This is a genomic window from Aeribacillus sp. FSL W8-0870 (genome assembly GCF_037963755.1).
Taxonomy (GTDB): domain Bacteria; phylum Bacillota; class Bacilli; order Bacillales; family Aeribacillaceae; genus Aeribacillus; species Aeribacillus composti.
This window is the reverse complement of record NZ_CP150165.1, coordinates 1,869,289-2,099,974: the sequence shown is the minus strand read 5'-3', so window position 1 is coordinate 2,099,974 and position 230,686 is coordinate 1,869,289. Positions and strand designations below refer to the sequence as shown.

The following is a 230,686-nucleotide window of genomic DNA, read 5'->3' as shown; positions in this document are numbered from 1 at the left end:
TGAAGGCAATCGTTCCCCCTCAGACACAATGTTTTTGGGTTAGTTTTTGTCTAATTCTATGTTGTAAAATGGCCTCCTTAAACCGTCTAAAAGAATAGGTTATCCTTTGCTTTGTTTCTCAAACAGTTCAATGATTCTATCCAGCTTCTTATCAATTTGTGCTGAACTTTTCTCATGACTAATGATTTGACTACAAAGAACACTGCACGTGCAAAAGCAATAAGAAAAGCAAACATGACCAATGGAAAAATGAATGATTCCCAATCACCCATCCTCTTTTTTCTAACTGTATCACAAAGAAACAAAGGGCTGGAATCTTTGGTTGTATCCCGACTCACCATACAGTTAACATAACATTTTTATTAAAAACTTTACAATCAGTAAATAGCAAATTTATTTTGATTGTTTGCTCTAGAGTGAATGCTTCTGTTTGATGCCCTTTAAAGAATTCTCTGTTTTTAATCCTTTTTCTTCTCCTTAAACTTCCATTTTTCCTTTACCTTCTTGTTTAATTATTTTCATTATTTTGTTTCAATGTTCATTTAGCACATAGTTCTATTTTTAAAAAATAAGCGTTCACACTATACAATTTCTTATTAAAAAGTCACCCGCCTAAAAAGGATTCTTATAAAAAAAGAAGCAGGAACGTCTTCCCTGCTTCAGTTTCTTAGCTTCAATTGTTGGTTTTCCATGACATATATATGATCTGCGACACGATCAATAAACATGCGATCATGCGATACGAGGATAACAGTTCCTTCATATCCTTTTAAAAAACGCTCTAACGCTTCAATACAAAAAACATCCAAAAAATTGGTCGGTTCATCTAAAATCAGTATATTGTATCTTCCTAAAAATAGTTGACACAAAACTAGACGGATAGCTTCGCCACCGCTTAAATTGCGGACGTTCTTTTCTAAATCATTTCCTGTAAAATTCATTGCGTGCAGAACTGCACGAATCTTACTTTCATGATAGTCGCTTCGTTCTTTCATAAATGAAACTACTGTTTCGTTCTTTTCAAATTGATAGCCCATTTGTTTATATGATCCGATGACAGCTTTCGGAGAAAGAATAATTCCTTCCCCTTGCTGGATGATATGACGAAGGAGTGTTGTTTTCCCTGAACCATTTTTTCCTGTGATAGCGATCGTGCTCCCTAATGGGAATTGGAAACTGGCTTCTTTAAGCAGAATTTTATTTCCTGCCTTAAGCGTCAATCGATCCGCCATAATGGGAAACTTATTGTGCAGCTTGAGAGCAGCTGACTGAGGAAAATAAAGGGTTTGTTCCTTTTTTGGCGCCTCTACTGCTTCGAGTTGCTCCGCACGCTGCTCAATCGCTTTTGCTGCACGTTGAATCGCCTTTTGGCTTGTATCCTTTGATTTCGTCATAAACATTTTATTTGCCTTTGCTTTTGTTTCCTTTTTTGACATACGTTTATTTGGCTGAGTAATTTTTTCAGCCTTTTTCATTTTCTCCTCAGCTGCTTTTAAAAGACGCGTTTTTTCTTTCACGTATTTTTCGTACTCTTTAAGCTGTCTATTCCGAGCGAGCTTTTTTTGTTCTGCGTAGTCTGAATAATTCCCCGTATATTCCGTTACACGCCCGTCTTCTACCTCCCAAATTTTTGTAACGAGTTCATCTAGCACATGTCGATCATGGCTTACAAGAACAAGCGCGCCATAGTAATAACTTAGCTCATCAATGAAAAACTGCACACCGTCCTCATCTAAGTGTGTTGTCGGCTCGTCTATTAATAAACCTTCATGATAGGTGGAGAAAATTTCCGCTAATTTCAAACGAGTTTGTTCTCCGCCGCTTAAATTTTTCACTTCTGTTTGCGGGATTGACAACCTTCCTAGCAATTTATAATCGATTTCACGTTGAACCGGTCTTGACAGCTGATCAAAATAAGCAAAATCGGCAAAGCGATGTACTTGACCTTTATCAGGCGTAATTTGGCCTGCCAAAAGCTTCAACAACGTACTCTTTCCGGCCCCGTTTTTTCCGACAATCCCGATACGATCAAATTGGTGTACGGCCAGTCGAGGAATATTTAATACAAGTTGGCCGGAAAATGAAACTTCAATATTATTTAACTCAATCAATACTTTTTCCATGATTCGCAGCCCCCATTCTTGTTGCAAATGTTTTCTTTACGCCTACTAAAATTTCCAAATCCACCATGATCTCAGCCGAATCCCGATTTATAAACGCATCAATACGCCCTTTATCCGCAGACCATGCTAGCGGGGTCATTTGCACCAAGTGTTTAAGATCAGCTTTATTAAGGTTCTTTGTGTAACATAAATGCTGCACATCCAGTAGATGGAGATGTTTTTTGAAAAGCGACACTGTTTGATCATTTTTATAGAACTTTTTTTCGTTATGATCAAATAGTTCATCTCTCAGCTCTTTCAAATAATGAGGACGAGGAATAACTTTAATGACAAGTCCATCTTCGACTAATATCCTCTTGAATTCTTTGTAATTGGCAGGAGATAAGATATTTAGAATTACATGAAACGATTGATCCGCAAGCGGTGATGTTGCCAAGTCGCCTACCATCCAAATTTGGTTTTCGTATCTCTTCGCAGCCATGGCAATGCCTTCCTTTGAAATATCAAGACCAACCCCAGTCATTGCCGAAACCTTACATTCGTCCAAAATCCTTTGTAAATGGGAGCCCTCTCCGCACCCTACATCTGCAACCATTAAAGGTTTAAAAGAAACGTCCATATACTCCTTTATCGACCTTGCAATCGCTTCATGCACGAATGTGTATAAGTCGCTTTCCATAATGATTTTGCGTCTTGCTTCAAACAATTCCTTCTTGTAATGACTAGTAGAGGAACGAGTCATCAAGTTTACATATCCTTGTTTAGTGAAATCAAAAGTATGATTTTTAGAGCATATTAGGCTTTTCAAATCAACAACCCTCATCGAACTTTTACAGAGTGGACATCTGAATACCGCTACAAATTCACTAACAAGTTCTGCACTTTTGATTTTTTTGGTCATGTGATCTCTCCCTTTCCAAATAAAAAACACAGGCGATCTGCCTGTGATTCAGAGTAAAGGGAAGAAGACCCATCCTTATTTAAATTACGGGGCTATTTAAAGCCGTCACCAAATAAAGTGAAACTTCCATCAGTGGGCGACATGTGCTAGTGCCGATGAGAGAAATGATGACGCTGCGTTTTTAATCGGCCTTCATCCCCACTGATGGTTAGCTAAACCAATCGGGCTTTTACGGGCAGTTATTCCCCACTTAGACTTATTATATTTAGTCTTGAAGCGGGGACTTATTGCCCGTTAAAGCGGGATAAACCTTCCTTTTGCTAAATAAAAGAAGGATAATTATACATATATAAAAAAGACAGACGAGACCCGTCTGTCTTCATATTACATATTTTCTATATGAAATGAAGATTATTAAAAAAGGACAGACTGCTCCCATTACTCTGCATTCACAAGCAGAGCCTTTGAACGTATTTAATTACTTAGTTCAAAGCTGGGAAACGCAATCTGACAGAATACACTTTTTAATAATCCTCCTTTAAATTTTCAGTACACCGATTATTATAGAGATCTTATCTGAAAAAGTCAAAGAAAACTAGCAATTATTCCGCTTTTATACAACATTTTCTTGAAGAAGCTGTCCATTAATCTCCCTGATTCTCCACCATCTGATCCCTTTAGAAAACAATAATACCTGAAGTTTGTGACAGCATTTTGTGCTTAACACATACACGTGATCATTTTATAAGCTTTAAATGATCGTGATCCAAGCAGTTTCATCACTTCCTGTAAAATCTTTTCTGTATTTTTTGCTCAACTGTCCAAGACGATATTGGTATTGCTCTTTAAATAAAAGCTATACATCGAAATTACCTTTGGTTCAAAAAAGAATTCTTCGCAATTATTCAAACTTGTCCAATTCCCTTTTTTCTCGTAAAAGTTTTTGAAATTCCATTTCTAATTCTTTAGATGGTTCGATACTTAAGCGACTTAGTACTTCTGATATTTTTGTTTCGAGTAAGAGACGTTTTTCTTTTGCAGTGTCTCGAGTTTTTTGCAGTTGAGCATGTTTATATTGCTGATAGGTTCCTTCAAAAAGTGCAATCTTTTGATTACGTATTGCCAAAATTCGTGTAGCGATATTTTCAATGAATCGGCGATCGTGGGAGACGAAGATCACGCTTCCTTCATACTCTTTTAGAAGAGACTCTAATGCTTCAACAGATTCCGTATCAAGAAAATTCGTCGGTTCATCTAAAATTAACGTATTGATATCACTTAAAAATAGTTTTGCCAGCGCAACTTTTACCCGCTCACCGCCGCTCAAAACCTCTACTGGCTTATATACATCATCTCTGAAGAAATGCATTCTCGCAAGAACCGTCCGAATAAGTGTTTCATTCTGTTTAGAAGAAGACTGGACATTCTCAATAATAGATTTTTCCACATCTAATATATTTAAATTTTGGCTAAAGTACCCCATTTTCACAGCCGGGGAAAGTGTAATGCCAGGCTCTTCGTTGATGATCTTTTTTACAAGCGTCGTTTTTCCACTTCCATTTGGACCGATAATCGCTAATTTATCACCACCGCGTACATAGAAGCTTGCATTGCTCCAAAGTACACGTTCGCTAATCCTGCCTGTTACATCCTCTACACGTAAGATAATTCGATTTTTAAACGCTTCTGCATTCGGCAAGTTCATCTTAAGCGGCGGGAGTTCTTTCACTTTTTCTACCTTTTCAAGTTTTTCTAATCTCGTTTCAATGGCTTTCGCTGTTTTTTGCAGCTTCTTTTGCTTTTTGGCAAAGTACGGCTTCGCTCCAGTAATTTTCGCCTCTGATTTACTTACCTTTTTAGGAGTCTTTGTTGCTCTTTCCGCTTTTTTCTCTTTTAATTTTAATGCTTCTTCTAACTGCTTTCTCTTTTTCTCGTATTTTTCATACGCTAACTGTTCTTGACGTCTCTCTACTTCTTTTTGTTTTACATAATCGCTGTAATTGCCTGTATATTCCTTAATCTTTCCTTCATTGATTTCCCATATGGTCGTACAAAGAGTATCCAAAAATTCGCGATCATGTGAAACAATGATAAATGCCCCCTGCCACTCTTTCAGTTTCTTTTCTAACCATTCAATATGGTCTGTATCGAGATTTGTCGTTGGTTCGTCTGCAAGTAAAAGCTCTGGATCTTTCACAAAAGCTTTTTGAATATATTCTTGCGTCACTTCACCACCGCTTTTTGTTGTATCTGTTCGTTTAAACTGCGGCAAAAGTTCAAATTGAGTATGTTGAATAACGCTCCCTTCCTCTGAAGAAATTTTTTTAGCTAAAATATGAAGTAACGTCGTTTTCCCACTTCCATTTCGACCAACTAATCCAATTCGATCTTTTTGATGGATTTCCAATCGATCCACATCTAGTAATAAACGATCCTGTACATAGTGCTTTATATGATGAGCTTCTAATAAGAGCATATGAACATCTCCTTTGTACTAACTTAGGAGACAAAAAAATGCCTCCTATATACATTCAGAATAGGAGGCATAAATATTTAGGGGCACACCAAAAAGAAACTATTCTTTTAGATCCACCTATAGAAGACCAATCCTATTCTGAAAAAAAGACAATTGAAGTCATTGCAAACACAGCAGAGATTGTCTGCTAAACATAGCCTTCAATTGTAACCTTTCATAAATAGGATTAGTACTTCATTAGGTCAGTTCACCCTTCCGATCTTAAGTTTAAATTTACTATAAACGATTTACTAAGAATTGTCAAATGTTATTTGTAAATAAAAAACATTTTTGTTAATGGAACAAATTTTTTACATTCAACTCATACATAAATAGCATTCGAGGAGTTTCGTCACGTTTACACATCGACAGCCTGACAAAATTAAATATTACGAAACAATAATAAAACGTATCAAGGTATTTTTGGGATTAGAAAACGTCCCAACTGCATTTGATGAACAACAAAAGATTTATGATCGCGCCTGCAGAGGATTGAATATATGGATGCAGCAAGGGCAGCTTTACGAGAGTAAATGATTAAATGGTAGTTCTTATGTTAATAACATGTAACTTTTTTTGCTCCTTGCAAAAAATTGTTTCGTTAGCCAACCATAAAACGAGTTCACACACAGAAGTTGGAATTTAACTCATATTTCATGGGAGTACAATTGCTCCCTCAATTATTCTACAACAGAGAAAATTAGCGAATCTTTTGTGTAAACCTGCATTTGGGATAGGTGCTGCAGCATTTAAATTTTCCATATTTTCCATTTTTGATTACTAGAGCGCTGCCGCATTTCGGACAGCGGTTTTGCTGAATATATCGATCCTCCTGCTTTCTTTTTGTTTGAATCGTTTGTACATGCCGCTTTTTTATTTCTTTTTGTTGCTGCTTGTTCTTGACAATGACAGTTTCTAATTTTCGAATCAACTGTTGTTTTGTTTCTCCGTCGATCTCGCTTGTTCTATGCTGCTCAAGCACTTGTTTCAGCTGTTTTGGATAAATAACGTATGCATTGGAAAAATGAACTTCTGATTTGAACTTTGCCCGCGGCAGAAGCACGACGACCGAGTGAATTGGTATATGTGCAAACTCCTCCCCAAGCCAGTTTCTTAACGCCTTGATATGACCTTTATTTTGAAAAATTGGATTAAGAAATTTTTCTTTTCGTTTGTAAATGACTTGTGTCCAATATTTTGACGTTTCATCACCAAAAATCCAACCGCTGTAATTTTTGGTTTCAATCACATACAACCCATGATCAGAAAGAATAATATGATCTATTTGCGCTGGAGCCATCTTGTTTCGGAATATACAAGTCATGAAAAGATTTGTATTTTTCAGACGATTCTTCTATCTTATTTATTTCTTTTCGGACTTTATATTCTCCAAGCGATCCAAGCCATTCCGCTTCTTTCGATTTGAACCATCTTGCTAACAAGGCAAACAAGAATAAAAGAAGGAATGTATAGAAAAGATTCGTATTCATTGTATTCCCCTTCCTTGCTGCATCTACTGTATACTGTTGCAGACTGCTTTATTGATTTCTTTCAATTCTTATCGTATTGTTTTTTTTCAGCATAAATTGTTGAAACAATATAAAGGAGTGCATAATCCTTCTTTTAAAAACAAGCAATTAAGAATATCAGCAATACTAGTACTGCTAAAATTGATACAAAAGCCGTTGTTATTAGCAAAATATATCTAAACGGGGATTTAATTTTAAAGGACTGATAACAAAAGACTATTCCTAAAACTAATGTAATCAGAGAACCCATTTGCCCAAGCCTAGTATCTAATTTGTCTGTCATAAAAACGAACGAATAGAGAACAAGCAAGTGAATCGTTACAAGGAAAAGACAAAAAGCATTGACTGTTTTTGATTGAACATCTCCCATATTAACCTCCCAAGCTATTGAAATTTATATTTTTAATCTTTGTCACAATTAATCACTAAATACGAATGAATATTTAATCAGTTACCTTGAAGCGATTCCCAATGCCAAAAAACATTTATAAAGGGTATCGTCTTACCTATTAACGCTTTTTTTACTCATATAAACCTAAAATTATTTCTAAAAGTCCTGATAATGCCGAATACACTCATGATAATGTTAGTTTTAGCTCAAAAAGACAAATGTTAAAAATAATACTCTAATCAAGCTTTATTCATTTAGCCGAAACATTAATTCTTATAATTTGCCAACTAGTAATTCGTCGGTGATCGCAACAAAAAGCTTTCTCATCATTTTAAGTTAACCTTCTTAAGCGATGAAAGATCTTTTTTAATACTTCCCACTCCCTTTTTTTGAAAACGAACACTGTATCCATGATGATCGTTAATGTAATAGATAATAAGTCAATTTACTAATACAGTTTTGAATGATCTGCTCGAAAAAAATTTTGTAGCTGCACATTTTTAAATTGCACCCTCAAGAAATTTACTGATTAAATGTTTATAAACGTTTCTTCATTAGCTTTCCCAGCTTTTCTCATGCGTTCAAATTTGTAGTAATGCATTTTGAATTTCAAAGCTTAAAATCAAGTAGGACTTTTCTCTCTTATTCTATTGACTCTTTCTAGTCCAAAATATACATAATAGACAAAAAAATGCTGTCGAATATTGTCATAAAACTAAAAAAAGCAGAAACTTACCTGCTTCTGTCTTAATGGATTGACTTTTACACACTGCTGTAATTCGCCAACGCCGTTTTGGAACAATCATGTGGAATGATTCGGCAAATTGAAAACGCCACCTTATAAAACTGCGCCCATATTTCAAACTGTGCGTGATTATGGAAAATTTCACAGCTGAATTGATCAAAAATTTTTTCCATTCTAACTACGAATGCCATTACACTTTGCCAATTATTCATTCCTCTTCAATGATTTGTAGAAATCTTCACATAACCTTATCGATTCACTTTTCTTATACACGATCTCATGGATCCAATATTTTAAAACAGATTCTGATAAGGACAGTGAAGTTGGCCAGTTTTTAGTACGAACTCTCATAGTTCTGGATCTGTCACGGTCATCGGAGTAAGACTTGTTGGCGAGCTGCCTAACGGAACAACAGCAACAGATTTAGCCCTTAAAGTAACTCAAGTACCACTTTTTACTACAAATCGAGTAGGAGGGAGCGATTAACTCCCGTCCTCTCACACCACCGTACGTACGGTTCCGTATACGGCGGTTCAATTAAGATAATTGACGCAAGTCTTTATAACTTCCGTGAATAGCTGTTCTCTTTATGCCAGTGGTCACTCCACCCTCCAAGAGATCTCCCACGGGATTCACCGCTTCCTCCCTCAAGTGAGGTACTACGTTTTCTGTGTTCATCATGACTCACTGAATGCCAAGGGCTATTCTCTCTTAATTGTTCGGTCCTTCTTAGTTGTTCTAGACCAACTAATACTATGACCTCTGCTGACTTCTGACTGTTCAGCTATCTATCACTAGATAGGTTACCAAGGTTACTTGGCGTGCCAGCCAGACCTCCCCGGGTAAGAGTGTAATCTTTCCTTCCATCCATCTGCTTCATTTACTCTGTATCACCTTCGGCAGAAAGGGCTTTGTTTTGTCTTGCAAACTCACCCAGTGATACCTAGCCTCATATGAAGTTCGTGTTCCTCAGACCGGAAGTTTGCCGCTCGCTTCCTTCAGATTCCGCGTCACCACGGACACCCTTGCGTTAAGCTAACTGCTACTTCTGCCTTCGCAGCTCGGGACTTTCACCCTATAGATTACACCCATGCCGGGCGCACAAATAACAGCACAGACCTTTGTCATTGGTCTGTGCTGCTAATCTTTATAGATCATGTTGTAATCGTTGATTGATTGCTTTCCTTCTTTTCACTTTTTTTACGGAAATAGGTCGCCACAATCGGTCCAGAGATGTTATGCCAAACGCTAAAAATTGCGCTTGGAACAGCGGCAAGAGGCGAAAAATGAGCAGTCGCCAGCGCAGCTCCAAGTCCGGAATTTTGCATGCCGACCTCAATCGAAATCGCTTTTTGTTTCGGTTCTGACATTTTAAGCAGCTTCGCAAACCAGTAGCCGAGCAGCAATCCAAGCCCATTATGAGCAACGACGATAAGGAAAATAAGAAGCCCGCTTTTTGCGATAGCCTGCTGGTTTTGAGCGACGACAGCAGCCACGATAGCCACAATAGCGATAACGGAAACGAGCGGAAGAATTTGAACGGTTGCTTTTACTTGTTTTTTAAACAACATTTGTACAATCAGTCCGAGAATAATAGGAATAAGTACAACTTTCACGATTGACCAAAACAGAGCACCGGCTGAAACGGATAGCCATTTCCCTGCAAGCAGCAAAATTAAGGACGGTGTTAAAATGGGAGCAAGCAGGGTTGACACGGACGTAACAGCGACTGAAAGCGCCGTATCACCTTTTGCCAAATACGTCATGACATTGGAAGCCGTTCCGCCAGGACAGCAGCCAACAAGAATGATGCCGATCGCTACTTCAGGTGAAACAGGCAATAAGGTAGCGAGCAAAAAGGCCAAAAGCGGCATAATAAAAAATTGGGCGATTACCCCAATCAGCACATCTATCGGACGTGCGAAGACTTCCTTAAAATCATTGGCTGACAAGGTCAATCCCATTCCAAACATAACGATACCTAGCAGCGGCACAATATATGGGGCGACCCATGTAAATGCTTTTGGCTCAAAAAAAGCTAATGCTGCGAATATTAATACCCAAATTGCAAAAGTATTGCTGACAAAATTGCTTAGTTTGACAAGAGTCCCCATTATTTCTTCCCCTTCCAATTTATGAATACAACAGCTATTATACTTTTAATATTCGAAAAGTTTCAACTATAAAAATAATAGGTTACTATATAACGAAAACCTGTAAAGAGTATGGTTTTCCTTTTTTATTTATATTTTGTGGGCACTCTTTTTTGTTTTGAAACTTTTGATGTACAAGGATTTAGAGTGATGAAATTCATTCATATTGTTGATTTATAAGGATTAACGCTCTTAATGGCTTCTGGAATACCCAGAAGAATTATAATGTACTATTCATTAATTATTGGGAGAGGAAAACGATGCAAACAAACGTTGACCAGTGTACCCGTGTATATACGACGATCTATCCAATATTAATTGCAATCAGTATCGGTCAATTGACATGAAGCCATGCAGTCGGTTGTTCCTGAGTGTTTTCGATTTTGGGAACATCAATGCATTTATCGTATTCGCAAATTGGCTGGATCGCCTTTAATTAAATATAGTATTTTCATTTTGCACGCTGATCGTCGGTTTACTTGCAGATTGGTTTCCTTGACTGTGGAAAAATAAAAAACGGGAGAGACCAGAGTCATTGATTATCCTCGAGACATTTTTTTACATTATACTACATTTAATTTCCTTATCCAATTTTTTGTTAAATCTCGTTATTAAAATTGACTGGATAGTCAATGTTTTTTTTTAAACTGCAGGTTAAAAACAGTTCCATGCGAAGAACATGACATAATCCATTTTCTCCAAAACAAAAAAAGAGGATGCCATCTAAATAGACATCCCATTTTGTCGTATATGCTTTGTTTGAATAAAATATAAATATGCAATAAAAAGGCGTGAAATGTTTACTTTTCTTAATTTTTTTGAAAACTTTCGCTTTATATTTCCCTTTTTCGCACTTAATTCCACTTTACTTTATTTACAATACCATTCCATTGCATTTTGATAAAGGATTTTTTTAACTGCTTTATCATCAAAATGCTCTTGGATTAATTCGATATCTGAAAACCGGAATGGTCTTTTTGCCCTTGTAGAAGGCAGGTCCGTTCCAAACATGAGGGCATCTGGATTCACCTTATAGATATTTTTCATCGCTTCAACCGGGTCAAAATCAATTCGTCCAAATCCTGTTGCTTTTACACGTACACCCATTTCAACTAATGCAAGCAAATGTGGAAATCCTTCCTTCGACAAGCCTAAATGGTCAATGGATACTGCTGGAAGTTGGGCGATAATTGGCTTGATAGCCGGCAGCTCTTTTGAATTAATATACAATTCTGTATGCCAATTAGCTAGCTCATAAACTCTTTTAGCAAAATAATCTAATCGACGAATGTCCTCAGAGCCCCCGCGATTCACATTAAAACGCAGTCCTCGGACACCGTGTTTATTTAGCTCAATAATTTCTTCGTCGGACGTATCGTATGGAAGCTGTGTTATACCAACAAAATTCTTTCCTAGTTTTTGTAATGCATCCAACAAATATGTTTGGTCAAACTTTTGAAAAGAGCCTGAAACAATTGCTCCACCTACTAAATCAACTGTATTTACATGTTGTAAATAATCCTCTGTTGTAAATGGCTCGGGCAAGAAGCCTTGATTTTCGTATAAAGGAAACTTTGGATCAATAATATGTAAATGCGCATCAAATATTTTCATCAGATTACCCCATTCAAATGTGTCTCCTTTTTGTATTTTGGAACCATCAGCATTACTCATACCGCCTGTAATTTTATCAATGCTGATTTCTATTGATTAAAAATCAAAATTAGCATTATTTGTTATACTTAAAATCATGTTATTCTCATTTGGTTCCATAGAATTATCCGTACAAGCCGATAAAAACATAACTATCAAAAATGAAATTGATAAAAGTAACGATTTCTTCATAAATTCTCAACCCCTTATTAAATTAATTATTTGATTATTTATTCTTGGGTATCCTTATCACTTTGATATTCAAGAATATCCCCAGGCTGACAATCCAAAGCCTTACAAATAGCATCTAAAGTTGATAATCGAATCGCTTTTGCTTTTCCATTTTTCAAAATAGAAATGTTAGCCATAGTGATTCCAACTTTTTCAGATAGTTCTGTTACACTCATTTTTCTTTTTGCTAACATCACATCAATATTAATTATAATTGCCATATTTTTCACCTCAGACCGTTAAATCATTTTCTGATTTTATTTCTATGGCATTTTTTAACAACTTTTGAAGAACCGCAGAAAAAACTGCAATCACAAATGAAGCAAAGATAATTATAAATCCTGCAAGTGCTATTCCAGGGTGTAAGGCATTTTGTGATATAAGAAAAATACTACCTATTACATATAAAATGCTAATGGCATTTGCACAGTATTTTATATTTTTTAACGCATTTACTGAAAACTCCGAGAAAGCATTGTTTTTATCAATGTTGTTTAAAAGTCTTAAAGTCTGATATAAAGCAAAGAAAAATGGTATTGCAGTTACATACAAACCAATTAATACAGGATATTGCAAATAAGCATATTCTGGATACATTTCTGCGGTATAATTTGCTAACCAAGGTAACAAAAATATACACAAAGCAAGTACCGTAATCCCAATAAGAAAAACAGCTATCTTTAAAAAGAGTGTTGTTCCTCGTTCCATAAAAGCACCTCACTTATTTACCGTTATTATTATCCTAATACAAAGTTTATTGTCTTGCAATAAATTATTGTTATTAATTAATATATTATTGTTGTTTTACTATTGTAATTTCTTTTGTTGGTGTGAAATAAAAAAGCATCTCTTTTTTTAGACAGAGATGCTTTGAATACCTAATACAGTCATAACAATAAATTTCTTTTTTCCAGTATGTCGTAACACTTTTACAAGGCATTGGAAAATTTATTTGCAACACTCTTGTTCATTAGAATATTTAAACTTTCTCACAACACATCACTCAACATTCCACCAAATAATCCGATTTAGGCATCCATTGTTTTCAAACTGTTAAAAAAGTAATTCCACCATATATTCCGAAGACCCAAAATTTTTAAATGATGCGACACGCTCGGTTTCTGCATATCAAAATGGGAAGCAATTTCACCAGCGGTTAAATCCCCATTTTTTAGCAAGGAAAGAATCTTTCTTCTAGTGGGATCAGCAATGGCTTTAAACGCTTCGTTAATATATCGATATTTTGGAAGTCAATGTCTTATTTTTTAATATTTTACAACACGACTGTTGATTATCAAAAATTAGGTATGTCATTTCCAAAACTTTGAGAATACTTAAACAAGGCAACTCCGATTGCCAATTGAGAGGAAGTTGTCCAAAAAGAAGTTGACGTTCAAAAGAAATGAAAGTAAGCCCCTTTTGCACCTACTTCTATAGCCATCTTAACAGCACGCAGGCAATGACGACGCAAACGACTAATTGTAGACTGCTTTTTCTATTGTCCCAAATAGGATACTGCTTGATCCATCGAAAAGATCTCGACCGTCCAACGTTTTTGATACATATCGGCGATCTTTTCCGCCGATAGTCAAAACATTGGCTACAATGCGAATCTCATGTCCATGGATGTCACGAAAGATGGCCACTCGATAACGTTTCTTCGAACGGCATTGCTTTGTTCCTAATTGACATGTTGTTTTCTGAAAGAAAAAAATACAGAGTTTTGCAGTATATCTATATCCAAATTTTGTATAAATATACATATATGCGATCTATCCATCAAGAGCTTGGCATGGATCCTCTGTAGCCATGATTCTTTAGCCAAGCACCAGCTTCAACAGTTTTGGCAAAACCAAAAAAGGTTTTCATGTCTCCCCCTCCATGTAAAGCACCTTGTATATCACTGCGTAAGGATTTTGTAATTCTCTGCACTTTTATTTTGCAAAAACAGAGTTGTGAAAGTGATCCATGATTTCACGGTTTGCCCTTCCCTCATCAAAATATTTCTTCACAACATCTAATTTATATTCTTTATTGTATGTTTTTTTAATTTTTACAGTAGATGAGCAAAATCACTAACATAAATTTACATCGAAACAAAAAAGGAGACATGAACCCGATTCCTTGGTTAGAATAGATGTGCCAACAAACCATTCACACAAGGAGGTTCATGTCTCATGAATAGATTAGCACATCATCAAGGAATCCACAAGTTTTTCACGATGTTGGGGTTGGCACTTTATTTTTCAAAACCTGTCATGAAGCATCTCGTTCATATCGTGGATGCGATGATCACGAAAGGCTTTTCTGGAACGTTGACCGATCTTCATCATTGGAGCTTTCACCCCAATCATCGAACGACACTCAGCCATTTTTTCACGAAAAGCCCTTGGGATGAAGAGACGCTGCTTGGCAAACTCCAGCAATGGATGCTTCATCGTGTCGAACGGATCGCCAAACAGAAAAATCAACCCCTTTTTGTTTCGATCGATGATACGATTTGCCAAAAAATCAAGCCTTCGTCACGGGCAACGCACGCCATTCAAGGGTGTGATTGGCACTATTCTCACACAGAGAAAAAGTCGATCTGGGGACATTCTCTTGTTTGGCTCATGGTTCATACGATGACCCAGGCTTTTCCCTTTGCGTTCCGCCTCTACGACAAGGCGGCTGGGAAAAGCAAGGGGGAACTCGCGATCGAGATGCTTTCTTCTTTGGATGTACGCCGTCCCGTTTATGTGCTGATGGATTCGTGGTATCCATCGCAAGCGCTCGTGGAAGCCTGTCTGAAAAAAGGATTTCACGTCATCGCGATGCTCAAAACGAACCGGATTCTCTATCCGAAAGGCATCGCCATCCAAGCCAAACAGTTTGCCCGCTATATCGAACCGAACGACACCCATCTCGTCACGGTGGGAGAAGAGCGTTATCGCGTGTATCGCTACGAGGGATCGCTGAAAGGTCTCGATGATGCCGTTGTGTTGTTGGCTTGGAAAGCCGATCAGCCGATGACACCCGAACATCTTCACTGCGTCTTGAGCACCGACCGGGAGCTAAGCGATGAAGAGATCTTGCGCTACTATGCCCAACGTTGGTCGATCGAATGCTTTTTTCGACAAGCGAAAGACCAGCTGAAGCTCGATGGGTACCGCGTTCGTCAACGTCGGGCGGTGAAACGGTATTGGATCTTGGTGCAACTCGCTTATGTGTACAGTATGGTCGAGTCCAACCGGGATTTCTCTACTGGGCTTGATCTTCTCCGAACGAAGAAAGGGCATAGTCTCGTCGAGTTCATTTACCATGCAGCGAAGCAAGATATTCCCATTGATGTTGTCAAAAAACAGCTCCATGTGGCATAAGGGGTACCCTGTTTGTCTCTTTTGGTATGGTAATTATTGTTATGAAAATTGCTCATCTACAGATTTTTACCTATAAAAATACCCCCTTCTAGTAGACAGTGACATCCCTTTCTTTTTTCTGTCTAACTATAAGGGGATAATATCAAAAATCTGGCCCTTATCTTCCTTTCAACTGTGAATTATAAAACTCAAGTTATCGACAATTATGACGGTTCCGTTACTATCCCTTGAAAGGCTGACTGATATATGGTTCGGATATCTTCTTTATTAAGCTTCATTGGACTTCTTGCGAGCAATCTTTTTTGTTTCACCCCGTCTTCCGTCAATTTTTCGATCGCACTTTCCGGAATGCCGAATTCTCCCAAAGTTGTCGGAATTCCGACATCTGCCACTAATCTTTTTAGTTCCTCGACACATTGATAGGAAGCTTCTTTTTCAGACAAATAGCTTGAATTCTCGCCTAGAGCATTCAATATGTCCACCATTCTTTTTTGGCAGCTTTTTCGGATGTAGCCCATCACATATGGCAATAAAACTGCATTGGAATCGCCATGGGCAATATGAAATTGTCCTCCAAGCGGATAGGCTAAAGCATGTACGCCTGCCACGCCGGCATTAAAAAAAGCTAATCCGGCAATATAGCTGCCGTAACTCATATCAATCCGCGCCTGTTTATCATTTCCGTTTAACACAGCTTTACGGATGGAACGGCTGATCAGTCTCATCGCTTGCAGGGCAAGACCGTCTGTTACCGGATTGGCATTGATTGAGACATATGCTTCCACTGCATGTGTCAATGCATCGATCCCCGTTGCAGCGGTCACTTTCGGCGGGACAGTGACAGTTAGTTCCGGATCAATAATTGCTACATCAGCGAGCAAATAATCATGTGTTACAACATCTTTCGTACTTTCTAAAGATAAGACAGAAATATTAGTGACTTCAGAGCCCGTTCCGGAAGTTGTGGGTATCAAAATTTTGGGGAGACCTTTTTTATCTACTTGATTTGTACCTGTTAAATTTAAATAACTTTCCACTGTTCCTTTATGAACAGACAAGACTGCTGCAAGCTTTGCCAAATCCATTGCGCTTCCTCCGCCTAAACCTATGACGAGATCGAATTTGTTTTCTCTCGTATAGGCGACAAGCTTTTCTCCGATTTGAAGCGGAGGCTCTGGTTCGATGTCAGTATATACATCAATGCTGTATCCTTTTTCTTGTAATGGAGATGTGACGCGGTCAACGAGCCCTATGTCATTCAACACCGGATCTGTCACAACAAGAATTTTCTTAGGTTGATATTTTTCAACTTCCGGAACAAGCTGGCTTAACGAACCCCATCCAGTATAACATAAAGGTGTAAAAACTAGCTTTGAATGTGTCATGACTCTCCTCCTTCACACCCTGGAATGTTCTCTTAAAGCATCGACATTTGTGTTCTTTAAAATCTAAATGGACGTTTCCACCCATTTCTTCTATATAAACTCCGGGAAATTTTATTCATAATATCCTTCCGTCGATTTTCTGAATCCTTTAAATTGTTCTGCATCATGCCCGAACCATACTTGGGAATTTGTTTCTTTGGCAATCCGGCGAATTCGTTCGACCGTTTTCGCATATCCGAGAGAATCATAAATAATTCCAGGTGGCTTGATTGGCGGCCCGTAGCTTTCTGCCGTATAGATCGCATCAGATGCAAGAATGATGCCGCCAGTTTCAGGAAGGTGTACATGAAGACCAAGCATTCCCCAAGCATGACCGCTGCCAAAGTTTAAAACTTTCACCCCTTCCGCAAGTTCAACATGATCTTCATCCCGATTGATTGTCCTCCATTGAAGATTATTTTTTATCCATGCATCAATATCTGCCCAAATGTATGCCCCTTCTTTTTGGTTGCGGGCATAAGATTGTAATGTGCCGTTAAATTCGTCTTCATGTACGACAACGGTTGCGTTTGTAAACATTTCTAAGCAGCCCGCATGATCGAGATGAAGATGAGATGCCACAACAAATTTAATATCCTCTGGTCTGACCTTTAATTGCTCAAGTCGGTTATGCAAGTAACATTCTTCGCTCGCTGTCCATGGGAACGTTTTTTGCGTCGTTTCAGACCAGCGGCCTGCAGGACCCATGGAATTTGGATTACATGCCGTGTCAAAAAGAATTTTTCCTTCAGGATGGTCAATTAAAACGGTATAAATCGGGAATTCGACAAACTCAGTCTGCGCGTTCGGATTGTCAATGGTTGCTGGATTGTGCATCGCAATCATCCAGTTTTTGTCCATTTTCATTCGGCCGTTGTCCATTACATACAGTTTCGGGTGTTTTTTAATAATGTTTGCCATAAAAAACCCTCCTATAATGAAATAGAAAATGTCAATCAAGACATGAGATAATTCTTAAATGACGACATGTAAAAATGTGTTCTTGTTTTTGTTTCAACATTCAGCCATTTCTACCACAACATATTCCAAATTCCGTAAGCGCTTTCTTTATACAGTACAAGAAATACTGCTGAAAGAATAGAGGCAGTATATTCTTTTTTTCTATTCATTCATCATTCGTTCTACTTTCCCCCTCCTTATTTTTTGCTCATCAATTTAAATGCAAAATGCATGCCAAAAAAAGCTTCTTACAAACAAAGGGATTTTTAAGCTTCTTTACTAAAAACTGTTGAAAAATTTCACCATAAAAAAGGATTAATAATCGAAATTATCGAAAATATATGGTGAAATTATTCACCAAACGGTTGAAAAAATTCACCAATCAGATGAAAGGTTGTGATTATAATCAAAGCAAACTCTATTAATTCCTTAACTTGGGAAAATATTTTTTCATGCATGCATAACGGAGTAGTTGTCGTCGATCGAAAAGGAAACATTGTTGTGATGAATGCTGCTGCAAAAAAGTTATTGCAAGCGGAAAATGGAAACTGGGAAGGAAAGCATATTCAAGAACTCGTCCCTCACACAAAAATTTTGGAGGTTGTGGAAAGCGGCGATCGTTCAATCGGTCAAAAAATGATACTAGCGGACAGACAATGTATGGTAAACCGGACTCCTCTGTATCAAAACGGCAAGCGCATCGGTGCGATCAGTGTTATTCAAGATATTACTGAAATCGAGCAATATCGCAGCCTACTAACACAGCTTGAGGCGATTATCGAGTTTTCAACTGACGGCCTTTATGTTGTTGACAAAGAAGGGATTACGATCTATGTTAATTCCGCATATGAAGAGATTACAGGTTTTGAACGCACAGAACTGGTCGGAAGGCATATGCGGGATCTGATGACGAATGGTTATATTGACCAGTCAGTATCTCTCTTAGTTTTGGAAAAAAAGAGACAAATTTCCATTATGCAAAAAATAGGAGGCAAAAAAGATGTCATTGTCACCGGAAATCCGGTATTTAATGATCAAGGAGACGTTGAGCTCGTAGTGACGAGCGTAAGGGATATCACACAATTAAATAAACTTAGAAAAGAGTTAGAAAAAGCAAAAAGTATTTCCGAAATAAACCAAAACCGTTTTTCGGCTCATGTGAACGGATCAGAACAAATGTTTATATGCAACAGCAAAAAAATGAAAAACATTTATGAGAAAGTAAAACAAGTGGCGCCTTTTCCAACAAGCGTCCTTTTAACTGGCCCTTCCGGAACAGGAAAAGAGGTGATCGCCAATTTTATCCATCATCACAGCCAACGGAAACAAAAGCCGTTTATTAAAGTGAATTGCGGGGCCATTCCTGAACATCTGCTTGAATCTGAACTATTCGGCTATGAAAAAGGTGCATTTACTGGTGCGAATAAAGAGGGGAAAATTGGTCTGCTTGAATTGGCGGACGGCGGAACCGTTATGCTTGACGAAGTAGGAGAAATGCCTCTCTCTTTGCAGGTAAAGTTATTACGAGTATTGCAAGAAAAGCAAATTCAGCGAATAGGAGGCAGGGAGCCAATTAAGCTTGATATTCGATTTATTTCTGCAACGAACAAAGATTTAAAGCAACTTGTTTCAGAAGGAAAATTTCGTGAGGATCTTTATTACCGTCTGCATGTTGTTGAAATAACTGTTCCGCCCTTATCTGAACGCCAAGAAGATATATCACCGCTTATTGATCATTTTTTTTCATACTTTTGCAAGCTTTACCATGTCGATAAAACATTGTCAAAAGAAACTAAGAAGGCTTTAACGAGCTACCATTGGCCTGGAAACGTCCGAGAATTGAAAAATTTAATAGAAAGCATGATCGTATCGGTTCCCTCTCAATTGATCGAACCGCACCATCTTCCTTTGCACATTCATGATCAAAAAGACGGTGAAGAAGCTTTGACGCTGAAACAGCGCGTGGAAAAATTTGAACAGCGAATTGTAAAAGATGTGATCAAAAAATATCCATCACTACGGATTGCGGCAAAAGAACTCGGCATCGACCATTCCACATTAGTCAAAAAGTTAAAGAGATGGGGTTTAGATCCAAAAAAAGCAAACATATAAACAATCTCGATTTCTGCTCATCTAAAGATTTTATTCTGTTGTGCCGGAGAAAAATAATTTGCAGTTGCTAATCAAAAGAAGCGTCCTCATTTTTTCAGACGCTCTATATTAAAGGAGTAGAATTTTTACATGGGGTGTCTCATAAGTCAATTTTCGACTTTGAGGTTCCCTTTTAAAAGACTTGTATCGTTTGTTGGATCATCACGCGAAATACCGCTTAAAAACGGTTTAAAGACGCCGACATCCATTCCCTTCTCTTTTATACAGCTGCTAGTCCGCAAGCTATTATCGTTTTTCCAACACCAGTATCAGTTCCTGTTACAAAAAGACCTTTCATTTGATCATATTCAACTCTTTTCCGATTAATTTAAATGCATGCAACAAATAATCTATCTCCTTTAAGCTATGGTCCGCGGTCACCGTTAACCGAATTCTGCTTTCTCCAATAGGTACAGTCGGCGGTCGAATCGCCGGGGCATATATTCCTTTTTCTTGTAATCTTTTTGCAAATAGGACAGCCTTATGAGCATCTCCGATCAATACAGGAATAATTGGTGTATGATCTCCCTTCACGGTGTACCCCATTTCTTGTAAACTAGTTTTTATTCGTTTTGCTTTTATAAGCAATTGCTGTCGTTTTTCTTTACTATGTTCGATGATTTCCAATGCTGTATATGAAGCTGCACAAATAGATGGTGATAGTGCGGTTTGAAAGATAAAGGTTCTGGCATGATTTCGCAAAAAGTCAATGAAAACCTTCGATCCAGAAACGACCCCGCCTTCCGTTCCAACCGCTTTACTTAAAGTGCTAATCACTACATCCGGAAAGACGTGAAAAAATTCACTTGTTCCCCTGCCGTTTTCTCCTAAAACTCCTGTTGCGTGTGCGTCATCCACAATGACAAATGTATGATAACGTTGAGCAAGTGACATGATTTTATCTAAAGGCGCAATGGTACCATCCATACTAAAGACACCATCTGTGACAATAAAGCGTCGCCGTGATGAATTTGTTTCTTTTAATTTTTTTTCCAAATCTTCCATATCTACATGGTTATAAATGACGGTATCTGCTTGTGAGAGACGGCATCCATCGATAATACTCGCATGGTTTAATTGATCGCTAAAAATAACATCACCTTTTTCAGGCAATGAAGTAAGCACGCCGATATTCGCCAAATAACCGCTTGAAAACAGCAAGGCACTTTCAGTCTGTTTGAAATCTGCAAATCTTTTTTCAAGCTTTTGATGCCACTGCGTATTGCCTGTCGTTAGCCTTGAGCCGCTGCTCCCAACCCCAAACTCGTGCAATGCCTTTTCTGCTGCAAGAATCAAGCGTGAATCATTGGCCAAGCCCAGATAGTTGTTTGAGGAAAATACTATGTACTTTTGGCCATCTACGTACATTTCGGGACTAGGTGCAGTATTCATTGTTCTAAGCGTCCGATACAAGCCGGATTCCTTTGTCTTCGCTAAACGGTCGTTTAACCACCCATTAAAGTTCAACGCTTGTCACCTCATTATGTCTTTAAAAAGCAAAACCTCTTTTTCTGTTACCCGTGACAATTGCTTCTTCCATCCTTGGACCATTGATTCAATTGTTAGTGCGGCAATTTCCTGATGCTTTTCCTTAAGCAGTTGTTCAAGTATGTTTAAGCATTCATCACGACAATGTTTCGGATCGCCGCTTTTTGACCGATAAACGTAAGGAATAGGTGCCTTAAAATTTTCAAACATTAATGACCCATATACTTGATGATAAAGCTGGATGGAACCGACACTTATGGCGCCGACCGTATCCTCATGATAGCCGTTTTGCATTGTAATAAACTTTTGTTTCTCTGTCTTATTGATATTTTTCCAATATTGAAACGCCATCTTAAGTGCAATTTCCATCGCTTCAGCTCCGCTATCTGAATAAAAAACACGCGTCAGCTTTTCAGGACTTATTTGAATGAGCTTCTCCGCAAGCTCTGTTGCTGGAACATTTGTCATGCCTAACAATGTGGAGTGGCCATTTTTTCGAGCTTTTTTTTAATTGCTTCGTCCAGTTCTTTTTTACGATTGACCATGTACGTTAGTCAAACGGAAGAAAAGCCGTCATATATTCTTTTCCTTCAATATCTTTAACTTTCATTCCTTGGCCGCTTTCAATTATAAAAGGATGATCATCATCTGTGTAAAAGGCAGTCATAGATATTTTTTACTTTTTTCGATTAATTGTTGTTTCATTTTCTACCTCCCAATGAATAAAGACTGGCTGTTTTTCTAAATAGTGAATATAGGCATTCAGATCTTTCCTGCAATCAACAAAAAAGATCCGGCAGCCGCGTTCATCTCCATATTCTTTTAGGTTTGTAATCCGTTGATACCCCAGCTTTTTACTTGCAACATAGCCAGTAGTATATTCAGGATCGTCTGACCAACATAGTTCAGCGATGGTAGCCGGATGCGCACACACCTTTGTGGCAATCACAAGTGCTTCCCTGATTCTTGTACTCTTGGGCACATGAAAATAGTCTGCCCAATGTTCAAAATTCGTCTTCATCCAATCGATTCTTGAAACACGCACTCCCTTTTCCTGCCTATCATCAATACGTTTTCCTGAATGAACATCAATTAATATAGCGCCTCTCATTCCTGAATATTTCGTCCATTCTGTAAATGCTTTTTCAATAACCTGTCTTTCGATACCGACTTTCTCCAAAAGCAGCCTAGACAACTTTCGCCCTTTCTCTACTGTATCTGCCTCATTTGTGTCAATATGTAATGGTTGAATTCGTTTAATCGGTTCGTGAATAGATTCAAATTGAATTTGCATAAAATCAGGAGTACCTCTTGAGTGATGAAGTCCCTTTTCTAATAAAGCATTTACTGAATTTTTTAAATCACTATAGGTTGAAAGCAGTTCTCCACCAGATATATGTTTTCCGCCATGTTCATGAGGTCCATTCTTGGCAGCTCTCATTCTGACACTATAATACCTTTCCTCTTCCATTCGTTGGCCTCCAGCATCCGTCATTTATTTTATGTCAATGAATTTCCGTCAAAATTCATTAAACTAATTAAAGAGCTATTTCTAATTTTTCCAACCTCCAATCTTTTTTATGTTAACTTTTAAAATAAAAAGGTTAACAATTAAATGATAAAATTGTTAACTATTAATGTCAATTGGTTAACTAAAATACGCACTCAAAATGGCAGCCAGTCTCGGGTGAAAGGAGCTTTTATTGAAGATAAGCGGTTAAGCTGAGTAGGAATGCTTTGCAAAATGTTTTTATCTTAAAAAATGCCGTCTAAAAGGATATGATTATTCCTCGCTTTTCTCATTCATTATCAGTTCAATGCCGATTTGAAAAAAATAAGTGTGAGTAAAATGTTTGTGGGAGAAATTCTTAGAATTCCCCGATGAGGGGGTTGGGAACGTAGGTTCGTAATCCCCCTCATCGGGGCCAGCAAGCAAAGCGCGGTAGGATCCCAAGCAGGAAACATGAAAAAAGGACTCTCTCCCTGGTAAGATGATCATTGTCCACACCATCAAACAGGAGGAGAGAGTCCCATGAATATTCAACAACATCTTACCACAAATTCGTTGACATTCAAAGCGATCGAACTTGATTTGTTTCGAGCCTTGCAAAACGCCTTCACCGAGCTGTTTACGGCTCTGTTGGAGGACATCAACCCGGGACAAGCGCCGGGTACCACTTGAAAGACAAACGACGCACCACGATTCAAACCTTGTTTGGCGAAGTTACCTTTGAGCGAAACTACTATTTAGACCGAGAACAAAACCGTTACACGTTTTTGCTTGACTCCTTTTTAGCGTTTGATGGATCACAGTCAATCAGCCCTTGTCTAGAAGAAACAGCGGTGGGATTGGCTGTGGAGTGCTCTTCCTATCGCAAAGCGGCTTGTACGCTTGCCCAGATGGTCGGGTATCCGGTGATGAGCCATGAGGCGATCCGCCAGTTGGTGCTCGAGGCTGAAGTTCCGCTGCACTGCCCGGTTGACCAGCGATATGGACGGGTGCTGTTTGTGGAGGCCGATGGACTGTTTGTCTCTCGCCAAGGGAAGGGAAAACGGGCCAAGGAAGACAAAATCCTGACCGTTCACGAAGGGTGGAAGCGCAACGGCTCACGGATCGAATTCGTGAATCAGCGCCATTACGTCCATGAGGGCAAGAGGGAGGTGTGGGAAGGCTTCGAGGAATTTTTGATGAACGAATATGCCTATGATCCGTGTCGGGATCTTCTTGTCATCAACGGGGACGGCGCTCCATGGATTACCGCATGCCGGGAGTATTTCAAAGGACGGGTCTGCTTCCAATTGGATCGATTCCACGTGGCGCGTGAGTTGCGCCAATGCCTCTCGGGCCATCCACGGTGGCAGGCGATTCGGCAAAAGCTGGCGAAGCAGGATGAAGAGGGGTTGCTTGTGGAACTGAACAGCGCCCTCGGCACGCTGGGGGACGAAGCGAAAGAACAACAGCTGGCTGCCTTGATCCACCGGATTGAATCGATGCCGGGATGCATCCGTGATTACCGGGAATGGCTGAAGGAGCAAGGAGTGGACACAACGGGCATGTATCCGATGGGGAGGGCTGAAAGCGTGATGAGCCAGCTGGCGTATCGGGTGAAATACCGCCGCAGTTGGACAGACAAGGGACTCAGGGCGTTTTTCAAGGCAATGATTGCCCGGATGGATGGGATTCGTCTTTTCGGACGTCGTTTCGGAGAAGAATCGTCGCATCCGGCGGAGGAAACGGCATCTACCAAACAGACGATCGTGAACAAGGCGAAACAACGCGTCCGCCGTCTTCTTCCGGAGGTAACGCGGAAACAAGCCATATTTACAGCAATCGTCCGGGACTCCGATCTATCATGCCCTGTCTGAACTCAAGGGATGGTAAAAAAAGGTATACATATCGGTCTGTCATGGCAAGGGATGAGAGTCCGAAAGCGCTTACGGATGAAATTCAAAAAAATGGTTCGCTAACCTATGACTTACATCTATTTTCAGCGAACCAAAAAAATTCCCACAAAGTCTTGACTGACTCGGCACCCAATCCGTACTTGTCAGAACCATTTCATTCGAATAAAATTGAGAAAAGGAGATTTTTAAAAGGAGTCAAAAAATGGAACAAAAACTCGACTTAATTTTAGAAAAAGTGATGTCTATTGACAATGATCTTAAAAATGTGCATGATCGACTGGATTATATCGGGACGCGATTGGACCAGGTAGATGATCGATTAAATCGGGTCGAAAATCGGTTGGATCGAGTAGAAGAGCGATTAGATCAAGTAGAAACACGCTTAAATCATGTTGAAGAGCGATTGAATCGGGTCGAAAATCGGTTGGATCGAGTAGGAGAGCGATTAGATCAAGTAGAAACACGCTTAAATTATGTTGAAGAGCGATTGAATCGGATTGAACAGGAACAAAAATCAATTAAACAAGCTGTAATGGAAACAAACAAAGAAATGAAAAACCTCCAAGAAAGCTTCAAATCTGTTTACGAAATTATTGGCGAACATGACGTTTCCATCCGTACGTTACGAAAAAAAATTATGTAACCTACAACCACCTCAAAAAGTGATAACCTCACTTCTTTTTTTAACCCTGTGCTATTTCCTGGAAATACCATACAAAAAGCAAAAATTTTTTCCCATTTTATTCAAAGAACCTGTATTTAAACTTTTATTCTGACCTTTGAAAATAAATAAAAAAACGTGCCCAATCATACAGTTCTCTATTTGGCATATTGTGCTAATGAATAACTTAGGATTGCTATGGCTGGTGAGCACGAGCACATTCAAAGCCGCCTCATCTTGATGTCTTCTCCATTTTTTTTACTAAAAGGATGTAAAAAATATTGAATACAATAAACTACTAATCTAAACTAATAGTTGATGAGGTAGAAAGACTTCCCTATGTTTCACTGGAGTTGATTTGATGATTGCTACTATGTATAAACGGAGAATGAAAGCAGCATTTGCTCTATCTTCTATAGTTATGCTCATTGGTATTTCTGTTTTTTCATCGATCGACCAGATTCTTTACAAAATTGGTTAAATCTTTCTTCAATAGGTATTGTAGGTCTTTTTTTGTTTTTTACCGGAGTTTCAAACCAGATGAAATATAGCAAGGTGAAAGATATTCAAATTCATGAGTCAAAAGCTTCCTTCCCTCCTTGAGTTGGATCATCTAGTTTTAAAAAAAGATCTTGGTTTTTTTCCTCGTCTCCTACTGTTTGAAAAAAGCGGCCATTTTGTTGGAACGATTAAGCCAATCCGTATTCCTTTTATTTTTTACCCAATGAGCCTGCTGCTTCGTGATTCACTGATCATGGCGCTTCCGATTACTTATGGTGTTTTTTCGAATAAAGGAAATGTGCTGTTTACCTTTAAGAGAAAAGGAATGAAAAAGTCGATTGTAACTGTAAAGAATGTACATGGCCGAAAACTGGGAGAATATGTACAAGAGGATTGGAAAAGTCTAGTCAACATAAAAGGTGAGCTGAGAGATGCTGATGATAAGCTGATTCTCCCTGTTAAGGTTAAGGCCTTTTCTGGTGATTTTACGTTAACAGATTCCGAAGGTCGGCAGTGGGCCCGTTTCTACAATGGATATTTCCCTCATGAATATACGAATATTTTTCGTGATGTGTACAATGATATCGTTGAGCTCTCTGACAACTTGTCGAAACATCATAAAATGCTTTTAATTGCAATGATTGGCTTTTTATTTTTGCAGCGCAACCAATAGTCTAGTGTTGTTTTGGGAGTTTTCCCGCTACCACTTTACGATTTCCAAATTAACAAAAAACTTTTTAAAATAGATCCAGTGAACTGCACGAGCTTACTAGTTGATGTGTGTAATAATAAATCCATGCAGGAAAAGATGCTCCTGCATGGATTTTTGTACTGAATATCGTCCTTACAACTAAATTTTTTTAGGGGGGTAAACGCATTATCACTTCCGGAGTGTCGAATTTATTATTTTAGCTGTATCAAAGAACATGTCAGATGTTTGATACAGTCTTTTAATCTATCAAAAGAGTTTTTATGGACAGTCAAGTTATTTCGTTAATGCAGGTTCATTTTGTGCACTTTCCTCTTTTTTTGGCATTTGGCGGACTCCAAATGCAACACGTTTAATGTTAAACAAGTGATTGACTGTAACATTGTCGTAAGCGTCAAATCTTGCACACCTTCTTGATGTGCTAATTTCATGAGATAATCTCCTCAAGATGAAATTGAAGGGGGTTTTTTTATGCCTAAGAATCCTGAATTACGAAAGGTTTGGGAACAACGAATCGCTGACTATCGTAAAAGCGGTCAAACTCAAGTAAACTGGTGCAAGGAAAATCAATGGAGTATTCACCAGTTTAAATACTGGTTAAGAAAAATTGAAAATCCAATAAAAAATCAAGGAAAGTCTACAAAATGGGCATCCGTTACCCTAGAAGATCATTCACAAACAGTTGAAAATTCATTACGGATTGAAATTAGTGGGATTTCAATTGAAGTAAAACCTGGTTTCGATCCGGCCTTTCTTTCAGAAGTGGTTAGGACGTTGAAATCAACATGTTAGTTGGTACAAGAGCTGAACGAGTTTACTTGGCAAAAGGAAGTACTGATTTGAGAAAATCCATTGATGGATTAGCTGCTTTGGTGAAAGAGGGATTTGATTTAGATCCCTTTTCATCAAGCTATTTTGTGTTCTGTAATCGAAAGCGAGATAAATTAAAAATTCTTCACTGGGACTATAATGGTTTTTGGCTTTATTATCGTCGATTGGAAAAAGGAAAATTTCAATGGCCAAATGAAAATGACACTGGAACGATACAAATTAGTTATCGGCAATTACGCTGGTTATTGGATGGTCTTGCAATGGAGCAAAAGAAAGCACACCCAGAAGTAAAGGCTAGAACAGTTATATGAATTTTTTACTTTTAACAAAAACCTTGGAGGAAAATAGCTAAAACCGTCGAATTATTACTACATGATGAAAAATTTAAAGAATCCTAACCAAAACCCATTTGAATTAATTGAAAAACTTCAACAGCAAATCGTTGAATTGACGGCGAAATTACAATGGTATGAAGAACAGTATCGTCTTAGTCAAAAACGAAAATTTGGCTCTTCAAGCGAAAAAACAAATCCTAATCAATTAGAACTACCTTTATTCAATGAAGCAGAGGTAGAGTCTAATGTAAAAGCCGAAGAGCCAACTGTTGAAACAATTACATATCGTCGTAAAAAGAAACGTGGTCAACGTCAAGCTACGTTTGAAAACCTGCCTATGGAAACGATTGAATATCGTTTACCCGAAGAAGAGCAGGTCTGTTCGTGTTGCGGTGAAAAAACACACGAAATGAGCACAGAAGTACGACAAGAATTAGTGATTATTCCGGCTCAAGTCAAAGTTTTAAAACACGTTCGATATGTCTATGGATGCCGTCATTGTGAGCGTAATGAAATAGAGACACCAATCGTTACAGCACCTGCCCCAAAATCTGTGTATCCAAAAAGTTTAGCTTCACCGTCAAGCATGGCCTATATTATGAATCAAAAATATGTAGAGGGGCTACCTCTATATCGCCAAGAACAACAGTTCAAACGATTAGGTGTGATCTTATCCAGGCAAACCATGGCCAATTGGATGCTTTATGGTGCCGAAAAATGGCTTGCGCCAATTTATCAACGAATGAAAGAGCATCTCCTCTCTAAAGACATTCTACATGCGGATGAAACAACTGTTCAGGTTTTACATGAACCTGGAAGGTCAAGTACATCGAAATCTTACATGTGGCTTTATCGGACTGGAAGAGAGGATCCACCACTTGTCCTTTATGACTATCAGGAAACTAGAGCAGGAGAACATGCCAAAGAATTCCTAAAAGGGTTTAAAGGATACCTGCATGTCGATGGATATGCAGGATACCATAAGGTATCCGGCGTAACATTAGTTGGATGTTGGGCTCATGCCCGCAGAAAGTTCGATGAGGCTTTAAACGTACTTCCTGAATCCAAACGTCATTCAGCAGTCACAGCTCGGGAAGGACTCAATTTCTGTAATCAGCTATTTGCCATCGAGCGTGATTTGAAAGAATGTACACCAGAAGAACGATATAAAAAACGACTTAAACACAGCCAACCATTGTTGGAGGCTTTTTCAGCATGGCTAAAAACAGAGAAAAGCAATGTTTTACCAAAGAGTCTATTAGGTCAAGCCATTACATACTGCCTCAACCAATGGGAAAAACTCGTGGCATTTTTAGAGGATGGACGTTTAGAAATCGATAATAATCGAAGTGAACGATCCATTAAACCATTTGTGATCGGAAGGAAGAACTGGATTTTTAGCAATACTCCGAAAGGAGCTAAGGCCAGCTCAATCATTTACAGTATTGTGGAGACAGCAAAAGAGAATAAATTAAATCCATTTTATTATCTTCGCTACTTATTTGAAAGGCTTCCCAATATGGATATAAGCAATATGGATGAGCTTGATCAACTACTTCCTTGGTCCAAAACAATTCCTTTGAATTGTCGGGTTTTTAATAACTTATCACAATAATAGTATTTAATCCCTATCATTAAAAGGTGGGGATTATTTTACGCTTACACATTGTCAGATGTAACGTTGTTGCCAATAGCACCGCAGCCAAGAGTCAAGGACGGTTTTACGTTCACTGTAGCGCCAATAGCGCCAAATGTTGTACCGGCATTTACAATGATACGTCCTGCTGGTTTATCGATTGTGTAAGCTTCGATTACTTTTTCATCCTCAGCGTGAATTCCGACTGTGTGACCAAGACCGCCTGCATCAAGAAGTTTTTGGGCAAGCTCGCTTGCTACTTGCATATCTTTCACTGTATAAAATGCTAGCGTTGGAGATAGTTTTTCAATTGAGAATGGATATTCTTTCCCAACTCCTGTTTCTTCTGCAACGATCACTTTCGCCTCGGACGGAACTTCAATACCTGCCATTTCACCAATCACTTGAGGTGACTTTCCTACAATTTTTGCATTCAGTCCACCGTTTACGAGAATGATGGATTCTACTTTTCGTTTTTCTTCTTCATTCAAGAAATAAGCGCCTTGTTTTGTCATCTCTGCAACAACTTTCTCTTTAATCGACTCATCCACTAAAAGAGCTTGTTCAGAAGCACAAATTGTTCCGTAGTCAAAAGTTTTGCTTTCAATAATAAGTTCAACAGCTTTTTCGATATTGGCACTTTCATGAATGTATACAGGTACGTTTCCAGGACCTACTCCGTATGCTGGTTTTCCGGAGCTGTAAGCAGCTCTTACCAATCCAGGACCGCCTGTGGCAAGGATGACATCAGTTAATTTATGCTTCATCAGCTCGTTTGTTGCTGCCAATGTTGGTTGGGTATTGCACAAAATCAAACCTTTTGGTGCTCCGGCACGCTCTGCTGCTTCTTGCATAATTCTTGCCGCTTCCGTTGTACATTTTGCAGCAGCTGGGTGAGGGCTGAAAATAATCGCATTTCCTGCTTTAACTGCGATCAATGATTTAAAAATGACTGTTGAGGTAGGATTTGTAGATGGAACAATTCCTGCAACGATCCCTACAGGTTGAGCAACTTCCCATACGCGGTTTTCTTCATCGCGACGAATAATCCCGACTGTTTTCACATCCTTGATAGAATTGTAAACATCATTCGCTGCGAACAGATTTTTTACTGTTTTATCAGGAACATTCCCGAAGCCAGTCTCTTCGACTGCCATAGCAGCCAATCGCTCAGCTTCTTCCCTTGCCGCTTTAACCATGCTTTCAACAATATGATCAATCTCGCTCTGATTCATCTTTGCCATTATTTTTTGAGCTGTTTTCGCTTCCTCAAGGTAATTTCTTACTTCTTGGATAGATTGTAAATCAATATCTCGCAACATCTTTGCTTCGCTCCCTTTCATAGTTTTCATTTCACTAGCAGATTCATATTGTCATGATCTCAAATGACACTATTTCAATTTTGTTCGCTTGAACAAGCATCATTTTTTGTGTTTCTGCCCTCACCTCCTCAAATGCTAGCAGTTTGACATCACTGATCCTTGTCATGACCACTTTATCGAACGACGATCTAATCTGATGTCGTCACCAATATGCAAAACTCCTTCTTCCAATACTTTCGCTTTTTGACAAAGAAGAAGCATTTCAACCACCCAAAAATTGATAACGATTACAAAAAAGCGGTTTCATAAAACCCGAAAATTTGTTGAAGTATATTTTTTATTTATTTAAATATCTAGAATCATCGATATAAATAATTACAAATCGATAATTCTCGATATCTGAATCTATAAATATAATAAAACAAAATAAAAAGGGATTCAAGCCAAAAGCAACAATTAAAAAATTAGGCCTATAAATCCCTTGATAATAATTCATTCAATTTTTTGATGTTCTCTTCATCCCTTTTATAATAAGTCCATTGCCCAACACGTTTTGCCTTTATTAATCCGGCATTTTGCAGCATCGATAAATAATGGGATACAGTAGATTGTGACAGTCCAACTTTTTTATGGATATCGCTCACACATACACCATCTTCGTGTATATCACCGTGCTGCGGTTTTGGAAAGTGAGCTTCTGGATTTTTGAGCCATTGTACGATTTGCAGCCTCGTTTCATTTGACAAGGCTTTAAACACTTCTATAAGTTCCATTGCTACCTCCAATTGACAATACTTATATTTCAAAACAACAGTTGCGGAATAAAATTTGCATTAACAGACAATAAAAACACGAACAACGACAATCCTAAAACGGAGGTTGATCGCTCTTGCATGGATAGATTAGCATATAACCAACAAATCTACAATACCTTGACGACTAGCTCTAATTGTTGACAGCGTGGCAGTGATCATTAGCCCCTAAAACGTAATTAATAATTTTATTATTAATTCAATAATACACGAAGCCCAACCATAAAAGCAAAATCTAAGTCTTTTAGCAATAAACTGCTTTATTTTCTGCAAAGCCCTGATAATAAAATTACATACAATTATAATCAACTTGATTCTTGAACAGTCAATCAGCCTCCTCAGCGCTTCAGTTCAAACACAACCTTATAAACATGTTTTCAGAGCAGCCAATCAAAGATGAACTGTTGAATCTTTGATCCGGATGATCGTAAAAACAAATTCATTGTTCCTTCTATAAGCGAAAGACAGCTATATTGAATGCGGGCAAAATCCTTTTCAGACACACTTGCAGAGCGAAATGGTTTTTAGATTGTGGTGAAAGCGCGCTGAACACCATTGCATGATCAGGCGAATCATTGCATATAGTTCATGTTTGTTTTCATCATACACTTGATCACTATAGCATCCTTATCATCCAAGTAAGAGCTCCAAATATTCTCTCTTTGTTTTCCTAACTTTAAAACCAATAAATGATACGCCATAATTATTATACATCTTGATTCGTTTTTTCGAATCACACATGGAAGTTTTTTCACTGACGGCTTAAAAAATATCGATCCAAATTTTCGCTGCCGTCGCTAAAATTAAGACAGCTAAAATTACGCGGAGTACTTTTGTGCTCATTTTTTGCTGCTTTTGCACCTAAAGGAGATGCAATCAAACTTGCAATGACCATAATTATCGCAGGAATGAATTCAACTTGGCCCGTTGTGATTTTTGCAAATGTCGATCCGATTGAGGAAATAAACGTGATCGCTAATGAGGAGGCAATCGTCATTTTCGTTGGAATTTTTAGAACAGAAAGCATAATCGGCACTAATAGAAAAGCTCCTGCCGCCCCGACGATTCCAGATCCAATTCCGATCAAAAATGAAAGCGAAACTGCCAGGCATTTATTGAAGCTCACCATGTCTAATGGAATATCATCCATCCCTTTATTTGCTACGAACATCATCAAAATAGCAAATGCTGCTAAAATGCCGTATACAAGATTAATGCTTCCTTCACTCATTATCCTAGAAACATATCCGCCAATGAAACTTCCAATTAAAATACTGCTCCCCATATAAAAAATTAACGACTTATTTAAGTATCCACCTTTCCGATAGACTAAAACACCGCCAATCGTCGTAAAAAATACTTGGACGGCACTAATTCCCGATACTTCATGGGCGCTGAACTCGGCAAGCCCAAAAAGCGGGGGCAGGTAAAGAAGCATCGGATATTTAATAATGGAACCGCCAATCCCAACCATACCGGAAAGGAAGGAACCGATAAAGCCAATAAGAAACATTACGATAATAAAATTGAACGTTATTTCCATTGATATACTACTCCTTTGATGTTGTTAAAATCGGGGGGCCGTATATGCACCCCGCTAGTAAGTGAATTATCCTTTTTAATTCGACAATGATCGATCATGTTCTTCTTTTTCATCATCGTATGTCTATTGCTTGATGCCCAAGGCGATAAATGAATTTTCGTCCCATAATGCAATCAACCATCGATTAATTCACAATAAGGAACAATTCAATATTGAGAAATTTCGCCTTTCATTTTCCAATTGCAAAATAGTTCGCATGTATACTACAAAAATGTTTTTTGTTGTTTAAAGATTTTTTGTACCTTTATCATATATTTGTATATTGATAACCAACTGTTCAATCATTGTTCAAGCGATCCATTCCATTCTGACATACCGGGGACAATATTCCATACGTTTGAAAACCCTTTTTCTGCTAATTTCTGGGCTGCCAAACTACTGCGCGTTCCCGTGCGGCAGACGACATAAATGGTCTTATCTTGCGGGAGTTCCTTGATCCGTGGTGTTAGTCTAAATTATGGACACACAGAATTGAGAAGTTTATAGTTAATATAATAATTCAAGGGAGTGTGGCCATAATGGCAAAGCGATTTGATAAAGAATTTAAAGAAGGAGCAGTAAAATTAGTTTTAGAAGGTGGAAAACAAATTACAGCAACGGCTAGACAACTAGATATTTCACCAAAAACCTTACATAGATGGGTGAGTGATTATAAAAAGGATCCAGTAAATAGTTTTGTTGGGAGTGGCAACTTAAAACCTGAGGATGCAGCTATGCGTGAATTAAATAAGCGTATAAAGGATTTGGAGGAAGAGAACGCAATCTTAAAAAAGGCTATGGGCATCTTCGCCAAAAACCAGAAGTAATATATGACTTCATTGAAAAACACCAACACGAGTTTCGTGTAGCGAAGATGTGCCAAGTATTAGGTGTTGCAAAAAGTGGATATTATGCTTGGAAAAAGCGTGAAAAGAGTCAACAAAAGAAACGAAAAGAAAAGCTAACAGCTAAGATTAAACGTGCACATTTAGAATCAAGAGGCCTATATGGTAGTCCTAAAATTACAAAGGTACTTAACGAACAAGGAACGAAGGTCTCACAAAAGACGGTCAGCCGTATTATGTGTGAGAACAATATTCGCTCAAAAACTATGAAAAAGTATAAAGCAACAACCAATTCGAAGCATAACTTGCCAGTTTATCCGAACTTATTAAATCAACAGTTTGAAGTAGACAAACCAGGTAAAGTGTGGGTTGGGGATATTACGTATATTTGGACTCGTGAAGGATGGCTGTATTTAGCTACGATAATGGACTTGTTTTCAAGGCGGATTATTGGTTGGTATATGAGTAAAAGAATGAACAAAGAGTTAGTAATAACAGCATTAGAACGAGCAATAAGAACTCAACCACCTAAGGAAGGGTTGGTCCATCATTCAGATCGCGGTAGCCAGTATGCATCTAAAGATTATCAAAAGTTATTACGTGAACATCATATCAAGACAAGTATGAGCAGAAAAGGAAATTGTTACGATAACGCTTGCATGGAATCGTTTCATAGCGTAATCAAGAAAGAACTTGTTTTTCTTCAAGACTATCAAACTCGTAAGCAAGCGGAACAAAGCATATTTGAATATATTGTGAGTTTTTATAATGATCAACGGATTCATTCTTCTAATAATTATATGTCTCCTATTGCGTATGAAAAACTCTATTACAGTAGGAATCAAGATATTACAACCTCTAGATAAGATTGCGAGTGAAACTCTCAATCTTATCTAGAGGCCACCAAGCGAAAGCGCGGTAGAGTTCAAAGTGAAAATCTTAATTTTTTGTGTCCATATTATTGACATAATACCACCGTTCCTCCAATTCTCCAAGAGGAATTGACACGGCACCAGGAATATGCCCAAATGCAAACTCTGCCGGTTCACGGACATCTAAAATGATAATTGACGGATCATGTATTTTGTCTGCTAATTCTTCATTGCGAATAACATGGGGGAATTTCGCTTCATTCTTTGCCTCGCTCTCACTTGCTCTACGAATATAGTGCTTTAATATCCTCTCTTCTTCAATTGTACCGAGATAGTGATGTCCAGTGCTTTCTGCCCATGCTTTCATATCCGCTTTCGATCCTTTGTCTGTTGCTTGTACCTCCAGTACTTGTCCAGGCTGCAACTTATGAATCGCTTTTTTCGCTTTGACAATCGGCAGCGGACAAGACAACCCTTTAGCGTCTATTGTCATATCTACTTGAATCATGACTTTCTCCTCCTTAAATAATGGGAACTATTCTACAGGATCTTCTTATTTATGCATCAATTTCTGCAACTTTCCGATAGTTTTCGGCTCGTCTGCTTTTTCCTTCATACAGCAGGCGAGAGTAGTTTCTTTTTCTGTATCTAGTTCATTCTCCGAAACTTGAATAGTCAGGGCGTAATATTTATGGAACTAGAAATTTTCCTGAATCGACTTCTTCTAGTTCATGAACATCAATAACATTGAATGTTTTCCTTTTATGGAACAACGCCTCAAATTTCTTTAGCAGAATAGTTGTTTCATAGCAACCTTTATGACCAAGAGTTCATGCCGCCTTTTACATTGGTTACACGCTGAAATCCTAATTTCTTTAATAATTTGCTTGCTTTGGCGCTTTTCATTCCACTTTGACAAATCACAATGACTTCTTTATCTTTTGATAGTTCATGAACTCGTTTTGGAAGCTCGTGAAGCGGAATATTTTTAAAACCAGGAATATGGTTCGTATGAAACTCAATAGGTGTGCGTACGTCAATGTAATGAACATCTTTTTTTCGTAATTCCTTCTTTAATTGCACTACTGATATGATTCGCACTCCTTTTATGGGCAGAAACCGATTGACAACGAACCATATCACCAATAGAACTAGACCAATATTAATAATGGTTTGAACCATAAGCCCCACCTTAAATAAACAAATTGACATTTCCTTCAGAAGCATCTGCTAAATACGCAGCAACCCCTGCAAATTCGATGCCGTCTATTAATTCATCCTGTTGGAGTCCTAAAAGATCGACTGTCATTTGGCAAGCAACCAGCTTTATTCCTTGTTCTTTTGCCATATCGATTAATTGCGGCAGCGGCATGGCATTATGTTTTTTGATTACCCGCTTAATTAGCCTCGGTCCTATTCCGCCAAAGTTCATTCGCGAAAGTCCCATGCGATCCGCACCACGCGGCATCATTTTCGCAAACATTTTTTCTAACAATCCTTTTTTCACCGGAACTGTCGAATCTTTACGCAATGCGTTAAGCCCCCAGAACGTATGAAAAATTGTAACCTCATGGTCATAGGCAGCAGCGCCGTTCGCGATAATATACGCTGCCATCGCCTTATCATAGTCACCGCTAAACAAGATGATCGTTGTTTTTTTCTTTTGCTCCGTCACTTTGTTTCCACCTTCTTCTCAAAATACTCATAGGGGTATAAAGATAGCAAAAATTATCCCTTTTTGATCCAAAACGTAAAAACGCCATTTTCTTCTTTCATATTAACAACCGTATGTCCACTTGCCTTTGCCCAAGCGGTCAAATCGTTTTTGGAACCTTTATCCGTTGTATGCACCTCTAAAACTTGACCAGCTTCTAACTCATCAATTGCTTTTTTTGCTCTTACGACTGGCATTGGGCATGCAATACCCTTTGCATCTAATACTTTATCTGCATTCATTGTCAATGACCTTCTTCATTACCATTACCCCTATATGTATATTAATAGGGATAAAAAAATCTGTCAACTTTTCAAAGAAAAGTTGACGAATTTTTAACGACTTTTTACCAACAGCTCTACAGCTTCTTTTACTAGGTGTTCCGTTTTTTCCCCATTTTCTAAGCTTTCACGGATACATTGCTCTAAATTGGAACTTACAATAACGGCAATAGTGCGATCAATAGCGTTTCGTGCAGCAGAAAGTTGAGAAATCACGCTTTTGCAGTCCTTTTCTTGTTCCATCATACCAATAATCCCTTTTACTTGTCCTTCAATTCGTTTTAGGCGGTTTTTGATCTCTTTGCTGTATTCCATTTGGCATTTCTCCTTTCTTTGCAAGGACAATCGGCCATTGAATAGCTCTTCACTTTAAAACCGCGGCTGCGCAAAAAGCGAATGCCTAAATTTTTTCCTACTTCATCACTTGCAATCACATGGATTGGTTTATCAGGAATTTCATAAACATGCCGTTTTAAATAAGCAAACGGTATGTGAAAGGAATTCGCAATGGGATAATGATTTGTTTTTTCGTTGTAATCACGAAGATCTAGAATCGTTAAAGAATTTATACTTTCATCGCGGTAGTCAACACACGGAACTCCTCTTACTGGATAATACCGCCGATAGACAGATATTGATAACAAAATAAATAAAGCCAAAAGCAGTATTCCTTCCAATTTTTCTTTTCACCTCATTCATTGTTTTTATTTATGAACAATTATATACATGTATAAGTATATAATCAACCGATTTATTTTTCTAAACAAATTTTGGAACAGAGGCATTTTCTTTATTTGTTAGTTATCAATATAGCTTTCCCTTTACTTAATTTAAAAAATATTTGCGGAGGGAGAAAAAGGAGACTCGGCATGAATGACTCAAGTCTCCTTTTTTTAATCATTACCGGACTGCCCAACGGTTTGGACCGATTTCCATCTCGCGTTGCTGCTCTTCATCTGGATGAAGCTTTCCCATATTTGTTTGCCGAATTTCCTGATAAGCATTCGGTTGCGGAGGCAAGTTTTCCGTCACCGTTTTTCGAAACTCTTCTTCGCTCGCGATATTGAGACCATGATTTTTTGCGTACAACATACCTAATGTAGTACCAACACTACCATCGTCATTCATTTCACCCGGTACCATAAAATGTGCAGGCAAAACCAACAGGTCATCTGCTAATTGTTTATAGCGCTCATATAATGTCTTGCGCAAATCCCCACCCAATCCTGCGCTTTTCCAGCCAAATCCGGACGACCGATCGAATCGATAAATAAAACATCTCCCGTTAGTAAATATTGGTCATCTATAATAAACGAAGTGCTGCCAATTGTATGTCCCGGTGAGTAAACAGCTTCGATCACTGCATGACCGACCTGAATGCGGTCCTCATCTTGAATCGATGCATAGGAAAAGGTCACTTCTGTCGCATCTTTTGGAGGCAAATAGTACGTCGCTCCCAATTGTTCAGCTAACTTGCGGCCGCCGGAAATATGGTCTGCGTGCAAATGGGTATCAATGACATATTTAATAGAAATCTCGCGTTCCTTCGCAAACTCAACGTATACATCCGTCATGCGATTTGTATCAATAAGCGCACCTTCTCCGTTTGATTCGATCAAATAGGACAGGCAGCCTTTCCCGAGACGGACAAATTGATAAATCGCACCGCCGTTTTTCAGCTCAGCGATTTTGACCGGTTGTAAATGCTCGCTCCACGCTTTCATACCGCCTTCAATGGAATAAACATGTGAAAAACCTTCTTGTTCAAGCTGTTCGGCAACAAATAGCGATGATCCTTATAGAGCAGCTAGTCACATTTTATTTCCAATCCGGATAAAGATCCGTGCGTCGATCACGCCACGTGGTGACAGAACCGCTTTCGAGAACCTGATATAACAGCTCTAAATCGAGATCAGCGGTTACAATCATATCATGATTGATTTCTCCTTCTACCAAGATGCCGCGCGGAGGAAATGGGATATCGTTCGGTGTAATCACCGCCGCTTGCCCAAAATTTGCCCTCATGAAATCAACCGTAGGAAGGGAACCTACCGTACCAGTGGTGACGACATAAACTTGATTTTCGATTGCTCTCGCATGGCTGGTGTAACGAACACGATAAAATCCGTGACGATCATCGGTGCATGAAGGGCAGAAAATGACATCAGCCCCTTTCGCCTTTGCCATTCGAACGATTTCTGGAAATTCGATGTCATAGCAAGTCAACATCGCAATGGTTCCCTTGTCTGTTTCGAACACCTGCAAGCTTTCTCCAGGAGACATATTCCATTCCTTTACTTCCGTCGGAGTGATATGAAGCTTTGGCTGTTCGGCAACTCTTCCGTCTGGATAGAATAAATGAGCAACGTTGTATAATCGTCCGCCTTTACGGATGACATGGGTTCCTCCAATAATATGCATCTTTGTTTGCTTAGCCAAATTAATAAATAAAGACCGATATTGTTCTGTAAAATCAGGAAGATCTTGAATGGTCAAAGGTTGCCCTTGCTGGTTGCCAATAGACATTAGCTGGGTGGTGAAAAATTCCGGAAACAAGACAAAATCCGCCCCAAACTCTTCGGCTGTTTTAATATAATGTTCTACTTGTTTGGCAAATTCCTCAAACGATTGGATGGTATGAAGATGATATTGAACTGCTGAAACTCTCAGTTTCATAGTCTCCCCCTCTCTTGTTATCCATCTAGTAACGTTTCGCCCCAGTCAGTGGCGATACTGATATTATTAGACACATCATTCAATTTAACAAGTACACACTTTTGTGTTACATAGTGTGGAAAAGTATACTAAAAGAGGATAAACGAAAAAAAGGAGAATAAAAAAGAAGTCTGTAGAAACGATGAGGGATCTGATGATAGAGGCGATGCTTTGTGATCTGCAACCACATACATACAAAAAAACCAACGGACAGTGGATCTTTCATAAAGATGGTTGTCCGCTGGTTTTTTAACGTCTAATATAAACTTATTGCTTTCTTCATCTCTATATCGATAAGTGTGCATTTTCTATGAAAATTGCCTGCCTATAAAAGTATATTAAGGAGTACGAGCAGGGAGTTTTCGAAGCTTTAAAGGAGGAAAGTTTTTTCTACTTGGCGGCCTCATTGATTTTTACTTGACCTTTGACAACAGTCTCCATATAGTTTCTGCCCCATTCATACATAGCATCAAGAATTGGCATCAGACTTTTTCCATGCTCGGTCAGTGAATATTCTACTTTTGGTGGAACAACAGGATAGACTTCGCGATGAACAATTTGATCTTCCTCCAGCTCTCGCAACTGGTTAACAAGCATTCTTTGGGTGATCCCCGGCATGAGAGCTTTTAGTTCACTAAACCGCTTCTTTCCCCCTTTTCCTAGATGCCATAAAATAAGCATTTTCCATTTACCGCCTATAACAGAGAGTGTTAATTCTTTTTCACAGTTATACGTCTTGCCGCAAACGTGTCCCATCGTTTCACCTCCCATGTTTATTACAGCCCATGGTATACTCATTTTCACTTTATAATAATAAAACACATACTGTCAAATAAATGTATAAAGTGCGTACTTCTCAATAAATTTTATACGCATTATACTAGCATCTGTAAACCAATTACGAGCACTGGAGGGAGCAGCATGAATCGTTTTACTATTCCGCGCGATATTTATTTCGGAGAGAATGCTCTCGATGTTTTAAAAACGCTGGAAGGAACAAAAGCTGCCCTCGTCTTTGTTGAACTTTCATGAACGAAAAAATACAAGAACAAGACCTTCTTCCTGTTCACAAAAATACCAATTCTTGCAATGTAGTAAACCTTGTTACATCTGCTCTATCAGCTTTATTCTTTTTGAAAAATGTTTCAAAAAGACAGGGGGGATAACATTGGATTCGATGACCTTTGTCTTGTTTGGGGCAACAGGTGATTTAGCTAAACGAAAAATTTTCCCTGCATTATATAATTTATTTCTCGACCAAAAAATGCCTCAGTCGTTTTCCGTTATTGGGGTGAGCAAAAGAGAATTATCCGATGTTGAATTTCAAGCATATGTGGAAAATTCATTAAGAACATTTTCTAGACGTTTGACAAATGACCGTTCCAAAATGGAAGAGTTTCTCCATGCGTTTCGTTATACTTCTTTAGATGTAACGAATGCCCAAGGGTATAAAAAGTTGCTTGAAATGGTTCAACGACGTGAAAAAGAATTGAATATTCCTGAAAACCGCATGTTTTATTTATCTGTTGCGCCGGAATTTTTTGAGGTGATTGCAGCAAACATCAAGGAAAGTGGACTAGGATCCGCCAAAGGTTGGAAACGCCTGATTATCGAAAAACCGTTTGGTCACGATGTAAAATCAGCGCAAGATTTAAATAAAAAGTTAAGTCAAGCTTTTGAAGAAGACGAAATTTATCGAGTAGATCATTACCTTGGGAAGCCGATGGTCCAGAACTTGGAAGCTATAAAATTTGCCAACTCTGTATTTCAAGCAATCTGGAACAATCAGTATATAGCCAATGTACAAATTACAGCTAGCGAAACGGTTGGAGTTGAAGAAAGAGCAGGTTATTATGACCAGGCAGGGGCCATTCGCGATATGGTTCAAAATCATATGTTACAATTGTTGATGATGACCGCTATGCACCTTCCAAAACGGATCAGCGCAAAAGACATCCGGAATGAGAAAAGAAAAATCATGGAATCTCTTCGGCCAATACAGAAAGAAGAAGTAAGTTTACACGTTGTTCGCGGTCAATATGGTCCTGGAGAAATCGATGGAAAACCAGTTGTCGGATATAAAGAAGAACCCGGAATAACTGCTTCTTCAACAACGGATACGTTTGTTGCGGCTCGTTTGTGGATTGATGATGAGGTTTGGAGAGGGGTACCATTCTATATCCGCACAGGTAAAAGAATGAAGGAAAAGTCCACACGTATTGTGATTGAATTCAAAAATCCATTAAAGGAATGGTATTTACCGAAAAATGAGAAAACAGCTCCTAATCTTTTAGTGATTCAAATCAATCCGAACGAAGGAGTTTCATTGCAATTAAATAATAAAAATGTATTAAACGATGGAAGGATTGAACCCGTCCATATGCACTTTACGACTAATCAGAAAGATGTACCCGAAGCCTATGAGCTCTTGATTTTCGACTCTTTATGCGGTGATTCGACTTTCTTTGCTCATTGGAACGAAGTTGAACTATCTTGGAAGTGGGTTCAACCCATTTTGGATGCATTTGAGGAGAATCTCCTTCCTCTTCACTCATATCTTGCAGGTTCGATGGGACCAGAAGCTTCTCATCAATTATTGGAGGAGGCCGGATTTCATTGGTGGTAGTTAAGCATGACTATAGGTTGTCAATATAAGAAATAGAAGCCACATTTAACAACAAATTTTCCTTACCTTATAAGATTAAAGACGTTTTTAGGAGGTCATTAACATGAAAATCGGGTTAATCGGTTTAGGAAAAATGGGATTCAACTTAGGTAAAAATCTCATCGACCATAAGCACGAAGTAGTAGCGTTCGATGTAAATGCAAATGCGGTTGAAGAAATAAAAAAATATGGAGCCAAAGGCGTATCTAATTTAGAGGAGCTCGCTCTATCATTAGAAAAACCAAGAATTATTTGGATCATGGTTCCACACACAGTGGTTGATTCGGTAATTGGCGAAATTACACCATTTTTAAGCAAAGGAGACATTGTCATTGATGGCGGCAATTCTCACTATAAGGAATCGATTCGTCGTTATAACGAACTAAAGGAGATTGGAATTCACTTTATGGATGCCGGAACCTCTGGTGGAGTGGAAGGTGCTCGTAACGGAGCGTGTTACATGGTTGGAGGGGATTCTGAAGCTTGGAACGTTGTCGAGCCTCTTTTCCGAGATACCGCTGTGGAAAATGGGTATTTATATACAGGAAAAGCAGGTAGCGGCCACTTCTTAAAAATGGTCCACAATGGGATTGAATACGGGATGATGGCGGCCATTGGTGAAGGATTCGAAATATTGGAGAAAAGTGAATTCGATTATGACTACGAAAAAGTGGCAAGAGTGTGGAATCACGGTTCTGTTATTCGTTCATGGCTCATGGAATTAACAGAACGCGCCTTTTCTAAGGATGCAAAATTAGAGGAAATCAAAGGGATTATGCATTCTTCCGGTGAAGGAAAATGGACAGTCGAAACGGCTTTAGATCTACAAACCGCTACTCCTGTCATCGCTATGTCTTTATTGATGCGGTATCGTTCATTAGAAACCGATACATTTACAGGCAAAGTGGTAGCCGCTTTACGCAACGAATTTGGTGGACATGCTGTAGAAAAAAATGAGGAGGAATAAGCCGTTATAATCATTTGAAGCATCTCCAGAAAAAACTTTTAAGGAAACAGCATAAAACTCCTCTATTTTCGATCAGAGAAATACAACTATCCATTCATGATAAATGAACTTCTCAATTTGAAAAAGCTGACTCTAAACGATCACGTGTAGGGTGACCGTTTGTGCCAGCTTTTTATTTCCGATAATAATCGCACGAAAACCGTCTGACAAGCCGATGCGGGATAATAATGCGCTTAATCGGTTCGTTCGGGTTAGCGATTTTTTCGATTAAGTTTTTCGTTGCTTCGTAGCCGAGTTGGAAGATATGAATGTCGACCGAGGTTAACGGCGGGCGCGACATTTCCGCCAGCAGCGTGTTGTTGAAGCTGACGATCGAAATGTCATCGGGAACGCGCAGTCCCATTTCATCCAATGTCTTCAGCACGCCTAAGGCCATTAAATCATCGGCAACGACGAGCGCTGTCGGCGGCTCAGCGAGCGAAAGCAGCTCTTTCATCGCTTCTTGGCCGCCTTCCTGCAAAAATTCTTCGTGCATGATATAGTCTTCGCGATAAGGAAGGCCCGCTTCTCTCAAAGCCTCCTCGTAACCATGCAATCGGTCGACAGTCACTAAATATTGCTTATTGCCGCCGACAAAAGCGATTCGTTCATGGCCGCGCGCGATCAAATGCTCCGTCGCTTCTTTGCCCGCCCGGTAATTGTCATTATCGACATGGGTGATTTGTTCTTCCTTTTGATGCGGCTTCCCGATGACGACAAATGGGAATTGATGTTTTTGCAAATATTTCATCAGTCTATCATTGATGCGCGAATATAATAAAATCACTCCGTCGACGCGGCGGCCTTGAAGCATGTCCACAACCCCTTCGTAAATTTCTTTTTCTTTTTCGCCTGTGGACATTTGCAAAGCGTATTTTTTTTCATGTGCTGCTTTGCTGATGCCGCGGATGACTTCTGGAAAGAACGGGTTTTGCAGCGCCTGTTCCGCTGCGCTTGGCATGACAATGCCGATCACCTGTGTTGCTTGATTGGCCAAACTGCGCGCAATAAAATTCGGATGATAGCCAAGTTCTTTCATTGCCTGTCGCACTTTTCGCTTCGTCTTCTCACTAATTCGCGGACTGTCGGCAATAACGCGGGAAACCGTGGAGGGAGCCACGTTTGCTCGTTTTGCAACATCTTTTATCGTAACGTTCATCATTTACTCCCCCATTCGATGCTCATTCACTTTGGATGAGTAGGATACGCTGATGAGGATCAAATATCGCATTTTGTTCGTTTCCATCGATCGTGACTTTCGTCTGTTCCGTCGCGTGATGAATTGCAAAAGAGAGCTTCCAACTTGGTTGATACGTTCCTTCGCTTTTCGTTACGATATGCACGGAATTTTCGCCATATTCGACCTCAATATACATGCGTAAATAATCTCCCTTTTCGTAAGAGAACGTTTGTCCGTCATCATCATACAGTACATACGTCGCTTTGCCACCATTGGCCTTATAAATATGAACAGTCCGATGTTCGTCCGGCATTTCTGTCGAACGCTTAACGTCACCTAAGGCAATAGCCGATCCTTGTTTAATGAAAATTGGCAATGTCTCTAAATCCGCAGAAATTAAATGGTATTGGCCGCCTTCTAGCACTTCGCCTGTCCAATAATCCACCCAGTTTCCTTTCGGGAAATAAGCGACGCGACGGGTCGTGCTCGGCGTCATGATCGGCGCAATTAATACATTGGCACCAACGAGAAATTCGTCATACAGATTATACGTGTTTTCATCATCCGGGTACTCGAAAAACAATGGTCTCATGACAGGTGCCCCTGTTTCATGTGCCTCCGCAAACAATGTATATAAATGTGGAAGCCACTGATAGCGCAATCGAATATATTTTTTTATGATGCGCTCATATTTTTCCCCAAACGCCCACGGTTCTTGACGGCGGAACCCAATCGCGCAATGATTGCGAAAATATGGCGTAAACGCCCCTACTTGCATCCATCGCGTCAACAGCTCTCCATTCGTGTTATGGGCAAAACCGCCAACATCCGGACCGCAAAACGCAACTCCAGATAATCCTAAGTTCATACACATCGGCAGTGACATTTGCAAGTGTTCCCAGAAGCTGCGATTATCCCCCGTCCATACCGCGGCATAGCGCTGAATGCCGGAAAAGCCAGCGCGTGTTAATAAGAACGGGCGCTTTCCGTTTAATAATTTTTTCATTCCTTTATACGTTGCTTCTCCCATCATAAAGCCATACACGTTATGAAGCTCGCGATGCGTTTTCGGATCGCCGTCGTTGTCGTGTATCACTTTGACGTCCATCGTTTTCGTTTCGTTAAAAACGGATGGTTCGTTCATGTCGTTCCAAATGCCTTCAATGCCTAAATCCGTATAAAATTGGTGCTTTTCTCCCCACCATTTTCGCACCTTTTTATTTGTAAAATCCGGAAACGCGCTCTTGCCCGGCCAGACTTCTCCAAAATAAACGTTTCCTTCGATATATTTGCAAAAATAATCATGGCGAATGCCTTCCTGGTAAATGACGTATTCTGGGTCTTCTTTCACTCCGGGATCGACAATCGGAACAACACGAATTCCTTTTTGTTTTAAATCGGCAATGAGCTGCTTCAGATTCGGAAAACGGTTACGGTCAAACGTAAACACGCGATAGCCATTCATGTAATGAATATCTAAATAAATGACATCAAGCGGAATGTCTTTTTCGATAAACGTTTGTGCGATCTCTCTTACTTCTTGTTCGGTTTCATAGCTATAGCGGGATTGATGATACCCGAGTGCCCATTTTGGCGGAAGCGGCATTCGGCCGGTAAGATCCGTATATTGTTCTAACACGTCCTTTGGCGTTGGACCAGCAAAAACGTAATAATCAATGGCCCCTCCTTCTGCGGAAAAACAATACTCATCGGTCGCTGTTTGAAAATCAAATGTTGTTTTGTACGTATTGTCAAAGAAAATGCCATGCGCACTTCCATTTCGCACCGTCATAAAATACGGATGGGATTGGTATAACGGGTCCGTTTCCGGATTGTGTGGCGCATACACATCCGTATTCCACATCGTCATTGTTTCGCCACGCTTATCGAGGAACCCTGTTTTTTCACCAAATCCGTAAAAATGGTCAGCTTCATCCATCATTTTAAAACAGCATACTTCTCCTTGGTAGGTAAACGCCATCCCCTTTTTTCCTTCCGCAACAAGCAGTCGTCCATGATTGTCGTAAATGCGGACGCGAAACGGTCGTTTTTGCAAAACAACCGTCAGTTTTGCCGATGTTAACGTCACCTCTTCCTCGGTTTCATGTACGGAGGCATCTACTTTTTCCGGCTCTTTTACGACAGCGACACTTGTGGACAAACTTGTTTCGCCAAAAGGGTTGAAGGCGATACGGACAATATCTTCACGGTAAAATCGAATTTTGACGATTCCTGTGTCGCAATGGAATGAAAATACGTGTTCCGTATGAGAAAATGTATGCATATTCCCGATGTCGATCCGGTGCGTTTCTTGCGTTTTGTCATCTTGTTCCGGCTGAATGGCGAAGCTTGTATCCTCGAGCATCTTTTTTCCCTCCTAGGTTGTCTGTTTTGACCTTTTCTTTACATAATATAAAAACAACCCAAATAGCACATAAATGGCAATTAACGTTGCAATAAATGGAATATTGAGCCCCGTCTTTTTCGCAAGCACATAAATTTCCGCTGTCTCGCGATTTAAAATGAGATCATATCCGTCGCGATCGCTTCGGACTAAATCTCCTGCCAGCAGTCCGCGTAGTTCTTTTCCCGGGGCAAGTTGATTGTTTGTCAAATGAACCTTTCGTGTTTTTCCGGTATTGTTAATGGCAATGACCGCTGTTTCGTCTTTATACGTCCGCTTAAAGACAGCCATACCGTTTTTTTCATATAACAATGTAAAATCGCCGCGCCGTAGCGATGGTAGCTGTTGGCGCAGTTCCCCTAATTTTTTAATATAATCAATGATTTCCTTGTCAGTACGGAAATTCATTAAGCGACGATTATCCGGATCGTTCCCGCCGTCCATTGCAATTTCTGTTCCATAATACATAATCGGAATGCCCGGTGCAGAGAACAAATACGTTAAACCGAGCTTAATTCTCGTTATTGGATTTTGCTTATTTTCTATCGCAAGTCTTGTAAAACGTACCGTATCATGATTGTCTAAAAATGTTCCAAGCAAATACGGGCGATCGTAAAATGTTTTGTCATACTCCCATACGTCGTAAAGCGGCCGCAACGATTGATCGCGCTTGCTGAACACTTTCGTGATTTCGTTGTAAAGCGGATAATCGACAAACCCGTCGATGCCGTATTTTCCATAGTCGGCAATATAACGCGGGTCATCATTCCATACTTCTCCAAGCAGGAAAAAGTCTTTTTTCACCGATTTCACTTCTTTGGCAAACTCTTGCCAAAACGATTTCGGGACGTGTTTGACTGTATCAAGGCGATAACCGTCAATGTCCGTTTCTTTAATCCACCATTTGGCCATATTGATTAAATAGCGCTTTACTTGTGGATTTTCTTGCGCTAAATCAGGCAGTCCGAACACCCAGCCGTTTTCCACTTGTTGTTGGTCATCCCAGTTAAAAATGTCGTTTTTCTCATGAAACCAATCTTTCTTCGCTGGGTCGTTCAGCCATGGATGGTGGTAGCCGGTATGGTTGGCGACAAAATCCAGAATCACCTTCATGTTGCGTTTATGCGCTTCTTTCACTAACGTTTTTAAATCTTCCATCGTGCCAAAATGCGGATCGACTTTGTAAAAGTCTTGAATCCAATACCCATGATAGCCGCCCGGTTCATTTTTAAAAATCGGTGTCAGCCAAATCGCCGTAAATCCCATATCTTTAATGTAGTCTAGTTTGGCGGTCACTCCTTTTAAATCACCGCCGTGATATCCTTTTGGATCATTGACATTAACGTCTTGGTCATTCGTCGGATCCATGTTGTTAAAGCGGTCGACCATAATAAAATAAATTGCCTCATCTTGCCATGTCCGTTCTTCTTTTTCAGCAGCTTGTACCGGAACCGCACAAAAAAGAAGAAACGGAAGCATAAATAAAGCGAATACTCGATTCCCCATTTCCGCTTCCCCCCTTTATCTCTAGTATCGTTTGACTCATCGGAAAGGGGTAATACCAATTCTATCATAACGGTTATTACCCTTTTGTTCCACCTGCTGTTAAGCCAGAAATTAAATAACGTTGCAAGAATAAGAATACGATGGCAATCGGCGCAGCAATTAAAATAGAACCAGCGGCAAAACGAGTAAAGTTATTGGCAAATCGGTCGCTAATAAAGTTAAACAATCCGACTGCAAGCGTATATTTTTCTGGATCGCGTAAAACGATTGATGGCAATAAGAAATCCGTAAACGGTGCCATAAAATTGAACAGCGCCACAACCGCTAAAATCGGTTTCGCAAGTGGAAGCATAATTCGGAAAAACACAGCCAAATGTCCTGCACCATCAATGCGTGCCGCCTCATCAAGCTCGCGTGGAATCGTGTCAAAATACCCTTTAACAAGCCAGGCGTTAAACGGAATTTGCCCACCGACATAAATGAGAATAAGTCCCCATAGAGAGTCTAAAAGCCCAAGCATATTTAGTAAAATATAAAGTGCGACCATCGCCATCAATGACGGAAACATTTGTAGCACAAGAAATAAATATAATCCCATTTTCCGTCCAACAAATTGGTAGCGGGAAAACGCATAAGCAATTAATGCTGTAAAAAAGACAGATAAAATAGAATTGGCAAATGCAACGAATAAGCTATTTTTATACCATAGCAAATAATCACTCTGCGGGCTTGTAAATAACCATTTATAATGTTCCAAAGACGGCTTTTCTGGAATTAACGATGCAGAATATAAGCTCGTTCCCGGATTGAATGACATGCTAATGGTCCAAAGAAGCGGATATGCGATAATAACAAACATAAATGCAATAAATAAATAAATCAACGTGACTTCGATTCGTGATTTTGTTTTTCGACTCATTAAATGTTCCCCTCCTCTTTAAAGGAACGTGTACGTCTAAATTGGTATAAAGCAAAGCCGCCCACAATCAATCCGATAATAATGGAAATCGCTGCAGCCATATTGTAGTTGTTTGTCGTAAACGTTAAATCATATACCCAAGAAATTAAAATATCGGTTCCTCCGGCATTTTGACCACGCACTGCCGGACCGCCATCGTTGAATAAATAAATAATATTAAAGTTATTAAAGTTGCCGGCATACTGCATAATCAATAGCGGAGCCGTCGCATAGAGCACATGCGGCAATGTAATCGAGCGAAACTTTTGCCAGCGAGAAGCTCCGTCGATGTCCGCCGCTTCGTACCAATCGCGGGAAATGCTTTGCAGCACGCCAGTAAATAAGGCAAATACAAACGGGAAGCCTAACCATGTTTGAATCAAAATTAAGGCGACTTTTGTCCAAAACGGGTCGTTCATCCATGGAATCATCACGCCAAATGCGCTTAAAATATCGCGGTTAATCGCTCCGAATTTATCGTTAAACATCGCTGCAAACACGAGAATCGTCACGAACGCTGGAACCGCCCACTGCAAAATTAATACAGTCCGAATGAACCGTTTAAATTTAATGCGCGGGTCATTGACTAAAAGGGCTAAAAATAATCCTAGCGCAATTTGCGAAGTGGTAGCGACAATTGTCCACACAATCGTCCAAGAAAATACGCTGAAAAATGTATTTTGCCAAATTGGCACGGATACTAAGTTTTTAAAGTTTTCAAACCCAACCCAATGCAACAAATGGCGCGGTGGAGAATTATATAAGTTATAATCAGTAAACGCTAGGGATACCATAAAAAGTAGAGGTAGCACGACAATAAATACCAGCATGACAAGACCAGGAGTGACAAATACATATGGGAATCCTTTATCCCAAGCGTTTTTGCAAGATTCGATCAGCGACGGAAACGGTTCTCCACGTTGAAGGCGAAGCGCATCTTTCCGCGCGTCCATAATATTAAAATAGTAAAGAGCGGCCGCAAATGCGATGATAATGACAGAAACTAGACCTTGAATTAACAAGAAAATCGAATGATCGACTTTCGGAATTTCCCCTAATGTAATGAGTCCCCATAATCCAATGTTTAAAAAGTTATAAAACGTCATCAAAAAAGCTGCTTCAATGATAATAAATAAAATCCCTTTGACATAGCGCCGATTGTATAATTGCCCTAAGCCAGCAAAAAGGACCGATAACACAACGGCAACAACCGGATTATGCCGCACCCTTTTTTCAGGCATGTTGTATCCCCCCTATACGTGATAAGAATGGTGGATAGAGAGCTCTATCCACCAAATTATTACGTCATTTTCCACCGCTTGCTGCGATTTTATCTTGAATCGTTTTTACTGCTTCCGTTAATACTGCTTTTGGATCATCACCTTTTGCGATGAATTGTAACGCATTGCCCATTGGATCCCATACTTGTGACATTTGCGGTACGTTTGGCATTGGCTCTCCGTATTGAATTTGCTCTGCAAATCCGGAAATTAATGGGTCATTTTTAATTTTTTCATTTGTTAACGCTTTTTCATTTGCTGGCATTTCACCAGCAACTTCATAGTAATGAAGTGAATTTTCTTCGTTAGTCACAAATTTCATAAAGTCCGTCGCCCATTCTTTGTTCTTCGAATAAGCAGATAACATCCATGTTTTCACACCGACAAACGATTTTGGATGTTCGCCATTTTCTAATACTGGAAGTGGAGCAGTCGCTAATTTATCCCCTAACGCATCACGATATATGGCAATGTTCCATGGGCCACTAATAACCGTCGCTACATTTCCTTTTGTAAATAAGCCGTTCATAATATCTTCGTTAATTTCTTTTGGAATGTATCCATTTTTAAACCAAGATTGAACAAGTTCGGCCCCTTTTACAGCTCCATCATTTGCCAACCCGATATCGCTTGTGTCGACTTTGCCATCTTTGTTATGGAACACGTAGCCTCCATACCCTGCAAAGAATGGATAGACAAAATAGAAGTTTGCTGCTTCCATCAAGAAACCATATTGGTCTTTTGCAGCATTTGTTTTTTCTTTCGCAATTTTCATAAGATCTTCCATCGTTTTCGGAGCTTCAGGTACTAAATCTTTGTTGTAGAATAGACCGTATGTTTCCACGACAAAAGGTACACCATAAGTTTGACCGTCATAAGTAACCGCATCAATTGCTGTTTTGTTATATTCGCTTTTTGCATCACCAAGATCAACTGGATCAGCTAAACCTTGGAGAACAATGTCACCAATGCGGTCATGCGGCTGGAAAAACACGTCTGGACCTTTTCCTGCCGGACCGTCCAGCGCTATTTTTTTCACTTGATCAAGCATGTTCGCAGCGACCATTTCAATTTTGATTCCTGTTTTCTCTGTGTATTTTTTAAAGATATCGCTTAATGCCTGTTTTTGCTTTTCTTCATCATTTACCCAAACAACTAATTTTTCTGGTTTTTTTACATTTTCTGTTGTAGTTTCCTTTTTATTTTCTTTCACTTGTTCGGTATCACGCTTTGGACCACACGCAGCCAAAACGCCGATCAGAAGAATCATCACCATAAACAATGAAACAACTTTTTTCATATATCCCCCTCCTAAAAGTTAATTCACTTATAGCGCAATCGCTTGTATTAGGAAATCGTTTGCACAAAACTACAAAAAAAGAGTAAGTTATCCATGAAAACGATTGCACCGCTCACTTTCATTATATCGTCTATTTTTTATTTGACAAGTTTTTTCCAATAAAAATTTGACTTTTTTGTTCAATTATCCTACTCTTTAAGTACAAAAACATATTTATGTGCAAACGATTGCTCTTGTTAAAGGAGTGGCAAAGAAAATGTTGAAAGAAGCCATTTATCATCGTCCAAAAGATAACTTTGCTTATGCGTACAATGAAAAAACGTTACATATTCGCCTTCGTACGAAAAAAAATGATATCGAAACCGTTTACCTTCTTTATGCTGATCCGTATGAATGGGTAAACGGCGTTTGGCAGCTGAACCGTGCTCCCATGGTGAAAAGCGGGTCAGACGATTTGTTTGACTACTGGTTTATTGAAGTTGTTCCTCCATACCGCCGCCTTCGTTACGGGTTTGAATTAACAGCAGGCAGTGAAACGATAGTATATACGGAAAAAGGTTTTTACAACGAGGCACCAACAGATGATACCGCTTACTATTTTTGCTTTCCTTTTTTAAATAAAATCGATGTATTTCATGCGCCCGAATGGGCAAAAGATACGATTTGGTATCAAATTTTCCCGGAGCGCTTTGCAAATGGAAATCCGTCTTTGAATCCAGAGGGAACGCTACCTTGGGGAAGCGAAGAACCGACACCAACAAGTTTTTTCGGCGGCGATTTTGAAGGGATTATACAACACCTTGATTATCTTGTTGAGCTCGGTATTAACGGCATTTATTTTACTCCTATTTTCTATGCGCCATCTAATCATAAATATGATACGATAGATTATTTTGAAATCGATCCACATTTTGGAGATAAACAAACATTTAAAAAACTTGTTGATCTTTGCCATCAAAAAGGAATAAGAGTGATGCTAGATGCAGTATTTAATCATTGCGGTTACTATTTTGCACCGTTTCAAGATGTACTAAAAAATGGTAATAATTCAAAATATAAGGATTGGTTTCATATTCACGAATTTCCGTTACGGACAGTCCCAAGACCAAACTATGATACGTTCGCATTTGTTGAGCAAATGCCAAAGTTAAATACGGAAAATCCTGAGGTAAAGCAGTATTTATTAGATGTAGCAACATATTGGATTCGCGAGTTTGATATCGATGGATGGCGATTAGATGTAGCAAACGAAGTAGACCACCAATTTTGGCGAGAATTCCGTCAAGCGGTGAAAGCAATCAAACCGGATGTTTATATTCTCGGAGAAATTTGGCACGATGCAATGCCATGGCTTCGAGGCGATCAATTTGATGCTGTCATGAATTATCCATTTACGAATGGCGTTATCCGCTTTTTCGCCAAAGACGAAATCCGTGCTGAACAATTTGCTAATATAATTATGAACGTTCTGCATTCTTACCCAGCAAACGTCAATGAAGTCGCTTTTAACTTGCTTGGCAGTCACGATACACCAAGAATTTTAACGACATGTAACAATGACGTACGAAAAGTCAAACTGCTATTTTTATTCCAACTCTCTTTTACCGGTTCTCCATGCATATACTATGGTGACGAAATTGGTATGACAGGTGGGCAAGATCCAGGATGCCGCAAATGTATGATTTGGGATGAAAGTAAACAAAACCGCGATATATTAGAACATGTGAAAAAACTCATTTCGCTTCGCAAGACTCATCCTGCTCTTGGAAGTCGAGGAAATATTACATTTATTGATGCAAATAATGAAACAAATCATTTAATATATACGAAAACATACAAGCACGAAACGATTTTAGTTATGATCAACAATAACAACAAAAATATTGAAGTCACGGTCCCATTGTCTCTTAAAGGAAAACGGCTAACGAACTTATGGACAAACGAGCAATTTGCTGTAGAAGCAAAAACATTGCGTGCAAACATTCCTCCATACGGTTTTCTCCTCTATCAAGTAGAAAATTGATAAAAGGCGAGAAGGAAGTATCCTCTCGCTTTTTTTACATCCGATGCACAGTACGGCGATATTCTGTCGGTGTAACTCCTTCTATTTTTTTGAATAGCCTTGAAAAATAGGCGCCATCTTCAATTCCTGCTCTCTTGGCAATCGCTTCAATCGTTTCATTCGTTTCTGCCAACCATTTTTTTGCTTTTGACAAGCGATAATAATTCAAATATTGCACAAAACTCATGCCAATTGTTTTTTGCATGCAACGGGTAATGTAGTCAGGATGAAATCGTAATGATTGGGCGAGCTGCTGAATCGTAATCGGTTCAGCATAATGCCGTTCGATGTAAGCAACCGCTTCGGCACACACTTTTTCAGAAGCGCTTGGAATATGCAGCTCCTGTTTTTGCAATTGCCAAATGAATTCAACAAAATAGAGTAATTGCTTTAATGAACGATCTGGATCTCTTTCCTCATTCAGCTCGACTAATTGTTGAAGCAATTGTTCGATGCGTTCCCTTTGCTTTACTTTCGCATATTGCCGTATCCAAAAACGATATTGAACCGACTCGACATATGTTGCTTCCCTCTCAATGACATTTTGCCAGCTTAACGACTGTTTTGGAACAATGTCATATCCTCCTTCGATCGTAAAATGAAGCCAAACTAGTTGTGTTTCTTCCGTGCAAGGATAATGCCCGTAATGCTCTCTTCCCGGAATAAGAATAAGATATTCTCCTTCTTTTACAGCAAATTCCTTGTTTTCTTCTGTCATATATAAGCATCCCTTTTTCACATATAACAAATCAAACACAGAAAACGTCCGTCGAAAATGTTTTTGTCCTTTTGGAAATACGCTTTCTGCCCCTTTAATAAAAATCGGAAACGGCGGAAAAGAAAATGTTATGTATTCCATTCCAAACATCCTTTCACATGTCGGAAATATACAAATCAAATCGCTCTTTTCTCTTCTTATTATGCAATAAACTAGATAAACTTGATATAGTTTTAAAGTCGGAATGATTAAAGGAGTTGTCTTGATGAACACCGATCAGAAAAAACTTTCCTTATTTGCGCTGACATGGCCGATTTTTATTGAAACGCTATTATATATGGTCATGGGAAATGCCGATACATTGATGCTAAGCCAGTATTCGGATCACTCTGTTGCCGCTGTCGGCGTAGCGAATCAAATTATTGCTGTGATTATTGTCATGTTTAATTTTATTGCCTTAGCCACTGCCGTCTTAGTGGCGCAATATTTGGGGGCTGAAAGAAAGCAGCATGCAGTGGAAGTTTCGCTCATCTCTATCGCTGTTAACTTTTTGTTCGGCCTTGTACTTAGCAGTGTGCTATTCTTTTTCGGAAAGCCAATTTTATATACGATGAAACTATCGAACCATTTGCTTACAGAGGCGAACGACTATTTAATGATCGTCGGCGGATTTTTATTTATTCAAGCGCTCATTATGACCATTGGAGCTATATTAAAAAGCTATGGTTTTACCCGTGAAACGATGTACGTAACCATCGGCATGAACATACTGAATGTGATTGGCAACTACTTATTTATTTTTGGACCGTTCGATTTTCCAGTATTAGGAGTAAAAGGGGTGGCAATCTCGACAACCGTCAGCCGTCTCATCGGATTGATCGTTATCTTTTCTTTATTATTGAAACGGACAAAAATGCCATTTTCATTATCTGTTCTTCGTTCTTTGCCATTTCATCATATCCGGGATCTATTGAAAATCGGAATTCCATCCGCTGGAGAACACTTGGCGTACAATACGGCGCAAATGCTTATTACGTATTTTATTACTTGGCTTGGAGCAGAAGCGTTGACAACGAGAGTATATACGCAAAATATTATGATGTTTGTTTTTTTATTTGGCATTGCGATAAGTCAAGGGACGCAAATTCTTGTCGGCCATCTCGTCGGGGCCGGACGCTATACAGAAGCATATACACGTTGTTTAAAAAGTTTGCGCAGCGCCATCGTCATCTCGATCACGATGGCATCGATTAGTTTCATTTTCTCAAGACAGCTGCTTTCATTGTTTACAGATAATGAACAAATTATCGAAACAGGCCGATTGCTTCTCTTATTGACAATAGTATTAGAGCCCGGACGTTCGTTTAATCTCGTTATCATTAGTTCACTGCGAGCAGCTGGAGATGTTAAATTTCCAGTATATATGGGGATATTGTCCATGTGGGGCGTTAGTGTTGCCATTTCCTATTTTCTCGGTATTGAGGCTGGTTTAGGACTGATTGGGGTATGGATTTCCTTTATTGCTGATGAATGGCTGCGTGGATTGCTGATGTTATGGCGTTGGCGTTCGAAAGTGTGGATGAGAAAATCACTTATACCAAGCATAGAAACTGCATAGACAAAAAGAGCTGCGACAAAGGCAGCTCTTATTCTTTTATGGTAATGCCGTATTTTTGGAACCAAACATGCACTTGGCCAAGATACGCCAATAGTTGTGGTCCTGTCATTAACTGTCCAAACCAAGGCGCTTGGAATGATTTTCCTTCTGTTTCCACTAACTCTTCTAATTTTTTCGCATCAAAAAATTCATAAAGAATCGATGAGCGGTCGTGCAATAATTCTTTTACCCAATTTTTTACTAGCTTCGTATAAAGCGGATGGTGGGTTTTCGGATACGGGCTTTTTTTGCGATATAACACTTCCTCTGGTAAAATTCCTTCCAATGCCTTGCGCAAAATGCCTTTTTCGCGGTTGCCGTACATTTTCATCTCCCAAGGAATATTCCAAACATATTCTACTAACCGATGATCGGCAAACGGCACGCGAACTTCCAAACTCGCGCCCATACTCATGCGGTCTTTTCGATCCAAAAGCGTTGTCATAAACCAAATCATGTTCAAATAAAACAATTCGCGCCGCTTCGCATCTTCCGCACTTTCCCCTTCCAGTCTTGGAACCTCCGCGATCGTTTCACCAAAGCGCTTTTGTACATATTCATCCAGCTGCAATTTCTTTCTCCAATCTTCTTTTAATAAATCCATCCGTGCCTCTGTCGAACGCATCCAAGGGAATCCGTTCCGCGCTAAATCGTCAGGACGGTGAAACCATGGGTAGCCGCCAAAAATTTCGTCCGCACATTCCCCGGATAAACTAACGACAAAATCTTTTCTTATTTCTTTGCAAAACCATAGCAACGAAGAGTCCACATCCGCCATGCCTGGGACATCACGGACGATCACCGCTTCCTGTAAATGATGAAACAAATCTTCCTGACTAATGACACAATGATGATGGACGGTTTGGAATGTTTTTGACATTAGTTCAATCCAAGGCGCATCGGCATTTGGCTGAAAATCATTTGCTTTGAAATATTGGTCGTTCCCTTCGTAATCAATAGAATACGTATGAAGCTGTCCTTTTCCTTCTTTCGCAAACACCGTTGCGGCAATGGCGGTAATGGAACTCGAATCAATCCCGCCGGATAAAAAAGTGCAGACAGGAACATCGGAAACAAGCTGGCGCGTAACAGCATCAATAAGAAGAAAACGCAATTTTTCCACCGTCTCATCCAGCGAGTCTCTATGCACATCGCTTTGCACATTCCAGTAGCGCCATACTCTTATCCCTTCGCGGGAAAACTTTAACGCGTGCGCCGGGCGCAATTCTTTCATTCCGCGAAACACGCCATGCCCTGGTGTCCGTGACGGACCTAATCCAAACACTTCTGCTAGTCCTTCATAGTCCACTTCTGCTTTTACTTCCGGATGTGCCAAAATTGCTTTCATTTCTGAGCCAAATAAAAGACTATCATGGACATGCCGATAAAAAAGCGGCTTCACGCCAAGTCGGTCCCGCGCTAAAAATAGCTGTTCGCGCTGTTCATCCCAAATCGCAAAAGCAAAAATTCCGTTAAAATAATCAACACAGTGCTCTTTCCACTCTATATAAGCGTTTAATAATACTTCCGTATCCGAATGCCCTTGGAATGTATACCCCTTTTTTAATAGTTCTTTACGAATGTCTTCTGTATTATATAATTCTCCGTTATAACAAACGGTATAACGATACCCATTTTTCATTCTTGTCATCGGCTGTTTGCCGCCTGCTGGGTCGACCACGATAAGCCGCTTATGTCCAAATGCGGCATGTTCGCTAAACCAAGCATTTGTATCGTCAGGTCCACGTTTCGCTAATGTTTCTGTCATTTTAGAGATAATCTCTTTTTCCATTCGCAAGTCGCGCTGAAAATCAACCCAACCGGTGATACCACACATACGAACCAATCCTTTCTTGATAGATAACAAAAAAGCTATTTTTAACATAACACGTCTCGAACGCCATACCTTTTCTTTTCCTTAGCTAAGCCAAGCTATCTCGCGCTTGAGGGATTTTATCATAGTTCTTCCCGCCTTCGCTTTCTTTTTAACCTTCGCTTTCTTTTTAATTTGGCATTCTCCGTATTGGCATGATTCCATTTTATGCAGCACCTCTCATTTCGATGAATTGTCCGATTGTAAGAACGATGTGAATAAATGGAAGACAATTTGGCAAAACAGGAAATAAAGGAGGAGGAGGAAAAGTGAACATCGAACATCGTCTTCAATGCATAAATGAACAAAAACGAGCTTATATACAAGGAACGATTGAATTCGTAAACGACGAGTGGATCTTTTTTGATGAAGAAGATGAGGAAGCATCATTACTTGAGGAAATGACAGAAGGAAATATAGAGATTTTCCGCCATGGTCATTGGATGTGCGGCCAATTACAAAAAGACGGGATGGTCGATATAGGGATCGAAGTTTTCCCTCTTCAAAGCGGCGAACACGTCCGTTTTCGAAAGCGGCTTCCATACGCTTATCAACAATGGCTCGAATCGCTTTCGGATAAAACGTTTTTTCATTTTGTACAGTGGCTAAATGAACTCGGCTTTTCTTTATACGATTGTTTATACTGCTATAATGGATTGTTATTTAAAAAATATTCTGGTGTTAATTTTATTATTTATGATAATACTGAATTCATTAGCAACGTCCAACATTACTATGAGCGTGGAGATACATATAAAGACCGCTTTGAAATCACATTTAATACCGGAAAACGGTTTATTTGCGCGCACATCGGATAATGGGGAAAGAGTTGTTTTCTTTCCCCAATTCTCTATTTGTGGCTTACCGTCATATATGTTGACAATTCTTCTGCGGTTACCGGACGATACAATGCATATCCTTGTGCGTGATGGCAATGCAGCATTTTTAACAATTCCAGCTGCTCGACCGTTTCCACCCCTTCGGCTACTGTTTTTAGCCCTAATCCGTGCCCCATCGTAATAATTGCCTTTACGATCGCGATATCCGAAGAATTTGTATGCATTTTCTCAACAAATGAACGATCAATTTTTAATATGTTTACTGGTAAATTTTTTAAATAACTAAAAGAAGCGTATCCACTTCCAAAATCATCAATAGCAATACCGACACCGAGCTGCTGTAATTCTTTCATTACTTGAATACTGTAATGAAGATTACGAAGCATAGAGTTCTCCGTTAATTCTAAATGTAAGCAATTTGGGGAGAGCTGCGATTGCTCTAGCGCCTGTTTTACATCATCAATAAAGCCTTCATGCTGAAATTGTCTCGCCGACACATTCACAGAAACGAAGAGTTGTTGATTCCATAATTGCTGCCATTTTTTTGTTTGTTTGCAAGCCGTTACTAATACCCATCTTCCAATTTCATGAATGAGCCCCGTCTCTTCTGCTAGTGAAATAAATTCATTCGGTCTAACAAGTCCTAGCTTTGGATGGCGCCAACGAATTAATGCTTCGTTTCCGACAATAACACCTTTATGTATATCAATAATCGGCTGATAGCATAGAAAAAATTCTTGATTTTCCAGTGCTTTTCGCAAATATCTTTCCATCTCTAAACGGTATAACGTTTCTTCATTCATTTTTGCAGAATAAAATTGTATTCGATTTCCCCCACTCTGTTTTGCTCTATTTAGGGCGATATCAGCACTTTTGAGCAATGAATGTTTATCCACACCATCGTTTGGATAGAAGCTGATTCCAATACTTATAGTGATAAAAAATTCTTTGTTTTCATATACAATCGGCTTCATCACTTCTTTTGAAATGTGCGCTGCTGTTTTAAACACTCCTTCTGAATCGGTGCGCTCTGTTAAAAGTAAACAAAACTTATCCCCATGAAACCTTCCTAAATACGCTCCAGCTGGCAAAACATGCTGAATGCGCTGAACGACTTGTTTTAAAATTTCATCTCCCGCATAATGCCCTATACTATCGTTAACTAGCTTAAAACGGTCTAAATCGATGAATACGACTGCTAGCTTCCTATTTTTTTGCTTCGCCTTTTCTAACTGTTCATCGATGATTTCCATAAACTTTGTCCGGTTTGGAAGATGGGTATCCGGGTCATAATACGCTAAATATGAAATTTTTTCTTCCGCTTTTTTTGTTCGGTAATATCTCTTCCAATCCCGTAAATGCCTACTTTTTTCCCATCAACGATAATTGGAACGTTTTTAATTTGGAATAATAATGTTTCCCCTGATTTTGTAGGAATCTCCAAATTATAATATTGAATTTTTCCACGCAAAGCTCGATAAAAATGTCTGCTAACACGAGGTACATCATTCGGATGCATGTATTTTAAAGCGTTCGTATGTAAAATTTCCTCTTTTGTGTAACCTAGAATTTTCTCGAAAGCGGGATTCACGTTCGTAAAATTCCCATGTAAATCAGTAGAATATACAATATCTGTATTATGTTCAAAAAGTGATTGTGATATTTGTACATGAACGCGAAGCCTCTCCATTTCTCGAGAGGAGGTGGACATTAAATTCGCTAGCGTCATCACCCCTTGAAACATCTCAGGAATAGATAAAGAAACGGAAGCACTGCTATTCTCTCCGTTCTGATTTCCCTCCGATAACGCAAGCATGCTAAAAGTGGCTGAACGTATATCTCTATCCTTGATCACCAGTTCTACAAATATAAATGGCGTAAAAGTAGGAGCAACTTGCTCCAGCGTTGTCGTTATTTGCTCTAGCACTGGATATGCATAGCCTTGTACGGCGATGCTACGATAGAAAAAAATCGCTTCCGTGTATTTTTTCGTCAATTTGTTTAATTCATCGGATATAGTCCAAACCAATGACGTTAAATGAACGTAGCTAAACTTAACCTTCTCCCCTTGATGGACGTAACCGTTTAGTTCAATAGAACCATCCTCATTTACTTTAACGATGGATAAACATTCTTTATGGCCATTTTTCTCAATAATGAACGGAAATTCCGCTCCGGAAAAAGGCAATCGATCGATAAATTCCTTTCCTAAATAACGTTGCAGCAATTTTATTGCTTTTTTTCCATCAAGCTCGTATAACTTATTTCCGCTGCATTTCGTTATTCGAAAAGCAGTGCCAACTGGTTCCCATAAAAACGGATGTGATGATTGAACACGAAAAGAAGAACCGTTAAAACTAATTGCCAGCATACCGCCAGTGACAAATCCTTCATGCGAAAACAAACGCTCTCCTTCATTAATTCGCCCGGCAATCACAACCGTTTTTTCATTTGCTAGTGGTATATGGCGAATAAGGGAATGAAGATTGCTATTCTGGTCAGTAAATAAAAGAAGAAGATTTGTTTCTTCCGTTATAAGCGTATCCGAAATATATGTTACAAGCTCAAGTTCATTTGCAAATTCTTCGTATGATAATAAAACAGAGTGAACGCTAACTTTTTCGAACACAGTAAAACATATAAAAAATTTGTCATCGAAACCAAAATGTTCGCCGTATGTGACGCCAAATAGCTGCGCTTGTGGAAGATAACGCTGAAGCAACCCAATCATTTTCCGAAGTTCAAGCTGATCGACTTTATTGGCTGCAACTTGTACAAAAATATGTTCATATTGGGCAAGGTGGTGCTGTGCGATAAAGTCATACAATTCTTCTGTATTATGACAATGTAGACGGTACATGTCGTTTTATTGGCGAGTTTTCCGCGGATATTGGCCTTAGCAAAGATGGACAATTGTACATGTACGAACTGAACGCCAAACCGATGATTTTCGACGAACCGGACATTCAACATCATGGTGCCAAACAGCTTATCTCCCTATTTGATGAATTAGCTGGTTTTTTATCATCGTAAAAAATAGCTGGCTATATTGAATGGCCTGCTGTAATGAGTGATCTGCCGCTTTTTGTGCAGCTCCCGATAACATCTCACTTGCTTTTCGACACAACATTCCTTTTTTTAATTCATTGGAACAAAGCGCATACAACAGTTCGGAAACCGAAGCTGTTACGATCTTTTCACTGTCGCTTTCTTCATATGCCCCGGCAAGTAAATAGTGAATATATTGCCATAGCTTATATTGACGTGTTATATCCTCTAAATACAGAATAAATTGTTGTTTCCACGTTTCATCGCTCACTATTTCTGCCATCTGTTCTGCTAGTTGCGTTGATGTTCTTGTTATGTACAGCAGTTGTTTCACCGTGCGTATCATTGTGTTCCCTCCTTGCTTGTCCTGCTTTTTGACATATATATGATGAATACGAATAATCTATGCTTTTATAATACAAACTACAAAAAACAAGGAGGGACGCATTATGACGGAACGAAACAAACGGAATTATCAAGATTCCCAATATGAAGGACGCGATGAACACTATATGGATATCGACCGTATGATCAATGAGGGATTGGCAGGGGGCTATGTCCATGGCCACGGTGATGCCGTAAACATCGAGGAAGCGCGCGACTTAGCAAAAGAAGAACCTCCTCATGAAACAACGTAGCCATTCAAAAACCGATTTTCCTTTTTATTGGGAAAATCGGTTTTTCTTTTTGTATAATAAGTGAAAGGAATCATTCAGATGTAGAAAGGAAACATCGCCATGCTCAAACAGCTAAAATCCTACTATAAGGATGCAATCGTCATTAATGAACAAGTAGCCGACACTGATGCATATGAATGGTTTTATACAAAAGATGGAGATAAAATTGGAATTTGCAAACAACGTCTATCGAAACAGGAAAAACAGCTATTATCGATTTTTCTCACGCCGATTCCCGATGTCAGCCGTACGATTAGCGATGAAGAAATGGCGTGGCATCGTTGGGTCACGCATGGAGATTCAACGTTGCTGCAGCATTTTTCCTCCCACTCCCCGTATTATCGCTTTATTCATTTTTTCATAAAAGGTTCTGTTGTCAACAAAGATGATTTTTTCGATGTCATCAGCGGGTTGTTTTCCGAACATATTATTATCGTTTGGGAACACGACTACCGAGGTGTCATTATTGAAAAAAAACAAAAACCAACCCTAGATCCTTTGCCGTTTGCTGAAATTATTGATACATTATCTACCGATTTTTATATCACCATTCATCTATTTATCGGGCACATCCATCCATATGGTGACCATCTTTATGAATTATTTTGCCACGAAAAACAATGTTTCCAGCTAGCACAAACGTATATGCCAACACAAACGGTATATCAGATGGAAGATGTGATTCCGCTATTGCTTATCCATGGTTCCTCGGAACTTGAAATGATCAAGAAGTCGCTTCCTTTTCTCGAAACATTGGATGACGAGTCACTTCATATCATCAAAACGTTTTTTCAATGCAATCTAAACGTTTCCTTAGCGGCAAAAAAGTTATATATGCACCGCAACAGTTTACAATATCGCATTGATAAATTTATTGAAAAAACAGGAATCGATATTAAACATTTTAAAGGAGCTGTCGCTGTGTATTTAGCAATATTATTACAGCAATATGCGGACAATTGAACTACAGTAAAGCCAGGATCACCATACGAGGCAAGCGCATAGTCCGTCTATTCGTCATCTTGCCTGAAATCTCCCTCTTTTTTTGTGCATGTTGTCCATTTACGAATTCTGCTATTTTCGGTACGCTTAAAGCAGTTGAAAACGTTTTCTAATAGGGGGAGTGAGAATATGGCAGAGCTTCGTTTAGAGCACATTTATAAAATTTACGATAACAACGTAATCGCTGTAAAAGATTTTAACCTACATATTAAAGATAAGGAATTTATCGTCTTTGTCGGTCCATCCGGCTGCGGCAAATCGACAACATTGCGAATGATTGCCGGTCTTGAGGAAATTTCAAAAGGCGACTTATATATTGACGGCAAGCGCATGAATGATGTCGCGCCAAAAGACCGCGATATTGCGATGGTATTCCAAAACTACGCGCTTTATCCGCATATGAGCGTTTACGATAACATGGCGTTTGGCTTAAAATTACGGAAATTCCCAAAAGCAGAAATCGAACGCCGCGTCCGCGAAGCAGCGCGCATTCTTGGCCTTGAGCAATACTTAGATCGCAAGCCAAAAGCGCTTTCTGGCGGCCAACGACAACGGGTGGCATTAGGACGCGCCATCGTCCGCGACGCAAAAGTATTTCTAATGGACGAACCGCTTTCGAACTTGGATGCAAAACTTCGTGTGCAAATGCGTTCCGAAATCGCTAAATTACATCAGCGTTTAGAAACAACAACGATTTACGTCACACATGATCAAACGGAAGCGATGACAATGGCAACACGGCTTGTTGTCATGAAAGATGGTGTCATCCAGCAAGTCGGCACACCGAGGGAAGTATATGAAAAACCAGAAAATATTTTCGTCGGTGGCTTTATCGGCTCTCCAGCGATGAACTTCTTAAAAGGAACATTGCAAGATGGCAAGTTTGTCATTGGTAATATTACTATTAGCGTTCCAGAAGGAAAAATGAAAGTGCTTCGTGACCAGGGCTATATTGGTAAAGAAGTCATTTTAGGCATTCGCCCAGAAGACATCCATGATGAACCACTCTTCCTTGAAGCATCGCCAAATACGAAAATTACCGCCCGCGTTGAGGTAGCCGAGCTGCTTGGTGCAGAATCGATGATTTATTCCAATATTAATGGACAAGAATTTGTCGCACGCATCGATGCCCGCACAGAAATCAAGCCAGGCCACCAATTAGACCTTGCCTTAGATATGAACAAAGCACACTTTTTCGATATCGAAACGGAAAAACGAATCCGTTCTGCGGATGAAAAATAACGATATCGTTCCCCAAAATATTGCACAGGCTCTAGCGATGATGCTAGAGCCTATTCTTTAATAAACCGCACTTCTTCGTGACAGCAATGCAGACAATAAAAAAGATGCACACATTCGTGCCGAATCAATGTCTTCGGATACCCATCGACCAATTTCATCATATCAATATCCATATACGGGCTGTAATCATCAAAATAATCCGTAATTTTTCCTTGATCCACCATTTGCTTCTGACAGCGCGAACAATGCACTGCCACATTACGTAATCCGTTGCATAGCGGGCAAATGTTCATGATGTTTCCTCCTACTAAAACAATACCTTATTTTACATATTCCCTAATATCCTCAACCATAAAACGTCAAAAATTACCATAAAAAAGAAATCCTGAATCCGTGATGAATTGAAATCGACTTTGATTTTGTTGTAATTTTGATGGATTGATAATCCATAAAACCCTTTTTATGCTTATGACCTATGTCATCTCTATTTCCGAAAATGGAACAAATCTCTTTTTTAGGTATACGAACCAAAAAAATAGACAAAAAAGCACAGGGAGTGACGTTGGACATCAGTTCCCGAACATTCGTTCGTTATCTTGCCTCTCTCCATTTCTGATAGACGTTCAGTAGGGGCTCGCTATAGCCACTCCTTCGCGTCAGTTTCATCCAGATCTGTCGTGATCGACGGACGAGTCGCCCTGCCATCGTGATCACCGTCTGAATAATCGTCTTGATGCGGCGGCGTTTCACTTTGTGGTGCAACGGATGTCTCGGATCGCTTAATAGATCTTGTCCAATCAGACGAAGAAGATTGTAAACGAAGGCTCCCATGACCAACACGAGCGCATTCGTTTTCATCTTCCCAGATGGAAGCCGCTCTAAATCTAAGTCGCTCTTCAGTTCGCTATGAAACTGTTCGCATGTCGCATGGTCATGATACAACGCGAGCACATCGCTCATTCGAACATGCTCGTATCCTTTGAGCCGCACCCAATAGCTTTCCACTTCATAATCAGGAACGAGCATCAGCTGTCCATTGCGTTCCATCGTCCGTTCCGTCACTTGGGTGACTTGAACGTACGTATACGTGTTTCCATCGATCGCTGCCTTCTGTGGAAGGCATAGCTCATAGGTTTGTACTCCTTCGCTTTGTCCATCATCGACACGTTTGCCCTTTTGCGAAGCGATCTGGAACCAAAGCGCTTTCGATTCTCGGCGTAAGTTTCGCTTGATGACAAAGTCCACGTCTTCCTTTAGGCATACGTGCACATTCGCTTCTGCATCGTTTCCTGCATCCATGCGAACAAGCAGACGAGATGAAGTCAGTTGACGAGCTCGACGGATAGCGGTGACTAAAAACGAGGGCATGTTGTCTTGCACATGTTGTTTCCCTGGACGCAACTCGGCATGAACGAGATACCCTTCCTTCCCTGCATACGCAAACAACGGTGTAAAACCGTCAAATCCTTTATACGTTCGACTGACTCCTTCTTTTTTCGTATCGGAGTTGTCAAATGGGGAACCATCTATATCAAGGGGAAGCCATGTCGTCTTTCCTTTGGTCCAACAAGGGGACAAAGTGGCATGTCGTTGAATCAACAGACGTATGGACTCCTCCCAAAGAATCGTTTCGGTCATCGGAAGACAAGCGAGCTGATCGAGTCGTTGTCGCAAGGTTGGAGAGGAAGGCACGTGCTGAATCCCCATCGATGCCGAAAAGATATCGTCCTGACGATACGCTTCGATATGATCGAAATCCGTTTTTCCTGTGGCAAGCAAGCCAATCATCGAGCGAATGACATCGCTATGGGAAATGTGCACTTCTCGACGAACCGTTGGAAGCCGAAGTGCGTTTACCCGTTTATCCAGTTTCGTTCGATGGAGTAAGTAGCCAACGAGAGCAAGCCCAGCACTTGGGGTAATCGCTTCATCTGTCAATACAAACCGAATCGGGAAATCTTTCATCACATCACCTACTTGATGAAGAATCGTCAACGTCGTTTTCCCTTATCGTATCAACGGTTTGCGACCATTGTAAAGATGTTTTGTCACGGATTCAGGTAAGATCTAAATTTTCCAAAAAATTAGGCTGGTTTGGTTCAAAAATGTTCATGCGTCGAACAGCAAACGTTAAAATTTCCGCACCTGACACTTCCACTGCTTGCTTTTGTACTTCCAAGTCTGGATATTTTCCTGTTCCTAGCAACAATCTTGATTGAAATTCATATGGCCCGATTTTTAACATATCAACCGCCTCCTACAAAATGAACGATTTCTACTTTATCGCCGTTGCATAACACCGCTGTTTCATATTGCTGTTTTGGGATAATCGTTAAATTTACTTCGACAATCGCAATTTTATTGTTTAACTGAAAATGGGCAAGCAAATCGCTAACCGTTTTCACTTCATCTGGAACATGAATCGATTCGCCGTTAATAATGAGTTCCATCACTTTCCCACCTTTGCTTGATGTCTTGTAAGTGAAAATGGAGCAAGGTCGACCTCGCTTCCTTTTCCTTCAATGAGATCGGCTAACAATACGCCGGTAATCGGACTTAACAAAATTCCGTTTCGGTAATGACCTGTCGCGATCCATACATTCGGATAGCACGGATGCTCCCCTATGTATGGCAAGCCATCGCTCGTTTGCGGGCGGATGCCGCTCCACGCTTTTTCCCATTCCGCATTTTTCATTTCTGGAAGAAGATGATGCGCACGTTCAAGCAAATTCATGATTCCATGAATCGATACTTTTCGGTCAAATGTGTGCGGTGTCGAAGTTGCCCCTATCAACAGGCGATTTCCTCGTTTTGGAACGATATAACAACCGTTTTTCGCAAATACGGTCGCTTGAATTAACGGTTTTTCTGTTTTTACAAGAAGACATTCCCCTTTGACTGGATACATCGGCAGCGATATGCCCGTTTTGGCAAGAACACGCGAAGACCATGCTCCTGCCGCAATAACCACAACATCGGCTGCGATCGTTCCATGATTGGTGTGAATCATGTATGAATAATCTGCTCGTTGTAAATCGATGACTTCCGTATACTCATGCCACTTTGCTCCATAGACAATCGAGGCATTCGCAAAAGCGATAGCGAAATCAGAAACGCTCACTTGTCCGTCTGATGGGATGTACATCGCGCCCGCTAAATCACGGGAAACATTCGGCTCTATTTCCGCTGCCTCATCCACCGACAGCCATCGTACTGGATAATCGGTATGCTGCCAAAATTCGTAATGACGGCGAAGGGCGGCTGCTTCTTCCTCCGTTACTGCCACTTTCAACATGCCTTTCTGTACAAGCCCAATGTCGATTCCGGTGAGTTCCTTTAATTCCTCCGCAAGCTTAGGAGTCATGCCCCTGCTTTTGATCGCGAGAGGAATAAGCGGACTTTCTTCGAAAAATTCAGATTGCGCCCCAAGCATTCCTGCCGCCGCGCTTGACGATTGGCTCGCAATCCGCCCTTTTTCGAGCACACCGACGCGAAAATGACGTTTCGCCAACTGAAAAGCAATAGAAGCGCCAATAATTCCGCCGCCAACGATCACAACGTCATAATGATAACGTTCCATTTAAATCCCCTCTTCTCTTTTTCCTAACGATTTCCTCCACATTCATACCATTTTCTTCACAATTTTTGCGAGTTTCTTTGCTTCGCTAACAGGATCGTCGGCAAAAAATACCGCTGACATGACGGCAATCCCTTGCGCACCAGCTTTCAGTACTTGTTCTGCATTATTGGAATGGATGCCGCCAATCGCGATAACAGGAATATTCACGTGATTGACGACACTTCGCAATGATTCTATTCCGCGCGGCGGTACCCCTACTTTGCTTCCAGTAGCAAAAACGTGGCCGTATATACAATAATCAGCACCGCTTTCTTCCGCTTCCATCGCTTCCGCGATCGAATGAACCGAACAACCGATAGACAACGAAGGAAAATGATGTTTTACTTTCCGCACAGACAAACTATGGTGCGCAAGCTGGACTCCTTTTACTCCAAAAACCACCGCCACATCAGATAAGCTGCGCTCCATATTGCTTTGCAATATGTCTAGCGACGATTCCCGTTAAGAATCGTATGAAGCCACTTACGCATAATGGTGGAGCATTATTTACATTATTTTATCGATCATTTTGGATATATCGGCATTATTGTAGTCGTTCATAATGATTTGCCGCATTTGTGCTTCATTGGTTGCAGGTGCTGGTTGGTGTTCCAAACTACGAGAAATATGTAGAACATATGAAAACACATCATCCAGGAGAGCCGATAAAATCAAGAAAAGAGTTTTTCTGCGAAGTGCAGGAAGCGCGCTATAACGGCAAAGGCGGAAAAGTATCACGCTGTTGCTGACATAAAAAGGGGAAACTATTCCCCTTTTTTCCTTTTTCGTATTTATTTCAAGTTAAATGAGGACGAGCTTTTTCGTTTGTGTTTTCCTGTTCATTCACTGTTTTGTCATAAGAAAAATAACTTTCTTTTTGTTTTATAAGGGGGAATAAATATATGCGTATACTTGTAGTCGGTGCAGGCGCGGTTGGCGGTTATTTCGGCGGAAGATTGCTCGAAAAAGGAGTGGACGTGACATTTCTTGTTCGCAAGCGAAGAAAAAAGCAGCTGCAAGAGAAGGGACTAGTGATTCATAGCGTTCACGGCGATGCGGTGCTGTCTCCGAAGCTGCTTGTAACGGGTGAGCAAGCCGAGCCGTTTGATGTCGTCATTTTTTCCAACAAAGCATACCATTTGCCGGAAGCGATTCGCGATGTGAAACCGTATGTTGGAGAAAAAACGATGATTTTACCGCTGTTAAACGGCATGGCGCATATGGAAATACTTTGGAATGAGTTTGGAAAGGAAAACGTGTTAGGAGGGCTTTGTTTTATTGAAACAACGCTGAATGAGCATGGAGAAATCGCGCAAACAAGCGCTTCCCATGATGTTCGATTTGGGGAATGGTCCGGGGAGCGGACGGAGCGCGTTCTTGCGTTGGAACAATTATTTTCCGGCTGCAACGCCCGTTTTCGTTTAAGCGAGCATATTGCGACAGATATGTGGAATAAATATTTATTTATCGCGACAATGTCAGGGGTGACGACGCTGTTTCGAGCGCCGATTGGACCAATTCGTTCTGGAAAGTACGGACAAGAAATTATTTTCGGATTGCTAAAAGAGATTGCGGCCGTGATGCGGGCTCATGGAGCACCAATTGCCGCGATGATATCGAAGAAAAACAACTGGCGCAATTAAACCGAATAGAAGCGACGATGAAATCATCGATGCAGCGGGATATGGAAAAAGGACAACTCATTGAAGCGGATCATTTGCAAGGATATTTGCTTTCATTGGCGGAACAATACGAAATCGAAACGCCACTGTTAAAATTGGCGTACCATAATTTAAAAATTTACGAGGCGAATCGCTCCAAAACAGAGTAAGAATAGAAAAAGCGCAGCTTTCTATGTATACAAAAGAAGGCTGCCTTCTTTTTTGCAAAAAAGATTGTATATTGGCATCATGTAGTGTACAGTTAATAGTGAAAACGTATGCACAAAAAGAGGAGGATACAGCCGTGAAGAAAGCTTGGTGGAAAGAAGGAGTCGCGTATCAAATTTATCCGAGAAGCTTCATGGATTCAAATGGCGATGGAATTGGAGATCTTCGCGGAATTATCGAGAAGCTTGACTATTTAAAAGACCTTGGAATCGATATCATATGGATTTGTCCAATTTACAAGTCGCCAAATGCCGATAACGGATATGATATTAGCGATTATCATGCGATTATGGAAGAATTCGGGACAATGGAAGACTTTGATTTATTGCTCGAGGAAATTCACCGGCGCGGCATGAAAGTGATTTTAGATTTAGTCATTAACCATACAAGCGATGAACACCCATGGTTTATTGAATCGCGTTCATCAAGGGATAATCCGAAACGGGATTGGTACATTTGGCGTGATGGAAAAAATGGCAAAGAGCCGAACAACTGGGAAAGCATCTTTGGTGGATCGGCGTGGGAGTACGATCCGAAAACTGATCAATATTACTTGCACATATTTGATGTAAAGCAGCCGGATTTAAACTGGGAAAACGAAGAAGTGCGCCAAGCGTTGTATAAAATGATTAATTGGTGGCTGGATAAAGGAATTGATGGATTTCGAGTGGATGCCATTTCACATATTAAGAAAAAGCCGGGATTGCCGGATTTGCCGAATCCGAAAGGGCTAGATTATGTTCCGTCTTTTGCTGGCCATATGAACCAAGAGGGAATTATGGATTATTTAAGAGAGCTCAAAATGCAAACGTTTGCACGCTATGATATTATGACGGTTGGAGAAGCGAATGGCGTTACCGTCGAGGACGCGGAAGAATGGGTCGGTGAGGAAAACAGTATTTTCAATATGATCTTCCAGTTTGAACATTTAGGGTTATGGCAAAAAGGAACGAATGGCGGAGTGGATGTGCGCCAATTAAAGCGTACGTTGACAAAATGGCAAAAAGGGCTGGAAAACCGCGGCTGGAACGCATTGTTTTTAGAAAACCACGATCAGCCTCGTTCTGTCTCGACATGGGGAAATGATAAGGAGTACCTTACCGAAAGTGCGAAGGCGCTTGGTGCGATGTACTTTTTGATGCAAGGAACACCGTTTATTTATCAAGGACAGGAGATTGGGATGACGAACGTCCAATTTTCGAATATTGAAGACTACAATGATGTTGCTATTAAAAGAATGTATCAAATCGAACGGGAAAAGGGTCGCTCCCATGAAGAAATTATGAAAGTGATTTGGAAAACAGGGCGCGACAATTCGCGAACCCCAATGCAATGGTCCGACGCGCCAAACGCGGGGTTTACGACGGGAACGCCATGGATGAAAGTGAACGAAAACTATAAGACCATTAACGTCGAGGCGCAATTGCGCGACCCGAACTCCGTCCTTCAGTTTTACAAAAAAATGATTCGGCTTCGCAAGGAGAACGAAGTGTTTATTTATGGAACGTACGATTTGATTTTAGAAAAGCATCCGACGATTTATGCGTACACAAGAACGCTTGGAAACGAAAAAGCGGTGGTTATTGTCAATTTAAGCGATAAACCAGCGCTGTATCGATATGATGGCATTCGATTAAGCTCAGAAAATTTGGTGCTGCAAAACTATGATGTAAAACCGCATAAAAACGCAACACGCTTTAAGCTGAAACCGTATGAAGCACGCGTATATTTGCTGAAATAGACAAAAGCTGCCGTTCATTTCTCGGCAGCTTTATTTTGCTTCGGTGAGGAGAGATGGCTTTAGGCTGCCCGTCAGCGTCAAATCCCTCAAGAACCTTAATCTCGGCAATCTCAGGAACATACTTTTTGACTGGATCGTCGAGACTGACTTTTCCTTCCTCGACCAATTGCATCAATACTGTGCCGGTGATGGCTTTAGTGGTCGAGAAAAGAGCAAACACTGTGTCGGTGGTCATCGGCGTTTCCTTTCCGAGTTCGCGCACCCCGGCTGCACCTTCGTAGATGTTGCCCTCGCGATCAGTTATCATTGCAACCACTCCTGGTACGCCTCCAGCCCTGCCTACAGCTTTATCCAAAACTTTGTCAAGAACATCCTTGAGAGCATTCTTGATTGCTTGCCTCGTCATATTTTCGTCATCCCCCTCATAAGCTCTATTAACTTCCGTTCACTACAACGATATGCGTGGCATTTCTCTCCTTTTTTCCTTGTTTTTCTGATTATAGTGTAATCAAAGGAATGGCTTCTTTCACCGGCAAATCGGGGGAGCTGTACATACGAAAGTAGCCGAAGCCTCAAAATACAACTAAAGTCTGAGATGTTTTACAGCATAAAGAGCCGCTTGGGTGCGATCCGCAAGATTTAACTTAGCCAGTATATTGGATACATGCGTTTTGACCGTTTTTTCTGTAATCATTAATGCTGCGGCAATCTCTTTATTGCTTTTTCCTTTCGCAATTTCCGCAAGCACTTCTTTTTCCCTCTTCGTCAATACTTCAATAAGTTGTTCCTTACGATCCCCTCCCTTTGACACATGAGTCATTAAATGCGTGGTGACTTTCGGGTGAAGCTGATTTTCGCCTCGGTACACAGATATAATCACTTGTACTAACTGATCTGGTTCTACATCCTTCAATTGATACCCCGACGCGCCGGCACGAATGGCTGGAATAACATGATCCACATCAGAAAAGCTTGTTAAAATGAGAATTTTCGTATGAGGAGACAGCTCCTTTATTTTTTTCGTGGCTTCCACGCCATCCATAACCGGCATGACCAAATTCATTAACACGACATCTGGTTGCAGTTCTTTCACCCGTTCCACCGCTTCTTTTCCATTGGACGCTTCACCGACTACGTTAATTTCTTTTTGCGTGTTGAGGAAAAATGCTAATCCTCGCCGAACAACATGATGATCATCCACAATAAGTACATTGATCCCCATTATCCTCTCCCCTTTTTCAACGGAATGATGACATCAATCGCCGTTCCTTCTCCTGCGGCACTTTTAATATGAATTTCTCCATTTAACGATGCGACCCTCTCTTTCATACTATTTAAGCCGAGAGAAAAGTCCGTCAAGGAGAATGGCATGGCTCTGAAGCCTCTCTTTCATACTATTTAAGCCGAGAGAAAAAGGATGTCCATCCGTCTTGGAAAATCCGCATCCCTCATCATGTATTTTCATATGGACATAGTGCTTTTGGACGTGGATCGCCATATCAACCTCAGACACTCCCGCGTGTTTTTTGCAGTTATTCAATGCTTCTTGTCCCACGCGCCATAAACACTCTTCGACTTCATTAGATAAATCGATCAGTCCGTTAATATCCACGGTTACTTTTAACCCGAGCATATCTCCGTAATGCTGAAAGGCGTTGGCTAGCCCATGTTCTAACCCGTGCGGACGAAGCTGCCAAATAAGCGCCCGCATTTCCTGAAGGGCTTCTTGCGCTAATTGCTGAATGTAGGCGAACGTATCTTTTATTGTTTCGCCTTGAGTCATTTCTTTTGCGCCGCGGGCCGTCAACTGCAGCGAAAATAATAATTGGCTCACCGAATCGTGCAAATCTCGCGCTAAGCGGTTGCGTTCTGCTATTAACGCGAGATTTTGTTCATTTTCGGCGAGCTTGATTCGCTTTATTGCTGTCCCGATTTGATAAGCAACCGCTTCTAATAATGCCAGTTCCTCATTTGTAAAGCTCGTTTTATGCGGAGCAGCTACATTGAGCACTCCAAATTTCTCATCCCCTGCACGAAGAGGAATGCTCGCGTGGTGGGTAACGCCATTGGTATCTCCCCATTGCTCTTCGATTGCCTTTTCAAGCCGCTTGCATTCAATGACATTCGCTGCCCGCTGCAGCCGCCCATCTCTGTACCGTTCCAAACACCAACAGCCTCCTTCGCACATCGGCTTCTTATTTTCCCATGTCAGTGCAGGAGGTAATTGATAGTCAGCAATAAGAGAGTATCCTTCTTTTGGATGAACAAAAAAAATCCAGCCGCATTGCAGTTTCATCACTTGTATTAATTCCTTTAATACCGTCTGCAGCATTTCCTTTAAATCATTGCACTCATTCAATGTTTCGGCAATGGATTTTAATGTAAGCAATTCTTGAATATCCTGCTTGTCCTTGCTCATTTTTCTTCCCCCTTCGCTCCAATCGTATAATCGAGTAGGAGGGGGTGACTAACCCCCGACCTCTCACACCACCGTACGTACCGTTCGGTATACGGCGGTTCAATTAAGTATGACGTAGTGCTTGATATCTTTCGAATAGACTTCTTAACCCTCGACGCTTCCAATAGGAGTTGTCGAGGGTTTTGTGTAGAATGGGACTGCAGGCAATCCGCCAATATTTCTTGCGTGTATTGCCCCATTCGAATGCTTTATGGCTTGGAACTTCTAATCCTCTGAGTTTCCGAATTCTTGTTTTCGGGGTTTTCCATTCTTTCCACAAACACATCCGAAGCCTTCGTCTAATCCATTCATCAAATTCTTTGAACTTACTTGGTGTTTCTGCCAAGGCAAAATATCCGCACCATCCCATTAAATACTTATTCAGTTTCTCAATCCTTTTCTCCATTGGATACGGTTTCGACCTTGATGTAATTTCACGAATCTTGTTCTTCAAACGTTTCACACTTTCGTTCGCAATCCGTACCTTTGGAGTCTTATTGAGTGTGAAGCTGAAACCGAGAAACTTCCGTTTCCAAGGACGGTCTACCGCCGATTTCTCTTTATTTACCTTGAGCTTTAACTCCTTCTCTATAAAGTTCGTAATGGAGTTCATGACACGAATTCCTGCTTTCTTTGTTTTCACATAGATGTTACAGTCATCCGCATACCGAACAAACTTATGTCCACGTTTCTCAAGCTCTTTATCCAATTCATGAAGCATGATGTTTGATAAAAGTGGACTAAGCGGGCCGCCTTGAGGCGTTCCCATGTCCGTTTCCATTACCACTCCATTGATCATCACGCCTGATTGAAGATACCGGCGAATTACCTTCAGTAGAATTCGATCTTTGATCGTTTTCGCCAAGATCCCCATCAGTTTGTCGTGATTCACCTTGTCAAAGAATTTCTCTAGGTCTATATCGACTACCCAACGATATCCTTCTTTGATATAACCCTTTGCTTCCCTAACCGCATCATGTCCCCTTCTACCTGGTCGGAAACCATAGCTATGGTTCGAGAAGGTCGGATCAAAGATTTTCGTCAACACTTGGGCAATCGCTTGTTGGATGAAACGATCCGTCACGGTAGGGATCCCTAGAAGTCTTACTCCACCGTTCGGTTTCGGGATTTCGACTCGACGGACGGGTAAGGGCTTGTAGGTTCCTTCTCTCAACGACTGTCGAATGGAGTCCCAATTTTCGTAGAGGTGTCTTCGTAGGTCTTTTACGGACATGCCATCTACTCCGTGACCTCCTTTATTCTGTTCGACTCGTTTCAGTGCCGCCAGGAGATTTTCCCGTGACAAAATCATTTCCATCAACATTGATATCCTCTCCACGTGAACGAATTCTTCTATTTGTGCCATCTTCTGCTCCACCCTCTTGAAGTCCCCCGTGGGATTCACCACTTCCTCCTTCAAGTAAGTCCTATCGGATTGTCTGCTTCCACACAGAAGGTGAACGCCTAGCGATTCGTTCTCCTTAATTGTTCAGTCCTTCCTCTTTCGTCTCGAGCTCGAAAAGAGTACTATGACTTCTGCTGACTTCTGACTGTTCAGTTATCTATCACTAGATAGGTTACCAAGGTTACTTGGCGTGCCAGCCAGACCTCCCCGGGTAAGTACATGCACTTTCACACCATCTATCCGCCTCATTTACTCGATATGACCTTCGACAGAAAGAGCTTTGTTTTGTTTCGCAAACTCACTCAATCATACCTAGCCTTATATGAGGTTCGTGTTCCTCGGACCGGTGTTTTGCCTCCAGCTTCCTTCAGATTCCGCGTCACCACGGACACCCTTGCTCTTGGCTAACCTCTACTTCTGTCTTCGGGGTTCGGGACTTACACCCTATAGTTCATGTACATGCCGGGCGCACGAAAAAAAGACAACGCCGCCATCGGCATTGTCTTTTTTGTCTTATGCAATAGGATATTGTTGAATGAGCGGATGAAGAATAATCTCATCAATAAGCATATGCTTTGGAGCGCTTGCCATATACACGACCGCTTTTGCGACATCTTCGGCTTTCAGCCAATCGCGTTTTTCCGGAACGCCTTGAATCGAATTAGCAAAGTACGTATCAACCATTCCCGGGTTAATCGTGCCAACGCGAATGCCGTACTTTCTTACTTCCTGCGCAAGCGAACCGGAAAATCCTTGAACGGCGTATTTGGTCGCGGTGTATGCCGCCCCGTTCGGAATCGTGTAGCGGCCGACATCGGAAGAAATGGTAATAATTGTTCCCGATTTTCATTCTTTCATATGCGGAAGCACGGCTTTTACCCCAATAAACACACCTTGAACATTGACGGCAAAGATGCGCTCCCATTCTTCCACGGTCGTCTCTTCCACTTCTTTAAAAAATCCGATTCCTGCATTGTTGACGAGAATATCGATTTGTCCAAACTCTTCTAATACTTCTGTGACCATCTTTTGCATCTGCTGTTCATTGGCAACGTCCACTTGGAACGCCTTCACATAAGAGAATCCTTTTTCTTTCAGCTCTTTTTCCGTTTCATAAACCCCTTCAGAACTTCCCGCCAGCGCCAATTTTGCTCCTTGCTCCGCTAATTGAAATGCAACGGCTTTTCCGATTCCTCGAGAAGCCCCTGTAACAATCGCTACTTGATTTGTTAACATATAGCATGATCCTTTCTGTATGCGTTCGTTTATTTACGGTTAAGATAACGAAGCAGTGCGAAGAAAGTCATGAACTCGTTTCATCACTACATTGGAAAGTTGCTGCAGCTTTGCTTCACTGTCGGCCAATGACTGTCCCTTCACACCGAAATACACTTTGATTTTCGGCTCCGTTCCCGAAGGACGCAAGCAAAACCATGAATCGTCCTCCAATATATACTTTAATACGTTGGAAGTTGGAAGGGTAATCACTGTTTTTTCGCCCGTCAACGTATGGATCCGTTCTTTCGTTTTATAATCTTCGATCACGGTTACTTTTTTTCCTGCTGCTTCTGTCGGAGGCTCATTGCGGAACGATGTTAAAATCGCTTGAATCGTTTCTGCTCCTTCTTTTCCTTTTAACGTTAATGACTGCTGTCCTTCCCGGTAATAGCCGTATTGGTCAAACAATTGTATTAATCCTTCATACAAAGACATCCCTTGTTTTTTGTAAAATGCGCATACCTCCGCAGCCAATACCGCTGCTTGCACCGCATCTTTGTCGCGGGCAAAATCACCGATTAAATAGCCGTAGCTTTCCTCATAGCCAAATTGGAACGTATATTGCCCCGTTTGTTCATATTCTTTGATTTTTTCGCCGATAAATTTAAATCCTGTTAATGTATCCACCGTATCTAAGCCGAAAGATTGCGCAATCGCGCGGCCAAACTCGGAGGTTACAATCGTTTTTAGCACCACGCCATTTTGCAGCAATATCCCTTTTTCTTTCTTTTGGGATAGCAGGTAATGAAGCAATAAGCCTCCTGTTTGATTTCCGGTCAATACAACATAGTCGCCTTTTTCATTTTTTACGGCAATCCCTAATCGGTCGGCGTCAGGGTCTGTCGCAATTAACAAGTCAGCATTGACTTTTTTGCCGTACTCTATCGCTAACGCAAATGCCGCATGCTCCTCTGGGTTTGGCGATGCAACTGTGGAAAAGTTCGGATCTGGCTGCTCTTGTTCCTTAACAACAAATACATTTCGGTATCCAAGTTCCTTTAACGCGCGGCGAATCGGTTTGTTTGATGTGCCGTGAAGCGGTGTAAAAACGATGTGAATATCGACTTCTTCCGCAAGCTTCGGTTGAAGGGAGACCGTTTTTACAGCGTCAATATAAGCATTGTCCACTTCTTCGCCGATGATTTGAATGAGCCCTTTTTCTTTTAAAATTGCTTCGTCCTCAACATGGATATCAAGTTCATTTTCCACTTCATTGACGTATCGAATCACCGCATCTGCCGTGTCTGGAGGAAGCTGCCCCCCATCTTATCCATATACTTTATATCCATTATATTCTGGCGGATTATGGCTTGCGGTGATGACGATGCCGGAAAATGCTTGCAAATAACGAACAGCAAACGAAAGCTCCGGCGTTGGTCTCAGCTCATCAAATACATATGTTTGAATGCCGTGAGTAGCCAATGTTTTCGCTGCTTCCATCGCAAATTCCCGAGACTTATGCCGCGAATCATAGGCAATGACAACACCGCGTTTTTTTGCTTCTTCGCCAAAGGACTCTATGTATCGCGCCAAACCTTCTGATGCTTTCCGAATCGTGTATATGTTCATCCGGTTTGTCCCCGGACCAATTTCTCCCCGCATGCCGCCTGTGCCAAATTCTAAGTTTTTATAAAAACAATCTTCCAGCCATTTCAGGTCGTCTTGACGCTCTGTTAATAAACGCTTTAATTCTTTGTCTAATGACTTATGTGCTAACCATTGTTCATATTTATTTTTCCAATCCAACGGACATCCCTCCCTTTCTTTATATATTCGTTATCATCATACAATATCCTTCATAAATCGAGTAGGAGGGAGCGATTAACTCCCGTCCTCTCACACCACCGTACGTACGGTTCCGTATACGGCGGTTCAATTAAGATAATTGACGCAAGTCTTTATAACTTCCGTGAATAGCTGTTCTCTTTATGCCAGTGGTCACTCCACCCTCCAAGAGATCTCCCACGGGATTCACCGCTTCCTCCCTCAAGTGAGGTACTACGTTTTCTGTGTTCATCATGACTCACTGAATGCCAAGGGCTATTCTCTCTTAATTGTTCGGTCCTTCTTAGTTGTTCTAGACCAACTAATACTATGACCTCTGCTGACTTCTGACTGTTCAGCTATCTATCACTAGATAGGTTACCAAGGTTACTTGGCGTGCCAGCCAGACCTCCCCGGGTAAGAGTGTAATCTTTCCTTCCATCCATCTGCTTCATTTACTCTGTATCACCTTCGGCAGAAAGGGCTTTGTTTTGTCTTGCAAACTCACCCAGTGATACCTAGCCTCATATGAAGTTCGTGTTCCTCAGACCGGAAGTTTGCCGCTCGCTTCCTTCAGATTCCGCGTCACCACGGACACCCTTGCGTTAAGCTAACTGCTACTTCTGCCTTCGCAGCTCGGGACTTTCACCCTATAGATTACACCCATGCCGGGCGCACAAGAAAAAGGATGTCTCATAAGTCAGAGACATCCTTCATTTTTTTATCCTTGTGGTTGCGACGGCTCAGAAATGTTTGTCAATGCTTGTCCCGCCGCTTGATCGGACGCGCTGTTTGTCGCGATATCGCCTAAAGCGACAATTCCTTGAATTTGGTTATTTTCGACAATTGGCAAACGACGAATTTGATGTTGCGCCATCACACTTGCCGCCTCTTGAACGCTCATATTAGGCGTACCAGTGACCACGCGATTCGTCATTATTTCCGATACAGGAGTGGAAGCTGGATCTTTTCCTTGCGCCGATGTACGAAGTGTAATATCACGGTCCGTGATCATTCCTTTTACTTGACCGTTTTCCACTACTGGAAGAGCCCCAATATTTTTTTGGCTCATGATTTGCGCAGCTTCTTGAACTGTTTGGTTAGGAGAAACTGTCGCTACATTTTTCGTCATAACGTCTTGAACTTTGTTGTTATTATTCATGTGATCCTCCCCTTTCACCGATTATTATGGGCGGATTGGCGGGAGGATATAGGTAGAAAATAATGTTTGTATCGCTTAGTATTGGCACCGGAAAAAGCAAATGTTTCATGACAAACGGATTTTATATACGCGCGCCTCCCATGGACGCAAGCGAATTTCTTTCAGTTCTTCCGTTTCATCAACATCGTAATTGCTGATAAACAGTTCTTTTGTTTTGTAGGTGATATCATCCGGAAGCCGGAAAACAGGAGTTTTTTCAGAAAAATTAGTAATAACAATCAGCTTTTCATTTCCCAATGTGCGTGTGTATGCGTAAATATACGGATCGTCTTCCAAAATTAAGTCATATGTTCCATAGACAATAATGTCATGCTGCTTGCGAAGTTGAATTAATTTTTTATAATAATGAAACACCGAATTTGGATCCGCTAAAGCCTCTTTTACGTTGATTTCCTTATAATTTGGATTTACTGGAATCCATGGCGTCCCCGTTGTAAATCCTGCGTTTTCGCTGTCATCCCACTGCATCGGTGTGCGCGCGTTGTCACGCCCTTTATAATAAATTTTCTCCATCACTTTTTGCGGATCTTCACCATATTCTTCCACACGTTCTTTATACATGTTCAATGTTTCAATATCGCGGTAGTATTCAATCGACGGGAAGCGCACATTGGTCATTCCGATCTCTTCACCTTGGTAAATATACGGTGTTCCTTGCATCATATGGAGAAATGTTGCAAGCATTTTCGCCGATTCCACACGATACTTTCCATCATCGCCAAAGCGAGAAACAGCGCGTGGCTGATCATGATTGTTTAAGTAAAGACTGTTCCATCCTTTTCCTTCTAGCTCTTTTTGCCATTTTGTCATCGTTTTTTTCAAATCGGCCAACGACCATGGACGAATATCCCATTTTCCTCCAGGTCCGGAATCTAAACCAACATGCTCGAATTGAAACACCATGTTCAACTCATGACGCGATGGGTCGGTATATAAAATTCCCTCTTTTGGTGTGACTCCCGGCGTTTCTCCGACCGTCATAATGTCGTATTTTGACAATACTTCGCGGTTCATCTCTTGCAAAAACTCATGAACGCGCGGACCGTTCATAAAATACTTGCTTCCCGAAGCGTATTTCTTCCCTTCCTGCGGTTTTCCGTCCGGTAATTCTGGCACTTTCGAAATCATGTTGATGACATCCATTCGGAAGCCGTCGACGCCTTTATCAAGCCAAAACTTCATTATGTCATACACTTCGCGGCGCACTTTTGGATTTTCCCAGTTTAAATCTGGTTGTTTTTTTGAAAAAAGATGCAAATAATATTCTTCCGTCGTTTCGTCATATTCCCACGCTGAACCGCTAAAAATTGACTCCCAATTGTTCGGTTCCTTTCCATCTTTTCCAGGCCGCCATATATAGTAGTCGCGATACGGATTGTCCTTTGACTTTCTTGATTCGATAAACCACGGATGCTCATCTGATGTATGATTGACGACTAAATCCATCACTAGCTTAATCCCGCGTTTGTGCATTTCCTCAAGCATTTCTTCCCAATCTTCCATCGTACCAAATTCATCCATAATCTCCCGATAATCGCTTATATCATATCCGTTGTCATCATTTGGCGATTTATATACCGGAGATAGCCATACCACATCCACGCCAAGTTCTTTTAAATAATCAAGTTTCGCGATAATGCCGCGGATATCGCCAATGCCATCCCCGTTGGAATCGTAAAAACTGCGCGGATAAATTTGATACACAACCGCCTCTTTCCACCATGCTCGTTCCAAATTTCTCACCTCTATGTCCAGTTGTACACAAGCATTGTACTATAAAATAAAAATAGCGGCTTATATATTTATTAAAATTTTACATTCTCCCTTTTGGTACCGTCAAGAATTTTGTGTAATGCAAGATGGATAGGGTATCTCTGAAATGGATTTGGAATGGATAGGGAACCGATTTCCTCCCCAGGGCTTGTCTAAAAAGTCCATAAAAACAGAGCGAATGGAGAAAACAATGAGTTTTTCCATTCGCTCTGTTTCCTTATTTTTGAAATTGGTTTGGGAATTTGCGGCCCATTTCAGTATGTTGTGGGCCATTGCCACAATCCCGAATTCTGTTCGGACTTTATGAAGCCCCCGTAACAGAAATCGAGTGAAACGCAAATTGCCCTTGATGTTACCGAACACACTTTCGACATCCACTTTACGCTTCGCATAAAGAGCTGCCTTTTGTTCGTCACCAAGAGCTGCTTTGGCTTTCGCTTTCATTTCTTCATAAATCGTGTTCCAATATACTCGACGATTTCCTTTGGCTTTCGTACACCCATTCTTCAACGGGCAATCCGTACAATCTTCACACTCGTACACTTTCAAATCTTGTATGTATCCAGATGCATTTTTTCTTTTTTGATAATACTTGAATACGACTTTCCGATTGTTCGGACAGATAAAGCAATCGTCTTCTTCGATGTATTTCCAGTTTTGTACTTTTGATAAATCCTTTTTAAACTTTTTACTTTGTTCCTTCAAATAGGTTTGGTATGGGGCTAATAATTCAAAACGAGGTTCTTTTTCTTCGCCAATCGCATATAAATAGTTTTCTTCACTCGCATATCCTGCATCGGCAATGACATACTTGAGTTTCTTTTCCTTCGGCATCGATTCCAATAACTTTTCCATAAATGGTTGGAAACAGCGAGTATCTCCTGGATTTTGATAAATTTCAAATCCCACGATAAATTGATGTTGTGTGGCGAGTTGAACATTATAACCCGCCTTGAGTTGGCCGTTTTTCATATGGTCCTCTTTCATTCGCATAAAAGTGGCCTCATGGTCGGTTTTCGAGTAGCTATTTCGTTCACCTAGAATCTGTTTTTGTACTTTGTATTTTCGTAATCGTGGAAGATAATCCGTTTGAATCGTTTTCAGTTGTTTGGTGAGTTGGGATTTTTTAGAGCGAAGTTCTTTTTTTCTTTCTTTGTCTTCTTCCTGTTTATAATCTTTTTCCAAAGCTTCTATTCTCTCAGAAAGTTGTGCCGATGATTTTTCTAATTCTTCTTCTAATTGTTCTTCTTTTAATTCCTCCAAGGCGATTTGGTGCGCTTTGGTGTTAGTCTAAATTATGGACACACAGAATTGAGAAGTTTATAGTTAATATAATAATTCAAGGGAGTGTGGCCATAATGGCAAAGCGATTTGATAAAGAATTTAAAGAAGGAGCAGTAAAATTAGTTTTAGAAGGTGGAAAACAAATTACAGCAACGGCTAGACAACTAGATATTTCACCAAAAACCTTACATAGATGGGTGAGTGATTATAAAAAGGATCCAGTAAATAGTTTTGTTGGGAGTGGCAACTTAAAACCTGAGGATGCAGCTATGCGTGAATTAAATAAGCGTATAAAGGATTTGGAGGAAGAGAACGCAATCTTAAAAAAGGCTATGGGCATCTTCGCCAAAAACCAGAAGTAATATATGACTTCATTGAAAAACACCAACACGAGTTTCGTGTAGCGAAGATGTGCCAAGTATTAGGTGTTGCAAAAAGTGGATATTATGCTTGGAAAAAGCGTGAAAAGAGTCAACAAAAGAAACGAAAAGAAAAGCTAACAGCTAAGATTAAACGTGCACATTTAGAATCAAGAGGCCTATATGGTAGTCCTAAAATTACAAAGGTACTTAACGAACAAGGAACGAAGGTCTCACAAAAGACGGTCAGCCGTATTATGTGTGAGAACAATATTCGCTCAAAAACTATGAAAAAGTATAAAGCAACAACCAATTCGAAGCATAACTTGCCAGTTTATCCGAACTTATTAAATCAACAGTTTGAAGTAGACAAACCAGGTAAAGTGTGGGTTGGGGATATTACGTATATTTGGACTCGTGAAGGATGGCTGTATTTAGCTACGATAATGGACTTGTTTTCAAGGCGGATTATTGGTTGGTATATGAGTAAAAGAATGAACAAAGAGTTAGTAATAACAGCATTAGAACGAGCAATAAGAACTCAACCACCTAAGGAAGGGTTGGTCCATCATTCAGATCGCGGTAGCCAGTATGCATCTAAAGATTATCAAAAGTTATTACGTGAACATCATATCAAGACAAGTATGAGCAGAAAAGGAAATTGTTACGATAACGCTTGCATGGAATCGTTTCATAGCGTAATCAAGAAAGAACTTGTTTTTCTTCAAGACTATCAAACTCGTAAGCAAGCGGAACAAAGCATATTTGAATATATTGTGAGTTTTTATAATGATCAACGGATTCATTCTTCTAATAATTATATGTCTCCTATTGCGTATGAAAAACTCTATTACAGTAGGAATCAAGATATTACAACCTCTAGATAAGATTGCGAGTGAAACTCTCAATCTTATCTAGAGGCCACCAAGCGAAAGCGCGGTAGAGTTCAAAGTGAAAATCTTAATTTTTTGTGTCCATATTATTGACATAATACCACTTCTTGTAGAAACGATTGAATTTTGGCTCGTAGTTTCTGATCATATTTTTCTACGGATTTTCGCCATACAAACGTATATTTGTTGGCATTCGCTTCTATTTTCGTACCATCCACAAAAATATGGTCGAGGTCGATAAGTCCTTGTTCTACTAGTTGAAGGACAAATTGTTCAAATACAGAATCCATCATGTTTGACATACGAACACTACGAAAATCATTTATTGTGCGATGGTCAGGGGTTTGCAATCCCGCCAACCACATCATCGGAAGATTTTCTTTCACCATTTGCGCTATTTTCCGACTTGAATAAACATTTTGAGTGTACGCATATAAAATCACTTTCAATAACATTTTAGGGTGATAGGGTGCACGACCCCCACCAACATAATGAGTATACAACACTTCATCCGGAATCGATTCCACCATTTCATCCACTAAACGGGCGACATGATTTTCAGGAATATACATTTCGATATCTAAAATGCTCATGACTTGACGATTGCAATAAGGTTGGAAAACTAGTTTTTTGCGTTTCTTATTCTTTTGAACCTCTATTTTTTGAATACCCTCTAGAGTCATTTCTAATTGCGTGTTATAATTTTCTTGAATAGTCATTTGATTATTCATAAGAAATCGTCCTTTCTGTAGAATGTTTTTTGGTCAATTTCATTCTATAAAAAAGGACGATTTTTTTGTACCCTAAAAACAGAAAAAAGGGCTGAGCCCAAGGTCGATTCAATCGACTTTTCGGACAGCCCCTGGGGAAAGGGAGAATCCCCTTATTTTGTTTATTTTCGTTTACAATATATGGTTAATTGTAACGTTCTTCAAACATTCGCTGGAGGACTTCCTGCGCTTCGGCAAATCCTCGCAACTTTCGCCCCGCCCATTTCTCATTAAAGTCTTGGATCGTCAAATACACGACTTTTTCCGCGGCTTCTAAACTGCTCAAACTATTCATCGGTTTTAGACGTTTCCGAATCTCCTTGATCGTTCGTTCGATGGCATTCGTCGTGTAAATTACACTTCGAATACTGTTTGGATAATTCATAAAGGTGAGGAGGACATCCAACTCATTGGCCCAAGATTGCACTTCTCTTGGGTACTTGCTCGACCATTTCGATTCAAACTGTCGAAACATCTCCAATGCGATTTCTTTACTCGGAGATCGATAAATGAGTTTCAGATCCTCCGCCATTTCGAATTGGTCTTTTTTCCGAACACGGCTGAGGGTGTTACGGACTTTGTGAACGACACAACGCTGTACGTCAGCTTTCGGATAAACCGCCCGAAAGGCTTCCTCCAGCCCCGGAAGACCATCAAATACGCCTAAAAACACTTCCTTGACTCCTCTTTTGTAGAGCTGTTGGAGAATCTCCCGCCATCCATAGGCGCTTTCTTGTCCTCCCACGAAAAAATCGAGAATTTCGCGATATCCTTCTTCATTTACTCCTAACACCACATAAATGACTTCTTTCTCTACCGTATCGCGGCGAAGTTTCACATACAAACCGTCCAAATATAAGACGGAATAACGCTTGTGTAGTGGACGGTTGCGCCATTTTTCGATGTCTTCCTTTACGACATCGGTAATATGGCTGATCGTCGTAGGAGAATAGGTACTTCCTAGAATTCGTTCGATCCACTTGCCAATTTCCCGTGTACTCATGCCGCTTTGATACATCTTGATGATGGCTTCTTCCAGCCAGCCGGTGTGTCGTTGGTAAGGGGCAAACAGCTGCGTTTGAAATTCTCCATTTCGGTCTCTTGGGACCAAAAGCCCTTCAATCCGGCCATATTGTGTATCTAGATTTCGTTGATAGTAGCCATTTCTCATATTGGATGTGTCCGCTTGTTCGATTTCGAGGAAATTTTTAATTTCTTCCCGCATAATCAGCTCTAATTTTTCTTTCACAAACTGACGAATGGCATTTTCCAGTTGATTTGCCCAGTCGATATTCGATATACTTTTAGACATAGGTAGGGTTCTCCTTTCTCTGGAATGTTTTTCGTCCAATCAGAGAATACCCTACCTTTTTTCTTTTGGTCTAGCAAAATGCTTTACACAAAATTTTATACATCATCCTCCTTTTCGTCCAATATAATGAAAATGGCAATAAACATGAGAAATAAGGGGACTACAGTATGAATAACAATGCCAAAACATTGGAAAACGCGCTTATCGGCGCTTGGGGAATTTCATTGATCGCGACGCTTGGTAGCCTTTACTTTTCCGAAATTTTAAAATTTATCCCTTGTGATCTTTGCTGGTTTCAACGCATTTTTATGTATCCACAGGTGGTTTTGTTAGGGCTTGCGGCCATTCGGAAAGAATATGGCATCGCTCGCTATAGCCTTGCATTATCCATCATCGGTGGAGCGATTTCTCTTTACCATTATGCTCTGCAAAAAATTTCGTTTTTCCAAACCCATGCGATTTCGTGCGGCCGCGTCCCTTGCACGGGACAGTACATTAATTGGCTTGGCTTTATTACGATTCCATTTTTAGCGTTAGTTGCATTTTTTCTCATTAGTGTATTAAGCATCTTCATTATTCGTAAAGAGAAAGAAGGGAAAATAAGTTGAAAAAGCTCCTTATCTTCGGATCGATTATTGTAGCGCTGTTTGCGGCGATCTCCTTTATCACATCGTATCAGCAAAAACAAGCTGCCAAAAATAATCCTTATCATAAAGAAGAACTTGACCCTGCAACTGTTGCGCAGCTTGATGATCCAAATTATCAAAACATCATTTTGCCGAACGAATTAGAACAGAAGTTAAAAAACAAAGAAACGGTCACCGTCTATTTTTACAGCCCGACTTGTCCGCACTGTAAAAAAATAACTCCGATCGTCGTCCCTTTGGCAAAACAAATGGGCATTGACTTAAAAATGTTTAATTTGCTTGAATTTGAAGATGGATGGGATAAGTACCATATTGATGGAACACCAACCCTTGTTCATTATGAAAAAGGGAAAGAAGTAAAACGAATCGATGGCTATCATGAAAAAGCAGTTTTCCGTGACTGGTTTTCTTCGATTCAACATAGCAATAAATAAGGAGCTCGCCCTGTGATGGACGAGCTCCATCTTACATTAACCAATCGCTTTGTGAAGGCAAATACATACTGCATGGGTAATGACGCTTGCTCATAAACTGCTCGATCATAAACGGAAACGTAATACCGTACCGCCTAAGTAATTTGACGTTCCGCTCAAATAGATCACGATACCGTTCGCAATCTCCGCTTTCTCCTACATATTCGATCACAGTAATTAACGATTGAAGTGATGAAATAATTTGAAACGCTTCTTTCATCGTTCCATTGTATGTAACGTATTCCCTTGGTAATGAAAGGATTTTCGAATTTTCAAACTTATTAATTTGTTCATCATCAAAATAATACGGAAAAATGTTTGTGTAAAAATAATTGACTAAATAATTCATATATTCCTCTTGTTCTTTCGTGGCTGCATAAACCATTTTCATGTTCTTACCACCTTTTCGCACTTGCATAACATACTATAAAACGCTACTATGAGTGTATCATATCTGATACATATATTGAGGTAGAAAGTGTTTCCACTGTTTTGAAATTTTGGAGTGAAATAATGATGTGGTCCAAAAAAGGAGACTGGCTTGAATGTGTCATTCCTTCTTTTTGGGAAGGACGTACGATTGAATCGTTGCTAAAAGAAGTATGGTGCGCCTCTAAAAAGTTAGCTCATCAACTGCGAATGGAAAAAGGAATCAAGCTCAACGGAAAAGAAGTATCATGGCAAACGCCATTAAAAGAAAAAGACCGCCTGCAGTTGTATCTTTATAAACCTGAACCTTCCATCATTATTCCTGAATATCGAGAGCTTTCCGTTTTATGGGAGGACGAGCATCTCCTTATTATTAATAAAGGCGCTGGAATCGATATCCATCCTTCTGAACCTTCTCAAATAGGGACTTTAGCGAACGCGGTCGCTTTTTATTTACAATCACAAGGGATTTTGACGAAAGTACGGCATATTCACCGGCTTGATCGTGACACATCGGGAACGATTTTGTTTGCCAAACATACGCTTGCAGGAGCCACGCTTGATCGGATGTTGGAAAGACGGCTCATCAAACGGACGTATGTAGCGCTCGTCCATGGCATCCTAAAAAATAAATCAGGAACGATTTCTGCACCGATTGGACGCGATCGCCATCATCCGACGAGACGCAGAGTTTCGAAAACGGGTGCAAAAGCGGTAACACACTACCGCGTCTTACATACGTTTCCCGATGAACAAACATCGCTCGTAGAGCTTTCCCTCGATACCGGGCGCACTCATCAAATCCGCGTCCATATGAGTTACATCGGTCATCCGTTAGTCGGAGATGTTCTTTATGGCGGAAAAGACACATTTCATCGACAAGCACTTCACGCCGTTAAACTATCATTTTTGCATCCTTTTACGAACGAAATGATTTCATGCATCGCTCACGTTGATGATTTTCCTGTTGATATCGCTCGGTTTTACATGGATCCACCATAAAAGGCAGACGTCCTATAAACGTCTGCCTCATAAATGCAATTCCTCTTTTTCACCGAGTTCATTATCTGCTTCTCTCTCTTCTTTTTCCTGCTTCACGACTTCTAGCGTCTTCACGTGGTGACCATCCATCTCCTTCACCGTAAACAAGTAATTGTCGATTTCGACGCTATCGCCTACTTTAATATCATAATGCTTCGTTAAAATCCATCCTCCAATCGTATCGACATCCTCATCATCAATGGAAAGGCCAAACAAATCGTTCACTTCGCTAATCAGCACTTTCCCGTCGATAATCGTACGTGTTTCATCAATTTTTTGGATCAACGGAATTTCATCTACATCAAATTCATCTTGAATTTCTCCAACAATTTCTTCTAAAATATCCTCGACAGTAACAAGTCCCGACGTACCGCCAGATTCATCGACTAAAATGGCCATGTGGATGCGTTCTTTCTGCATTTTCACAAGCAAATCATGGATCGCGATTGATTCAATCACTTGAATGATTGGGCGGATATAATCTTTCATTTGTTTTTCTTCGGATGGATTTGTCACAAGATCGGTAAACACTTCTTTCACATTAATAAGTCCAAGAACGTGATCTTTATCGCCATCAATAACTGGATAACGAGTATATTTTTCCTCCCTCTAGAAATGTTGATATATCAAGGTTTCTTGGCATCTTAGGGGTGCCAAAAAAATATTTTTCGACAAAACTCATCACATACTTTTGAATTTTTGTTGATATCTAACAGTCCATGGGTGCGCTTCGCGGCCACTGGATATTTTTGTATTTTTTACTCCAGTGTGGGGATGTGTATGCGACGCACCTTGGATCTCTGCACAACTGATGAGGACGAACCCTCCCATGTCTCTGGGCATCCTTGTGCCAACATTCCTTCGTTCGGTCTCTTCACCAGGCAGAGGCCGGCTAAGCTCCTTAAGGGACTCTAGGTCGAATGGATGAAATCGTGCCAGCTTCTCCGTGTCATCTGGTTGTTCAGACAGTTCTTTTTGCGAAAGGTGGCGACTCTAGGCTGCCTGCGCTTGGAATTGGGAAAAGATATCTTGAATCATTCGTTCCCCATCAAATGCTTGCTGTTTCACACAAACCGCGTATAGTACTTTCAATAGCTTGCCACATAACACGACGATCGATTGCTTCTTACGTAACGGGTTGATTGGGCGTGTCGTATAGTACTCGTGCAACTGACGGAAAGCCTCATTATGGCGAATCAATGGCATCATCACCCGAAATAAAAGGGCGCGTAGCCGTTTTCGTCCTCGCTTCGAGATTCGTTTTTGCCCCTTGTGTTGCCCTGACGAGTTCTCCTTCAGTGTCAAGCCCGCTAATTTGATGAGTTGCCTCGGATCTTGATACTGGGCAAAGCTTCCGATTTCCGATAACAGTTCAATGATCGTCGCATCTCCTAGCCCTGGGATCGTTTGGAGCCATTCGTATTCGGCGGTTGTTTGAGCAAGTGCCGTCAACTCTTCTGTGAGGGTTGCGATCTCTTGTTCCAATTGGCGATATCGGCGGACAAGCGTGGCGATTTCTATACGGGCCATCTGTTGTCCTTCCGTTATCCCAATCGAATGGCGGGCCACCTCTAACAGCTTTTGCACTTTCGGCTTCTGTGGGCATTTTAGCCTCTCGCTTTGCCGATAACGCTCCATTAGCCCCTCTACCGTCTGATTCGCAATGTCCATCGGAAATGGCGTTTTCTCTAACACCACCAATGCCATTTTGCCAAACGACGGAAACACCTGCACAAACTCAGGAAAATAACGATCGAGCCAACGAATCATTTGATTTTGGACGGCATTCAACTCTTTTGTCAACGACTCTCGAAACGTACTTCCTGCCCGCAATTCCGCCTCCACCTCATGGAGAATACGTGGATAGCTAAAGCGTCCGTCTTTAACCAGTTTCGCAATGACAAGAGCATCTTTGGCATCATGCTTCGTTGGCAAGTTGTCGTCGAGCTCTTTTGACCGTTTGACATGCATCGGGTTGACCATCACCAACGGGATCCCTTTTTCCTCGAGGAAGTAGGCGAGGTTCAACCAGTAATGTCCGGTCGGCTCGATTCCGACGATGACTTCGGTTTTGCCAAATTCCTTCATCGCTTCTTGTATCGACGCATAGAACTGTTCAAATCCGGATCTCGATTGAATCACAGGAAACGGCTTCTTCAGCACCCGACCTCGTGCGTCAACCATTGACGCATAATGTTTTTGTTTGGCAATGTCCATTCCAATCACTAACGTTTGGTCGGTGACTTGTTCAATTTTGCGATTTTGTGTACAATTCATTGTATAGTCCTCCTTGGTCTGATGTTAGGTGTTTGTTGACACCCCTGCATCATACTAAGAGGACTTTTTTCTTTCAAGTCCCCGAAAACCTTTCTAACAGGAATGCTCCTTTGGCACAGACCACATAAATTTCGTTTTCTTTCTCTTTAGGCAATTGCTCAAGAAATGGATCCACACCGTCAAGAACTTCAAAATAAGGAATATTTACAACTTGTACGTTCTTTCCTTCAATTCTCCAATCAGCATACTCCTCTTGATTGCGTACATCGACTATAAACAAGTCTTCCCCGCGAATGATTTTGTTTGCAATTTCTTTTACCGTGATAGTTTTTACCGTCATATTCCCTTCTTCCTCCTATCGAATGTTGTAAATTTGGTTTAAACTAATCATTTTACATATACATGTATGGGTATTTATGGTCTCAATATTACAAAACATTGCTCTAAAAGTCAACGCTTTTTATTTTTAGATGCAATTACTTCCTCCAGTTCGCCGTATTGTTCTATTATAAACGATAAAGGGACTGAAGATGTTTGCTTAAAATAAACGTATGATTCGAACGAGATTAGGAAGGTCGGAAAATTGAAACGATCAATGAAGAAGACACCGATTTTACATATTCGTAATAGAATTCAAGCTTATCCCTTTTTATAAATAGGAGAATTAGGTTTTGTCGCTATGATAGGGATTATCTCGTTTCCAAACTTTCCTGCTTTGGCACCGCCATCGATGCAGCAACGTTTTGCCATGATGGCGAACGGACGAGTTGCTGCAATCATCAGCGCAACTTTTTTAACAATCATTTCCAGTTTGGGACTCTATACTAATATTTCAACCATTTTGGATAACTTAAAAGACACCCTCACGCTTGCACCTTATTGGTGGGCATGGGGCATTGGGGGTGTCATCGGGAGCTTTTCCGTTGGATATTTCATTGACCGGACGGCACAACCGAAAATGCTTATGGCCGGAATTATAGCCATAATGGCTTTAGCTATGATCTGCATACCATTTGCACTCTCTTTCCCGATGCGATCCTTTTTACCTTTTATTCTATAGGGGCAATGGGCTGGCCTTCGCAAGCCCCGCAACAACATGAACGGCTTCGTTACCAGCCTGAGCATGACGCTGCTGTTGTAGCTTTAAACAGTTCCGCTAATTATTTAGGAAGTGCGGTAGGTTCTGCTCTTGGAGGGATTGTGTTGCTTGCCGGATTAACTCCTTCCTCCCTTCCGTTCGCTGCAGGTTGTCTAGTATTGGCGGCTTTGCTGGTACAATGGTTGATAATATCAAGCAATAGAAAGCGAGGAAACGCGAAAAACATGTCAGATCTTATGCAATAAACCTATCTATGAAAAACAATAGGATGCTACAATCCATATACTAGGAAACTTGACGCTCACGAAGAGATGTTTTTGGATCGAGATACTTGAAAACACATAAACAAGCATCATATAAAAATCGTTTTCTCTAGAAAAGTATAAATTCTAATAGGGTACCCTAAATATGGTTAATAATGATGGGAATGGTTCATTGGCAAGCGGAACGTGAATCTCATGATTTCAGGAGGATATTTTCAGGAACTTATCGAGTTTAGGGGAAAAAGTGTTCAGTACTGTTCATTTTAAACACCCTGGAAGGTTTCTGTTCCGTCCCTTATGTGTTGGTTTTGTCGTTAAAAAACAAATTTTTCCACATCTACTTAAACCATCCCTTTTCTTTGGATTGTTTTATCGCTTCGATCCGGTTCGTTACTTCAAGCTTTTCCAAAATCGTTGAAATATAATTTCGGACCGTGCCTGTTTTTAGTTTCAGTTCGTCCGCGATTTTTTTTGTGTTTTTCCCATCGGCTACAAGTTCTAATATTTCTTTTTCTCGTTCCGTGAGAGGATTTTCTTCACTGTATACATCATCCATTAGTTCTGGTGCATAGATTCGCCTGCCTGCCATGATGCTTCGAATCGAGCTTGCCAGCTCCTCACTCGGGCTGTCTTTCAATAAATAGCCGCTTACACGAGCTTTTAAGGCCCGTTGAAAATAACCGGCACGGGCAAACGTTGTTAAAATGATCACTTTACATTCCAGATCTTTCAGCTCTTCAGCTGCCTCAAGTCCACTTTTTTTGGGCATTTCGATATCCATGATGCAAACATCAGGCTGATATTGCTTCACAAGAGAAACAGCTTCTTCTCCGTTAGTCGCCTGCCCCACCACTTCCATATCCTCTTCCAGATTGAGCAATGTTCCTAAGGCGCCGAGCATCATACGCTGGTCTTCAGCTATGACAATTCGAATCATGATTTCAGTCCCTCCTTAACGGTCTGCTTTACTACATTCGGTATTTTCATGATTAATGTAGTCCCTTTTTCCGAATAAATATCCAGACTGCCGTTTACAAACTCCAAACGTTCTTTTATTCCGATCAGTCCATTTCCTTTTGCAAGATCCCGTTCCTCCTTAATGCCAATTCCGTCGTCTTGCACCGTAATACATATTTCGTTCCAAGATTGCTGAATGGCAATCCGGCAAGTGAAAGCTTTGCTATGCTTGACGACATTTGTTACTGCTTCTTTCAAACACATACTTAAAATGTTCTCAATAAACGGGGATACGTTTGATAGTGTGAATTCTTCTTCATTACTGACTAACATGATTTCAGCTGCTTGGAGTAGTTGTTTTATATGTATGATTTCCTCTTTCAATCGAACCCCGCGCATTTGCGAAACTATTTTCCTTACTTCATTCAATGCAGTTCTGGCAGTTTGCTGAACGTCTTTCAATTCGCTCCGGGCTTGTTCAGGGTCTTTGTAAATTAATTTCCTTGCCAAATCACTTTTTAGACCGATAAGGGACAGCTTCTGGCCTAACGCATCATGAAGATCGCGGGCAATTCGCTGGCGCTCCTCCTGTTTCACGAGCTCGGAAATTCTTTTGTTGGCATCTTGGAGCTGTTCTTCGAGCTGCCCTTGCTTTTTTCGATTATAAATGTTGAATGGAAGAAGGATGACGCTAATCCAAATGATGATGACAAATGGCAATTGCTTTAAGAATAACTTTTCCTGTAGAACCACGTTATAGTTGATCGAGATGGTCGTTGCCGCTAAGTGAATGATGTACAATATTAAAAAAGCAATGCGGTTTTTGATATGACCGTTATAGTAAGCAATATAAAAAGCAAAATAGATAAATTGAAAAAGAATCGTCATCGCGATGGAAATCCCAATCAAGATAGACGTCCACAAGTAGACGGGCCACTTTTTGGAAATAAAAGCTAAACGATATACAAAGAAAAAGATAATTGTCAGCACGATCCCTGCAATGATTTCCTTAGTGGAGGAAGATTGAAAAATAAAATAAAACGGCAAAATGCTAAAAACGCTCCATATATAAGGGGGCTGTCCAAAAAGTCAGGGTAACTGACTTTTTGGAGCCCCTCATTTTTTCACTTTTTAAAAAAAATGCACAAAAAAATCGTCCTTTCTAGTAAAATGAAGTTACCACACAACATTACAGAAAGGACGATTTTTTATGAGCAATCAAATGATTACTCGTGAAAATTATAACACACAAATGACACTTCCTCTAGATGGAAAAGAAGAAAAAACTCCTGCCAAAAGAAATTTAGCCCCTACTTTCAAACCATATGACAACCGTCAAGTTCAAATGATTTATGATATTGAATCTCTTATACCCGAACATCACGTGGCACGTGTCGTGGACGAAATGGTGGAGGCGATACCAGATAAACAATTGTTTTCTCATTATAAAGGCGGCGGCAGAAGTTCCTATCATCCCAAAATGATGCTGAAAATCATTCTGTATGCTTATTCTCAAAAGGTTTATTCCTGCCGAGGAATCGAAAAACTCGTTAAAGAAAATATTCCTGCCATGTGGCTTTCAGCGATGCAACAACCAGATTTTCGCACCATTAATGAGTTCCGAGGGGAACGGATGAAAGCTTTCATGGATGAGCTCTTTGAAGTCATGATTCTCAAATTGATAAAAGAACATTACATCACAATGGAAAACTACTTTTTGGATGGCACTAAGATCGAAGCCAATGCCAATAAGTATTCTTTTGTGTGGAAAAAATCCACTTTGAAATTCGAAGAGAAATTAAAAGAAAAAATCCAAGAAACACTAAAGCACATTCATGAATTAACCCAATTAGAAGCCGGAACAGGGCAAAAGGAAAGCGATCAACATACAGAGATCACCGAACAAAACATGGAGGAAATCGCAAAAGAAATAGAAGAAAAAGTTGAAACGCTAACGGAAGAAATCGAAAAGGAGACCGATACATCCATTCGGAAAGAGAAGCGAAAAAAACGCAGTCAATTAAAGAAATCGGTGAAACAAATTCGGGAAGATTTCCTGCCCCGAATGGCAAGATACAAGGAACAAAAGGAAATGTTCGGTGACCGTAACAGCTACTCGAAAACAGACAAAGACGCAACCTTCATGCGCATGAAAGAAGACCATATGAAAAACGGTCAGCTCAAGCCCGGATACAACGTGCAAATGGGGACAGAGAATCAGTTTATCTTGTTTTATACCATTCATCAACGACCGACCGATACACGTTGCTTTATCCCACATATGGAGAAGCTAGCCTCCAGTTCATTACCGATGCCCAAAACGGTCATTGCGGATGCAGGCTATGGTAGTGAAGAAAACTATGTATATGCAGTTGGTGATGAGAAAGAGCCCCGTTTTGAGTTTCTAATTCCTTATGGGAGCTATGTAAAAGAACAAACACGTACATACAAAAAAGACATTAAAAATGCCAAAAACTGGACCTATTGTGAAGAGGATGATTGTTTTATTTGCCCGAATGGAAGGAGAGTAACGTTTAAAAAATACCAAAACAAAAAGAATCCATCTGGCTATGAACAAAGCTTCAAAATATACGAATGTGAAGATTGTACCGATTGCCCATTGAAAGCGAAATGCACAAAAGCGAAGGGAAATCGTCAAGTTCACTGGAATCCCATCTTCGAAGAAATGAAAGCAAAGGCCAAAACAGCCCTTGAATGTGAAGAGAAAGCCGCCATCTACGCTCGACGCAAAGTCGAGGCAGAAAGTGTGTTCGGTCACATCAAGGGCAATCGGTCGTTCCGCAGATTTTCTTTGCGGGGCCTCGACAAGGTACATGTTGAGTTTGGGATTGTGGCATTAGCCCACAACATACTGAAAGTAGCCGGTATCCGCCAGCTACTTTCAGATAAAAATCGAAAAAATATAAAAGCAAGTGGAGAGAAACGAATTGTTTTTCTCCACTTGCTTCATTTTAGGGACTTATCGGACAGCCCCTAAGATCATATACTTTTTTGTCATGGTCAAATCCTCTTAAATAAATTTGTTTTACATGTTATCTTATCATAAAAAGGTACACTGCGTCTTCAAAACTTTGCCGCTATTCTCTAAAGATTTTACAATTCAGGTTCAATATGGACTTTCGGCTTTTTTTCCTTCTTTTTCGATAAGTCTTTAAACCCGACAAACTTTTTCGCTTGCTCATCCCATAAGCGGAATCGGAGTGATTTTAAGCTTGTCGCTAGAGTGATGGTTGGTACATTCTGTAAAAGATACGTTTGATTGTGTGCCTCTTCCAGCTTATAATTGGGTATCCTTGGGCTCAAATGATGCACATGGTGAAATCCGATGTTTCCGGTAAACCATTGCAGCGGTTTCGGAAGCTTATAGAATGAACTCCCTTCAACAGCTGCCTTCACATACTCCCAGTTTTCATCTTCTTCAAAATAAGAATCTTCAAATGTGTGCTGTACGTAAAAAAGCCAAATGCCTAAAGTGCCTGAAATGAAAAAGATTGTGCCTTGAACGATAAGAAACGGCCCCCATCCGATCGTCCAACCAAGCAGCCCAACTAAGGCAACGATTGATATGTTTGTTATATATGTGTTGATGCGTTCCTTTAACCTCGCATTTTTTCTGTTAAACCGATTTTTAATAAGGAAAACGTAAATCGGTCCTAGCCCAAACATCACGAACGGATTTCGATACATCCTGTAGGCGAATTTAGTTAAAGGCGGTGCTGACAAATATTCATCAACTGTCAAAACCCATATATCCCCTGTTCCGCGCTTATCTAAATTTGAGCTGGTTGCGTGGTGGACTGAATGGTTGTGCTGCCATTTGCTGTACGGAAACAACGTTAAAATACCAGCTATTGTTCCAAAAATTTTATTGGCAAGGCGGTTTTTAAAAAAGGAATAGTGACAGCAATCATGGAAAATGATGAAAAGTCGAACTAAAAATCCAGCTGCGATCATGCAAATAGCGAAAGTAAGAACATAAGAAATGGATAAGCTTTGATAAGCTAAAAACCATAACAGAAAAAACGGCACAGTTGTATTGACTAACTGCCAAACACTATTCATAGTGTGAGGTTTTTCATAAGGAGCCATTTGCTTTCTCAAATTTTTTTGCATTTGTTTCGTCATTTTTTGATTCCCTTCTTTATTTGATATTTCTAATCATATAAGAGGGAAATCGATCTGTGAAGTCATATATGTCATATTCAGAATATGATAAATGTCATATATCGTTTTCTATCATATTCGTAATTGCTGACGGACATTCAAATTTTGGGAAAATGTTTTTTAACAAAACACATCTTGTAACAAGGTATTTTGCAAAGGATGGGCCAACAAGCAAGAGACGAAAAGCAAATTGTGATGATAACGGCATTTGCGGAACTTTGTGGATATTTTCTGAAGAGACTTTTGCAACGAGGAAAAGGCCGGACATTGAGTTTGAATGAAAACTTGAAGTATTCTCCATTTCATGTCTACTCGACATAATGCCGTTAGTTAACGGGTTCTTTTTAAAAGCTCCTTAAAAAATATGAAACCACAGAACTCTTCAATGAATTTCTGTGGTTTTTTACAGTAATAGGAGCATTTCCCTTCCATCTTTAGGAAGTTGTGAGCCTTGCCGTTTTAGATAAAACACAATATCGCTTTTTCCAGAATTTTAGCGAAAAACGGCTGAAGCACCGATGCCTTTAATATAACTGAACACTCCTTCTGCCTAGACTTTGAGTTTGTTCCCTTTGTCTCACATAAGGCCCTTTTTATTTCTTTATAAAAGGGATTATAGCGTAAATGGGGTTGTCCATTGCATTTGTAATAGCCAGCCCAAACAATTGAACAATTTTCAAATTCATGAAGTCACTCGTATTTACGTGTGAATAAGTGCATATTAGGCATTTTTCACGATCCATCTCCTGTCATTCGATCAAAACGTACATAACTATTTACTAAATGAACAGTACCACCATTTCTTGGCTTTTAGTCATATGCTTTATGTAATTTCATTTATTAGAATAATACGTTCTGTATTATCATCTTGTTGAAAGTAGTGATTTAAATTGACAGTTAAAAATATTCATGGATGCATACTCTAGTTTATTTTAATTATTTTGTAGATATATCTTTTTTCATCCAATATTTATAAAATTCACTGTTATGTAAAAAATGAAGAATTTCATCAGCTGTTAATCCGAGTTTTTTAGCTTCTAATATAAGCTCAACCCATTCTATATCCAATATTTGTTGTTCTTCCAATTCTTTATTGTTCATGTTTCCATCCTCCTTTCCATCTGTCACTGAAAACACAATACATTGATTTCTTGAAATTGTCATATATCAAAAGTTATAGATGGGCAAATTTCGCAAAAAAAAAAATGAGCCACTTTTGCTCATTTCTTACAACAAGTTTAACTCCTTTGCTTGGACCACTGCTTTTGTTCTGCGATTTACTTGCAATTTGCTGAAAATATTGTTTAAGTGGACTTTTACCGTTCCGACAGCCAAACCAAGTCTTTCTGCAATTTCTTTATTCGTTAAGCCGATTGAAACAAGGTTTAACACTTCCAATTCGCGTTCTGTCAACGGATCAACCAACTCATTCTTGATCGTCTCTGCTTTTTTCTCGACTGCGATTTTTGTTTCTTTTCCAAATGAATACAGCAGTTCAAGTACATAGACAGCCTGTGATGCGATGGTTGTCAACACTTCCATATTCTCGGATTCAAAGGCGTTTTTTAACTGATTATTTTCTAAATAAAAGATCCCCTTGACCGTTTTTTGTTGGACGACAGGAAAACATAACACTGACCTGACTTTGTTTTTTTGAATATAGTGATCTTTTGAAAAAGTAAAATCATTTACTGCATCCTGGAGCTTTATCGTTTCTTTTATACGGTGCACATACTGGATAACAGAAATCGGAATGTTTTCGCCAACGTTTTGATCCATTTCGTTTGTTTCGCCATGTGTGGAAATGACTTTTTCAATCGAAAAAACGGTTTCTTTTCCATTTGGCCTGATGAAGCATACCTTTTCAGCCCCTTTAAATCTGGCAATGAGCATTAATAATTTCCCGAGCAATTGCTCTAAGTTCATGTCCTCAGACAAAGAGGCTGCTGCTTGAATGATGGCGGACAAGCCCCGTTCCTCACCTTTTGTTCGTTTGGTCCCTTCCCACGTTATCATGCTTTTATGATCGTTTTTTGTTTGATTTGTTTCCTCAATCAAAGTAAATTCAGGATAATCGTGCTGCAGCTGTTCCGCTTTGTTGTGCGCCCCCCACAGCCGATAACATCGATGCGCTTCACGTAAGTATGTTTGCGCAATGCGATGCATGCCTTTTTTGGCATAGAAGTCCCCTGCCAATTCATTAGCGAGTGCTTCAATCTGAATGTCAGAAGAAGTTTTTGCGGAATGAATTGCCTCATCATACCATTTCATGGCTTCTGTCTCTTTTTTTTGCAATCTGTCCCATTCCGCCAAAAGTAATTGCTGTTTATGTCGAAAATTGTCAGGGCAATGCTCAGACCATTTTTTAAATTGATTCAAAGCCCGTTTCAGCTGTTTTTTAACTATTTTCATGTTTTTCCTGTCTTTCTGTTCGCAACGCCTGATTAACAATAAACTATGATAAAAGTAAAATTCAGGCGAAATGATGAGCAACAGTGATTTTTTGACAAGTTTTTCAAGACGGACCGCCAGTTGATATGCCAGCTCATCTTCTTTTAACAAAAATGCGATTTTCAATTGAATGGTATCATAAACGATAACCGATGATTCATCTAGATTTTCTCTTTCTTCATACATAGTAAATTTCGCATTAAGATGAACGAGACATTGCAGCCAAGATTTCACCGCTTTTAAAAACTTAATGGAATGTTCCAATTTAATTTGCAAGACAAACTCTAGCTGCTTCTCAATTTCTACTAACAACTGATTGAGCGGTTCCCCCTTAATCAACATTGTAATGATCAGAAATGAGCTCGATTCCCCGGCCAGATGAAGGTTGCCGGATTCAACGCAATGTTTTTGTGAACGTTTAATATAAAAAAGATTGTCCTCCATCGTTTTTTTCCAGTGGTTCACAAATGTGCCAAAAACGAAATCGACCCGCCCCATTAGGTGTTTTGATTGAAATCGGGTAGCTGTGTGTAAAGCAAGCTGTCCAAATTGAAAGCTTCCCTCATAATCTTGAAACCCGGCGCTTAAAAATAATGCATAATTGTTGTAAGCAAGAGCGGACACATCAGTCATTCCATGTCGTAATGTAAGCCGGAGCGCCCGAAGCATGAGAATGCTGACTAGATATTGATCATACTGGTAGCTGGCTCTGTTCAAATTAATTAAAATCTCCATTAGTAAACGTTTGTTCCTATCTGTCATCGTCGGCAAAGCGGTGAGATCAGCAGCCGAACGTCCTCTAAGCGCTGTTTTTGTTAAAATCATCTCGAGCAGCACTTTAAACTTGCCCGGATGCTGCGGGAGCTTCCATCCGAACAATCGAAGGCCTTTTAACCCTGCCTCAACCGCTTTTTCAAACTGCTGTTGATGAGAAAACAGCAAAGATTTCATATTGTAGACTTTTAATTGATCTTCCTTTGTTTTGGCATATGTTAACATTTCGTTAAATGTCCTTTCCGAATCCCGAAAAAGTCCATTTAAATATTCGCTTTCCACTTTGCCTAAAAAAAGCTTGTAACTTAATTCATAACAGGATTCCCAATAATTTTCGGGTAGCAATTCAATCCCTGTTTGAAAATAATTCAATGCTTGATCAAATAACGCTGCGTTTTTCGCTTTTTCACCCGCCGACCAATTGAGCTCAGCCAAATCTGCTTTTCTTTCGGGATGTTGAATGAACCTCCGGCCCAAGTTAAGATGGTTGATCATTTCAAAAAACTTTTCATGTTCTTCTTTACTTGTTCTTTTGAAGAGGAATTGACCTGCTTTATAATGAATTTCTTGTTTTTTCCTTTGATCAAGCAATGAATAGGCAGCTTGCTGGACACGGTCATGAATGAACTGATACCTTCCTTGATCTGAAACCTGGATTATCATCCCTTCCTGGACTGCTTCGGACAATGCGTCGGTCATTTTCTCCGTATTGATTCCATCATGAAGAAAAGACAAAAACTGAAAATCGAAGCGATGTCCAAGACAGGAAGCTGTCAAGATAAGTTTTCGGGTTAACGGCGACAGTTTTTCAATTTTGCTGACAATGAATCCGATCATTTCATCGTATTCGGGCTGCTCCTTCACTTTGTTGAGATTCCATTCCCATTTTCCTCTTTTTAAGTTGCACCATAGAAACTTTTCATCGTATATTGTTTGGAAAAGCTGTTTAAAAAATAATGGGTTTCCCGCTGTTTTCTCATATAGTACAATGGCAAGCTCGCGAACATCGTCCGGGCTGCATCCCAACGTTTCCGCAATGATTTGGTTAATATGATCAACATTCAGCATGCCGAGTGGAAATTCCCTAATATTTTCTTTGCTTCTTTTCATTTCTTTTAATTTCGTTAAGAAAGGATGTCCTTCTTTCATTTCATCATCGCGATAAGCCCCAATGATGAGCAAACTTTCAAACTCTGGATCGTTCAGTATGGATTGCAGCAATTCTAGCGATGCTGTATCACACCATTGAAGATCATCTAAAAAGAATAACAATGGATGGCTTTTTTTCGCAAATGTTTGCATAAAACGCCTGAATGCCCAATGAAAACGAAGCTTCGATTGGGAAGAAGGCAATAAAGGTACAGCGTCTTGTTTGCCGATCAACAGTTCCAGTTCAGGAATGACCTCCGTGATAACCGCCGCTCCTGAACCTAAATGTTCAAGAAGCTCTCTTTTCCAACGTTGAAGTTCTTCTCTGCTTTCCGCCAATAATTGATTAATCAGCTGACGAAATCCGCGAATAAACGGTTCATATGGAATATCCCGCTGAAATTGATCAAATTTTGCGGAAACAAAATAACCATTTTCTTTTGCGCATAACTTTTCAATTTCATTCACAAGCGCTGTTTTTCCTGTTCCGGCGCTTCCTGAAATAAGCACCATTTTCGTCAAACCAAATCGAACCATTTTCAGTTCTTCCATTAAGCTTTGTATTTCTTTCTCCCTTCCGTATAACTTGCTTGTAATTTGAAATTGTGAAGAAAAGTCGTATCGGGCAATCTGAAATGATTGGACTGTTCCGTTTTGTTCCAGCATCTTTAAGCAATGGAAAATATCTTCTTTCAGTCCGAAAACCGACTGATAACGATCTTCAGGTGCTTTTGCAAGCATTTTCAAAACGATGTCGGAAACCACATTCGGCACATCTTGACGTCTTTCAGACGGATGAATGACCTTTTTTGTCATATGAGCATGCATCCATTCAAAATCAGAGTCAACGTCAAAAGGCAGACGGCCAGTTAATAGTTCATAGAAAATGACACCAAGCGAATAAATATCGCTGAGATGGCTGGAGGATGGATTGATTTGTGCGCTCTGTTCCGGCGAATGATAAATATCGTAAATTTCATCATCCTCTTCGGCTCCTCCAATATCAAAAAATTGCACATCTAGTTTTTCAGGATGAATGAAAATGTGAGCTGGACTTAGTATAGTGATGGAAATGTTTTGTTCGTGAAGGACGATTAATTTTTCTGCAAGTTGTAAAGAAATTTGAAGAAATTCGCTAATTCGTGGACGATGAATTTTGATATATTCTTTTAATAACATTCCCCCAGGATCTCGGTAAACAAGTGCATACGTGTTCCCCAATTGCTCAACTTCTATAGGCGTCACAATTTCCTTCATCTTCAGCTGCGAGTAGAAGTCATATTGGTGCAAAAAAGATGCATGATCAATTATCGATGGGGATTGTGATGTTAAAACTTTCAGCAAAACGCATTGATGATCACGATCGCGTATCCCCCGATAAACAGAAGCTTTTTTTCCTTTTCTCAGCAATGATATATAACTGTAGCCTGAAATATCTGACATTGACTTTTTCCCTCTTGGCAAATGCCGTAATATTTCGTTTTCCTTCTCCATACAGACAGGCACATCCTTTCATAAAAAAATTTCTCTTCCAGTATTCGCAAAATTTTCCGAAAACCCTTCTTTTTTCATTGAAAGAAGCGGTATTTCGTCTATAACTGCAACTTTTCCCTTCAATATTCTCGTATATAAGATGACATATGAAAAGAGGAATGATTCTGCTTGAATACAAATGGAGTTCGGTGTTTTTCAGGAAAACTGAAGAAAAATTATGAGGAAATAATCAGGATTTACTAAATAATGGGTGGCGGTTACAGACATTTGCACCGTTCTCTTCCGGCGCCTTTGTGCAGCCGCAATCCATTCAGATTATTTTTAAAAAAGTTCTGAAGAAATCATACACGTATGACAAAGAAGCAAAGCTTTTATCTTTTGGAATTTTCTTTGTAACGATGATGGGAGAAGCTGTTTCTTTTCCAAATACAACTCATCCCCCGCTTATTTGTGGAGCTGCTAAAAAAAGGGTCTTATTGTCTTTACAATATCGCTTCCGTTTAGTTTTACAAATGTTCGTTAATTCATATAAAACGCTTGGCGCCGTTTCGAAATCTCCATTACTTCTGAGATGACGGTGTTTAAAATGATGTAAAAAGTCTTGTAGAAAAAAATTACAGGACACTTACTCGGTCTAAAAGTACATTCGAGCCATTTTTCCGATTTTCAAATTCATTTCCTCAACTTTCTAATTCATTCCAAATGATAAATAATTTAATAGACTAAAACCATTTCTTACACATGCGGTTCAAAAACTTTTTGTGATAGGATAACCGGAACTTGCTCGATCATTGAATCGGTGCCGTAAAAAGGGCAAATGGCAGTCTTTTCATCATCGCACCATTTTAGAAGGATGAAATATTTTTAAACAATAAAAACAACCGCAAATTTCATCGTTTTTCAATTCTTTTCGATTAAAACTGATGAATCGGTGTGCTGTTCTGCACAGACTTCCCTTCAATTTATCGCCTTCCTAATTTTTGCAAAAAAATTCTCTTGCTATAATATCTGAACGGCCATACCAAGGGGTAAAATCTTCTATTGTATACAAATGCATCATACATGCTATTATTGAACAAAATTCTCATCAGCTCCACTTCATTCACAAGAACAACCTGTACCTTCTTTTCGTTATTTTTTTCACGTCATAAATTGCCTTTCTTATAATGTATTTTTTTAAAAGTGGTTATCCAGAAAGTCAAATCCCTATCGAAAACAAAAAATCATAAACGTCGATATATCAACGTCTCTAAAACATTAAGGGGCGTCTATAAGCCGGAAAATCGACTTATTAGACAGCCCCTGTCCATCACTTTTTATTGTGCTATTTTTTTAGGATGATCTGGCAATTCATTGACTGAAACAACTTGGTCTGTTTTCTTTTTTGGTTTTTTCCAATACTTTTCGTTGCCAGGCAGATCATCAAACCATGTTGCATCATCAGGGCAATCAAGCACCATAAATTGTCCATAATTGCCATCTCTAGATTGGTGATATTTCAAATACGCTTTTCCGTTTTCGATAGCTAAAATCTCGATTTTCCCAGAGGTATGGCTCATTGACAGGCGGACGCGCTTGCCTAGACCTGACGTTCTTGCTTTTGCTTGTTCAACGATATCGTAAACTTCTTTCAATGTTAATACAAAGTCACTGTTGCCAGCAACAGGTCGATTCACAAAGAAATAATAAGGTGTTACTCCCGCCCATGATAACTTATCTAATAATTCGCCTAAAACAACAGGATCGTCATTAATTCCTTTTAATACTGGAGTTTGGTTGACCACTATTGCTCCGGCATCATGGAGCGCTTCAAAAGCTTTTTTTGCTTCTTTCGTAATTTCTCTCGGATGGTTGACGTGAGCCATAATGTAGATTCGTTTTTCAGGAGATGAAAACTCTCTAATGAGTTGGAGTAAAGATTCATCTTCATAAATTCTCATAGGGTTAAAGACAGGCATTTTGGAGCCGATGCGGATAATTTTTACATGCTCGATTTCTCGTAAGCTTTCAATGATCATGCGCAATTTTTTCGTAGCAAGGATTAAAGGATCCCCTCCAGTTAGAAGAACATTGTTGATTTCAGGAGTTTTGCGAATATAGTCAATACCAGGCTGTACGTCTGCCATCGCTTCTTTTACATCACTTCTAAATAATCTTTTTCGAAAGCAATAGCGGCAATATGCTCCGCAAACCTCAGAAACTAGCAGCAATGCTGTTGTTTTGTACTTATGCTGGCAGCCAGGAACGACATAGTTTGTATCTTCATCTGATGCGTCCCACCTCCCATACTCTCGCATTTCTCCTTCATTTGGAATAACTAATTTTCTGATAGGGTCGTTCGGATCATTCCAGTCGATCAAGCTTAAATAATAATCATTGACCCGAAACACATATTTTTCTGTGATCGGCTTCAGCTTTTCCCGTTCCTCTTTTGGGATTTGTTCAATTTTGTCGATGTTTGTTATATATTTTGGCATCGCCACATGTATCACTCCCCCATCATTTGTTAACAGTTCTATGATAACATATAGTAACAAATTATTTAGCAATATGTCCAAAACGTTCATTATTTTTTTGCAAATTTCGATAATATTTTTCAAAAAAATTTGCCTTCCAGCAAGGAAAACTATTAAGCTAGTTTTCCAATGCGGACTTTTCTCTAATACAAGTCAAAATAGAAGGCAGATTCCACTACATTTGCTAAAACAAGGAATAAATATCTGACATATCTTGATAAGCTTTCACTAAATTTAGAATCCTTTTTTGCGAGTCTTTATCCCCGCTCAAACAATATATTGACTTAAGCCAAAAATGGAAAAAAAATCGTTTTCTATATTTTATATAAATAAGTAAAATAAGCGGCTTCCTGCTTTACATGAATTCTTTCGGGCAGCATGAAGCATTGCTTAAACTGATACAGCCTTCAACAGTTCTTTTACCGCATAGGCAAAGCCGTTCTCATCGTTCGTTTTCGTGACAAAATCGGCTTTTTCTTTCACTTCCTTTGGAGCATTTCCCATTGCAACCGATGTGGTCGCGATCTCGAATTGGGAAATGTCGTTGCCTCCGTCGCCAAACGCATAAATTTCTTCAAATGTCAGCTGCTTCATTTTTTGATAGCGTAAAATCGCTTTTCCTTTATGTGCTTCGCTGGAGGTAATTTCAATATTATTCGGAAATGATGAGGCAATGGATAGGTCGCTTCTTTCGCTTAAAGCTTCCTTCACTCGATCGATTTTTTCCGTTTCATCATGATTCACTAATCCAATCAGCTTATAGATTTTTACATTTTCCAGCTTGAAAATAGAGTCATAATCAAATTGGCGAAACATCTCTTCGATCTCTTTCCAGCTCAGCTTATGCAAAGGCGGTAAAGTGGATGGAAAGCCACCCTGATTGGTGTAAACGAGAATTCCGACATCCAGAGCATTTACTGCTGCAAAAATTTCTTTAAACGTTTTTTCATCTATTGTTGCTTCATACATCAGCTCTCTTTTATCGGAATATAATACAGCCCCATTAACACAAAAAATCGGCACTTGGAGCTCTTCAACCGCTTTAATCTTGATGACGTCCGGAAATGCACGTCCCGTATTTAAAATGACTTCATGTCCTTGCTTTTTCAATTCATGTAAAACTGATAAATTTTCATGTGAAATTTCATGCTGCGAATTTAATAGTGTGCCATCTAAATCAATTGAAAAACATTTCATATCCTCATCCCAATTCCTTTCTTTTTTTAAAATAATAAAGAAACTTCTTATTTTTCTCTTACCTATTTTATCAAAATCGTCCTGATCGCTGTAAAGATTTCCTGTTTACAAGAAAATCACTGCATTATCGGTCAAAGAGCTTGATTTGCCAGAAAGTCACTTTCCGCTCGGTTGATGGCAGCCCAAAAGATTGAAGAGGTTTAGAAAATTAAAAAGAAAGCTTCAGTACAAAATGGACAGTGACATCTATGCAAAAATAGCTGGATTCGAAGCATCGGCTGGGCATACAACAAATGACAAGAAGATGGCAAATAGATAGATACACGTACAATAGGCTATAGATGCAAATTGTCTGGCTTTTTTACCTTCAACTGGAAAAATTTTTTCATAGTGATTCACTCTTCAATGTTATAAGTTTTTATTAGGGAGTGAATATCAAATGATCTATCGAAGTGTCAAACAACTGGAAAAAGAATATAAACTAAAAGAAGCCCTTCGTTCTGTCAGAGATTTATGGTATCAACTAACGGAAGGGTATGTAACGATCCCTGAATCGACTGAAAAGCTTCAATCTTTCATTGAATATTTTGAAGGAGAATTGCCTGCAGGATGGATCCTCACAATGGATGAACAAGGAACGATACAAGCACGTACAAATTATTCTAATAGATTTAGTCAGATGCTAGTATGTAAAAGCTTTTCTGGAAAAGAGCGTGTAAAAATAATTTCTTAAAAGTTTTCCCTCAGTATCGCAGACTGAGGGGTTTTTTGTATAAAATGAAAAATTTCAAACATAATACTAACTGTTAAAAAATTACTTAGGAGGGATTGAAGGTATGAATCAATTAGGTGCTCATGAATTAATGGAAGTACATGAAGTTTTAACAAACACAATTGATGGAATTAACCAATTTCAACTTTATCAGCCCCATTGCAAAGATCCAGAGCTGCAAAACATTTTGCAAAATCAAATCATTTTTATGACAAATGAATACAATTCAATCGTTCAAATAGTAAGAAACAAGAGCAGTCAGCAAAATTTCAGCACTTACCGCCCATTGAAAAATGCAAGCCCTTCCTTTGGCACCTCAGGCGGAACACCGGAAGCTCCCAACAGCTCAATAAACGAGATGAACGACCATGATGTTGCGTCAGGAATGTTAGGATGTTTAAAAGCGTCAGCAGCATTAAGGATGCATGCTGCATTGGAATGCTCAGATCCGGAATTAAGAAATGTCGTGCTCCAAGGGGCGAAAAATTGCGCAGAGCAAGCTTATGAAGTTTGGCAATATATGAACCAAAAAGGTTATTATCAAGTGCCGGTCTTTCAGCAAAATACTGCTCAAGCGATCATCAATCATTATCAACCGGCTGGCAATCAAATGAACAATCAGCAGACATAAAACGATAAAGCAGCAGGGCTTACCCTGCTTCTGCTTTATTTTTTAGCTATTGCCAAGAAAAAAATTAGCTTTCGCTCACAATTTGCTTGTTTTCTTTTTCCTTTAGACTTTCGTCTTTTGCCGCTTGCGAATTTTTCATAAAAAACGATAAGATGAGAGCGATCGCAGAGAATATACCTGCCACTACAAAAGATATATTTACTCCATGTATCATTCCTTCAATACCTTTTTCAGGCAACGCTGTATTTGTCATGACTGTCACAAGCAAAGCTGTTCCAACTGCACCAGCTACTTGCCGCATTGTGTTGTTCATCGCAGTTCCGTGTGAAATTAAATATGTAGGCAGTTGATTTAAACCAGCGGTTGTCACCGGCATCATGACCATCGCAACACCGACCATCCTGAAAGCATTTACTGCCGCTAAATATGTAAACGTTGTATGTAAGGTGAGGTGTGACAGCATAAACGTCGTGATCGTTAAGGTAAAAAATCCAATAATCGCCAGCCATTTGGCACCGAATTTATCAAATAATCTGCCTGTTATCGGGTTGGCCACCCCTTGGACAAGTGCGCCTGGCAAGAGCGCCAGTCCGGACTCAAATGCTGAAAATCCCAGCATATTTTGCATAAACATCGGCAAAATAACTGCTCCGCCAATCATAGACAGAAACACAATCATGCCTAAAACAGTTGTGATCGAAAATGTCTTGCTTTTAAATACTTTGAATTCCAAGATCGGCTCATCCAATTGCAGCTGTCTAATTATAAACCAAGTAAGAGTGATCAAACCGATGAAGAGCGATAAAATAACTTGACCGCTCCCCCAGCCGCTGCTTCCAGCTGCGCTGAATCCATACAATAAACCGCCGAAGCCTAACGTTGAAAGGATGATGGATAAAATATCGATTTTTGGGTAAGTTTGCCGCGTAACGTTTTTTAGGATGAAAAAAGCTAAGATAAGATCAATGACTACAATAGGTAAGAGCACATAAAACAAGCTTCTCCATGCAAAATGCTCTACAAGGTAACCGGATAAAGTCGGACCAATTGCCGGCGCAAATGCAATAACGAGTCCAAACATCCCCATTGCCGTTCCTCTTTTTTCAACGGGAAAAATTAAAAACAAGATTGTCTGCATCAGCGGCATGATAATTCCGGCACCAGCAGCCTGCGCCACTCTCCCTGCCATTAAAACAGAAAAATTGGGAGCAATTGCACAAATTGCAGTTCCAACAGCAAAAATTCCGATGGCTGTAAGAAACAGTCCTCTTGTCGTAAAACGACCAATCAAAAACGCGGTGATCGGTATCATAATCCCATTAACAAGCATAAAAATCGATTGCAGCCATTGAACTGTATTGGCATCAACTTTGAAATCCATCATTAAATGCGGCAAAGCAGTTCCAAGCAACGTTTGGTTTAAAATGGCAACAAAAGCACCGGACATTAACACAATCATGAGCGGCACTTTATTAAAGGTTTCCTGTGCCAGGTCTCGTTCTTCTCCCATATAAATCCTTCTTTCTAACAATTTTTCTATATTATTTAGCGATACAAATAGACTGCTTAATACATGTTATTGTAATATTTTTTCTTTGTAAATAGGAAGAATATACACTTGATGGGGATGAAACTTGAAGAGCGTTTTCCATAAATGAAGCAATTGTTGTCTTTATATTTATATTAGCGTACATTACCATAGTGAAGGAAGATGAAGAAAAAAGCAATTGTTTCGCTCACCTTTATTTTCTTTTTTGATAATAAGTAGGAAACGTTTGAAAAAATTTTTACATCATAAGTGTTAAAGAAAAAATATCACTCCTTCCAATATAAAAAAAGAACAGCCGTTTTTTCTCTTTCGGTTTGAATTGTTTCAAATGCAAAACCCCTTTTCAGCTTTACTTTTTGAAAAGGGGTGACAACAATTTGAAAACAAAAGCATCTTATTTAAATATTTTCAATCGCTCTTCTATTGGTTTTTTTTCTTTATCACCGGGCTCAGCTGTCGGTTTTCCGAAAGGCATTTGAGCAATTAGTTTCCATTCATTTGGTATATTCCATTCTTGCTTCACTTCATCATCGATGAGCGGATTATAGTGCTGCAGCGAGGCGCCCAATCCTTCAATTTCCAACGAAGTCCAAATCACAAATTGCAGCATTCCAGAAGACTGTTGTGACCAAATCGGGAAATTGTCCGCATATAATGGGAATTGTTCCTGCAACCCTTGAACAACGCGGTCATCCTCAAAGAACAATACAGTACCGTATCCATTTCGGAATGAATTTATTTTTTCATCTGTTGAAGCAAATTGATCCGCTGGAACAATTTTTCGCAACGTTTCTTTCGTTATATCCCACAATTTGTTATGATGCTCGCCAAGCAAAAGAACGACTCGGGCGCTTTGGGAATTAAAAGCGGATGGTGTATATAGAACTGCGTGGCTGATCACTTCTTGAATACGCTCATCAGAAACAGTTGATTCTTTACTGATTCCGTAATAAGTGCGTCGATGTTTGACTGCTGAATAAAAGTCATTTGACACGTTCATCTCTCCTTTCTGAATTTCAATCTTTTTATATCATTCCTTTTAAACGCTTTGCCTATTACACTTCTTAGTAACGTTTTGAATAAAATTTTTTCTTGTAAGAGCCGTATTTTGAGGGATATAATTTACATGAAATCAATAATATTAGAAAAGGCGGTAAAAACTTGAAACAGCGGAACTTATTTTTCTACATTTTGATTTTTGCCATGATGTTTCTGTTCGGATGTACATCAAAAGAATATAAATCCAACATGGAATCTGGTATTGAAGCGCTAAAAAAAGAACAATACAGCGACGCCATCTCGTTTTTTAACAAAGCTCTTCATGAAAAAAACACTGAAGAAGTTCAATTGGCGCTGGATTTGTCAAAACAAATTAAAGACAGCGTTGCTGCCCTTGAAAAAGGAGAATTTGAAACCGCCATATCATTGGCAGAAAAAATCAAAAATTCAAATGAAACCTCCAAGGTTCTTGATATTCTCAAACCGAAAGCTGAAAAAATAATCGAAGAGGCGGAAAAAACGAGCGCCGCTTTAAAAGAAATGGAATCTGAACTTGAGTCAGGGAAAGCATTGTTGGAAGAAAACAAGTTTGACGAAGCATTCGCCATATTTAAGAAAATTGCGGAAACAACATCAAATAACGAGAAGATCGTCAGCGTTACCAAAAATGCAGAACAATTAATGAATCAAGCGGCTGCGGCGAAAAATCAATACTTGCAGGAGCAGGAGAAAAAACTTCAAGAAGAGCGGCAAAAAGCTGAAGAAGAAGCAAAAAAGAGAAAGGAAGAGCAAAAAAAGGCTGAGGAATCAAAGAAAAGCCGTCCTATAAGCCATACTGAAGCTGAACAGCTAGTTCGGGAGTATTTAAAAATTGAAAATACTTCTAACGTTTACGTTGAATATGATCATGATAATGAAAAAGGCGAATATATTATTCACGTTTATGAAATCGTGATCAGTGATCCGGAGACAAAAGAGGGACATACTTCTACATGGGGCTGGTATGCAGTCGACCCGGTCAAAAAAGTTGTGCGTGATGCGTTTGAATAACAAATTTTAAGGATTTTCCGGTGGATACATTCGGAAAATCCTTTTTCTTTAGTTATTTCATCAGAATGATATTAATTCAACTGATAAGGCTTACAAAATTGCCTTGCTCATTAAACAGCTACTAAGTATTGTTCAAGGATCGAACGCATTTCAGGAGTTAAAGGCTCAGAACGCTGCAACTTAAAATTGTAATGAACGATAACTCCTTCCCCTTTTGCGATCAATTTCCCCGTTTCTGCATTTTTTATTTCATGCTCCATCGAAAAGCTTTTCGTTCCAATCCGCGTAATTTTTGAAGTTACCGTTAATGTATCATGGGCATACGCTTGGGCAAGGTAATCACATTTTGTGGATGCTAAAATAAATTTCCAGTCTTGGTTCCCTACTTGTTTTGACATGTGTTTTAAAAATTTAGTCCGAGCTTCCTCCATATACAAATAATAGCTTGTATTGTTAACATGGCCTGACGCATCCGTTTCGCAATATCTTACATAAATTTCTGTATCTGGAATGGTCTTCATGCTAAATCGTCCTTTCTTTTATGTCTTATTTTTCTGTTTTTATCAATCGATCGATATTTATGTATGAATGGAATTGAATCCTACATGTGTATAGGAATTGTCCATCGGATCATCGATGTGTTTCAAGAAAAAGCAAATTGCTGTACAACGTTTGAAGAACAGGCGTTTCAACACCAATCTGCCGCCCCTTTTTCACGATAAACCCGCACAATGATTCGATTTCCATCCTTTTTCCTTTCAATCGATCTTGCAGCATGGACGGCTTATGCTTCAGAGCTGCTCCTGAATTGGCAAAAGTGCGATGAAACATTTCTTCATCTAATGGAATCCCGATTTTATTGGCTACTCGCATCACTTCTCGGCAAGCATTTTCAGCTGTTTTCCTCAATTCTTTATGCTCCATAATTTCACCGACAGTCGCTTTGGATAAAGCAGCAAGCGGATTGAAGGTTGCATTCCACAACAGCTTTTTCCACTTATCCAGCATGATATCATCTGTTGTTTTTACAAAAATTTCAGCTTGACGAAAAAGATCTGCCACTTTATCGCGGAACGAAATGAGAGATTCATCCAGAGCACCGATTACTAGTTTTGCTCTTCCGCTATGCTTTATGACCCCAGGCTCTTCCACATGTGACGACAGATAGGTTGCAGCTGACAAGAGCCTTTTTCCACCTAAAATTTGAGCGAGCTTTTCTTCATTGTCGACTCCATTTTGCAGCGTCAAAACAACTGCGCGATCATTCTGCAAAGAGGCAATCTGTTCTGCTGTACTTTCCGTGTCTGTTGATTTCACACAAAACAGTATCAGCTCACAATCAGCAAAATCCTCTATTTTATCTGTAAAAACACCGTCTATTGTGAGGAGTTGATCATTCGTTTTAACCACTAAACCTGATTTTTTCATTGCCTCTAAATGCTTGCCCCTTGCAAGAAAAACAACATCATGTCCGGCTTTCTTTAACAAAGCTCCAAAATAGCCGCCGACCGCGCCAGCTCCAGCAACAGCGATTTTCATAACATTCCCCCTTCAATTGAATCAAAAAGCTTATGAATGACAGAATAAACAGAAAATAATGAAATGCAAGTTTTGCACCTCAATTATTAACCTAATCTTTTCATTAATCAAGTGAAAGCATTCGGGACTGAAAAGTCTTGAGTGTTTAAAACCAATAGTAAAAACGAGCCTCCAAAACAGATAATAATCTTGAAATCAATATCAGACTCTAGACTATTATGATTTATTCTATGTTCCATGAGGATTCGCAAAGCGCGCAGATCACAAACACTCATAACTTAAAATGACGGCAATGCTATAAAAAAAGAAGCAGAAGTTGAAAAAAGCCTTTCCAAAATGAACGAACTCCGTGAAATAGCTTCTCTCCCCCACCGAATCGTTGACTTAGCTTTCGAATAAAATACGCCTAATTTATTTTCAAGTCTTGTAAACATACAGCAGCTGGCACGTTTTTGCTTTCTTAAATTTTACAGTTTATATGAAAAATGAACAGATAGGTTTAAGCATCCATCCAACACACATAACCCCGTTCTAAGTTTAGGACGGGGTTACAATAAAATGGTTTACTTTTTAAGAACAATGCTTCACTTACATCAAGATTTTTAAAGGTTAATCATTGGATAAAATGACTTTCATCGCTTTTTCTTTAGCCGCATTGCGAAATACTTCGTATGCCTGCAAAATCTGGTCCAGCGAAAAACGATGAGTGACTAACTGTTCCGGTTTAATTTTTCCTGACTGCACCGTCTTTAGCAGCAACTGAAAAATTCTTTTTATATATTACTGCCATTAAAAGCGGAACAACGATTGCCAAATCCATTAAAGTGCCTAGGATGACCCATCCCATTTCCTCAGGCAATACCATAATCGACAAAGGCGACCTATATATTAGAAAATTGGAACAAAGCACCAGCACTAATAAGGACAACCATATATACCTTTTTTTATCAAATTGCCAAGCTTCCACAAATCCACCCCTTTTTACCTATATTGTAACAGATTTTAAAATATTTCGTTTTTTATTTTTGTTAATTTTCAAAATTGCCAGCTTTCTCCTTGTCTCTGCTGATTTTAAGAAACGAACATGTTCCTAAATTGAGTGTGATTGATTTCTTGAGGTAATACGAAAGAACTAAATTTGAACATGCATCCTCTATATGAGAACAGTCAATCATCCCATAGTACAACCTTTACAAGAATTCATTGCCTTAAGAGATATAAAACTGAAACATATTATGCTTTTTCATTCAACTAATGCAAGCCTCCCTCCTTTCCGTTATACTTAAAACGTTGTTGATTGAAAGAAAGGAGCATTATATGAAATCTCTCGTTTTAGCTGAAAAGCCGAGCGTTGCACGTGAGATAGCCCGTGTGCTTGGCTGCAAAAAAGAGCATAAATTTCACTTTGAAGGAAGCAAGTATATCGTAACGTGGGCGCTCGGTCATTTAATTGGATTGAAGATGCCGGAACATTACGATCCAAAATATAAAACATGGCGGCTGGAAGATTTGCCAATTATCCCAGAAAAAATGGGGTTAAAAGTAATTAGACAAACGAGCCGGCATTATAAAGGCATAGAACTGTTGGCGAAACGAACGGACATTAAAGATTGCATTATCGCAACAGACGCCGGACGTGAAGGCGAACTCGTTGCAAGATGGATTTTAAAAAAGCTGAACTGGAAAAAGCCGATTTTGCGCCTATGGATTTCATCTCAGACCGATAAAGCCATTCGTGACGGTTTCAAGCATTTAAAACCTGGGAAACAATTTGAAGCATTATATCAGTCTGCTGTTTGCCGTGCTGAGGCAGATTGGCTCATCGGCTTAAATGTGACAAGAGCTTTGACGACGAAATATAATGACCCGCTTTCGGCAGGGCGCGTGCAGACCCCAACCCTTGCCATGATCATGAAAAGGGAAACAGAAATTCAAAAATTTGTACCGAAGCCGTATTGGACGATTCATGCAAAAATCGGTTCCATTCATACCATCTGGGAGCGAAACGGCGAAAAAAGAATTTTTTCCAAAGAAACGGCTGAACATCTATTGGCAAACCTGAATGGTAAAAAAGGTACAGTCATCAAAGTGGAGCGCAAGCAAAAGAAAGAACATCAGCCGCTGCCATACGACCTAACCGAGCTGCAGCGGGATGCCAACAAGCGTTTCGGATTTTCCGCAAAGAAAACGTTAACGATACTGCAAAAGCTTTATGAGCATTATAAGCTTGTCACATACCCGCGGACAGACTCCCGTTATTTAACTGCGGATATGGAATCGACAATGTTTGACAGGCTTCAGGCAATGGCTTCCGGCTATAAAGACGAAATCCGTCCTCTCCTTTCCAACAAAGGAAAAATTTTATTAAAACGGGTGTTCAATAATGAAAAAGTGACCGATCATCATGCCATTATCCCGACGGAGGAACCGCTAAATATGAGCCAGCTTTCCACTGATGAAAGGAAGCTGTATGATTTGATTGCCCGCCGGTTTTTGGCGCTGTTTTATCCTGCTTACGAATATGAAACCGTCCATGCGGTTTTTGATGTGAACGGAGAAACACTCACTGCAAAAGAGACAATTGTATTGAATAATGGATTTAAAGCCGTTTTAGGGAAGCAGCAGGATGAGCCGGAAAACAGAAACATCCCTGCTTTAGTTAAAGGACAATCTTTTGCTGTTCATCAAGTAGAAATAGAAGAAAAATTGGAAGAACCTCCTCTTCGCTATTCAGAGGCGGACATTCTTACGCAGATGGAAAAGTTCGGACTCGGCACTCCTGCAACTAGGGCGGATATTATTGAAAGACTTATCGAAACAGAAGCGGTTGAGCGAAAAAACGGCAGGTTCTACCCAACGAAAAAAGGTAAACAACTGATTGAACTTGTCAATGATGAACTAAAATCACCTGAACTGACAGCGCGCTGGGAAAAAGAGCTTGAAGCGATCGCACGGGGAAAAGGAAATCCTGAATTTTTCCTAAACAACATTCGCAAGCAAACGAAACGGCTCGTTAATGAAATAAAAAATAGCGATAGAAGCTACAAAGCACACAATTTAACCGGCTCCATGTGCCCGGAATGCGGCTCCTTTTTAAAAATACGTTCTACAAAAGAAGGACGTTTATTAGCATGTTCGAACATGGAATGCCGCTATAGCAAACGAAAAGATCCGAAGCTGTCCAACCGGCGCTGTCCACAATGCAAAAAACGAATGGAAATCCATAACGGCAAAGCCGGCGTTTACTTCCAATGCCGCCGCTGCAATGTGGTTGAAAAAGCGGAAGAAAAGAAAACGGCAGTCAATAACCGCAAAGATCGGGCTTTAATTCAAAAATACAGCCCGAAAAGCGATTCTTTTGGCACAAGTTTAGGTGATTTGTTAAAACAGGTGTTGGAAGAACAGCAATAAATAAAAAAGCTTCCGGATGCTGCGTTTACGACAAAAAGTTAGCTTGTTTCTATTTAAAAACGGTGTCACGACGAAGCTGGAATGGTATGCAGTTTGTTTCAAATATTTAAAAGGGATTTGTCAAATAAGTCATTTTTTCGGCTTATAGACAAACCCCTTTAATATTTAGAAACGTTCATATCGATGTTTATGATTATAATGGGCTCCACTTTCTGGACAGCTCCTTATCATTCATTAACTACACGCGAATTAAAACGTTATGTACTATTTGTTCCCCCTGCATTTCTAAAAAACTCAAAACAGTCAACCACATATATTCGAAAATGGTCTCCCCTCTTTCGACCTCCCCAATATATTTAAAAATCAAGAATGTTTATACACATGCTGCTTTATCGAACAGTAATCCTCAAGTCGAGATGTTTATAAATTTCTAAAAAAAGCGGCACCTAAATAAGGCGCCACTTTGAAAGGATTAGTTTTTTTGTACGTTTGCCGCTTGAGGTCCGCGTTGGCCTTCGACAATTTCAAATTTAACAGTTTGCCCTTCTTCTAACGTTTTAAAACCATCGCCTTGAATCGCCGAAAAATGAACAAACACATCGTCTCCACCATCGACTTCAATAAATCCAAACCCTTTTTCACTGTTAAACCATTTTACCTTACCTGTGTTCATGCTTTTTCCTCCAAAAAAAAGATTTTACCATTCATTGTTTGTTTTTCATAAGAAAAAAAGCCGCACACTCATGAGAAATGCAGACCATATAAGATCGCCTGCATTTCAATATGAGGTACGACTTATAATGGATCCATGATAAAACGAACTAAATGGCTAATTCATTATAACCAATCAAACATAAAGAGTCAAGAAAATGTAAGAATGTTCTTGACTCTTTAAGGGTGATACTTTATGTTATACGCTGCTTTCCCCTAAAAACAAATCTCATTCACTGCCGCGGTAAAGAAAGAACAGAGCTGTCAGCATTAGCCCGATCCCAATCAGGCGGTTTATGTCTATTCGATTTTTCGGCATTCCAAATAATCCAAAATGATCAATGATGACGCTGATGGCCATTTGACCGATGATTCCTGCAAGGAGCGTTACGGCCACCCCAACCTTCGGAACAGAAATAATGGTAAACGTGACGAACATCGCGCCTAAAAATCCCCCAAGCAAATTCCATTTTGGAACTTGAAACAAATCGGTAATGTGGCCCTTTCCAAAAAATAAAACAAGGAACGCTAAAACCATTGTTCCAACAAAAAAAGAGACAAATGCTCCTTCAACAGCACCGATTTTTTTACCTAGACTTCCGTTAATCGGCGACTGTATTCCTATCATCATCCCACCCAGTATCGCTAAAAAAATGTAAATCCATTTCATCCTGAACCCTCCCCAGAAATATAATTTCTCTTCTACCCGCTTGAACTCCTTTACGTAAAAACGTTCTTAAGTAAAAAAGTTGATTTTCTAAAATTTTCATTTTGTAAAAAAAGAAGAGACTTAAAAAAACGGCGCTTTCGTAAAAGCTCTTAAAATGATGAAAGACAACAGAATTTTTCAATAAATTTCTGTTGTCTGAAAGTGCAAACCTGCCGTTCAGATGAGAATCAAACCCGTTAAATAATTTTCTAGCACCCACACAGAAAATGACGCTGTAAAGGAGGAGATGAAGACCGATCTATTTGTTTGATGAAGAGCACAACGTTTACAAGTATATTCGGCCTGATGATTAGTTCAATTATCCATTAACGACAATTTACTACACTTGTTATATGTAAAGACCTTAAAAAATTATATTCAGTAAACTATTTTCTCTCATGTCATTTTCTAGATCAACCATTTTCAACATATATATAAACAAAAAAAGGAGGCACTTATGATCATTCATATTATACAAAGAGGAGAGACTTTATGGAACATAGCTGAACGCTACGGTATCAGTCTTTCTGAAATTATTGCTGCAAACAGTCTGCCCGATCCTAATCGATTACTGATTGGCCAATCACTTGTGATTCCCATTGCTTTTCGTCAACATATCGTCCGAGCAGGGGAAACATTATGGCAAATTGCCCAAAAATATGGAGTTGCCGTCGGGTCTATTGTTCAGGCTAACCATATTAGTGATCCTTCAAAAATTAATCCGGGAATAATTTTAAACATTCCGCCTCGCATCCATACTGTGAAGCCTGGAGAGAATTTATCGCAAATTTCTCAAATTTACCGTATATCCGTACAGGAAATTGCCAAAGCCAATCGAATTCAAAATCCCGACCTTCTTTATCCGGGGACAAGATTAACGATTCCTTTTGTAAAACCAGTCATTGACGTAAATGCATATACGATCCATGCAGGCGAAGAAGGAGGAAAAGAAGTTCGAGAAGCTGGCAGCTTTTTAACATACGTTTCTCCATTTGCCTACATCATCCGGGAAGACGGCGGACTCGATGCAATAAACGACACAGCGATTCTTCAAGCTGCTTTAACAGAACAAGTGATACCAATGATGAGCATAACAAATTTTACGTTCAGGGACCCCGGGTCACGGCTGGCTCATGCCATCCTTTCAAATACGGAACTGCAAGATCGATTATTGACCACCATTATAAACACTATGAAAGAAAAAGGTTATCGTGGATTAAATATTGATTTTGAAAATGTATTTCCTGACGATCGTGAGTTATATAATCAATTTTTACAGCGCGCCGTTGACCGATTGCACAAAGAAGGATATTTTGTTTCGACCGCGCTCGCCCCTAAAACGAGCCCAGAACAAAAAGGAATATTATATGAGGCACACGACTATGCCGCACACGGCAGGATTGCAGATTTCGTTATTTTAATGACATACGAATGGGGTTATAGGCTTGGACCTCCTCAGGCGATCTCTCCGCTTAATCAAATCAAACAAGTGCTAGATTATGCTGTAACCGTCATTCCAAGAAATAAAATCTTTATGGGCTTCCAAGTATATGCTCGTGACTGGCTCCTTCCCCATGTTCAAGGTCAGGAAGCAGAAACATTCGATATGCAAGAAGCGATTCGTCGAGCAGTTCAACATGGTGCTGTGATACAGTATGATCGAACATCTCAATCTCCGTTTTATCGGTATGTGGATGAACAAGGCCGTACGCATGAGGTCTGGTTTGAAGACGCGCGCAGCACCCGGGCAAAATTTGATGCGGTAAAGGATTACGGTTTACGGGGATTTAGTTATTGGGTACTTGGCTATCCGTTCCCGCAAAATTGGGTATTACTTGAAGACAATTTTCAAGTGCGGAAATTCCGTTCAATTCATTGATAGCAGAAGTCTCTCATAGCACAAATGAAAATAAGGGAACCTACGCACAAAGCGTATGTTCCCTTCTCGCTTATTCCTCTTTCATAAACGGCCACCAGTTCGCTTTACCAAACATTTTGACCATCACCGGTACAAATAGCGGCAGTACAACAAGAGCATATAAAAATAATCCTGTTAAAACAATTGTGGCAATTTCGAGCAGCGACAGCACACCGGACGGAAGCATCGCCGCAAATGTTCCGCCTAAAATGACCGCGGCGGAAATAATGACCGTTCCCATATGACTCATAGCTGAAAGCATCGCTTCTGTGACAGGCAAATCTCTGTATTCGTTGAAGCGGTTCATAAGGAAGATGCTGTAATCTATGCCAAGCGCAATTAAAATGACAAATGAGAAAAATGGAACTGCCCAGTTCAAACCGTCGTATCCAAGAAGGCGAACGAAAATGACTTCTGACACCGCCATTGATGTGTAATACGTTAGAATAAGCGATAAAATTAAATAAATCGGCATGACAAACGAGCGCAGCAATGCAATTAATATAAGAGCAATCCCTATCAGCATCAATACAACTGTGCGGGAATAGTCGTTTGCTGAAATCTCGTTCAAGTCGGAGTAAATGCTAGTAACTCCGTCATAGGCAAATTTCGCATTTTCAAGCTTCGTGTCTTTTACGGCAAACTCCACCGCTTGTTTGACCTCAGTAAGCTGATCCATCGCTGAAGTTGAATATGGATTTTTCTCGAAAACAACATCAATGGTTGTCACTTTGCCGTCATTCGATAAGTAAGCTTCTTTCGCATCCGCAAATTCTTTGCTTTCAAGCACTTCCTTCGGCATGTACCAGCCTGCCATTTCCTGATTTGAAGAAGAAAGACCAGATAAGTAATTTTCGGCAGAACCGAGACCATCGGCTACTTGATTTAGACCATCCACGCTTTTGTCAAGGCCTGAAATCAGCTGATTCATTTGTCCATCCAGCTGAGAAAAACCTTGCAGCAATTCCTCCTGTCCATTGTTGACTTGGCTTAAGCCGTTAGACAGCTCCGGCAATTTTGAAATGATGGTTTGCTGTCCAACCGCTGCCTTATCCAACCCTTTTTGCAGCTGATCAAGCCCGTTGATGAGCTCTCCCATTCCATTAACAAGCGCTTTTTGACCTGAAAGTAATTCAGAATATGAACGGTTCGCCTGCTCTATTCCATTTGTCACTCGCTGAAGCGCTCCGTTAATTTGCTGAAATCCGCTTCTCATTTGTTTTGCTTGTTCACTAAGCTGGGAAGCTGCCATTTTTACCTGTTGATACTCAGCATCCTGCTGAAGCTGCTGATGTCGTTGTTCGATGCGGTTTAAAGATTCACTCATGCCGGATAAATGTGTTGACAATTGACCGAGATGTGATTCCATCTGTTGATATTGTTTCAGCAATGAATGTAGACTGCTTCCGGCTGTTTCATATCCTTTCAAAAGCTGTTCTGCGCCGGATTGCAGCTTTTTCGCATTGTTTTGAACGGTCTCAAGCCCTTTCTTTATGTCACCGGCACCCATCGATCCGCTCTCGATCCCCTGTTTAACTTGCGAAAGCCCTTTTTCAAGATCACCGACGCCGGCTTTTAATTCATTTGTTCCGGAAACGAGTGCTTCAATACCGTCTGTTGCTTGTTTTAATTTCGGAGATGATGCAGAAAGCTCTTTGCTCGCTTCATTCAAACCGGAACTGATTTGTTCAAGCCCTTCATTTCCCTGACCAATTCCGTCTTTCAGCGTTTTCGCCTGTTCTGTCACAAATAATTGGTCGATCTGTTCGCCTGTCGGTCTCGTTACTGAGCGGACCGTCTCGACACCTTCAACTTTTTCGATGCTTCTGCTTATTTTTTCAATTAAAGCAAAATATTCCGTCCTATTCATGTTATCATCATTTTTGATCACAATTTTTGTCGGCATCGCTTCGCCTGGGTTGAAGCTTTTCGAAATAATATTAAAAGCCTTGACAGAGTCGTAATCATCCCCGATTTCTTGAAGGGAATTAAACGACAGCTTGCCGTCATAGGAAAGCAGCACTGGGAGGGTAATGATTCCTACGATGATTAAAGAAACAAGCGGTCTGGTGAACGAAAAACGTCCTGCAAAGTCCCATAGCTTGCTCTGTTTATGTTCCAGATTTCCTTTAACTGGCCAAAACAACACCGGGCCAAGCACAGCCATGAAAAACGGAACAAGCGTCATAAGTGCTACCAGCAGGATGGCGACTCCGACAGCGACTGCCGCAGCCGATTGATAAAGCTTAAATGATGACAATCCGATCGCCGCAAAGCCGATCATAACGGCTAAACCGCTGAAAAACACTGTTTTTCCTGCCGTGCGATAGGTTGTTACAATCGCTTCAGTTCGGCTTTCTTGTTTGCCAAGCTCCTCTTTAAAGCGGCTTAACAGTAAAATGCAATAGTCTGTACCGATCCCGAACAAAATGGCGACCAAAAATATTTGCGTAAAAGTGGACAATGGAAAATTCACCATTTCAACTAAAAAGGCGACAATTGACTGTGATGCCAAATATGTCATGCCGACTGTCAAGAGCGGCACAAATGGCGCTATAAGCGAGCGGAAAACGATCAGCAAGACAATCAAAATAAACACGACTGTTATGCCCTCTGTTTTTTTCACTCCTTCCTGCGAGCTGACAATAACGTCTTCATCGATGATCCAGCTGCCGGTATAATAATGCTCTAATGAAATATTATCGATCACTTTATAAAGAGCGGATGTCATTTCTTTTGCCGTTCTTCCGTCTCTTTCCATTTGTATTGACGTCAAGATGGTGGTTTTATCTTTTGAAACAAGCTGATCCTTTAACTCCTCTTGATGAAAAGGCGAAACAATTTCTGTAATCCGTAAATTCTCGCTGTGTTGTTCAAGCTGTTTTACAGCTTGTTCCGCTTCTTTCCAATCTTCCTTTGTCAGCCCGTCCTCATTATGCAGCACAAGGGCGACTGATATTAGATCTCCTGAATGCTCTTTGCTCTGAATTTCTTTTAAAATGTCATTCGCGATCGAAGAGGAATAACCTTCTGGAACCGTAATTTGCCCTTTTTCGCGCACAAGCTCCTCCATGTTTGGCGATGTAAAGAGCAAACCAATAACAGCGACAAGCCATAAAATGAGTACAAACCATTTTCCTTTCAGGATTGCCCTCATGACTCAACCTCCAGTTCAAGCAATACGTTTGCCAATTTTTCATAGGTTTGAATAAATGATTCGATCTCGTCCTCCGAAAATTTTGTTATGAACGATCCTACAACTTTATGAACTCTCTCTTCTGTACTTGCAAACAAATTGCTCCCTTTTTCAGTCAAAGCCAAATAAATGACCCTCCTGTCTTTTTCATCGCGAATTCGCTGAACAAATCCTTTCTCAACAAGCCGATTAATCATCGCTGTGATCGCGCTTTTGTTCACTCGAAAAACATTAGCTAGTTCTGTTGAAGTGCACCTTTCCTTTTGATGGATATAGCGCAAAAGATAGTGTTGTTCGTTTGTGATATCTGGATCAATTTCACATTTCACAAGTTCCTCCGCTCTTTTCGTCACAATGAACGAAACCTTAATATACCGTTCGATCAATTCATCTATTTTTTTTCGATCCATTGTCTGCCCCCTATTTTAAATAGTTCAACTATTTAACTATTAAATCATTTAACTATCAACCTGTCAATCAATTTGTATGAAAATTGGCAAACTTCCTCTTCTTCAAACGCGTGAAAGGTGCATTCCAATAAATGAAGGCTTCTCTAACGTGCTGAACGCTAGTTTCCATTCTCTAAAATATGTTCTTCGCATAGAAAAATGTTGTGTGAGCTAAGCTTTTATACTGTAAAAGATCCGCATCACTTAAGAGCAGATTCGACGAGTTAGCAGGCAGGACTGTCCGTTGCACTCTCAATGCTTTCGTTATAGAACTGAGAAGCTCCTGTTTCAAGTGTCAGTTAAACGGCGAGCAATTCATGGAAAAAGGGATCAACCTGCAAAGATGATCCCATCCATCGGTTCACAAAATCATCCAAACCGAAACAGCTAGCGAAACAACAATTGGAATAACCTGAATACATACCATCCCTTTAAAGGTGATTCGTTCTTCAGGAATCGGAAATGAAGCCTTTTCACACAGCCAATTAGCAAGCTTCTCCATTTTTGACTTTTTCATTGGAAAATCCGGTACTTCCACTGTATATTTTTTTAATAATTTATCAATTTCACGATCCTTTTCCATCAGATTCGATCCCCCATTCTTTCCTCATTTTTTGAACCGCTTGATGCAGCCTTGATTTCACCGTGCCCAAAGGTATGTTTAAGATGCGCGCAATATCCTTTTGTGACAGATCATGATAATAAAACAATACGATAACGGCCCGCTGTTCGTTTGAAAGCGATTGAAGCATCCGCTCGACCTCCATTTTTTCATCGGAACGGGATATGTTGACAGGCTCTTTATATAAAAACGGAAGAAGACGGTGCCACCTTGCTCTCATATTTATTTTGCTGATCATCGTATGATAAGCAATTTGAAAAAGATATGTCTTCAGCCTCCCTTTTTCAGGGGAAAAGTAATGCTTTTTTTGCTGCAGCTTCAAAAATGCATCTTGAACGACATCCATGCTAAGCTGGTCGTCCCGTGTACAACGGTAAATAAAGCGGAAAAGCGGTGCTCGATATCGTTCATAAAGCTCGTTCAAAGCTTCCGTATCACCGTTTTGAAATTTTTCCATGAGCTTTTCATCTGTTAAATTCATCTGACCACCGCTCTTTAATTCCTTTGAACACATACAGGATTCTTCCGATGAACCAAAGAAACGTCATTAAAGTAAACATAAACGATTGATGAAGGAAAAATTGAATGACAGGACTGTTAATGTTATCTCCCCTTATTAGAAAGATAAAGAGTCCTGTGAGGCAGCAAAATGAATAAATTGCGGATATAACCGTAATCGTATCCCAACGGGTCCAATAGAAATAAAGATCGGTTTTTTTAAAATCAATGTTTCCCCATCGATCCCGAACGACCTTTTTATTTAAAGAAGCGATCGAAACACCGAAAATCGTTCCGATGATTCCGCCTACAATTGAACTGATTACCCAGCCGGTTACAGGCATAATTGTCATCTCCTTTCCCATCATTCATTTGTTTATACAAATCGTGAAAGGAAAAAGTTCATTTTTTTCCGTAATTTTTTAATAAAAAGGCTTCAGGTTGATTTCATCTGTAATATTAACAAAATCGCTGTTAGTTCTAATGTTTCGCTGGCCGTTTTACATGAAACGCTCCGATTCCATTCCGTTGATCAACATTTTACATCTTCTTGCAGATAAATCTCACGCTTTTTTCGCAAACGTCATAGGTCCGAAACAGATTCAATCATTTTAATGTTTTATGAAAAATGAAGTTTTCCTGTTTCTTTCTGTCAAGTCGAAAAAGTTGAAGTTGTTTCTTTTCATTCGATACAATGGATGTGCGATTGATTCATAAAAGAAGGTGAAAACATGAAAATTGAAATATGGTCTGATTATGTTTGCCCATTTTGCTATATCGGAAAGCGGCGTATGGAAAAAGCGCTCGAGCTGTTTCAGCACAAGGAGCAAGCGGAAATCGTGTTCCGCAGCTTTGAGCTTGATCCAACTGCCAAAAAGGAATACGATCTTTCCATCCATGAAATCATTGCTCAAAAATACGGCATTTCCGTTGAGGAAGCGAAGCGGGCAAATAACGATGTTGCCAAACAGGCAGAGTCCGTCGGATTGACATTTCGCTTCGAGGAAATGAAGCCAACAAATACGTTCGATGCCCATCGATTAGCGAAATATGCAGATAAAAAAGGGAAAGGAAGAGAAATGCACGAACGGCTCTTTTATGCTTATTTCACTGAATCGAAATTAATCAGTGACCATCAAGTTTTAGTTGAACTCGCAGAAGAAATCGGCTTGGATGGCGACGAAGTCAAGCAAATGCTTTCAAGCAGTCAATTGGAAGAGGAAGTTAGAAAGGATGAACAGGAAGCCTCACGTCTCGGTGTCAGAGGTGTGCCGTTTTTCGTCATCAACCGCAAATATGCCATTTCTGGAGCACAGCCAACAGAAGTATTTTTGAAAAGCTTTCAAAAAATATGGGATGAAGAAAACTCTTCTTCGCCGCTCAAACCACTGGCAGCTGATGGCGGAGGACTATGCAACGATCAGAGCTGTGAAATGTAATTCGTTTTGACCGCAAATGGGCAGGAGGAACAACGGTCATCAAAAACGACGTGTCCTCCTTTTGCATTTCTTTCAGTTCATGACGATCTGTCAATGGCTCACATCGCAAAGTTTGTTTAATTTATTTACTTAAATTCGTTTGTTAACACATATAAAAGAACCGAATCGTCAGGTTATCAATGTTTACATCCTTTGTTACATTGACTAACCTTCCCAAGTTTTCTTTAGAGGAACAATTCTTACTTTACTCCTCAAACTATGAAATTTAGGCGGTGCGGCCGCTCATTATGTCTTCATAACGGTGATGAATCGTTTAACTATTTTCTTGTTGATCTGCTATTCCTTTTTTCTTGAATGATGCAAAGACCTTTCCATTTTATTACACTTGCACCCGAAATAAAAAAATCCACGTCAAAGTCCCAGAGGTAAAATACTGGGATTTTGACGTGGATCTCCATTTTCCCTTCAAATTTATGAATTTTTCATCCATCGCAACATTGTAAATGATTTCAAAGAACGGACTTTTTTCCATTTAATGTTTGATTATCCATTTCTTCATAAATTAAATTCTCGCTTCAAAAATGACCGCCTCTTGATCAAATTTCATATCCAATAGACCCTCTGTTTTATTTATAAAAGAGTTCCAATTGTTGATAAGATTATTGTAAGTAAATGGATAATACGCATGATGCGCCGACCAATCATTTTGAAAAAACATGTCCCAGTCGTTTTTTGAGGAATGATAACGGACAAGATCATTCCAATTCGCATCATTTGTTTTTTGTTCATATGAAACGTAAGCAGACGGTATAATATGCAAAAAGACATGATCTATATTTTTTTCTTTTGCGTGCCTTCTCATACTTGAAATAATGTCATCGATGATTTTCGAATCAAGTATGGAATAAGCCCTTTTGCTCCGTCCATATGCTTCTTCCCTCTTTTCCTCCTGGAAGCGGTTGTATGATTCAATCGTTTTTTGGATATATGAATGGTATACATGCTCAAGGTTGCCACGCATTTTTTCAGACAATGGTGTATGAAGCAATGCTTCCAGCTTCATCCCTAATAATCCGAGTTCAATCCCGATTTGTTCTTCGCTTTTTGCAGCCGTATAGCCATGTTCTGTTCGGACCGCTTCTTGATAAAAGGACCCAGCCGCTTCAAAATCATATATTGTATAATGATCGCCGGTTTCTAAAGCGCTTTCCTTCTGTAAAAATTGTTGGCGGAGCGCCTCCAACTTAAAAGTATGGTTTCCCCTTAACAGCTGTTCACCATCCGTTCTGTCGATTGGGGCATAATCCTCATGCTTGCGTAAAAAAGATGTATATTGTTCGATGCGCTGTTCATAAGCTTTTAAAATATCGTTATACATCTCCTCTTTCACGTCTGGGAGACCATGCTTCACAAAAAAGCCGCCAACTGATTTTGAAAAAGAATCAGCTAACTGTTGGATGCTTTGTTGAAAAAAATGATCGAGTTTGTCGAGCCGCTCTTTTCGTTGTTCACCAAAAAAATTTTCTTCAATCCAGTTTTTTAAATAAACATATTCTGAAGCTAGATCATCAATTTTTTCACCGAGGCGGTCAAAACGCCCAAATCCTGCCCGCCCCCTTGCTTTCGCGTAGAACTTAGTTGATTTCCAAGGAACGATTAGAGCGTTTGACTTTCCCCTTTTTAACGTGATTGTTTTCAGAACAGATCCGTGTGCCAGCGCTTCCTTCTTCAAATCTTTTATGTTGTCCTTTTCTGATTGGGCCCCAAGATTGGATTCATATATTTTTTCAACAATAGACTGTTTTTTCTCATGTTCTTTCAATGATTGCTGCAGAGCAACAATAGGTGCAAAACTGAATTGATCTGTGTAATAAAGCTGAACCATTTTCCCACCTCCTTTTATATCAGAAGCTAGAAAGGATTCCTAAACTTTCATTTTTTTGCGGATGTGAATTTGTTTGATTTATATTCTTAGTTTCGACGGAAACCATTATAAAACCTCTTGTTTGCACAAAGATTTTAAGTGACTGTCCAAAATGGATTCGATCATCTCATTAGATAAATATTCCGGATGCATTAATCCATGAATGGCCAAGCCATCGATCAGCGCATACAGACGGTCCACCTCCAGCTCTACATTGATATTCGGCCGCGCAAGATCAAGTTTGACTAAAGTCTTGATGACCTGTTCAAATCCATAACGCATTTTAAGATATACTTCTTTGCTTAAAGACTGAAGTTCCGGCTCCGAAAGAGCTTTCTGGGTAAAAGCAAACCATACCTCCATTTCTTTCTTTGTATCATCTTCAAGCGGCAAAACCTCCCGGATCATCCTTTTCATTGCATCAAGCGGCGGCATAGAAAAATCAATTTCGTTAATTCGTTGACTCACCCTTTCCGACACCAATTTCATTGCAAATGACAGCAGTTCTGCTTGAGTTGAAAAATAATGTCTTAATGAACCGACGGAAACTCCTGCTTCTCTCGCAATATTGCGAACGGTTGCTTTTTCCATCCCGCCTTTTGCAATGACATTCCATGTCGCTTCCGCAATTTTTTCTCTTTGTTTTACGTGATCCACTTTTTTCGGCATATTTTTATTATATCATGGTTGTTTTTTTAATACACTTGTGTTAAATTTTTATTTAATACGTGTGTTTTAAAAAGGAGTGGAATCATGATCGGTTGGCTCATTGCCATATGCGAAGTTTTGTTTTGGATATTTGTCGGCGCCGGATTATTCGCCAGATATATTCTAGGCTGGAAAAAAATCGGGTCGCTGCTTCTATTGTGTACGCCTCTTATCGATCTTGTTTTAATCATCGCAACGGTTATCGATTTGAAAGACGGCGCAACAGCTCATTTTGTACACGGATTGTCTGCTGTATATATTGGGGTTTCGGTTGCATTTGGCAAACGGATGATTCAATGGGCGGATGAACAGTTTGCTTACCGATTTGCTGGAGGAAAGCGGCCAAATAAACGGCCTCAATTCGGAAAACAGCATGCTGCTTACGAACGGCAAGGCTGGTACCGCCACCTTCTAGCATGGATTATTGGGAATGCACTTCTCCTGTTCATGGTTCTTTTCGTCAACGATTTCCAGAAAACAGAAGCACTTTTATCATTTTCGGCAAAATGGACGTTCATCCTGTTTATCGATTTTTTATGGAGCTTCAGCTATACAATATGGCCGAAAAAAGAGGCGAAAGGGCATTATGAAAGTTAATCCTAGAATTTGACCATTTTCCCCTAGATTAGCGCTACAGAGCTTGTAGAGAAGGACAATATTTTTCTCTACAAGTTTTATTTACAGCTTTTTATACCATGTTTGTAAACTCTTTACGTTAGTACCATCCCATCATAAACACTCCGAAACATGCTGTATTCACTAAAAACGTAATCCCAGCTGCGATCAGTATTCCTTGAGCAATCGCTGTTTTTCTTTTCATTAAGGCGATCACGACTGCTGGAATGATATAAATCACCTGAACAAAACCGATAAAAAAGATCGTAATCGGAAAAATCAACAATAGCCCATGTAAAAGAAGCACAATACCGATGCCTTTCCAAATGTCTTTTGTATGCTCATTCATGCACAGTCATCGCCATTTCTGTTTGAATTTCTTTCAGCCGGTTTTCAAGGCTGTCCCTGTAAAACAAGTTATACGTGTCAAACGGAATGATGCGGCCGTCGTGATGTACAATATGAACACAGGATTTTTTAACTGAACGAACATCAAAGTTGTAAGCATCTAAAAATTGCATAATAATTACACGAAACACATTGTTATAGCTAATATTTTCCGGTATCGCTACTTTCGGCAGACAGCATAATAAATCTTTTAGTGACATCGCGGAAGAGCCGGGAGAATGATTTAAACTGAATAGCTCAAAAACTTTATGTTTCAATTGTTCATCTTGTTCAAATACGATCGTATTTTGATCTCCTTCAAGGAGAATATGTGGATCGATCATACCCGTCAGAGGCTTCACTTCCCCGTTTAACTTCAGCGCATACCCCATAGCCAAACAGTCAGGATGGCAAGGGACAGGAATAATATCGTCTGCTTGAAAAACCTCCGATTGCTCGATAATCATGCTGCGAACTTCGCTCAACGTTAATCGGTCAGTTGCAGGGTTAAAATTTTTTGTTCTTCCGGCAATTTGCACCGGCTGAAAGGTGACTCCCCTGACTGCCTGCTGCGAAAGACCGTATTTAATGATTTTTCCGACCTCCTGATCGTTTACACCCTTTTTTAACGTGACAACTAATGTTGTGGAAATGTTGTATTCATTTAAATGTTCTATTGCCTTCTCTCGGACTGCTCGCAAATCCACTCCGCGCAGATCGATTAACGCCTCTTTTTCAAAACTGTCAAACTGCAAATAAATTTCAAATCCGGGCATGTAGCGAGCCAGCTTTTCAGCAAATTTTTTGTCCTGGGCAATTTTAATTCCGTTTGTATTCACCATTATATGCTTAATTGGCTTCGATTTCGCCATTTCTAATATCTCGAAAAACTGTGGATGGATCGTTGGTTCGCCGCCGCTGATTTGAACGATATCTGGTTCCCGCTCATTTTTCACAATCGCATCAAACATCTTCTCAATTTCCTCTAGTGGGCGCCATTTCTGTTTTTTCGGGGAAGACTCCGCATAACAGATCGGGCATTGCAAATTGCACTGATCCGTAACTTCCACCAATGCCAAGCAGCTGTGCTGCTCGTGATCCGGACATAAGCCGCAATCATACGGGCACCCGTATTGAATGGAGGTATTCCAGCGATACGGCATTTCTGCACGCTTCAAAAATTCACGGCATTTTTTGTAATATTCGATATCGGTTGAGATCAATACTTTTTCTCTTCCATGATGACGGCAATGTTTTACTAAAAAAACTTGATCATTCTCAAATATGACTTTTGCTTCCGTTTTCCGCAAACATTTCGAACAAATGCTGTTCGTTAATTCATAGAAAATGTATGGTCTATTTGGCATACTGAAATTTCTCCCTTCTCTTTTTCCTTATAAGGAACAAATAGTACATCAATCCGACGAAAGCTGCTAACTGAATGTTGTTTAACCCAAAATACGGGTGAGGTGTCGGCTTGATAAAATCAATAAAAAAGCGAAACAGCAAATAGGAAACCATAAAAAACTGGAACAGAAACCCTTCCCACGGAGATGTTTTCTTTTTTCTTATGTATAGAACGAAAAAACCGATCAGCCATAAATAGACAATTTCATATATTTGAGTTGGATGTCTCGGTACGCCGTCTCCAAAATCAACACCCGTCACCCAAGTCGTTGGGGTGCCGTGCGTATGGTCTGAGAGGCCGGTGAAAAAACAGCCTATCCTGCCAATGCTCATGCCAATAATAAGCGGTAAGACAAAATCATCGCCTGTCGAGCGCTTCCAGCCGATTAGCTTTTTTGCGGTTTCAACTCCGATCAATCCTCCCAGCAATCCACCGACGATCGTTTTCCCGGCCATTAAATAGTTGAGATTCGTCACATTTTTCAGCGTTTCAACAGGATTTTCAAGCCAATACAGGAGCTTTGATCCTAACGCAGCCCCGGCTATCGCACCGATCACGACCCACATCGCCTTATCAAGCGGAATTCTTTCTTTATTTCTCGTATGCAAGTAAACTCTGAAACCGACAAAATAAGCCAAAGTCTCAAAAAATAAATGCGGATGAATCGAAACAGGACCCAAATGTATATAAACAGGAAAATCCATTTTACACCTCTTTTTGCAAAACCTTACTTTCATCATATCAAAAAATATGAATTTATTGTTTTAATATTTTAAACATTGAGCATTTTGCAAAATTAGATTTTTTGGATAAAAGTATAAAAAATAAAGCACTCGGCAAATAGCTACCAGCATGTTATTTTACAAAATATTACAATAATCTTGTTTTCGGGCATACCTACAGAATTTTTCACATTGAATTTTTTTAAGCGGCTTTCTTCCCTTTATTTTCCTTTGCCATCGCTAGCGCTGAAACAAGTAATACAATAGCGTTCAGGTAAATATGGGTCTTTACTTTTTCAATTCCCCATACATGTAGGGAGTTCGCCGTAAGGTAGCTTTTCATTCTTGAATTACAGCGTTCTACACTTGTCCTCTCGTTGTAAAGCTCTTTCCAACGTTTTGTATCACGGTGCGGATTGGAATATCGGCGCACATCCTTTTTGATGTCGACTTTTACCACCATTCCATAGTTGGAAGATGAACAGGCTGCCATTCCTAATGGGCAATCCACTTTGCCGGTTGCGTGAGGACATCTGAACTTGAGCTGGTCCTTATCAGCTCCCCAATAAGTCATTTCATAACCCATGGAACAACGCGGAGTTCCATTGGAAGAAATCCCTTCAGGAGGCTCTTTTTCGTTGCGCAAATTGAGCGGGATAATGGCTTGCGCTCCAATGTTTTTGGCTGATTCATAGTTTTTTAGTTGGTCATATCCGCCATCCATGATCAGAAATTCAATTTTGGATTTGGTACGCTCTGCCACTTGCTCTATTAATTCTGGTGCGACTTCTCCATCGTTCACATGGGCAGGGGTTACTTTTATGGCTATTGGCAGTTCGCTTGCGGTATCGACTGAAAGATGCATCTTATAGCCAAACCAGGTAATTTTATTGCCGAAGGAATCATATTTTGCGCCCCAATTGGCATTACCCGTTTGTTCACTACGCTTTTTGGGCTGTTTCTTTTCATAGGCATCAATGGCGGCACTGTCGATGGCCTGGTGGCTGCCGTCAATTATTCCTTCCTCCTGAGCTAACTGTACCAAGTCAAGGAAGATCTTTTCAGCCAGCTTTTTTTTGGTAAGTGCCGCAAAAACCCGGCTGAGAGTGGAGATAGACGGTGCGGGGCGATCAATCGATAAACCGCATTGATAACGGAAACGAAGGTCTTTATCCAATCGATGATGAAGGGCGGTAAAGGTGTCGATGCCTTCGAGTGGGGCAGCGATGAGAGCCCTTAGAATCCCTTCTCTGGAATGACCGTCAGCCCCTCGGGGTGAAGAACTTCTCAACTGTTTAGCATAAGGGCGTAAATCAAGCGAGCTAAAAAAGATAGGTAATTTCTCTTTTGACTCTAATTTTTGCAGTTCTTCAAAGGAAAATAGGCTTTCTTGTAGAATATACAAAGTGACTTCCTCCCTTTTGAATTTTTGTGGTTTCGTCACTTCAAAAATTCTACATTTTAGGGGTGAAGTCCTTTTTTATGTCTTTGAAATCCTTATGGCTCTTGGGTCAAAAAATATGCAAAATGCTCACATTACAAAAAAATTTCGTTGCAGCAGTTATATTTTTTCCCCGTCTCAACTAAACTAATGGAAGCGCCGGCAAATATTTTCGAAAGCTGATTTTTGTTCAATAAGCTTAGCATCAATAAGTGATTCCAAACTGTTTGCATCAGTCCATTTGCAGAAAGCTATATTTTCTAATGTTTATAATCAAGGCAGATTGGATTTTTCCGGAAGCAACTCCCGAATTTCCTTTGAATCATGATGGCAATCGCTTTTGCATACAAATAAATAATTAAAAGTTATTTGTTAGGAATCGTTGTTTGAGCAGGTTTCCTAGATTTGATTCAACGATCATCCTGTCATTTCCTTGCTCTCATTCACGCAAATCTTTCAAACTTTTTTTACACTTGACAGAATCGGTTTTGAAAAATATACATCCTACTAATTGTGCAATTCAAAATTTACGAGACTATATTTTCGTTTATAATGAAGTTGTCAAACTCCATAACGTAAAGGGGGAAAACACCATGTCTGGCAAGATGAAGACTTACCGAGTGGGGATCGCAGGTGCGGGCGCATTTGCCACTTTTTTGTCCGGTGCGCTTGCACGGCTGCCTGAATTTCAATTGACAGCTGTCGCAGGAAGGACGGATACAAAACGGGAGAGCGTGATGGCTGCTTTTCAAAAACAGAGACATAATGCGATAACGCCAAAAGAATATTATGAGGCAGCCGACCTTATAGCCGATCCTGAAATCGATATTGTCATTTTAGCAACACCGCCCCATCTTCACTCCTCACTTAGCCGACTGGCTTTAACACACGAAAAGCATGTCTTGTTAGAAAAACCTGGTGCCCTTTATGCCAAGGAACTTTTGGAAAATGCGAACTATGCAAAAAAACAAAAGCGTGCATTCGCCGTGAACCTTGTATTGCGTTACAATCCGCTAGTAGAAGCTGTTGAATGGATCGTCCGCCATCGGCTGCTTGGATTCGTGCATCATGCAAGTCTCACCAACTCGGCTCATCACGTCGCCAATGGCCATTGGTTTTGGAATGATCAACTAAGCGGAGGCATTTTTATTGAACATGGAGTTCATTTTTTTGAGGTCGGTCGCCACATACTCGGAGAAGCGGTCGATGCGAACGGTTTTGCTCTGACGGAGGAAAACGGTGAAAAACAGCGTGTTTGGGCAAGCGTTCTTCATAAACCAGTTTATCAACAAGACGAAAAAAGTTCGGGAAACAACATATATTCTTTAGTTCCTGTTCAATATTACCACGGCTTTACGATGGATCCTGACGCACCGGAATCGACAAAATGGGAAATTCATTGCACTCATGGACGGATTGTACTTGAAGGATGGATTCCCCAAAAATTATATTTAGAGGGCAAAATCTCAAAAGAACAGGGCGAGCTGATCGATCAAATACTAGACAGCATACCGAAAAAACCGGTAGAAAACGCTGTTGAAAAAGTACGCTCTTCAGCCTTTCATTGTTTCAAAAATAAATCGTTCCCGCTTAAAGCACTATCCAGCATTTCATACGAACGGACAATCAAATTGGAGCAGCGGCAATTGTGGTATGAGGCAATGGTCCAAGACCGTTTCCTTGATTTTTGCCGAATCATTGAAGAAGAAGGATGGGAAGGATTTGTTACAGCTGAAGACGCCGTGAAAGACTTAGAACTGGCAAATCGTGTAACGTTTAATAAAACGGAGCAGCCGCTAACCGAATAAATTGGTTAGCGGTTTTAAATAGCATTTTATCCAATGGAAAACGACTGATCTAATCTCGTTTTTTATTTCGCATATACACTAATGCGAAATGATGTTAACGTCATTCCAGCACCTTTCATGTTCCTCCTTTTAATTTTTATTCAAAATCCCCTCTAAGAACAAAAGGGACACTTGGTCCGCAAGTTCATTTTCTGTTTTTTCTCCTGTCATTACATATCGTTCAATAATGTGCTCGATCACTGAGAGAAATGCTTCACCGGCAAATTGAGTGTCAATTTCCGTTTTAACAATTCCAAGTCTTTGATTGTTTCTCATATTTGCTGCTATTTTTTCAACAATGATGCTTCGTAAACGATCATCTTTGTTCTCCCTGAGTGCAACTTTCGTTAAGTGAGGATTTTTTCCGAGAAACTTCAGAATGTCAGCGATTGTCTCACGGACATGGTCTTTCACATGCTCCGGTTGTATATCAGCCACTTTTTTTCCTGCATCACTAAAATGAATTAACTGCTTTTCAAAATCTTCAAGCATTTGTTCGAAAATTTCTTCCTTGCTGTTGAAATAAAGATAAAAAGCTGCCTGCGTGAGCCCTGCTTTTGCCACAATATCGCTGATCTTTGTAGCATGAAAACCTTTATGAGCGAACAGCTCCGCAGCAGCTTGAAATATTTTCTTTTTGCTCTCTTCTCCTTTATTTCTCGCCATAAAAATCACCCTTTTTATACAACTAACTAATTAGTTAGTTGTTATTGTACATGATATTGCTTTTACGATCCATTACTTCCATTAAGTTTTTTTGCCATCGTTTGATCATTTCTCCTCCTCTGTCGCCACCGCTGTTGTGATGCTTAAACAAATAAAGAGCGGCATCAACAAATGAGCCGCCCAATTACCCTTGTGTCAGGCTGATTTAGCCTCCATTTGAAAGCCCGGATCATTCCATATTTCAATCCATTTTTTCAATGCCGTTGCCAAGATGACAATACCAAGAACGAGCATAATGATGGATAAAATTCCGTTTAATACGTTGTAGCCTGCAGCTTCCGGATTCAAATAAACATTTACGGTCATCCAGTAGCCTGCATAGTTTACTGTAGCAAATAAATAAGCTAACGGAATGAGGCAAGTAAGCATATATCTTCGTTTATCGGCAATTTTTAAAATGACTGTCGCACCGACAATCAGTCCGATGGACGCCATCAGCTGGTTCGATACGCCAAACAATGCCCAAACCGATCCAATATCTCCTGAGTAAAGCAGGTACCCCCACATAAAACAGGCTAAAGCGCTTGCAAATACGGAAGCCGGAACGGAGTCTACCTTTTTCAATGGTTTATACACTTCACCGAAGAAATCTTGAATTAAATAACGTGCTACACGTGTTCCTGCATCAATCGCAGTTAAAATGAAAACAGCCTCAAACATTATAACAAATTGGAAAAAATACGAAGCCAAATTCTCAAACCATGGAATCGCAGTAAAAATATAAGTCATTCCAACTGCAAGTGTAACCGCTCCACCTGTTCTTCCTTCCAAATTTAAACCTATTTCCTGGCTTAAAGCTGGTAAATTAATAACATCCATTCCAAGTGTCCGGAATACTTCCGGTGCGGAATTGATCGCAAAATAATCTGCCGGATGAAGAGCTGTTGCAGCGATCAGCGCCATGATGCCGACCAAACATTCCACCAACATGGCTCCAAAGCCGACAACTTTTATATCGCTCCACTTATTAAGCATTTTCGGCGTTGTACCCGATCCGACAAAAGCGTGAAATCCTGAAATCGCACCGCATGCAATTGTAATCGATATAAACGGCCAAACAGGTCCAGCTAAAATCGGCCCTCCGCCGTGGATAAATTCTGTAAAGGCCGGCATTTCAATAGAAGGATTAATGATAAAAACACCAATGATCAGCGCAATGAACACACCGATTTTCATAAAGCTGCTCAAATAATCACGAGGAGCAAGCAGCAGCCAAACCGGCAAAGCCGCAGCAAAAAATGCATAGATTGGTAAAATAAGCGCCAAAGTTTTAGTATCGAATGTCAACCAATCCCCAAGAGCTGTTTCTTGTATGGAAGGTCCTGCGAAAACACCTATCATTAATAAAATAAAGCCAACTGTTGAAGCTAATTTTAAATTGCCTGTTTTCTTATAGAAAATTCCGACTCCCATTGCAATAGGAATGGTGATTCCGACTGCAAACGTGCCCCAAGGGTTTTTTTCCAATGCATGAAGAACAACCATGGAAAGACCAGCCATTGTTATGGTAATAATAAACAGCATGGCAAGTCCTGTGCAAAAGCCGGCTACCGGACCTAATTCTTCTTTTGCTACTTCCGATAATGATTTCCCTTTTTGCCGCATGGAAGCAAATAAAACGACTGCATCATGGACGGCTCCCCCAATTACGGCACCAATCAAAAGCCACAGTAGACTGGGCAAATATCCAAATTGTGCGGCCAGGATCGGTCCGACGAGCGGTCCTGCTGCAGCAATAGCGGCAAAGTGATGCCCGAAGCTTACCCATTTATTCGTTGGAACATAATCCTTTCCATCATTTAATTCGTGAGCTGGTGTCGGTTTTGAATCATCCAGCTTCAACACTTTTACAGTCATAAATGTTCCGTAAAGACGGTAGGCGATCATTAAAATACACATTGAGGCAATCACGATTGTAATCGCATTCATTTTTTTGTAACCTCCCCTTTGTTCTTGCTTTTTACATTCATTGTATTAAATAAACATCTTCATGATCGGTTTTCAAAACAAAATGCAAGAATCCGGGGATAAATCGTCAATTTCTTAAATTGAATTGCAACAATTTTGTCACAAATATTGCTTAAAGCTTTCAGCTTTTTTTAAATGCCCAATCGCTTTTTCAGTTCCTTCGTATAAGTTCTGCTGACCGGGATCGATTCGCCATTTTTCATGATTACATGATACGTGGAGTTGAACCACGGCTGAATTTCAACTATTTCATTCAAGTTGACTAAATAAGCTCTATGAACACGCATGATGTGCGTTTGCTGCAGCTTTCTTTCAAAAGTGACAAGCGATTCTTTAACTTCATATTTTTGATCGCGGCAAGTGATAATGGTTTTTCCGTCATTAAACTCAATATAAAGAATATCTTTCACGTTAATAAGCAGAATGCGGTCGTCTAATGACACAGGAATCTTTTCATCCTGCATTTGAAAATATTGCGGTCTTTTTTCTTGGCGAGCTTCCAGCCGCTTTGAAATTTTTTCAATTGTATGAAATATCCTTTCTTCATCAAACGGCTTCAAAATGTAATCAACCGCATTCAGCTCAAATGCTTTTAAAGCGTACTCATCATAAGCGGTTGCAAAAACAATCTCAGGTCTATGATCAATCTCCATTAGCTTTTCAGCAAGTCTAATCCCTTGTTCATGAGATGACAGCTGTATATCGAGAAAGATCACATCCATGTCGGTCTGGCGGATTTTTTCAATCGCTTCATCCATTTGTTCCGCTTCCCCAACAATCTCTACCTGCTTGCTCCTTTTAAGCAAGTAAATAAGTTCGTCTCTTGCCAACGGTTCATCCTCCACGATAAAAGCCTTGATCATACGGCTACTTCTCCTTTCATTTCTAATGGAAACTTAATCGTCACTTTCGTTCCATTTTCATCACTTTTAATATGGAAGGCTCCGGCGGAATCATAAATTTCTTCTATTCGTTTTTTTATATTCCAAAGAGCTGTTCCTGTTCCATCATTCGATTGAACGGTCTGATTTCCCAATTGGCGCAATAAATGATCAGGAATGCCGCTGCCATTATCTTCGGTGATTAAGATCATTTGATCATTTTCTGCATACGCCCGAATGGACACTTTCCCATGCTCCTTATTGGCAAAAGCGTGCTTGATAGCGTTTTCGACGAGAGGCTGAAGCGTAAACGGCGGAACCATTACTTTCTTTAAGCTTTGGTCAATATCAAAACTTACATGATATTTATCAGGAAATCTTGTCTGCTCAATAGATAAGTACGCTTCAACATGCTCAAGCTCTTTTTCAAGCGGAATGACAAATTGTCTAGCTCCCTGTAAATTACTTCGGAAGAACACGCTTAATTTTAAAAGAAGCTTTCTAGCTTTATCCGCATCAGTTCTGATCAAGCTGGAAATCGTGTTTAACGAATTGAACAGGAAATGCGGATTAATTTGCGCCTGCAAAGCTTTAATTTCTGCATCTTTCAGCAGTTTTCTCTGCAGTTCTGCATCAGCAAGCTCCAATTGGGTAGAAAACAGCTTGCTAAGTCCTTCCGCCAGCTCTTGCTCCACTTTATCCATAAGACTCGGGTCTAAAAAATAAAGCTTTAACGTGCCAACCGTTTGGTTGTGTACTTGAAGCGGCATAACAATCGCTGACTGAAGCGGACAATCAGAATTTGGGCATTGGATTTCCTCCTTCGATTTTGCTTTAATGATTTTCCCCCGCTCTAAAACCTTTTTTGTCAGCTTTGTTACTAAAGTTTGCCCCTGCTTATGATGATCAGAACCGGCACCGATATGAGCGAGTACAATTTCCCGATTGGTAATGGAAATGGCATCTGCTTTCGTCCATTTTAAAATAATTTCCGCTACTTTTTTACACGAATGCTCATTTAAGCCTTTTCGGAAAAATGGCAAGGTCTGCTGCGCGATGTAAAAAGATTTATGTGTTTGAAGAGCCTTCGTCCGCTCTTCCTCCACTAGAATCGAATGAATAATTAAAATAAAAATAAGAGTCCCAAATCCGTTAATCGTAATCATCGGAAGAGCGATTAATTCTACAAGCTTAACTGCGGATTCAAACGGACGGGCAAGTAAGAGAATAAGTCCCATTTGAGTACATTCCATAAAAATTCCGGTCAAAACAGCTTTCCAAGGTGAAAAATTGTCTTTTATTCTAAAACGCTTCCAAAGGAAACCGGTCACGAATCCAGCCAAAATAGTAGATGCTCCGCAAGCAAACGCGGTAAATCCTCCTAATGTCATCCGATGCAGTCCTGCTACTAGACCAGTGCCGATGCCGACGAATGGACCGCCAAGCAATCCCCCAATCACTACTCCCATAATTCTTGTATTGGCAATTGCGGCATCTCCATCCACTTCTATTTGCCATGTTTGTGAGCTGATATTGCCTTGAGCAATTTCGACACCAGTATAATTACTAATAATGCCAAAAGATCCAAATACGGCAATCAGCATTAGCTTTTCGCTTAATCCATGCTCATGATGAATCATTCGCCGAAATGCCTTCATCCTTGATAACAAAAAAGCTAAAATGACTAAAATTCCCACTCGCTCCAGCATTAAAGGCATTAAATCAAACAAGACAGACACACTCCTTTACACCGATATTCCAGCTTTTGTTCGCTCGCGGTGTCAATATTCATTGTACCTATTAAAGGGTGCTGAATAAAGTTTAATGTTCACAATGGTTATCATTACTATTACATTTTAAGCTTCTCAAAATGGATTTTTAGGCAGTACTCATTATAATATGGGTGTTATAGTGAAAGTCGCACAGTTGCTTAGAGCGGGTGGAGATGCGGTATTTGATGCGGCAAGACATTTTAACATAATAGACGCAGCTACTGCCAGAACGTTTAAAAATAATAGTAAAAAATCGGAAATTGGTTAACGCAATTTGAAAATGCTGGTTCAGATGCAGCCGCTATGGTTAGAACAAGACTTCCAGTTTACTTAAAAAAGAATACTAGAATGAGTAAAACTACCGCTGAGAACATTGCAATAGCTGTAAGCTGGGCTATTCGTATGGCAGATGCCTTATTCTTTTAGGAGAGATACTTGTGGGGATTTTAGCTGTAAGTGAATGGATGAAAAAATGGTTTACATGAAGATGATATACATTTTATCGAAACAATTTTGACTTTTGCTTCAACATTATAAAACCCAGTGGCTGAGAGTGAAGAATCAATAACAAAGTCAATAATAAAATAAATAGCCTTTTCCCTGAAAGAAAGGTGAAAATTAATAGAAAGGGCACTTATCAAGATTTTAAAAATGTATTAAATGAAAATAAAATATTCATAAACCTAAGTGAATTATTGAGTAGATACCATTCTCAAGGAATTTGCAAGGATTTATGTGAAAAATTACTTAAAGAATACAATGATAATAAAAATGTGTAATTTTAGTTATTTCGGTTGTAGTCATATAATAACTATTCGAGTGCTCTTCGTAAAGAAACTTATGCTTTAATGTTTGTCCATTATAATTTATATTGTCTAATTAAGGAAAAAGCCTAATTTCTCATCATTTAAAATGAGAGAATTAGGCTTTTTATTTCGGAATTTACTTAGTGTTCTCAATCTGCATTTTCCTACAGCAACCCTAAGTAGAAGCAAGGAATGATTGGAATCAGCAAAAAACTTATTTCTTTGAAACGTAGCAGCATATCTTAATTGAAATAAAAAGGTCGCTCAAAATTATCAGATGCACATAACAACCCAAATATTAGGCAAAGATAAAAGCATCATCAGATCTAATAGGAGGAACTTTTTTATGAAAGAAGCCGTTAGTAAAAATGAACTTCCTAAGCTTTCGAAACCGTTCTGGCCAGATTCTGTTCAGCTGCCCTCCTTCAACAAGCTTGACAAAGATATTTTTGTTGATGTAGCGATTGTAGGCGGCGGGATCACAGGCATCACAAGCGCCTATCTGCTTGCGAAAGAAGGAATCAAAACCGCGCTGATCGAATCGGATCGTATTTTAAATGGTACGACCGGGCATACAACCGCAAAAGTCACCGCACAACACGGGCTGATTTATGATGAATTTATACAGCACTTTGGGGAAAGCAATGCAAAGCTATATTATGAAGCAGCCAGCGATGCGATGGAGTTTATCAAACAAACGATACAGGAGCACAACATCGAATGCGATTGGAAAGAAGAGGATGCATATGTTTATACGAATTCAGAGCAATACATAAAAAAAATCGAAAACGAATATAAAGCATATGAAAAGCTTGGAATTCAAGGAGAGCTTGTGGAAAACATCCCTGTTCCCGTACAGGCAAAAACAGCAGTTGTGATGAAAAATCAAGCCCAATTTCATCCGTTAAAATATTTGCAAAAGCTTGTGGAAAACGCGTCGGAAAAAGGGATAGACATCTATGAGAATACAGCAGCTGTCGATATAAAACACGGCCCACACCCGAAAATTTTGACAAAAGACGGTTATCACATTTTGTGCAACTATGTATTCATTTGTTCGCATTTTCCTTTCTATGATGCCGCCTTTTATTTTTCAAGAATGTATGCGGAAAGATCGTATATTATTGCTGTCAAAACAAAAATTGAGTATCCCGGCGGCATGTACATCAGCGCCGAAAATCCGGTTCGGTCGCTTCGGTCCGTCACGATCAACGGAGAAAAGCTTGTGATGATCGCAGGTGAAAATCATAAAACTGGACAAGGAATCCCGATGATTCAGCATTACGAGTCCCTTCAAGCTTTTGGCGATCAAGCATTCGGCATACAAAAAATTCCTTACCGATGGTCTACTCAAGACTTAACAACGTTGGATAAAATTCCTTATATTGGACATATAAACGAACAGAAAGCAAATATCCTGTTTGCGACAGGGTTTCGAAAATGGGGAATGACAAACGGCACAGCCGCCGCACGACTGCTTGTCGATATAATTAAAGGGAAGGAAAACCGATATCGCGAGCTTTTTACCCCAGCAAGATTTCAAGCAGATCCAAGCGTGAAGCAGTTTATTTCAACAAATACAGATGTTGCAAAGCATTTGATTGAAGGAAAGCTTGAGTTTGCTCTAAGAAAGCCGGAAGATTTAGCCCCTGCTGAAGGAGCAGTCGTTTCCTATAACGGAAAAAGAGCCGGTGCCTACAAAGATGAAAATGGCAGCCTCCACATCGTAGATACTACCTGCACCCATTTAGGCTGTGAATTAGAATGGAACAGCGGCGAGAAAACATGGGATTGTCCATGCCATGGTTCGAGATTTTCAATAGACGGCGATGTTGTAGAAGGTCCGGCACTCAAATCAATTAAGAAATTAAAGGGGTGACTGCATCGCTTCCAAGTCCAAAAAATGAAAAATAAAAAGGAGAAAGACTTGTTGAGCAAAAACAATCCTTTCTCCCCTTTTTTATTGAAACGTCTGTTCTTCAATCAAAATGAACAAGTCTGCATTCTGCCTTAAGGAAAACTACGACAGGATTTGCTCAATTTCCTCGAGCACATCTTCCGTTAATTCCACATCAATTGCTTTGACGTTTTCTTCGACTTGCTCCGGCTTGGTGGATCCGATCAGAGCGCTGGCAACATTCGGCTGCCGCAATACCCAAGCAATCGCCAATTGGGAAAGTTTAATTCCTAATTTATCCGCCACTTTTCCTAATTTTTCTACCTTCAATAAATTTTCATCTGTCAGCAAATCATTGATATATTTATTTGCTTTTGGATCACTCGCACGGCTTCCTTCTGGGATGTCTCCATTGCGCTTATATTTCCCCGTCAGAACACCTTGTGCAAGCGGCGAAAAAACAATTTGGCTAATACCGTTATGTTCGCAGACTGGAATAATCTCCTTCTCAATATAACGGTTCAGCATATTATATTGCGGCTGGTTGACCACGATGCGGTCCAGCAAATATCGATCTGCTGTGCCAAGAGCTTCTTGTATTTGCTGAGCAGTCCATTCACTGACGCCGACATATAACACTTTTCCTTGCCGGACAAGATCATCAATTGTGCGCAGCGTTTCATCGACCGGTGTTTCCGGATCATAGCGGTGGCAGTAATAAATGTCAACGTAATCTAATTGAAGGCGTTTTAAACTGGCATGGAGCTGTTCAAACACATGCTTCCGCGATAAGCCTTTGTCATTGGGGCCATCTCCCATCGGCCAATATACTTTCGTTGCCAAAACATATGATTCACGCGGATATTTCCGCAATGCTTCACCGACAACCTTTTCCGCTTCCCCAGTTGCATAAACGTTCGCTGTATCAAATGAATTGATGCCTAGCTCATACGCTTTGTCAATCGTCCGAATGGCCGTTTCTTTTTCGATGGAGTTTCCGTATGTAAGCCAGCTTCCCAAGCTGATTTCGCTAACCTTTAGCCCCGTTCTTCCCAATTTGCGATATTTCATTTATTCATCCCCTTTTTTCAAAAAATAGCAAAAAATTCATTCAAGACTCATTATAATACTAAACATTTCGAATCTGAAAGCAATTTGTTTGAAGGGGACAAAAATCTATCATTTTTCCGCATGTGAAAAAGTTCTCTAGTTTTCATAAAACTTGCGCTGCCGATCAGTCAGCGTCATGGTAGCGAACCACTTCTTCATAAAAAATTTTTTGCGAGTTAATGACTGGCTTGTTTTCCGACCGTTCAACATAATGATAATCGCCGTTTGCGTCCTGAAAACGCGCTTTGACGTTGTCCTTAAGTTGTATGTCCAAGATGTTTTTCAAACGCTCTTTTAAACGGACATCATAAATCGGAAAAAGAATTTCAACACGTTTAATCATGTTTCTTGTCATCCAGTCAGCAGAGGATAAGAAAATTTTCTCCTCCCCAAAATGGTGAAAGTAAAAAATACGGCTATGCTCCAAAAAGCGGCCAACGATACTTCGCACTTGAATGTTTTCGCTCACGCCTTTTATTTGCGGTCGCAAACAGCAAATTCCCCTTACGATCAAGTCAATTTTGACTCCAGCCTGCGAAGCTTCATAAAGCTTCATGATGATCGTTTTATCTGTTAAAGAATTCATTTTGGCAATAATCCGGCCTTTGCCGCTTTTCTGGTGCCATTCGATTTCTTGATTGATGAGTTTGATAAAGGTCTCCCGCATATCATATGGCGATACAGAAAAATGATTCCAATCCGGTTTTTCCGCATAACCGCTCAAATAATTAAAAAAGTTGGTTGCATCGATCCCAAATGTTTCTTTGCTTGTAAAAAAGCCGATATCCGTATACAGTTTCGCCGTGACGTCATTGTAATTTCCCGTGCTCAAATGAACGAAGCGTTGAATTTTACCCGTTCCTTCTTCCTGCCGGACGACAAGGGTAATTTTGCTGTGCGTTTTTAAATGGTGAAAGCCGTAAATAACGTGAACTCCGTGCTGTTCAAGCATTTTTGCCCAATGGATGTTGTTCTCTTCATCAAATCTTGCCTTTAATTCGACTAAAACCGTCACCTGCTTCCCGTTTTCCGCCGCTTTTGCCAATGCTTGAACGATCGGCGAATTTCCGCTTACACGATACAGCGTCTGCTTGATTGCCAACACTTGAGGGTCATCCGCTGCACTTTCAATAAATTCAACAACAGGCTGAAAGGATTCGTACGGATGGTGTAATAATAAGTCCCGTTTTAATATAGCTTCGAACAAATTTCCGTTCGGCAAGTCGAGCGGGGGTGGTGGAATGAACGAATCATGAACAAGGTGCTCAAAATCGGTCAGCAAATGGGTATAAAATGGAAATAAAAACGTTAAATCGATGGGGCCGTCCACTTCATAAACATCCATTTTTTGAATTTCCAGCACATCCATTAAATAATTTAAAACACGTTCATCTATCGTTCCTTTTTGAATTTCAAGCCTGACCGCCGCACCCCACTTCCGCTTTTTCAGCTCCTTCTCAATCACTTCCAGCAAATCCCGCGCCCCTTCTTCATCAATGGTCAAATCTGCATTCCTCGTAATGCGAAACGGTGAGACCGAAATGATGTTGTAACCGAGAAACAGTTTGTAAATAAAACTGCTGATCAAATCTTCAAGAAATACAAACTGCCTCTTTCCATCTTGATTCGGCACTTCAATGAATCGAGGCAAAACAGCAGGAACTTGAACGATCGCAAAAAAAGGGTTTTTCCGCTCTTTTTTCTTATATTGAAGCAATACGGCCAAGTTCAACGATTTATTTAAAAGCATTGGAAACGGTCTGTACGCATCGATCGCAAGAGGCGTCAAAACCGGGAAAATTTGCTCATCAAACTTTTGTTCCAAAAAGCGGAATTGTTCGCCAGTTAATTCATTAAGCTTAAGAAATTCAATCCCTTCCTCTTTTAATTCCCCCTGTACATATTCATTAAATATTGCATATTGGCGTTCGACCAATGTGTGGCATTTCGCCGAAATGGCGTTAAGCTGCTGCTTTGGCGTCATGCCGGCTTTATTTTCCGGTAAATTAAAACCAGCTTTTTCTTGATCTTTCAAACCAGCAACCCTCACCATGAAGAACTCATCCAAGTTCGAACTGAATATAGCTAAAAACTTCATCCGCTCAAGCAAAGGATTTCAAAGTCAACGGCCTCTTGCATGACACGCTCATTAAATGCAAGCCAGCTTAATTCCCGGTTATTATAAAATTCTGGACGGCTTATATCTGGAATCAATTGTTCTTTCTTATCTTGCATAATTTCGCCCACCTTTTACCTTTCGTATGTCCATTAGACGAGTGTAAATGATAATTCGACTTGGCAGTTAAAAGCGCGTTCCATATGCTTTTTTTGCTTATTTGCTTCCTGCTCTTCAAAAGTATAATCACTGTTGCAGGCTAAAGATATTTCCATCTTTTCCCCCTCCTTTTTGTTCACCTCCAGTTCGGAAATGATGCAACGGTGTGTCGTGTTGAGGGAATAAAGGAATTTCAAAATCGCGCCTAATCGCTCCAGCGATAAAATTTCTTCTTCCGTTAATAATGATTTGTAAGGAGAGATATATTTCATCAAAGTTTTTTTGGACTTAAAGGAAGCGACGCATGCGAGTTTCAACCGCATTTTATGACTGATTCCGTCAAGCGATCGATTTGTCAAAATATAAAACGTATGCTGACTGCTTGAATGATGATCGATAAATTCCCCGAATTGAACCAGCTTTGTGCTTTTAAACAAAATTTCTTTTTCCTCTTGAGTAAAAGATATAATTTTCTTTGCCTCACATTCACTGACAAATACGTAAGCAAGACGAAGGAGAAATGATGTATTCTTCAAGTTGATTTTATAATCACTGGCCAGCTTGGAAAATGTTTCGTCCGCTACTTGAGAAAAAGACCGGACGTTTAAGTTTGAAAACACCTCCTCAAAAAAGACCCCTTCCCTTAAGCCTTTGCTGCTCATTGTAAAAAATGGAGCTGATACGATTTCCGTCAGCGTATAAATTGCTTCAATTGCAGGAATGATGATATCCGCGCGTTCCTTCGACAGTCCATCTAATTTTTGACGCTCCGAGACAGTCATTCCGATCAGCCATTGATTTATTTTTTTAATTTCATTCGGTTCCATTTCATATTGATGAATACCAAATAACGGGTAACTGGTTTTATTTTGATGAAGCCGTATTAGATTTCTGGCGCTGCCGCCTATCCCGATTACCGGAACATTTTTGTTTTTAAGCCATTTTTGCGAAGAAAATTCATTTCGCAAAAACGCTGTCAGCTCTTTCATTTCCGATTCTTTCGGTTCGCTGTTGGCAATAAACCTTTTCTTTAATGTGAGAGCCCCAAACGGAAAACTGTATGAATGGACGAGCTCCCGATTTTTAAAATACGCAACTTCCGTGCTTGCTCCGCCTATATCAATGGTTATGCCTTCAGTTAAATATACGGAATGTATAACAGCTAAGTAGCCGTAATAGGCTTCTTCTTGGCCGGAAAGGACGCGAAAATCGAAATTCGTCTCTCTTTTTATAGCCTCCAAGACCATTTTCCGGTTTTTGGCAGATCTAATAGCTGCCGTTGCAACCCCTTTCGTTTCTGCCACTTGATGAAATTGAACGATTGGAACAAATTTTTTTAAAGAATCGATGACAACCTCGATCCCCTCGTTGGACAAATTTCCTTCGGCGTCAATATACGTAGCTAAACGGGCATTGATCTTAAAATTGTAAAGCTCTTTATATTGTCCATTTTGATCAATATGAAAAATAACGAGGCGAATGGAGTTCGATCCTAAATCTATTATGCCGATTTTTTTCTCTGTCATTTTTCCCATCCTTTTATGAAATCCAATGAGGAAAGTATGTTATTTTTTACTTATATCGTACTATTTTTCCAGTCTATTTAAAAGATTTGAATAGAATATAAATAAGCAGTCAACATCCAAAAGACATTAAAACCGCAAAGCCTCCGATTGCTGGAAGCTGGCTTCCATTTTTAAAGTCAGTTCTTCAAATGAATTTTGTGAAAGCTGTCGTTTTACAAAAACGAAAATTCCGAAGATTCATTTTCTTTTTTTAAAAAATGTGCTATATTTTTTCCAGAAGTAAAAAAATGGTTTCCTAACCATTTAAGCTTCGACAAGGAGAGGCGGTCAATTATAGCAAGATCGCTTTGAGATTTGGGAGAAATGAATAGGCTTTAAGAAATGAACAATGTTATTGTCTCAGCAATTGCCCAATAACAAAATTTGTGAAAGCGATCGATCATCCCGATATTCATTTTTCCCTGTTTGCATCAATAGTAAAGCGTTTTCAAAAACTTTTGAAGGAGGTATATTTGATGGAGTTTAGACCAGGATTAGAAAACGTAGTGGCAGCTGAGACAACGATTTCGTTTCTCGATGTAGAAAATGAAGAAATTGTCATTCGAGGATACGATTTAATTGAACTTGCCGAAACAAAATCATATGTCGAGGTTGCGTTTTTGCTGCTTGAAGGCAAGCTTCCGTCTGAACAAGAAAGAGCTAGATTTGAAAACGAGCTTCTAGCGAAAAGAGAGCTTCCAGACGTGCTTTACGACGTATTTTCCAAACTGCCGAAGACAACTCATCCAATGGACGCCCTGAGAACAGGCATTTCCATTTTAGCAGGATTTGACCCGCTCATTGATGACAGATCTGAACAGGCCAATAAAACGAAATCTATCAATCTTCTAGGACAGATGCCATCCATTCTTGCCAGCAGTTATCATCTACTCAATCAACAAGAAGTCATTCCACCAGATGAAAATCTCTCCTACAGTGCAAATTTTTTATATATGATTACAGGAAAAAAACCAACTGAACTTGAAACGAAAATATTCGACCGCTCGCTCATCGCTTATATCGAACATGAAATGCCAAACTCTACATTTGCCGCTCGCGTCATATCGTCTACACATGCAGATTTGTATGGTGCTCTCGCCGGTGCGGTTTCCTCTTTGAAAGGACACCTGCATGGCGGAGCCAATGAAGCGGTGATGTATTTAATTGAAGAAGCAGGTACAAAGGAAAATTTTGAACGATTGATTAAACAAAAATTAGCAAATAAAGAGCGGATCATGGGATTTGGCCATCGCGTCTATATGAAAAAAATGGATCCAAGAGCATTGCTTATGAAAAAAGCATTGCAGCAGCTGTCCGAACAACGGGGCGATTTTCGATTGCTTGAAATATGCGAAGCCGGGGAAACCATTATGAGAGAGGAAAAAGGATTGTATCCGAACCTCGATTATTATGCGGCTCCTGTCTATTACATGCTTGGCATTCCGATTGATTTATATACTCCTATTTTCTTCAGCGCTCGAACAGCAGGCCTGTGCGCCCATGTGATCGAACAGCATAATAACAACCGTTTGTTCCGTCCTCGCGTGAAATATACAGGAAAACGCTCTTTGAAAGTACAACAGTAATGGATAGCTTAGGAGGTTGTAAAAATGGCAGAAGTACTAGTAAAAAATAATGAAAATCGACAAACAGACAAACTGCTTGAAGAAATTGCCGATTATGTTCTAAATAAAGAAATTCAAAGTAAAGAAGCGTTTGAAACCGCCCGCTATGTGTTGTTAGACACGCTGGGCTGCGGCATACTTGCTCTTCGCTACCCTGAATGCACAAAGCTTTTAGGTCCGATCGTTCCGGGGACGGTTGTTCCAAACGGGTGCCGCGTCCCTGGCACTTCATATGTATTAGACCCTGTGCACGGTGCATTTAACATCGGCTGCATGATTCGCTGGCTCGATTATAATGACACTTGGCTTGCAGCGGAATGGGGTCACCCTTCTGATAACTTGGGGGGAATTTTAGCTGCGGCCGACTACATAAGCCGAACGAATGTGGCAGAAGGGAAAAAGCCGCTCAATATGAGGACAGTTCTTGAAGCGATCATAAAAGCCCACGAAATTCAAGGGGTGCTGGCACTTGAAAACAGCCTGAACAGAGTCGGGCTTGACCACGTGCTGTTCGTAAAGGTTGCTTCAACTGCTGTCGTTACGAAGCTTCTTGGCGGCGGAAAAGATGAAATCATCAACGCCCTTTCCAATGCCTGGATTGACAATTCAAGTCTTCGGACATATCGACATGCTCCAAATACTGGTTCTCGCAAGTCGTGGGCGGCTGGCGATGCAACAAGCCGCGCTGTACGTCTTGCATTTATGGCCATAAAAGGTGAAATGGGATATCCTTCTGCCCTATCGGCTCCGAACTGGGGATTTGAAGACGTGCTGTTCCGAGGACAGAAACTGAAGCTCGCCCGTCCTTTGGAATCATATGTAATCGAGAATATTTTATTTAAAATATCATATCCAGCAGAGTTTCATGGGCAAACAGCTGCTGAATGCGCCATTGAGCTTCATCCTGAAGTAAAAGATCGCCTTGATGAGATCGAAGAAATCACGATCACGACGCATGAATCAGCCATTCGCATCATCGACAAAACGGGACCTCTTCTCAACCCGGCTGATCGTGATCATTGCCTTCAATATATTACTGCCATCGGTCTTATTTATGGCGATTTAACAGCGGATCATTACGAAGATGAAATCGCACAAGACCCGAGAATCGATGCGCTTCGTGAAAAAATGACAGTTGTGGAAAATAAACAGTTCAGCAAAGATTATCTCGATCCGGACAAACGGTCAATTGCCAACGCAGTTCAAATACGGTTTAAAGACGGAACGGAAACGCGCCAAGTTGTGCGGGAATATCCAATCGGCCACAGATTCCGCCGTCAAGAAGGTCTGCCTAAGCTGATCCAAAAATATGAAAACAATTTGGCAACACGGTTCCCAAACAAGCAGCTCAAGCAAATCTTAGACGTTTCGCTTGACCAGAACGTGCTGGAAGAGACGTTTGTACATGAGTTTGTAAACTTATTTGTTATATAAATCCGGGGCAGATCACACGTTGTTTTGCATCAGATGCATGTTACTTTGGCGCAATTTCATTGTTTGGCAAGAAAAAACATGTTATAAACCTTGTAAGAACATTTGAGATAACTATATCGAGCTGGTGTGGCAATCGGCCACACCGAAAAATGTTCTGTAAAGCGAAAATTTTTTGGGCAGTCAAAAAGAACGAAAGAATCGATTTTGTACCAAATGACGGAAGTTAACAGACAAAAGATCAGGGTACAAAACAGACCGTAAGCGAAGCGTGGATACAGGGCGGCACCCTCGAGTAGACTTGACGAGGGCAGCGCTCGTTTAATGAAAAACGCGGCTTGCCTCTAGAAACGTAATTAATGGTTCTGTAAAGCTAAGATGAAATGACAGAAAAGAAGGTGATTCCATGGTTTGGATCGTTGAAAAAGAATCGACACAAGAGGAGTTGGCCGATCGGTTTCGAACGTTAATGAACGCACCGGAAATCCTTCAAATTCCTGGAGCCCATGATGGAATGGCTGCACTTATAGCGAGAAAAGCAGGATTTCAAGCGCTTTATTTGTCAGGCGCCGCCTATACCGCGAGCCAAGGGCTTCCTGACTTGGGCATCGTCTCGTCAGAAGAGGTTGCCCGCCGGGCGCGGGAAATCGTGCGGGCGGCTGATCTGCCGCTTCTCGTTGACATTGATACCGGTTTCGGCGGTGTTTTGAATGCCGCCCGAACAGCTAAAGAAATGGCAGAAGCACGAGTAGCTGCTGTCCAAATCGAAGATCAAGATCTTCCGAAAAAATGCGGACATTTAAACGGCAAAAAGCTTGTGTCTGTAGAGGAGATGATGCAAAAAATTAAAGCTATTAAACAGGCAGCGCCGACTCTTGTCGTTGTTGCCAGAACGGATGCCTATGCAGTTGAAGGAATTGAAAGCGCCATTGAACGCGCCAAAAGATATGTTGAAGCGGGAGCAGACGCTATTTTTCCTGAGGCTCTTTCAACAAAAGAAGACTTTTTAAAGGTGAGCCGGGCAATTTCAGCTCCTCTTCTCGCAAACATGACAGAGTTTGGAAAAACTCCTTACTATACAGCAGAAGAATTTTCGGAACTCGGCTATTCAATGGTGATTTATCCTGTTTCATCTCTTCGCGCCGCCGCTAAAGCGTATGAACGCCTATTCCAAACCATTAAATCGTCTGGAACTCAAAAAAGCGAGCTCGAGAATATGCAAACTCGCAAGGAACTTTATGAAGTGATTCATTACGATGATTTCGAAGCGCTCGACCAAACAATCGCAAAAACAGTATTGCCTGAAGATTAACCATCCACGGGGTTTGCCCCGTGGATGAAAAAGTATTTACTGGAAAAAATAGTTTCTGCTCACATTCCTGATTCATAAAACTTTTTAATCCCACAATCCTTTTTTCGTGTCCTTCCATTCCCATTGCTCCAAAATCGTTGTTGTTCTTGAACCCCATCCTTCCAATGCTTCATTAGCAAACTCTCTCTGTATATAAAAGTACTGTCTGTTATGCTCGCTTAAATAAATCTCGCCCGTTCTCGTCTGCTCTACATTTTCATAATGAAAGGAACGGACACACCAATCAGGTATATTTCTTTTCTCTTCTTCTTCCGCTGATAAAACTTTATAAGAAACATTTCCCAGCAATTCATCTGTAATGTAATTTTCCGCCTCTCCTAAAGATGTCCCTTTTGGAAAAAACATGACATCAACTTCCCCATATTTTTCATTCACCGCTATCAGCTTTGCTCCGATCAAATTTTTTTCTTCAATATATTCTGCCTGCCAACGATCCGGAATATATGTGGTAAAAGGTAGTTGCTTTATGTTTACGAGGTGATACAGCTCCTTTTCTTCCATTCCTTCCAATGAAATTGTCATTTCGATCGATTCAGGTCGGTTGATATCTCCTTTTTCTTCTTCCTTTTCTGCATTTTGAGATTGTTGGGGAGACATTAGTATGCTTTGTTGATCTGAATGCTGGCCGCCTTCTTTCGTCTCATTTGTTTGAAAAGGAGGAAAAATCATTAGAAGGATGCATACAGCTGCTGCGGCCGCAAATGAGAATACAAGCTGAAGCTTGCTAGCGGCTTTTTTCCTTCTCTCTTTATTTCTAGCTAATTCAATTCCGGCTAAAGCTTTTTGAAAACTTTTTTCTTTAAATTCATCTGTCGGTTCTATATAAAAGTGATGAAAAAGCTGTTTTATTGACTCTTCATGCTTTTCGCTATTCGGCGGTACGAGTTGTTTTTTCATGATCATTCACCTCGCTTTTTAAATGGGCTGACAATTTCTTTTTAGCCCTTGTTTGCAGCGATTTAACCGCCATAACCGTTTTCGACATTACCTTGGCTGTTTCTTTTATAGACATTCCTTCAAAAAATCTTAAATAAAGGACCGTCTTTTCATCCGGGGACAATTTTTCCATACTGGCCATGATCTGTTCTCTGAGCGAATATTCCAGAATATTTTGTTCTACTAAATGTTTATCCTGTTTATGCCCTAAGTCCTCGGGGCTTAAATAGACTGTGTTATTTTCTTTTTTATACTTGCGATGGTAATCGATAACAACCCGCCTTCCAATTGTAAACAGCCAAGTTTTAAAGCTTGATCTTCCTTGAAAGTTCGCTAAATGAACCGCCATTTTATACATGACATCTTGAGCAATTTCTTCTGACCGATGATAATCCCCCGTCTGCATATATGCATAGCGGAGCACTTGGCCAATGTAGCGGTCATGAAGCTCACGGAAGGCTGAATCGTCCCCCTCTAAAGCCTTTTGAACCAAATCTTCATCTCGCATGCCGAGGTGCACCTCTCTTTCTCGTACAATCAATTAGACGAAATGCTGGAGAAAAAGTATCGAATCATGCAGATTCTAGTTGCAGAAATAGATTGGAGGAATTCCCATTTTCTCACAAAAAGCAAGAACTCAAATTTTGGAGCTTTTTAGATGGAAAAGTGTTGTAAAATAAGCCAACGATCTGCCCTGCATCAGTGGATCGTTGGCTTATTATATGGGAAGTAGCTGAAATGTAAGACGCTTTCTCCACAGAAGCTCAACCTTTGAAAATAGTAATCTAAAAACAACGATCATTGAAATTTTAATGATCTCTCTTGCATTTCTAATTTATATACAAGCCGATTTTCCAACCCCTTCTTTTGGTAGATGTTCCTAAATGGATTGTAAGCGTTTCATCAATGAATCCCGAAAGCTTTCCGATAGTTCGTCCACACGAAGAATTTGTTCAATTCCTTCTTTATTTGTTTTATCATGAAACATGATTTGATTCGCAAAAGAAACCGTTATGTTTAGCGGATGTTTTTCAATGAGCTGCAAGCTTGATTGTGTCTCCACCCAGCCTTCTTTCAGCACCCGAAAATAAAAACCGGTATAACCAGTATTTTGAACACGAAGCGGCAAGTCATTCACCCTGTGCTTTTTGGCAATCTTATGGCATGGCTGCCGAGGCTGGCTAACTTGCACAACCGCTTCACCTAATTGGAACGTATCCCCGATGCAAACTTCTGTTTCCAACAAGCCTTTTACTGTCAAATTTTCACCAAATGCCACCACATCCAGCTTTCTTTCAAGCTCATGCTCCCAATAGGCATAATGATCATACGGATAAACGCATACCGCTTTATCTCTACCGCCATGATGAACAAGATCTGCCTGACCATCGCCTGAAAAATTAAGAAATGACAAAAAAACCGGTCCATCAACAGGCTGCTTTTGAATTCCAGTGACGAATTCTTTGCCGTTATATATGAAATTTTTCGGTTTTCCTACATTTATAGAAATAATTTCATAAGTTTTTGCTTCCATTTTGATCAACTCCATTAATTCTTTAAGATCTTCCAACTTCGTTTGGGAGCAGCAATAGATTATCGTTAAGCGGCAAGTCTGCAGTTTGTATGATTTTCAAAAAATCATACAGGATAAAAAAATCTATTCCAGTGCTGTAACCTCCTAAAATGGTTAAAAAGCTGAATTGGGAACAACCAAATAAAAACTAGCATAGTTTATAGTGAGCTTTTTTATTGTCTACTAGATAGATGCGCTCTTTTTGAAGAAACTTCCATTTTGTCTATTTTTTATTCATAATAAACTCGTTAATGAGACGCTTCACTTTTTCAGCAGATTGTTGAAATAACTCTTTTTCCTTTTGATCGATTTCCCATTCAAGGATGCTTTGGATGCCTGTATGATTCACTGCTAGAGGTACACCTAAACTAATGCCAGAAACGTCATATTCTCCGTTTAATACCGCAGAACCGATTGCTGTCGACGTTTTTGGTTGAAGCAGCTGATCAATCAGCCTTTCCATACCGACGGCAGACGTCCACCCGGTTGTTCGGTTTATGCCTAGGTCATTGAAGTTTCGAAACCAATTTGTCAGCTTTTCTTTAACTTGAATTTTCTGATCTTCTGATAAAAGCAGCGGCTTATAGTTTACTTTGACTTGGCTGAAAAGCGGAACTTGTGTTTCTCCGTGCTCACCTATAACAGGGCTTGATACTTTATCATTCTCGTGTAGCTTTAGAACTCGGCGAAGCGCCCATTCAAACCTGTAGGAGTCATTCATGGTGTATCCGATTAATTTTTTCTTATCAAATTGAAACGTATGGACTAAATAGTAATTCAGCACATCGACTGGATTGGAAGCGGTGATAATCAAAGCGTTTGGGGCATGTTTTGCGACGGCTTCTCCGATTTGACGAAACAATTGCAAGTTTCCTTCTAAAAACTCATCTCTAGAAGAAATATCGGTTCGGTTTGGGATGCCTGCCGTAATGATGACGATATTAGAGTGCTTTAAATCGTGAAAAGTCCCTTTATAAATCGTTTTGGACGGATAAGCATTTTCCATATCCATTAAATGATTGAGCAGCAGCTTTTCATTTTGATCGATGAGACAAATTTCATCGATCGCTTTTTTCCCTGCTAATTTGAAAGCGATGGCGGCTCCAAGAGTTCCTGCTCCGCCAATGATCGTAATTTTGCACATTTTCTTTTCCCCCTTTGCAGCCGTTAAGATTCCTCTCCACATCAAACAGGCAGCATGACCCGTTTTGACATTGAATACACAAATTTCCCCGTCTTGTCAATGGATCATCTCTGAAAAAGTGCACCGTTTTAAAACAAGCTCGTCTCTTTTTGACTAAAATCACAAAGTCAGGCACTACTGATTTTGAAGACCACGGACGATATTATGGTATTTTCCGCAAAAGTCGAATTAAATCTTGAATTTCTTCTTCTGTAAATGCGTTGAATTTGGAACGCATATATTGAATCAAGTCCTGTTGAACCGCTATGATGGTTTCTTCTCCTTTTTTTGTTAAAGAGATATGGACAATTCGGCGGTCCTTCTTTGATCTATTCCGTTCGATGTAGCCTTTTTCGATTAGCTGATCAGTAATACCTGTGAGGAAACTGGGAGATATATCAGATTCTTGGGAAATGGTAGATAGTTTTTGAGGGCCGTTTTTCAGCAAAAACTTCATAATAAAAAATTCATTTCTTGACAAGCCATATTTTTTCCCCATTGTATAAAAATTTCGCAAATCACGAAAAATCCTTATAAATTCGTTCTCTAATTCCGTCATGGAGGAGGATGTCGGATTCATAATATTACTTTCCCTTCCTTTCACATATATAAAGGGTGTCCTCTGCCGGACATCCCCGTTTCATTCATTATATCTTTGTTTATAACTCTTGGGAAGATGCTTCTGTTTTAACTTTTGCTGCTTCGAACGAGCTTTCCTGGAGCGTTTTCTTTGGTGTTTTTAAGAAAAAGGAAAGAACTAGCGCGATGAATGCCAAAACGGTCGCAATGTAAAATGCATCGTTGATCCCTTCGATGGTTGATTGCTGCAATGCCTGCCCTAAAAGTGCCTGAGCACCAATAGTTTGACCAGCATGTGCAGAAAGTCCGGCTGATTGAGCCATACTGCTGCCAAGTGCTTGCAGCTGATTCATCAACATTGGATCAGTTTTTGACACAAGATTCGTATAATCTGATAAATGATTTGTTGATTGCTGTGTCATAACCGTTACTAATAATGCGGTTCCAATAGATCCAGCCACTTGGCGTATCGTATTCGACATGGCTGTTCCGTGGGAAATCATCTTTAATGGCAGCTGATTCATACCGGCAGTCATGATTGGCATCATGATCAATGACATTCCGAAAGACCGCAGCATATATATTCCTAATAAGGTTGTGTAGGGCGTATCGGCCGTCAGCTGCGTGAATTCATATGTTCCATATGTTGTAATGGCCAAACCGACAATTGCTAATCCTCTTACACCATATCGATCGAAAATTTTTCCTGCTATCGGCCCCATTAATCCCATGATCATTGCTCCTGGAAGCAATAATAAACCCGATTCAATCGGTGTAAAACCGCGAATATTTTGTAAATAAATCGGGAGAAGCAGCATTCCTCCAAATAATGCCATAGTAACAATCGAGTTGATAATTAATGTGAACGTAAAGAGGTTGTACTTAAATACTCTTAGTTCAAGCAGAGGTTTTTCCACATTCAATTGTCTTACGGCAAAGAAAATTAAAAAAACAACTCCGACCATTAAGCTGATGATAACTTCCGCGCTTGACCATCCTTTGCTTCCAGCCTCGCTAAACCCGTATAAAATGCCGCCGAATCCAATACTTGAATAAACAATCCCTTGGATATCAAACGTCGGGCGAGTTAATTCTTTTTCTAAACGGAACCAAATAAAGGCGAAAAAGATATCAATTAAACCGATCAAAGCCATCGCGTAGAACAAAAAATGCCAATCATAATTTTGCACAACCCATCCTGAGAGTGTCGGACCAATTGCAGGAGCCAGAATCATGGCAATCCCCATCGTCCCCATGGCTGTTCCTCTTTTTTCAGGAGGAAAAACAGTCAAAAAAATGTTCATGCCAAGCGGCATTAAAATTCCTGCACCAATCGCCTGAATAATTCTGCCAATCATCACCAATGGAAATGTTGTTGATACGGCACAAACGAGCGATCCAATTGTAAACGAGATCATCGCTGTAATAAACAGCTTGCGAAAACCGAAATTTTCAACTAAAAATGCGCTGATCGGTATTAAAATTCCGTTTGCAAGCATAAAGCCTGTCATCAGCCATTGTGCTGTTGTCGCATTGACATTTAAATCCGTCATCATGACCGGAAGCGCTACATTTAAAATTGTTTGGTTCAAAATCGCAATGAACATTCCAAACATTAAAACGAACAGCACTTTTCCAACCGGCACTTCCTTATCAAGTGCTTCCTCTTTTTTTGTATGCCAGTTTTTCTTTCTGACAAGGAAAACATTCATGACGATCAGCACAATCAGAGTGAAAAACGTATAACTGATGATAAACGGCATGCTTCCACCTCCTTCAGTTTATATGGTTAAATCATTTATTTATGGATGCGTACTTTTGCATTCATTCCCGGCATAATTCCTAGCCCTTTTGCATCCGCAATAGATATTTTCACAGGAATCACCTGTGTTACTTTCGTATAGTTTGCGTCCGCATTTTCACTTGGAAGCAATGAGAAGACGCTAGCTGTTGCTTTTCCGATTTGCTCTACTTTTCCCGAAAGTTTAGACTCGCTGTACCCGTCGATGTAAATATCAACATCTTGACCAACTTTTACATCCCCAATAATGGTTTCTTTAATATTGGCAGTGATCCATAAATGATCGAAATCATATGCATATGCCAAAGGGGTACCAGCTGCCACAAATGAATTTTCTACCGCATTTGTTTGGACAATCGTTCCGGACTGGGGCATTTGAATGCTGACAGGTTCATCCTCCCCAGGTACGGCTAATTTTCCAATGACTTTATCTTTCTGAAATTGTGCTCCAACCTTTCCATCAAATTTTGTCAAGACTCCGGAAGCAGGGGCGGCGATCACTAATTGCTGTCCGTCCACTTTTGCGTAATCTGTTTTAATATAGTTGACCGACTCATTGTAATAATAGAATCCGGCAAAACCTCCTAAAACCAAAACAACGAGAACAACAATATTTAATATGACCAACTTTTTCACATTCATTTTTTATCCCCCTTACAAAAAAAATATTCATTAAATAAATATTTCATTTTGTGAAATATTTATAAACTGCATTATTTATCATATGACAATCGTTTATCCGAGTCAATGTTTTTCGTGTACCGAAATATATATATAAAAATGACCCAGACAGTACAATGGACTGTTTGGGTCATTTTGTCCAAAAAGCATAATCATGTTCCATTCGATTTTTGATAAAAAGCTGCTGAAAACATTCATGAAAGTCCAAGACAAACGAACGAAATCTCAAAAAGAAAACGGTTTAAATAAATCACATTGTAAAAATGCTGCATGAATAGGAAAAGAGCAGCTATGATAAAAGCGATTCCCAGCCCAAGATTTATTTTTCCAACTAGTGTAAAATTTTTTATTTCAATTCCTCCAAACAATCACGTTTTCAAATAAACGTTACATGACAGGCGAATTTAAACTTGAAATATCGACTTTTTGTTTCCCTACTTTTAAGAATACCATAGTCATATCATCTTTTTGCGGAACGCCTTCTGTAAATTTATGAATCGATTCCAGCACTTTTTTTTCAATCTCCCCAGCATTTTTATCCTGATTTTGTTTTAACGTTTCGATCAGCCGTGCCAATGTAAATTGCTCGCCGCGTTTATTCTGCGCCTCAATGATTCCGTCTGTATAAAAGAAAATTGAATCATGTTCAAATAATTGGATCGATTCTTCATGGTAAATTTGATTAGGAAGACCGCCAATCATAATCCCTTTCACTTTTGGAAGCTCATGTACCCGCCTCTTATAAACAGCGGAAGATGATGGCCGGCATTTGCATATGTAAACGTTCCCGACAGCGGATCCCAATCGGCACAGAAAACGGTAACAAAAGATTTTAACTTTCTCAAATCATTGTATAACGCTTTGTTCATTGCAGTCAGCGTCTTTCCGGGGCTTTGCGTGCTTTCAGCGGCTGTCCGAAAGGCGCCGCGCGTTAAGATCATGAGCATCGCAGCAGGAATCCCTTTTCCCATCACATCCCCAATAACGATGCGCACTTTTCCGTTGACAAGCGGATAAAAGTCGTAATAATCCCCGCCAATTAATCGGGCAGGTATAGAATAGCCAAATACCTCTCCCCCTTCGATCGATGGAGCATGCCCGTTCAACAACGTTGTTTGTATCGTCCGTGCCAAGTTTATTTCCCTTTGCAGCATTTGTTCCTTTCTCTTAACATCTTCTATCGTATAGGAAGATTGCTGATACGTTAAAAAGTCTCTTTGCATCAAACAACCTCCCCTTGAATCGATTTTAAAATTTCGTATAATCCAACTGTTTCAAATAAATGGTTTGTGAAATCATTCATACCTTTAAAAACTAATTTAATGTTTTTTTCTTGAGATAAATAAATTAAATCGATGATTTCACCAATTCCGGATGAATCAATGAATTCCAAATAGCTAAAATCAATCGTCAATACTTGAAAATTGCCGATTTCATTAAAATGAGCATGAAACACATGAGCCGTTGAAATATCTAAAACTCCTTTAATGTATAATGTGAGGCTTTGATCTTGAATTTCCTTTTGAACCGTAAGACCCATACATACCCTCCTTAGCAGAAAAACTGAGCAATCATTTTCACCTTTATGTGTTTCATGATTCTTGAACTTTAAATTTATTTATTTTATTTTCTAAATCCTTTGAAAGGTTGTCTAATTGAATAATAATTTCATTCAATTGCTGTATCGCATCAAAAGAAGATAAATTCATTTCCGTAACTTTTTTGACATTTTGTTTCATCAAATCATTCAGTCTTATGAGTTGATGACTTGATTGAATAATAAAATTAGAGACATGATGGAATTCAAAATGATTCGCTTCTTTTAGTTTTTCCAGTTGTTGATTGATATTTTCATAGTTTTGTCGTATTTCTTTCACTTCTAATTCTATTTCGTGAAAAATTTCCCGCGATTCCTTCGTCATGGTTGTTGAAACTTCGTCCATGACATGAAAGTAAGAGTGTACTGTCTCTGATAAAACGTTTGAAACGAGCCTTAATGTTTCAAAATCGTTTTTAATATCGACAATTAATTGGCTGATGCTGTCAGTCATTTCATTTAAATGGGCAGCAATATCACCGAATTCATTTTTCTGATCGACATGAATTTCTTCGGTCAAATCGCCTGCTGCAATTTTATTAATATAACGGTGAATAGTAGGGATCGGTGTTAAATATTTTTTCATAATGACCTGCAAAACGAAAAATATAATGACAAAGGCAGCAACAAATGACAGGACAAACAAAAAAATGATATTATGAAAAAACTTTGTGCCAGCGCTTAAGTCGGTGACAATCGTAATAACCCTGTCATTTGGAATTGGCAGATAATATTTCCGATAGTTTTCCCCCAGTTTCACTGACTCCATTTGATTTTCTTTCAGAACTTTTTGAATATAAAAATGATCTTTTTCATGCTTATATGAATTTTTCCCATATAATATCGGCGCATCTCTTTCCGGTTCAATAATATCTCGATTTTCGCTCCGAAGCAGTACATTGGCATTTATAACCGCAATTTCTTCGATTTCACTTTCTTTAAATTTTAAAATGGAATGAATAAGCGCTTCAGGATCCGAATGCTTCGTTGCATGATAAATTTCAGAATCAAGAATATACGGATTAATCATAAATTCAGTTGTTCCGTCATAATAATAGGCATATTTAAAATATTTGTTTTCCCAGTCTGATTTGGAGATCGGACCAACCCAATAATGTTCTTGATAATAACCTTTCCCTACTGTTACAGGCTTACCTGACATCAGTTGTTGAAAAGCATCATACCAATACCCCCACTCTTTTGTGCTTAAACCAATTTCATTGGGGTCTGAAGATTGGGCAATGATTATATCATCATTTCTTCTTACCAATAAAGAAATATTGTACACATCATATTTATTGCGCAATGCAATTAAATCTTGCTGAGTCACTTCCTCGATCGTTTTCCCGCGCAATTCTTTTGCAATCTCTTTTGAAATTAAGTGCAGCTTTTCGTCAATTAAACGTTCAACCGTTTTTTTGGAATTTTCGCTGATTTCAATCGCGCTTTTTAAAATGTTTGCTGTTCGTAACACATCATTTCTATGAAAATGATCAAATTCTTTCTCCATCTGCCTGACAAAAATAAAGATGAAAATAGAACAAATAATAATCGGAATAAGCGCAATCATTGTAATAATTTGACCAATGATCGTTTTATTCTTTAAGAAATTCATCCGCATTCACTCCGAACGAAAGGATCAAGTACTTGATTGCAAAATGATCTTTATCATAATGGAATGTTTTTTCTTCTCTCTATGAGTCGATCCTTTAAATCTACTTCTAAAATAATCGTCGTTCCTTCTGTACTTGTATATATTGAAATTTTATCCATCATTTTTAACATAATGCTGAAACCGTGCCCAAATGACCGTTTGCTGGAATAACCTTCTAACAATATTGATTTCGGCAGTTCGCTTAATTTGATGCCATTTCCTTTATCTTCTACAATCACTTTTAACCAATCATGGTTCAAATAAACTTTCATTTTTCCTTCAACCGCATGCTTTAATACATTTGTTACAGCTTCAGAAATAGATAAGAGCACATTATATCTTTTCTTTTCTGAAATATGCCGATCTTTTAACAACTGGTCAATAAATGTTCTACATGCCGCAACATCATTTTTTTCAGAAACAGGAAATTCTGCAATTTTCTCACCTTGATTAAAGCTTTTTAATTCTTCCCGTTCAATCAGAGTCAATTTTCCTTGTGTGACGGCGTATAAACAATCACGGTAAATTGTACGTATCCTCAATTCTTGTTTTCTCTCATATTCTCGTAAATGACTTACATCAAACAATAGACATAATATTTTCTTTTCCAAACAGATCCAATGAACGTTATACATTTTCCGACTTGGAACATCTTCAATAAATTCATGTGCATATCCATTTTGAATAGGATGATTCGTAATCAGGCTTTTGATTTGTTGTTCACAAGGAATCTGAACTTTTTCGCCATTTATATGATAGAAGCTGCCATTTTGATAAAATACAGCTTGTACAACAGCAAAATCTTTCAGAAGCTTCGAGCCTTTATATTTTATATCGTGAAAGTGCTGCTGATTTTGAGCCTGAATCAATCCCGGATGATGATCTTTGCCTGCCTTTTTGAAATCAGCTATTTTTAAAACAATTTCTACTAATTTTGGATCAAGTTTTGTATTCTTTAAATTTTGAAAAGCTTTCTTTTGATTGATAATTCCAGCAGAATGCATCAATTTGTCATACTCATTTGCCGCAGCAATAATGCGGGCTCCCAATGGAATTTCTTCTCCTTTTTTTCCATCCGGATAGCCTTTTCCATCCCATTGTTCGTGATGAAAACGGACATACTGGGCAGCTTTTTCGATTCCCGATATTGCTGAAACCATCTTTGCCCCTAACTCGGAATGTTGTTTATAAAGCTTTTCTTCTTCAAGCGTAAGAGCCCCTCGCTTCTGAAAAATTTCATGCTCCATTTGTATTTTTCCAATATCATGCAACAAGGCAGCGTAATGAACAGCATCAACATGTTTGGGGCTTAACTTTAACTCTTCTGCGATGCGGCGTGCTAAATCTCCTACTCTTTTAGAATGCCCCTTCGGCAAATGAACTTTTTGTTCCATATACTGTGTAATATTTTCTAAGGTCGTCAAATGGTTTTTTCTATGACGAACTAGTACTTGAGCAATGGATCGAGCGAATAGAAAAACAGCGACGGCAAAGATCGTTTCAAACCAAAATGGAAAAGGCTGTTGATCGTAATCAATAGCAGCAAGCCGAAATCCTAAAATAAATGTCACAGCAAATGCTAGCAATGTATCATTCATCTCTGTTTTCAAAACATCCGAAAAATTTTGAGAGAAAACGAGACTCTTATAGATCATTGTAATGGCAAAAAAGATGAAAAAATATATAAACGTTGTGCATGCAAATGCGAAAACGGAGGTTATATATGTAAAAACGCCGAGTTTGCCAAAAAAATACTCAAATACAAATCCTGATAAAAAAACAGCAACCGCACATTGACTAGCCTGAAATAACCAAGAAATAAAGCTTAATTTGCTATTGTAAAATAAGAATAAAGAAGCGATGAAAACAACAATCACAGCTTCCGAAATTCCCATTTGAACAAGAACCACAATGTTAAAAATGCTTGAACAAGAAAGCTTCTTACCATTGCGGAGTTCGATAGGAAATATTTCTAATATCCCTGCAAGAATCGCTATTAAAATGGCAAATGGTATATGAGTTTTCTCTAAACTCCATAATTGTATTAGAATAATGGGCAGGCCAAAGCCGATGACAATAAGCATGAACCCTTTTTCTTTCAACAAGATCGGCATGTATGATACACCTTTCTTTTAAAAACTCGGGTCAGACATATTTTACGAATTGAATGAAAAATCCCCGAATAATTTTTAAAGCTTTTTCAATATAAAAAAGAAAAAATCCATTTTAGAACTTCTCCCTTGCAAATATCATGCCCTTAACAATCCGTGCACCTCTTGTATTTTCAATTTCGAAATGTAGGCAACTTTATCGCTTCCAGAAAAATGGGCGGCATACGTTTCGCCTTGTGGTTCAATTTTTATGATCTTTTTCAAATTAACAATATAGGAACGATGAGTTTTATAGAAATTACAAGGCAATTTCCCTTCTATTTCTTGCAGGGATTCGTTTGTTTCGTGTTGATGTTCTGCAGTATGAAACACCGTTTTTCTTCCGTTCTTCTCAATAAAAAGGATGTCGTCCGATGAGATGTAATGAAAGGTTTGATTCGATTTAATCGAAAGCTTTTTAATCTCTTTAAATGGATGCTTGTTTAATAATTTTTTCTCTATTTCAATCGCTTTTTTCGCCTTTTCAAGCGCCGTAAATAATCGAGTCCGTTCAATTGGCTTTACGATATAATCTGTAGCAGACAGATTAAATGCCTCAACAGCAAATTCATCATACCCAGTTGTAAAGATGACTTGCAAGGACGGATGGATTTCTTTACATATTTTCATAGCTTCCATTCCGTTAATTTTCGGCATATCGACATCAACTAAAACAATATCAGGAATTTTCTTCATAAATCGTTGAATTAATTCTTCTCCGTCAGCTGCCTCACAGACGATTTCATATTGGGGGAACAATTGAATAAAATGGGATAAAATCAGTCTTGAAGGGTGATCATCATCTGCAATAATCAGTTTGTATTTCTCCATAAATCTCCACCTCGTTGCTCTAGTTTGCGTGCCGTCTTTTTGAGTTTATTGTGTATTCTGCATGGATGATGATGTTCCTTTTCAAAAGGAAAGCATGAATTGCGGATGAAACCGGCATCTTTCCTTGTTGGATGTCTCCATGATGCAGACAGCGTCTTCGATGTTTATCCAAGTACATAAAATGCTGAAAAGCCGTTTTGCTTTATGAATTTCACATAAATATTTTCATAAATTAAGTTTTTCATTATAATCAAATTTTGTCGCCGAAAAGATGCTTGCAAGCTGCGAAAAAGTTGAAATGCGTCGATTTCTGCAAGGATCGTTCTGCAATTCAAATCTTTTCCCGATATAAAACCGCCGGGATGCCAATTTGAAATAAAAATTATTTTAACAGAAACATTATAGAAAAAATTTGATTTTTCCCCGGGCTCCCAACTCAGTCTTCAACAATCTGTAACATACATAAAATGCTAATATTAGTATTTTTTTACATATCAAAAGGTAGAAATCGGCTGTTTTGCTGATTTCTACCAATACTGCATCGTCTACATGATGTTTTCTGCTTCTAAAATAGCGCTCATCCCACTTCATTATCGTAATACCTATACAAATACATTTTCTCCTAAAATTTTATCTAATTGGAGCATATCAAATACATCTTTCACTAAAGGTTGAACGTTTTTTATTTTCACTTGAACATCCAACCCATTCTTTTTGACTGTCTCGATTAAATTTAATAGCAGTCCAATCCCGGTGGAATCAACGAAAGGAACTTCTTGAAAATCAAACTCAATATTTGTATAGGTTTGCAGAGCCGGAATAATTTCTGTTTCCATTAATTCCGCGACTTCAATATCTAAATCTCCGACAAACCGGACGTATGCTTTTTCGTTCAATTGATCGAGGCTATAAGAAAACATACAAAAATTCTTCCTTTCTAAATCATGCCTGTTCGTTTTGCTGAAAAATCTTTTTATAAACGGCACGTCCTTTTTCAAACGTCAACTGTTTTTATGTCGCTAAAATACAAGATTTCCATTTTTATCTAATTTCGCTATTATGTTTCTTTTCCCTTCATGAAACACATGCTTCATTTTTCCTATTTCGATGATTGTCCCTTCATTGGCATGATCAATGATAATTTTTCCATTGCTTGGCACGCTGATTTTTGTCATAACCCCGCTTTCCGAACCGCTCTCTCTCACCATGACCTCTTTTTCGGAAAATATTTCCCCGCCTCTGAGGACATTTTTTATGGCGATCGTTCCACCAGCATACACTTTGCTGTTAAAACAGCCTTGTCCAGTTATAAAAATGTCCCCTCGGGAATAAATGGTGCTATTTTGAGCATACTTTAGTTTGACAAAACAGTGATCATCCTGTTCATTTTTTTGCCGCTCTAACAGTTCAGTTATTTTTTGCATGAGCTGATTGATTTTTTCGATCGTATGGTATTCATTTACAGCAGGTGAAAGGAAACATAGTCTTAACTGTTCGCTAATTGTTAGCCATTCCAGCTCTAAAATATGACTCCCATTATTGCAGGTCGCAATATATTGCTTTACAAGCGTAAGCAAATTATTGAACTTTTTTTCAAGCAAAATTTTTATTAACGGCTGTAATCCTTTTGATGAATAGTCTGACATTTTATATGCAGGGAGCTTAATGACTTGATAAATGGATTTGATCAATTGATCCATTTGTTCTTGAATGCTTGTTAATAATCGAATGAGCTCGGATGAATAAATATTTTGTTTTCCTGCTGAGATTGTGCTTTTAATAAAGCTTCCATGAACGGCAATGGCATTTTTCGATGAAATTGTAGCTCCATATACATTTTTTTGAATCAAAATGTTTCCATCCGCCTCTACAACCATTCCCTCTTCCACATTGCCAAGAACGTCCAGATCACCCTTAAAACGAATGTTTCCTGATAATAAATTCACATCATGAGAATGTACAAGTTTTGGCAATATAGATACTCTGACGATTAATCCCCTTTGTTCAATGAGAGGACGCCCCGTTTCTGTAGCTAAAATTTTTTTACCTTGCTCGATAAGAGCGATTCCCTTTCCCGGCTGAATCGTAAGCGGATATGTCGGTTTAGGTGGTAAAGGTTCGTTCGTAACCGTAATCCCAGGTATTCCAGGGACAGGAGGATGTACAATAGCAATGACCTGTCCTTTTTCAACTGAAGGGAACTCCTGTTTTTCACGAAAATCGACGGTTCCGTCTTCTTTTTCTTTCACTTTTGCTCCTTTATTTAAATCAACGAGAAGCTCGATTTTTCCATTTTCCCCTTCTTTCGGTTTCATGCCAGATGCAATTGTAAATTTTCCTGGCCGGTCCGTATGAATTGCTTTAATAATCTCATTATGGTTAAATCCATGAATAACTCGCAGCTCTTCTAGTTTTTTTAAAATTTGATTGTAATCAACTGCTGGAATCGTTTCAACAATTTCTTCTCCTTCTAATACAATATGCTCACTAGGTTCGATATCTTTCACTTTATACGTTTTTCGATACCCTGGTTCTATTTGTAAAAAAACATGCAGCTTGTCAGAGTCGATCGTAATATCCCATTTACCTTCCGTTACAACTTCATCCGTTTGAATTTTATACTCATCCATTTCTGTTACGATGGTTGTTCCGGTAATGAGTTGACCATTTTTATACAACTTTATTCCTTTTCCAACAGTAACGGTCGGGTATTTATTTGAAGCTGGCTGGCAATATAATTTTCCATCTTTTATCCACACTTTACCTTCTAATGAATTTTCTTTTATTGGTTCAGAGCTTGCAAATGATTCGATTTCTAACGAATCAATGATCTGTTCTAAGGGATCCTGTTTTATAGAGCTTTGCTTAGAAGATGTTTCCTGATCATCCAGCTTTGTTAATCTGACGATCGCCTGTTTAGAACCAATTTTCCAAAATCCTTTGCCGCCTTTTTCGATGATTTCAATCGAAACTTTCTCCTTATCAGTCCCTAAAATACTCAAACCTAGTTCGATCGCTTCCTGTATGTTTTTTCCTTTCGCTAAAACTGACTGATTCATTTGCATCTACCTCTCCATATAAAATTCAGGAGAAACATGTTCATTCATCTGTCGGAGTGCTTATCGAAAAATATCTTCAATGGTGTGGACGGCTGATTTTTCTGGTTTTCCTAATAAATTTCCTTGGCCAACAGGAACTTTTAACAATTTTGCCTTAGCTAAGTCCATCTCCTTTTCGATTCCTTCCAAGATAATAGTGATTTGTTGTTTTGCATATTGCACTAAAAGCGAGACAATGTGCTGTTTTTCTTTAGAACGATATAATTCTTTAGTAAAATGCCGATCAAGTTTAATATAGCTTGCTGAAAAATCAACAATTTGTTGTAACACAGCCGTTCCATTTCCAACGCCATATAATGCTACATCAAAACCGTTTTTCTTTAACATGTTTATTTTATCTTTTAAATCTGGCAAGTCCCATATATGCTTTTCACTTGGTGTATGATTTATTTGAAATACAACTTTTTCTTGTATTTGAGGATATTGTTTCAATAACCGCTCGACAAATTTTTCGAATTGATGATGAATGAGTGTGGAAGGGAAAAGATTGACGAATATTAATGAATCATCCAAACGTTCAATCGGAAAACACGTAATCGCATTTAATATCGCCTTTATGTTCAGTTCATAAAGACATCCTTTTCCCCGTGCCAGTTCATATATTTTTTCTATGTCCATTTGGCCATCTGGAAAGGTTAAAAATGCCTCATATCCAAATACATTCCAATTATTTAAATCCCAAATCGGTTGATAAACTGATTCCATTTTATTGGCTGCACTGTTTCTCATCTTTTCCCTCCCTTGCCATGTTTTATGATATTTTTGTTCTATGTTCAATGTAACTGTATTCCAACTTATTGTCTAACCAGCCTCCAGCATGAGAGGAACGTATTTTGACTTAAGAAAAATGATAGAGGACAGAATATGTCAAAAATCCGACATTTTACGACTTTTTTATTCAAACTTACAAATATTGCCCAAATAGTTCTTTTGAACTAAAAACAATAGCAAAAAAGACCTATGACTAAATAATCATACTAAAATTATTTCATTTTCTTTAGCAGAAGTTTGAATCCAGAAGGAAAAGCTTCAGAATCGTCATTGTCTTGTATTCATGATTTTGTAACTAGGAAATTGTATTTATGAAAAAAAAGAAGCTGCTATGATTAGCAAGCCTCCTGTTTAAGTATGAAATTCTTCTGCTTTTATCGACATTGCCGGCAAGTTTGACGTGTTCGTCTAATAAAGTTTTTTATAATTCTCATTCCCTGTATTTCCACAAGATGGTATCTTTTGCTTAAGAAAAGGTTTTCATTATCACTGGAATGAAAAAAGCTTTGATTTTCATCAAACCTTTTACTTTTGCATATTGAATATTGCAAAACACTTTGTAACAAGGCAACTGAACGGTCAGTCATTAAATTCCAACATTAAACGGAACTCTTTTAACCTATTTGAACAAAATAACATTTTTCCCATAACTCATGCGGCATTTTCCGTAAACATAGAAAACAGTTTATATATATATTAATGGTGCTGCCTGTGTTCTAGATCTTTCTTAACAGCCTGATTCGTTTCTCGATTCAACATAGGCAGTTTAATCCAAAAGTCACTTCCTTCTCCTATTTTGCTAACAACCCCAAATTCCCCGTTCATCAGCTCTATCAGTTGCTTTACAAGTGAAAGTCCGAGACCGGTTCCTTCAACTTGCACATGTTGAATACGATAAAAAGGTTCATATATTTTTTTCAATTCTTCTTCGCATATCCCGATTCCGGTATCAATTATGTGAATAACTAGAAATCCGTTTTGACATTTACAGGTTATATGGACCTGTCCACCTTCAACATTATATTTAATCGCGTTATCTAACAAATTTAAAATGACTTGTTTTAATCTTAACGAGTCAATGTGGATCATTTGATCCACACACTGATCAATGCTTTTGATGATTTTGATCCTTTTTTTGTTTGCCGCAGGCTTCATCAATGCTATACATTCACATATGACCGAATCAATTTGTACTTCGTCATTTGAAATTTTTATTTTTCCTGTTTCAATTCTGGAAAGATCTAAAATTTCATTAATCAAATTTAATAAATGGCGGCCTCCTTTTAAAATTTCTTCCACAAATGCTTGCTGCTGCTCCGTTAGCGATTTATCTAGTTCCAACAAATGAGAAAAACCAAGGATTCCATTTAACGGCGTTCTTAATTCATGACTCATTTTCGATAAAAATTCCGATTTCGCCATATTGGCTTTGACGGCTTCTTCTTTCGCCTGAATAATGCTGTTTTCCATCTTCTTTTGTTCTGTTATGTCTTCAAACGTCCATAAATGGCCTTTCAGTTTCCCGTCCATATAAAAGGGAAAATAACTTCTTTTCAAGATTTTACCATTTTTGGTGTTCACTTCATCAGAGAAATGCTTATAGGGCGTGAAAATCTTTGATACTTCCCCTGTGTTCTCTTCAACCTTTCGGCCAACGGCTGGAAAATAATTTGTGATGTTTTTCCCAATCAGCTGTTTTATTGGCTCATTGATTTGAAAAATCTTCAAAATCGTCTTATTTAAGGCGATAATCTTCATTTCTTGATCAATCACAACAATTCCGATTGGCAGATTGTCAATAATCGTCCGTCTTAGTGCATTCGACTCATTTAATTTCATTTCCTGCTCTTTTCTGACGGTTATGTCTACACAAGAACCGATGACTTCAACAACTTTTCCATTTTCTATAACCGGACTTAACACAGCCAAGTAATCATATCCGTTCAGCTTTCCCTCAAAATGGACAATCTCGCCATTCCAGGCTTTCTGATAAGCTCGAAGCTGCCCTTCAGCGACTTCTTTCGGCAAAAAATCCCGCAAATCCTTTCCAATAATCTCATGGGGAGAATAGCCAAGTTTATAGAGCAATTCCCCTGCACATAACGTATGGATAAACTGATCGTTTATTTTGACGAACTTAAATGTCATTCCTTGCTGGCGTTCTAATGTATTCATTAAATCTTTCTGCATTTTTCGAAGTCGTTTTTGATATTGTTTTAATTCTTTCATATCTTTGGCGATGACGAAAAAACCTTCATTTTTTCCTTCAACGATCATAGGGACAAACGTTAAAAGTAAAGGAATCCATTCACCTTTACTATTTTTAAACGAAACTTCCATTTCATTTTCGTTATGCTCCAACAAACGATTCATTTTCTGTTTTACCCTTTCGGCATCGTCTTGAGGCAAAAACGAAAAAATCGATTGATGAATCATTTGTTCTTTTTTTGCTTTTAAGATTTCTAATCCTTTAGGATTTATATTCGTAATCATTCCGTCGATATTAATGATGAAAACGATATACGGATTATACGAAATCAATGACTCGTAATATAGATTTGTTGTTTCAAACTTTCTTTCTAGCTTGTTTTTTTCTTTTTGAACAAATGCAAAAATCATAAAAATCATGATGATTGAAAGGAGAAGTTGATTTGCCAGCAATGTAGAAACCGAATAAATCTGCTCATATATGAATAATCCAGCTTTTTTTATTTCATTCATTACCGTGTATTGAAAAATGAAAATACCCAATCCCAAAACAATTGAAGGTATTATGATCGCTTTCATTTGAAGCTTTTGAGATCGCTTATTGTGATGGAAAAAGGCAATCACTGCTCCCGCTAAAACAAAAGCGATTAAGTTAGAAAGAACGGAATAAAATCCGTCATATTCATTCCCTTTCAATGATTTTATACCAATATAATATATTACAAAAATACTTAAACCCACTACAATCGAAATCGCCGCTGCATTAGAAACATTTTTTTGTTTATCTTTCATGGAAAAAGCAGCGAATGATGCAATGATCCCTAGCAAAAAAGATAATAACGTATAGACGGTGTAATACGTTGCAATCAAATATAAATCATCACCGAGCATGTCAATAAATTGCATCGACCAAATTCCTAACCCTACCCATATCGTTCCTAACATTATGTATAACCACTTATCCTTTTCGGTAGACACCTGTATGTTCTGAATCATGTGAACAGAAAAAAAAGAAGCAATGATTGCCATGACGACAGATGAAATCACTAACTCCCAATTAAACAAAGCTTCCATGTTTCACACACCTTATCTTATTTGCTTACATCATAAACAAATAAAGAAGGTTAGACAATTATTTTTACTCTGTGGAACCATTTTGAACAGAACGGAACAGTTTTTTTAGTAAAATATTAAAACTGTTTTTTGAAGACGGTGGAGTAATATGCCAAAGAACTTTGCAGATAAGCGGGATACTTTTATTAAAAAGCGGAATTTAAAGCGTCATCCTAGTATTGAAAAAACAAAAAAAGCACCGAGATTTAAGAAATTTTATAGGTGCTATTGCTCTCAAACAATCATTCTATATGAAAAATTTCATAGAAGCAATTTTAAATGTTCTTAACAATCTTTGCATTTTATTGCACCTATTGATTCAAAAATCTCTTAGTGCAGCATTGTAAATGTTATATTTATTTATTTTTGTAAAATATAAAAATTCTTTTGATTTAAAGAGTACAACTACAGAATATGACTTGCAATGATTCGATCAAGCTTCCGAATATTCACTTTTTTATTTAATAATAATTTGAATTTCCCTGCCCTAGTCCATAGTTCGAGTTCTGCATTAAGGTCAATCTTTCCTCCATTTTCAGAAGAATACATGACAATCGATTTAAATGGAATGGTGTAGATTTCCACTTTTTTACCTGTAATTCCTTGACGATCGGCAATGATTATTCTTTTGTTCGTCACGACCGCAACATCTCGAACCGTTTTATACGCAGCTTCCGCAGTTTCCCCTTCAATTAAAATTTCCTCCACTTCTTTTGGAACATCTGTCTCTTCATAAAACGTCCAAGTCATAATAGAACCTACATTTGCCATACCTGATTTCATCCCCTATTTGCTTCATTTATGAACAATAAACATAATTTTGGCAAACTGTCTTGGAGCTTATCTTACAAATGTGATAAAATCAACGTTCACTGGTTCATGCCGTTCAGATCGCAGTCTCAAGTTGATCTGTCCTCGATGGTAATGTCCGTGCAAAGCGACATGAGTTAAAATTTCCCTTAATGTATTTTGAAACTCGATTCCTTTACTGTTTTTGTAAGTGACAATGTTGTCTAAATCACGATTCGTCAAATTTTTCAAAAACGATGTAATGCTCTGTTCATTTTGTTTTGCAAGTTCTGCACAGGCATCTATATGTACATCCTCCCAAATCGCAATGTGTGAGCTGTCCAATCCTTGTAATCTTGTAAACCATAGTTTTTCAGTTAAAAGAATATGCGAAAACAAGCGCAGCGCCCCATTATTTTCCCCTTCAATCTTTTGCAAAGTGTCTAATATACGCTCGTTCGCCCAATGCAAGTGCTCAAACATCTTTTGAATCGTTTCCAATAAAAATCCTCCTTCTTTACTTTACTATGTATGCAGCAAATGCTGCTCCTTTGAGTTAACTGACAATGATTAGGTTTTATCGTGCAAAAGTTCGTCAAATACACGGTGTATTTTCCGAATATTCTAATAATTTATTGTTGACAAGCTCCTGATTATGAATTCCTGTTTTTGACTGTTTTATCAAATTGGGAGATATCCAACCTTTTAAAACTTTTTGGGAAAGAAACTCCAAAGATTGTTCAGAGTTTTGCATTCTGCCTCGCAAAATGACAAGTGTTGAAACAATTATAACATGAGTTCGCTTAAAAATTTAAACATTTTTTCAGTCTGTGAGCATAATTAAGCTCTCTATTATTAATCCAACTTCTGTAAAATATTATGCAAAATTACATATTCAATTTACCTGCTTGACAGCCGATTTTCTCATTGATTCGTTCAATCATTTCGCAAACTTTAAAAGTCGGATAGATCATATGCTTGCTGGACAGATCAAGCAATCAATAGTTTACTTTCTATCAGTTAGTATTTAATAATAGAAGAAGGAAAGGGGCATGCTGACATCAAACGACAAATAGTTAATATTTATATCTATAGAAGGAAAGAGGTTGTAATAGCCTGACTCTTCTTTTCAACCTTTTGAGGCATTGAAGCTCTTCATATAGAACTAGCAAAAGGAAAACCATCCCCTTTTAGGAGAGGATGGTTACTTGACATCGTAGCCTTGATCTTCAATGGCGTTTTTCATTTTTTCAATTGTTACTTTTTTGTCGTCATATTCTACCTCAACAGTTCCTTTTTCAAGTGATACTTCGACCTTTTCGACTCCGTCCAGCTCTTTTAGAGCGTTTGTAACAGCCATTTTGCAGTGATTGCAAGACATTCCTTCTACTTGAAATGTAAGATTCATTTTCATTTCCTCCTTAGCATGATTTTAAGATATTCAGATTAAATCGTTGCAAATACTTTACAGTTTAATTCGTTTTAGACGCAGCGCGTTTGTGACAACGGAAACTGAACTGAGTGCCATCGCTGCTCCGGCGATCCAAGGCTCCAAGAGGCCAAGGGCGGCAACTGGTATGCCGATTGAATTGTAGAAAAGAGCCCAAAATAAGTTTTGCCGAATGTTTTTCATCGTTTTTTGGCTCAAGGAAATCGCTTTTGGAATGTGTGTTAAATCGCCTCCGACCAAGGTGACATCAGCCGTTTCGATGGCGACATCTGTCCCGGTTCCGATCGCCATGCCGATGTCGGCAACTGCTAGAGCGGGTGCGTCATTCATTCCGTCTCCAACCATCGCTACACGATATCCTTGCTTTTGTAGATCCTCCACGATTTTCGCTTTTTCCTCCGGAAGCACTTCAGCATATACTTGCCCGATCCCCGCTTCCTTCGCTACTGTTTCCGCTGTTCTTTTATTGTCTCCCGTTGCCATAAATATGTTGATTCCCATTTCCTTCAATGTTTGAATGGCTTTTTTTGAGCTTTCTTTAATAGTATCAGCGACAGCGATGATGCCGGAAAGCTCCCCATCAATTGCAACTAGCATAGCTGTTTTTCCTTCTGATTCAAGCTTCACCATTTTCTCCTCATGGGCTGAAGTTGCAATCGACCGTTCTTTCATCAGCTTTCTTGTGCCAACAAGTATATGTTTTCCATCTACTTTGGCTTCGATGCCATGTCCAGTCACGGCTTTAAAATGCTCCGGCTTTTGTATGTTGATGGAACGTGCTTTACCGAATTCTACAATTGCTTGGGCAAGCGGATGTTCAGAAGCGCTCTCCGCAGAAGCGGCATAATAAAGCATGCCTGTTTTTAATTCAATACAATCGGTCACTTCCGGTTTTCCTTTTGTTACCGTTCCCGTTTTGTCAAGGAGGATCGCATTGATTTTATGTGTTTCTTCTAGATGCTCTCCCCCTTTAAATAAAATCCCGTTTTCGGCCCCTTTTCCTGATCCGACCATGATGGATGTCGGCGTCGCCAATCCGAGTGCACAAGGACAGGCGATGACAAGAATGGAAATCGCTACTTCTAACGCTCTTGCCATATCATATGGCGTTATGAACAAATACCAAACAGCAAACATCACGATCGCAACGCCTACAACAATAGGAACGAATATACCGGATATGACATCGGCCATTCGCTGTATCGGCGCTTTCGATCCTTGCGCTTCTTCAACAATTTTAATGATGTTGGCAAGAGCGGTATCCTTCCCAACCTTTTCTGCCCGTATTGTTAAAAGGCCGTTTGTATTGATTGTGGAGCCAATTACTGCATCCCCTACTTTTTTCTCAACCGGGATAGATTCACCTGTGATCATCGATTCATCGACAGAAGACATTCCAGAAATGACCGTTCCATCGACTGGAATTTTTTCTCCGGGCTTTACGATTATCTCATCCCCTACTTTTACTTGCTCCAGCGGGATCCATTCTTCCTTCCCGTCGCGGATGACCAGCGCGTCCTTCGCTTGCAGGCTTAATAGCTTGGAAATAGCTTCTGTCGTTCTACCTTTTGCAATCGCTTCAAAATATTTTCCAACGAGCACTAGGGTGATCAAGATTGCGCTCGTTTCAAAATATAGATGCGGCATATGATCGGAACGGCCGATTGATTTGATCGCTTCGTACAAACTATAAAAGTAGGCTGCTGATGTGCCGAGCGCCACGAGCACGTCCATGTTTGCGCTTTTGTTTCTTAAAGCCCGGTAAGCTCCTGTGTAAAATGAGCCGCCGATATAAAATTGAACAGGTGTTGCCAGCAACAGCTGAAACCACGGATTCATAAACAGATCCGGCACCGCAAGCCCCGTTTCAAACGGTAAATGGGCGATCATTGTATACAATAAAGGAAGCGATAATAAAATAGAAACAATAAGCTTTCTTCTTTTATGATGCAATTGTTCTTTTTTTCGATCCGATTGATGGGTAGTCTCGTCCCGAACTTGTCCTTTATAACCAAGCTTTTTTATTTTCTCTAAAAGATCTTCAACCGAAACAACGCCTTCCCTATATTCCACAACAGCGCTGTTTGTCGCTAAATTGACAGTCGCATTTACAACGCCTTCCGTTCTTTTCAGCCCTTTTTCAATACGTGCGCTGCATGCGGCACACGTCATGCCTTCAATATCCAATGTTACTTTTTCCGATTCGACGCCGTAACCTAACTGTTCAATTTTCCGCTGGATGTCTAAAAGATTTTGTTTCGAAGGGTTATAATGAATAGTTGCTTTTTCCATCGCTAAATTGACAGTTGCCTCTACCCCGTCCATTTTATTCAGCACTTTCTCAATGCGCGCGGAACATGCAGCACATGTCATGCCGGTAATGTTTAATGTGACAAGCTTCTGTTCGCTCATTTGTTCCACCTCTTATTTAGAAAACTGTTTGATCACATCCATCAGCTCGCGAATCGACTCATCACCGCTTCCTTCTTTGATCGCTTTCGCAACACAATGGCTGGCATGCCGCTCCAACAGGTTGAAACCTACTTTTTGCAGCGCAGCTTGAATGGCTGAAATTTGGACTAAAATATCAATGCAATAACGATTGTCCTCAATCATTTTTTGTACCCCACGAACCTGCCCTTCAATCCGTTTCAGCCTCTTTAAAAGCTTGTCTATTTCATCAGAAGTTCTAGGAACCATTATTTTCTCGTGATCATGTTTTTCATTTTCTGTCACTGACACCCCTCCCCTCTTTCGTTTGTATACATTATACCCGTTACAGGTATAAAAAGCAAATGATTCATCTTTCTAGTTTTTTTACAAAGATTCAACTCTATCAAGTCGTGAAACACAATTTTCTGCAAAAGCTGACCGCATACTTAAGAGTGGACAATAAAATTCAAAAATTGGTAAGATTCGTTTTAATAAAAAATCAGATAGCATGAGAGGTGCCTTCATGAAATTGTTTTCGTTTATAAAGAGGATGTATTTTTATATTTTTCTCTAGAACTATCGCTTATTCCCCAAAAGGAATTTCCTCGTCCAAAATTCCTCTTACAATAAATCGGGGCTGTCTAATAAGTCGATTTTCCGGCTTATAGACGCCCCTTTAATGTTTTAGAAACACTGATATATCAATGCTTATGATGATGTTTCGTTTTCAGTGGATTTTGACTTTCTGGACAGCCCCTGTCATCATTAAAACGGAAATTGACGCTCTTTTTCTTGAACTGAAACCCATTTTGTCACGGTAAATTCGTCAACAACCCATGGATTTCCGAAACGTCCTAAACCGCTTCCTTTGTTTCCGCCGAATGGAATATTTGGAGCATCATTGACTGTTTGGTCATTGATATGGGTCATGCCTGAATCAATGGACAACGCAAGCTGTTCCCCTCTATTCAAGTCGCTGGTGAAAATAGAAGAACTTAAACCATATTCGGTGTCATTTGCCATTTCAATCGCTTCTTCATCTGATTCAGCCTTAATGATTGTCGCGATGGGCGCAAAAACTTCTGTTTGCGCGAGCTTGCTTGAATTTTTTACATTCGTAAAGACAAATGGAGTGAGGACGTTTCCTTCTCTTTTCCCTTCTAAGACAAGTGTTGCGCCTTCCTTCTTAGCTTCTTCAATGTAGCTTAAAGCTTTTTTCAGCTGCGTTTCATTGATTAATGGTCCAATGACCGTATTGGGATCGGAAGGGTTCCCATAAGGAAGAGATTTTGCTCTGGAAACAAATTTTTCCACAAATTCATCGTAATGATCTTTATGAACGATAAAGCGATTGACGATCATACAAATTTGTCCTTGGTGGATAAACTTGCCGAAAACAGCGGCGTTCACTGCCTGGTCTACGTCGGCATCCGACAGCACGACAAACGGACTGTTGCCTCCAAGCTCCAGCGCAACCCGTTTCAAATTGCGGCCAGCAATTTCACCGATATGTCTGCCAACGGCGGTGGAGCCGGTAAAACTAATTAAGCGCGGAATCGGATTTGTCAACATTTCATCACCGATTTCAGGAATATCGGTTAAAATCATGTTGAAGACTCCTTTTGGAAGTCCGGCATATTCAAATGCTTTCGCAATGATCGAGCCTCCAACAAGACCTACCTGTATATCCGGTTTATGGACAACGCTGTTTCCTAATGCAATCGCAGGAGCGATTGTTCTCATCGATAAATTCATCGGGAAATTGAACGGTGATATTGATGAAATCACTCCGAGCGGAAGACGGTAAATTTTGTTCACTTTCCCTTCAATTGCACTTGGGACTTCCCTGACTTCATGTATGGCTCCTGCATAGTTCAAGGCTTCTTCGAGAACCTCCAGCGTCAAGTGCAATTCTACATTCGCCTTTAAAACAGTTCCGCCTGTCTCACGAGTGATAACGCTTACAATTTCATCCTGATGAGACTTTAAATATTCTGCTGCTTTTCGAATAACTTCCTTTCTTTCTTCAACAGACGATTTCGCCCATTTTTTTTGTGCCTGTTGAGCGATTTCAAATGCTTCTTGCACTTGTTCTCTCGTTGCTAAACGCACTTTTGTGATGAGGGAATTATCGTAAGGATTAACATCTTCAAATATGCTTTCGCTTTTTCCTTCAACCCATTGTCCGTTAATATAGCTTTTATTGTAGTTCTCAAATTTCTCCATTTGGTCCCCTCCTAAAAATTCCGAATTTTCAATCCAATTTTATTAGTTTATGGAGCGGCTGTCAATCATTAAACATCATTTCATATTTTTCGTCCTGCTGTCATTGTATCAATTTGCTTGGTCCGCCATGAAATTGGCAAGCTTCTAAAAAACCTTTCATTGAGAACTGTAAGATTTTCAGGAAGCTGCATCAACATAGCAGCTATGCTCCGTTTTATAGATAAATATGTTTCGCTGCCGACTTCCATTCCAACTCAAATCCCAAATATTTCTCGCTATATTTCGACAATGTTTAAATGATTTTCGAGTCATTTTTATTGAAATGGTTCAGAAGTTCCATTTGATTGTGCTTTTGAAAAGTAGATCAACTGTATATAGTTTTGTTCAAACATACTTTTTGGCTTCTTACATTCTAGCAAAATATTTTAAGCCGATGCATCAGCATGTTCCATTTTTACTGTGCATATAATACGGCAGTTACTTGCCTGGATCTAAAAAGCGGTGATTCAACTCTCCATAAAAATAAAATAATAAAGAGAATTCTCACCGCTTCCAAAAACTATCAAAACATGGTAAAATAAAAAGGAACATTTGTTCGTTTATTTTCGGTCTGCCTTTCGTCACGAATTCATGAAGGGATCAAGGGATGGAGGGTTATTTTTGAAAAGAAGATAAAAAAACATACAATGCTTTCTTTTGCTCATCATTTAAAGTAGAAAGAATATGTTCTACTTGATCATCAACAAGAGATATGTCCTCGTTATCGATCATTTTAAAAAAGCTTCCCATCGGTATATTAAATCTTTGGCAAAATTTTTGAATGAGGCTAATAGGAATTTCTTGTTCACCATTTTCGATTCTAGAAAGCCTTGGCTGAGAAATTTCCAAATCCTCGGCCAGTTGAACCATCGATATATTATACTTTTTTCGCACTTCTCTTATTTGTTCTCCGATTTTTTTATTGATTTCCATCTGTTACATTCCTTCTTTGCTACTTCATCTATAATATAGTTTAACGTTTTCCTATTTTACTTTCAATTCGTTTTGTATTACTATAAAAATGAATATTTTTTATTCATTTTTATCTTCAAAGGGTTGGGTGAGCATAGATGAACTTTGAGCAAGCTTTCAATGAATTCGCTTATAATCGAATTGAGCAAGCTTTGTTAAATCGACAAAACCGTGAGCTCAAAGCTCTATACAACGAGCTTGAAGAAAAGCTTAAAAAGCTGGGCATAGCCAAAAACGATTGCGATGATTTAAAAGGAACCATCTATTGTTTGATGGATACTCAAAATTTGCTAGTTTATAGGCAAGCACTTGCAGATGTCATTTCCTTTCTTATCAAACTGGAAGAAACAAAAGCGGGCACCGGCCAAAAATAAACAATTCTACGAAAATATTTCCCGTTCATGCTGATCAAAAGGGTTTTTGGGGGTCAAGATGTTGACAAATGAATTAAATCCTTCTTTCTATGAACATCGTAAATATTTTTCACTGCCTCTCTACATATTTAATAATGAGTATAAAAAAGACCATCATGAATCAATTATTGAACAGCATCTACATAAAAATGTAAAAAATAGGTATTTTCAAGTCCCGGAATTCGTTTTTAAAGAATTTGCCAAAGGAAATTTGTCTGAAGTGTGTGTCTGGATTTTATTGACTTGTTTTTATTTGCTCCATATAAACAAGAGAAACGGCTTTAACGAAGGGGAAATTTTGCGGCTCGTAATGGAAGCGAGGAAAAAGACATGTTCTCATCCATCATTAAAAAAATGCTTTAAGCATTGTGTTGCGGAGTTAAAGAGAAGCGGATGGATCGAGCAGAAAAACAGGCTAATCTTTCTGAAAATTTTTTGAGTATTCATTCTCTTTTTTTTAATTTTCTTGTTTGAGAGAAAAGAAAAACGCGGTTGTGAAACCGCATTTTTAAATAAAAGGGCGAAAATTATATCGTTTCAAAAAGGATTGAAACCATCTGCTTATTTTACTATTAAATCGACACCGATAACCCCGACGATGTCTCCGTTCTTATGAATGGGGAAGGAAATGGTGATGCACGGTTTTTTTGTAACAGCAGATGTATAGATGCTTGATATAAAGATTTTATTTTTACTAGCTTCGATAAACCAAGGACGGGCTTTTGCATTTATTAAGCCTGCAGGAGGGTTGGAATAAACGAATGTACCGTCCAGTCGATTCGACCAAATAGCTTCGATATGCTCGTTCTCCTCAAAAAATTGATCCAATGCTTTTTTATGAACATCCGCATCTAGTTCATACAATGGAAATTGTGATAAAAGATTCATCACTTTTTCTTTCATTTCGTTGATTTTTGCCAAATCTATTTCTGTAATTTGTTGAAGCTGATCCCTTTTGACTAACGTTTGCAGCTCTTTAGAGGTTTGATCCAATGTCTCGCTGATGGCAATCATCTCTTCAATATGCTGGTGCTGCTTATCCATATCTTCTGAAACTCTCAGTGCATATGTTTTATTTTCATGAGCCATATCTGAAATTTGCTTGAGCACCGTAGTAATTTCCTGTACATGATCACACTGTAATTCGACAGCGTCTTTCGAATCCGATACCATTGATGTGATTTTGCCCAACGATGTTTGAAAAGAATGGATAACATCAATTAAAGATAGTAATTCAGCCACATTCTTTTTCATCTGATCGTTTTCCGATTTTACCATTTTGGTCGAAAACTCAATTTCTGATTGAATCGAAGAAAGAATTTGATGTGTTTCTTCAACCGCATCATGCGTTTGGTTTGCTAAATTTCCAATTTCATTTGCAACGACCGAGAAGCTTTTCCCATGTATTCCGGCTCTTGCCGATTCGATATTTGCATTTAATGCAAGTATTTTCGTTTTTTGGGAAATCGCTCCAATCGAAGAAAGAATGTGATCCATTTGTTTGGAAAAAGAAACGAGCCGATCCATTTGATCAAGAATTTTCAAATGATTTTGCCGCAGCTGTTCCGTTTCTTCTTGTATTTTTTGCAGCTGCGTTTTCGATTTTACGAGCTGTTCATAAAATAATATGCTTGAGGAATGTATCTCTTGAGAAGATGCTGTGATTTTCACAGCTGCCTCTTCAATTTTACGCATCTTTTCTGAAACGTTATTTGTGTCTTGCGCGGTCTGCTCAATATGCTCTAATAGCTGAAACGTGCTTTTTTTACTCGAGGAAGATCGTTCATCAAGGGAAACAGCGGTTAATTTCATTTGCTCAATGACGCCTTTTAATTGATCCGCAGCAACTTCCACCTGTGCCGCAAACGAATCCTCCATCTGTTTTTTTTGTCTATCTTCTTCATGATCCGCTGCTCGATTCCATTTTTTTAAAAACAGCATATTTATCACCTACTGTCTCCACTAATTTACTCTTTATTGTAACAAGCCGAACGAGAACGAAACATGATTTATGTCACATAATCTGACACAAAACATTTCAATATACAACCATTCGACAGATGCTACCTTTTTTCTCGTTTTTTCTTTATCATTGTTGAATTTTGCGCTTTCCCGAGAAATAATTTTTATTTACAAAATAAATACTCTCCTTCCGTGCAAAAAAGGAGGAGAGTTTATCAAACTGTTATTCTCTTTCATTCAAACTTTCCTGTTTGATAGTCGACGATTGCTTGCCGTATTTCTTCTTACGTGTTCATAACAAACGGACCGTAAGCTGTGACAGGTTCATGGAGAGGTTCTCCCGCATATAGAAGCAGCCGGAGTTTGTCTGTCGCTGTGACAGTTATGTAGCTTTCCTCTCCCTCAGCACCCTTTGTTAAAAACAGCACTTGCCCTTTTACCCCTTTTGTTTTGGACGCACCAAACAAGCCTTTTCCTTCCAAAATATAAAGAAAACCATTATAGCTTCCCGGAAGATCTTGATGTACGGACGCACCAGGTTCCAGAATCATTTCCACCATCGTGACAGGAACGTAATTTTTTAGTCGGCGCTTGAATACCTTTTGACGAACCAGAAAAAATCCGAATCAACGCTCCTTTTTCTTTTCTAACTGGCATGTCAGCACTTTTCAAATTTTGATAGCGGGGAGCGGTCAGTTTTTTTGAACTCGGCAAATTAACCCACAGCTGCAGACTGTGAACGGTAGATCCAGGTGCAGGATCTTCTTGATGGATTACTCCTCTTCCAGCAGTCATCCATTGAACATCCCCGGCTTTGCTTGCCATATCCATTTTTGTTATCAAAATGCTCCAAAATCCCGTCAATTACATATGTGACAGTTTCGATTCCCCGATGGGGATGAAGGTCAAACGTCCCTTGCTGAAAAATATCCTCCGCAAGCCAGGTTCTAACACAAACCCATCGGATGATTCGATTGTAACGCAACATTTTTAATTTTGCGTATATCTCTTTCCATACAAGCCTTATCTATTTTCTGCTTTTTGCAAGTAATCAATAATCCCTTGCGCACAAATGCCCATATCGATTTTTATATACTCGTGCACTTGATGATCTTCGGAAATATGTTTTTTCTTTAAGTAATCTTGCAACGTGCTGTACAATCTATCAGATAGAAGCTTTGATTTTTCTTCAAACGGCAAGCTTCCATGCTCTTTTACAACCGCTTTGCCTTGATCTACAAAAATGTCCAGCCAATATTTTAGCTGTTTATAAACTTCCTCTGGATGCTCGCTCATGCCAAAATGACCGAAAAATATTTTCGAAACGTTTAATGCTTCGATTCTTTCGCATGATTCAAGCATTTTATCCGGATCGAACTGGTTAGGAGAAGTAGACGGCAAATAAAACTCTAAGTCTGAATCTAAGAGCATTGAATAAAAAACCCCGATCGTGTCGCCGGTAAAGATGCCGTTACTTTTGGAATCATGTATACAAAAATGGTGATTCGCATGACCTGGTGTGTGATAAAACGTCAGCACGCGATCATCGCCTACTTGAAGCGTTTCCAAATCTTCTTTTACAACTAGCTGGTCTTCTGGCACGGGCAAAATCGGGTCAAACAATTTTTGAAATTGCTCCTCTCCATACACCGTTTTGGCGCTGGCAATTAATCTCGATGGATCTTGCAAATGACGTTTCCCGCGGGGATGAACGAACACTTTTGCTTTTGGGCAATGTTCAAGGAAAAGCCCGACACCTCCCGAATGATCTAAATGAATGTGCGTAACAATGATGTTTTTAACATCCTTCGGATCAATTCCTAAACTTTCAAGACCTTTTAATAAATATGGGACAGACGGGCTCGCGCTTGTTTCGATGATGGTCAGCTCTTTTTCGTGAAGAACGTAAGCCCCTGTTCTGTTTTCTAATCCTAAGTCAAAAAGATCAATTAATGTGATGTCATCGCCAATGTTTTGTACCTTCAATGTTATGTGACTCCTTTCTTTTATTTGCCTACTACATAATTCAACAAAAAAAGATTAATTTCCTTTTCCAAACTTTTTGTTGATTGGTTAAAATTTTTTAATGACAAATTTTTTATTTTAATATATAATATCAATGCTGACGTTTTTCGGGAAGTAGCTCAGCTTGGCAGAGCACCACGTTCGGGACGTGGGGGTCGCAGGTTCAAATCCTGTCTTCCCGACCATGGAGAAGTACCCAAGTGGTTGAAGGGGACGCACTCGAAATGCGTTAGGGCGGGCAACCGCCGCGTGAGTTCGAATCTCACCTTCTCCGTTTAAAAAACGCGCTAAAAAGCGCGTTTTTTTATTGCCGGAATTTGAATAATTGACCCTTTTGAAAATTTTTCAAAACAATTGATATTCTTATTTTCATAAAACTGTTTCAGCAAGTTATGCAAAAAAACCTGAAAAGCCTATTCAGTGCTTTTCAGGTTTTTTCTTATCATTCCTCGATTGGAGCTTTTCTTCTAAATTTGCTTAATACTTCATAGACGATCGGAACAATGATGAGAGTCAGCAAAGTCGAGCTGGTCAATCCGCCGATGACGGTTAAACCAAGTCCTCTCGAGATCATGCCTCCATCTCCTTCATAACCTAATGCGAGAGGAAGCAATGCTCCAACTGTTGCCAGCGCAGTCATTAAAATCGGTCTTAGACGAGTTGCCCCTGCTTCAATGAGCGCATCTCTTGTAGAAAGTCCTTCACGCTCTTTATGAATGACACGGTCAATTAACACAATCGCATTCGTCACAACAATACCGATTAACATGAGCGCGCCGATCAAAGCTGAAACGCTCAATGTTTCTCCCCCAAGCCATAGCGCTACAAATCCGCCGATGACGGTAAATGGAAGTGAAAATAGAATGGCAAAAGGCGCAAGTCCTTGACTAAACGTAACCACCAGCACAAAGTAGACAACAGCGATGGCAGCGAGCATAGCCAATCCTAATTGTGAAAACGACTCATTGATCTGTTCGGACACTCCACCTGTTTCAATGTTCACACCAGGCGGCAATTCTAAACCATCTATTTTCTTTTGAATGTTTGCATTTACTTGGCTAACGTCATTAGTAGTAATCTCTCCGCTGACTGATACTGCAAATTTTCCGTCGCGTCTAGTAATCGTATTGGATGTTTCGCCTTCTTTTACTTTCGCTACATCTCCAATTTTCACATTCATGCCAAGAGGGGACTGAATGGTTTTCTTTTTCATCTCATCAATCGAATCAAATGTTTGCTCTTCCCCTTCAATATAAACTTCAATGTCTTGACCTTCTTTTTGGATTGTTGTTAAAACCGGCCGTTCATGCTGTTGGCTTAATGCCATCGCAATTTGCCCAGCGGTCAATCCTAGCTTGCTCATCTTTTCTTGATCAACAACAAACGTGAACTCATCATAAGTTTTCGATAAACCTGATTCGACATTTTTCAAGTTTTTTTCATCTTCCAAGATTTTTTGCACTTTTTGGGCGACAGGCTCAATATCTTCCATCGAATCGCCAAACACATGCAATGTGTACTCATTGCTTGCCATCATCATGTCAATGGTGCCCCAATCGCCTTTTTCGTTCGTTAATTCATTTAAGTCTTTAACAATTTTCTCCTTTTCTTTTTCAAAATTCGGTGTGTCATCTTCATACATAATAAAGAAAATGGCCTGATTTCGATTTCCAGGATTCATCGGATTTTCGCTTCCGACAGACAATTGAATCGTTTTTACATGATCACGGTCGACAAGGAAATCTTCTGCCTTCAATGCGATATCTTCTACTTCTTCCAGCGTTTGCCCTGGATCCGGATCATACGTTACGATAACTTGCTTTTCTTGTTCATTCGGCAAAAAGCTTACACCGATGACAGGAATTAAAAACAGACTGGAGACAAGAAGCAGGATCGCAATCAATGATGTTATCCATTTATGGTTCAAAGACCAATTTAATATTTTTTTATAGTTAGTAACCAAAAAGCCAGCTTCCTTTTCTTTTTCGCCTTTCCGTTTTACTCCTTTTTTAAATAAAACGTGAGCAAGTGCCGGCACAATAGTAATCGCCACTAAAAGGGACGCTAAAAGCGAGAATACAATCGTAAGGGCAAACGGCATAAATAGCTGTCCGACCATCCCTTCGACAAATGCGAGCGGCAAGAAAACCGCAATCGTCACAATGGTTGAGGACATAATAGGAATAAACATTTCTTTTGTCGCTGCAATAATCAGCTCTTTCCCTTTTAACGGCTCCCCTTTTAATGTCATCCGTCTGTAAATATTTTCAATGACGACAATCGAATCGTCAATGACGCGGCCGATCGCCATTGTGATAGCTCCAAGCGTCATCATGTTCAACGTGATGTCCATTTCACGCAAAATGATTAATGCAATTAATATGGAAAGCGGAATTGACACCACGGAAATCAACGTTGAACGAATGTTGCGCAAAAACAGCAAAATGACAATAACTGCAAAAATCGAACCGAACAGCGCTTTATTCAGCATTGTTTCAACAGATTTTTCAATCGGTTCTGCTTGGTCCAGCGTTGAAACGACTCCGAGGCCTTTATATTCGTCTTTTAATTCATCCAATTTTTCTTTTACTTCATTCACAACTTCAACTGTATTCGCATCAGTAGCTTTTACAATTTGCAGTCCGATTGCTTCTTTTCCGTTCGTTCTTGATACGGATTCAGCTTTTCCGACGATTTCGATATCGGCAATTTCTCCTAATTCGACTGTTGGCAATTCAATGCTTTGCTGCTGGATCGCCTGATTTGGCGCTGCACCATTTGCTCCAGACAAACCGTTTGGCACTTGGCTCATTTGCGCCTCCCCAGCTTGCTGCCCTTGTGCTGATCCAGTGACTGGGATTTTAAGCTTTTTCAAATCGTCAATTGTCGTAATATTTCCGTCAACGACAACAGACTTTTCCGTGTCTTTAAATGTATAAAGACCTAATGGCGCACGGAGATCCGCACCTTGAATATAATCTTTTATTGTTTCCTCATTTAGCCCGAGCTCTTTTAATTTGTCTTGATGAAAAACAAGCCGCCCCTCTTCTACCTGCTGTCCAGAAGTTACAATGCTTTCTACTCCATCGATTCCTTTCAATTCAGGAACAATGATGTCTTCAACCAGTTCAGTTAATTCAGGAAGTGTTTTTCCTTCATCAAAAAAGCTCACTGTATAAACAGGGAAAGCGTTCATGCTAAATCTTGCAATTTTAGGCTCTCCTGCTCCATCCGGAAGTTCGACTTGTTCGATTGCCTTTTCAGCTTCCTCTTCTGCTCGTTCCATATCTTTTTCAAATTTGTATTCAATTTGAATAGAAGATGCATTTTCAAACGAATTAGAGCTGACGATTTCCACCCCGTTCAAATTGCGAACTGCTTCTTCAATAGGAACCGTCACTTTCTCTTGTACTTCTTCAGGGGTTGCACCTGGATATGTAGTCGTAACACTTATGATGGGAGTGTTTATGTCCGGGATCGTCTCCAGCTTCATATTAAATCCAGAAAATAGTCCCGCAAAAATTGCAATGACAGTTAAAATCCAAATAGCCAGTTTATTACGGAGCGAAAATTTAATAATGTTCTCCACCAAGTCCCATTCCTTTCATGAAGATTTGACAATTCTCCTTTTTTTATACATACTTATAGTGAGTTGACTATATAGTCATTATAATTGACCGGTTAACTAGTAGTCAACTAAACTAATAAAATTTTTTCCGACAATAAGGGGATGTTCATGTGAAAGAAAAAGAACGTTTAATCATTGAAGCTGCGATGAAGCTGTTTGCTCGAAAAGGCGTTTCTTCCACCTCCATCCAAGAAATTACCAATGCATGTGGCATTCCGAAAGGTTCGTTTTATTTTTATTTCAAGTCAAAAGATGAACTGTTAATTAAAATTTTGGAGCAGTTTTTTAGTCAGTTAAAGAAAAAAACGGAGCAAATCGGGGCAAATTGCGAAGATCCAAAAGAGCGGTTTATTAAACAATTGTCTGTTCAATTAAAAGAATTTTTGGCGCATAAAGAAATATTTATTACGCAGATGCATGAAAATTTAAAAGAAAATAATGAAAAAATTGATTCGTTGTTACAAAACCTAAGAAACGACTTTTTTCATTTTTTAACAAACAATCTGAAAAACATTTACGGCAAGTCAATTGATAAGTATATAGCAGATGTAAACATTATCGTTCAAGGAATCTTTTTTTCATTCATTCAGTTCCTCATATTTGAAAATAGGGTGAGAGTAGATGAGGAAAAATTGGCAAAATACATTTTGCAAACAGCAGATGATTTAGTTAAAGGAATGCTGGCAAAACAAAATGACCCCATCATTCCAGCTGAGATCATGACCAAAATGTTCAATCATTCTCAATCCCCCAGCCATCCGTTGAACATTTTAAATGAGATAAAAGAAATGAGCCGTTCTATAATCGATGATGGACAGTTAAACATTACGATTGAAGTGTTAGAAGCTGAAATAACGGCTGAAAAGCCAAGAATTCCGGTCATTAAAGGAATGTTGTCAAATCTCCATGAATATCCTGAACTACGCTACTTGGCCAATCAACTAGCTGATTATTTTCAAATTAAATGAGCCTCTAAAGGGTTAATTCCTTTAGAGGCTGTATTTTTACTCCAACTCCAACGCTTTTGTTTCTTGTCCAAACAATAGAACAGCTAGTGCTCCAATAATAATGGCAGCGCAAAAAATTGAAAAAATGGCTACCATGGAAACTTTGAGAGCGGCTAAATAACCAACTAATAAAGGTCCGAAAATGCCACCAATTCTTCCGAACGATGCGGCCATTCCAGCACCTGTCCCGCGAATTTCTGTTGGATAAAGCTCAGGTGTATAAGCATAAAGCGCTCCCCAAGCCCCTAAGTTAAAAAATGATAAAAAGATTCCAGATATTAAAAGCTCTGCCGTTGTATCGGAAAATCCGAAAAAGAATGCGCTCAGTGCAGTGCCAAATAAATAAAGAGAAAGAACAAATTTTCTACCAATTCGTTCAATGAGCCACGCCGCACTAAAGTATCCCGGAAGCTGTGCAATCGTCATAATAAGAACATACTCAAAGCTTTGCACTAAACTGTAGCCTTTCATCATCACAACGCTTGGAAGCCATAAAAACATCCCGTAATAAGAAAAAACAACAGAAAACCACAACACCCAAAGTACAGCTGTTTGTTTCACATATTTTTTTGACCAGACAGCTGCGATATTTTTCCATACATTTGATTTTGTTTGTATCGATTTGAATTTTTTTGAATCCGGAAGCTTCATGCGCAAATAAATCGCATAAAAAGCCGGAAGAGCTGTTAAAATAAGGGCGAGACGCCAGCCAAATTGAGGGATAACAAAATAAGATATAATTGCCGCGATCAACCATCCTGCAGCCCAAAAACTTTCAAGCAGCACGACCATTCTTCCCCGATCCTTTGTCGGCGAGCTTTCTGATACTAGCGTTGATGCTACTGGCAATTCACCCCCCAGCCCCATGCCGATAAAAAATCTTAACAGCAAAAATACTGCTAATGTGGTTGTAAAAGCCGACAGGCCGCTGCCGATCGAAAATAACAATAATGTGATAATAAAGACAGTTTTTCTGCCAATTTTGTCTGACAAGAGACCGAAGAAAAATGCCCCTACAGCCATGCCGATCGAGTTGATGCTCCCGATCCAGCTCATTTGTTCTGCCGTCAAATTCCAATCTTCTTTTAACGCGGCAATGATAAAAGATAAAATGCCGACATCCATTGCATCAAAAAGCCATGCGAGTCCCGCAATGCCTAATAGCTTTTTTGTTGACATCTCTTTCATCTTGTCAACTTCACCTCTTTCTGATGTCTTTACATATGTTTTGTTATATGTAAACTATATCATATTTTACATAATTGTCATGTTTTTTGTTTTATAAACGAAACATAATATTGTGCCACCGGCATATGAATCCTATAATCGCAATTTCAGACCATCTTTGCAGCGTTTCATTTATTGCAAAAGGTACAATTCCTTGAAATTTCTACTTTCAGAAAAATCCTTAACAACTAAAAAAGATCCACAGAAATCATTTATATATTCTGTAGATCTTCGCCATTTAAAAAGGAATAGGAGACAGCATTTTGTCTATAAAATTTTTATTTTTTGTTTTTTGTCCCATCTTCTACGTTATAGGCTTGACCATATGCTTCACGGGACGGTTCATATAAGTCATGTACATCCGTTCTTCTTTCGAGTTCCGTTTGTTCATGTGTACGTTTTTTGTTTTTAAACCACTTCATTTTTGCTCACCTCTCATATATATCATCATCTTCTTATTTATTGTTGCGAAATTTTTTACGTTTATTCGAAAATATGCATGCCATTCGCCAACCAGTTCTTTTTTTCATTTATAATGAAATTAATCGATTATGTTAGATTGAAGGTGACAGTATGGAGATCGAAGATATTATAAAGAAGGTTAAAAATCATACTCCGACGATAATTGGGATGGATCGTTTAGTAAAATTTGCGGTATTGCTTCCGTTTATGCGAATAAATGATGAAGTTCATTTGTTGTTTGAAGTACGCGCCAAAAAATTAAAAAGGCAGCCCGGCGAGATTTGTTTTCCAGGTGGGAAAGTTGAGCCGACCGATCACGATGCAAAACATACAGCTATTCGCGAAACATCAGAAGAGCTAGGTATTTCAGCCGATATGATTCAGCATGTATATCCGCTTGATTATGTGATGACTGCCTACGGAACGGTTGTTTATCCTTTTGTTGGCATGATCGATCCTGACGCTTCGTTAGAGCCAAACAAAGACGAAGTCGGCGAAGTATTTACAGTTCCTTTTCAATTCTTTTTAGAAACGAAGCCAGAAATTTATGAAGTTCATTTTCGGGCAGAACCTGAAGAAAATTTTCCTTATGAAAGCATCATCGGGGGAAAAAAATATAAATGGAATTCACCGAAAATAGAAGAACATTTTTATTATTATAAAGATAAAGTGATTTGGGGGCTGACAGCCCGGATGATCTACTATTTTATCGATATGCTAAAGAGCGAGCCATCCCTAAAATAGTTTTATGGGATGGCTGTTTATTTAAGCTGTACCGTGAAACAATTCTTTTTTCCTCCACCCGCCGAGCCTAAAATATAAAAAGGCGAATAAGCTGGAAATAACAAAGCTGACGCCCATTCCGACACCGATGCCGTCTTCGCCGATCCAATTGGAAAAAAGGTATGTGAGCGGGTAACGCAGCACCCAAAACGAGATGATGTTTAAAATTAAGACTTGCATCATCGCACCAGATCCACGAACAACACCGTTTAACACAAAATTGATGCCAAGAAACGGATAGAAGAAAGCGACGATTTTTAAATAATTCACACCAAATTGCACCGCTTCTTCCTCCTGGATAAATAATTCCACACCAAAACGGGCGAAAAAGAGAATTAGCAATGATATCAAAACCATAATAGCTAAATTATACATCAATCCATATTGAGCAATTTTATAAACTCGATCCCATCGATTGGCACCAATGTTTATGCCTGCCAAGCTGTTGACAGCAGTTCCGAGGGCCATTGCGGGAAGCAAGATAATATTATCGAGCCTCTGAGCAGCGCCGAATCCGGCCAGCGCGTCTTCGCCAAAACTAGCTACAACGCTCATGATCGCCGTCACTCCAGCGGAAATGACCATCATTTGCATGCCGGACGGAACCCCGATTTTTAAAATAAGAGAAACTTCTTCTTTTTTCGGCATACGCGGCCATGTAAAAGGAACTAATTTGTAATGAATCGCCAAATATATTCCGAATAAAAAGGCGATCCCTTGGGAAATCACTGTTGCATAAGCCGCTCCGGCTATGCCGAATTGAAATCCAGAAATAAATAATGGATCTAAAGCGGCATTTAAAAGAACAGCCAAAACAACAAAATAAACCGGGGCTTTGCTTTCTCCAAGCGCACGCATCAATGTCGCCACAAAATTGTAGCCGAATAAGAAAATAATTCCAAGAAAATTAATTCGCAAGTATAAGGATGCATCTGCAATTAAACTGTCAGGTGTTCCAAGCAAAAATAAAATCCGTTCAGCAAAAATAAATCCAAAAACTCCAAGCAAAATCGATAATATAAACAGCGTGACAACAAAGGCATTCACATACCGTTTCAACCCTTGTTCATCGCGTTTTCCTTTTAATTGGGACAAAATCGTTAATGTTGCTTGGTTGATCCCGATAATGAAAGAAAGAATTGTGAAAATGACAGTTCCAGAGAGAGACACCACCCCTAATGCACGAGCCCCCAGCAAGTTTCCAACCCATAAACTGTCAATTATTTGATACGAAACTTGAAGCAAGTTCGTTAATAAAATAGGCGAGGAAAAAGTGATGAGCTGCTTTAAAATATTTCCTTCTGAGTAATCCGTCTGTTTCATCCAAGAATCACCTTTTTCTTTCATCTTACATTGACGCAGCCTTCGAATAAGCAAAGTGCCCCTCGTTGAAGGATTTACGACCACGTCCTGCTGAGAGCTTTTTTTGAACGAATGGGGCTCTCTTGCTTCCTTACCTTTTATCAAGATTTATTCTTCATATATCATTTTTTTCGTCATGCCGCCGTCAATAATAATATTTTCTCCCGTAATAAAATCGTTGTCGGGATGAGTTAAAAACAAACACGCTCTGGCAATATCATCCGGTTTTCCGACTCGCTTTGCAGGATGCTGTAGATGATCGCGCTCAGTAAGCAGTTCATAGTTGTTCGTTTCAATCCAGCCGGGGCTTATACAATTGACTCTGATTTTGTCTTCCCCCAATGAAATAGCTAAAGCGTGTGTTAAAGCAACGATGCCGCCTTTAGATGCAGCGTACGCTTCCGAATCTTTTTCAGACATGAACGCTCTTGTTGAAGCAATATTAATGATCGAACCTCCCCTTTCATTTTCTCGCATATATTTTGCCGATTCCTTTGCAAATAAAAATACGCTGCGAAGATTTGTTTGTAATATGTCATCCCATTCTTCAACCGTTAGCTCATAAAGAGATTTAAATCTTGAAACACCTGCATTGTTAATCACAATATCGATTCTTCCCGTTGTATGTTTGACCGTTTCTATTAATTTGATGACGTCCTTATGATTTTTGACATCCGTTTTGATAAACATCGCTCCATATTCCTCAGCTGTTTCCTTTCCTTTTTGTTCATTCACATCCGCTATCACAACTGTTGCTCCTTCTTTTGCATAGGCGGAAACGATCGCTTTCCCGATCCCTTGTGCACCGCCGGTTATAATGACTGTTTTTCCTGCAAAGACCATGTCGATTCCTCCTCTTATCGTTTTTTTAAATCCTGCTCTTGTTTTCGATTACTTCCGTTGGAAATAACAGGGTCAGCCCCACAATATTGAAAATTTTCATTTAAAGATAGACTTTTTTCGTTGAACGCAGAAACCGTCTAAAGATCTTTTATGCAAGCTTTTTCCCTCCTTTTAGCTTCGGCTACTTAAAAGGTTGGTTTCACCATCTTGTGTTCGAGCTACTAGTTCAATCTGGCTGCAAATCTGGAAGCTTGCAACCTTCCCCTCCCCTAAATCGAAAAAAGAGTCCCCCTTGAAACAGATTGACTGTTAGCTCAGAAGACACGCAGCCTGATATAAAAAGATCAACTCTACTCGCCTAAACGGAAGCGAATTAAGTTTTTTGTATTGCCTTTTTTCGGTTGCAGATTTTTACATTTCTTCTATTTAGTCGCTTTTAGATAGCTCACTCATTTATTATATCATTTATAAACTTAATCAATTGACAACAACGTGCAGCATACATAAAATACAATTAAACAGATCGGAATAAAAGTCAGAAAGGAGATACCTTTGGCAATTAAATTGACAACTGTTTCCATCTTTGTTTTCATGATTATCTCATGGCTGTTTGGCATCTATTCGCTGTCAAAGTTTTACACACCAACAATCATCATCCCGATTTTTAACAATTATTATTGGTCTACTCCATTTGTCGGAATGTTAGGTTTAACTGTTTTCTTTTCCATCTTATCAGTAGCAGCATTTTTTATCTTGAAATATAAAAATTTTAGAAAACGAACTGCGATCTATTCTATAGCCTCCATTTTATGGATAGCTATTATCGCTGGGCAATTTAAAATTTTACTGTTTAATCTCGGGATTTGCCATTAACTTTATGATATTATTAAACTTTAACTCATTCTAACTGGACCAGGAGTGAAGAAATTGGAGAAGAAGCTAGAGAAAGCAACATTCGCCGGAGGCTGTTTTTGGTGCATGGTAAAACCTTTTGACCAGTGGGACGGCATTGTGAAAGTCATCTCCGGTTATACGGGCGGGCATGTTGAAAATCCTACTTATGAACAGGTCAAAACAGGGACAACTGGGCATTATGAAGCGGTACAAATCGAATTTGACCCAACGGTGTTTCCATATGAGAAGCTCCTTGAAATTTATTGGCAGCAAATCGATCCGACCGATGACGGCGGACAATTCCACGACAGAGGCAGTCAGTACAGGACAGCCATTTTCTATCATTCAAATGAGCAAAAAACGCTGGCAGAACAATCTAAACTCGCCTTAGCCAAAAGCGGAAAATTCAATAAACCGATCGTAACCAAAATTTTACCGGCTGCGCCATTTTACCCAGCAGAAGAATATCATCAAAATTTTTATCAAAAAAATCCAGAAGCATACAAAAAAGATCGGGAAATTTCCGGACGGGATGAATTTTTGCGAAAGCATTGGAAATAAAAATGATCGAAACAGTAAAATCTTACAATAGATTTTACTGTTTTTTTGAATGGCCATCACTGATTATGCATTCATTCAGCTTCCTGATTTCCGGACATCCAAACGCATTTGTGTAAACGATTCCATTTTGTGTGTCAATGCAGCCTCTCACTTCCAAAATGTTACAAACGAAATTTTGAAAACGTTTTACAAAAATGATTGACTATTTTTTTAGCATAACTTATTATTGTAATTGACAAAAAATTACGAATATTACCAAAGAAAGGGGATGGTACAATGGAAACATTCGGAAAGGAAAAAGAACAGGGGGAGCGCATTCTCGATTATGAGAAAATTGTTGCAACGAGCAAATTTCAACAGTTGATTCAAAAAAAGCGGAATTTTATTGTACCCATTATAATCGTTTTTCTCATCACTTACTTTTTATTGCCGATTCTCACGGGTTATACATCCATCTTGGAGCATAAAGCAATCGGATGGATTACATGGACATGGCTCTATTCGCTTGGTCTTTTTGTCATGGTTTGGGTGTTCGCTACGATGTATGTAAAAAAAGCGGAAACATTTGACCAATTGGCGGAAGAAATTATTGAAGAAAATATAAAATAAAATAAGGGGGCTGCACTTTCATGAGTGTACCAGCATTTATTCTGTTTTTAATCATCCTTTTAGTCACGTTATATATCACGTATTGGGCTGCAAAAAGAACAAAAACCGCAAACGAATTTTACACAGCCGGCGGAGGCTTGACTGGGTGGCAAAATGGACTTGCGATAGCTGGAGACTATTTATCAGCCGCATCATTTCTTGGTATCGCAGGCGCCATCGCATTGAATGGATTTGATGGTTTCTACTACAGCATCGGCTATTTAACCGCATATCTCTTCGTTCTATTCATCGTTGCAGAGCCTCTCAGAAATTTAGGAAAATATACACTCGCAGATATGATCAACTCAAGATTCAGTGAGAGAAAAGTCCGTGCAACAGCTGCTCTTAGTTCCATCACAATTGTTATATTTTATATGATCGCACAGCTTGTTGGTGCAGGTGCACTCATTAAATTGTTATTGGGGATTGAGTATTGGATCGCCGTATTGATCGTTGGAGTCATGATGACCATTTACGTATTATTTGGAGGAATGACAGCAACTAGCTGGGTGCAAATCATAAAGGCTTTATTGCTTATGGCAGGAACGGTCATTATTTCATTCCTTGTTTTATTGAAATTTAACTTTAATATCGTTGGCATGTTTAACGAGATGTCACAAGCGACTCCACACGGCGAAAATTATTTGCATTCAGGAATTGTATATAAAAATCCGCTCGATTTACTTTCCATGATGCTGGCCTTAGTGTTGGGAACGGCAGGGCTTCCTCACATATTAATGCGCTTTTTTACCGTTAAAGATGCACAAACTGCACGTGCGTCAGTCGTTAATGCAACTTGGGTTGTCGGAATCTTTTATGTCATGACAATCTTCTTAGGATTCGGTGCAGCCAAATTTGTCGGTTCAGAAACGATTATAGCCGAAAATCCTGCTGGAAATATGGCGGCGCCGCTGCTTGCGAAAGCACTTGGAGGAGATTTCTTAATGTCCTTTGTTTCTGCAGTAGCTTTTGCAACAATATTAGCTGTTGTTGCAGGTTTAGTTTTGTCTGGTGCGTCCGCATTCGCGCACGACATTTATGGACAGATCATTAAAAAAGGAAAAGCTACGGAAAGACAGCAAGTGTTAGCTGCAAGATGGGCTTCTGTAGGCGTTGCCGCATTTTCAATCCTGCTAGCCCTTGGCGCTCAATCATTAAATGTTGCATTTCTTGTGTCTCTTGCGTTTTGTGTAGCGGCAAGCGCTAATTTGCCCGTCATTGTTTATACGATTTATTGGAAAAAATTTAACACTGCCGGAGCGGTCACTGCCATGCTGGCTGGTTTAATTACAGCGATTGTATTAGTGTCAATCAGCCCAAATGTCATTCATCCTGAAGCTGGAAAAGCCTTTTTTGTCGGCGATCCTATTTTCCCGCTGACAAACCCAGCGCTCATATCAGTACCAGCAGGTTTTATCGGTGGTTTGATTGGTACGCTTGTTTCCGCCAAGCGGGATGAGAAAAAATATGCTGAAGTGACGTTTAAAGCCAATACTGGATATAAAGAAGCCGAAATGTAAGCGCTTGAAAAATAGGTGAAGGGGGTGTCTGATAAGTCGTTTTTACGGCTTATTGACGCCCCCATTAATGTTTTAGAAACGTTGATATATCGGTGTTGTTTTCAATGGCGATTTGACTTTCTGGACAGCCCCCTTCAACTTTAAAACATGAAAAAGGGCTTGTCTAAAAAGTCCATAAAAACAGAGCGAATGGAGAAAACAATGAGTTTTTCCATTCGCTCTGTTTCCTTATTTTTGAAATTGGTTTGGGAATTTGCGGCCCATTTCAGTATGTTGTGGGCCATTGCCACAATCCCGAATTCTGTTCGGACTTTATGAAGCCCCCGTAACAGAAATCGAGTGAAACGCAAATTGCCCTTGATGTTACCGAACACACTTTCGACATCCACTTTACGCTTCGCATAAAGAGCTGCCTTTTGTTCGTCACCAAGAGCTGCTTTGGCTTTCGCTTTCATTTCTTCATAAATCGTGTTCCAATATACTCGACGATTTCCTTTGGCTTTCGTACACCCATTCTTCAACGGGCAATCCGTACAATCTTCACACTCGTACACTTTCAAATCTTGTATGTATCCAGATGCATTTTTTCTTTTTTGATAATACTTGAATACGACTTTCCGATTGTTCGGACAGATAAAGCAATCGTCTTCTTCGATGTATTTCCAGTTTTGTACTTTTGATAAATCCTTTTTAAACTTTTTACTTTGTTCCTTCAAATAGGTTTGGTATGGGGCTAATAATTCAAAACGAGGTTCTTTTTCTTCGCCAATCGCATATAAATAGTTTTCTTCACTCGCATATCCTGCATCGGCAATGACATACTTGAGTTTCTTTTCCTTCGGCATCGATTCCAATAACTTTTCCATAAATGGTTGGAAACAGCGAGTATCTCCTGGATTTTGATAAATTTCAAATCCCACGATAAATTGATGTTGTGTGGCGAGTTGAACATTATAACCCGCCTTGAGTTGGCCGTTTTTCATATGGTCCTCTTTCATTCGCATAAAAGTGGCCTCATGGTCGGTTTTCGAGTAGCTATTTCGTTCACCTAGAATCTGTTTTTGTACTTTGTATTTTCGTAATCGTGGAAGATAATCCGTTTGAATCGTTTTCAGTTGTTTGGTGAGTTGGGATTTTTTAGAGCGAAGTTCTTTTTTTCTTTCTTTGTCTTCTTCCTGTTTATAATCTTTTTCCAAAGCTTCTATTCTCTCAGAAAGTTGTGCCGATGATTTTTCTAATTCTTCTTCTAATTGTTCTTCTTTTAATTCCTCCAAGGCGATTTGGTGCGCTTCTTGTAGAAACGATTGAATTTTGGCTCGTAGTTTCTGATCATATTTTTCTACGGATTTTCGCCATACAAACGTATATTTGTTGGCATTCGCTTCTATTTTCGTACCATCCACAAAAATATGGTCGAGGTCGATAAGTCCTTGTTCTACTAGTTGAAGGACAAATTGTTCAAATACAGAATCCATCATGTTTGACATACGAACACTACGAAAATCATTTATTGTGCGATGGTCAGGGGTTTGCAATCCCGCCAACCACATCATCGGAAGATTTTCTTTCACCATTTGCGCTATTTTCCGACTTGAATAAACATTTTGAGTGTACGCATATAAAATCACTTTCAATAACATTTTAGGGTGATAGGGTGCACGACCCCCACCAACATAATGAGTATACAACACTTCATCCGGAATCGATTCCACCATTTCATCCACTAAACGGGCGACATGATTTTCAGGAATATACATTTCGATATCTAAAATGCTCATGACTTGACGATTGCAATAAGGTTGGAAAACTAGTTTTTTGCGTTTCTTATTCTTTTGAACCTCTATTTTTTGAATACCCTCTAGAGTCATTTCTAATTGCGTGTTATAATTTTCTTGAATAGTCATTTGATTATTCATAAGAAATCGTCCTTTCTGTAGAATGTTTTTTGGTCAATTTCATTCTATAAAAAAGGACGATTTTTTTGTACCCTAAAAACAGAAAAAAGGGCTGAGCCCAAGGTCGATTCAATCGACTTTTCGGACAGCCCCTTTCATAATTTCATAATGAAAAAAACAATCCGTTCTCGTGCTTCTTCTGAATCCTTTCTCTGTTTTATATGCGTCAAAACGAGATGAGCAGATCTTTGTTTCACACTTTCTGTATGTTGCTTCCCCTCATCTTTCCAGCAGTATTGGATCAGAAAAATTCGCCAAATCAAGTGAGATCATCTGAAAAATGCTAGAAAGACGCGGCAGTCGCGTCTTTCTAGAAATATGTGCAGCTATGAATAATATAGGAAAATCTGTCCAATTTTTAATTTTTTGAAAAAGGGGGCGGTTAGTGACGTCAAATTTTCATAATGCCGCCTGTGCTAGCAGATGTAACCAGTTTGGAATAGCGAGCTAAGTAACCGGTTTTCACTTTTGGCTCAAAGCCTTTCCATTCCGCTTTTCGTTTGTTCCATTCCTCTTCTTTAACATGCACATCAATCGTCCGTTTTTCAATATCGATCACAATACGGTCTCCTTCTTTTACAAAGGCAATCGGTCCGCCTTCCGCAGCTTCAGGTGATACGTGACCAATCGATAAACCGCGGGATGCACCGGAGAAACGTCCATCCGTGATGAGAGCAACTTTCGGTCCAAGACCCATCCCAACAATTTGTGATGTCGGCGCAAGCATTTCAGGCATTCCCGGGCCTCCTTTAGGACCTTCGTAGCGAATGATGACAACATCCCCTTCTTTTACTTTTCCTTTCGCAATTCCTTCAAGCGCTTCCTCTTGAGAATCAAAAATTACGGCAGGGCCGTCAAAATGAGTGATTCCTCCTTGAACGCCGCCTGTTTTAATGATAGCGCCATCTGGAGCTAGGCTTCCAAATAATACGGCAAGTCCGCCTTTTTCAGAAAACGGATTATCAATTGGGCGAATAACGTTGTAATCTTTTACTTCGCATCCGGCAATATTTTCACCGAGCGTTTTTCCTGTTACCGTCATGCAGTCTAAATGAAGAGTTCCTTCTTTTTTCGTCAACTCATTTAATACGGCGGAAACTCCCCCAGCTGCATGTAAATCTTCAATATGAACATCAGATGCCGGCGCAAGCTTTGCTAAATGAGGCACTCTTTCCGCCACTTCATTGATCCGTTCAAGCGGATAATCAACGCCTGCTTCATTGGCAAGGGCTAAAGTATGCAAGACCGTGTTGGTCGAACCACCTAACGCCATATCTAAAGCAAATGCGTTATCAATTGCTTTTTCCGTCACAATATCACGAGGTTTTAAATCCATTTCGATCAATTTCATTAATTGTTTTGCCGTTTGTTTGACAAGTTCTTTCCGTTCAGGCGAAACAGCTAAAATCGTTCCGTTCCCTGGCAGGGCCAAACCTAATGCTTCAGACAAACAGTTCATTGAGTTTGCTGTAAACATGCCTGAACAAGATCCGCAAGTCGGACAGCCGTACATTTCAAGTTCTTTTAATCCGTTTTCATCTATTTTTCCTGATTGATAAGCTCCTACTCCTTCAAAAACTGAAGATAGGGAAATTTTCCGGCCGTCGCTTGTTCTTCCGGCAGCCATCGGTCCTCCGCTGACAAAAATCGTCGGAATGTTAATCCTCATAGCTGCCATCAACATACCAGGCGTAATTTTGTCGCAGTTCGGAATGCAGACCATGCCGTCAAACCAGTGTGCATTGACGACTGTTTCAACAGAATCAGCAATAATTTCTCGGCTTGGCAGTGAATAGCGCATGCCGATATGCCCCATTGCAATTCCGTCATCGACACCGATCGTATTAAATTCAAATGGCACGCCGCCAGCTTCGCGAATCGCTTCTTTTACAAGCTTTCCAAATTCTTGTAAGTGAACATGGCCTGGAATAATGTCCACATATGAATTAACAACCGCAATAAACGGTTTATCAAAATCTTCTTCTTTTACACCAGCTGCGCGCAACAAGCTTCGATGCGGTGCACGGTCAAACCCTTTCTTGATCATGTTGCTGCGTAATTGCGCCAAAATAAATCCCCCCGCTTTTAATTCCTTTTTTAATTTTCAATTAATTTTAATATTTAAATATTATACTACTATTTTATTTTTTTCACAAAGGTTTTTATTATGGCCTTTTTCATTAAAAAAAAGAGGAATCGTATGAGCCGCTTCCTCTTGTCATTGCAAATAATCAATCTCCATCAAACAAATCCCCAATTCCGCCTAAAATGCTGCCTTCATCTTTGCCTCCACTTTGCGCGGCCAAAACTCTGTCAGCTAAACGGCTGAAGGGCAATGATTGCACCCAAACAGAACCCGGTCCACGTACGGTTGCGAAAAACAGACCTTCGCCGCCAAAGAATGCCGTTTTCACTTTGCCGACAAATTCGATATTGTAATCAACATCTTTTGTCATTGCTACTAAACAGCCTGTATCAATTTTAAGTTTTTCTCCTGGGAGCAAATCCTTCTGGATAATCGTTCCGCCTGCATGAAGAAAAGCTAATCCATCTCCCTCAAGCTTCTGCATAATAAACCCTTCACCGCCGAAAAATCCTGTCCCTAATTTCCGTTGAAATTCAACTCCGACGGAAACACCTTTTGCAGCGCAAAGAAATGAATCCTTTTGACAAATGACCTTCCCGCCGAATTCCTTTAAATCAAGCGGAATGATTTTTCCGGGATACGGAGCGGCAAAGGAAACATGTTTTTTTTCCATCTGATGATTTGTAAACACTGTCATAAATAAGCTTTCTCCAGTAATCAAACGCTTCCCTGCGCCAACAAGTTTACCTAATAAACCTTTTGATTGATTACTTCCGTCACCAAAAACTGTTTCCATTTCAATACCATCGTCCATCATCATCATGGCGCCGGCTTCTGCTATGGCGCTTTCGCCAGGATCAAGTTCAATTTCGACAAATTGCATATCGTCTCCATGAAGTTTGTATTCAATTTCATGAGCGACCATAGTTTCACCCCAATAATTGTAATTTTTTGAATATGTAATATACTCATCATAGCTCTTTTTCATCCATATTGCCATAATTTTTTTAAGAATCTCTATGACCATAGAACCAGTGCATAATACCACTTTGAGCAATCCGTTCGATTTCTTTTTTCAATCGGGCTTCGGTGCAATATGAATGTTTTGTCCTAGGCAAGGAAAAAGAATTGCTTGCAGCAAAAAAGCCAAAGGATTAACGGCTGCTCAGTTAAACGATATATCTACTTCATTTGCAAAATGCAGATGTAAAATAAAGTTTGATAAATAATCGTCTTATATAAAATTGAAAGTTTGATCAAAAATCCTGTTTATTTAGAATTTATCCTTTAAAAAAGCAAAACAGAATTTGATCGAATTTAATCGATTTAGGAGCGAGAAAATCAGCCTCTAAATCCGAAAAAACTAATGAGGTATTGGTACAGCTCGAACAGTTAATACAGGGCTGACCAGTTTATAAAGATAATATAAAAAGTTAATTGATGAAATTATCTGAGTAATAGATTTTCGAATAAACTAACATCACTGGATATGGAATATTCGTTCTGGATCGCTGCTGAAATAATTTCGCAGAAGCAATTTGAGAAATTATAGATAATACCTTTTATTAGGTGTATTTTTATTTTTACTTCAACAAAGGAAAGCAGCTGCAAATGAATCTTATCGTGCAAATAATATAGAATGATTTCTTGTCTTTGATAAAAATTCCTATGTAAAGCTGGAGAATAGTATGTGAAACATACACTTCAACAATTCGGGGCTTTAGTTGAAAACATCTGATCCTTCATCGTAAAAAAATTAAAGATTGAAGAGAGCTTTTTCGCCAAAAACAAATGCTCAATCCCTATCATGTGCAGAACTTCCATTTTCGGATTCTCACTTATTTGATCACATTTACTTCCTCTGCAGCCGTGAAAGACTGTAATCATAAATATCTTCATGTCAACATAAAGGAGGGCATCGAAACTTTCAGCGCTCAAAACAATTGATGTCCTCCCCTTCCTAGCTTTATTCAGTTAACTTTTTCCAATACTAATTCAAGACAAATCCGAGCATTCGCTCCTAAATTGCTCGTCATTCTTTGTCGATAACTTTTACGGTCGTAAAATCGGCAAAATAATGGAGCCCTGAACAGCTCGGAATTTTCAAATCTATCAATCAACATCAAGTCCGTTGTTCCTCTAAAAGCCGTTTATGAATCCAAATCGCTGCTTGGATTCCATCCCCCATTGCGATTGCAGCTTGTTCCGAGTGAGCCGCAACGTCTCCGGCTGCCCAAACATTTTGGACGCTCGTTTCTTTCGTCCGTGCATGGATGACTAGATGCTTATTTTCTAATCGCTCGGCGCCGAGCTGAGCGGCAAGATCTGAATGAACGCGATTGCCGCCAAATCCGAGGAAGCCTCTATCCGCGAAAAGGCGTCTTCCGCTTTCCAATTCAACTCCCTTAAACCATTCACTGTCTCTCATCACTTTCGTTAACCGTTCTTTTATGTATTCGATATTTTTATTAGAAAGTTCATTTTTTAATGCAGCATTAATTTCTTCTCCATCATGATTCACGTACTGAATGTCTTTCGTCCAGTACGTTAGTGAGAGAGCCAGCTTCGCTCCTGCTTTTCCTGCCCCCATTACAATGACCGATTTCCCATCTACTTCATATCCATCGCAATCAGGGCAAACATATACCGAAATGCCTAAACAATGCTTTATTTCTGACAGCACTTCTGGTATGCGGTCGGTAACCCCTGTTGCAATCAGCAATTTTTTTGTTTTGTATATGCTGCGATCGTCCGTTTCGATAAGGAAATCTTTTCCTTGCTTTTCGACTTTTGCTGCCAGCTTTTTCAAAAATTTTACTCCGTATTTTTCTGCATGTTCTCTTCCAAGAGTACGCAGTGTCTGTCCGCTTACCCCGTCAGGCCACCCTAACAAATTATGATAGCTTCTGCATAGCGTCGATCTTCCGTTCATCTTGTCGATGACTAAAACATTATGTTTATACCTTCCAAGCATAATGGCCGCAGATAAACCGGCGATCCCGCCGCCAACAATGATGCAATCGTATGTTTTCACTTTTCCACCCTTTCAGTCAACCTTGCAAAAAAGGCGTTAATGTTTTGATCATTTCAGCTATTTTTTTTCTATTTTTTATATACATGTTTTTCGCTTCCGTATTTTCAGTTTGCAGAGCGTATAATTCAAAATCTGCCTCCACTTTTTTAAGGGATGAAAGAAGAAGCTGTTTTTCAACAGGCTCAGGCACTTTTACTTTATCATCATATAAATCAACAGTGAGTTGTCCATATGAATCGACTTGGGCTAAAAAAACATTCTCGACGGCGACTCCTAATTGATCGAGTTTTTCTTTCAGCCATCTTCGATTCAAACCGGTCGTTGAAAGAGCTTCGTCCATAATTTTTCCGTCCATTATGACGGTTTGCGGTTCTTTAACAGGGGCAACGTTCGTTTTGATATCTCCTACCGTTACAGGCTGTTTTTCTTTTTTTAGCAAAATACTCAGTTCACCAGTAGTTTCCAAAATAGCAAATTCCACATCACTGGCATGATGGACATTATTTTTCCTCAATTGTTCCAACAAAGCGGCCAAAGGATATTTTTCTTTCTTTAAATTTTCCTCCATGATTTTTCCGTTTTTAATAAAAATTGTCGGTTTTCCTTCAATAAATTGCTGAAACGACGGACTTTTCATGGAAATGAATGAAATAATAACCGGAATCATCACCCATATGGCAATGCTGATAATACCGTTTGTTAAATTTAAATTCGTATCCATTGACAGTGTCCCGGCAATGTCACCAATGGTAATGCCGACGACGTATTCAAAAAAGGAAAGCTTGGAAAGCTGTTTTTTTCCCAATAGTTTGGAAATGAAAAATAATCCAGCTATTATGGCAAGTGAACGAATAATGACTTCAACCCACTCTGGCATGTTCATCCCTCTTTTCAAAAGCCTTTATACTCAGGTTCCTCAAACTCCAGCTCTCCAATTCGAGACTTTACATCATTGATAATTTCTTCAGATATTAACATGTTTTCGTGAAAAACTCGTTTCGTTTCTTCATCAGTTGACGTAATGGCCAAGTTTTGCAATCCCGCATGAATGCTTTTTAAACTGGCCAGCGTTTGCTTGACCTGTGATACTACTGTCAATCCAATCACCCCTTCGGTTTAAATAAAAGCGCTCCGATAAAACCAAAAATAATAGCTGCTGAAATACCGGAGCTAGTCACTTCAAACATACCTGTTAAAACGCCGATCAATCCATGTTTTTCTGCTTCTTGCAACGCTCCATGAACGAGAGAATTTCCGAAGCTTGTAATCGGAATGGTTGCACCTGCACCCGCAAAATCGATAAATGGTTCATAAAGCCCGAAACCGTCCAAGATGGCTCCAATCACGACAAACGTACTTAATGTATGAGCAGGTGTTAAATGAAACACATCAAACATGATCTGTCCAATTACACAAATTAATCCGCCTATGACAAACGCCCAAAAAAATGACGCAACCAAATGTTTCACCCCCTGAATTCAATGGACACAGCGTGTGCAATGCACGGAATGGTTTCATTTTGCTGGAACGTTAGCGGAGAAAGCAGCGCCCCAGTTGCGACAGCGAGAATTCGCTTCAGCTCGCCTTTTTTCATCCGATTTAATAAATGGCCGTATACGACAATTGCCGAGCAGCCCGCCCCGCTTGCACCGGATAAAACTGGTTGTCCTTCCCGATAAATCATTAAACCGCAATCCTGAAATTTTTCCTCATCCATTTGAACTCCATTTTTTTCAAATAATTCAAGAGCGACGTTGCGTCCGATTTTTCCTAAGTCGCCTGTTACAATTAAATCATAGTAGTCCGCATCAATATTTAAATCGCGGAAATGCGCTTCTATCGTATCAACTGCTGCCGGCGCCATCGCACCGCCCATATTAAACGGATCAGACATGCCTAAATCGACCACTCTGCCAATCGTTGCCGAGGTCACGGCAGGTCCTTTCCCTTCATTGCTTAACAAAGCAGCTCCTGCACCCGTGACTGTCCACTGTGCAGTCGGTGGCTTTTGCCCACCGTACTCGGTCGGATAGCGAAATTGTTTTTCGATTGCCGTATTATGGCTGGCCGCACCAGTCAGTAAATATTTTGCTCCGCCGTAATTGACGATAAATGCGCTTAATGCCAGCCCTTCCATCGACGTAGAACAAGCGCCGAAAATGCCGAGATAAGGAACGCCGAACGTTCTTGCTGCAAAGCTGGACGGGGTGATTTGATTCACTAAATCTCCGGAAATAATAAATTCCACCTGTTCTTTTTCAATGTTTCCTTTTTCTATTGCTTTGTAAAACGCTTCTTCAAAAAGCACTTTATGAGCTTTTTCATAAGAGTCCTCACCCAACCACAAATCTTCGTGAAGAAGATCAAAATCGTCGGCTAGTCTGCCATTTGCTTCAAACGGCCCGCCAACGGTAGCGGTTGAAATGATCACGGGTTGATTATGAAATACCCAAGTGCGATGTCCTTTCAGCATTTCAAAAACCACCCCATTTAATTAAAATCGTTTTGATTAAAGCAACTACAAATGCAGAAAATGTTCCAAATAAAATAACAGATCCGGCCAATTTAAACATGTTCCCGCCTACACCGAGGACAAATCCTTCTGTTCGATGCTCAATCGCTGCAGAAATAACAGCATTTCCGAACCCTGTGACTGGTACAGCGCTTCCGGCACCGCCAAATTGAGCAATCCGGTCGTAAACACCAAATCCGGTCAAAAGCATAGATAAAAAAATCATCGTGGCAACAGTCGGATTTCCAGCGGTTTGTTGAGTAAAATGAAAAAAGTACATGTAAAAAAACTGTATCGCTTGTCCGATGGAGCAAATAATTCCACCGACTAAAAAGGCTCGTAAACAGTTTTGGACAACAGGTCTTTTCGTTTCATTTTTTTTCTCCAATTGATAGTATTCCTGCATGATTTTCGTTTGAAGTTTTCTTTGCTCATTCGCCATCGAAAACACCTTCTTATGTTTCTTCTCTGCTCAATTGAATAATGTTTTCCACTTTCTTGTTCATTTCACGCTTGTCCAGATTTTCCAGTTTGTTAATTAATTTTTCTGTTTCCCAATAAATTTTCATATCGCTTGAAACGGTGACATCATAATCTCGGAAAGATTTTTTTAATTTTTTTTCAATTGTTTTTTCCTTTTGTTTTAATTGAAACCGTTTCATATGATCTAATTGAAAAGCAAGCAATAGCTTGCGGTCTGTATTGACGCTTATGGCTTTGGGAACTCCATCATAGCTTTCCGCTATTTCCTCCGCCTTTTTCGCGACCTTTTGATTAAAAGGAGCGTTCTTCGTCGAATAATTGATTTTTGTCGGTTGTTCTAAAGTCGGATCGACCATATCGTTCTGTTGGCATGCTGAGAAAACAAAAAGGAAAGTGAAAAAGAATATAAAATGTTTCATCCTGACCAGCTCACTCTTATTTGTGATGTGTTGAAAAGGTTGGTAAATACCAACCTTTACTGTTGCCTATATTGAGGCTCTTCATTCTGGATTTGCTGCAAGCGAGTATTAATCAAATCAACGATTGACTGTGTTTGCTGCGCAGCCTGTTGATAAATCTGTTTTGCTTGCTTGTTTTCCGTTTGCAGTGCAAACGTTTCAAAGCTTGCTTGAGCACTTTTTAATCCTGCTAATGTTTGTTGAACTTGAGTTGAAACTGTCAATGTCAATTCCTCCTTTTTGTTGTTACAAGTTTAATATTTCCTAAATGCCCAAAAGTAAAAAAGGTATGTTCTTCCCTTATATCCATTTTATTCCGCATTATTATTTTGATTTTTCAGGCATAATGACAGCAGGTGCCGAACCAGTCCCGCCGCTGTTGTAAAACTGCGGAACTTTTCCTTCAATAAATAAATCACCAATTTTCACTGAATTTTCTATTTCCATATCTTTTGAAATCGAAGGAATAATGACGTTAATTTTAACTAAAATGTCCATATATATTTCTAAATAAGCGTTATTAATGCCAATTTCCTTATATTTTGTGCTAATTTCTGAATTAACTGAACCAATAAGTTCAAAGCGTACGGGAACTTCGGGACCTAAATGGGAGATGAGCGCATTGTTCGTTATTAATCCGAGTGGAATATGATAAACCAGGCCTTTTCCATCTGGGTTTTGATTGACGGGGATGCCGTCTTCCGATTCAACCTCCACATTCCCATCTAAATATTGCTGAATATAAACGGTCGCATCTGAAATAAGACGGTTATAAATTTGGGAATTAAAGCTGTAAGTCGCCGTTTCGTCTGATTTCTTTTCATGAATAATGATCAATTCCTTCATATCAAGTTTTTCCGCTATTTTTTTCGAAACAGCATCATGAATTGCATGTTCGGCAATTTGCCTCGTCTTTGTTTCCGCTATTCTGACCAATGTCGGTTCAATAATGGCATTGATCAGCCATAGGCTGTATGCTGTCAAAACATTGAAAATGACAAATGTAATTAAAAAAACATATTTAGCCGGCAGAGGGCCGCGTCTTCGTCGTCTTCTGAATTTTCGGTACAAAAGAATTTCCCTCCCTTTGTACCAATATATGTAGAAAAGAAAGCTGATTAGAAGCTAAAATAAAATTGGAATCAACTGTAACTAATAAAGAATCGTGAAAAAACAATACTATAACTGTTGGAAGATGTTCTTCCAAACACAACTTAGGAAGAGGTGCTTTTATAATGAGAAAAATGGGGTCCCTCTTCAAAATGGGAAAAAAACGCTCCATGTTTCCTAAGAACCGGCAAAGAAACAGCATGATGTGGATTTCTTTAGTCGGTTTGGGGGCTGCAGCATTATACGGATTTGGCAGACGACAAAACTTATTCGCTAACATCATCAAACCGCTGCAACAAAAATTTGCAAACAGTCAAATTCAACAAATCATGCCAAACCGATAAAAGAAAACGGCCGATTTTCTTTCTCATGTTTGAAAGAAAATCGGCTTTTTTTTTGTAATATGTTTCAGTTGAAACTTTTTCACCCCATCGCTGTTCTAGATTTTCCATCGATTTGTGAATTTTCTTCTCCAGCTTCTATTAAAAAGAAAAGGCAACCAATCCATTGAGTTCCTTTGAAAAATTTGTATAATAGAGTAGTTGGTAATTGTTCGAGTATCTAAATATTTTTGTTTTTACGATGCAGGAGGTGCCATCAAATCCATGAAGGAATCTGCCGTTTATACCGCCAAGCCGCCGCTTTGGACAAAATCATTCATTTTGTTAATTATCGGAAATTTATTTGTTTTTATGAGCTTTCAAATGCTTTTGCCTACTTTGCCGCCGCAAGCGAAAGCAATTGGAGCATCGGACATTGAAATCGGGCTTGTTACAACCCTTTTTTCCATCGCTGCTGTTGTCATTCGACCGCTCATTGGTTTTCTTCTTGAATCGGCGAAACGAAAATGGCTCGTTATAACTGGAGCTGTAGGCTTACTCTTTTTAACCCTTTCATACTCGCTTACATCGATTGTTTTTTTATTTTTAATTGTCCGCCTCCTTCACGGTTTTGCCTGGGGATGGTCAACAACAGCAAATGGAACGGCAGCTGTTGAATTGGTTCCAACGAAACGCCTCGGAGAAGGAATGGGCTATTATGGTTTATCTATCACCATTGGGATGATCATCGCTCCTAGTTTTGGCATTTTGCTTTTTCAACATTTAGGATTCCAGCCGCTCATCATCGGTTCCGCCATTTTCGGTGTCATATCGATTATCGCCCTTTCATTAGTTCAATACAAAACGCCAAAGTCTGTTTTAGAAAAATCAATGCATGTAAAGGATTTTTCTTTTTTTCGCTCACTCATTGATAAACATGGGGCGTTTCCTGCACTGATTACATTATTATCAGCTTTCGGTTATGGGGGAATTGTCACGTTTATCGTCATATTCGGACAAGAAAGAGGGATCGATCAAATCTTCCTATACTACTTATGTAATGCGTTGGCGGCAACTGCTGTACGACCAATTTCAGGAAAGTGGTTTGATCGAAGCGGTCCTTGGCTTCTTGCCATTGTTTGCTCATTCTTAACATTTATCGCCTTTTGGGTTTTATCTTTCACATACTCAGTCGGAATGCTTGTTTTAGCTGGTATTTTATTTGGCGCCGGTTTTGGGTCACTGCTTCCTGTTTTGCAATCATGGGTGCTTTCTAAAACACCTGCCGATCGGAGAGGAGTCGCAAACGGAATGTATTATTCAGCATTGGATGGAGGAATAGGAATAAGTGCGGTTTTTCTAGGCTTCTTATCATCCTATGTTGATTTAGGAACGATTTTTCAATTATCAAGCATTTGTTTTTTCATTGTTATTCTGCTAGTTTTAATTGATTATTTAAAAGAGAAAAAGAAAACGGACAAGCGGGAAAACCAGCAAGTTCATGCCAAATCGTTTTCGTAACGAGCATTGACAGATTCAAAGCTCGCTACTCCCGCGCCCGTTTCACGCCGGCAAGCTTGCGGTCGAGACCGTCTAAGCAAAAGAAATGCTCGGAGTCTCTCGCTTTCTTTGCGCTGTCAAAATTGGGGCACCCGTCAGTTCGTTGATGATGATAGAAAAATTTTTTATGGAAGAAAGTCTTTTCTTCATTCCCGAATTTTTAACGCCCTAATCCGGTTCAAGGCTGCCGCTAATTCAAATCTTCTTACATACGCCAATTCACCTTGATGACCATGATGGGCCGAAAAACTTTGGAGACCGTCCTGATTGATCTTATTTTCTACGAAATCAAGCAATTGTGATACTGTTAAGCGTCTGTCAAAAAGGTTTGTCCGTTCGATATACGATAATATTTCTCCAATCATTCTTGTCTGGCTTTCGTCGACCAGCTGTTCTACATAAGATAAATCAATTTTTTCTAGTCCATATTGAATTTCAGAAAGCCGGCAAGCAATTTTAGATTTTTTCCCTTTTCTGCTGTTCAAGCTGCCTGATTCCGGAATACGAAGCTTCCATTCTCCAAATTTCTCCCCTCCTTCATGCTTTCTTCCGGTTTTAATTTGACAGGCAATCTGTTTTGCTTCATGTGTGACGTCATAAGGCTTATAATGATCCATTTTAATTACGCGATCCGCAACGGAAAAGTAATCTCCCGATCCTCCCATAACTAAAATTGTTGAGACATCAAAATCCTGCTTCAATTGTAAAACTTTATCGATAAATGGAGTAATGGGTTCATGCTCTTTATGAATTAATGCTTGCATTCTGGCGTCCCGGATCATAAAGTTTGTTGCACTTGTATCCTCGTCGATCAATAATGTTTTTGCTCCTGCTTCTAGCATTTCCATTATATTGGCTGCCTGCGATGTACTGCCGCTTGCATTTTCAGTAGAGAAGGATTTTGTGCTTTTTTGAAACGGCAGATTGTTAATAAAAGCGGAAATATCCACCTTCTTTATACTGCGGCCATCTTCGGCACGTATTTTGCATGCTGAACGGTCCGTCAAAACAAATTCACGGCCGTCCCCTTCAATATGGTCATAAACACCATGCTCGAGCGCCTTTAATAAAGTGCTTTTTCCATGATAACCTCCTCCAACGATCAAGGTGATGCCTTTGTATATAGCCATGCCCTTCAACGGTTCTTGCCGATGCGGAACAGGAATTGAGACTTCCATTTCCTTTGGACTTTGAAAAGGAACAGCGCCCTTCAACGGCTGATCACTTACGCCGCTTGCACGCGGCAAAATTGAATTATTTGCAATAAACGCTATTATTCCTCTCTCTTTCATATAGGAGCGGATCGCCATTTGCTGGTCGCAAAGTTGAATCGCGCCCTCAATATCTTTCCCCTTCACAGAAAAGACAGAATGCCGCAAAATTTCGGGAAGTAGTTGAAAAAATATTTTTTTGGCTTCCTTGCCTAATATTGTTCTCCCTTGAGCCGGAAGACCGATTGAAAGACAAACTGTAATATCGTTTTCTCCTATCTGAACAGCTGTCCGTTCTAACACCTTCTGCCCCGGTTTGTCAATCATGATCAGCCCGCTTTTTCCAGAGCCGCGTACGTTATTTTTCATATTAGAAATTGCTTGAAATACTTCGCGGACAATCATATCTTCACATCTTATCTTTCTTTGCCGGCTGTTTGTCCATTTTTGTAAAAAAGCCGTTTTGCTTCTAGCGATCAATATTCTGATTTTCGAAGGACTTGCAAACGGATCGCCCTGTACATAATCGATCAACAATTCAAAATCAGGAAACTTGTACGAGCCTTGAATCTGTTTGTACGCTTTATAACCTTTGCCATCGATTTGTTCCAGCTTTTTTGCAAGATTGATCATAATACTCCTCCATATTTATGCAAAATTGTCTCGTATAGCTTTTTCAATAATTGCTTTTGAGCGGTCCAGCTCTGCTTTTAGTTGTCTTTTATATTGTTTTGCTTTTTCATAATCGACAAACTGATAATAGACAACCTCTTGAAACTCGGCTCCTTCTTTTTTTCGTTTAATTTGTTTTAAAATGCCGTCTTTTATTAAATCATGAAGCGCTTTGTACAGCTCAGAATGATTCGGACGGTAGCCATACGGGCGAAACTCTTCCCGCAGTTCATCCAATATTTTAAAACCATACAGCCGCTTCTTTTCCGTCATCGTGATTAAATATAATTTTAAAAAAGCTCGCTGCTTCAATAAAAAGCCGCTAGGTTTTCTTTTTTCCGTCATCTCTCCATCCATCTCCTTTTTACAATAATATAATTATGTAAACTTATAGTTTTCCGATCCTTTTATTTTAATCATAATATAAGTTCATATAAAAATATATCTTTTTTTCATTTAGAACATTGTTTGCAAAATGAATTGTCACACAATATGACAAGACCTCCAAGCTATTTGTTAAAATATTTGTTTTAGCATAAAGTGGAATGGCATTCGGCTGTTGGTCAATCCGAAAGTCTTTTCCTCTACCACCGAATGTTGACCTTTTTAAAATTTCGATTGCTTCTCGGAAGCATCGGGCATGAACATTTTTTATTCACGCAATAATGAGTGTTACAAACAAGATGATTCTGTCTGAAAAAACGTAGATTAATGGGATGGATTACTTAAAATCATTATTCCTAACATGCCACCTTTTGAAAACCATTAGAAAAATTTAGGAGCAGCTTGACCAAGGGATCCAACCTTCATTATAATATTTCTATAAATTGCCAAAAACCTCATTCGGAAATACTATTTTAAAATAAATTACATGACTTTGTTTTCGGGTTTCATCACATAAGAATTCACAGGCTGCTTATCTATGCTTGGCTTCCCGCTTCAGTACAATTGCATGATTTGTTGTTTATAGTCTACTAGAACTAAAAATTTCTGACCAACTAAGTACAGCCCATTCAGTTGCAATTTTAAACGAGGAAAGAATATTATTTGTGTGAAATTCAAGCAATTTTGAGAGGATAAGTTATGAATTTAATCTGACTGCTGCCGGAATTATTCTTGATGGTCTCAATGAACTTTCTTATATTTCATGGTGATTGACTCTAACTGTAATAGCCTTTAGCCTCCTAATGTTTTAATTTTTGTAATAAGGCGGGACACCTTTTCTTATAAAGGGGATAAAAATGCTCAAATTAAAAAATGAAAGAATAATAAATTTACTTTCTTTTTGCCTGTTAGTGCTAGCAGTTGTGGCGAGTTCATTTTTTTCCATTAAACAGTTTCAAGTGATTGAGCAATTTGATAAACTGCAAGCGAGCTTTCCATTGTTTGCACATTCGTTTGTTACTGCTTTGTTAATTTTAATACAATTGATTGCGGGAATTATCGTGATCATAATCGAAACAATATTTGTTACTTATATTACAAATGTCATGACGAATAAAAAGTTTACATTTAGTAACTTTTTATCAGCCATCATTTTTGCGAATCTTGTTTCCATTTTATTAAATATGACGATCATTTCACTGGCTGGCTTTGATCAATTGCAAGATATTCAATGGCTGGGCTGGTTTCCAGGTTCGCAAATCCTATTGGTTGTTTTTTTCTACTTATATTTATCATATTTAGACAGTTCCACTTCTATCAGCCTAAAAACAAAACTGTGTACAATAATATTTTCGACCACTTATGGTTTGACGCTTATCATTCAAACGTTCATGACTGTTGTGCAATTTCAATGATCTTAGGAAGGTGCATAATATGGAAAAAAAATTTAAGGCTAAAATGAGAATATTGTTCGTAATCTCGATAATTGTTTTTTTAGTAGGAATTTTTAATCTAGTAAAAATTGTTGCGAAAATGTTGGGGAATTGAAGAAGATGAAATACTTCAAATACAAGCGGTTAATGAAAAAAAGAAAAGCATTAGCAAATTTCGAGATTTTATTTGGGAATTTTCTAAATAAGTTTGCTGGCGGCGATAAAAAATTGCTGCTGGTCTTTCTTTATAACGTCAATGCAGTCATTACTTTCGCTTCGATGTTAGCACCGATTTTTGTCTATTTGCTCATTTATTTTTTTCATTCCTTTATAATAAATATAAATCCTTTTTATATCGCCACTATCTATTTTTTTATAACGCTTTTGTTCACTGATATTAATAATGATGATTACGATCATGTGGAACTGGAGAATATTTCTCAATGGATGTATAAAGCTCACAAAATTAAATTTCAATTACTGATTATTAAAAAATTGCTGTTAACATTTGGAACAAACATTCTTTCTTATTGTTTTTTTATGTTGATTTTTATGAGAGAATTTCATTTTAGTTACATAACCATCCTTTTATACGAGATTTTCGTCTTAATAGCTGTTTTTTTTACTATTATTGTAAAATTTTTATGGAGCAATCCTCAGATTGTCTTTTTATTTATTCACGGGCCGAACGCTACGAAAAAGAAAGAACATTTCATCCGGTATAAAAATGACCTGCATTTAGATCAGTATCAAGCGGCTTTATCCCGATCTTGTCAAAATAGAACTTACTACTTATATATATTGTATACTTATTTGTTTGCAGTTGCTTCTTTAGTTCTGATATGTATGATTCATTTTTATTTTAATATTCATAAATTGATTATCATTTCGGTTTATTTAGGAATTGAAAGCGCGATGATTAGTATGATATCTCAAGGAATCATAAATAGCTCAAAACTGTTAAACGACTGTAATTTAAGCGATTTTTATTATATAAAGAAGTTTGATCAAAAAACTTATTATGAGAATTCGCTTTCTAAATTTCTGTCAAGAAGGCTCATCGTAATCCTAATCAGTTATTATGCTGGTGTATTCCTTTATGGATTTTCATTATTTTCAGCTGTCACTGTTTTATGTTCAACAATCATTTACTTCTACACAATAAAAATCATTTCAAAAAGAGTCTATCGCTTTCAAAAATTATCAATAGAAGATATTAAAAACAATTTTTTTGTATATTTTTTTAATCCTTTAGAAGATTTATTCGTTTTAGGATTGCCTTCTATTGCATGCAGCGCTGTAGCTTTTTATTCAATGAAATTCGGCAGTATATATCCTATACTCTTTTTCTTTATTGTTTATTCACATTTTTTATTATTATATAATTTTCTGACAAAAGAGAGGTAAAACATGCTTGAATTGATCAATATAAAAAAAAGATATGGTGAATCAGCCTACATTTTTGACGGTATTAACTTAAAAATAGATAACATGAGCATTGTTGAATTACTTGGTGAAAATGGAATTGGCAAATCAACGTTGTTGAATATCATCGGTGGAATGACAACATTCGATGGGAACATCAAGTTAAACAATATTTCATTAAAGGACGATTTTCAAAAGTATATAAAAGGAGTCTCCTTAATTGGCAATACACCATTTTTATACGATTATTTAACACCGGCTGAAACAATTGATATGATCTTATCCTTCCTGAATGGGGAAAGATTAGATTCGTCTCTAGAAGGTCTTATAGAAAAAATTGGACTCTACAAATATAAAAATACCCTTACACGCGAACTGTCTTTAGGAACGAAACAAAAACTATCTTTAATTTTAGCACTTCTATCTTCGCCTAATTTGATTCTCCTTGATGAACCTTTTGTCAATTTCGATATTAGGTCAAGAAAAGTTATTCTCGATTATTTGAAAAATTACGTCATGCAAAACAAGGCAATTTTAATTTATGCCACTCATTCAACGGATGCTGATTTAACTGATTTTTCAAATCAAAAGATCATTTTAAAAAGGAATGAACAACTGAATACAGTAGTTTTAGAGTGCGGCAGCCGTGAAGCATAAATTTTGTATGCTCGGTTATAGGAAGTTCATTTTTCTTTTTGGGCTTTCTAAGGAACAGTTTCACCTTGCTTTTTCCGCTATTTTACTAACATACAAATACTGTTTGAATCATTCTTTCATATAGCAGAATGAAAAACAAAAAAATTCCTAAAAAAACAGCATTTACGAGGATAGCTCGAGTAAATAGTAGTCAAAGCCTGATGAAACAGTTCATAAAGGAGTCCAAAAGCTATTCAAAACCAATCAATCTCTATAAAAATTGACCCTGCTAGAACAGTCGCTAATGTTAATGGAGATTTTCAAACTCAAGGGGCAGTGTCTTGGACTTATAAAGCCTTGGTTGGAAGATTGTTGTCTAGCTCTTTGGAGCGCTTCACGTGCATCGGGTTTGTCATCACGAGAGGAATGCCCTTCTCGTCAAGAAAGTAAGCGAGATTGAGCCAATAATGTCCCGTTGGCTCGATGCCAACGATCACTTCCGTTTTTTCAACTTCCTCCATCGCTTTCACGATGCACTGGTACAACCATTCCAATCCTTCTTTCGATTGCAGAACGGGAAACGGCTTTTTTAACACCCTCCCTCGCTCATCCACAAAGCAGGCATAATGCTTCTTTTTCGCGATATCCATGCCAACGATGAGCGTTTGATCGGTGACTTGATTAATCTTCTTGTTTGAGATAGAACTCATGTATAGTCCTCCTTGGTATCCAAATTAGGGGGCAATTAATCCGATTGACACCCCCGAATCATACCAAGAGGGCTTTTTTATTCAAGTCCCCGAAAAAACTTCTAACAGGAATGTTCCTTATAGGCTTTTGTTTATTCTTTGCTATGGCTGTTCCTAGCCTAATCATTTACTTTGTTTCTTTAGGAGTTAATCATTTCTTAGGAGACTATGTAAATTATAGCTCTCGGTCAGACTTATACATTTTTCTTTATTGGTAAGTGCAGTAGCACTCGTTTATATGCTCAGATTTATGGTAATTATTAAAGGACTCGCAGCATCGCTCATAATACCTAACTGGATCACTTACATTTTTGAGTTTTCTTTTGCATAGATAGCTGTGTATTTTCCATACAGTATGTTATAAATAACCATTTAAGTAATGTGTCCATTTTTCAAGGAGGAGAGTTACTTTTATCCTTTTTTGTTGCATTTTTATTTTTAGGGTGTGCCATTCTTTTCTAACCTAGATGATATATCAAGGATAAAATTGGGATAGACATAGTAGAAGTAGAAAATACTATGTCTTCATAAATATTAAGGAGGAGGATATGATTTTGAATTTTATTCATGGGCTAAAGAAAATGGATTAAGTAATGCAAAATACACTATTTTTGTACGTGAACAGCTTCAATTGATCGATTGTACAGCTGCTTGTATTATTTTAAAAGAAAGAGAGTAAAAAAATTCGATCAATGCTGTCAATCTTGGATATTACCAACAATGTTCTGCCTGAAACATAAAAGGAGCATCCAATAGATGAAAGTACGTCTGATTGGATGCTCCTTGAACTTCTTAAAAAAACTTTTTACGATCACGTTCTTCTTTTAAAATTTCCACCGCCTCCCGAAAACGTTGCGAATGAACAATTTCTCTTTGGCGCAAAAATCTTAATCCGTCATTTAAGTCTGGATCATCTGACATATCGATAATCCATTGATAAGTAGCTCTTGCTTTTTCCTCGGCAGCTATATCCTCATACAAATCAGCTATCGGATCCCCTTTTGCTTGAATATAAGTCGCAGTCCACGGAGTTCCAGCAGCGTTGTTATAAAACAAGGCGCTGTCATGATTGACATAATGCTCGCCTAGTCCTGCTTCCTTTAATTGTTCCGGTGTCGCATCTTTCGTCAATTTATACACCATTGTTGCGATCATCTCCAAATGAGCAAATTCTTCTGTTCCAATATCCGTTAAAAGTCCTACTACTTTGTCGGGGATCGTGTATCTTTGATTCAAATAGCGAAGGGCGGCAGCAAGTTCTCCATCTGCTCCGCCGTATTGTTCAATTAAATATTTTGCAAGTTTTGGGTTGCACGTACTCACCCTGACAGGATATTGTAGTTTTTTTTCATAAAACCACATGTTCTTTCTCCTTTCATCGTATGAGTATAGTTAAACGGATTAAAGCTATACTTGCCATGGCCACGGCATCGTTCCCCAGCTCCAGTTCGCGTCTGAAAAGCTGTTTCCAAATTGCTGCAGCGCACCGAATTTTGATTCAAACATTTGCTTCAATTGTTTTGAGTATTGGGCATATTGGTTAAATTGCTGGATTGCTTCTATATCATTTGGATGAGTGTCTAGATAAAGCGATAATTCAACAAGCACGAAATCAGCCGCTTGAATTTCTTCAAGGAGCTGATAGTACTCTTGAGGAAGCTCCTTCATTTTGGCTACCTCCCTTTTTTCTCATACGGATTTTCGTAATAGTCATAAAAAAATCGCCAAAGAGTCCCTTTTTTTAATGCTTCTTTTGCGGAAAATTGCTGCAAGTTCGGCGGCTGAAAACCGAGGAAAAGGTTTGGCGGTGTGGAATAGTATTTGACACCGATTGGTTTACATGGATCATATCTGCTATGAAAAGGACGATATGATTTTACGGTCGTAAAAGATTTTTGATGCTTCTCATTCATAGTCATCACCTCTTTGAAGTTCATTTCTCTTTATACGATTATTCTTAAATAGTTTGTCTTGATGACTGAAATAAAGTTGTTTTCTTAAGTTTTCTGCGGCCATCCAGCAATTGTTGGTCAGGAGATTTTTGGTAATTTTTAAAAAATGGGTTGAAATATTCTGAATTTTCCTTTATTATAAAACTGTATTTCGTTCATCCAGAGTTTACACAACGAAAAAAAAAATTAGGAGGATGATCGATGAGTCAATTAATCGCTAATGTTGAAGGGAAAGTAGCGGAGTTTCTAAAGGGGAAAAAAAAGTTGTACATTAATGGTGAATTTGTCGAAAGCGTTTCCGGCAAAACGTTCGACACTCCTAATCCAGCAACTGGAGAAACTCTTGCAACGGTTTATGAAGCGGACAAAGAAGATATTGACCGTGCTGTCCGTGCGGCAAGAGCTGCTTTTGACAGCGGGCCATGGTCCAAAATATCAGCTGCTGAACGAAGCCGATTATTGTACAAACTGGCGGATTTGCTGGAGGAAAACAAAGAAGAACTAGCTCAGCTGGAAACGCTGGATAACGGAAAACCGATCCGGGAAACTAGAAATGCAGATATTCCATTAGCCATTGAACACTTGCGTTACTATGCCGGATGGTCTACAAAAATAGTCGGGCAGACCATTCCTGTCAACGGACCATTTTTCAATTATACAAGACATGAACCTGTTGGTGTTGTCGGCCAGATTATTCCATGGAACTTCCCGCTTCTAATGGCAATGTGGAAACTTGGTGCCGCTCTTGCAACTGGTTGTACAGTCGTTTTGAAGCCTGCAGAACAAACTCCACTTTCAGCCCTTTATTTAGCAGAGCTTATTGAAGAAGCAGGTTTCCCACCTGGGGTTATCAACATAGTACCGGGCTTTGGGGAAACAGCTGGGCAAGCGATTGTTGATCATCCTCTGATAGATAAAATTGCTTTTACCGGATCGACGGAAGTCGGCAAGCTGATAATGAAAAATGCCGCACGTTCACTGAAGCGAGTTACGCTGGAATTAGGAGGCAAATCGCCGAATATTATTTTGCCGGATGCTGATCTGTCAAAAGCGATTCCAGGTGCATTAAACGGTGTAATGTTTAATCAAGGTCAAGTATGCTGTGCAGGTTCTCGTGTGTTTATTCAGAAAAAACATTACGATAATGTATTAGCAGATATGGCCTCCCATGCCAAAAATATCCGCCAAGGCTTTGGCCTGAATCCGGAAACGGAAATGGGGCCGCTCGTATCTGAAGAGCAGCAGTCAAGAGTGTTGAATTATATTGAAAAAGGAATTGAAGAAGGCGCAGAAGTTGTGACCGGCGGATCTACGCCATCTGAAAAAGGGTATTTTGTCACTCCTACAATTTTTGCTGATGTTGAAGATAAAATGACAATTGCCAAAGAGGAAATATTCGGTCCGGTCATTGCTGCATTGCCTTTTGAAGATTTAGATGAAGTTATTGATCGGGCAAACAACAGCGAATACGGCTTAGCTGCCGGTTTATGGACGAGAGATGTGGCCAACGCTCACTATGTCGCCAATCGCTTGAGAGCAGGAACTGTTTGGGTCAACTGTTATAATGTATTTGACGCAGCTTCTCCGTTTGGCGGATACAAACAATCAGGTATCGGTCGCGAAATGGGTTCATATGCTTTGAACAACTATACAGAAGTAAAAAGCGTGTGGATTAGCTTAAATTAAAATATATAATTCAGAATAGCGCCTGTCTAAAAAACAATATCTATGGGGCTGTCCGATAAGTCCCTAAAATGAAGCAAGTGGAGAAAAACAATTCGTTTCTCTCCACTTGCTTTTATATTTTTTCGATTTTTATCTGAAAGTAGCTGGCGGATACCGGCTACTTTCAGTATGTTGTGGGCTAATGCCACAATCCCAAACTCAACATGTACCTTGTCGAGGCCCCGCAAAGAAAATCTGCGGAACGACCGATTGCCCTTGATGTGACCGAACACACTTTCTGCCTCGACTTTGCGTCGAGCGTAGATGGCGGCTTTCTCTTCACATTCAAGGGCTGTTTTGGCCTTTGCTTTCATTTCTTCGAAGATGGGATTCCAGTGAACTTGACGATTTCCCTTCGCTTTTGTGCATTTCGCTTTCAATGGGCAATCGGTACAATCTTCACATTCGTATATTTTGAAGCTTTGTTCATAGCCAGATGGATTCTTTTTGTTTTGGTATTTTTTAAACGTTACTCTCCTTCCATTCGGGCAAATAAAACAATCATCCTCTTCACAATAGGTCCAGTTTTTGGCATTTTTAATGTCTTTTTTGTATGTACGTGTTTGTTCTTTTACATAGCTCCCATAAGGAATTAGAAACTCAAAACGGGGCTCTTTCTCATCACCAACTGCATATACATAGTTTTCTTCACTACCATAGCCTGCATCCGCAATGACCGTTTTGGGCATCGGTAATGAACTGGAGGCTAGCTTCTCCATATGTGGGATAAAGCAACGTGTATCGGTCGGTCGTTGATGAATGGTATAAAACAAGATAAACTGATTCTCTGTCCCCATTTGCACGTTGTATCCGGGCTTGAGCTGACCGTTTTTCATATGGTCTTCTTTCATGCGCATGAAGGTTGCGTCTTTGTCTGTTTTCGAGTAGCTGTTACGGTCACCGAACATTTCCTTTTGTTCCTTGTATCTTGCCATTCGGGGCAGGAAATCTTCCCGAATTTGTTTCACCGATTTCTTTAATTGACTGCGTTTTTTTCGCTTCTCTTTCCGAATGGATGTATCGGTCTCCTTTTCGATTTCTTCCGTTAGCGTTTCAACTTTTTCTTCTATTTCTTTTGCGATTTCCTCCATGTTTTGTTCGGTGATCTCTGTATGTTGATCGCTTTCCTTTTGCCCTGTTCCGGCTTCTAATTGGGTTAATTCATGAATGTGCTTTAGTGTTTCTTGGATTTTTTCTTTTAATTTCTCTTCGAATTTCAAAGTGGATTTTTTCCACACAAAAGAATACTTATTGGCATTGGCTTCGATCTTAGTGCCATCCAAAAAGTAGTTTTCCATCGTGATGTAATGTTCTTTTATCAATTTGAGAATCATGACTTCAAAGAGCTCATCCATGAAAGCTTTCATCCGTTCCCCTCGGAACTCATTAATGGTGCGAAAATCTGGTTGTTGCATCGCTGAAAGCCACATGGCAGGAATATTTTCTTTAACGAGTTTTTCGATTCCTCGGCAGGAATAAACCTTTTGAGAATAAGCATACAGAATGATTTTCAGCATCATTTTGGGATGATAGGAACTTCTGCCGCCGCCTTTATAATGAGAAAACAATTGTTTATCTGGTATCGCCTCCACCATTTCGTCCACGACACGTGCCACGTGATGTTCGGGTATAAGAGATTCAATATCATAAATCATTTGAACTTGACGGTTGTCATATGGTTTGAAAGTAGGGGCTAAATTTCTTTTGGCAGGAGTTTTTTCTTCTTTTCCATCTAGAGGAAGTGTCATTTGTGTGTTATAATTTTCACGAGTAATCATTTGATTGCTCATAAAAAATCGTCCTTTCTGTAATGTTGTGTGGTAACTTCATTTTACTAGAAAGGACGATTTTTTTGTGCATTTTTTTTAAAAAGTGAAAAAATGAGGGGCTCCAAAAAGTCAGTTACCCTGACTTTTTGGACAGCCCCTTTCCAGTTGTCGAGAACTTCTCCTAAAAGGTTGAGTTCCGCCTGCTTTAGTACTTTCTGCATTGAGAAAAGCTCGGGCATTTCCTCTGTGAAAAACAACAGAAACAGTAATTGTCCATAATACAGCAGAACACCCCTTCCCTGTTCGGCTTTAAATTGAAAAAAGCGTTGTCTTCTCTGCTTTTTACAAATTAAAGGACGCACAGCATCAAAAAGGAATTACAGGGAAAATCGCGATATAAAATGAACATTGTTTCTAAAAATCTTTCAAAAACAGAAATGAAGAAGATTATGAAATCTTTAAAGGAAAACCAAGTAACGGGATAAATCAAGTAATTTTATATATGAAATCTGTACAAATAGTAAACAAAATGAATTTAAAGGGTGTATAGACAGATGAAGCTATTATTTGAGATTGAAGAATATGAGGATACAAAAGATGCTCCTTTTGAGCTATCCTTTTATTTCTACCAAAGATTATATATGTATATTGTTGAAAAGGGACAAAAACAACATTCCGTGATGGTCTTTTATTAGATATCGGAGATTACTTGATCAAATTCAGTAATGAAAAATAGTTCAAGGGACCGTAGAAGCTATGAGAATGCTTTAAAATATTACATTAAAAAAATCCCAAAATCGTCTGTTTATTGATTGTTGTATTATGATTCAAGCAAACAAAAAGTACTGGATTGTCATTTCACGGACTTTGTTAAAGCTTTTATAAAGGAATACCAAGATATATAGACGACATTTTAAAGCAGGATGAAAATGCGTATGATGATAAAATTTTTGTTATGATGGCAGATCTAATCAAGAAGTTACATAGTATTTGTTGTTAAAATGAAATTTGAATGTACTTACTTCTGTCATAAAATAGAGTTTGTCTATTAGTTCCCAAAAAAGCTAAAGAAGCTGACGTGCTTATTTTAAAAGATGAAAAGTATACTGTTCAATGAACGATGTTTGGGCAGATTGACTTAAGGGGCTGTCCAATAGTTGATTTCACGGTATTGGATCCCCCTTTTCATGTTCAGTAATGCTGATATATCAGCATTTCTTGATTATTGAATTCCAATGGATGTATCCTTTTGGGACAATCCCCTGATCTTATTTTGCATTGATATGCATGGCATTTTTCATACATAATTCAGGCAGCTGCTCTTTTTTCATAACAAGACCGAGTATTTACAAACATATTTCTTCCCATCCAGCCTCTCCTCTCACAAAAAAAATGCACGTCTTCAAAAAATCATCCGTTTTTAATTGGTGAAAAACCGCTTTAAGGAGCTCCCCTCTTCCATCTAAAAAAAGACGCGCTTCTTTTAGTTCACCCTTTTTCAAATTGCTTCATATAGTATTCTGGACGATTGAATGAAAAGGAGGATTTTGTTGTCTTGAGTGAATCGTATATTAATGAATTAAAAAAATGGTGTGATGATCTTTATGGAAACATCATTTCAGAACACCCTTTTGCAAGCGAATTCGAGGAAAAAATAATCCGTTTCAAAACAGAGCTGGACAAAGCCGAGTCCGTTTCAGAAAGCGAACTTTATGAACAGGCGAATCAATTGTATGATGAATTCAGATTATTTATTGAAGGTGAAGATGACCGGTCTTTGGCTGTGCCGATAGGACAACATAAGCTCCCTCCTCTTCCCTATCGATACAATGCGCTTGAGCCGTATATTTCAGAAGAAATCATGAGGCTTCACCATTTGAAACACCATCAAAGCTATGTAGACGGTTTAAACAAGGCGGAAATCGAAATGGAAAAAGCACGGAGAACAGGAGATTTTTCATTGATTAAACATTGGGAACGGGAAGCAGCTTTCAATGGGGCAGGCCACTATTTGCATACAATTTTTTGGAATGTCATGAATCCAAAAGGCGGGGGCGAGCCAAAAGGTGAATTAAAGGAAGCGATCAAAAATTCATTTGGAAGCTTTCAAGCATTTAAAAAGCATTTCAGCGAAGCTGCAAAAGCAGTCGAAGGCGGAGGCTGGGCGATATTAGTATGGTCCCCCCGTTCAAGAAGATTGGAAATATTGCAGGCGGAAAAGCATCAAAACTTAAGCCAATGGGATGTCATTCCTCTTCTTGTATTAGATGTTTGGGAGCATGCATACTACTTGCAATATAAAAACGATCGGCAAAAATATATCGATAATTTTTGGAAAATCGTCAACTGGCCAGAAGTGGAACAAAGATTTCAAACTGCAAAAAAAGTCATTTGGAAGCCATATTGATAAGGCTATTCGAATCGTTTCATCACTTCCGGCAAAATGTCTGGAATATCGCCCGCAAGCATTGATCTTACACCTTTCGTTTTTACAAACAGATCTGCACATAAACCGTGTAAATAGACTGCATTTGCCACAGCTGCTTTTTTGTTCTCATAATAGGACAAAAAAGCAGCGATGATTCCCGTTAATGCATCTCCGCTCCCGCCTTTGCCCAAAGCAATGTTTCCAGTTGGATTGATCATTCCTGTTCCATCCGGAAATGCAATCACTGTATATTGGCCTTTTAAAACAACAATGACATTTTCTTCAACGGCAAATTTAGAAGCAGCTTCGATTCTGTTCTTTTGTATATAGCTGATCGGCTGATCGATTAAACGGCTAAATTCACCCGGATGCGGTGTTAACACAATAGGATGTTGTCTATTTTTCGGATATGTGCGTTTATGTAACGCACCGGCATCCAGCACAACAGGCCAATCGTTTTGTAAGATGGATTGAATGGCTTTTTCGGTCTCTTCTCCAGGAACGATACCTGGTCCAATTGCACATACTGACAGCTTTTCCGGGAATTCACCATCTCCTGCTTTTATAAGACCTTCAAAAAAATAAGTTGCTTCAGGAATTTGCCCGGCGATGGCACCGGCTACAAATGGTGTTGTGCCGATCACAAGCTTGCCAATTCCTGCCCTCATAGCTCCCTTCGCAGCAAGAAGCACACTTCCCGGCATTTCGTCGGAGCCAGCAATTAAATAGCCTGTTCCAAAAGTGCCTTTATGGGAAAAAGACGGATGGTTCGGCCATGTTTGCTTCACATCTTTTTCTGTCCAGACCTTCCATTTCCCTTCTTCCTTCAGGCCGATGGACACAACTTCCTTTTTTCCGTAAAAAGATGAAGAAGGCAGCAAAAAGGCTGATCGCTTATATCCGTGGATGCTGATGGTGACGTTTGCTTTAACCGCTATTGGCGCTTCTCCGGAGTCGGATAAAACTCCTGAAGGAACATCAACGGAAACGACAAAAGCGTTTTGTCCATTAATCCATTCAATGATGTTTTTCACATCATCTCTTAGCGGATGCCTTGCACCGACCCCCAGCAAAGCGTCAACGATGACTTGGTAATGATTTTGTTCATATTCGGCTGTTTCGAGAAAACCGCTGTTTTTATAAAAAGCGAAATGATGCTTCGCTGCTTCACTTTTCGGTGCCCCAAGCGGAAAAGAAAGCTCGGCATGGTAGCCGTTTTGTTTTAAATATCTGGCCAAAACAATTCCATCTCCGCCGTTGTTGCCTTTACCGGACAATATTAAAATGCGATCATCTTTTTTTACATACGAAACAAGCTTTTGAAATAAAGAGCGCCCGGCGTTTTCCATCAACACAATAGAAGAAAGGCCATTTTTTTCTGCCAGATTGTCAATGTTGCGAATATCCTCTTCAGTATAAACGAACACGAACAACACCTCCTCTCAAAAAGGAAAGAAAAAATAAAGGGATGATTAGCTATTTTGCCTCTTCAAAATATTCTTTGTAAAATCCGCCTACTTTTCCGGAATTGTCGATAATAAAATAATACTCTTCCGTTTCGTTCAAGACATCATAAGTTTGTCCAGGTGTCAATACATTATTTACCATATACTTTTTTGCATTTGTATGTAAACATACAACTTTTTTATTCGCTTTTTTGTTTTTCCATGATAGATGATTCATGTTTGCCACTCCTTCATTCGTTCGTTTTCATATGAAAAGAAGAACGCGGAATGCGTTCTTCCTTCATTAGTGATTTACCCTTCCAGCAAGAGCTGCTCTGGATCCTCCAACAGCTTTTTGACAGTTGCCAAGAAGCTGACAGCTTCTTTTCCGTCAATAATACGGTGGTCATATGATAAAGCAATATACATCATCGGACGGTTTTCAATGCGCTCTTCGTCAATCGCAACTGGGCGAAGCTGGATTTTATGCATCCCTAAAATACCGACTTGAGGTCCATTTAAAATCGGTGTTGACAATAAAGATCCGAAAATACCGCCGTTTGTTATCGTAAATGTTCCTCCTTGCAGATCCGAAAGCGCAAGTTTATTTGCTCTCGCTTTTGCTGCAAGATCGGCAATTTCTTGCTCGATTTGAGCAAATGTTAAACGATCTGCATCTCTTACAACAGGAACAACCAAACCTTCATCTGTAGAAACAGCTACTCCAATATCATAATATTTTTTCAACACAATTTCATCGCCTTGAATTTCCGCATTCAGTAGAGGGAATTTTTTCAAGGCTGCGACAACTGCTTTTGTAAAGAAGGACATAAAGCCTAAACGAACATCATGCTCCTCAAAAAATTGATCTTTTCTCCGTTTGCGGATGTTCATAACTGCTGTCATATCCACTTCATTAAAGGTTGTCAGCATAGCTGCTGTATTTTGAACTTCTTTTAGACGTTTGGCAATGGTTTGTCTTCTGCGGGACATTCTGATCCGTTCCACAGGCTTCTGATCTGCAACCGTTGCCTTTTGTGTTTCTTGCGGTTCTGGTTTTGGTTTATTAGGGGCTTTTTCTTCCGCTTTTGGCGCTTCATAATATGCAATATCTTGTTTGCGAACACGACCGAGCGGATCAGCCGTCGGCACGGCCGATAAGTCGATTCCTTTTTCACGTGCAAGCTTTCTTGCTGCAGGTGTTGCGATTGGGCGCGGTTTGCCTGCAGACTGTTCTTCCGATTCCACTTGAACTGTTTGCTCCTCTAGATTTTGCTCTGGAGCGGCTTCTACTTTTTGTTCTGGCTGAGGGCTGCTTGCCTGTGGAGCTTCACTTGCGCCTTCATCGATGATTCCGATGACTTCGCCAACTTCGACAACATCGCCCTCATTTTTAAATACTTCTTTTAAAACACCAGCATGTTCAGCAGTAATTTCAACATTGACCTTATCGGTTTCCAGCTCAAGAATGTATTCGCCTTTTTCAATTTTATCGCCAGGTTTTTTCAACCATTGAGAAATTGTACCTTCTAAAATGGATTCTGCTAGTTCTGGAACTTTAATTTCAGCCATTTTTTAAATTTCCTCCTCATTCATTCCATGTAAGCGCTTCTGTTATGATTCGGCTCTGCTCTTTTTTGTGAATTGTCGGGTCTCCTTCTGCAGGGCTTGACCGTCTTGGACGTCCAATATATTTAACAGCGAGCTTATCACCCACAATAGATTTTAATTGCGGATATGTGAAAATCCACGATCCCATATTCTTCGGCTCTTCTTGCACCCAGACGATTTCCTGCAAGTTAGGGTATCTTTCTATAATCTCTTTAATTTCTTCTTCAGGGAACGGATAAATTTCCTCCACCCGTACAATATGAAGAAAATCTTTTTGATCTAATTTTTGCAGACCATTCGCCAATTCTATCGATATTTTGCCAGTGCACAAAATT

At 39.3% G+C, this 230,686-nt stretch carries 184 protein-coding genes, 2 tRNA genes and 22 pseudogenes (1 of these 208 cut by a window edge); 57 read left to right on the top strand and 151 right to left on the bottom strand.

Going from position 1 to position 230,686, the window contains the following annotated elements:
• Positions 1-659 precede the first annotated feature (659 nt).
• From abc-f to NSU02_RS10050, 12 genes and pseudogenes are all read right to left on the bottom strand, one after another.
• On the bottom strand, positions 660-2,123 hold the full coding sequence (gene abc-f, locus NSU02_RS10105) for an ABC-F type ribosomal protection protein (RefSeq protein WP_339192815.1): 1,464 nt from the start codon (positions 2,121-2,123) through the stop codon (positions 660-662).
• Positions 2,104-3,024 carry a putative RNA methyltransferase gene (locus NSU02_RS10100; protein WP_339192814.1) on the bottom strand — a complete coding sequence of 307 codons (921 nt, stop codon included), beginning with the start codon at positions 3,022-3,024 and terminating at the stop codon, positions 2,104-2,106. The genes abc-f and NSU02_RS10100 overlap by 20 nt, the downstream gene beginning before the upstream one ends.
• Before the next feature lie 901 nt (positions 3,025-3,925).
• Entirely contained in the window at positions 3,926-5,500 is a 1,575-nt protein-coding gene (locus tag NSU02_RS10095; RefSeq protein WP_339192813.1) for a Vga family ABC-F type ribosomal protection protein, read from the bottom strand.
• A gap of 739 nt (positions 5,501-6,239) precedes the next feature.
• Positions 6,240-6,788, bottom strand: a complete 549-nt coding sequence (locus NSU02_RS10090) for an NERD domain-containing protein (RefSeq protein WP_339192812.1) — start codon at positions 6,786-6,788, stop codon at positions 6,240-6,242.
• A gap of 13 nt (positions 6,789-6,801) precedes the next feature.
• Positions 6,802-7,029, bottom strand: a complete 228-nt coding sequence (locus NSU02_RS10085; RefSeq protein ID WP_339192811.1) for a hypothetical protein — start codon at positions 7,027-7,029, stop codon at positions 6,802-6,804.
• 1,192 nt (positions 7,030-8,221) lie between these two features.
• Positions 8,222-8,416, bottom strand: coding sequence for a hypothetical protein (locus NSU02_RS10080; protein ID WP_327873792.1), 195 nt, complete (start codon positions 8,414-8,416; stop codon positions 8,222-8,224).
• Positions 8,417-9,358: 942 nt separating this feature from the next.
• Positions 9,359-10,318: a bile acid:sodium symporter family protein gene (locus NSU02_RS10075; RefSeq protein WP_339192809.1), complete on the bottom strand. Its 960-nt coding sequence runs from the start codon at positions 10,316-10,318 to the stop codon at positions 9,359-9,361.
• A 909-nt stretch (positions 10,319-11,227) separates the two neighbouring features.
• Positions 11,228-11,971 carry an amidohydrolase family protein gene (locus tag NSU02_RS10070; RefSeq protein ID WP_066250671.1) on the bottom strand — a complete coding sequence of 248 codons (744 nt, stop codon included), beginning with the start codon at positions 11,969-11,971 and terminating at the stop codon, positions 11,228-11,230.
• A 269-nt stretch (positions 11,972-12,240) separates the two neighbouring features.
• On the bottom strand, positions 12,241-12,462 hold the full coding sequence (locus tag NSU02_RS10065; protein ID WP_094245812.1) for a helix-turn-helix transcriptional regulator: 222 nt from the start codon (positions 12,460-12,462) through the stop codon (positions 12,241-12,243).
• A 10-nt stretch (positions 12,463-12,472) separates the two neighbouring features.
• Complete coding sequence (locus tag NSU02_RS10060) at positions 12,473-12,949, bottom strand: DUF2975 domain-containing protein (protein ID WP_094245811.1); 477 nt, start codon at positions 12,947-12,949, stop codon at positions 12,473-12,475.
• Positions 12,950-13,329: 380 nt separating this feature from the next.
• Positions 13,330-13,473: pseudogene (locus NSU02_RS10055) on the bottom strand (metalloregulator ArsR/SmtB family transcription factor); the annotation flags it as partial.
• A 62-nt stretch (positions 13,474-13,535) separates the two neighbouring features.
• Positions 13,536-13,935 (bottom strand): annotated as a pseudogene (locus NSU02_RS10050) (transposase); the annotation flags it as partial.
• A gap of 483 nt (positions 13,936-14,418) precedes the next feature.
• Here NSU02_RS10050 and NSU02_RS10045 point away from each other — a divergent pair.
• Complete coding sequence (locus NSU02_RS10045; RefSeq protein ID WP_339192808.1) at positions 14,419-15,600, top strand: IS701 family transposase; 1,182 nt, start codon at positions 14,419-14,421, stop codon at positions 15,598-15,600.
• Between the two features lie 203 nt (positions 15,601-15,803).
• On the opposite strand, the gene NSU02_RS10040 is transcribed toward NSU02_RS10045, so the two are convergent.
• Both NSU02_RS10040 and NSU02_RS10035 read right to left on the bottom strand, forming a co-directional pair.
• Positions 15,804-16,985 (bottom strand): iron-containing alcohol dehydrogenase, encoded by a 1,182-nt coding sequence (locus tag NSU02_RS10040; protein ID WP_063389499.1) that lies wholly within the window; start codon positions 16,983-16,985, stop codon positions 15,804-15,806.
• A gap of 111 nt (positions 16,986-17,096) precedes the next feature.
• Positions 17,097-17,945 (bottom strand): N-acyl homoserine lactonase family protein, encoded by an 849-nt coding sequence (locus tag NSU02_RS10035; RefSeq protein WP_063389500.1) that lies wholly within the window; start codon positions 17,943-17,945, stop codon positions 17,097-17,099.
• Positions 17,946-18,440: 495 nt separating this feature from the next.
• Here NSU02_RS10035 and NSU02_RS10030 point away from each other — a divergent pair, with 495 nt between their 5' ends.
• Positions 18,441-20,096, top strand: a complete 1,656-nt coding sequence (locus tag NSU02_RS10030; RefSeq protein WP_339192806.1) for a sigma 54-interacting transcriptional regulator — start codon at positions 18,441-18,443, stop codon at positions 20,094-20,096.
• Between the two features lie 170 nt (positions 20,097-20,266).
• Here NSU02_RS10030 and NSU02_RS10025 read toward each other — a convergent pair.
• From NSU02_RS10025 to bioW, 4 genes and pseudogenes are all read right to left on the bottom strand, one after another.
• Positions 20,267-20,433 (bottom strand): annotated as a pseudogene (locus NSU02_RS10025) (AAA family ATPase); the annotation flags it as partial.
• Positions 20,430-21,602, bottom strand: a complete 1,173-nt coding sequence (gene bioF / locus NSU02_RS10020; protein WP_339192805.1) for an 8-amino-7-oxononanoate synthase — start codon at positions 21,600-21,602, stop codon at positions 20,430-20,432. The gene bioF and the pseudogene NSU02_RS10025, both read right to left, overlap by 4 nt.
• 72 nt (positions 21,603-21,674) lie before the next feature.
• Positions 21,675-22,286 (bottom strand): annotated as a pseudogene (locus tag NSU02_RS10015) (aminotransferase class III-fold pyridoxal phosphate-dependent enzyme); the annotation flags it as partial.
• 13 nt (positions 22,287-22,299) lie between these two features.
• Complete coding sequence (gene bioW, locus NSU02_RS10010; protein ID WP_339192804.1) at positions 22,300-23,094, bottom strand: 6-carboxyhexanoate--CoA ligase; 795 nt, start codon at positions 23,092-23,094, stop codon at positions 22,300-22,302.
• Positions 23,095-23,655: 561 nt separating this feature from the next.
• Between bioW and NSU02_RS10005 the strand changes: the two are divergent.
• The 3 genes and pseudogenes from NSU02_RS10005 to NSU02_RS09995 all read left to right on the top strand — a co-directional run bounded on the left by NSU02_RS10005 (position 23,656) and on the right by NSU02_RS09995 (position 26,863).
• Positions 23,656-25,005: pseudogene (locus NSU02_RS10005) on the top strand (ISLre2 family transposase).
• Between the two features lie 225 nt (positions 25,006-25,230).
• Positions 25,231-25,671: a hypothetical protein gene (locus tag NSU02_RS10000; RefSeq protein WP_158640187.1), complete on the top strand. Its 441-nt coding sequence runs from the start codon at positions 25,231-25,233 to the stop codon at positions 25,669-25,671.
• A 592-nt stretch (positions 25,672-26,263) separates the two neighbouring features.
• Positions 26,264-26,863 carry a hypothetical protein gene (locus NSU02_RS09995; protein WP_339192803.1) on the top strand — a complete coding sequence of 200 codons (600 nt, stop codon included), beginning with the start codon at positions 26,264-26,266 and terminating at the stop codon, positions 26,861-26,863.
• Between the two features lie 320 nt (positions 26,864-27,183).
• Here the strand turns inward: NSU02_RS09995 and NSU02_RS09990 are convergent, their stop codons facing one another.
• Positions 27,184-27,330, bottom strand: coding sequence for a hypothetical protein (locus NSU02_RS09990; protein WP_339192802.1), 147 nt, complete (start codon positions 27,328-27,330; stop codon positions 27,184-27,186).
• Between the two features lie 40 nt (positions 27,331-27,370).
• On the opposite strand from NSU02_RS09990, the gene NSU02_RS09985 reads away from it, so the two are divergent.
• From NSU02_RS09985 to NSU02_RS09975, 3 genes are all read left to right on the top strand, one after another.
• The gene (locus NSU02_RS09985) at positions 27,371-27,691 is read left to right on the top strand and encodes a hypothetical protein (RefSeq protein WP_003352856.1); all 321 of its coding nucleotides are present in this window, start codon (positions 27,371-27,373) and stop codon (positions 27,689-27,691) included.
• Positions 27,685-28,041, top strand: a complete 357-nt coding sequence (gene tnpB, locus NSU02_RS09980; protein ID WP_003352857.1) for an IS66 family insertion sequence element accessory protein TnpB — start codon at positions 27,685-27,687, stop codon at positions 28,039-28,041. The genes NSU02_RS09985 and tnpB overlap by 7 nt, the downstream gene beginning before the upstream one ends.
• A 61-nt stretch (positions 28,042-28,102) precedes the next feature.
• Positions 28,103-29,680: an IS66 family transposase gene (locus NSU02_RS09975; protein ID WP_094245431.1), complete on the top strand. Its 1,578-nt coding sequence runs from the start codon at positions 28,103-28,105 to the stop codon at positions 29,678-29,680.
• Between the two features lie 44 nt (positions 29,681-29,724).
• Here the strand turns inward: NSU02_RS09975 and NSU02_RS09970 are convergent, their stop codons facing one another.
• The 4 genes and pseudogenes from NSU02_RS09970 to NSU02_RS09955 all read right to left on the bottom strand — a co-directional run.
• Entirely contained in the window at positions 29,725-31,023 is a 1,299-nt protein-coding gene (locus tag NSU02_RS09970; RefSeq protein WP_339192801.1) for an aldehyde dehydrogenase family protein, read from the bottom strand.
• 470 nt (positions 31,024-31,493) lie between these two features.
• Positions 31,494-31,796: a metalloregulator ArsR/SmtB family transcription factor gene (locus tag NSU02_RS09965; RefSeq protein ID WP_094245798.1), complete on the bottom strand. Its 303-nt coding sequence runs from the start codon at positions 31,794-31,796 to the stop codon at positions 31,494-31,496.
• 801 nt (positions 31,797-32,597) lie between these two features.
• Positions 32,598-33,378, bottom strand: a pseudogene (locus NSU02_RS09960) (sulfite exporter TauE/SafE family protein).
• A 341-nt stretch (positions 33,379-33,719) separates the two neighbouring features.
• Positions 33,720-33,878 (bottom strand): annotated as a pseudogene (locus tag NSU02_RS09955) (rhodanese-like domain-containing protein); the annotation flags it as partial.
• Between the two features lie 78 nt (positions 33,879-33,956).
• On the opposite strand from NSU02_RS09955, the gene NSU02_RS09950 reads away from it, so the two are divergent.
• Positions 33,957-35,128, top strand: a protein-coding gene (locus NSU02_RS09950) for an IS3 family transposase (protein WP_249026639.1) whose coding sequence is annotated in 2 segments (ribosomal slippage) — positions 33,957-34,215 and positions 34,215-35,128 — 1,173 coding nt in all. Because the reading frame shifts where the segments join, the coding sequence is not laid out codon by codon here.
• Positions 35,129-35,237: 109 nt separating this feature from the next.
• On the opposite strand, the pseudogene NSU02_RS09945 reads toward NSU02_RS09950, so the two are convergent.
• From NSU02_RS09945 to NSU02_RS09905, 9 genes and pseudogenes are all read right to left on the bottom strand, one after another.
• Positions 35,238-35,642: pseudogene (locus tag NSU02_RS09945) on the bottom strand (sulfurtransferase TusA family protein); the annotation flags it as partial.
• Positions 35,643-35,950: 308 nt separating this feature from the next.
• Positions 35,951-36,316: a rhodanese-like domain-containing protein gene (locus NSU02_RS09940; protein WP_339192800.1), complete on the bottom strand. Its 366-nt coding sequence runs from the start codon at positions 36,314-36,316 to the stop codon at positions 35,951-35,953.
• Between the two features lie 10 nt (positions 36,317-36,326).
• Positions 36,327-36,749 (bottom strand): DsrE/DsrF/DrsH-like family protein, encoded by a 423-nt coding sequence (locus NSU02_RS09935; protein WP_339195749.1) that lies wholly within the window; start codon positions 36,747-36,749, stop codon positions 36,327-36,329.
• A gap of 113 nt (positions 36,750-36,862) precedes the next feature.
• A complete protein-coding gene (locus NSU02_RS09930; protein WP_339192799.1) occupies positions 36,863-37,090 on the bottom strand; it encodes a sulfurtransferase TusA family protein in 228 nt (75 codons plus the stop codon).
• Between the two features lie 93 nt (positions 37,091-37,183).
• Positions 37,184-37,444 (bottom strand): metal-sensitive transcriptional regulator, encoded by a 261-nt coding sequence (locus NSU02_RS09925; protein ID WP_063389517.1) that lies wholly within the window; start codon positions 37,442-37,444, stop codon positions 37,184-37,186.
• Positions 37,411-37,806, bottom strand: coding sequence for a sulfurtransferase (locus NSU02_RS09920; RefSeq protein ID WP_311067281.1), 396 nt, complete (start codon positions 37,804-37,806; stop codon positions 37,411-37,413). The genes NSU02_RS09925 and NSU02_RS09920 overlap by 34 nt, the downstream gene beginning before the upstream one ends.
• Positions 37,807-38,029: 223 nt before the next feature.
• A pseudogene (locus NSU02_RS09915) lies at positions 38,030-38,925 on the bottom strand (MBL fold metallo-hydrolase); the annotation flags it as partial.
• A gap of 22 nt (positions 38,926-38,947) precedes the next feature.
• A complete protein-coding gene (locus NSU02_RS09910; RefSeq protein WP_339192798.1) occupies positions 38,948-39,805 on the bottom strand; it encodes a carbon-nitrogen hydrolase family protein in 858 nt (285 codons plus the stop codon).
• 429 nt (positions 39,806-40,234) lie between these two features.
• Entirely contained in the window at positions 40,235-40,600 is a 366-nt protein-coding gene (locus NSU02_RS09905; RefSeq protein ID WP_339192796.1) for a winged helix-turn-helix transcriptional regulator, read from the bottom strand.
• Between the two features lie 412 nt (positions 40,601-41,012).
• On the opposite strand from NSU02_RS09905, the gene zwf reads away from it, so the two are divergent.
• Positions 41,013-42,470: a glucose-6-phosphate dehydrogenase gene (gene zwf / locus NSU02_RS09900; protein WP_339192795.1), complete on the top strand. Its 1,458-nt coding sequence runs from the start codon at positions 41,013-41,015 to the stop codon at positions 42,468-42,470.
• Positions 42,471-42,573: 103 nt separating this feature from the next.
• Positions 42,574-43,476: a phosphogluconate dehydrogenase (NAD(+)-dependent, decarboxylating) gene (gnd, locus tag NSU02_RS09895; RefSeq protein WP_181555732.1), complete on the top strand. Its 903-nt coding sequence runs from the start codon at positions 42,574-42,576 to the stop codon at positions 43,474-43,476.
• A gap of 172 nt (positions 43,477-43,648) precedes the next feature.
• Here gnd and NSU02_RS09890 read toward each other — a convergent pair whose 3' ends face one another.
• The 6 genes from NSU02_RS09890 to NSU02_RS09865 all read right to left on the bottom strand — a co-directional run bounded on the left by NSU02_RS09890 (position 43,649) and on the right by NSU02_RS09865 (position 52,143).
• Positions 43,649-44,674, bottom strand: coding sequence for a LacI family DNA-binding transcriptional regulator (locus NSU02_RS09890; protein WP_094245766.1), 1,026 nt, complete (start codon positions 44,672-44,674; stop codon positions 43,649-43,651).
• Positions 44,675-44,696: 22 nt separating this feature from the next.
• Complete coding sequence (locus NSU02_RS09885) at positions 44,697-47,060, bottom strand: glycoside hydrolase family 31 protein (RefSeq protein ID WP_090950136.1); 2,364 nt, start codon at positions 47,058-47,060, stop codon at positions 44,697-44,699.
• A 12-nt stretch (positions 47,061-47,072) separates the two neighbouring features.
• On the bottom strand, positions 47,073-48,605 hold the full coding sequence (locus NSU02_RS09880; protein ID WP_090950134.1) for an alpha-amylase family glycosyl hydrolase: 1,533 nt from the start codon (positions 48,603-48,605) through the stop codon (positions 47,073-47,075).
• Positions 48,606-48,681: 76 nt separating this feature from the next.
• The gene (locus NSU02_RS09875) at positions 48,682-49,524 is read right to left on the bottom strand and encodes a sugar ABC transporter permease (RefSeq protein ID WP_012749390.1); all 843 of its coding nucleotides are present in this window, start codon (positions 49,522-49,524) and stop codon (positions 48,682-48,684) included.
• Complete coding sequence (locus tag NSU02_RS09870; protein ID WP_339192792.1) at positions 49,524-50,804, bottom strand: sugar ABC transporter permease; 1,281 nt, start codon at positions 50,802-50,804, stop codon at positions 49,524-49,526. The genes NSU02_RS09875 and NSU02_RS09870 overlap by 1 nt, the downstream gene beginning before the upstream one ends.
• Before the next feature lie 64 nt (positions 50,805-50,868).
• Positions 50,869-52,143 (bottom strand): extracellular solute-binding protein, encoded by a 1,275-nt coding sequence (locus tag NSU02_RS09865; RefSeq protein WP_339192791.1) that lies wholly within the window; start codon positions 52,141-52,143, stop codon positions 50,869-50,871.
• Positions 52,144-52,399: 256 nt separating this feature from the next.
• On the opposite strand from NSU02_RS09865, the gene NSU02_RS09860 reads away from it, so the two are divergent.
• On the top strand, positions 52,400-54,166 hold the full coding sequence (locus tag NSU02_RS09860) for an alpha-glycosidase (RefSeq protein WP_094245760.1): 1,767 nt from the start codon (positions 52,400-52,402) through the stop codon (positions 54,164-54,166).
• A 34-nt stretch (positions 54,167-54,200) separates the two neighbouring features.
• Here the strand turns inward: NSU02_RS09860 and NSU02_RS09855 are convergent, their stop codons facing one another.
• Complete coding sequence (locus NSU02_RS09855) at positions 54,201-55,064, bottom strand: AraC family transcriptional regulator (protein WP_013877336.1); 864 nt, start codon at positions 55,062-55,064, stop codon at positions 54,201-54,203.
• A gap of 124 nt (positions 55,065-55,188) precedes the next feature.
• Here NSU02_RS09855 and NSU02_RS09850 point away from each other — a divergent pair, with 124 nt between their 5' ends.
• Positions 55,189-56,541, top strand: coding sequence for an MATE family efflux transporter (locus NSU02_RS09850; protein ID WP_012749386.1), 1,353 nt, complete (start codon positions 55,189-55,191; stop codon positions 56,539-56,541).
• Positions 56,542-56,569: 28 nt separating this feature from the next.
• Here NSU02_RS09850 and asnB read toward each other — a convergent pair whose 3' ends face one another.
• Positions 56,570-58,417, bottom strand: coding sequence for an asparagine synthase (glutamine-hydrolyzing) (gene asnB / locus NSU02_RS09845; RefSeq protein ID WP_339195624.1), 1,848 nt, complete (start codon positions 58,415-58,417; stop codon positions 56,570-56,572).
• Positions 58,418-58,722: 305 nt separating this feature from the next.
• On the opposite strand from asnB, the gene NSU02_RS09840 reads away from it, so the two are divergent.
• Complete coding sequence (locus tag NSU02_RS09840) at positions 58,723-59,271, top strand: DUF2777 domain-containing protein (RefSeq protein WP_081188621.1); 549 nt, start codon at positions 58,723-58,725, stop codon at positions 59,269-59,271.
• A 32-nt stretch (positions 59,272-59,303) separates the two neighbouring features.
• Here NSU02_RS09840 and NSU02_RS09835 read toward each other — a convergent pair.
• Positions 59,304-62,152, bottom strand: a pseudogene (locus NSU02_RS09835) (EAL domain-containing protein).
• Here NSU02_RS09835 and NSU02_RS09830 point away from each other — a divergent pair.
• Positions 62,119-62,325: a YheC/YheD family protein gene (locus NSU02_RS09830; protein ID WP_339195746.1), complete on the top strand. Its 207-nt coding sequence runs from the start codon at positions 62,119-62,121 to the stop codon at positions 62,323-62,325. The pseudogene NSU02_RS09835 and the gene NSU02_RS09830 overlap by 34 nt on opposite strands.
• On the opposite strand, the gene NSU02_RS09825 is transcribed toward NSU02_RS09830, so the two are convergent.
• The gene (locus NSU02_RS09825) at positions 62,282-62,686 is read right to left on the bottom strand and encodes a hypothetical protein (RefSeq protein ID WP_328268072.1); all 405 of its coding nucleotides are present in this window, start codon (positions 62,684-62,686) and stop codon (positions 62,282-62,284) included. The genes NSU02_RS09830 and NSU02_RS09825 overlap by 44 nt on opposite strands.
• Positions 62,687-62,789: 103 nt before the next feature.
• On the opposite strand from NSU02_RS09825, the gene NSU02_RS09820 reads away from it, so the two are divergent.
• The 3 genes from NSU02_RS09820 (at position 62,790) to ugpC (ending at position 65,261) form a co-directional block, all read left to right on the top strand.
• Entirely contained in the window at positions 62,790-62,978 is a 189-nt protein-coding gene (locus NSU02_RS09820; RefSeq protein WP_012749319.1) for a hypothetical protein, read from the top strand.
• Positions 62,979-63,077: 99 nt separating this feature from the next.
• Positions 63,078-63,980: a helix-turn-helix domain-containing protein gene (locus tag NSU02_RS09815; protein WP_205424048.1), complete on the top strand. Its 903-nt coding sequence runs from the start codon at positions 63,078-63,080 to the stop codon at positions 63,978-63,980.
• A 168-nt stretch (positions 63,981-64,148) separates the two neighbouring features.
• On the top strand, positions 64,149-65,261 hold the full coding sequence (gene ugpC / locus NSU02_RS09810) for a sn-glycerol-3-phosphate ABC transporter ATP-binding protein UgpC (protein ID WP_062753931.1): 1,113 nt from the start codon (positions 64,149-64,151) through the stop codon (positions 65,259-65,261).
• Between the two features lie 50 nt (positions 65,262-65,311).
• Here the strand turns inward: ugpC and NSU02_RS09805 are convergent, their stop codons facing one another.
• From NSU02_RS09805 to NSU02_RS09780, 6 genes and pseudogenes are all read right to left on the bottom strand, one after another.
• Complete coding sequence (locus NSU02_RS09805) at positions 65,312-65,554, bottom strand: hypothetical protein (protein WP_062753933.1); 243 nt, start codon at positions 65,552-65,554, stop codon at positions 65,312-65,314.
• 298 nt (positions 65,555-65,852) lie between these two features.
• Positions 65,853-67,226: an IS1380-like element ISGsp2 family transposase gene (locus NSU02_RS09800; protein ID WP_044899598.1), complete on the bottom strand. Its 1,374-nt coding sequence runs from the start codon at positions 67,224-67,226 to the stop codon at positions 65,853-65,855.
• Between the two features lie 94 nt (positions 67,227-67,320).
• Positions 67,321-67,506 (bottom strand): annotated as a pseudogene (locus NSU02_RS09795) (thiazole synthase); the annotation flags it as partial.
• Position 67,507: 1 nt separating this feature from the next.
• Entirely contained in the window at positions 67,508-67,711 is a 204-nt protein-coding gene (gene thiS / locus NSU02_RS09790) for a sulfur carrier protein ThiS (RefSeq protein WP_062753947.1), read from the bottom strand.
• The gene (gene thiO / locus NSU02_RS09785) at positions 67,711-68,841 is read right to left on the bottom strand and encodes a glycine oxidase ThiO (RefSeq protein ID WP_339195610.1); all 1,131 of its coding nucleotides are present in this window, start codon (positions 68,839-68,841) and stop codon (positions 67,711-67,713) included. Before thiO ends, thiS begins: the two co-directional genes overlap by 1 nt.
• 42 nt (positions 68,842-68,883) lie before the next feature.
• A pseudogene (locus NSU02_RS09780) lies at positions 68,884-69,291 on the bottom strand (DUF561 domain-containing protein); the annotation flags it as partial.
• Between the two features lie 167 nt (positions 69,292-69,458).
• Here NSU02_RS09780 and NSU02_RS09775 point away from each other — a divergent pair.
• From NSU02_RS09775 to NSU02_RS09765, 3 genes and pseudogenes are all read left to right on the top strand, one after another.
• Positions 69,459-69,629, top strand: coding sequence for a YbdD/YjiX family protein (locus tag NSU02_RS09775; RefSeq protein WP_094245753.1), 171 nt, complete (start codon positions 69,459-69,461; stop codon positions 69,627-69,629).
• 153 nt (positions 69,630-69,782) lie between these two features.
• A pseudogene (panE, locus tag NSU02_RS09770) lies at positions 69,783-70,711 on the top strand (2-dehydropantoate 2-reductase).
• Positions 70,712-70,845: 134 nt separating this feature from the next.
• Entirely contained in the window at positions 70,846-72,510 is a 1,665-nt protein-coding gene (locus NSU02_RS09765; protein WP_339195606.1) for an alpha-glucosidase, read from the top strand.
• Here the strand turns inward: NSU02_RS09765 and NSU02_RS09760 are convergent.
• The 9 genes and pseudogenes from NSU02_RS09760 to NSU02_RS09720 form a co-directional block, all read right to left on the bottom strand.
• The gene (locus NSU02_RS09760; RefSeq protein ID WP_339195604.1) at positions 72,467-72,916 is read right to left on the bottom strand and encodes a serine hydrolase domain-containing protein; all 450 of its coding nucleotides are present in this window, start codon (positions 72,914-72,916) and stop codon (positions 72,467-72,469) included. The genes NSU02_RS09765 and NSU02_RS09760 overlap by 44 nt on opposite strands.
• 177 nt (positions 72,917-73,093) lie before the next feature.
• The gene (locus NSU02_RS09755) at positions 73,094-73,732 is read right to left on the bottom strand and encodes a response regulator transcription factor (RefSeq protein WP_339195602.1); all 639 of its coding nucleotides are present in this window, start codon (positions 73,730-73,732) and stop codon (positions 73,094-73,096) included.
• A gap of 108 nt (positions 73,733-73,840) precedes the next feature.
• The gene (locus tag NSU02_RS09750; RefSeq protein WP_339195600.1) at positions 73,841-74,929 is read right to left on the bottom strand and encodes a GAF domain-containing sensor histidine kinase; all 1,089 of its coding nucleotides are present in this window, start codon (positions 74,927-74,929) and stop codon (positions 73,841-73,843) included.
• A 103-nt stretch (positions 74,930-75,032) separates the two neighbouring features.
• Complete coding sequence (gene ltrA, locus NSU02_RS09745) at positions 75,033-76,292, bottom strand: group II intron reverse transcriptase/maturase (RefSeq protein ID WP_094245397.1); 1,260 nt, start codon at positions 76,290-76,292, stop codon at positions 75,033-75,035.
• Between the two features lie 594 nt (positions 76,293-76,886).
• Positions 76,887-77,609, bottom strand: a pseudogene (locus tag NSU02_RS09740) (SDR family oxidoreductase).
• 39 nt (positions 77,610-77,648) lie between these two features.
• Positions 77,649-79,397, bottom strand: a pseudogene (locus NSU02_RS09735) (phospho-sugar mutase).
• A gap of 739 nt (positions 79,398-80,136) precedes the next feature.
• Entirely contained in the window at positions 80,137-80,577 is a 441-nt protein-coding gene (locus tag NSU02_RS09730) for a CBS domain-containing protein (RefSeq protein WP_062756343.1), read from the bottom strand.
• 105 nt (positions 80,578-80,682) lie between these two features.
• The gene (locus NSU02_RS09725) at positions 80,683-82,371 is read right to left on the bottom strand and encodes an alpha-glucosidase (RefSeq protein WP_339195596.1); all 1,689 of its coding nucleotides are present in this window, start codon (positions 82,369-82,371) and stop codon (positions 80,683-80,685) included.
• Positions 82,372-82,473: 102 nt separating this feature from the next.
• The gene (locus NSU02_RS09720) at positions 82,474-83,673 is read right to left on the bottom strand and encodes a transposase (RefSeq protein WP_339195595.1); all 1,200 of its coding nucleotides are present in this window, start codon (positions 83,671-83,673) and stop codon (positions 82,474-82,476) included.
• Between the two features lie 95 nt (positions 83,674-83,768).
• Between NSU02_RS09720 and NSU02_RS09715 the strand changes: the two genes are divergently transcribed.
• Positions 83,769-84,940, top strand: a protein-coding gene (locus NSU02_RS09715) for an IS3 family transposase (protein WP_249026639.1) whose coding sequence is annotated in 2 segments (ribosomal slippage) — positions 83,769-84,027 and positions 84,027-84,940 — 1,173 coding nt in all. Because the reading frame shifts where the segments join, the coding sequence is not laid out codon by codon here.
• Between the two features lie 92 nt (positions 84,941-85,032).
• Here NSU02_RS09715 and NSU02_RS09710 read toward each other — a convergent pair.
• Positions 85,033-85,677 (bottom strand): transposase, encoded by a 645-nt coding sequence (locus tag NSU02_RS09710; protein ID WP_339195593.1) that lies wholly within the window; start codon positions 85,675-85,677, stop codon positions 85,033-85,035.
• A gap of 184 nt (positions 85,678-85,861) precedes the next feature.
• Positions 85,862-87,028, bottom strand: coding sequence for an IS256 family transposase (locus NSU02_RS09705; RefSeq protein ID WP_339195591.1), 1,167 nt, complete (start codon positions 87,026-87,028; stop codon positions 85,862-85,864).
• Between the two features lie 167 nt (positions 87,029-87,195).
• Here NSU02_RS09705 and NSU02_RS09700 point away from each other — a divergent pair, with 167 nt between their 5' ends.
• On the top strand, positions 87,196-87,636 hold the full coding sequence (locus tag NSU02_RS09700) for a disulfide oxidoreductase (protein WP_339195588.1): 441 nt from the start codon (positions 87,196-87,198) through the stop codon (positions 87,634-87,636).
• Positions 87,633-88,109 carry a thioredoxin family protein gene (locus NSU02_RS09695; protein WP_062756337.1) on the top strand — a complete coding sequence of 159 codons (477 nt, stop codon included), beginning with the start codon at positions 87,633-87,635 and terminating at the stop codon, positions 88,107-88,109. The genes NSU02_RS09700 and NSU02_RS09695 overlap by 4 nt, the downstream gene beginning before the upstream one ends.
• 31 nt (positions 88,110-88,140) lie before the next feature.
• On the opposite strand, the gene NSU02_RS09690 is transcribed toward NSU02_RS09695, so the two are convergent.
• Complete coding sequence (locus NSU02_RS09690; protein ID WP_081189044.1) at positions 88,141-88,539, bottom strand: YhcU family protein; 399 nt, start codon at positions 88,537-88,539, stop codon at positions 88,141-88,143.
• 125 nt (positions 88,540-88,664) lie between these two features.
• Between NSU02_RS09690 and NSU02_RS09685 the strand changes: the two genes are divergently transcribed.
• Positions 88,665-89,579 carry an RluA family pseudouridine synthase gene (locus NSU02_RS09685; protein WP_339195742.1) on the top strand — a complete coding sequence of 305 codons (915 nt, stop codon included), beginning with the start codon at positions 88,665-88,667 and terminating at the stop codon, positions 89,577-89,579.
• 27 nt (positions 89,580-89,606) lie between these two features.
• On the opposite strand, the pseudogene NSU02_RS09680 reads toward NSU02_RS09685, so the two are convergent.
• From NSU02_RS09680 to NSU02_RS09670, 3 genes and pseudogenes are all read right to left on the bottom strand, one after another.
• Positions 89,607-90,227: pseudogene (locus NSU02_RS09680) on the bottom strand (hemolysin family protein); the annotation flags it as partial.
• Positions 90,228-90,611: 384 nt separating this feature from the next.
• Positions 90,612-91,895, bottom strand: a complete 1,284-nt coding sequence (locus NSU02_RS09675; RefSeq protein WP_094245744.1) for an IS110 family transposase — start codon at positions 91,893-91,895, stop codon at positions 90,612-90,614.
• A gap of 73 nt (positions 91,896-91,968) precedes the next feature.
• Positions 91,969-92,235: a rhodanese-like domain-containing protein gene (locus NSU02_RS09670; protein WP_094245743.1), complete on the bottom strand. Its 267-nt coding sequence runs from the start codon at positions 92,233-92,235 to the stop codon at positions 91,969-91,971.
• A 339-nt stretch (positions 92,236-92,574) separates the two neighbouring features.
• On the opposite strand from NSU02_RS09670, the gene NSU02_RS09665 reads away from it, so the two are divergent.
• Together NSU02_RS09665 and NSU02_RS09660 are read left to right on the top strand one after the other, a co-directional pair.
• Complete coding sequence (locus NSU02_RS09665; protein WP_339195579.1) at positions 92,575-92,955, top strand: hypothetical protein; 381 nt, start codon at positions 92,575-92,577, stop codon at positions 92,953-92,955.
• Positions 92,956-92,960: 5 nt separating this feature from the next.
• The gene (locus NSU02_RS09660) at positions 92,961-93,239 is read left to right on the top strand and encodes a hypothetical protein (protein ID WP_339195576.1); all 279 of its coding nucleotides are present in this window, start codon (positions 92,961-92,963) and stop codon (positions 93,237-93,239) included.
• A gap of 355 nt (positions 93,240-93,594) precedes the next feature.
• On the opposite strand, the gene NSU02_RS09655 is transcribed toward NSU02_RS09660, so the two are convergent.
• Both NSU02_RS09655 and NSU02_RS09650 read right to left on the bottom strand, forming a co-directional pair.
• A complete protein-coding gene (locus tag NSU02_RS09655; protein WP_144598003.1) occupies positions 93,595-94,194 on the bottom strand; it encodes a response regulator transcription factor in 600 nt (199 codons plus the stop codon).
• Positions 94,191-95,138: a sensor histidine kinase gene (locus NSU02_RS09650; protein WP_339195739.1), complete on the bottom strand. Its 948-nt coding sequence runs from the start codon at positions 95,136-95,138 to the stop codon at positions 94,191-94,193. The genes NSU02_RS09655 and NSU02_RS09650 overlap by 4 nt, the downstream gene beginning before the upstream one ends.
• A gap of 286 nt (positions 95,139-95,424) precedes the next feature.
• On the opposite strand from NSU02_RS09650, the gene NSU02_RS09645 reads away from it, so the two are divergent.
• On the top strand, positions 95,425-97,212 hold the full coding sequence (locus tag NSU02_RS09645; RefSeq protein WP_327859295.1) for an IS1182 family transposase: 1,788 nt from the start codon (positions 95,425-95,427) through the stop codon (positions 97,210-97,212).
• A 116-nt stretch (positions 97,213-97,328) separates the two neighbouring features.
• Here NSU02_RS09645 and NSU02_RS09640 read toward each other — a convergent pair whose 3' ends face one another.
• The 6 genes and pseudogenes from NSU02_RS09640 to NSU02_RS09615 all read right to left on the bottom strand — a co-directional run bounded on the left by NSU02_RS09640 (position 97,329) and on the right by NSU02_RS09615 (position 107,980).
• Positions 97,329-98,360: a fatty acid desaturase gene (locus NSU02_RS09640; RefSeq protein ID WP_339195571.1), complete on the bottom strand. Its 1,032-nt coding sequence runs from the start codon at positions 98,358-98,360 to the stop codon at positions 97,329-97,331.
• 975 nt (positions 98,361-99,335) lie between these two features.
• On the bottom strand, positions 99,336-99,500 hold the full coding sequence (locus NSU02_RS09635; protein WP_242009324.1) for an anti-repressor SinI family protein: 165 nt from the start codon (positions 99,498-99,500) through the stop codon (positions 99,336-99,338).
• A gap of 126 nt (positions 99,501-99,626) precedes the next feature.
• Complete coding sequence (locus NSU02_RS09630) at positions 99,627-104,267, bottom strand: AAA family ATPase (RefSeq protein ID WP_339195567.1); 4,641 nt, start codon at positions 104,265-104,267, stop codon at positions 99,627-99,629.
• Positions 104,268-104,989: 722 nt separating this feature from the next.
• A pseudogene (locus NSU02_RS09625) lies at positions 104,990-105,216 on the bottom strand (cytoplasmic protein).
• 367 nt (positions 105,217-105,583) lie between these two features.
• Positions 105,584-106,750, bottom strand: a complete 1,167-nt coding sequence (locus NSU02_RS09620; protein ID WP_144597999.1) for a KamA family radical SAM protein — start codon at positions 106,748-106,750, stop codon at positions 105,584-105,586.
• A gap of 423 nt (positions 106,751-107,173) precedes the next feature.
• Positions 107,174-107,980 carry a Cof-type HAD-IIB family hydrolase gene (locus NSU02_RS09615; protein ID WP_066246706.1) on the bottom strand — a complete coding sequence of 269 codons (807 nt, stop codon included), beginning with the start codon at positions 107,978-107,980 and terminating at the stop codon, positions 107,174-107,176.
• Between the two features lie 439 nt (positions 107,981-108,419).
• Between NSU02_RS09615 and NSU02_RS09610 the strand changes: the two genes are divergently transcribed.
• Together NSU02_RS09610 and NSU02_RS09605 are read left to right on the top strand one after the other, a co-directional pair.
• Positions 108,420-108,713, top strand: a complete 294-nt coding sequence (locus NSU02_RS09610; protein ID WP_066246704.1) for a hypothetical protein — start codon at positions 108,420-108,422, stop codon at positions 108,711-108,713.
• A gap of 103 nt (positions 108,714-108,816) precedes the next feature.
• Complete coding sequence (locus NSU02_RS09605) at positions 108,817-109,383, top strand: spore coat protein (RefSeq protein WP_063389527.1); 567 nt, start codon at positions 108,817-108,819, stop codon at positions 109,381-109,383.
• Positions 109,384-109,447: 64 nt separating this feature from the next.
• Here NSU02_RS09605 and NSU02_RS09600 read toward each other — a convergent pair whose 3' ends face one another.
• Positions 109,448-110,893, bottom strand: a complete 1,446-nt coding sequence (locus NSU02_RS09600) for a DHA2 family efflux MFS transporter permease subunit (protein WP_339195565.1) — start codon at positions 110,891-110,893, stop codon at positions 109,448-109,450.
• Between the two features lie 433 nt (positions 110,894-111,326).
• Positions 111,327-111,926 carry a nitroreductase family protein gene (locus tag NSU02_RS09595; protein ID WP_066246701.1) on the bottom strand — a complete coding sequence of 200 codons (600 nt, stop codon included), beginning with the start codon at positions 111,924-111,926 and terminating at the stop codon, positions 111,327-111,329.
• 167 nt (positions 111,927-112,093) lie between these two features.
• On the opposite strand from NSU02_RS09595, the gene NSU02_RS09590 reads away from it, so the two are divergent.
• Complete coding sequence (locus NSU02_RS09590; protein ID WP_066246698.1) at positions 112,094-112,981, top strand: hypothetical protein; 888 nt, start codon at positions 112,094-112,096, stop codon at positions 112,979-112,981.
• 110 nt (positions 112,982-113,091) lie between these two features.
• On the opposite strand, the gene NSU02_RS09585 is transcribed toward NSU02_RS09590, so the two are convergent.
• From NSU02_RS09585 to NSU02_RS09570, 4 genes and pseudogenes are all read right to left on the bottom strand, one after another.
• Positions 113,092-113,502: a thioesterase family protein gene (locus NSU02_RS09585; protein WP_063389531.1), complete on the bottom strand. Its 411-nt coding sequence runs from the start codon at positions 113,500-113,502 to the stop codon at positions 113,092-113,094.
• Between the two features lie 109 nt (positions 113,503-113,611).
• The gene (locus NSU02_RS09580; RefSeq protein WP_063389532.1) at positions 113,612-114,520 is read right to left on the bottom strand and encodes a 2-dehydropantoate 2-reductase; all 909 of its coding nucleotides are present in this window, start codon (positions 114,518-114,520) and stop codon (positions 113,612-113,614) included.
• A 609-nt stretch (positions 114,521-115,129) separates the two neighbouring features.
• Positions 115,130-115,279, bottom strand: a pseudogene (locus tag NSU02_RS09575) (alcohol dehydrogenase); the annotation flags it as partial.
• Positions 115,245-115,487 carry a hypothetical protein gene (locus NSU02_RS09570; RefSeq protein ID WP_339195561.1) on the bottom strand — a complete coding sequence of 81 codons (243 nt, stop codon included), beginning with the start codon at positions 115,485-115,487 and terminating at the stop codon, positions 115,245-115,247. The gene NSU02_RS09570 and the pseudogene NSU02_RS09575, both read right to left, overlap by 35 nt.
• Positions 115,488-115,837: 350 nt before the next feature.
• Here NSU02_RS09570 and NSU02_RS09565 point away from each other — a divergent pair, with 350 nt between their 5' ends.
• Complete coding sequence (locus NSU02_RS09565; protein WP_339195558.1) at positions 115,838-117,931, top strand: DNA topoisomerase III; 2,094 nt, start codon at positions 115,838-115,840, stop codon at positions 117,929-117,931.
• Between the two features lie 472 nt (positions 117,932-118,403).
• On the opposite strand, the gene cspD is transcribed toward NSU02_RS09565, so the two are convergent.
• The gene (cspD, locus tag NSU02_RS09560) at positions 118,404-118,604 is read right to left on the bottom strand and encodes a cold-shock protein CspD (protein ID WP_063389535.1); all 201 of its coding nucleotides are present in this window, start codon (positions 118,602-118,604) and stop codon (positions 118,404-118,406) included.
• Positions 118,605-118,871: 267 nt separating this feature from the next.
• On the bottom strand, positions 118,872-119,312 hold the full coding sequence (locus NSU02_RS09555; RefSeq protein WP_063389536.1) for a DMT family transporter: 441 nt from the start codon (positions 119,310-119,312) through the stop codon (positions 118,872-118,874).
• 496 nt (positions 119,313-119,808) lie between these two features.
• On the opposite strand from NSU02_RS09555, the gene NSU02_RS09550 reads away from it, so the two are divergent.
• Positions 119,809-121,230 (top strand): LysM peptidoglycan-binding domain-containing protein, encoded by a 1,422-nt coding sequence (locus tag NSU02_RS09550; RefSeq protein ID WP_339195554.1) that lies wholly within the window; start codon positions 119,809-119,811, stop codon positions 121,228-121,230.
• 70 nt (positions 121,231-121,300) lie between these two features.
• Here the strand turns inward: NSU02_RS09550 and NSU02_RS09545 are convergent, their stop codons facing one another.
• The 5 genes from NSU02_RS09545 to NSU02_RS09525 all read right to left on the bottom strand — a co-directional run bounded on the left by NSU02_RS09545 (position 121,301) and on the right by NSU02_RS09525 (position 126,378).
• Positions 121,301-124,426, bottom strand: coding sequence for an MMPL family transporter (locus NSU02_RS09545; protein ID WP_339195552.1), 3,126 nt, complete (start codon positions 124,424-124,426; stop codon positions 121,301-121,303).
• Entirely contained in the window at positions 124,423-124,875 is a 453-nt protein-coding gene (locus tag NSU02_RS09540) for a MarR family transcriptional regulator (RefSeq protein ID WP_063389539.1), read from the bottom strand. The genes NSU02_RS09545 and NSU02_RS09540 overlap by 4 nt, the downstream gene beginning before the upstream one ends.
• A gap of 400 nt (positions 124,876-125,275) precedes the next feature.
• On the bottom strand, positions 125,276-125,497 hold the full coding sequence (locus tag NSU02_RS09535; RefSeq protein WP_094245728.1) for a hypothetical protein: 222 nt from the start codon (positions 125,495-125,497) through the stop codon (positions 125,276-125,278).
• The gene (locus NSU02_RS09530) at positions 125,481-126,017 is read right to left on the bottom strand and encodes an RNA polymerase sigma factor (RefSeq protein ID WP_094245727.1); all 537 of its coding nucleotides are present in this window, start codon (positions 126,015-126,017) and stop codon (positions 125,481-125,483) included. The genes NSU02_RS09535 and NSU02_RS09530 overlap by 17 nt, the downstream gene beginning before the upstream one ends.
• The gene (locus NSU02_RS09525; RefSeq protein ID WP_063389541.1) at positions 126,001-126,378 is read right to left on the bottom strand and encodes a hypothetical protein; all 378 of its coding nucleotides are present in this window, start codon (positions 126,376-126,378) and stop codon (positions 126,001-126,003) included. The genes NSU02_RS09530 and NSU02_RS09525 overlap by 17 nt, the downstream gene beginning before the upstream one ends.
• 387 nt (positions 126,379-126,765) lie before the next feature.
• On the opposite strand from NSU02_RS09525, the gene NSU02_RS09520 reads away from it, so the two are divergent.
• The gene (locus NSU02_RS09520; protein WP_066246684.1) at positions 126,766-127,473 is read left to right on the top strand and encodes a DsbA family oxidoreductase; all 708 of its coding nucleotides are present in this window, start codon (positions 126,766-126,768) and stop codon (positions 127,471-127,473) included.
• Positions 127,474-128,035: 562 nt separating this feature from the next.
• Here the strand turns inward: NSU02_RS09520 and NSU02_RS09515 are convergent.
• Positions 128,036-129,358 (bottom strand): hypothetical protein, encoded by a 1,323-nt coding sequence (locus tag NSU02_RS09515; protein ID WP_339195546.1) that lies wholly within the window; start codon positions 129,356-129,358, stop codon positions 128,036-128,038.
• 105 nt (positions 129,359-129,463) lie between these two features.
• Positions 129,464-130,066 (bottom strand): TetR/AcrR family transcriptional regulator, encoded by a 603-nt coding sequence (locus NSU02_RS09510; protein WP_339195543.1) that lies wholly within the window; start codon positions 130,064-130,066, stop codon positions 129,464-129,466.
• 84 nt (positions 130,067-130,150) lie between these two features.
• Between NSU02_RS09510 and NSU02_RS09505 the strand changes: the two genes are divergently transcribed.
• Positions 130,151-130,702, top strand: coding sequence for a hypothetical protein (locus NSU02_RS09505; protein WP_339195540.1), 552 nt, complete (start codon positions 130,151-130,153; stop codon positions 130,700-130,702).
• Positions 130,703-130,820: 118 nt separating this feature from the next.
• On the opposite strand, the gene NSU02_RS09500 is transcribed toward NSU02_RS09505, so the two are convergent.
• The 4 genes from NSU02_RS09500 to NSU02_RS09485 form a co-directional block, all read right to left on the bottom strand.
• Positions 130,821-131,069: a hypothetical protein gene (locus tag NSU02_RS09500; RefSeq protein ID WP_063389546.1), complete on the bottom strand. Its 249-nt coding sequence runs from the start codon at positions 131,067-131,069 to the stop codon at positions 130,821-130,823.
• Positions 131,062-132,474 (bottom strand): radical SAM protein, encoded by a 1,413-nt coding sequence (locus NSU02_RS09495; RefSeq protein WP_339195537.1) that lies wholly within the window; start codon positions 132,472-132,474, stop codon positions 131,062-131,064. Before NSU02_RS09495 ends, NSU02_RS09500 begins: the two co-directional genes overlap by 8 nt.
• Positions 132,464-133,219 (bottom strand): prolipoprotein diacylglyceryl transferase family protein, encoded by a 756-nt coding sequence (locus NSU02_RS09490; RefSeq protein ID WP_063389548.1) that lies wholly within the window; start codon positions 133,217-133,219, stop codon positions 132,464-132,466. The genes NSU02_RS09495 and NSU02_RS09490 overlap by 11 nt, the downstream gene beginning before the upstream one ends.
• 220 nt (positions 133,220-133,439) lie before the next feature.
• Positions 133,440-134,642 (bottom strand): transposase, encoded by a 1,203-nt coding sequence (locus tag NSU02_RS09485; protein ID WP_339192838.1) that lies wholly within the window; start codon positions 134,640-134,642, stop codon positions 133,440-133,442.
• A 629-nt stretch (positions 134,643-135,271) separates the two neighbouring features.
• On the opposite strand from NSU02_RS09485, the gene NSU02_RS09480 reads away from it, so the two are divergent.
• On the top strand, positions 135,272-136,486 hold the full coding sequence (locus tag NSU02_RS09480) for a Gfo/Idh/MocA family oxidoreductase (protein ID WP_339195534.1): 1,215 nt from the start codon (positions 135,272-135,274) through the stop codon (positions 136,484-136,486).
• A gap of 129 nt (positions 136,487-136,615) precedes the next feature.
• On the opposite strand, the gene NSU02_RS09475 is transcribed toward NSU02_RS09480, so the two are convergent.
• The 4 genes from NSU02_RS09475 to NSU02_RS09460 form a co-directional block, all read right to left on the bottom strand.
• Positions 136,616-137,191, bottom strand: coding sequence for a helix-turn-helix domain-containing protein (locus tag NSU02_RS09475; RefSeq protein ID WP_339195531.1), 576 nt, complete (start codon positions 137,189-137,191; stop codon positions 136,616-136,618).
• 195 nt (positions 137,192-137,386) lie between these two features.
• The gene (cstA, locus tag NSU02_RS09470; protein ID WP_327873833.1) at positions 137,387-139,180 is read right to left on the bottom strand and encodes a carbon starvation protein CstA; all 1,794 of its coding nucleotides are present in this window, start codon (positions 139,178-139,180) and stop codon (positions 137,387-137,389) included.
• A gap of 170 nt (positions 139,181-139,350) precedes the next feature.
• Positions 139,351-140,082, bottom strand: a complete 732-nt coding sequence (locus NSU02_RS09465) for a LytTR family DNA-binding domain-containing protein (protein WP_063389552.1) — start codon at positions 140,080-140,082, stop codon at positions 139,351-139,353.
• Positions 140,079-141,830 carry a sensor histidine kinase gene (locus tag NSU02_RS09460; RefSeq protein WP_339195527.1) on the bottom strand — a complete coding sequence of 584 codons (1,752 nt, stop codon included), beginning with the start codon at positions 141,828-141,830 and terminating at the stop codon, positions 140,079-140,081. Before NSU02_RS09460 ends, NSU02_RS09465 begins: the two co-directional genes overlap by 4 nt.
• A gap of 181 nt (positions 141,831-142,011) precedes the next feature.
• Here NSU02_RS09460 and NSU02_RS09455 point away from each other — a divergent pair, with 181 nt between their 5' ends.
• Positions 142,012-142,140: a hypothetical protein gene (locus NSU02_RS09455; RefSeq protein ID WP_277986809.1), complete on the top strand. Its 129-nt coding sequence runs from the start codon at positions 142,012-142,014 to the stop codon at positions 142,138-142,140.
• Positions 142,141-143,024: 884 nt separating this feature from the next.
• A complete protein-coding gene (locus NSU02_RS09450; RefSeq protein WP_339195523.1) occupies positions 143,025-144,557 on the top strand; it encodes an FAD-dependent oxidoreductase in 1,533 nt (510 codons plus the stop codon).
• 141 nt (positions 144,558-144,698) lie between these two features.
• Here the strand turns inward: NSU02_RS09450 and NSU02_RS09445 are convergent, their stop codons facing one another.
• The 3 genes and pseudogenes from NSU02_RS09445 to ppx all read right to left on the bottom strand — a co-directional run bounded on the left by NSU02_RS09445 (position 144,699) and on the right by ppx (position 149,486).
• A complete protein-coding gene (locus NSU02_RS09445) occupies positions 144,699-145,646 on the bottom strand; it encodes an aldo/keto reductase family protein (RefSeq protein WP_130156559.1) in 948 nt (315 codons plus the stop codon).
• A 163-nt stretch (positions 145,647-145,809) separates the two neighbouring features.
• Positions 145,810-147,920 (bottom strand): annotated as a pseudogene (locus NSU02_RS09440) (RNA degradosome polyphosphate kinase).
• A gap of 33 nt (positions 147,921-147,953) precedes the next feature.
• Positions 147,954-149,486 carry an exopolyphosphatase gene (ppx, locus tag NSU02_RS09435; protein ID WP_339195521.1) on the bottom strand — a complete coding sequence of 511 codons (1,533 nt, stop codon included), beginning with the start codon at positions 149,484-149,486 and terminating at the stop codon, positions 147,954-147,956.
• Between the two features lie 515 nt (positions 149,487-150,001).
• On the opposite strand from ppx, the gene mmgD reads away from it, so the two are divergent.
• From mmgD to prpB, 3 genes are all read left to right on the top strand, one after another.
• Complete coding sequence (mmgD, locus tag NSU02_RS09430) at positions 150,002-151,111, top strand: citrate synthase (protein ID WP_063389557.1); 1,110 nt, start codon at positions 150,002-150,004, stop codon at positions 151,109-151,111.
• A 24-nt stretch (positions 151,112-151,135) separates the two neighbouring features.
• The gene (locus tag NSU02_RS09425; RefSeq protein ID WP_066246660.1) at positions 151,136-152,584 is read left to right on the top strand and encodes a bifunctional 2-methylcitrate dehydratase/aconitate hydratase; all 1,449 of its coding nucleotides are present in this window, start codon (positions 151,136-151,138) and stop codon (positions 152,582-152,584) included.
• A gap of 403 nt (positions 152,585-152,987) precedes the next feature.
• On the top strand, positions 152,988-153,893 hold the full coding sequence (gene prpB, locus NSU02_RS09420) for a methylisocitrate lyase (RefSeq protein WP_066246659.1): 906 nt from the start codon (positions 152,988-152,990) through the stop codon (positions 153,891-153,893).
• Positions 153,894-153,977: 84 nt separating this feature from the next.
• Here prpB and NSU02_RS09415 read toward each other — a convergent pair whose 3' ends face one another.
• From NSU02_RS09415 to NSU02_RS09305, 23 genes and pseudogenes are all read right to left on the bottom strand, one after another.
• On the bottom strand, positions 153,978-154,850 hold the full coding sequence (locus tag NSU02_RS09415; protein ID WP_339195519.1) for a hypothetical protein: 873 nt from the start codon (positions 154,848-154,850) through the stop codon (positions 153,978-153,980).
• Entirely contained in the window at positions 154,822-155,397 is a 576-nt protein-coding gene (locus NSU02_RS09410) for an RNA polymerase sigma factor (protein WP_063389561.1), read from the bottom strand. Before NSU02_RS09410 ends, NSU02_RS09415 begins: the two co-directional genes overlap by 29 nt.
• A gap of 372 nt (positions 155,398-155,769) precedes the next feature.
• Positions 155,770-156,423 (bottom strand): MOSC domain-containing protein, encoded by a 654-nt coding sequence (locus tag NSU02_RS09405; protein ID WP_063389562.1) that lies wholly within the window; start codon positions 156,421-156,423, stop codon positions 155,770-155,772.
• A 262-nt stretch (positions 156,424-156,685) separates the two neighbouring features.
• Positions 156,686-157,606: a hypothetical protein gene (locus tag NSU02_RS09400; RefSeq protein WP_339195517.1), complete on the bottom strand. Its 921-nt coding sequence runs from the start codon at positions 157,604-157,606 to the stop codon at positions 156,686-156,688.
• A gap of 202 nt (positions 157,607-157,808) precedes the next feature.
• Positions 157,809-158,225, bottom strand: a complete 417-nt coding sequence (locus NSU02_RS09395) for a MarR family transcriptional regulator (protein WP_130157264.1) — start codon at positions 158,223-158,225, stop codon at positions 157,809-157,811.
• A 79-nt stretch (positions 158,226-158,304) separates the two neighbouring features.
• Positions 158,305-159,987: a DHA2 family efflux MFS transporter permease subunit gene (locus NSU02_RS09390; protein WP_339195514.1), complete on the bottom strand. Its 1,683-nt coding sequence runs from the start codon at positions 159,985-159,987 to the stop codon at positions 158,305-158,307.
• Between the two features lie 35 nt (positions 159,988-160,022).
• The gene (locus tag NSU02_RS09385) at positions 160,023-160,667 is read right to left on the bottom strand and encodes an HlyD family efflux transporter periplasmic adaptor subunit (protein ID WP_063389565.1); all 645 of its coding nucleotides are present in this window, start codon (positions 160,665-160,667) and stop codon (positions 160,023-160,025) included.
• A 426-nt stretch (positions 160,668-161,093) separates the two neighbouring features.
• Positions 161,094-161,647 (bottom strand): annotated as a pseudogene (locus NSU02_RS09380) (PP2C family protein-serine/threonine phosphatase).
• Positions 161,648-161,928: 281 nt separating this feature from the next.
• Positions 161,929-162,246, bottom strand: coding sequence for an STAS domain-containing protein (locus tag NSU02_RS09375; RefSeq protein ID WP_063389567.1), 318 nt, complete (start codon positions 162,244-162,246; stop codon positions 161,929-161,931).
• Between the two features lie 52 nt (positions 162,247-162,298).
• Positions 162,299-163,918 carry a methyl-accepting chemotaxis protein gene (locus tag NSU02_RS09370; RefSeq protein WP_339195512.1) on the bottom strand — a complete coding sequence of 540 codons (1,620 nt, stop codon included), beginning with the start codon at positions 163,916-163,918 and terminating at the stop codon, positions 162,299-162,301.
• Positions 163,919-163,971: 53 nt separating this feature from the next.
• A complete protein-coding gene (locus NSU02_RS09365) occupies positions 163,972-166,071 on the bottom strand; it encodes an HD domain-containing phosphohydrolase (RefSeq protein ID WP_339195509.1) in 2,100 nt (699 codons plus the stop codon).
• A gap of 135 nt (positions 166,072-166,206) precedes the next feature.
• Entirely contained in the window at positions 166,207-166,938 is a 732-nt protein-coding gene (locus tag NSU02_RS09360; protein WP_063389570.1) for a LytTR family DNA-binding domain-containing protein, read from the bottom strand.
• A gap of 602 nt (positions 166,939-167,540) precedes the next feature.
• Positions 167,541-167,858 carry an STAS domain-containing protein gene (locus tag NSU02_RS09355; RefSeq protein WP_063389572.1) on the bottom strand — a complete coding sequence of 106 codons (318 nt, stop codon included), beginning with the start codon at positions 167,856-167,858 and terminating at the stop codon, positions 167,541-167,543.
• A gap of 99 nt (positions 167,859-167,957) precedes the next feature.
• Positions 167,958-169,997: a FapA family protein gene (locus NSU02_RS09350; protein ID WP_117016964.1), complete on the bottom strand. Its 2,040-nt coding sequence runs from the start codon at positions 169,995-169,997 to the stop codon at positions 167,958-167,960.
• Positions 169,998-170,057: 60 nt separating this feature from the next.
• A complete protein-coding gene (locus NSU02_RS09345) occupies positions 170,058-170,786 on the bottom strand; it encodes an EAL domain-containing protein (RefSeq protein WP_066246638.1) in 729 nt (242 codons plus the stop codon).
• Positions 170,787-171,524: 738 nt separating this feature from the next.
• Positions 171,525-174,110, bottom strand: coding sequence for a PAS domain S-box protein (locus NSU02_RS09340; RefSeq protein ID WP_339195505.1), 2,586 nt, complete (start codon positions 174,108-174,110; stop codon positions 171,525-171,527).
• Positions 174,111-174,554: 444 nt separating this feature from the next.
• A complete protein-coding gene (locus NSU02_RS09335) occupies positions 174,555-174,920 on the bottom strand; it encodes a PH domain-containing protein (RefSeq protein WP_063389575.1) in 366 nt (121 codons plus the stop codon).
• A 69-nt stretch (positions 174,921-174,989) separates the two neighbouring features.
• The gene (locus tag NSU02_RS09330) at positions 174,990-175,439 is read right to left on the bottom strand and encodes a DinB family protein (protein ID WP_063389576.1); all 450 of its coding nucleotides are present in this window, start codon (positions 175,437-175,439) and stop codon (positions 174,990-174,992) included.
• Between the two features lie 703 nt (positions 175,440-176,142).
• Positions 176,143-176,346, bottom strand: coding sequence for a copper chaperone CopZ (gene copZ / locus NSU02_RS09325; protein ID WP_094245704.1), 204 nt, complete (start codon positions 176,344-176,346; stop codon positions 176,143-176,145).
• 57 nt (positions 176,347-176,403) lie between these two features.
• Positions 176,404-178,800, bottom strand: a complete 2,397-nt coding sequence (locus tag NSU02_RS09320) for a heavy metal translocating P-type ATPase (protein WP_339195502.1) — start codon at positions 178,798-178,800, stop codon at positions 176,404-176,406.
• A 12-nt stretch (positions 178,801-178,812) separates the two neighbouring features.
• A complete protein-coding gene (locus tag NSU02_RS09315) occupies positions 178,813-179,088 on the bottom strand; it encodes a metal-sensing transcriptional repressor (RefSeq protein WP_063389602.1) in 276 nt (91 codons plus the stop codon).
• A 498-nt stretch (positions 179,089-179,586) separates the two neighbouring features.
• On the bottom strand, positions 179,587-181,047 hold the full coding sequence (locus tag NSU02_RS09310; RefSeq protein WP_063389579.1) for an aldehyde dehydrogenase family protein: 1,461 nt from the start codon (positions 181,045-181,047) through the stop codon (positions 179,587-179,589).
• Positions 181,048-181,701: 654 nt separating this feature from the next.
• Positions 181,702-182,019, bottom strand: a complete 318-nt coding sequence (locus NSU02_RS09305; protein WP_063389580.1) for a helix-turn-helix transcriptional regulator — start codon at positions 182,017-182,019, stop codon at positions 181,702-181,704.
• 137 nt (positions 182,020-182,156) lie between these two features.
• Here NSU02_RS09305 and NSU02_RS09300 point away from each other — a divergent pair, with 137 nt between their 5' ends.
• Positions 182,157-182,432 carry a hypothetical protein gene (locus NSU02_RS09300; protein ID WP_063389581.1) on the top strand — a complete coding sequence of 92 codons (276 nt, stop codon included), beginning with the start codon at positions 182,157-182,159 and terminating at the stop codon, positions 182,430-182,432.
• A 600-nt stretch (positions 182,433-183,032) separates the two neighbouring features.
• On the opposite strand, the gene NSU02_RS09295 is transcribed toward NSU02_RS09300, so the two are convergent.
• The 3 genes and pseudogenes from NSU02_RS09295 to NSU02_RS09285 all read right to left on the bottom strand — a co-directional run bounded on the left by NSU02_RS09295 (position 183,033) and on the right by NSU02_RS09285 (position 186,419).
• Positions 183,033-184,412, bottom strand: coding sequence for a methyl-accepting chemotaxis protein (locus NSU02_RS09295; protein ID WP_066246625.1), 1,380 nt, complete (start codon positions 184,410-184,412; stop codon positions 183,033-183,035).
• A gap of 305 nt (positions 184,413-184,717) precedes the next feature.
• Positions 184,718-185,395: pseudogene (locus tag NSU02_RS09290) on the bottom strand (pirin family protein).
• 61 nt (positions 185,396-185,456) lie between these two features.
• Entirely contained in the window at positions 185,457-186,419 is a 963-nt protein-coding gene (locus NSU02_RS09285; RefSeq protein WP_311067257.1) for an MBL fold metallo-hydrolase, read from the bottom strand.
• Positions 186,420-186,566: 147 nt separating this feature from the next.
• Here NSU02_RS09285 and NSU02_RS09280 point away from each other — a divergent pair.
• Together NSU02_RS09280 and NSU02_RS09275 are read left to right on the top strand one after the other, a co-directional pair.
• Positions 186,567-186,643 (top strand) — tRNA-Pro (locus NSU02_RS09280).
• Between the two features lies 1 nt (position 186,644).
• Positions 186,645-186,732: transfer RNA gene (locus NSU02_RS09275), tRNA-Ser, on the top strand.
• A gap of 168 nt (positions 186,733-186,900) precedes the next feature.
• Here NSU02_RS09275 and NSU02_RS09270 read toward each other — a convergent pair.
• Positions 186,901-190,047 carry an efflux RND transporter permease subunit gene (locus NSU02_RS09270; RefSeq protein WP_339195496.1) on the bottom strand — a complete coding sequence of 1,049 codons (3,147 nt, stop codon included), beginning with the start codon at positions 190,045-190,047 and terminating at the stop codon, positions 186,901-186,903.
• A gap of 149 nt (positions 190,048-190,196) precedes the next feature.
• On the opposite strand from NSU02_RS09270, the gene NSU02_RS09265 reads away from it, so the two are divergent.
• Entirely contained in the window at positions 190,197-191,054 is an 858-nt protein-coding gene (locus tag NSU02_RS09265; protein WP_339195493.1) for a TetR/AcrR family transcriptional regulator, read from the top strand.
• Between the two features lie 36 nt (positions 191,055-191,090).
• On the opposite strand, the gene NSU02_RS09260 is transcribed toward NSU02_RS09265, so the two are convergent.
• Positions 191,091-192,281, bottom strand: coding sequence for an MFS transporter (locus tag NSU02_RS09260; RefSeq protein ID WP_063389587.1), 1,191 nt, complete (start codon positions 192,279-192,281; stop codon positions 191,091-191,093).
• 317 nt (positions 192,282-192,598) lie between these two features.
• Entirely contained in the window at positions 192,599-192,742 is a 144-nt protein-coding gene (locus NSU02_RS09255) for a hypothetical protein (protein WP_158640157.1), read from the bottom strand.
• Between the two features lie 151 nt (positions 192,743-192,893).
• On the opposite strand from NSU02_RS09255, the gene NSU02_RS09250 reads away from it, so the two are divergent.
• A complete protein-coding gene (locus NSU02_RS09250; protein ID WP_130157232.1) occupies positions 192,894-193,526 on the top strand; it encodes a CoA pyrophosphatase in 633 nt (210 codons plus the stop codon).
• A 21-nt stretch (positions 193,527-193,547) separates the two neighbouring features.
• Here the strand turns inward: NSU02_RS09250 and NSU02_RS09245 are convergent, their stop codons facing one another.
• Positions 193,548-194,888, bottom strand: a complete 1,341-nt coding sequence (locus NSU02_RS09245) for an MATE family efflux transporter (RefSeq protein ID WP_311067339.1) — start codon at positions 194,886-194,888, stop codon at positions 193,548-193,550.
• A gap of 147 nt (positions 194,889-195,035) precedes the next feature.
• Positions 195,036-195,770, bottom strand: a complete 735-nt coding sequence (locus NSU02_RS09240) for a glucose 1-dehydrogenase (protein WP_339195488.1) — start codon at positions 195,768-195,770, stop codon at positions 195,036-195,038.
• Between the two features lie 552 nt (positions 195,771-196,322).
• On the opposite strand from NSU02_RS09240, the gene NSU02_RS09235 reads away from it, so the two are divergent.
• The 4 genes from NSU02_RS09235 to NSU02_RS09220 all read left to right on the top strand — a co-directional run bounded on the left by NSU02_RS09235 (position 196,323) and on the right by NSU02_RS09220 (position 199,393).
• Positions 196,323-196,643, top strand: a complete 321-nt coding sequence (locus tag NSU02_RS09235) for a hypothetical protein (protein WP_339195486.1) — start codon at positions 196,323-196,325, stop codon at positions 196,641-196,643.
• A gap of 105 nt (positions 196,644-196,748) precedes the next feature.
• A complete protein-coding gene (gene msrA, locus NSU02_RS09230) occupies positions 196,749-197,225 on the top strand; it encodes a peptide-methionine (S)-S-oxide reductase MsrA (protein WP_339195737.1) in 477 nt (158 codons plus the stop codon).
• 276 nt (positions 197,226-197,501) lie between these two features.
• Positions 197,502-197,834, top strand: a complete 333-nt coding sequence (locus NSU02_RS09225; protein WP_063389591.1) for a DUF485 domain-containing protein — start codon at positions 197,502-197,504, stop codon at positions 197,832-197,834.
• Between the two features lie 20 nt (positions 197,835-197,854).
• Positions 197,855-199,393 carry a cation acetate symporter gene (locus tag NSU02_RS09220; RefSeq protein ID WP_066246614.1) on the top strand — a complete coding sequence of 513 codons (1,539 nt, stop codon included), beginning with the start codon at positions 197,855-197,857 and terminating at the stop codon, positions 199,391-199,393.
• 140 nt (positions 199,394-199,533) lie between these two features.
• Here NSU02_RS09220 and NSU02_RS09215 read toward each other — a convergent pair whose 3' ends face one another.
• The 12 genes from NSU02_RS09215 to yunB all read right to left on the bottom strand — a co-directional run bounded on the left by NSU02_RS09215 (position 199,534) and on the right by yunB (position 210,992).
• Positions 199,534-201,309: an IS1182 family transposase gene (locus tag NSU02_RS09215; protein ID WP_339195483.1), complete on the bottom strand. Its 1,776-nt coding sequence runs from the start codon at positions 201,307-201,309 to the stop codon at positions 199,534-199,536.
• Positions 201,310-201,739: 430 nt separating this feature from the next.
• Positions 201,740-203,416: a dihydroxy-acid dehydratase gene (gene ilvD / locus NSU02_RS09210; protein ID WP_063389594.1), complete on the bottom strand. Its 1,677-nt coding sequence runs from the start codon at positions 203,414-203,416 to the stop codon at positions 201,740-201,742.
• Between the two features lie 163 nt (positions 203,417-203,579).
• Positions 203,580-204,359, bottom strand: a complete 780-nt coding sequence (locus NSU02_RS09205) for a TIGR00266 family protein (RefSeq protein ID WP_063389744.1) — start codon at positions 204,357-204,359, stop codon at positions 203,580-203,582.
• 1,197 nt (positions 204,360-205,556) lie between these two features.
• Positions 205,557-206,408, bottom strand: a complete 852-nt coding sequence (locus NSU02_RS09200) for an NAD(P)/FAD-dependent oxidoreductase (protein ID WP_242513827.1) — start codon at positions 206,406-206,408, stop codon at positions 205,557-205,559.
• A gap of 76 nt (positions 206,409-206,484) precedes the next feature.
• On the bottom strand, positions 206,485-207,345 hold the full coding sequence (locus NSU02_RS09195) for a DUF421 domain-containing protein (protein ID WP_130158003.1): 861 nt from the start codon (positions 207,343-207,345) through the stop codon (positions 206,485-206,487).
• 14 nt (positions 207,346-207,359) lie between these two features.
• Positions 207,360-207,566 (bottom strand): DUF1657 domain-containing protein, encoded by a 207-nt coding sequence (locus NSU02_RS09190; RefSeq protein WP_339195479.1) that lies wholly within the window; start codon positions 207,564-207,566, stop codon positions 207,360-207,362.
• A 5-nt stretch (positions 207,567-207,571) separates the two neighbouring features.
• Positions 207,572-207,928: a stage V sporulation protein AE gene (gene spoVAE / locus NSU02_RS09185; protein WP_063389729.1), complete on the bottom strand. Its 357-nt coding sequence runs from the start codon at positions 207,926-207,928 to the stop codon at positions 207,572-207,574.
• 5 nt (positions 207,929-207,933) lie between these two features.
• The gene (spoVAD, locus tag NSU02_RS09180) at positions 207,934-208,941 is read right to left on the bottom strand and encodes a stage V sporulation protein AD (RefSeq protein ID WP_063389728.1); all 1,008 of its coding nucleotides are present in this window, start codon (positions 208,939-208,941) and stop codon (positions 207,934-207,936) included.
• 1 nt (position 208,942) lies between these two features.
• Positions 208,943-209,422, bottom strand: coding sequence for a stage V sporulation protein AC (gene spoVAC / locus NSU02_RS09175; protein WP_063389727.1), 480 nt, complete (start codon positions 209,420-209,422; stop codon positions 208,943-208,945).
• Between the two features lie 13 nt (positions 209,423-209,435).
• Entirely contained in the window at positions 209,436-209,882 is a 447-nt protein-coding gene (locus NSU02_RS09170; RefSeq protein ID WP_063389726.1) for a YhcN/YlaJ family sporulation lipoprotein, read from the bottom strand.
• Positions 209,883-209,938: 56 nt separating this feature from the next.
• A complete protein-coding gene (locus tag NSU02_RS09165) occupies positions 209,939-210,145 on the bottom strand; it encodes a DUF1657 domain-containing protein (protein ID WP_063389725.1) in 207 nt (68 codons plus the stop codon).
• A 100-nt stretch (positions 210,146-210,245) separates the two neighbouring features.
• Positions 210,246-210,992, bottom strand: coding sequence for a sporulation protein YunB (gene yunB / locus NSU02_RS09160; RefSeq protein WP_063389724.1), 747 nt, complete (start codon positions 210,990-210,992; stop codon positions 210,246-210,248).
• A gap of 164 nt (positions 210,993-211,156) precedes the next feature.
• Here yunB and NSU02_RS09155 point away from each other — a divergent pair, with 164 nt between their 5' ends.
• A complete protein-coding gene (locus NSU02_RS09155; RefSeq protein WP_066246604.1) occupies positions 211,157-211,375 on the top strand; it encodes a hypothetical protein in 219 nt (72 codons plus the stop codon).
• A 261-nt stretch (positions 211,376-211,636) separates the two neighbouring features.
• Entirely contained in the window at positions 211,637-212,872 is a 1,236-nt protein-coding gene (locus tag NSU02_RS09150) for an MFS transporter (RefSeq protein WP_339195475.1), read from the top strand.
• A gap of 185 nt (positions 212,873-213,057) precedes the next feature.
• Here NSU02_RS09150 and NSU02_RS09145 read toward each other — a convergent pair whose 3' ends face one another.
• A complete protein-coding gene (locus tag NSU02_RS09145) occupies positions 213,058-214,755 on the bottom strand; it encodes an ABC-ATPase domain-containing protein (protein ID WP_327856842.1) in 1,698 nt (565 codons plus the stop codon).
• Positions 214,756-214,770: 15 nt separating this feature from the next.
• Positions 214,771-215,139 (bottom strand): helix-turn-helix transcriptional regulator, encoded by a 369-nt coding sequence (locus tag NSU02_RS09140; protein ID WP_063389720.1) that lies wholly within the window; start codon positions 215,137-215,139, stop codon positions 214,771-214,773.
• Between the two features lie 896 nt (positions 215,140-216,035).
• Here NSU02_RS09140 and NSU02_RS09135 point away from each other — a divergent pair.
• The 3 genes from NSU02_RS09135 to NSU02_RS09125 all read left to right on the top strand — a co-directional run bounded on the left by NSU02_RS09135 (position 216,036) and on the right by NSU02_RS09125 (position 218,693).
• Positions 216,036-216,593 (top strand): hypothetical protein, encoded by a 558-nt coding sequence (locus NSU02_RS09135; protein WP_339195472.1) that lies wholly within the window; start codon positions 216,036-216,038, stop codon positions 216,591-216,593.
• Positions 216,594-216,731: 138 nt separating this feature from the next.
• A complete protein-coding gene (locus NSU02_RS09130) occupies positions 216,732-218,018 on the top strand; it encodes a sugar transporter (RefSeq protein WP_339195469.1) in 1,287 nt (428 codons plus the stop codon).
• Positions 218,019-218,021: 3 nt separating this feature from the next.
• A complete protein-coding gene (locus tag NSU02_RS09125; RefSeq protein ID WP_339195466.1) occupies positions 218,022-218,693 on the top strand; it encodes an ABC transporter ATP-binding protein in 672 nt (223 codons plus the stop codon).
• A gap of 335 nt (positions 218,694-219,028) precedes the next feature.
• Here the strand turns inward: NSU02_RS09125 and NSU02_RS09120 are convergent.
• From NSU02_RS09120 to NSU02_RS09105, 4 genes and pseudogenes are all read right to left on the bottom strand, one after another.
• Positions 219,029-219,382, bottom strand: a pseudogene (locus NSU02_RS09120) (transposase); the annotation flags it as partial.
• An 831-nt stretch (positions 219,383-220,213) separates the two neighbouring features.
• A complete protein-coding gene (gene cotJC, locus NSU02_RS09115) occupies positions 220,214-220,783 on the bottom strand; it encodes a spore coat protein CotJC (protein WP_063389715.1) in 570 nt (189 codons plus the stop codon).
• Between the two features lie 45 nt (positions 220,784-220,828).
• Positions 220,829-221,089 (bottom strand): spore coat protein CotJB, encoded by a 261-nt coding sequence (locus NSU02_RS09110; RefSeq protein WP_063389714.1) that lies wholly within the window; start codon positions 221,087-221,089, stop codon positions 220,829-220,831.
• A 5-nt stretch (positions 221,090-221,094) separates the two neighbouring features.
• Positions 221,095-221,334 (bottom strand): spore coat associated protein CotJA, encoded by a 240-nt coding sequence (locus NSU02_RS09105; protein ID WP_063389713.1) that lies wholly within the window; start codon positions 221,332-221,334, stop codon positions 221,095-221,097.
• A gap of 240 nt (positions 221,335-221,574) precedes the next feature.
• On the opposite strand from NSU02_RS09105, the gene NSU02_RS09100 reads away from it, so the two are divergent.
• Positions 221,575-223,059, top strand: coding sequence for an aldehyde dehydrogenase family protein (locus NSU02_RS09100; protein WP_339195464.1), 1,485 nt, complete (start codon positions 221,575-221,577; stop codon positions 223,057-223,059).
• A 26-nt stretch (positions 223,060-223,085) separates the two neighbouring features.
• Here the strand turns inward: NSU02_RS09100 and NSU02_RS09095 are convergent, their stop codons facing one another.
• Complete coding sequence (locus tag NSU02_RS09095; RefSeq protein ID WP_339195461.1) at positions 223,086-224,888, bottom strand: IS1182 family transposase; 1,803 nt, start codon at positions 224,886-224,888, stop codon at positions 223,086-223,088.
• A 1,534-nt stretch (positions 224,889-226,422) separates the two neighbouring features.
• Here NSU02_RS09095 and NSU02_RS09090 point away from each other — a divergent pair.
• Positions 226,423-227,274 (top strand): superoxide dismutase, encoded by an 852-nt coding sequence (locus tag NSU02_RS09090; RefSeq protein WP_311067248.1) that lies wholly within the window; start codon positions 226,423-226,425, stop codon positions 227,272-227,274.
• 5 nt (positions 227,275-227,279) lie between these two features.
• On the opposite strand, the gene NSU02_RS09085 is transcribed toward NSU02_RS09090, so the two are convergent.
• The 4 genes from NSU02_RS09085 to sucA all read right to left on the bottom strand — a co-directional run.
• Complete coding sequence (locus NSU02_RS09085) at positions 227,280-228,722, bottom strand: NAD(P)H-hydrate dehydratase (protein WP_339195456.1); 1,443 nt, start codon at positions 228,720-228,722, stop codon at positions 227,280-227,282.
• A gap of 49 nt (positions 228,723-228,771) precedes the next feature.
• A complete protein-coding gene (locus NSU02_RS09080) occupies positions 228,772-228,978 on the bottom strand; it encodes a DUF6501 family protein (RefSeq protein WP_063389709.1) in 207 nt (68 codons plus the stop codon).
• Positions 228,979-229,052: 74 nt separating this feature from the next.
• Positions 229,053-230,312: a 2-oxoglutarate dehydrogenase complex dihydrolipoyllysine-residue succinyltransferase gene (gene odhB / locus NSU02_RS09075; RefSeq protein WP_130157576.1), complete on the bottom strand. Its 1,260-nt coding sequence runs from the start codon at positions 230,310-230,312 to the stop codon at positions 229,053-229,055.
• Between the two features lie 16 nt (positions 230,313-230,328).
• On the bottom strand, positions 230,329-230,686 hold the final stretch of the coding sequence (gene sucA, locus NSU02_RS09070) for a 2-oxoglutarate dehydrogenase E1 component (protein ID WP_063389707.1). 2,486 nt of this gene lie beyond the right edge of the window; only the last 358 of its 2,844 coding nucleotides appear in the window; the start codon falls outside the window, past its right edge — the gene reads right to left on this strand; its stop codon occupies positions 230,329-230,331.

Excerpts from the sequence above, each read along its gene's own strand:
- abc-f (WP_339192815.1), bottom strand. The coding sequence starts at position 2,123 with ATGGAAAAAGTATTGATTGAGTTAAATAATATTGAAGTTTCATTTTCC.
- NSU02_RS10100 (WP_339192814.1), bottom strand. The coding sequence starts at position 3,024 with ATGACCAAAAAAATCAAAAGTGCAGAACTTGTTAGTGAATTTGTAGCG.
- NSU02_RS10095 (WP_339192813.1), bottom strand. The coding sequence starts at position 5,500 with ATGCTCTTATTAGAAGCTCATCATATAAAGCACTATGTACAGGATCGT.
- NSU02_RS10085 (WP_339192811.1), bottom strand. The coding sequence starts at position 7,029 with ATGAATACGAATCTTTTCTATACATTCCTTCTTTTATTCTTGTTTGCC.
- NSU02_RS10080 (WP_327873792.1), bottom strand. The coding sequence starts at position 8,416 with ATGAATAATTGGCAAAGTGTAATGGCATTCGTAGTTAGAATGGAAAAA.
- NSU02_RS10075 (WP_339192809.1), bottom strand. The coding sequence starts at position 10,318 with ATGGGGACTCTTGTCAAACTAAGCAATTTTGTCAGCAATACTTTTGCA.
- NSU02_RS10070 (WP_066250671.1), bottom strand. The coding sequence starts at position 11,971 with ATGAAAATATTTGATGCGCATTTACATATTATTGATCCAAAGTTTCCT.
- NSU02_RS10065 (WP_094245812.1), bottom strand. The coding sequence starts at position 12,462 with ATGGCAATTATAATTAATATTGATGTGATGTTAGCAAAAAGAAAAATG.
- NSU02_RS10060 (WP_094245811.1), bottom strand. The coding sequence starts at position 12,949 with ATGGAACGAGGAACAACACTCTTTTTAAAGATAGCTGTTTTTCTTATT.
- NSU02_RS10045 (WP_339192808.1), top strand. The coding sequence starts at position 14,419 with ATGAATAGATTAGCACATCATCAAGGAATCCACAAGTTTTTCACGATG.
- NSU02_RS10040 (WP_063389499.1), bottom strand. The coding sequence starts at position 16,985 with ATGACACATTCAAAGCTAGTTTTTACACCTTTATGTTATACTGGATGG.
- NSU02_RS10035 (WP_063389500.1), bottom strand. The coding sequence starts at position 17,945 with ATGGCAAACATTATTAAAAAACACCCGAAACTGTATGTAATGGACAAC.
- NSU02_RS10030 (WP_339192806.1), top strand. The coding sequence starts at position 18,441 with ATGCATAACGGAGTAGTTGTCGTCGATCGAAAAGGAAACATTGTTGTG.
- bioW (WP_339192804.1), bottom strand. The coding sequence starts at position 23,094 with ATGGAAGAGGAAAGGTATTATAGTGTCAGAATGAGAGCTGCCAAGAAT.
- NSU02_RS10000 (WP_158640187.1), top strand. The coding sequence starts at position 25,231 with ATGGAACAAAAACTCGACTTAATTTTAGAAAAAGTGATGTCTATTGAC.
- NSU02_RS09995 (WP_339192803.1), top strand. The coding sequence starts at position 26,264 with ATGAGTCAAAAGCTTCCTTCCCTCCTTGAGTTGGATCATCTAGTTTTA.
- NSU02_RS09990 (WP_339192802.1), bottom strand. The coding sequence starts at position 27,330 with ATGAAATTAGCACATCAAGAAGGTGTGCAAGATTTGACGCTTACGACA.
- NSU02_RS09985 (WP_003352856.1), top strand. The coding sequence starts at position 27,371 with ATGCCTAAGAATCCTGAATTACGAAAGGTTTGGGAACAACGAATCGCT.
- tnpB (WP_003352857.1), top strand. The coding sequence starts at position 27,685 with ATGTTAGTTGGTACAAGAGCTGAACGAGTTTACTTGGCAAAAGGAAGT.
- NSU02_RS09975 (WP_094245431.1), top strand. The coding sequence starts at position 28,103 with ATGATGAAAAATTTAAAGAATCCTAACCAAAACCCATTTGAATTAATT.
- NSU02_RS09970 (WP_339192801.1), bottom strand. The coding sequence starts at position 31,023 with ATGTTGCGAGATATTGATTTACAATCTATCCAAGAAGTAAGAAATTAC.
- NSU02_RS09965 (WP_094245798.1), bottom strand. The coding sequence starts at position 31,796 with ATGGAACTTATAGAAGTGTTTAAAGCCTTGTCAAATGAAACGAGGCTG.
- NSU02_RS09940 (WP_339192800.1), bottom strand. The coding sequence starts at position 36,316 with ATGGTTCAAACCATTATTAATATTGGTCTAGTTCTATTGGTGATATGG.
- NSU02_RS09935 (WP_339195749.1), bottom strand. The coding sequence starts at position 36,749 with ATGGCAGCGTATATTATCGCGAACGGCGCTGCTGCCTATGACCATGAG.
- NSU02_RS09930 (WP_339192799.1), bottom strand. The coding sequence starts at position 37,090 with ATGAATGCAGATAAAGTATTAGATGCAAAGGGTATTGCATGCCCAATG.
- NSU02_RS09925 (WP_063389517.1), bottom strand. The coding sequence starts at position 37,444 with ATGGAATACAGCAAAGAGATCAAAAACCGCCTAAAACGAATTGAAGGA.
- NSU02_RS09910 (WP_339192798.1), bottom strand. The coding sequence starts at position 39,805 with ATGAAACTGAGAGTTTCAGCAGTTCAATATCATCTTCATACCATCCAA.
- NSU02_RS09905 (WP_339192796.1), bottom strand. The coding sequence starts at position 40,600 with ATGGGACACGTTTGCGGCAAGACGTATAACTGTGAAAAAGAATTAACA.
- gnd (WP_181555732.1), top strand. The coding sequence starts at position 42,574 with ATGAAAATCGGGTTAATCGGTTTAGGAAAAATGGGATTCAACTTAGGT.
- NSU02_RS09890 (WP_094245766.1), bottom strand. The coding sequence starts at position 44,674 with ATGAACGTTACGATAAAAGATGTTGCAAAACGAGCAAACGTGGCTCCC.
- NSU02_RS09885 (WP_090950136.1), bottom strand. The coding sequence starts at position 47,060 with ATGCTCGAGGATACAAGCTTCGCCATTCAGCCGGAACAAGATGACAAA.
- NSU02_RS09880 (WP_090950134.1), bottom strand. The coding sequence starts at position 48,605 with ATGGGGAATCGAGTATTCGCTTTATTTATGCTTCCGTTTCTTCTTTTT.
- NSU02_RS09875 (WP_012749390.1), bottom strand. The coding sequence starts at position 49,524 with ATGAGTCGAAAAACAAAATCACGAATCGAAGTCACGTTGATTTATTTA.
- NSU02_RS09870 (WP_339192792.1), bottom strand. The coding sequence starts at position 50,804 with ATGCCTGAAAAAAGGGTGCGGCATAATCCGGTTGTTGCCGTTGTGTTA.
- NSU02_RS09865 (WP_339192791.1), bottom strand. The coding sequence starts at position 52,143 with ATGAAAAAAGTTGTTTCATTGTTTATGGTGATGATTCTTCTGATCGGC.
- NSU02_RS09860 (WP_094245760.1), top strand. The coding sequence starts at position 52,400 with ATGTTGAAAGAAGCCATTTATCATCGTCCAAAAGATAACTTTGCTTAT.
- NSU02_RS09855 (WP_013877336.1), bottom strand. The coding sequence starts at position 55,064 with ATGGAATACATAACATTTTCTTTTCCGCCGTTTCCGATTTTTATTAAA.
- NSU02_RS09850 (WP_012749386.1), top strand. The coding sequence starts at position 55,189 with ATGAACACCGATCAGAAAAAACTTTCCTTATTTGCGCTGACATGGCCG.
- asnB (WP_339195624.1), bottom strand. The coding sequence starts at position 58,417 with ATGTGTGGTATCACCGGTTGGGTTGATTTTCAGCGCGACTTGCGAATG.
- NSU02_RS09825 (WP_328268072.1), bottom strand. The coding sequence starts at position 62,686 with ATGATACGCACGGTGAAACAACTGCTGTACATAACAAGAACATCAACG.
- NSU02_RS09820 (WP_012749319.1), top strand. The coding sequence starts at position 62,790 with ATGACGGAACGAAACAAACGGAATTATCAAGATTCCCAATATGAAGGA.
- NSU02_RS09815 (WP_205424048.1), top strand. The coding sequence starts at position 63,078 with ATGCTCAAACAGCTAAAATCCTACTATAAGGATGCAATCGTCATTAAT.
- ugpC (WP_062753931.1), top strand. The coding sequence starts at position 64,149 with ATGGCAGAGCTTCGTTTAGAGCACATTTATAAAATTTACGATAACAAC.
- NSU02_RS09805 (WP_062753933.1), bottom strand. The coding sequence starts at position 65,554 with ATGAACATTTGCCCGCTATGCAACGGATTACGTAATGTGGCAGTGCAT.
- NSU02_RS09800 (WP_044899598.1), bottom strand. The coding sequence starts at position 67,226 with ATGAAAGATTTCCCGATTCGGTTTGTATTGACAGATGAAGCGATTACC.
- thiS (WP_062753947.1), bottom strand. The coding sequence starts at position 67,711 with ATGGAACTCATTATTAACGGCGAATCGATTCATGTTCCAGATGAAGTG.
- thiO (WP_339195610.1), bottom strand. The coding sequence starts at position 68,841 with ATGGAACGTTATCATTATGACGTTGTGATCGTTGGCGGCGGAATTATT.
- NSU02_RS09760 (WP_339195604.1), bottom strand. The coding sequence starts at position 72,916 with ATGACGAGGCAAGCAATCAAGAATGCTCTCAAGGATGTTCTTGACAAA.
- NSU02_RS09755 (WP_339195602.1), bottom strand. The coding sequence starts at position 73,732 with ATGGGGATCAATGTACTTATTGTGGATGATCATCATGTTGTTCGGCGA.
- NSU02_RS09750 (WP_339195600.1), bottom strand. The coding sequence starts at position 74,929 with ATGAGCAAGGACAAGCAGGATATTCAAGAATTGCTTACATTAAAATCC.
- ltrA (WP_094245397.1), bottom strand. The coding sequence starts at position 76,292 with ATGTTGATGGAAATGATTTTGTCACGGGAAAATCTCCTGGCGGCACTG.
- NSU02_RS09730 (WP_062756343.1), bottom strand. The coding sequence starts at position 80,577 with ATGAATAATAACAACAAAGTTCAAGACGTTATGACGAAAAATGTAGCG.
- NSU02_RS09710 (WP_339195593.1), bottom strand. The coding sequence starts at position 85,677 with ATGAATAATCAAATGACTATTCAAGAAAATTATAACACGCAATTAGAA.
- NSU02_RS09705 (WP_339195591.1), bottom strand. The coding sequence starts at position 87,028 with ATGTCTAAAAGTATATCGAATATCGACTGGGCAAATCAACTGGAAAAT.
- NSU02_RS09700 (WP_339195588.1), top strand. The coding sequence starts at position 87,196 with ATGAATAACAATGCCAAAACATTGGAAAACGCGCTTATCGGCGCTTGG.
- NSU02_RS09690 (WP_081189044.1), bottom strand. The coding sequence starts at position 88,539 with ATGAAAATGGTTTATGCAGCCACGAAAGAACAAGAGGAATATATGAAT.
- NSU02_RS09685 (WP_339195742.1), top strand. The coding sequence starts at position 88,665 with ATGTGGTCCAAAAAAGGAGACTGGCTTGAATGTGTCATTCCTTCTTTT.
- NSU02_RS09675 (WP_094245744.1), bottom strand. The coding sequence starts at position 91,895 with ATGAATTGTACACAAAATCGCAAAATTGAACAAGTCACCGACCAAACG.
- NSU02_RS09670 (WP_094245743.1), bottom strand. The coding sequence starts at position 92,235 with ATGACGGTAAAAACTATCACGGTAAAAGAAATTGCAAACAAAATCATT.
- NSU02_RS09665 (WP_339195579.1), top strand. The coding sequence starts at position 92,575 with ATGATAGGGATTATCTCGTTTCCAAACTTTCCTGCTTTGGCACCGCCA.
- NSU02_RS09660 (WP_339195576.1), top strand. The coding sequence starts at position 92,961 with ATGGGCTGGCCTTCGCAAGCCCCGCAACAACATGAACGGCTTCGTTAC.
- NSU02_RS09655 (WP_144598003.1), bottom strand. The coding sequence starts at position 94,194 with ATGATTCGAATTGTCATAGCTGAAGACCAGCGTATGATGCTCGGCGCC.
- NSU02_RS09645 (WP_327859295.1), top strand. The coding sequence starts at position 95,425 with ATGAGCAATCAAATGATTACTCGTGAAAATTATAACACACAAATGACA.
- NSU02_RS09640 (WP_339195571.1), bottom strand. The coding sequence starts at position 98,360 with ATGACGAAACAAATGCAAAAAAATTTGAGAAAGCAAATGGCTCCTTAT.
- NSU02_RS09635 (WP_242009324.1), bottom strand. The coding sequence starts at position 99,500 with ATGAACAATAAAGAATTGGAAGAACAACAAATATTGGATATAGAATGG.
- NSU02_RS09630 (WP_339195567.1), bottom strand. The coding sequence starts at position 104,267 with ATGGAGAAGGAAAACGAAATATTACGGCATTTGCCAAGAGGGAAAAAG.
- NSU02_RS09615 (WP_066246706.1), bottom strand. The coding sequence starts at position 107,980 with ATGAAATGTTTTTCAATTGATTTAGATGGCACACTATTAAATTCGCAG.
- NSU02_RS09610 (WP_066246704.1), top strand. The coding sequence starts at position 108,420 with ATGATCTATCGAAGTGTCAAACAACTGGAAAAAGAATATAAACTAAAA.
- NSU02_RS09605 (WP_063389527.1), top strand. The coding sequence starts at position 108,817 with ATGAATCAATTAGGTGCTCATGAATTAATGGAAGTACATGAAGTTTTA.
- NSU02_RS09600 (WP_339195565.1), bottom strand. The coding sequence starts at position 110,893 with ATGGGAGAAGAACGAGACCTGGCACAGGAAACCTTTAATAAAGTGCCG.
- NSU02_RS09585 (WP_063389531.1), bottom strand. The coding sequence starts at position 113,502 with ATGAAGACCATTCCAGATACAGAAATTTATGTAAGATATTGCGAAACG.
- NSU02_RS09580 (WP_063389532.1), bottom strand. The coding sequence starts at position 114,520 with ATGAAAATCGCTGTTGCTGGAGCTGGCGCGGTCGGCGGCTATTTTGGA.
- NSU02_RS09565 (WP_339195558.1), top strand. The coding sequence starts at position 115,838 with ATGAAATCTCTCGTTTTAGCTGAAAAGCCGAGCGTTGCACGTGAGATA.
- cspD (WP_063389535.1), bottom strand. The coding sequence starts at position 118,604 with ATGAACACAGGTAAGGTAAAATGGTTTAACAGTGAAAAAGGGTTTGGA.
- NSU02_RS09555 (WP_063389536.1), bottom strand. The coding sequence starts at position 119,312 with ATGAAATGGATTTACATTTTTTTAGCGATACTGGGTGGGATGATGATA.
- NSU02_RS09550 (WP_339195554.1), top strand. The coding sequence starts at position 119,809 with ATGATCATTCATATTATACAAAGAGGAGAGACTTTATGGAACATAGCT.
- NSU02_RS09545 (WP_339195552.1), bottom strand. The coding sequence starts at position 124,426 with ATGAGGGCAATCCTGAAAGGAAAATGGTTTGTACTCATTTTATGGCTT.
- NSU02_RS09540 (WP_063389539.1), bottom strand. The coding sequence starts at position 124,875 with ATGGATCGAAAAAAAATAGATGAATTGATCGAACGGTATATTAAGGTT.
- NSU02_RS09535 (WP_094245728.1), bottom strand. The coding sequence starts at position 125,497 with ATGGAAAAGGATCGTGAAATTGATAAATTATTAAAAAAATATACAGTG.
- NSU02_RS09530 (WP_094245727.1), bottom strand. The coding sequence starts at position 126,017 with ATGAATTTAACAGATGAAAAGCTCATGGAAAAATTTCAAAACGGTGAT.
- NSU02_RS09525 (WP_063389541.1), bottom strand. The coding sequence starts at position 126,378 with ATGCCTGTAACCGGCTGGGTAATCAGTTCAATTGTAGGCGGAATCATC.
- NSU02_RS09520 (WP_066246684.1), top strand. The coding sequence starts at position 126,766 with ATGAAAATTGAAATATGGTCTGATTATGTTTGCCCATTTTGCTATATC.
- NSU02_RS09515 (WP_339195546.1), bottom strand. The coding sequence starts at position 129,358 with ATGGTTCAGCTTTATTACACAGATCAATTCAGTTTTGCACCTATTGTT.
- NSU02_RS09510 (WP_339195543.1), bottom strand. The coding sequence starts at position 130,066 with ATGCCGAAAAAAGTGGATCACGTAAAACAAAGAGAAAAAATTGCGGAA.
- NSU02_RS09505 (WP_339195540.1), top strand. The coding sequence starts at position 130,151 with ATGATCGGTTGGCTCATTGCCATATGCGAAGTTTTGTTTTGGATATTT.
- NSU02_RS09500 (WP_063389546.1), bottom strand. The coding sequence starts at position 131,069 with ATGAATGAGCATACAAAAGACATTTGGAAAGGCATCGGTATTGTGCTT.
- NSU02_RS09495 (WP_339195537.1), bottom strand. The coding sequence starts at position 132,474 with ATGCCAAATAGACCATACATTTTCTATGAATTAACGAACAGCATTTGT.
- NSU02_RS09490 (WP_063389548.1), bottom strand. The coding sequence starts at position 133,219 with ATGGATTTTCCTGTTTATATACATTTGGGTCCTGTTTCGATTCATCCG.
- NSU02_RS09480 (WP_339195534.1), top strand. The coding sequence starts at position 135,272 with ATGTCTGGCAAGATGAAGACTTACCGAGTGGGGATCGCAGGTGCGGGC.
- NSU02_RS09475 (WP_339195531.1), bottom strand. The coding sequence starts at position 137,191 with ATGGCGAGAAATAAAGGAGAAGAGAGCAAAAAGAAAATATTTCAAGCT.
- cstA (WP_327873833.1), bottom strand. The coding sequence starts at position 139,180 with ATGAATGCGATTACAATCGTGATTGCCTCAATGTGTATTTTAATGATC.
- NSU02_RS09465 (WP_063389552.1), bottom strand. The coding sequence starts at position 140,082 with ATGATCAAGGCTTTTATCGTGGAGGATGAACCGTTGGCAAGAGACGAA.
- NSU02_RS09450 (WP_339195523.1), top strand. The coding sequence starts at position 143,025 with ATGAAAGAAGCCGTTAGTAAAAATGAACTTCCTAAGCTTTCGAAACCG.
- NSU02_RS09445 (WP_130156559.1), bottom strand. The coding sequence starts at position 145,646 with ATGAAATATCGCAAATTGGGAAGAACGGGGCTAAAGGTTAGCGAAATC.
- ppx (WP_339195521.1), bottom strand. The coding sequence starts at position 149,486 with ATGACAGAGAAAAAAATCGGCATAATAGATTTAGGATCGAACTCCATT.
- mmgD (WP_063389557.1), top strand. The coding sequence starts at position 150,002 with ATGGAGTTTAGACCAGGATTAGAAAACGTAGTGGCAGCTGAGACAACG.
- NSU02_RS09425 (WP_066246660.1), top strand. The coding sequence starts at position 151,136 with ATGGCAGAAGTACTAGTAAAAAATAATGAAAATCGACAAACAGACAAA.
- prpB (WP_066246659.1), top strand. The coding sequence starts at position 152,988 with ATGGTTTGGATCGTTGAAAAAGAATCGACACAAGAGGAGTTGGCCGAT.
- NSU02_RS09415 (WP_339195519.1), bottom strand. The coding sequence starts at position 154,850 with ATGAAAAAACAACTCGTACCGCCGAATAGCGAAAAGCATGAAGAGTCA.
- NSU02_RS09410 (WP_063389561.1), bottom strand. The coding sequence starts at position 155,397 with ATGCGAGATGAAGATTTGGTTCAAAAGGCTTTAGAGGGGGACGATTCA.
- NSU02_RS09405 (WP_063389562.1), bottom strand. The coding sequence starts at position 156,423 with ATGGAAGCAAAAACTTATGAAATTATTTCTATAAATGTAGGAAAACCG.
- NSU02_RS09400 (WP_339195517.1), bottom strand. The coding sequence starts at position 157,606 with ATGTGCAAAATTACGATCATTGGCGGAGCAGGAACTCTTGGAGCCGCC.
- NSU02_RS09395 (WP_130157264.1), bottom strand. The coding sequence starts at position 158,225 with ATGAATCCGACATCCTCCTCCATGACGGAATTAGAGAACGAATTTATA.
- NSU02_RS09390 (WP_339195514.1), bottom strand. The coding sequence starts at position 159,987 with ATGCCGTTTATCATCAGTTATACGTTTTTCACTCTGATTGTGCTGATC.
- NSU02_RS09385 (WP_063389565.1), bottom strand. The coding sequence starts at position 160,667 with ATGAATGTGAAAAAGTTGGTCATATTAAATATTGTTGTTCTCGTTGTT.
- NSU02_RS09375 (WP_063389567.1), bottom strand. The coding sequence starts at position 162,246 with ATGGGTCTTACGGTTCAAAAGGAAATTCAAGATCAAAGCCTCACATTA.
- NSU02_RS09370 (WP_339195512.1), bottom strand. The coding sequence starts at position 163,918 with ATGAATTTCTTAAAGAATAAAACGATCATTGGTCAAATTATTACAATG.
- NSU02_RS09365 (WP_339195509.1), bottom strand. The coding sequence starts at position 166,071 with ATGCCGATCTTGTTGAAAGAAAAAGGGTTCATGCTTATTGTCATCGGC.
- NSU02_RS09360 (WP_063389570.1), bottom strand. The coding sequence starts at position 166,938 with ATGGAGAAATACAAACTGATTATTGCAGATGATGATCACCCTTCAAGA.
- NSU02_RS09355 (WP_063389572.1), bottom strand. The coding sequence starts at position 167,858 with ATGTTTTCTTATAGCCTCGATCAATTGAACGAAAAAGCATACGTCCGG.
- NSU02_RS09350 (WP_117016964.1), bottom strand. The coding sequence starts at position 169,997 with ATGAATCAGTCAGTTTTAGCGAAAGGAAAAAACATACAGGAAGCGATC.
- NSU02_RS09345 (WP_066246638.1), bottom strand. The coding sequence starts at position 170,786 with ATGAGAAACAGTGCAGCCAATAAAATGGAATCAGTTTATCAACCGATT.
- NSU02_RS09340 (WP_339195505.1), bottom strand. The coding sequence starts at position 174,110 with ATGGAAGCTTTGTTTAATTGGGAGTTAGTGATTTCATCTGTCGTCATG.
- NSU02_RS09335 (WP_063389575.1), bottom strand. The coding sequence starts at position 174,920 with ATGGCAAATGTAGGTTCTATTATGACTTGGACGTTTTATGAAGAGACA.
- copZ (WP_094245704.1), bottom strand. The coding sequence starts at position 176,346 with ATGAATCTTACATTTCAAGTAGAAGGAATGTCTTGCAATCACTGCAAA.
- NSU02_RS09320 (WP_339195502.1), bottom strand. The coding sequence starts at position 178,800 with ATGAGCGAACAGAAGCTTGTCACATTAAACATTACCGGCATGACATGT.
- NSU02_RS09315 (WP_063389602.1), bottom strand. The coding sequence starts at position 179,088 with ATGGTTCCTAGAACTTCTGATGAAATAGACAAGCTTTTAAAGAGGCTG.
- NSU02_RS09310 (WP_063389579.1), bottom strand. The coding sequence starts at position 181,047 with ATGGAGAAATTTGAGAACTACAATAAAAGCTATATTAACGGACAATGG.
- NSU02_RS09305 (WP_063389580.1), bottom strand. The coding sequence starts at position 182,019 with ATGGAAATCAATAAAAAAATCGGAGAACAAATAAGAGAAGTGCGAAAA.
- NSU02_RS09300 (WP_063389581.1), top strand. The coding sequence starts at position 182,157 with ATGAACTTTGAGCAAGCTTTCAATGAATTCGCTTATAATCGAATTGAG.
- NSU02_RS09295 (WP_066246625.1), bottom strand. The coding sequence starts at position 184,412 with ATGCTGTTTTTAAAAAAATGGAATCGAGCAGCGGATCATGAAGAAGAT.
- NSU02_RS09260 (WP_063389587.1), bottom strand. The coding sequence starts at position 192,281 with ATGAAAGAGATGTCAACAAAAAAGCTATTAGGCATTGCGGGACTCGCA.
- NSU02_RS09255 (WP_158640157.1), bottom strand. The coding sequence starts at position 192,742 with ATGAAGTGGTTTAAAAACAAAAAACGTACACATGAACAAACGGAACTC.
- NSU02_RS09250 (WP_130157232.1), top strand. The coding sequence starts at position 192,894 with ATGGAGATCGAAGATATTATAAAGAAGGTTAAAAATCATACTCCGACG.
- NSU02_RS09245 (WP_311067339.1), bottom strand. The coding sequence starts at position 194,888 with ATGAAACAGACGGATTACTCAGAAGGAAATATTTTAAAGCAGCTCATC.
- NSU02_RS09240 (WP_339195488.1), bottom strand. The coding sequence starts at position 195,770 with ATGGTCTTTGCAGGAAAAACAGTCATTATAACCGGCGGTGCACAAGGG.
- msrA (WP_339195737.1), top strand. The coding sequence starts at position 196,749 with ATGGTAAAACCTTTTGACCAGTGGGACGGCATTGTGAAAGTCATCTCC.
- NSU02_RS09225 (WP_063389591.1), top strand. The coding sequence starts at position 197,502 with ATGGAAACATTCGGAAAGGAAAAAGAACAGGGGGAGCGCATTCTCGAT.
- NSU02_RS09220 (WP_066246614.1), top strand. The coding sequence starts at position 197,855 with ATGAGTGTACCAGCATTTATTCTGTTTTTAATCATCCTTTTAGTCACG.
- NSU02_RS09215 (WP_339195483.1), bottom strand. The coding sequence starts at position 201,309 with ATGAATAATCAAATGACTATTCAAGAAAATTATAACACGCAATTAGAA.
- NSU02_RS09205 (WP_063389744.1), bottom strand. The coding sequence starts at position 204,359 with ATGGTCGCTCATGAAATTGAATACAAACTTCATGGAGACGATATGCAA.
- NSU02_RS09200 (WP_242513827.1), bottom strand. The coding sequence starts at position 206,408 with ATGCTTGGAAGGTATAAACATAATGTTTTAGTCATCGACAAGATGAAC.
- NSU02_RS09195 (WP_130158003.1), bottom strand. The coding sequence starts at position 207,345 with ATGCCAGAGTGGGTTGAAGTCATTATTCGTTCACTTGCCATAATAGCT.
- spoVAD (WP_063389728.1), bottom strand. The coding sequence starts at position 208,941 with ATGCTGAAAGGACATCGCACTTGGGTATTTCATAATCAACCCGTGATC.
- spoVAC (WP_063389727.1), bottom strand. The coding sequence starts at position 209,422 with ATGGCGAATGAGCAAAGAAAACTTCAAACGAAAATCATGCAGGAATAC.
- NSU02_RS09170 (WP_063389726.1), bottom strand. The coding sequence starts at position 209,882 with ATGAAACATTTTATATTCTTTTTCACTTTCCTTTTTGTTTTCTCAGCA.
- NSU02_RS09155 (WP_066246604.1), top strand. The coding sequence starts at position 211,157 with ATGAGAAAAATGGGGTCCCTCTTCAAAATGGGAAAAAAACGCTCCATG.
- NSU02_RS09150 (WP_339195475.1), top strand. The coding sequence starts at position 211,637 with ATGAAGGAATCTGCCGTTTATACCGCCAAGCCGCCGCTTTGGACAAAA.
- NSU02_RS09145 (WP_327856842.1), bottom strand. The coding sequence starts at position 214,755 with ATGATCAATCTTGCAAAAAAGCTGGAACAAATCGATGGCAAAGGTTAT.
- NSU02_RS09140 (WP_063389720.1), bottom strand. The coding sequence starts at position 215,139 with ATGACGGAAAAAAGAAAACCTAGCGGCTTTTTATTGAAGCAGCGAGCT.
- NSU02_RS09135 (WP_339195472.1), top strand. The coding sequence starts at position 216,036 with ATGCTCAAATTAAAAAATGAAAGAATAATAAATTTACTTTCTTTTTGC.
- NSU02_RS09130 (WP_339195469.1), top strand. The coding sequence starts at position 216,732 with ATGAAATACTTCAAATACAAGCGGTTAATGAAAAAAAGAAAAGCATTA.
- NSU02_RS09125 (WP_339195466.1), top strand. The coding sequence starts at position 218,022 with ATGCTTGAATTGATCAATATAAAAAAAAGATATGGTGAATCAGCCTAC.
- cotJC (WP_063389715.1), bottom strand. The coding sequence starts at position 220,783 with ATGTGGTTTTATGAAAAAAAACTACAATATCCTGTCAGGGTGAGTACG.
- NSU02_RS09110 (WP_063389714.1), bottom strand. The coding sequence starts at position 221,089 with ATGAAGGAGCTTCCTCAAGAGTACTATCAGCTCCTTGAAGAAATTCAA.
- NSU02_RS09105 (WP_063389713.1), bottom strand. The coding sequence starts at position 221,334 with ATGAATGAGAAGCATCAAAAATCTTTTACGACCGTAAAATCATATCGT.
- NSU02_RS09100 (WP_339195464.1), top strand. The coding sequence starts at position 221,575 with ATGAGTCAATTAATCGCTAATGTTGAAGGGAAAGTAGCGGAGTTTCTA.
- NSU02_RS09095 (WP_339195461.1), bottom strand. The coding sequence starts at position 224,888 with ATGAGCAATCAAATGATTACTCGTGAAAATTATAACACACAAATGACA.
- NSU02_RS09080 (WP_063389709.1), bottom strand. The coding sequence starts at position 228,978 with ATGAATCATCTATCATGGAAAAACAAAAAAGCGAATAAAAAAGTTGTA.
- odhB (WP_130157576.1), bottom strand. The coding sequence starts at position 230,312 with ATGGCTGAAATTAAAGTTCCAGAACTAGCAGAATCCATTTTAGAAGGT.